Below are 164,014 nucleotides of genomic sequence, written 5' to 3' on the forward strand. Positions count from 1 at the left end.
CGCCGAGCACGGCCATGGCCTGCCCGACCTCGGATCTGTGTAGTAACGACCACTTTTCGTGCAGAATCTGCCGGTGCATACCCGAGTCCCCTTCGTCGATGAGGCGTGCCCGACTGGGGAAGGCACCATCGAAGAGACAACTCGGGTGCGCTGAAGACGCGGCATCGTCGCAGCGGGGGCATCCCTGGACACCCCATTGATCCAGCCGGTGCCACTAGCGTAGGTCGCCGCACCGCGACCTGTCCTCGAATCGCGGCAACAAGATCACGGGAGCGGCGCCGAACAATCTGGCGGAATGTTAGTTACATCAACATCTTTCGCTTCCCGCGGCGCTGACTCCACGCCCGGTGGGCACCACCGTCGGCTGCGGATGGTAGGCGAGACAGGCCGCCGCAGCGTCGTCGGCGGCCAGGAACAGCACCGTGCCCGCCGGACCGAGCGCCCCCGATTCCCGCGCATTCAGGTACGCGTGGACCGGAGCCGCGGTGTACGGATCGCCGATCGCCGGGGCGACGCCGACCACCGATTCCGGTCGCAGCCCCAGCGTTTCGGCGAGGCGGGCCCGGAAGCCCAGTGCGGGGGCTGGGGCGAGCAGAACTGCGCGCCCCTCAGCGAAATCGTCGCTGTCGATGTTCTCTTCGGCCACGCAGTCGCGAACGACCGCCGCCGCGAGCGTGATCGGGTCTGCCGTGCCGTGCCGAACGCGCATGGCCGAGCGTCCGTGCGCACCGGCCTCTGCCAGCGACACCCAGGCCGACGGCTCAACCTTCCCGGCGGTCTCCCGCGTATGCAGCCGTCCGAATCCCCCTGCGGTGGGTGTGCTTCCGAGGAGTACCGCGGCGGCCCCGGTGGTGTACGGGAACCCCGCGACGTAGCGCTGCGTGGACGGATGGGTATCCCCCGCCACCAGCAGCGCATACTCCACGTCACCGGTGGCCAGGAAGCACTCCGCGGTGCTGAGGGCATGCAGCAGGCCGGTGGCACCATGCATCAGGTCGAAGGAGAACGCGGGTACCCGTCCCGGCTGGTATTCCAGGCCGATGCCGATCCGTTTCTGAATGAGCGCGGACACGGCAGGCTCGGAGATGTTGTCGTCCCGGAAGACCCCCACGTTGATCAGCATGCCGATCTCGTCGACCGAGACATCCGAGCCGGCCAGGCAGGCGCGGGCCGCGCGGGTGGCGAGTTCGAAGTAGCTGCCGGTGTCCAGATCGGTGTTCGTCGCGGCGGCGACAATCGTGGTACCCATGGCTCAGACCTCCAGACGCGAAATGGTCGCGGCGAGATGACCGGACACGATGCCGGACGCCTCGGGAATCATCAGGACCTTCGAACCCTTGGGAATCTTCTGTTGCGCGAGATACTCGTGCAGCACCAGGAAATGCGAGGTCGAGGCGGTATTGCCGTACTCGTGCAACACATTCAGGGCCTGCGGCATCGGGGTGCCGAAGTGCTGCTCGGTCAGGTGCCCGAGATACTCGATGACCGGTCCGCTGAATTGATGATGGATCCAGTAGTCGTATTTCTCGCTCTCCCAGGTGCGCCCGGTCTCCTTCAGGAACGCGTCCATGCGGTTGATCGCCTGCATGTACCTGCCCTCGTTCTGCATGGCCCGGTTATCGGTGTAGAGCGCGATGCCCGCGGACTGGTCACTGGGCATGCCGAGGCAATGCTCGGCCCCGCCCGCGGCGGTCATCAATTCGACGTAGTGGATCTCGTCGTGGTCGTCGCCGCGATCGTCGAGCACGACCGCCACCGCCGCGTCGCCAACGGTCAGTGCCGCGAATTGCGGATCGTACGGTTTGTTGATCTCCCGCAACGCGGTCTCCGCGATCGGGGTGATCTGTTCACCGCTGACCACCAGACCGTTGCGCACCACCCCTGCTTTGATCATCCGGTCCAGCACCAGTACCCCGGTCAGCATGCCCGCGCAGGCGTTCGAGACGTCGAAATGCCGGGCCGATGTCGCGCCGATCGCGTTGCCGAGCATCAGCGCGAAGGCCGGCGCGTAGCAGAAGACGTCCTTACCTCGGGTGCGCGTGATCGAGGCCGAGATGACGATGTCCAGCTCGTCCGCGCGGTAGTCCGAATGGCGCAGACAATCGTCGATGGCCTGTAACGCCAATTCGAAAGAGGATTCATAGTGATCCGGACGCGAGTCGTAGACCCGCCGATTCTTGATCCCGGTGATCCGCTCCAGATCCAGTGACCTCGGCACCGCCAGACTGTCGATCAGTTCCTCGGTCGAACGGACGGTTTCGGGAGTGTACGAGCCGATCGACTCGAAACGCGTACGCTGCATTGCCCCTGCTTTCTGCAGATCAGTCGATGACAAACATCATGTGTCGCTTGGACTTTCGACAACGTTGTCGTGGACTGCATAGCCGCTGCGGCTAGTCGGCGGACTCGACCAGGGTCGCGCTCACCTCGCACAGCTGCTGTCCGAGCGCGTCGTCCTGCGCACGACGCGACGGAGTCTTGATGCGGTTCTTCTGGAAATAGGCGCCGGTGACCGCGGCTACCTCGGGATCGGTGGCGAGATAGGTGAGCGCGCGACCGCCTTCCTCGGCGGTGATCATGAACAGTCGCTTGGCCAGCGCGACCAGCGGCTGCCCGAACCACGGCATCGAGTCCCAGATGCCGGTCGCCACCGCACCGGGGTGGAAGGCGTTGACCGTCACCCCGGTTCCCTCGACCCGGCGCGCCAACGCCCTGGCGTAGAGGATGTCGGCGAGTTTCGACCGGCTGTAGGCCTGCTCGCCGGAGTACCCACGCTCGAGACCGAGATCGTCGAAATCCAGTGTGGCGCCGAAATGCAGGACCGAGGAGGTGAACAGGACGCGCGAGGGAGCGCTGCGCACCATCAGATCGATGAGCAGCTCGGTCAGCAGGAAGCCGCCGAGATAGTTGACGGCGAACGTAGTCTCGATGCCGTCCTCGGTCTCGACGCGATTCTTCTGGTAGCCGCCCGCATTGTTGGCGAGTACATCCAGCCGGTCGTATTGCGCCAGCACACTTTTGGCGAGCTGACGGATCGAAGACTGTACGGCGAAGTCACACTCGAAAGTGTCCACGCCGCCCGCACCGGCGGCCCGGACGGCGGTCGCCGCATCGGCCAGCTTCCGCGGGTTTCGCCCGACGAGTACGAGCCGATGCCCCTGCGCGGCGCACTGCTGTGCCGCCGCGAGGCCGATACCCGATGTCGCCCCGGTGATCAGGATCGTCTTCATACCCGGTCACCCTGCCACACGATTTCGGCCCGTCGGCGGTGTCGAACAGGGGTTGCTACATGACTGAAAGATGCTGCGCGGGAACAACATTACCGAACTGTGCAGGTCGCGCGCGGTCAGCACGGGCCGATCGGCGCCACCGTGCGCGCGCTCGCGCACCTACGCGTAGGGGTTGATAGGGGTTCGCGCACACCGAGAAACGGAGTTGTCGGCGAAATCAGTTCATTCTTTTACTACCTCGGCCGCCGCGTGCGCGGCAAGACCATCCGCCATTTGCTGCATGACGCGCCGCATGACACGCTGCATCAGCCAACCCATTCCCCATCGCGCGGAATACGTTCCGTACCAATGAATGACCGTGCCACCGTCCGGCGCCGGCACGAGATCGATGACCGCCTGGTAGTTACGCAGGCTCCAGTTGAACGCGTCCTCGTAGGTGAGTTGTTTCTCCTCGACTAGTCCGGTCAGCCGCTCGCCGGTCACGGTCCGCCCGGTACGGAACGCGCGCACCGCGCCGACGCCGTCGCGTCCGTTCGGATCGAGCCCGCTGGAACGCTCCGGCACCAGGGCGTCGACGGTCGACCACACCGGCCACGTCCGCGCGTCGAGCAGCAGCCGCCAGACGACGGCCGGCGCTGCCGCCGAGGTCGCGGTCGCGTCGTAACTCTGCATGATCCGAAACTAAGCGACGGGCCCGCCCCGCGGCGATGCGCCGAATTGCCGCGTATCGATCAGATGTTGCGGTACACCGACGGCCGGACCCCGACCTGGCTCAGGAACGCCGACGACAGCGCGCCCGGACTGGCGAACCCGCACCGATCGGCGATCTGCCCGACGGTGAGGTCGGTGGTGGACAGCAGCCGCTGCGCCCGCTCGATGCGCAACCGGGTGAGATATCGGTGCGGTGTCTCGCCGATTGCCTCCCGGAAGACCCGGATGAAGTGATAGACGCTCAGATGCACCTCGGCGGCGATATCGGCCAGCGTCAGCGGCTCGGCCATCCGTTCCCGCATGACCGCGACGCTCGCGCGGACCGCCGCGTGTTCCGGGCCGGGCGGCGTCGCATGCCGACCTCGGGTGAGCAGGTGCGTCGTGAGGAACGTCGCCGCGGATTCGGCGTACATGTCGTTGCTGCCGTCGGCGGCGGGCAGCGCCCGGATCAGCTGTTCGACCAGCGGATCACCCGCGCGCACCGTGGCCGCCAGCGCCTCGAAGTCCGGCTTGCCGCCGTCGAGCTCGGCGGCCACCCGTTCCACGGTCCCGGACGGAATATGCACCTGAACGGTGCGCATCGCCGAGGTCGCCCGGTAGGCGCGCAGGCTCGGCGAATCGGGGACGATGAGCTCCAGATCGCCGGGAACCCAGCGCCTGCGCACCGGCTTCCCGTCGGCACGGGTGCGCATCGCCACGTCCCCGGCCACGTAGAGCACCAGGTGCAGATCGGCCGCGCCGGGCATCGGCAGGTCCTCCGCCTCGCGAACATGGTCGAAGCACTGCACAAGCAGCGACCGCCAGCTCGCGTCATGCCAACTGCAGTAGGTGCGCCGCACATAAGCAGGCATGTCGAAGTCCGCGTACCGTGCGAGATCGAAGTCGGCCGAGTCGAACACCACCAGCCAAGCCTAGGCCCGGTGTGGCGGTCCGGCCGGACGCGTCCGGGGCGACTCCGACCCCGGTCCTAGGGGAATCCCACAGCGTTGCGCCGAATCCGCGAGCGAGGTGAATCATCGTTGTGCGAGGGTGTTTCCGGGCCGCGCCGGACACCGGAATCCGCCTGATCGACCCAAATATGGTGGGTTCCCACAACCTACGGACCGGTAACACCCGATCGGGTGTGCACATATTTGTCTGAGAGGTGCACACTACGCGGGACCGAGAGTTGCAACCCTTGCCCGTTCATCGGGCCAGCTTTCAGGAGAGGAAGGAGTCGGCGAGTGTTCAGCCGCATCGCCATCGTGAACCGGGGAGAGGCCGCCATGCGCCTCATCCACGCCGTCCGAGACTTGGCCGCGGCGACCGCGCGACCGATCGAAACCGTCGCTTTGTATACCGATGTCGACCGGAACGCGACGTTCGTGCGCGAAGCCGATATCGCCTACGACCTCGGTCCGGCCGCCGCCCGCCCCTACCTGGATCTCAAGGCGCTCGAACGGGCGCTGGTCGAGACCGGCGCCGACTCCGCCTGGGTCGGTTGGGGTTTCGTCGCCGAAGACCCGGCGTTCGCCGAACTGTGTGAACAGATCGGTGTCACCTTCATCGGGCCGAGCCCGGAAGCCATGCGCAAGCTCGGCGACAAGATCGGCGCGAAGCTGATCGCCGAGGAGGTCGGCGTGCCGGTCGCGCCGTGGAGCCGTGGCGCGGTCGAGACCGTGGAGGCCGCGATGACGGCCGCGGCCGAGATCGGCTACCCGTTGATGCTGAAGGCGACCGCCGGTGGCGGCGGGCGCGGCATCCGGGTCGTCACCAACGACGCCGACCTCGTCGACGCCTACGAGCGCACCCGTCAGGAGGCCGCGCGCGCGTTCGGCAGTGGCGTGGTGTTCCTGGAGCGCCTGGTCACCGGCGCCCGGCACGTCGAGGTGCAGGTGATCGCGGACGGTCAGGGCACCGCCTGGGCGCTCGGCGTCCGCGACTGCTCGGTCCAGCGGCGCAACCAGAAGGTGATCGAGGAGTCGGCCTCGCCGGTGCTGCGCCCCGAGCAGGCGGCCGAGCTCAAGGCGTCGGCCGAGCGGCTGGCGATCGCCGTCGGTTACCGCGGCGCGGCGACCGTCGAGTTCCTCTACCACCCCGGTGACCAGCTGTTCGCCTTCCTGGAGGTCAACACCCGACTGCAGGTCGAGCACCCGATCACCGAATACACCACCGGTTTCGACCTCGTGCGGGCCCAGTTGCATGTCGCCTCCGGCGGCAAGCTCGAGGGTGCCATGCCCATCGAACGCGGCCACGCCATCGAGGCCCGGCTCAACGCCGAGGACCCCGACCGCGACTTCGCCCCCGCCCCCGGCCGCATCGCGCGGCTGAATCTGCCCGCGGGCCCCGGTATCCGGGTCGACACCGGCGTCAGCGAGGGCGACACCATCCCCGCCGACTTCGACTCGATGATCGCCAAGATCATCGCCTACGGCCGCGACCGCGAGGAAGCGCTCGGCAGGCTGCGCCGGGCGGTCGCGCAGACCAGGGTCATCATCGAGGGCGGCGCGACGAACAAGAGCTTCGTGCTCGACCTGCTGAACCAGCCCGAGGTGATCGACGCCAGCGCGGACACCGGCTGGATCGACCGCGTCCGCGGCGAGGGCCGGCTGGTCTCGCACCGGCACTCCGCCATCGCGCTGGCCGCCGCGGCCATCGACGCGTACGAGGAAGAGGAGCGGGCCGAACGGCACCGGCTGCTGTCCACCGCGTCCGGCGGGCGTCCGCAGGTCCAGCACGAGAGCGGACGGCCGCTCGACCTCAAGCTGCGAGGCGCGAGCTACCGCGTGCGGGTCGCGCGCATCGGCGCGCACCGGTTCCGCATCGGCATCGAGGCGGCCGGTGACATCCGCACCGCCGACGTCGATCTCGAGCGTTTCGACCGGCACACCGGGCAGATCATGGTGAACGGCACCCGCTACCGCCTGACCACCGGCACACACGGTCCGGTGCACCTCGTCGACGTCGACGGCGTGACCCACCGGATCAGCCGGGACGAGGGTGGCGTGGTTCGCTCCCCCGCCCCCGCGCTGGTCGTCGCCACGCCGCTCGCGGTCGGCGCCGAGGTCGAGGCAGGCGGACCGGTCCTGGTGCTGGAGAGCATGAAGATGGAGACGGTGCTGCGCGCGCCGTTCAAGGCGCGGCTCAAGGAATGCGTCGTGTCCGTCGGCAGCCAGGTGGAGACCGGCGCGCCGCTGCTGTGGCTCGAGCCGCTCGGCGACGGGGACGCCGCGGAGGAGGCGGGTGCGGTCGGGACGGTCGAGCTCGACCTGCCCGTCGGGTCCGCGCGGATCCAGCCGCACGAGCTCACCACCCGCGGCCAGGAGGATCTGCGCAGCCTGCTGCTCGGCTACGACGTCGACCCGCACGACGATCGCCGGGTGCTCGACGACTACCTCACCGCGCGCCAGGCGGCGCTCGCGGACGGTCGCAGGCCGCTCGCCGAGGAACTCGAACTGATGGAGGTGTTCGCCGACCTCGCCGAGCTGAGCCACAACCGCTCCTCGGGTGAGGACGGCCAGTACAGCCACGTGCACAGCGCGCGCGAGTACTTCCACACCTACCTGCAGAGCCTCGATGTCGAGCGGGCCGGGCTGCCCGCGTCGTTCCAGGCCAAGCTCGCCAACGCGCTCGGGCACTACGGGGTCACCGAACTGGAACGCACCCCCGAGCTGGAGGCGGCGGTCTTCCGGATCTTCCTCGCCCAGCAGCGCCCGTCCGACACCGTCACCGTGATCACGACGCTGCTGCGCGAGTGGCTGCGCGAGCCGATGCCGGACCGGGCACTGCGCGAGCCTGTCGGCCTGGCGCTGGAGCGGCTGGTGGCCGCGACACAGGTGCGGTTCCCGGTGATCGCCGACCTCGCCCGCGGCGTGGTGTACGCCTGGTACGGCCAGCCGCTGCTGCGGCGCAACCGGGCCCGCGTCTACACCAACATCCGAAAGCACCTGCGCCACTTGGACGCGCACCCGGACTCGCCGGATCGCGCCGAGCGCATCTCCGACATGGTGCGCAGCACCGAGCCGCTGGTGCGGTTGCTCGGCCAGCGGTTGGTGCGCGGCAACCTCGACAACACGGTCATGCTGGAGGTGCTGACCCGCCGGTACTACGGCAACAAGGGTCTCGAGGGCGTGCGCACCCACGAGGTGGGCGGCTGCACCTTCGTGATCGCCGAGCGCCGCGGCCTGAGCCTGGTCTCCGCGGCCGTGCGGTTCGACGCACTGGAGAGCACGCTGCGCGGGCTCACCGAACTGGCGCGCGGCTCGGCGTCCATCGACGCCGACATCTACCTCAGCTGGGAGAAGCAGCCCGCCGACTTCGACGCGATGGCCGCGGCACTGCACGAGGTGCTCGGCGCCCATCAGCTGCCGAGCCAGGTGCACCGGATCACCGTCGCGGTCGCGGGCAGCGGCGGCGCGGTCATGCACCACCACTTCACCTTCCGTCCGTCGGCCACCGGCATGGCCGAGGAGCGACTGATCCGCGGTCTGCACCCGTACATCGCACAGCGGATGCAGATGCAGCGGCTGCGCAAGTTCGACCTCACCCGGTTGCCGTCCTCGGACGACGAAGAGGTGTACCTGTTCCGCTGCGTCGCCAAGGACAACCCGTCCGACGAGCGCCTCATGGCGTTTGCACAGGTCCGGGACCTGGCCGCGCTGCGCGAGCAGGACGGCAGGCTGCTCGCGCTGCCGACCGCCGAGATCGCCATCGCCACCTGCCTCGACTCGATCCGCCGGGCACAGTCGTTGCGGCCGTCGGCCAACCGGTTCAACACCAACCGCATCGTGATGTACATCTGGCCGCCGATCGATGTGACGCCGGAAGAGCTGGAGACGGTCGTCAAGCACGTGCGGCCGACCACCGCGGGCGCGGGGCTCGAAGAGATCCTGCTCATCGCGCGGCAACGGGATCCGAAGACCGGCGAGTTGACCAAGGTCGCCGTGCGCATCGGCTTCGATGCCACCGAGGTGACCATCGGTGAGCGGGCCGACGACGTGATCGAGCCGCTCGACGCCTACCGGCAGAAGGTGCTGCGCGCCAGCAGCCGCAACACGGTATACCCATACGAACTCACCGGGCTGCTCGGTGAATTCACCGAGTACGACCTCGACGCCGAGCACGTGCTGGTGCCGGTCAACCGGCCCAAGGGTCGCAACACCGCGGCGATCGTCGCGGGTGTGGTCAGCACGCCGACCCCGCAGCATCCGCAGGGCGTCACCAGGGTTGTCCTGCTCGGCGATCCGACGAAATCGCTCGGCGCGCTGTCGGAGCCGGAGTGCCGCCGGGTGATCGCCGCGCTGGATCTGGCCGACCGGCTGCAGGTGCCGCTGGAGTGGTACGCGCTGTCCTCCGGTGCCCGGATCTCCATGGAGTCCGGCACCGAGAACATGGACTGGGTGGCGGCCGCGCTCAAGCGGATCGTCGAATTCACCCAGGACGGCGGCGAAATCAACATCGTGGTCTCCGGCATCAATGTCGGCGCCCAGCCGTACTGGAACGCCGAAGCCACGATGCTCATGCACACCAAGGGCATCCTGGTGATGACGCCGGACTCCGCGATGGTGCTCACCGGTAAGCAGGCGCTGGACTTCTCCGGTGGCGTGTCGGCCGAGGACAACTTCGGCATCGGCGGCTACGACCGAGTGATGGGCCCGAACGGACAGGCCCAGTACTGGGCGCCGGATCTGGCCGCGGCCCGCGACGTGCTGATGTCGCACTACGACCACACCTACATCGCGCCCGGCGAGCAGACGCCGCGACGTTCGCAGACCAGCGATCCGGTGGACCGCGACGTCTCCGACTTCCCGCATCTGTTGGCCGACAGCGACTTCACCACCGTCGGTCAGATCTTCTCCGCCACGGCCAACCCGGATCGCAAGAAGCCCTTCGACATTCGGACCGTCATGCGGGCGCTAGCCGACCAGGACCACCCGGTGCTGGAACGCTGGGCAGGCATGGCCGACGCCGAAACGGCGGTGGTGCAGGACGCGCACCTCGGCGGAATCCCGGTGTGCCTGCTCGGTATCGAGTCACGCGGGGTGCCGCGGCGCGGTTACCCGTCCACCGACGGCCCGGACACCTACACCGCGGGTACCCTGTTCCCGCAGTCGTCGAAGAAGGCCGCGCGGGCGATCAACGCGGCCAGCGGCAACCGGCCGTTGGTGGTGCTGGCGAACCTGTCCGGCTTCGACGGGTCGCCGGAATCGATGCGCAAACTCCAGCTGGAGTACGGCGCCGAGATCGGCCGTGCGATCGTGAATTTCCAAGGGCCCATTGTGTTCTGCGTGATCTCGCGGTACCACGGTGGCGCGTTCGTGGTGTTCTCCAAGGCGCTGAACCCGAACATGACCGTGCTCGCGCTGGAGGGATCGTTCGCCTCCGTGCTCGGTGGTGCGCCTGCCGCCGCGGTGGTGTTCGCCGGTGAGGTCAACGCACGCACCGCCGCCGATCCTCGGGTCCGGGACCTCGCGGCACGCGCCGCGAACGCCTCCGGCACCGACCGGGCGACCCTGACCGCGGAACTCGATGAGACCCGCGCCACGGTGCGCACCGAGAAACTCGGCAACGTCGCCGCCGAATTCGACCGCGTGCACAACATTCAGCGCGCCGTCGAGGTCGGCTCGGTCGATGCCGTGATCAGCACCGCCGAGCTGCGTCCACGCATCATCCAGACGATTGAAGCCGGGCTGCCCGCCTGATCGTCGAGCGGCACACCATGGTGCGAGTCTTCGCGATTCGCCACCATGGTGTGCCGACTCGTTTCAGTACTGGGTGCAGACGTGCATCTTCAATGGGGTTGCGGTGGTGACCTTGCCGGTGGTGGCAGGGTGCGGCACGCTCGCGGCGATGCACGCGGCCAGCTCCAGGCAGCGTTGCTCGGCGCGGCTCAGGCGCTCGTCCGCCTGATGTGGCAGATCGGGCCAGTCGCGGATGAACGCGAGGCGCACCTGATCGCCGTCCAGGGCAACGGTCTCGATACTGATGTAGTTGCCCAGGAATCGTTTTCCGAGCAAGCCCGCGCGGTGCAGCACGTGAATCGCTATGCGGTCGGTGATCGAGTTGGTCACGTCGGCGCCGCGCTCGAGCAGCTCCCGCAGTTGTTCTGCGGTATGTCCTTCAATCATGTGTACTCCCCACTCCGACCCTCATGATCCGGCATGGGTGGTGGGGAACGCTTGGATAAACCGGCCACGAGATCTTGCTGTAGCTTCCGGTTTCCGGGTCGCGGGTGCTCGGGGCGCGGTCCGGCGGGCCGGCCGCGACCCGAGCAGTGTCTCGGGTGCGGCAGTCAGGCGCTGGTCAGGCCGCCGTCCGGCGGCGGACGGTGCGTTCGAGGATTCCCAAGGTGGCTTTGAGGGCCGACTCGGGGACCACCGGGAAGGTCAGGCGCGACTTCCACTCCTCGCCGATCTGTGACCAGTCGTAGTACGAGGTGACGAGGGTGCCGCCCTCGGCAGGCTCCAGCCGGTAGCCGTAGATGTGCCGGACGGGGGGCCGGATCTGGCCCTCCACGGTCCAGGCGATCTCCTTGTCCGGAATGAGTTCGGTGATAACGACTTCTACGTCGTACTTGCCCAGGGGAAAGTCGCCGAGGGCTTCGCGGTCCATGTGGACGAGGAACCGGTCGCCGGGTTGCTCGACCGGGGCACCTTCGGCGTCGAGCAGCATGCCGGACGCGTCGATGTCCACGTGGCCTTTCGGGTCGGTGAGGACCGCGAAGATGGTGGCGGCCGGTGCGGGAACGAGGCGGGAGACCTCGATTCGTTCGACGGCTTCGGGCGTGGATTCGCTTACCGCCGTGGCCGTCGCACGCACCGGCGGCGTCTCCGCCGTCGCGGTCAACACCGCACGGCCGAGGATGTGGCCTGCCATGGTGAAGCCGAGCAGTGCCGGGGTCGCGTCGGCCGGGACACCGATGGACTCGACATCGAGGGCGTGCACCACAACGAAGTAGCGGTGTGGGCCGTGCCCGGCGGGTGGGGCGGCGCCGAAGTAACGGGCCGCGCGGGCGTCGTTGGGCAGTTGGATCGCGCCCTCGGGCAGGCCCGAACCGGTGTCGTCGCCCGCACCCTCGGGCAGCTCCGTGACGGCGGCGGGGATGTCGGCGACCGCCCAGTGCCAGAACCCGGACCCGGTCGGGGCGTCGGGGTCGTAGACGGTGACGGCGTAGCTCTTGGTGCCCTCCGGTGCGCCGCGCCAGGACAGGTGCGGGGAGATGTCCTTGCCGCCGGGGACGCCGGCGGACATCTGCTCGGGTGCCCATGCGGCGCCGTCGGCGACGTTGGCGCTGGTGACGGTGAAGGAGGCCGCCTCGGGGAGGCGAGCGAAGGGGTCGTTGGCGCTCATCGCGTCGTTCCTTTCAGGCCGTGCTGTGGAGTGGCGGGTGCACTCGATCGGGACTCGGCCACAAGATCGACCCTAACACAGATAATCGATTATCTATCAGATCGTCTATGCTTGCCGGATGACCAGGACGGCTCACCCCTCGACCTCCTCGGGAAAGCAGATGCTCACCGAGCAGATCTATACCCACCTGCGCGACGCGATCATGCGCGGAAAATTCGCCCCCGGTGACGCGCTCAAACCGCAGGACCTCGCCAAGGAACAAGGCGTGAGCCTGGCCGTCGTTCGCGAGGCGCTCGTCCGGCTGGTCGGCGAAGGCCTCGCCGACCGGCTCCCCAACCGCGGCTTCGCCGTCCCGGACTGCTCCGACCGCCGCTGGCAAGAGATCGCGGAGGCCCGCCGGACCATCGAGCCGGTCCTGTTGCGCATGTCCATCGAGCGCGGCGACCTGGACTGGGAGTCGCGTGTCCGAGCCGCCCACCATCGCCTGTCCCGCACCCCGCCGTACGTGACCGACGAAGGCGAGTACTACAGCGACGCCTGGTCCGAAGCCCACCGCGTCTTCCACCGCACCCTCCTGGAAGGTTGCGGCAACCCCGTCCTCCTGGAGACGTTCGACCGCCTGTGGACCGCAAGCGAACTCGCGCGGCGCTGGTCCTCCCGCCGCAACCCCGAGCGGGACGGCGCCGCGGAACACCGCAGGCTGGAGGAGGCGGCCCTGGCGCGCGACCCCGACGCCGCAGCCGCCACCCTGACCCAGCACCTGACGCTGACCGCAGCCGCGCTGACGGACGCCGACTGACGGGCTATCTTGCCTTCGACTCCGCTGCGGCCGACCGCGATTCGGCGAGGTGACCATCGAGGAACTCGGTGATCTCGGCGCGTGCGGCCTTGGCCTGTGGGACCACACCGGGCAGGGCGAGGAAGGCGTGCGGGGCTCCGCGATGCTCGCAACGTCGTGCGGGCGTGCCGAACTCGCCCAGTCGCTGGGCGTAGCGGCGGCCGTGGTCGGCTACCGGGTCGATGGTCGGCACCACGACGAGGGCTGGTGCCAGCCCGCTCAGGTCGGCGGCGTGCAGCGGTGACACGGCGTGGGAATCTGTTCCCTCAGGGACTGCCAACTTGCGGAACAGCCGCAACCTCGCCACGGTCAGGCCCGGGCTGTTCTCGTGCTCGACCATGGAGGGGTAGTCGAACATGGCATCCGTCACGTCGGCAACGGGATTGGTCAACACCTGGGCCCGCAGGCGCAGGCCGGCGTCTCTGGCTCTGATCGCGGTAAGTGCGGCGATCAAGGCGCCGGTGCTCTCGCCGGCGACCGCGATCCTCGCCGGATCGATCCCCCATTCCGCGGCGTTGTCCATCAGGTGGCGCAGCACGTCCCAGCCGTCGTCCACCGCCGCCGACAGCGGGCTGCCCGGGGCGAGGAGGCGGTGCTCGACCGAGACGACGATCGCGGGCAGTCGCGCGGCAAGGTAACTGTTCGCCCAATCGCATTGCGGTGCCGTGCCGACGAATCCGCCGCCGTGCACGTGCAGGACGAGCGGCAGTGCGGCGGGCCGCTCGGCCGTGGGGCGGTACACCCTGACCGGGATCGTCCGATCGGGCAGTGGCACCTCCTGCCAACGGATCGTGGCACGGCGATCCGGAAACCCGGTGATCACTCGACTGAAGCGAGCAGCCGCCTTACGGTTCGCCGCGTCGCGGTAAGTGATCAGCTCCTCGTCGGTGATCGTCGACCAGTCCGGCTCCTTCTGCACCGTGTGCAGCAGCCGGTAGCCGAGCGGCGGGCGTTCGGTGCCGGTCACGTCGTTCATGTCATTCCTCCTCGACGGCACGCGTCGGCGAACCGGACAGCCGGTGTCGAGCGCGTGTTTGCGGACATCGCAGTCAGCATCGACGGCATCGCACCGGATGTATTGGAGAAATGTTCCCGTTTCCGGAGTTCCGGACTGCGCGGTCCGATGTCGGTCGAGGGGTGTCGGCGCGGTGTCACCCGCTCAGCACAGCGTCACGCGCTCAGCGCGCTGTCACACGCGGGGTTATTGGCGCCGTCCAATCGACGCGGTATCGCAAGCCTTCGCGCGTAGGCCGGGGCCGCCCACGCGACGGGATCAACTGCCAGCCACGGCGCGCTCGCCAGTGCCGTCGGCGTCAGCCCGGCAAAGCTTCTGGCATCGCGGTACAGGTGCGATTGATCGACGTAACCGCTCTCGGCCGACACCGCGGCGGCGCTGTCCCCGCTCGCGAGACGGTGCGCCGCGTAGTCGAATCGAACCAGCTGTGCGGCACGCTTGGGCGTCAGACCGATCTGCGCACGGAACCGCGACCACAACCGTTTGCGGCTCCAGCCCACCTCCTCGGCCAACCTGTCCACCCGAACCCGCCCTCGGCTCTTGATGATTCGCGCCCAAGCGAAGGCGATCTCCGGATGAACCATCCGCCCCTCCCCCAGCCGTCGACCGAGCGCGGCCTCCGCGATCGCGAATCGTTCATCCCAGGATCTAGTGGCGTGCAGTTGTTCCCGTATGCGTGCGGCATCGCCGTGCCACAGCTCATCGAAGGCAATCACCGTCCCGCCCAACTCCGACGACGCACCCAGCACCGCGTGCGCGACCACCGGCGACAACCGCACCTGCAGCAGATCGACGTCCCGGCCGCACCCGCGCACCCCCGCAGGCCCGAGACCGACGACACCGCCGCCGTGCATGCGCACGCCGCTGGCCGTATCGGCGAGAAACACGTCACCGAAATCGATGAACACCGTCAGCGCCGGATAAGGCACCATCGACAATTCGACCGGACTCGTCGCTCGACTACGGAACCCAGCCATGGTGACCCCCGGCACTCGCCCCGGCCACGCTGGAACGGCGATATCCACCACGGCCCCAGCAACACGAACCGGCTCGACGGGCATGTCGCCATGGTACGAGTCGATGGGATCAGCGGCGCTGAGCACTGCGGCAACGCCTAGAACCGATAGGGCCGGTTCAGCTGTGGGTCGCTCCAGATCGATCACGACCCGCACGGGCGATCGCGGACTCCGCGGGTTCGGGTAAGTGCACGAGATGGGCGGTGACGCGTTGACGTAGCAGCAGGTACTCGTCCCATCGCCGCGGTAGCTTGCCACGCGGGCGCTCGACAGCGCGTGCGGCAGTGATTATTTGGCCGAGTCGGAACTGCTCACGCGTCAGGTCGAGCTCGATGCCGCTGGGCAGACGGTTCCACCAGTGGAATCCGTGTTGCTCCGCACCGAGCCACACCTGCCCCACCATCAGTTCACCACCGAAGATGTCGTTGACGATCAAGGCGGTGATGTCGCAATGCCCCCAAGCGGGATTGTCGGACTGCCAGCCGGCCCGAGCCACATCATCGGCTGAGCAGGTGTCTGCCGCCCAACTCGCGCGCAGCGCCCGATCGATATCGAGCAGGTCCCAAACGGTCACATCGGGAGCATGCCACCCACCACCGACACATTCGCCCGCTATTCCCCGGTCTGACCGTCGATGATTTCGCGAAGCAGATCAGCGTGTCCGTTGTGCCGGGCGTACTCCTCGATCATGTGCGTGAGAATCCAGCGCAAGCTGTACGTGGCACCGGATGGTCGACGCGTGCCGATCCGGTCGAGCGACTTATCCGCCTCGACGATCTCGCTGGAACGAGCACATTCCTTCTCCCACAACCGAATCGACTCCGCGGCATCGGCCTCCTCGACCTCGAAGTCGGTGTCGTAGGCGGAATCCTCGCCCCAATACCGGAACGGCGCGTCTTCGCCGGCCAAGACCCGCGTGAACCAGGTACGTTCCACGTCGGTCAGATGACGAACCAGCCCGAGCAGCGAGAGTGTCGAAGGCGGCACCGCCCGCCGCCGAAGCTGCTCCGGACTGAGCCCGGAACACTTCCACGCCAACGTCTCCCGCTGAAATCGCAGGAAGCCGGTGAGCGTCTCATACTCTCCGGCAACCTGCGGTGGTTCACTGCGCTGATTCGACTCCATCCGGCCATCATGCCCACCCGGTTCAAGTCTCGACCGTCACCGCAGCGTGAAGCTTACGAACAACGAACGGGCCTCCCCAGGTCCCTACTCGGTGTTCCCCTCGAGCACCTCGCGGAGTTTGCGGGCGAAGGCTTCGGGCTGGCCGGGGTAGCCGAACTCGTCACCGGCGAAACCTCCGTGGTGGCTGGGGAATACGGTGGCTTGCTGGCCGAGGAGTTCGGCGGCGGCTACGGGGGCTCGGCCGGTGAAGGTGTTGAGGGACTCCTCGCCGACGGCGATGACGATCCGGGTGGGGGCGGCGGCGAGGGCGGCGATGTCGGGGCGGTAGCCGCTGACGGCCCAGGATCGGTCGGACAGCAGCGGGTCGTCGCGGGAGCCGTCGTCCTCGGTGGGCAGGCCGAACATCGCGGGATCGGCTGGGGGCTGGGCGAAGTAGTCGTCGGTGAACTCGCCTTGCCAGGAGGTCATGGCGATGAAGCCCGCCATGCCCGCGCCGAATCCTTTGGCCTCGTACGCATCTCGGTAGCCCGCGCGGGCGCGCTCGGCTGCGGCGGCGTCGGGGACCACGGAGATCAGCGGCGGCTCATGTGCCACCAGGGTGGTCACATCATCGGGGTAGGCCGTCACGAGGGCGAGCGAGACGACCGCGCCACCGCTGCTGGCGAACATCTCGACCGGCCCGGCGCCGAGCGCGTCGATCAGGGCGTGCAGGTCAGCGGCGTGGACCTCGGGCACATTGTCGACCCTGCCGTCCTTGCGGGTGCTGCGCCCGAGACCGCGCGGGTCGTAGGTGACCACGGTGCGATCGGGAAAATACGACGCCAGCGTGGTGAAGCCGGTGGCGTCCATGGGCAGGCCGACCATGACCAGCGGCGGGCGTCCGTCCGCGGTGGGCAGCGGGCCGTGCACGTCGTAGACGATGGCGAAATCCGCGGTCTCGAGTGTGTGTGTTGTCGTCATATCCGTTCTGACGGTACCCGCGTAAAAAACTCATCGGTCCTCATCGAGCGCTTGCGCGCAAAGGTACGGAAAGGCGCGCTGCCGAAAGGATCACCGGGACAATCCATCTGGCAGCGCGCCCCGCCGACCGAACTGGGACCGCCGCGTTCCCTGCCTCACGACGCGCACCGATCTCCGGCCACGCTCACTCCGACGGTTCCGGCCGACGAATCTCGTTCGCGACGGACCCACCGGCGATATCGGCCTCGATACCAAGGTCCTGCTCGTAGCTGCGCGGCGCGACAACATCGTCGGCGTCGGATGCGATCTCGTCGACGACGGTGATCGCCGCGGCTTCGGACGGCCCGGATTCCGGCGGCGGCTCCGGGGTCAGGTCGGGCTGCTCCTCTTCCAGGCGTTCGGCGAGCGGCCGGGCCTCGGCCTCCTCGCGCGGGGTCATGCCGTATTTGTCCACACCGGACCAGTGCTCCGGCGGGTCCATGCCCTCCTCGAACGGATCCACCCGGAGGCGGTCTTCGTCCAGGTCTTCGGCGCTGTTCAGGGCCGCAGGGTCGGTCTCCACCGCGTCAGGGCCGCCGGTGTCCTGCGGCGGGTCCCAGGTGTCCTTCGCGTCGGTCATCGCCTTCTCCTTCGCAGAGCAACGTCAGGGTCGGCCACGGGCGGGAGTCTGCTCAGCGACTCCGTGCCGCAGCGGGGTGGTCGGTTCGGCCGCCGTGCTCGGCTGCACCGCGGAGCCGCCGTGCCCGCCCGACACATCGGGGGCTCGGGTCGGGTCACCCGGCGCGGGTTCGGCGCCGTTCGCCAGCTCGGTCAACCGGGCCTGCAGCAGCTCGAGCACCGGCACGCGAGCACCGTGTGCGCGCTCGTGCTCGATCAACGCGCGCAGTCGGCTCTCATCGAGCGAGCGCGCGCGGTGCCGGATGTCGCCGAGCGCGAGTTGGTCGTAGTCCGGTAAGGGCAGTTCTTCGAACGTCATCGTTAACCTCCTCGCCGTCCGAGCTACCCGGTGCACCGGTCTCGAAACGTAGCCGCCCGCGGCCCAGCAAACGGCGCGGTGTCCGCCGACTTGCCAAGGCGGCGATTTCCCGGTGGCATGGACGGAGTTCGCGAACGACGAGGACCGCAAGGCGTGTCCGACCGATAAGATCGCCTACCGCACAGGAGAACTGACGTAATGACGAACCGCTGGGTAGGCGTGACCATCGACTGCGTCGACGTGCAACGGGTTGCGGACTTCTGGAGCGCACTGCTGGACCGCCCGCAAGGACCGTCCCAGCCCGGTTGGATCTACCTCGGCGAACTCGATGACCCGCAACCCCGCCTCGTCTTCCAGCCCGTGACCGAGCCGAAGCACGGCAAGGTGCGCCTACACCTCGACATCGCGGTGGACGACATCGATCAGGGCATCGCCCAGGTCATCGCCCTCGGCGGCCGCGACACCGGCGAACGGCACGATTACGACGAGGGTGTGGTCGTCGTTCTCGCCGATCCGGAAGGCCACGAGTTCTGCCTGGTCCAGTACTACTGACCAGCGGGCTCAGCTCGGCGGCGAGATCTCCCGGCCGACGCGAGCGAGCACGTCGAGCTGTGCGGCGTTGTACACCTCCAGCACGGCTTCGGCGGTGGTGCTCGCGGCGAAGCGGGTGCCACGCGGGGCGTCGTCGAACCAGGTCAGCACCCGCGGATGCGCGGCATACAACTTGCGCCCGCCCTGAACCATGCGTTGCACGACCTGCGCGCGCTGCTGCTCATCCGCGTCGGCGGGCAGGTTGTCGAACTCGGTCGAGAAGGCGCTGACCTCGGGATCTTCCAGCATGCGTGCCACCGCCTGGCGCCCCGCCGGACCGATCACCCGCGACAGCACGAACGCCAGCGAGCGGTCCGCGTCGGACAGATCCGCCCGCCGCACCGACGCGAATTCGGGCGGCAGGTCGGTCGACTCCTGGTGGTCCAGTATTCGGGCGACCTCGCCGCGGATCCGCTGTAACCGGTCGATGGTTTCGGCGAGTTCGGCGTCCAGCGTCCGCAGCGCCTCCTGCGGGTGCTCGTCGGTATTGTCCATCTCGGCGATCTGTGCCAGCGAGAAGCCGAGCCCCGAAAGGCGTTTGATCCGCAGCACCCGGACCAGATGCGCCACGCCGTAGCTCTTGTAGCCGTTGGCACGGCGTTCTGGCTCGTCGAGCAGTCCGACGTCGTGGTAATGCCGCACAGTCCGCAGGCTCGTGCCTGCGAGCTCGGCAAGTTCCCGGGTGCTCCACCCCACGACCGTCACTCCTTTCGTCGTCCCCCGCAAGTACACACTGTGCCGCTACGGCATAGTCAAGCATTGCTCTGGGTTAGCGGCCACCGGTCCGGCTGCTCGGTCCGCCCACCCAGGTACCGTGCCAGGAACCGGTCGATCGCCTGGAACAGTTCGATCGTGTTCTCCGGGTTCACGAAACCGTGCCCTTCGTCGTCCTTCACGATGTACTCGACCTCGCCCCCGCGCGCACGCAGTGCCCCGACGAGATTGTCGGATTCGGCCTGCACCACGCGAACGTCGTTGGCGCCCTGAGCAACCAGCAGCGGTGTGCGGATCTGCGCTACCCGGGTGATCGGTGACCGTGCCACCATGTCCGCCGCCTGCGCCGGAACCTCGGGATCCCCGACGAACAGGTACCAATTGTTGGCCATGAAGGGCCGGGAGAACGCAGGCATGGTGCGCAGGAAGTTCGCCAGGTTCGAGATACCGCAGTAGTCGACGGCGGCGGCGAAGACCTCCGGGGTGAAGGTGACACCGACCAACGCCGAGTAGCCGCCGTAGGAGCCGCCGAAGATGGCCACGCGCTCCGGATCGGCATACCCCCGCTCGACCGCCCACCGCACGCCGTCGATGAGATCGTCGTGCATCTTGCCCGCGAACTCGCCGATGGCCGCCTTGACGAACGCCTTGCCGTACCCGGTCGATCCGCGAAAGTTGATCTGCAGCACCGCATATCCCCGGTTGGCCAGCAACTGCGCCGCCGCGTCGAACCCCCAGCTGTCCCGCGTCCACGGGCCACCGTGCACCAAGAGCACCAACGGCAGTCCGACGGGCGGCACACCGACCGGGAGCGTGAGATACGAAGGGAGATCGAGGCCGTCGCGCGCCGGGATGGTGACCGGTGTCATCGGCGCGAGCGCTGCCGGATCCAGGTGGGGGTACGGTCGGAACAGCAGCCGACTCGCACCGGTCGCGTGGTCGTAGTAATAGGTGACACCGGGCTCGCGGTCGTGCTCGAAGCTGACGATCCACCGCTGCTCGCTGTCGTCGCAGGACAGTGCGGCGATGTCGCCGTCGGACAACTTCGTCATGTTCGCCAGCACCTCGGCGAAGTGCGGGTCGAGGGCGTGGATTACCTGTCGTTCGCCCAGATACCGTGCCCCGATGAGCTTTCCGGTCCGTCGGCTGAGGATGAGGGGCGCGGGGAAACCGGGACTAGCACCCGCGCGCGTGTCGAGATCGAAGCTGGGGTGACTGTCGATCTCGGTCTCCTGCCCGCTGGTCAGGTCGAGTCGAACCAGCCGGGTCCGATCGGTGCCCCGATTGGACCCCACCCAAGCCCCCGCGCCGTCCGGTGTGATCTCGATCGGCGACACACCGACCGGGTAGTCGGCACCGTCCCACACCGCGACTCGGCTCAATTTCCTTGCGGCACTGTCATATCGGGATAGTTCGACGGCGCCGTCGTCGGTCATCGACGTGGCGAACAGGTCACCGTGGTGACTCACCTTCCAGCCGGAGACGCGACCCGGGTTCTGTGCGAGCATCGTCAGTTCGCCGGTGGCGATGTCGAGTTCGTATACGTCGAACTCCTCGATTTTCCTGATGTTCAGCGTGACGATCGCGAGGCCGGGCCTGCCCCGCGGCAGTTCGAGACCGAACAGCCGCGCACCGGGGAACGGGGTGAGGTCGACCGCCGCGCCCGCCGGGTCCGACAGGTCGACGCGGTACAGATGCCAGTTCTCGTCGCCATTGTCGTCCTGGGTGTAGAGCAGCCACCGTGGATCGTCGGTCCATCGGTAGTCGTGAATGCTGCGGTTGCTGTCGGCCGTGACGCAGCGCGGTTCCTCGCCCGAGTCGAGGTCCTGCACCCACACATTCAGCCGGTTCTGCCAGGGAGCCAGGTAGGCGAGCCGAGTTCCGTCCGGCGAGATCGACGCCGCCGACCGAACGGGCGGGCTGAAAAGGTCTTCCACCGTGAGCAATTGCGGTAACGCCATAGCTGTCCTTCCACCTGGTTCGATGCCCGCAGGAACCGCATCCGCCGGCACCTGCGCGCCGCCATCGACACCAGTCGAAACCATGCCGTTACGGCATAGTCAAGTCCGGCGGAAGTTGTGATCTATCCGGTGGAATCAGCGGACACGGGCGAGCAGCGCCGGAATAATCGGTGAGGTGCCTGGTGGGGGCATGCTGGTCGAGAGGGGACCATGGTGTCGGACTCGCACAACTCGTTTGCAGTGGGCACGCTTGCCGGGGTGAATCCGCCATTGAGCGCCGCACGATCGGTGGTGCGGATGGCCAGGTTGGGCAAGCTGGATTCGGTTCTGGCGCCGGATCATTTGATCAGCATCTTTCCGCGCGCCCTCTGGGACACGGACTTCACCCCGCAGGCGAAGACGGTCCGCAGCCCCGACGAGCAGTTCGACTACGCTCCGCTGCTCGCCCATCTGGCCGCCGGTGCGGGCAAGGTGCAGTTGGGCGTCGGGGTGACGGATCCGCATCGCAGGCACCCGGTACTGCTGGCGCAGACGTTTCTCACCTTGGCGCACATGACGAAGGTTCCGCCCATCCTCGGCATCGGATCGGGCGAGCGGGAGAACCTCGATCCGTACGGGTTCAGCTGGAATCGCCCAGTTGATCGCCTGGAGGAGGCACTCCAGGTGCTCCGCGCGGCACTGACGTCGCCGGAACCCATCGAGTTCTCCGGTCGGCACTACACAATCGACAGCGCGCCAATGGATTTGACCGCTCCGGCCGACCGGATGCCGCAGATCTGGATCGGCGCGCACGGGCCACGAATGCTCGAACTGACCGGACGCTACGCCGACGGTTGGTACCCGTGGGAAGCCCTGTCACCGGACGAATACCAGCGTCGACTGAAGGTGGTGCACACCGCCGCCCGCGCCGCGGGTCGCGACCCCGAAACGATCGTGCCCGCCCAAATGATCTCCATGCTCACCGCGCGAACGCCGTCCGGCATCCGACGCCTGCTGCGTGCGCCCGCGGTCCGCTATCTCGGCTTGCTCGCACCGGACGCGGTGTGGGCACGACACGGTGCGAAACATCCACTCGGAGAAGGCTTCCGCGGTCTGATCGAGCTGATGCCACACCAGCTGACCAAGGCCGAGGTGCAGGCGGCGATCGCCGAGGTGCCCGACGAGGTGCTGCACGATTGGCTCGTGATCGGCACTCCCCGAGAGGTTTTGGCGCACATCCGGGCGTTGGCCGATGCGGGTTTGCGGCACGCCATCGTCTTTCCGACCGGCGCGCTCGTGTCCAACGCCGACGCGGCGTTCGGTTACGGTGTCGTGCTGTGGTTGGCGGCCAGACTACGACGCGGGTCTGCGTGATCGCGCACGGCCCACGCTCGCCGCACGCACGCACGCCCGAGTACGGTCCGATACCTGCCCGCTGCTGTCATGATGGCTCCATGATCGACCGCGGGAATCAACCGGAACCGGCCTCGGACACCACGTTCGACTACGACGCCGAGCTGCGCCGCTACCACCGGTGGCTGCGCGAAGCCCTCGACGTCGGCCCGAACGACCACGTGCTCGACATCGGTTGCGGCACAGGGCAGCTCACGCGTGACGCCGCCCAGCTCGCGCATCAGGGCAGTGCCCTCGGTGTCGACATCTCCCCGGTGATGCTCGGGCACGCCCGCAGGCTCACCGCCGCCGAAGAGCTGCCCAACGTGCGCTTCGAGCAGGCCGACGCGCAGGTCCATCCGTTCCCGCCCGAACACTTCACCCGCGCCGCCAGCCGCTTCGGCACGATGTTCTTCGCCGATCCGATCGCGGCGTTCACCAACATCGGCCGCGCATTGCGACCCGGATCGCGACTGGTACAGCTGGTGTGGCAGGACAGCGCCGAACAACAGTGGGTGGCCGCGATCCACCAGGCCCTCACCGGTAGTGCCACGCCCGCCGCCGGCACCGCCGCCTTCTCGATGGGCGATCCAGCGCGCGTGGACGGCATTCTCACCGCTGCCGGATTCACCGACATCACCATCACCGACTTACGCGAGCCGATCTATTACGGCGCCGACCCGGACGCCGGTGTCGACGCCGTCCGGGTACTGCACATGGCGACGGATCTCCTCAGCCGACTCGACGCCAAGGAAACCCAGCGCGCACTCGACCGATTGCGCGCGACGATGGCCGAGCACCACGCCGCCGACGGCGTGTGGTTCGACTCGCAGGCCTGGCTGGTCACAGCGCACCGTTAGCGCGAACCCCGATCAGCTGGGCTTGCGAACACCTTGCGCCGCTTGGGTTACGGGGAGGCCGGAGAGCGCCGCCGCTGTGGCGGCGATTTCGGAGGCAGGCTTGTCGACCATGGCATCCACTATCGCCAGCGGAGATAGGTAGGTCTTCTTGTTCATTCTGCCGAGAAAAGCCTGCCAGGTCGGGAGTTGGCGGAGATATACCTGGTCGTCGTGCAGGATGAAGGCGATCACCTGTCGGGTATCGCGCGCCGAGGCGCGCAGCGGGACCACTCTGATCTCGCTGAAGGATTCCCAGCCGACACTCAGTCCCACCCTGGGCGTGTGCACGCCGTCGGCATCGAGGACGGTCGCCGAGTCTTTCGGCAAAGCCCAGGCCAGCAGGTAGCCGGTGTAGGCGAGTACGGGGACGCTCACGACGGCGGCAGCGCCGATCAACCACGGATTCGTCCACAGCACTCCGACAAGGAGCAGCACGGCGACGATGAACAGGTAAGGGGCCGTTATGCGCACGGCGCCGAGGACGGTTATCCGGATCTCCAGTCTCTGGGAGGACCCGGGTATGACCGGGTTCCGAGCCACTCCCCGGCTGACGTTCAGCAGCCGGATCAGCGCGAGCTTGCGCCGGATCATGACGACCATGACTCCAACAGACAACACAATGACCACGAGCACGAACACCTCGGTCGGCAGCCCTGCCACCACCATGAGAGTTCCCAGCAGCAAGCCCAGGACCGAACCGCCCAGGAGAGCGATCAGGAACACTCGAACTTGCGAACGCTTCAGCACCTTCTCCGCATGCGCCACCGCGATTCGATCAATCTCGGGATCGGTGGCAGGCTCCCCACGCAGCAACGCCTTCCGCGTGGCCGAGTCCAGGTCGCGCCAAGTCTTCACATTCCCCTCCTTCACGAGGATCGAACCTTAGCCGACCGATATGACCGGTTCCTTCAGCACCCGGCTGTGCGGGTCGCCGCCGAAACCGGCCGAGCGCCCGTCACGGGCCGCTAAGCTGCTGATCGAGTTGTACTTCGCGTGGCGAGGCCATCAGCGTCCATCCCGGGTGGCCGCGCCCGTCGCAGGAGGTGACTGTCGTGCTCATTCGTCGAAGCGTGCTGGTAGCGGCTCTGTGCGCGATACCGGCGCTGAGTGCGCCGCAAGGTCTGGCGGCCCCGTCGAGCGACGGCGCGCCGGCCTGTGCGCAGGGCAGCGTGATGACCGGCCGGTTGATTCCGGGCAGCGGCAGTGCGCGACAGTCCATCCGCCGGGAGGCCGTGCTGCACCAGTGCGCCAGCCCGCTGCTGCCGGGCATCGACTCCGGCCGGTTCACCGCCACCATCCCGTGGAGCGCGCCCGGTGCGGTCAGCGCGGCGGAATTCGCCTGGTCCGATGGAAGCATCAGCAGGGCAACCGGTTACGGCAATGGTCTGTGGTTGATCACCGATGGTCCGGCCAGCGGCCACGGAATCCAGATCAACGTCGCCGACACCTGGAATGGCTGGTACCTCAGCTACGCCGATGTCGTCGTCACCTCCGCCGCGTTCGTGTCCTGAGCAGGTCGGCCGAGAGCGTCGTCCTCGGGCCTGACCGCTGAGTTCCGGCACCCGGATTCGGTGCCCGACCGAGCCCGGTTTGCTCACTCGACTCAACTATTGCTTACGCGAGCAAGAGCGGCTACGGTTTTGCTCATGCAAGCAAATAGTGGCTCGGCCAAGCAAGACGGCCGGACGTTCACCGAGGCGGCCCGGCGGGCGCAGATCGTGCAGGCCGCGATCGAGGTGATCGCCGAGCACGGCCTGCCGAAGACCTCGTTCGCCAAGATCGCCCAGCGGGCCGGGCTGAGCAGCACCGGCATGATCTCCTACCACTTTCGGGGCAAGGACGATCTGATCCGTGCGGTCACCGCCGAAATCGTGCGGGTGAACACGGAATTCGTCGTCGCCGAGCTCGAACCCGAGGCCGGATACCACGCCAGACTGCGTGCCTACTTCGCAGCCAACCTGGCCCTGCTCGACGAGTACCCCCATCATCAGCGGGCACTGGCCAGCATCGTCGCCAACGTCCGCCCCGACGACAACCAGACCTTCGGCTTGCTGGACCATGTCGCCGACATCGCGCGCGGCCAGGAGGAATGGATCCGAGAAGCGCAGCGGGCGGGGGCCTTTCGCGACTTCGACCCCGCGGTCATGGCGCTCGCCATTCGCGCCGCGCGCGATGCGGCGGTCGCCCGCGCGGCCGACGATCCCGACTTCGACGCCGCGGTCTGCGCCCGCGAGCTGGCCGAACTCTTCGAACGCGCCACCCGCGCATAACCGTGATCCGGAGCTGACATGAACTCACCACAGACGCTCACCGCCGGGCGCACACCGGAGCAGAAACGAGCCGCCGCCCGCCGCCATCTCTTCCGCCAGTTGATCGCGGAGTTGGCGCTCCCCCTCGGCGGCTACTACGCCCTGCGGGCCGCCGGGGTGAACCCGTGGCTGGCATTGATTGCGCCCGCTTTGCTCATCGGCGCATTCCTCGCCTACGGCGCGATACGGCAGCGCCGCCTCGACACGATCGCACTGTTCACCCTCACGCTCATCGTGGTCGGCACGGTGATGACAGTGATAACCGGCGACCCCCGCACGCTCATGGTGCGCGACAGCTGGGTCTTCGGCGTACTCGGGCTGTGGATACTGGGCACGCTGGCGACCCAACGCCCCTTCATGCGCACCGCGTCCCGCGCGATCGTCACAGCGAAGATCGGCGAGGAGGGCTACCGGGAGTGGGATGCGCGCTGGGACAACGACTCCCGGTTCCGTCACCACCTGCGGGTGTTGACGGCGGTGTGGGGCACGGTCTTCGCGCTGGACGCACTGGTGCGGGTGTTGCTCGCCTACACCCTGCCGATCGATGCGATTCCGCTGGTGAGCACGGTGCAATGGCTGGTCGTCCTGGCCGCCGTGCTGGTCTTCCACAACTACTACGTCACCAGGCACGGACTGAAGGCCTGAACCCGGCCGAAGAACGGTGGCTCACTTCGAGCCCGGCTTGCGCGAGCAAACAGGAAAAGAAGTGAACTTACCCTTTTCCACTTCTAACTTATAGCGGACCCCGGGGCTTGCGGCAAGGCCCCGTTTGTCCGGCATACTCCTCGGCCGAAGCTAGAACCTGCGGAAATGGAGTAACGAGTGACGGACATCGACGTAATCATCGTGGGCGCGGGCCCGAGCGGCCTGATGCTGGCCGGTGAGCTGCGCCTGGCCGGAGTCCGATCGCTGGTGCTGGAAAAGCAGCCGCAACCCCGTGACACCCCGAAGGCCAGCGGTATCGGCGGCCGGATCCTGGACCTGCTGCGCTACCGCGGCCTGCTGGATCGATTCGAGGCGGCCAGCAGCGATCCGCACCTGGCTCCCCGATTCCCGTTCGGCAACATCTATCTCGACTTCACCCAGATGGTGGAGCCGCCGATGCGGGCGTTGCCGATCCCGCAGCGGGAGATCGAGCGCCTGCTCGACGATCGCGCGGGCGAGCTCGGCGCCGAAATCCGCCGTGGGCACGAAGTGATCGGCGTGAGCCAGGACGACGCCACGGTGACCGCGCAGGTACGCGGTCCGGACGGGACATATGAGGTGACCGCGCGCTATCTCGTGGGTTGCGACGGAGGGCGCAGCCGGATCCGCGACATGGCGGGTATCTCCTTCCCCGGCACCACCTATCCGGAGGTCAACCGGCTGGGCCAGGTCACCGTGCCCGATTCGGTGACCGTGCTCGACAACGGCGACATCGAGGTCCCCGGGCTCGGCACGATCCACGCGGGCTTCACCCACACCGACAACGGCGCGTTCGCGTTCGCCGTCTCCGATGGGGTGCTGTTCATGCAGACCACCGAGGACGAGTCCGCCGACTATGACGACGACGAGCCGTTGACGCTGACCGAACTCGCCGACAGTGCTCGGCGCGTACTCGGCGGGGAGCTTCCGCTGGGCGAACCGATTCGGTTGTCGCGCTACACCTTCAAGGACCGGCAGGCCGAGCGGTACCGCACCGGGCGGATCATGCTGGCCGGCGACGCGGCGCACATGTTCCCGGCCACCGGCACGGCGCTCAATGTCGGCATGCTCGACACGGTCAACCTCGCTTGGAAACTGGGCGCCGACATCCACGGCTGGGCACCGACCGGCCTGCTGGACACCTATCACGACGAGCGCCACCTCGCCGGCGCGCGTGCCCTGGTCCAGACCCGCGCCCAGGTGGCCTTGCGCCGCGGCGACGACGCGCCGGCCCATGCGCTCCGGCAGGTCTTCCAGGAACTGCTCGCCGACGAGCCCGCACTCCAGCGGATGGGAAATCTGGTCGGCCACAACGACATCCGCTATCCGGTACCGGCCGAGGCACACACCCTCGCCGGTACCTTCGCGCCCGACCTCACTTTGCACACCGATCAGGGCGTCACCAGCGTCGCGGAGCTCATGCGCACCGCACGCCCGGTCCTGCTCGACCTCGCCGACCGGGCGGAGCTGCGCGAGATCGCCCGCGAGTGGGCGGACCGAATCGACATCCGCACGGCCAAGACCGACGACCGCCCCGCAGATGCCCTGCTGGTCCGTCCAGACGCCCACATCGCCTGGGCCGCAACGATCGACGAATCCGCCGACACCGCGGCGACGGCGTTGCGCGAAGCGCTCGCCGCCTGGTTCGGCACACCCTGAACGGTGCGGTACTCGTCCTGCGTCGCCTCGACGTGACCGGATCCGACAGAGCAGCACCGTGATCCGGCCGTCGCCAGTCCGCTGGCGACGGCCGGTCGCCGCTCAGGTCGTTCGACAACGCCGCGTTCATGCGCCGTGTACAAACAGTGATGGGTGTACCGAACAGACGAGGTGAATATGTGGAAGATCTGTCGGACCTGCGCGGTCGAGCACGAGGGTGCGGCGCAGCTGTGCCGGATCTGCGCCGACGAACGACAGTGGGTGCCCGCCGAGGGCCAGCAGTGGACCACCCTCGACGAGCTCGCCGCGGACGGCCACAAGGTGGCGCTGCAAGAGTTGGAGCCGGATCTGTTCGGCTTGACGACCGAGCCGGAGTTCGGCATCGGACAGGAGTCCCATCTGCTGCGGACGCCTGCGGGCAATCTGCTGTGGGACGTGACCGGTTATGTCGATGAGGATGCCGCGCGGCGGGTCCGTGAGCTCGGCGAGGTCGTCGCGATCGTGCCGAGCCACCCGCACCATTACGGGGTGCAGGTGGAGTGGAGCCGGGCGCTCGGCGGGGTGCCGGTGCTCGTCGCCGAACCCGACCTGGAGTGGATCGCGCGCCCGGACCCGGTGATCCGACCGTGGTCCGATCAGCTGGAGCCGCTGCCGGGTGTCACCCTGCGCCAGCTGGGCGGGCACTTCCCTGGTAGCGCGGTTCTGCACTGGGCGGCGGGAGCCGCGGGCAAGGGTGTGCTGTTCAGCGCGGACACCGTCCAGGCCAACCCGGACCGCAAGTCGGTCGCCTTCATGCGCAGCTATCCGAACCGGATCCCGCTGTCGGCCAACGTCGTCGCCCGCATCGCGCGTACCGTCGAAGAGTTCGAATTCGACCGTATCTACGACAATTTCGGCCGCACCATCGACGGGAACGCGCGCGCCGTCGTGCGCCGCTCCGCCGACCGCTACATCGGTTGGGTCAGTGGGGAATTCGACCACCTGACCTGAGACCCGAACTCCACCAACCCATCACCCGACGCAAGGGCCGGTCGGTCATGCCGCTGAGCGCGGACCGGCCGGCCTCGAGGGTCAGTTTCCGCTGCCGCGGTACCCGATCTCCTTGGTCAGCGCGATGACCTCGGTCAGCACTTGCGGCGGTTCGCCGCATTCCTCGGCGTCGACGCGCTTGCTCGTGCCGTCGCGGTAGGTCACCGTCACGGTGTAGGAGAACGCGTCGCGGCAGCCGTTCGGGCCGGTGTAGGCCTCCTGCAAGGTCCGGAACGGTAGCCCGGCGACCATGTCGAACAACTCACTGCGGCGCGGACTCTCGACCTTGTCGTCGACGGTGTAGAACTCGTTGACCCCGGCGAAGCCGCCGGTCTGGTTCACCTCGACGCTGGCCACTCCCGAAGAGCCTGTCCCCGGCTGTGTTTCACCGACTCCGCCGCAGGCCGCCGAGGCGAGAAACAGCACGCACATCACGGCGGCGGAGAGAAACAGCGGTTGCGCGAGACCACGGCGGGACCGAGAGACGCTCATAGCCGCACACTATCGCCACGGGTGCGTCGCGACAATGCCACTTCGTCCCCAGTCGACTCGGCATTGACCACTGGGGAATCCGCAAATACGCCACAAAGTGACTGATGGTTATCGATACTTACGATTCGACATACCGAAGCAGCGCGGCCGTGGTTGTCGCCGAGCCGCTCCGCCACGAGCCGCCTTCAAGATCAAAATTCGCTGAAATAGCCCTGCACATAGTGACTTTGACTGGGCTTAGTCAAAACAACAGCCGGCGAGCCGCCTTGTTTTCCAAAGCCGGGACAGCGCATCCCCGGCCTTGCTAAGTTAATAACAATTCTTCCACTGAAAGGCGCGACCCAGCGCTATCCGAGCGCCCCGCGCCGACCCGGTGGCGTCTGGACTCGGCGAGGAGTGGCGACATGGATGGACTCAGCAGACGCAACGCACTGAAGGCGGGCGGCGCATTGGGCGCGTTGGGCGCCTTGGCAATGGTGACGCCCGCCCGGGCCGAACCGTGGACCTGGTCACCCGACGGCTCGGTGGCGGGTAGCGGCACCGGAGCCGACCCGCTGACCGTATGGGATGCCGAGGCGGACCCCGTGGTCGCCGGGCTGCTCGACCGTGGCGAAGTAGCCGCGGTGAACGCGCTGTTACGCACGTGGACCAGAAACGGCCAGCCGTTGCCCGCCGGATTGCCCACGGAACTGCGAGATTTCATGGAGTACGCCCGGCAGCTACCGCAGTGGACCGACCACGGCAAGCTTGGCACCGCAGTCGAGTTCAACAAGAAGCGCGGTCTCTACCTCGGTGTGCTGTACGGCTTGGCCAGCGGCATGATGAGCACCGTCATTCCCAAAGAGGCGCGGGCGGTCTACTACTCCAAGGGCGGTCACGACCTCAAGGACCGCATCTCCAAGACCGCGAAGCTCGGCTACGACATCGGCACCGCGAATGCCTATGCCCCCGATGGCGAAATGATCGTCACCTGTGTCAAGACCCGGCTGGTGCACGCCGCCGTGCGCCACCTGCTGCCGCAGTCGCCGCACTGGGTGCACTCCGCCGAGGAGGACATTCCGATCAGCCAGAACGACATCATGGTCACCTGGCACAGCCTGCCGACCACCGTGATGAAACACCTGACCGCATGGCGAGTGCCCATCCCGGCGCACGAGTCCGCCGCGTTCCTGCACTCCTGGCAGGTGTGCGCGCACATGCTCGGCGTCCGGGACGAGTACATCCCGAACTCGTGGGCCGAGGCGAATTCCCAAGCCGCACAGGTGCTCGACCCGATCCTGATGCCGACCCCCGAGGGCACCGCGCTGGCCGACCGGCTGCTGCGGCTCGGCGTGAACCTCGACCTCGCCATCCTCAGCAAGCCGGTGCTCGGCGCGTTCACCCGCTTCCTGCTCGGCGACAAGATCGCCGACGGTCTGGCCATCCCGCGAGAACCGGTCTGGGACCCGCTGCTCCGAGTGAGCTGGGGTCCCTTCATCGCGGTCCGCGAGGGCCTGCTGCCCGTCGTCCCGCTGGCCCCGGACGCCTACTGGCTGTTCGACGAATTCCTCCGCCAGGCCGCGCTGATCTACCTGGCCGAACTGCGCATGCCGATCAGTATCGAACTCCCCCAGATGAATCGGGACATGAGCCGACCACCACGCTGACCTTTCGTCAGGCGTTGCGCCGGACGACCAAGCCGGATTCATAAGCGAGAACGACGAGTTGGGCCCGGTCCCGGACATCGAGCTTGGTCATCGCCCGATTGATGTGGGTCTTCGCGGTGAGCGGGCTGATCACCATCCGATCCGCGATCTCGTCGTTCGAAAGGCCCTGCGCCACCAGGGCAACCGCTTCCCGTTCACGGTTGGTCAGCTCTTTCAGCGCCGCGCTGACGCCAGGGTCGAGCGGCTGGCTGACGTACCGGTCGATCAACCGACGAGTGATCGACGGTGCGAGCAGGGCGTCACCGCGCGCGGCGACCCGGATGGCGTGCAGGAAGTCTTCCGGCTCGATGTCCTTGACGAGGAATCCGGCCGCGCCGGCCCGCAGCGCGTCGAAAACGTATTCGTCCAGGCCATAGTTGGTCAGGATGACGACATGCACGCCGGCCAGGGCCGGGTCCGCCGCGATGCGCCTGGTCGCCTCGATGCCGTCGACCACCGGCATCTGGATGTCGATGAGCGCGATGTCGGGCAGGTGCTCGCGGACCAGCGCGAGGCCCTGGCTCCCGTCGGCGGCCTCGGCCACCACCTCGATGTCGTCCTCGAGCTCGAGCAGTGCGCGAAAGCCGCTGCGAATCAGCGGCTGGTCATCGATCAGCAGGACACGAATCATGCGGTCCGGTCCACGGGTAGTTCGGCGTGCACGGAGAAGCCGCCTTCGCTGCGTGGTGCCGCGTGCAGGTGCCCCCCGAGCGCGGTGACTCGTTCGCGCATCCCCAGCAGCCCGACCCCGGGCGCCGACGCGGCGTTCATGGTGGCTGTGCCGTCGTCGTCGACCCGGATGACCAGTGCGTCGGGGCGGTAGTCGATCCGGACCGACGCCGTCGCGGCGGCGGCGTGCCTGGTGACGTTGGTGAGCGACTCCTGGACGATCCGGTAGCCGGTCCGGTCCACCGCGGCAGGCACGTCCTGGCGGCGGCCTTCGATCGTCAAGCTCGCGGCCAAACCGGTCGTCCGAGCCCGTGCCACGAGTTCGGGGATGTCCGCGAGTCCCGGTGGCGGGGTGGTGCTGTCGTCGCGCAGCGCCTCCAGGGTCGCGCGCAGTTCCCTGGCCGCCTCGCGACCGGCCTGCCGGATCGCGAGCAACGCTTCGGGCACCTCCTCCCCGCGTTTGCGCGCCACGTGGACGGCGGCCTCGGATTGCACCTTGATCACCGAGATCTGGTGGGTGAGCGAATCATGCAGTTCCCGTGCGATGTGCAGCCGTTCTTCGTCGGCGCGACGCCGCGCGGTCGCCTCCCGGGTGCGCTCGGCTTCGTCGGCTCGCCGCTCGGCCTGGCGCAGGGCTTCCCCCGCCGCACCGGCCGCGATCAACCAGGCGATCTCGAGCGCGTCCCTGGCTTGCGCGAAGGCGGCGGCGGTGTCGTGCAGCGAGACCAGGATCGCGAGCGGTAACGCGGCGAGCAAGGCGACCGAGGCCGCCAGCGTGAGCCAGCGATGGCCCGCGCGCACGGCGGCGTACACGGCGAACAGGAACGCCACCGCTGGCACGTCGAAGCCGACGGCTTGATAGCCCAGCGCGCACAATCCGGTCACGGCCAATACCGCGCGCGCAGCGGTGCGACGGGCGGCCAGCGCCAACCCGCTCACAATCAGCAACGCGTAGCCGATCGGGTCGAGATCGGAGGCGATGTGCTGTTTGGACAACCCGGTGGCCAGCAGGGCCGCCGCCACGCCGGCAGCGATCGCCCAGTCCGCGATCCGTTCCCTGCTCATGTGTGCACCCTAGCCGCAGATCCGCGCGCACGACTCCCGCGCGCGGATGATCATCGGGCTACCGCGCACGCAGTAGTTCCGTGGCTCGCTACGGCGTCGGCGGTAGTCGGTTACGGCATCGACGGCAGCGCGAATTGCCCACGCCTGCACGATGTTCGGCCGTGGTGCGAGCGGACATGATCGAGCGACATCATTTCCGCGAAGGAGCACCTCATGTCCATCCGTCACCTGTTCATCACCGCGATCCTCGCCGCTTCGACGCTCGCCGTCCCCGCGGTCGCGCACGCCTCGGCCCAGCCGATGGCCGCGAGTGTCACCACCATGAGCTCCGGGCGAGTCGGTGCCATCGTGGCCGCGCTGGTCGGACTGACGGGCGTGATCATCGGCGGGCTCGCCCTCACCGGTCGCCTCCGCGCGGGCAGCGCCGCCGTGGTCGCCCTACTGGCGGGGCTGATCGCCATGGCCATCGGCGGGCTGGTCGTGGCCACCGCCGACGGCGGGCTCGGCACCGGCAACGGGCTTGGCGGCGCCTTCGTCGGCCTGCTGGTCGGGCTGGCCAGCTCGGTCGTGGGCGGGCTCGGCCTGCTCCGCTCCCGCCGCGCCGTCTGATTCGCTGCTGCCGGGTCCGGTCTTCGAGCGGCGGAGAACTTTCCTGCGGACGGCGAAGATCGCGGCGCCGACGGCAACAACCGCCGCACCGGTCAGCACCGACGCCTTCGGCAACGTGCAGGCCAGGATCAGGCAGCCGAGCACGCCGACCGCGGGAACAACCCGCCACGGCCGGCCCTCGGCGGGGGTCAGCGTCCATGCGGCCGCGTTGGCGACGGCGTAGTAGAGCAGGACGCCGAACGACGAGAAACCGATCGCGGCACGGACATCGACGGTCGCGGCGGCGACGGCCACCACCGCACCGACGGCGATCTCCGCACGGTGCGGCACCGCGAACCGGGGATGCACCGCCGCCAGCGCGTGCGGCAGGTGCCGGTCGCGGGCCATTGCCAGCGTGGTGCGCGAGACGCCGAGAATCAACGCCAGCAGCGCACCCAGTGCGGCGACGACCGCGCCGACCCGCACCACCGGCGCCAACCAGCCTGCCCCGGCGGACCGCACCACATCCGACAGCGGTGCGCTCGACTCGGACAAGCCTTGCGGCCCAAGGATTGTCAGGGCCGCGATCAGGACCAGCGCGTACACGAGCAACGTGATGCCGAGGGCTAGCGGGATCGCGCGCGGGATGGTGCGAGCCGGGTCGCGGACCTCCTCGCCGAGGGTGGCGATGCGCGCGTAACCGGCGAAGGCGAAGAACAACAGTCCCGCCGCCTGTAATACCCCGAAAACGGTTATGTCGGAACCGAATTCCAGCCGCGTCGCGTCGGCTGTCTCGGCGGTGCATGCCGCGACGACCACCGCCGCGAGCACGGCGAGCACCACCGCGACGATCAACCTGGTCAGCAGCGCGGATTTCTGCACGCCGCGATAGTTCACCACCGTCAACGCGACCACCGCCGCCGCGGCGACCGCATGCGCGTGCTCCGGCCAGGCATACACGCCCGCGGTCAACGCCATCGCCGCGCAGGACGCGGTCTTGCCGACGACGAAACACCACCCCGCCAGATAACCCCAGAACTCGCCGAGCTGTTCGCGCCCATACACATACGTGCCGCCCGAAGCCGGATACCGGGCCGCCAATCTCGCCGACGACGTCGCATTGCAGTACGCCACCAGCGCCGCGATCGCCAACCCGAGCAACACCGCCGACCCGGCCGCCCGCGCCGCCGGAGCCAGCGCGGCGAAGATCCCGGCCCCGATCATCGCGCCGAGCCCGATCACCACAGCATCGGCCACCCCCAGACTCCGCCGCAGCTCATCCGGGGTATCCGTCAGTGTCGCCTTGGGCCCCATGGTGCCCATTCGATCAGACTCCGCCCGTGGTCACCACCGCGAGCGCCGTCACCACGGATTGTTCGGCCCGCTCCGGCGGACGACCGGTGCCGTGTACTAGATGATGGACCGTGGACCTGGATCAGATCACGGAGCAATTATCATTACCTCCCCCAAGAACTGTGGGCTTGTAATAGATATGCGAACTCTTATAAGGGGCGTAGTTCGAAATCGGCAGTGGCGGAACAGATTACCCCCGAATGGGGGTCTGTGACACAGGTCACAGATCGATCTGCTGTCGCAAATTCATGGGATCGATTCTAATGATTCCAGCCGGAACTAGGGGAAAGCTACATGCTCATAGGGGGTCATGATATGTCCACCATTTCCGCTTTGCGCATTCACGCGCTTTCACGATTACGGCCGTCCGAACCGTAACCCGGCGGGCTGGCTCGCGTTACCAGCGACGATGCCGACCCCACCCAGCGCTGACGTCGTCCTCGAGCAGTCGAGGCCGCCCGTCGCGCATTTCCAGGAAAGCCGCGATCATCATCCGCGATCACACTTTCCGCAAATATCCAGCACCGGGTGGATTACCGAATTCAAGACCCGGTGAGATCTCTCTGTACGAAAGTCTCGGGTAACCCCCGCGACCGTGAGGCTGATTGTGGACGAATACACTCTGGCATGCCCGTCGGTCATCGGCGAACGATTTACGCTGCTGGCAAAACAGCACCCTCATCGGGTGGCTGTGCTCGGCGACGGTGGACAACTCACCTATGCCGAACTCGACCGTAGATCCGACGGTCTGGCCCGGTATCTGCAGGACTGCGGCGTACGCCCGGGCGACATCGTGGCAGTGCATGCCCGCCGCCGGACCACCACCATGGTCGGCCTGCTCGCCATCCTGAAAACCGGCGCCGGATACCTCGCGCTCGACGAACGCGCGCCGAGGCAGCGCCACGAGCTCGTACTGCGCCGATCGGCCGTGCGAATCGTCTTGGTACACGAGGATTCAGCACCGCGGCTGCCCGCGAACTGTCGCGCGGTGTCGCTGGACACGGACCGCGCCGGTCAGGCGCCCAGACCGGCCACCATCACCGATCTACATCCGGCCTATCTGGCCTACACCTCGGGCTCCACCGGCACGCCCAAGGGCGTGTGCGTGCCGCATCGTGCGGTATCGCGGCTGGTGGTCGACACCGACTTCCTGTCCATCACACCGGATGACGTCTTTCTGCAGTTCGCGCCGATCGCCTTCGACGCCTCGACCCTGGAAATCTGGGGAGCGCTGCTCAATGGCGCGCAACTGGTCCTCGCACCCGACACCGAACTCTCGCTCAGCGAGCTGACCAAACTCGTCGGTCACCATCGGGTGACCGTGCTCTGGTTGACCGCAGGGCTGTTCCAGCAGGTCACCGAGGGTGGCCTGGACGAACTGCGCAGCCTGCGCTATCTGCTCGCCGGCGGCGACGTGCTGTCCCCCGCCCATGTCCACCGGGCGGTGACCACACTCGCCGACACCACGGTGATCAACGGCTACGGGCCAACGGAGAACACGACTTTCACGTGCTGCCACGCCGTCACGGGCGCACCGACCGGGCCGGTGCCGATCGGCCGGCCGATCCGCGGCACCGGCGTGCGCGTACTCGACGCCCGGCTCGCTGCGGTGCCGGACGCCGCTACCGGTGAGCTGTACACGACGGGAAACGGTCTGGCACACGGCTATTGGGGCGAGCCAGGGCTGACCGCCGCGACCTTCGTCGCCGATCCGGCCGCCCGCACACCGGGCGAACGTATGTATCGCACAGGCGATCTCGTACGGAGGCAACCGAGTGGGGCCTTGGAATACCTGGGCCGGATCGACCACCAGGTGAAGATACGCGGGTTCCGCATCGAGATCGGTGAGGTAGAAGCCGCGATCGCGGCCCTGCCCGGCGTCGCGACCCTGGCGGTCGTCCCGCAAGACCAGCGCGGCGGCGGAAAACGCTTGGCCGCCTGGCTCGTCGGCCGACCCGACGCCGAACTGTCCACCCTCGACGTCCGCCGCGCACTCGCCGAGACGCTGCCCTCGTACGCGGTACCCACGCTGATCCGGATCGTCGACGCCCTGCCGCTGACCGCCAACGGCAAGATCGATCGGCGGGCACTCGCCGCCGCCGAGCCGACCGAGCGCCCCCGACTGACCAGCGCCTATCGCGAGCCGTCCACCGCGCTGGAGACGGCCGTAACCACCTTGTGGACCGACTATTTCGGCATCACGGGCATCGGCGCCGACGACGACTTCTTCGAGCTCGGCGGGCATTCGCTGCTCGGCGTGCGGATCACCGCCGACCTCGAGCGCGAGTACGACGTGACCGTCTCGCCGGTCACCTTCTACCTGGACCCCACCCCGGCCGGGCTGGCCGCCGCCGTCGAGCAGGGACGGCGGAGCGCGTGAAGATCAGCTCCGACATCCGCGCGACCACCGATCTGGACCGGATCGATCTCTTCGACCCACACTTCTTCGCCACCGGCGACCCGCATCCGGTCTGGGCGGCCATGCGCGCCGACGCCCCGTTGCACCGCCAGATACTGCCCGACGGACGGTCTTTCCGCTCGGTCACCCGGCATGCGGATGCCTGCCGGGTGCTCGGCGACCATCGAGCCTTCACCTCCGAACGCGGCAGCGTGCTCACCCAGCTCGGGCACGGCGACATCTCGGCGGGCAAGATGCTCGTATCCACCGATCCCCCAAGGCATTCCGAGCTGCGCCGCCCGATCCAGCCACAGCTCTCGGTGCGCACGGTTGCCGCGTGGCAGGACGCCATTCGCGCTGCGGTACAACGGTTTCTGGCACCGGCACGCGACGGCGGCAGCTGGGATATCGCACAGCAGGCTTATGAGCTGCCGATGACGGTGGCCGGTGCGCTGCTGGGCATTCCGGAGGCCGACTGGGACGATCTGGTGCGGTGGACGGCCATGGCCGCCGCACCCGAGGATTCCGAGTTCCGAGTCCGCAGCGGGTCGGCCACGCTGGCCATCGCCCATCATCAGCTGTTCGACTATTTCGGCGCGCTGGTCAAACGCCACCGCGGCGACCAGCCGCGCGCCGACCTCATCGGGCATCTGATGAGCATGCAGGCCGGCGGCGCGCCGCTCGCCGACGACGAGGTCGTCTACAACTGCTACAGCCTGCTGCTCGGCGCCAACGCCACCACCCCGCACACCGTCAGCGGCACCGTGCTCGCGCTCGCCGAACACGAAGATCAGTGGCACGCTGTGCGTTCCGACCCAACACTGGTTCCCCGTCTGGTCGAGGAGGGGCTGCGCTGGACCTCACCCGCCAACAGCTTCCTGCGGTATGCGAGCGCCGACATCGAGCTGAGCGGCGGCCTTGTCGAGGCGGGTGAGGCGGTCGCGGTCTGGATCGGCTCGGCCAACCGGGACGAGTCGGTCTTCGCCGAGCCGTACCGGTTCGACATCACCCGCACGGACAATCGGCACATCGCGTTCGGCCACGGACCGCATTATTGTCTCGGCGCACCGTTGGCCCGGTTGACCTTCCGGGTGCTGTTCGAAGAAATGGCGGGACGGTTCACCACTATCGAGCCGATGGCGCCACCGCAACACCTGGCGTCGGTTTTCATCGCCGGTATGACGCATTTCCTGATCCGGACCAGATGAACCGGTCCGGCCGAACACCCAGTGTCACAACGAAAACCAGCGCCACAACGAAGCCCGTGCCACCACGAAGGGATGTAACTCTGTGACGTCCGAGACCACCCTCCACGATGCCGCACCCATGACCCGCTGGCTGCTCCGCCTACCCGACCAGGACGCGTCCGCGCGAATCTTCTGCTTCCCGTACTCGGGAGTCGGCGGATCCATGTTCAACCAGTGGCCTCGGCGCATCGGTGGCATCGAGATCTGCTCCATCCAGCTACCCGGGCGGGAGAACCGGCTGCGCGAAGGCCATTACGGCACCTACGCGCAGCTGGCCGAGGTGCTGGCGGAAGCGCTACTGCCGCACCTGGATCGGCCGTTCGCCTTCTTCGGGCATTGCGCCGGTGCGTTGCCCGCCTTCGAAACCGCGCGGCTACTCGCCGAGCGCGGGCTGCCGATACCGCGGCGACTGTTCGTCTCCGCCCAGGTCGCACCGCACGACTGCCCGCACGATCGCTTCCTGGACATGTCCGATGACGAACTGCGCGCGGAACTGGAGTTTCTCACCATCACCCGCGGCGGACAGGTGCAGCCACAGTTGATCGAGCTCGGCTTGGCCATTCTGCGCGAGGATCTGGCGGCCAATCGGGTCTATCGCCGCCCCGCGCCCGTCGAGGTTCCGTTCCCCATCACCGTGCTGCACTGGTCAGACGACCCCGAGGTCACCCCGGACGAGCTGCGCGGTTGGCAGCACTACAGCGCCGATGTCCGGTTCCCCGTGGTCCCGGGTGGCCACTACGACTTCCTCCATGCACCGGACCCGTTGCTAGCGCACCTTTCCGAGCCGTTCGCGCAGCAGCGCGGGGCGGGCGAATGAGGACGATCACGGCGCAGGTGCCCGGCTTCGGTCGGTTGCTGCTCGGGCGCACGCTGTCGTTCCTAGCCACCGCGCTGGTGCCGATGGCGCTCACTCTCGCGGTGCTCGACGCCACCGGCCGGGCCGGCGACCTCGGCATCGTGCTCGCCGCCGAGTTGGCGCCCCAGTTGGTGCTGCTGCCGATCGGCGGGGTGCTCGCCGACCGGTTCGCGCCGCAGAAGGTGGCGTTCGCCGCGGACATGACCCGCGGGCTCGCGCAACTCGTCATCGGGATCGAATTGCTGTGCGGGATAGTCCGAATCGCCGACCTGGTGATTCTCTCGGCGATCACCGGCATCGGCGTCGCCTTCGGTACCCCGACGATGTCGCCGCTGGTCATCGCGACGGTTCCGCAGGAACATCGGTTGCGCGCCAACGGTTACCTCGGCGTGGTGCGCGGCGTCACCCTGGTCGCCGGGCCCGGCGTGGCCGGCGTGCTCGCGGTAACCGTCGGTCCCGGTTGGACATTCGTCGTCACCGCCGCGCTGTTCGTGGTGGCCGCGTGCACGCTCGGCAGGCTCCGCATCGCGCCGCGCCCGGCGGTCGAGCATCCGGTGACCTTCTTCCGCCAGCTCGCCGACGGCTGGCTCGAGGTGCGCAGCCGTCCGTGGTTCTGGTCCAACCTGATCGGGCACGGCGTCTCGAACCTCACTGCGGGCGTGCTCATGACGCTCGGCCCGCTGATCGCCGTGCATTCACTGGGCGGCGAGCTGTCCTGGGTGCTGATCTATCAGGCAGGGATGGCCGGGCTGGTGATCGGCGCGCTGGTCGCGCCACGCCTGCGGGTGCGGCGTCCGCTGGTGGTGACGTCGGCGTGCGGCGCGCTGTTCGCCCTGCCGATGATCAGTTTCGCGGCGCTGGCGCCGACCTGGGTCGACGCGCTCACCTACGGTGCCGCCATGCTCGGCGTCGGCCTGCTGAACACGCTGTGGCAGACCACGATGCAGCAGCAGTTCCCGCCGGAGGCCCTGGCCCGAGCCGATTCCTACGACGCGCTGCTCTCCTTCGCCGCCCGCCCGCTCGGCATGGCCGTCGCCGCCCCGATCGCCGCGGTGACCGGCAACGCCGTACCCCTGCTGACCATGGCTGTCCTGGTCGCGGTGGTGAACCTGGCGATTATCGCGCTGCCCGACGTCCGGGCGATGACCACTGAGAAAGAGGTGACACGGCTATGAGAACCGGCGAGGACACCCCGGCGGTCGCCGTGATCGGCGTCGCCTTCGAGCTACCCGGCTGCGCCGACTGGGAGTCGCTGACCGCGCTGCTGCGGCACGGTCGCGACGCCATGCGCCGCTTCCCGGCGGCGCGGGCCGAGGCCACCGGCGTGACCCGATCGGCGACCGACCGCGACGGCGGCTGGCTCGACGACATCACCGGCTTCGACTACCGCTACTTCGGCCTGTCCAAGGCCGAGGCCGAGCTGATCGACCCGAGGCAGCGGCGCATGCTGCAGCTGGCCTGCCGCGCCATCGGGCACGCGGGGTACGCGCAGGCCGAGCTGGCAGGCACGAATACCGCGGTGGTGGTCGGCGGCTACGGCGGTCCGCAGCCGAGCCTGTCCGATCTGCTGCCCGCCGCGGACCGCCGCCTCGGTCCGGCCACCACCGGCAGCCTGCACGCCTACGCCGCCGGGCGGATCGCCTATCACCTGGATCTGCGCGGCGCGGCACAGGTGGTGGACACCGCGTGCTCGTCGTTCCTGGTCGCACTGCACGAGGCTCGCTGGAAACTCGCGCGGGGCGAATGCGATTCGGCGCTGGTCGGCGGGTATGAACTGGTGCTCGGCGCACTCCCGCAGCACGGCAGCGACGGCATGGGCGTGCTGTCCGCGGCGGATCGGTGCCGACCGTTCGACGCGGGCGCCGACGGCACCACCTACGGCGAGGGCGGCGGGTTCGTCCTGCTCAAACGGCTCGACGCCGCGCTGCGCGACGGGGATACCGTGTACGCGGTGCTGCGCGGTAGCGCGGTCAATCAGGACGCGCGGCGCGGTGCGGGACTCACCGCGCCGAGCCCGCAGGCGCAGACCGAGGTCGTCACCGCCGCACTGCGCGATGCCGGGATCGCCCCCGGCGCACTCGGTTACGTCGAAGCGCACGGCACGGGCACGAAGATCGGTGATCCGATCGAGATCCAGGGGCTCATCGACGCGTACGCCGGGATCGAGGGACCCGGCCCCGCGGTCTCCTCGGTCAAGGCGAACGTCGGCCACCTCGGGTGTATGGCCGGGTTCGCGGGGCTGGTCCGGATCATCGCACAGTTCCGGGCCGAGGAGATCTTTCCGACGGCGCATCTGGAGCAGCCGAATCCCTTGCTGGACATGACCTCCGCGCCATTGCGCCTCGCCGATCGGCGTGAGCCGTGGCCGTCGGCAGGCCCGCGCTACGCCGCCCTCAGCAGTTTCGGGCTGAGCGGTACCAACGCACATGTCATCGTCGCGGCGCCGGACCCATTGCCCGACACGACCGTCGCGGCACCCGGAGCGCAGGTCGTCGTGCTGTCGGCACGCGACAGCGCCGGCCTCCGCGCTCAGGTGCAACATCTGCACGATCAAGTGGTGGCGGATCCGGCAGGCTTCGACCTGGCCGCCGCCGCAGAGGTGTTGTCGGTCGGCCGCGAACATTTCGCGCACCGGCACGCCTGGGTGGTGCACGACGCCAAGGAACTGCTCGACCGGCTCACGGACAGCTTGGCCGCGCCGCCCGAAGACCGCTCGGCCCCACCTGATCCGGCTCCGGTGGTCCTGGCACTCGGCGATGTGGATAACGTGGCGGCCGAGGACCTGCTGACCGCAGCCAACGCTTTTCCCGGCGTCGCCGGAGTCGTCGCCGAGGCCGAACACCATGTGGCAGCGGTGAATTGGACACCTGCGCAGCGTGGGCTCGTCTGGCTGCTCGGTGCGCATCAAGTCCTCGTCGACGCCGGGCTCACGGCTGACCTGCTGCTGTCCCATGGTATCGGTGCGACGGCGGCGCGGGTGCTGCACGGGGACGAAACCCTTTCCGCTGCACTGGCATCCGACCTCGGCGCATCGACGCCACCGAACGCCGAGACGCTGCGCACCGTCTTGGCCGGTGTGACCGAGCCGGTGATCGTCGATCTCGCGCCGGGTAGCGCGCTGTCGGTATTGCTGGCCGCCGACCCTGCCGCTACGGTCGAGTCGACTCCGGCGCACGCGCTCTGTCAGCTGTATCTCGCAGGGCACCAGATAGATTGGCGCCGCGTGCTGGGCCGACCGCCGCGCAGGCGGCTCGAGCTTCCGGTCGCACCGCTGGCCGAAGTCCATTGCTGGCCGACCGTGGCGGAGGCGCGCGCCGCCACCGCGGGCGCACCGATCGGCGCGGCCACTGCGCCATCGGTCGCTGCGACCACCACCGCCCCGTCGATGGTCGCAGCCTCCGACGCATCGGCGACACCGACCGCCGGCGCGCCGACGCCACCGAACTCCGCCCCGACTGAATCCGTCGCGGACATCGTGCTCGCGCTGGCCAGGGAGGTCCTCAAGGAGCCGGAAGTCGTTCCGTCAGATGACTTCTTCGACATCGGCGGCACCTCGCTCAACGGGGCACAGCTGGTGGCGCGGATCAACGAACGGTTCGGCACAGATCTCGGTGTGCTCGACCTCTACGACTACCCGGATCTGGCCGGTACCGCAGCCGCCGTCGCAGAACTGGTGGGTGAGACCGCCTCCGCCCCAACGGATGACGAGCCCACGACGGTCCCGGCACCCAGCATTCCGCTCAGCGAAAACGTTCCGCCGCCCGACGACGGACCACTGTCCGGACAGCAGCTGGCGATCTGGGCCGCCGATCAGCTCGAACCCGACACCGGCGCCTACAACGTGCCGGCCGCCCTACTACTCGACGGAGTGGTCGACACCGAAGCGCTCACCGCGCGGCTACAGGCCGTCGTGGCACGGCATCCGATGCTGCGCGCCCGGATCGTCAACTCCTCCACCGGCCCCCGCCAGGTAGTCGCCCCTGCGGACGAAACCCGCGTTGCGCTCATTGAGACGGTGCTCGAGCTGACCGCTCACACCGCTGCCGAGGGCCGGGAAGAACTGCTGGACCGACTACGAAAGCTGGTCGCCGAGCCGCTGCCGCCCGAGGGTCCGCCGGGCCGATATCAACTGGTGCGAGCCCAGTTCCGAGACGGCGACCAACAGATCCTGCTCCTCACTTTTCATCATCTGTTCGTCGACGGCTGGTCATGGGGCCTGCTGTTCGCCGAGTTGAGCGGCGAGCCGAGCACACTGCCCGTACCGGAGCGCCGCTATCTCGATTACGTCAGCGATCAGTGCGCACTACTGGACGGTCCGGCCGGAACCGAACTCACCACCTTCTGGTCGCACTATCTGTCCGGCGCACGCTACGTACCGCTGCCGATCGATCGGCGGGCAGGCGAAACCGGTGACGGCACAAGAGAAGCGGCGCTGCCCATCGACAGCGACCGCGCCGCCCGACTGCGCGACCTCGCCCGCCGCGAACGCTGCACCCTGCACACGGTGCTCCTGACGGCTTGGGTGACGCTAATCCGCCAGCTCACCGGCGAGCAGGACGTCTGCGTGGCGGTTCCCGCAGCCGGGCGCAAGCCGGTCGATGAGCCGGTGGTGGGTAACTACGCCACCACTCTCGTCGTGCGGACGACGGTGCGGCCCGACCAGTCGATCACCGCCTTGCTCACCGCGGTACGCACCGCCTCGCTGCAAGCGCTCGACCACCAGGACCTGCCCACCGATCGGCTCCGCCGCATAGCGCGCCCCAACTCCGCGGACCCGCTTGCGGCCACCATGTTCACCGTCACCAGCGGCGTCGAACCGTTGCGGCAGCTCGGCCCCGAGGGCCCGGCGGTCGAGCTGCTCGATGTCGGGCAGGGCGGCGCGGCCTTCCCCATCGCGGTCACCGTGCTGGAGTACGGCAGCCAGCTGCGCTGCCGGGTGCAGTACGACCCGACGATGTTCCGTGCCGACACGATCCACGCCTGGTTCGACTCGTACCACACACTGCTGGACCGACTGGCGGCACTGGATCCGGCCACGCCGGTGCACACGATGTCGATCGGTATCGCACCGGTAGCACAACGTTTGCCATCACTGCCTAGCGCCGACACCTCGACGGTCGCTGCACATATTGCGCCGAATAGCGTTCTACAAGAACAGCTCTGCGCACTATGGTCGCGCTACCTCGGACGCGCACGAGTCGGGACGGCGGACGACTTCTTCGATCTAGGCGGGGATTCGATCTCCGCCATCGCCATCGCCGCCGAGGCGCGCACCAACGGAATCGCCCTGCGGCCCAAGGCTATTCTCGAACTCAGGACGGTCGCCGCCGTTGCCGAGACCGTTCCCGAACGCGAAACCGTCTCCAGCACAACCGCACCGGTGCCAGCCGAGCCGGAGGCGCACACCACCGTCGACCCGACCCCACCGCAGCTCGAGTTCCTCAGCCGTGGCGTGCCGAACCCGGACTACTGGAACCACGGTGTGCGCTACACAGTGCGCCGCGGCATCGACACCGCGACCGTCGAGCGCGCAGTGCAAGACCTCGCGGACCGACACCCAGCACTACACGCCCAACTACGCTCGGTCGCAGGCAGGTGGCAACTACTGACCGCCGGAGCACCCCCGACCATCACCGAATTCGACCTCACCACAGCCGATCCCACCGATCTGGCGCGCCGGATCCACCATGCGGCGACCGAACTGCACAGCACACTGAGCCTGTCCGACGGCCCGGTCTGCCGAGCGGGCATGTTCCACACCCCGGCAGGACACGAGGACCAGCTGGTGCTGGTGATTCATCACACGATGGTCGACCTCTACTCATGGAACATACTGACCGAGGACCTTTCGACCCTCCTCGCCGGAGCGAGCACCGCCGAACTGCCCGCCCCTAGTGCGAGCTACTTCGAGTGGGCGCGCCGACTCGCCGACCTGGTCCGCACCCGCCCGGACACCCTGGATGCCACCTACTGGCTGGACCGCTCCTGGGGCGACGGCAGGCAATTGCGCCCGGTGACCGCCGACTCGTTCGGTATCGAAGGCAACACCGGTGAGCTGATCACCGAATTCCCCGCTCCCGCCCTGGTTTCCGGCCTCGGCCGCGCTGAACAACTGCTGGCCGCGCTCGGCGTCGCGATGCAGCGATGGCTGGACGTGCGCGGCGGAGAGATCGCGGTCCAGTTGGTCGGCCACGGCCGCGAGGACCTCTTCGACGACCTCGACCTCGGCCGCACCGTCGGCTTCTTCAACACGACCTATCCCTTCGCCCTCGGCCTGCCCGGTCGGCGCACCACGGCCGACCATGCCGCGTTCGTCGCGGCGCAGCTGCGATCGGTACCCGGTCGCGGTTTCGACTTCGAGCCTCTGCGCAGGTTCCACCCCGACGCCGCCGTGCGCACCGCACTGGACCGAATTCGGACACCCGATGTGCTGTTCTCCTTCTGGGGCACACCAGCTTTTCTGTCCGACGCCGGGGACGGTGCACTGACGGGTGCCGACAACGAACTCGTCGGCCGCGACCGGCCCGCCGACATGCCGAGACCCTGCGCGATCGAGGTCTATCCGAGGCTCGTCGGCGACCGGGTCCGGGTGCAGTGGCGCTACAGCGGCGAATTGTTCACCCCCGAGCGGATTCTCGCGCTCGCGGACGCATTCGGCGCGGCCTTGGCCGCGCCCCTCTCACCGAGTAACCAGCACACAGGAGTTGCCAGATGAAACAACTGTCCCGCCGACTTCCCCAGCGGCGCAAGCCGTTCGCGCTGACCGGTGCGGTGTTACTGGCAGCGGCGGCCGTTCTGGCCGGACACACCGGGGCGGCCACCGCGGACACCGGTGCCGATGCCCTGGCCGACCGTCTCGCCACGGAGGTAACCGGCGACGGCGCGTGGCCACACCTCGCCGCACTCGCGAACCTCACCACCGCCTTCGGCGGACACCGGGTATCGGGCTCCCCCGGCTACGAGGCCACGGCGCAGTACTTCACCGCGGCACTCACCGCCGCCGGTTATCAGGTGACGCGGCAGCAGTTCAGCTTCCCCGACTACGACATTCGCGCCGAGACCGGCTCGGTGACCGCCCCGCAGGCCCGCCCGCTGCACCCGGTGATCGCCCGGTTCTCCCGATCCACCCCCGACGGGGGCCTCAACGCCGCGGTGAGCCTGCCTACGGGCAAGGACACCGGCTGCACCACCGCCGACTACGCGAACAGCGACGTGCGCGGCAAAATCGTGCTGGTCCGGGTGGGCGACTGTTTCATCACCCAGAAGCAGTTGGTCGCCGCCGAGGTCGGCGCCGCCGCCATGCTGATGAACGGCGACTCACCGGACCCGACCCTCAATCTGCGCTACCGCATGGTGCCGCCCGCCGACGCCCGCATCCCGACCGCGACGTTGCCGCGGGGCGAAGCCGAGCAGTTGCAGGCCGATATCGCCGCGGGACCGGTACAGGTCACCCTCGACCTGCGCGGCAACGAGATTCTCACCAACACCTACAACCTGATCGCCGACACCCCTACCGGCCGCGCCGACAACATGATCGTCATGGGGGCACACCTGGACTCGGTCGACACCGGCCCCGGCGTCAACGACAACGGCACCTCCGCCGTGATGACGCTGGAGACCGCGCTGCGCCTGGCCCCCTACCGCGATCAGATCCGCAACAAGGTGCGCTTCGCCTGGTGGGCGGCCGAGGAGAAAGGGCTGGCGGGTGCGCAGTTCTACATCGATCAGCTCACGCCCGAACAGCGCGAGAACACTGCCCTCTATCTGAACGCCGAGATGATCGGCTCGGACAACTTCGCACGCCAGGTGTACAACGGCAAGACCGCGAACGGCCCGGCACCGGCCGGCTCCGAACAGATCTCCACGCTGCTCAACGGGTACTTCGCCGGAAAGAACCTGCCGACCGTCGGACTGGTCCTGGACGGGCGCTCCGACCACGCCCCGTTCATCGCGGCGGGCATTCCCGCGGGCGGCGTCAACGGCGGCTCGGACACCCTCAAATCGGCGGAGTGGGTGCGGCTGTTCGGCGGTATCGAGGGTCAGATGCTCGACCGCTGCTACCACCAAGGTTGCGACAACCTCGCCAATATCAATCGCACCAGCTTCGACCAGTTCGGTCGCGCGATGGCGTGGTCGGCAGGCCGGTTCGCCGTCACCACCGAGGACGTCAACGGCGTGCGCTAGCCGGCACCGAAGGGACGACGAATGTCATTGGGCATCATGGCGATCGGGTACGCCCTGGGCGCACCCGTCACCATCGACGAACTGGCCGGCGATAACCAGCAGGTGCGGCAGTGGGGCTATCGCCGCCTGCACCGCGCACCCGAGGAGGTCGGCCTGACCGACCTGGCCGTGCGCGCCGGGGCGGCCGCGCTGCGGCGCGCCGGAGTCGAGGCAGGCGAGGTCGATCTGGTGGTGCTGGCGATCACCGATATCGCCGAATACCTGTACTGGGACCCCGCCGCCGCCGTCGCGGGCCGCCTCGACACCCGGCAGGCGGAGGCGATCCTGTTGAGTCAGGCCTGCGGTGGCGGCGTCGCGGCGTTCGACATCGTCGCCGGAAAATTCGCCACCCACCCCCGATACCGGACCGCGCTGGTCGTCGCGGCCAACCGAATATGTGAAACCTATTGGGACCGTGTCGAAACGGGCACCTCGCTGAGTTCCGACGGTGCGGCGGCCGCGGTCCTGCGCCGCGACCACCCGTCGTGCCGGTGGCTGGCGACCGAGGTCGTCACCGACGGCCGCTACGCGGACTTCATGCGGATGGAGGTCGGCGGCGCCGCTCGCCCGTTCGCCCCTGGCGCCGAGCGGCCCGCCATCGCCGGACTGATCGACCGCATGGACACCTTCTTCGACGGGGACGGCCGCGCCGCACTCGCCTTCGTCGAGCAACTGCACGCCCGCAACCGCGAGGTCGTCGAACGCGCCTGCGCGAGTGCGCAAGTCACGCTCGGCGAGCTCGAGCGGGTGCTGTATCTGCACGACAATGCCGGCGCCTTCGCCGATCTGGCCAAGGCGCTGGGCGTGCCGGTGGATCGCACCAATGCCGAGATCGCCTGCGACCACGGGCATTTCGGTCCGGCCGATCAACTACTGAGCCTGGAGCGGCTGCTGGCCACCGGCGAACTCGTCGCAGGCGACCTCGTCGCCCTGCTGAGCATGGGCACCGGCATGCATTGGGCCGCCACCCTGCTCCGCATCTGACCGACTACGAAAGTGAGGAGGGTCGTGGACGACCTACTCGACCGCGTCCGGCGGCTCACCGAGCCGGGCGCCGAGCCCGATCCGGCACTGCCTGCCGCGCTGGCGCACACCCCCGATATCGGCACCGCCCGCGAGGCGGGCAGGCTGCTCGCGCGCATCGATACCGCGCTGGTGCGCAGGCCCGGCAGCACACCGCACCCGCTGCGGGTGGCCGTTGCCGGTTCCTTCACCGCCGACAATCTGGTTCCGCTGCTGCGTATCTCGCTGCTCGCAGCGGGCATCGACCCCGAGTTCCACCTGACCCCACCCGATCAACTGCTCTTACAGCTGAGCGATCCGGAGTCCGCCGTGGCGCGATTCGCGCCCGATCTCACGGTGTGCCCCATGCACGAGGAGCTGTTCCTCCCCCGCGACGCCGAGCTCGCGGATCTCGACACCGTGCGCGACCTGCTCGCGCAGCGACTCGACCGGTTCGGCGCGGCGCTGTCTGCCTTCGCGGCCCGTAGCGCGGGCACGGTGCTCGTGCACACCGTGCCGCTGCCGCAGGTCCGGTGGCGGACCGTGAACGCCTACCGGTCGCGGGCGCGACTCGGCCGGGCCTGGCGCGAACTCAACAGTGGGCTACTCGAATTCGCCGATCGCATCGACAACGTCGACGTGGTGGACCTGGAGCTGCTGCTCACCGACGCCGCCGTCGCGTTGCGCGACGATCGGCTGTACCGCTTCGGCAGTATGGCCTGGTCACCCGCGGTCGAGCAGCTCTACGCCGGGCAGGTCGCCGGGTATGCCCGGGCACTGACCGGTCGCGCCAAGAAGTGCCTGGTGCTGGATCTGGACAACACCCTGTGGGGCGGCGTGCTCGGCGACGACGGGCCGGAGAACATCGAGCTCGGGTCGCTATATCCGGGCAATGCCTACCTCGAGTTGCAGCGGGCGGTGCTGGCGCTGCGCGATCAGGGTGTGCTGCTCGCGGTCGCCAGCAAGAACGATCCGGCCCTGGTGACGCAGGTGCTCACCGAGCACCCCGAGATGCTGGTCCGCACCGAGGATTTCGTCGCCGTCAAGGCGAACTGGGAGTCCAAGGACGGCAGTCTGGCGGCGATCGCGGCCGCGCTGAATCTCGGGCTCGACAGCCTGGTCTTCGCCGACGACTCCGCGTTCGAATGCGAGCTCATCGGTCGCGCGCTGCCGCAGGTCACCGTCGTACCGCTGGCGGGCGACCCCGCCGGGCACCTCGGCGCGCTGCTGTCCGGCGACCACTTCACGGTGCTCACCACGACCGACACCGACCGCGAGCGCACCGAACTGTATCGAGCCAGGGTGCGCAGGCAGGAGTGGACGACCAACCGAAACGCACTCGACGGCTACCTGGCCGATCTCGGCATCGAGGTGACCGTCCGCCGGGCCGACGAGTACCTGCTGCCGCGCATCGTGCAGCTCGGCGGGCGCACCAATCAGTTCAATCTCATCGGCCGGTCGCATTCGGCGCAGCAGACGCGCCGGATGGCCGACTCCGCCGCGCACGCCGTGCTCGGATTCGAGGTCAGCGACCGGTTCGGCCGCGAGGGCATGGTGGGCGCGTTGTGGATCGCCAAGCACACCGACCACTGGCTCATCGAGAACGCCGTGATGAGCTGCCGGGTCTTCGCGCGCGGTATCGAGTTCGCGGTGCTGCAGACGGTGATCGACGAGGCCGTCTCGACCGGTGTGCTGCGGCTCGAAGCGGCCTTCCGCGGCAGCGGCCGCAACGGACCGGCCGAGAAGTTCCTCGCCGACGCCGGTTTCGTCGCGGCCGACCGCGAACCCGCCGCCGACGGCGGTACCCGCCGGATCCTCCCGCTCGACCCGCGTCCGGCCCTGTCCCCCGCGTGGATCACGGTCCACACCGACGAATGGACGAAACCCCATGTCTGATACGACCACCACACTCGCGCAGCTGATCTCCGCGATCACCGATCTGCCGCCCGAGCAGATCACCGCGGAGCGCCGGTTCGACGAGCTGGACAACTGGACAAGCCACACCGCGCTGCGGCTGTTCACCGCCCTGGAAGACCGCTTCGCGATCCGCCTCGATCTCAAGACCTACTTCCAGACCCCGACCGTCGCGGCGCTGGCCGACCTGATCGCCACCGCCCGCCCGGCGGCCCTGCCCCGTCTCCGCTGACTGACCCCGATCGAATCGAGTTCTCCATGTCGACCCTGTCCGCGACGCTGCGACAGTGCCCGACCGCGGCACACACCTTCACGTATCTCGCCACCGAACTACCCGATCGTCCAGCCTTGCGGCAGGGCGACATTCAACTCTCCTACCGCGAACTCGCCTACAGCGCGGGCGCGGTGGCCGCCTGGCTGCGCGGCCAGGGCATAGGCCGCGGCGATGTTGTTGCCACACTGATGGATCGATCGGTTCGCTGCCTGGCCGGGGTGCTCGGGGCCTGGTCGGTCGGTGCCGCGTACGTCCACCTAGAGGCGGCCGATCCGGAGCAACGGCTGCGCTCGCTGCTCGAAACCACCGGTGCCCGAGCCGTACTCACGGACGCGCGCAACCGATCGAGGCTCGCGGCGACCGGCCTGCCTGTGCACGTGCTCGTCGACGCGGACGCGGGGCCGCCCGTCGACCTCGCCGCCGGACTGCACCGCGACGACGTCGCCTATCTGGTCTGCACGTCCGGGTCGACCGGTACCCCGAAGGCCGTTCAGGTCTCCCATCGCGCCTTGCTCAATTACTGCGCGGCCTTCTGGGAGCGGGTAAGTGCCGTGCCCATCGACAGTTTCGGGCTCACCACGACCTTCGCCGCCGACCTCGGCAAGGTGTCGGTGTACGGGGCGCTGCTGTCCGGCGCCCGGCTCGACGTGTATTCGCGGGAAACAACGCTCGATCCGGTTGCGCTGGCGGCGGATCTGGCGGCGCACCCCGCCGACTGCCTCACCTACACACCGTCGCAGCTCGAAGCGCTGGCCGCCGAGGGCGAGCTGGCCGCGCTGCTACCGCAACGCCTGCTCGTGGTCGCGGGTGAGGCCTTTCCGCCGCGACTGGCCGCCGCGATCCTGCGCGCCAGGCCGAATCTGGAGGTGTACAACGGTTACGGCCCGTCCGAGGCCACCATCCTGGCGACCATGCACCGGGTGAGCGCCGCGGACGCGCATCGACCACGGGTGCCGGTCGGCACCGCGCTCAGCGGTGTGCGCGCCGTGGTACTCGACGACGATCTGGCCCCGGTACCGGACGGCGCACCGGGCACGCTGTATCTCGGCGGGGAATGTGTGGCACTGGGATACCTCGGCGACACCGTGCGCACCGAGGCCAAGTTCGTGCGGCTCGACGCCTCCGAGGATCGGTTCTACTGCACCGACGACCTGGTGATCCGCGCGCCCGACGGCTCGCTCGACTATCTGGGCCGGGCCGACCGGCAGATCAAGATCCGCGGCAATCGGGTCGAGCCGGGGGAAGTCGAAGCCGCACTGCTTGTTTCGCCCGGTGTGCGGCAGGCGGTGGTCACCGGCGAGCGCGCACACCAGGACCAACCGCTCGAGCTGGTGGCCTACGTCGTGGGAACCGCGGAACCGGCGGAGCTGACCCGGTGGCTGCGCGAGCGGCTGCCCTCCGCGCTGGTGCCGAGCCGGATCGTGCCGGTGCCGCATATTCCGGTCACCCCGAATGGCAAGGCCGACTTCGCCGCTCTGCGCGCGCTCGCCGACAGCGAGCCCGCCCCGAGCCGCGCGACCGATCCGCCGCGCACCCCGACCGAAGAACTGGTAGCGGGGATTTGGCGCGAAGTGCTCGGCCGGTCCGCGATCGGTCGGGACGAGCGGTTCATGGAGATCGGCGGGGACTCCTTCAAAGCGCTGACGGTGTTCGCGCGGCTGCGGCGACACTATCCGGCGCTGGTCATCGCCCAGATCTACGCGCACGCCTCGATCGCCGAGCTGGCCTCCGCGCTGGACGGACCGGTAGCCCCGGCGCCGATACCCGGCCGGTCCGTCACCGTGGTCGAGCTGTGAATCGGCGCAGGCGGAAAGGCTGGTTCGCATGAGCGAACGTCCGACCCTCGTTGTCGTCTACGACGACGGCGCCGCGCATCCCGGCGATATCGCCGTCGGACTGGCGGGGTGGGCCAACTGTGTCTTCGTGCTGGAACCGAACGAGCACACCCGCACGATGGAACCTCTGCTGTGCCAACTCGGTTCGGTGCTGTGGGCGGAGTCGGCCGCCCTCGTCGCCGACGCGGTGCGCGCGCACCGACCCGGCGGCGTGGTCACCTACACCGAGCGCGGTCTCGGTCTGGCGGTCGAACTGGCGCATGAGCTCGGGCTGCCGTTCCATGATCGACGGACCCTCGCGGTACTGACCGACAAGTGGCAGCAGCGCGCGGCGCTGCGTGCGGCCGGCGTCGACGCGGTGCGCTGTCACCGGATCGAGGCCGAGTCCGACTGGGCCGCCGCCGTCGCCGCGACCGGACTGCCCGCCGTGCTCAAACCCGCGCACGGCGGCGGCAGCCGGAACACTTTCTACATCGACGACGCGACCGCGGGCCTCGAACTCACGCGGTCGCTGCTCGCGCAGGACCGGCCCGGTCTGGTGGCCGGGGGCACGCTCGTCCTCGAGGAGTATCTGGCCGGTCGCGACTGTGGCCCGTTCGGTGACTACGTCTCGATCGAGAGTGTGGTGCAGCACGGGCACATTCACGATCTGGCCGTCACCGGCAAATTCCCGATGGTGCCGCCGTTCCGGGAGACGGGCCGGTTCTGGCCATCGCCGCTGCGCCAGGACGAGGACGAGCAGGTGCGCACACTGGCCAGGCGGGCGGTCGAGGCGCTCGGTGTCGTCGCGGGACTCACCCACACCGAGGTCAAGCTCACCCCGCAGGGGCCCCGGCTGATCGAGGTCAACGGGCGGCTCGGCGGCGGCATCAACGAACTCGCCAGGCGCGCACTGGGACTGGACCTGATCGAACTGGCCGGGCGCATCGCACTCGGCCAATCGGTGCGTGTCCCAGCGCTTTACCAGGGGCAGGCCTATTTCCAACTCTTCCACCCCGCGCCGCGCCTGCCCGCCACGCTGGTCTCCGTCGAAGGCGTGGACGACATCAAACAACTGCCCGGCGTCACCCTGCATCGCCCATATGCCAGGCCCGGCACGCCATTTCCCGGCGGCGTGGAGACCCGCGAGATGGACATCGTGATGGGCGAAGCCCGCGATATCGGCGAATTGGCCGTCCTGGCAGCGAAAGTCGAGTCGACCCTGCGCTACCGATTCGACTTCCCTGCCGCGCCGGACGCGCCTGCCCACACCCGCACGGTCACCGCAGCCGAACTGGGGCAGCTGTGACCCCGCAACGGAAGGATCTCTCGATGAACGACAACACCGCGGCGCCCGAGGACGTGTTCGCCGCCATCTGGCAGGACGTACTGCGGGTCGACCACGTCGGCCCCGACGACGACTTCTTCTCCCTCGGCGGCGATTCCCTGCTCGCGCTCAAGGTGCTGGGTGCGGCGCAGGAGCAAGGCCTGGCGTTGACACTGCTCGACCTCTTCCGCAATCCGACGCCGCGCGGCGCCTGTGCGGCCCTGGCCAGCTCCGCCGCCCGGGCCGCGGCCGGTACCGACGACCTGCTGTCACTGCTGGACCAGGCGCGGATACCCGACGATGTCGACCAGGCGTACCCGGCGGCGCGCCTGCAGCTCGGGCTCATTCACGAAAGCCTGATCAGCGACGGCGCTTTCTATCTCGACGTCGTCTCGCGCACCGTGCACCGACCGTTGGAGCCCACGGTGCTGCGGCAGGCCCTCGATCTGCTGTCGGCCCGACATCCGGTGCTGCGCAGCCGGTTCGACCTGGCCACCTTCAGCGAGGCGATGCAGCTGGTGCAGCGGTCCGCGCCGATCCCGCTGACCACCGATGATCATCGCGGACTAGACGAAACGGTGAAAACCCAACGGTACGAGCAGATCATGGCGGAGCTCGCGCAGCCGTTCGATCCGGAGACCGCGCCGTTGGTGCGAGTGCATGCCAGCACCACCGATACTCGGGCTTTCACGCTGGCCTACTCGTTCCATCACGCGATCCTCGACGGGTGGAGCGAGGCGGTGTTCTGCAACGAGCTGGTGCGCACCTACGCGGGCCTGCTCGACGGGCAACCGCCCCAATTCCCGGACCCGGTACCGTACTCGGAGTTCATCCGGCTCGAACGTGAAGCCATGCGGGCGACCGACTCCGCGGAGCTGTTCCGGGAACTGTCCGGCACGGTGCCCGACCCGGGCCACGGTGTTCCGGTGCATCGCAAAGTAAGTGCCACGGTGCCCGAGGCCGACACCCGGCGCCTCGAAGAGTTGTCCGCACAGTGGGGGCTGCCGCTGAAAAGCCTGCTGCTGGCGGCGAACTGCGCTGCGGTGGGCGAGGTCTGGAACACCGAGGCGCCAGTAGTCGGACTGTTGCTCAACGGACGGCCGGAACGCGCGGGCTCCGATGTCACCCTCGGCCTGTTCCTCAATCAACTGCCGCTGCGCCTGGAGCTGCGCGACGGCGACTGGCAGGCCACGGCCCGGCGCGCCTTCGAGGCGGAGAATCGGCTCCTGGCCCACCGCCGTTTCCCGCATTCGGAGGTACGCAAGCTACTCGGCGGCGACCCGTACCACGTCATGTTCAACTACGTCCGCTTCCATCCGCGCGACGAACTGCTCGCCGCGGGCCTGATCGCGGCCGAGGAGGATATGCGCGACCACACCAGCCTGCCCGTCCGCGTCGAACTCCTCGACGACCGCCGCGGCCACGGCCTCAGCGTGCACGTCACCGCCGACACCGCCCGCTTCGGCGACGACCTGCCCGCCCGCCTGCTGAAAGCACTGCTGCACGACATCCACGAGCTGTCCCGCCCACACTAGGCCGGTCGATCGCGGGCGCTACTCGCTGAGCCGTCGCCGGTCGCGCACGGTCACCGCGATCACCGAGCGCGCCAGTGCGCGCAGGTCGTCGGGGATGAGCAGCGGCTCGACGGCGCCCTCGAAGCCTTCGAGGATGCCGCCGTCGGGCCAGCGCACTTCGTAGCGGTACCAGCAGCGGACCTCGCTCGGGTGGTATGGCAGCTCCAGCTCCAGGCGCACCGCCATCTCGACCAGAGCCGCCGCCACCTGCGCTGCGCCCCCCGCGTTGCTCACCTGCCACCACAGCGGGCTCGAGCGGTCGGCTTCGGAGATTTCGACCAGGTACATCAGCTTGCCCCTGTCGCTGAACTCGGTCACATCTGACACCTTGCCAGAACAAACCGCTCAGGCGCGCCAAAAACGCTGCGCGACGGCGCATCTCGCGCCGATCATGATCAATGTTTCAACAAATTCAGCGCCGTCCGTCGCGCCACGGCGCCGCTGCTGGTAATGGCCACCGGTCCCGCGGCGACGGCGGTCGGCACGATGCCCTTGAACAAGCCGATCACGTCGAGGACGAAACCGGTTCGGGTGACGCCCAATCGGCGCAGCGCGGGTCCGTGGTCGGCGGACACCACCACGGTCGCGCCGATCAGCACGAGCCACCACAGCAGCACCTGGATGAGCCGGGCCGGACGCGAGGTCGTCGCGAACGCGAGCCGCAGGCGGTGGCAGTGGAACGGCACGTGCCGCAGTTCGTCGTTCAGGATCAGCCCGGCGACCTGGGCGGTCAGCGCGTCGTCGGTGCCGTCGCGCAACGCGCGGTAGTACCGCAGCGCGACCACCTCGGCGACCATCAGCACCATCAACTCCAGCCGCAAACCCAGCGCCCGCCGCAGCCGGACGAACACCGCGTCACTCCAGTGCCCGCGAATGGTCTGCGCCCCACCGGCCCGCAGCAGCAACTCCAGCATGCGGGCGTGGTTGCGCTCCTCGGCGACGAACAGCCGCACCGCGGCGGTGTACACCGGGTCGCCCGCGGCTTCCGCTTTAGCAATCAGATTCGCCCCATCCCCGCTCTCGCCGACCTGAAACCGCTGCACGCTGCGCGCGACCGCCGGATCGAGGTGCGCTTCCCGGCTCCAGTCCGGCTCCCCCGCCGCCGCCCGGGCCACCACCTTCGCCTCGAACTCGGTTGCCCACCGGGAAAACTCACCCTGCATACGACCTCCATGCGCCTCGACCCTCCGCCACCGGCGGCGAGCTCTTCCGGATACCTGCAGGCCAACCTAGACATCGATTGTGCAGGTCTTCGGTGTCGAACGTGGAGATCCTGTGCAGAGAATCCGCTGGCACAATGAGCTCGTGAAGCTGCACGACCTGACGATCCCCGACTCCGCGAGTTGCCGCGCCGCCACCGAGGTGGCAGCCGCCTACTGCACGCCCGCGCTGTTCAACCACTCGGTTCGGTCGTACCTGTGGGCGGCGGGCCATGCGCAGCTCGACGGCATCGCCTTCGACGCGGAACTGCTGTATGTCGCGGCGCTGCTGCACGATCTCGGCCTGGTCGAGGCGTTCGACAACAATGGTCTCTCGTTCGAGGTCGCGGGCGGTCACCTGGCGTGGGTCTTCGGCGCGGCCGCCGGTTGGCCGGTGCCGCGGCGCGTGCGGGTGTCCGAGGTGATCGTCGGCCATATGGCGGACAGCGTCGACGTCACCGTCGACCCCGAAGGCCATCTCTTGGAATACGGGACCGCGGTGGACATCTCGGGCCGCGACTGCACGACGCTCCCCGCCGAGTTCCGCCGCAGTGTCCTGGAAAGCCACCCCCGCGCCGGCCTCCCCGAAGAGTTTCTCACCTGCTTCCAGAACCAGGCCGATCGCAAACCGCACAGCTCCCCCGCCGCGGCCCTGCGCAGCGGTATCGCCACCCGCATCGCGACCAACCCGCTCGACCGCTGACCGCACGGCAGCGCCTGGAGTAGGGACGGGCACAGACCCACCGCCTGAGCGACGTGCCGTAACTACATCTCGCGCAACGTCCGCACGGCAAGGGCGATCTGCGCGCCATCCACCGCCGCGGCGGCCGGTGCGGTCAGATGCGTCATCGCCAGCCCCTGGAAAAGCAGGAAGAACAGCGTGCCGACGGCTCGCGCCTGCTCCACCGACAGCTCGGGATGAACCTCACGCAACGTCTTCGCCAGATCGTCGTACGCAGTCTGGATGGCCGAGGCCATGTACTCCTGCGACTCGGGCGTCCGCGCGACGAGCAGGGCATTCTCCGCGCTCAACAACAGCGCCTCGTGGCTGCTGTCGAGCAGCTCGAGCAGGCCGGTCCAGGTGGGCCCCAACGCATCCCACAGCGAGGTGCCCGCGCCCCCGGCCCGGATCGCCGCCTCCATACCGTCGCCGACCCCGCCACCGACCGACTCGGCGATCGCCTCGGTGACCAGGCGGTCTTTGGAGCCGAAGTGATAGCCGATGGCCGCGAGGCTCACTCCGGCGGCACCGGCGATGTCGCGTGCGGTGGTCTTGGCGAGGCCACGCTCGAGCACGGCCTTGCGCGCTCCGGCCAGCAGGTCTTCGCGATTTCCCATTCCGCGAGATTACCAGCGTCTTAGACATTTGTCGTAGACGGATGTCTTAGCTGGTCGTCAGGCACCGAATGCGGTGAATCCCGCCCAGATCGCCGAGCTGTCGCCACGGGCATACGACGCCGAGAGTGCCGACCGAAGCGCAGCATGGCCTTCCTCACCCGCCCGCAGTCCGCGATGAAGATCCTCGAGGAAGGTGATCGTCGCGGGGGAATCGAGCACCGGTATCGCGGAGGCGATCACGGTGCGCACCCCCGCCGACAAGAAGACAGCGGGAAAGCCGAGCAGTTCGTTCGGCAGACTCGTCACCGCCCCGCCCACGTCGCAGGCCGACAGGACGATCACCCCGCCCGGCGCCACCGGCCGAATCAGGAACTCGCTCAGCGACACCGGATTCTCGCCGAGCAGCAGCACCGAGTTGAACACCGGCTCCTCGACCAGCACGCCATGGCACGCGAGGTGCACGATGGCGGCGCGCTCGATGCCGTCCAGGAGGCCGCCGTCCGGGTGCGGCGCGGCGGGATACAGGGCCAGATCGTCGGCGATCTCGCGTCGCCTGCTCGGTGCCATGGCTCGAATGCGGATCGGTTCGTCGTCTGGCGTCCGCGCACTGTTCGGCCGCAGATTCACCGAACGTGTCTGGTGGATCGCGGCGACGGCGTCGCCTTCCGGCCCGACCTCGGGCAGGAAGTCAGCACCCGTCGCCGGATCCACGACGACCACCGCGACACGGGAGTCCGGCCGGGGATGCAGGGTGGCGGTGAGGAAGATGCTCGCGTTGGGTACCACGGTCATGTCGAATTCCAGTTGCGCCGGCCGCCCGTCCACCAGCGCGCCGCCGAGTGGCAGCGTGGCGGCCGCGCCGACCGGGGCGAGGGCGAAAGCCCGCATGTCCGGCCAGTGCATGCGGATCTGCGCCAGGGTTGAAGCCCCGAGTTCGGTGAGGATTTCGCTGAGCTCCTCGTGCATCGCCGCGGCACCCGCTCGCCGCTTGTACAGATCGGCGAGGCGAGCCTGCCACGCGTGCACCTGCTCGCTGGTGAACCGAGGCAGGTCGACGCTGACCGTCCGCCCGATGCGTGCGGCGTCGCCGAAGGTGCGGAAAGCGGCGCCGCCGAGCGGGGTCGCGACGACATAGACGATGTCGCGGCCCGAACGGATCGCGGCCACCTCGGTAACGCAGTGCCGCACCTCGGCTTCCAGCGTGCTGCGGTGCGGGGGTGCGGCTTCGACGAGTTTCACCTGCCGGGCCCGGAACTCTTCGAGCCGTCGATTGATCACTCGGGTATCGCGGTCCTGATGGTCCCAGAATTCGCCGGACTCGAGGTCGGCGATCCACCGCCGGTCTTCTTCGCCGTCGTCGAAGAGCCGCTGCGGGTCGGGGTCGACGGCGCGGATAGCGGTCATCACCTGCGTCGCGAGATACAGACTGCCCGAGACGTTTTCCAGCAGCAGCGGCGCGAACGCGGGCATCGAACACCGGTGGTTGGCGTAGGCGCCGAGTTCGAAGACGAGCTGATTGGCCGCCCGCAACGGCATCTGCGTCTCGTCGTTCTGCCAGAACTGCGCCACCGCCTGCGCGTAGGCCCCGGAGTGCATCGTCGCCATCATCGCCACCCGGAACCAATTGCACTCCGGTAGTCGAGTTTCCAGGATGATCGCCCCAGCGCAGCACCTCCGTGCCGATCAATGCCTTCCGCAGCTCGGTACCCATCGTCGGCACGAATTCCAAGACGAATAAATTCAATTCGGCGAGCGTCGCCCGAACCTGCTCCAGCGAATCCGATCCTTCGGCGATAGTGAACTGCTGCCGCAGCTGCTCCACCCGCCGCACCAGCACCGGATCGATCCGGCTCTTCTTCCGCTTGAACACCTGCCGAGCCAATCCATTCGAGTGGGATGCGCTGAGCATCGCTCACTCAGCGCGTCTGTCCACCGCCTGCCACGTCGCCAGGCCCATGCGGCTCTGCGACCGGAAAATCCTGCGAGCTCTGCCGATTCCGGATAATCAACCCCCGTGCATCACGAAAGTGTCTGCGTAGCAACAGCCTATGGACGCGCACCCGAATGCGGTGTCCGCCAAACGACCTACACCTCGACGCGCTCGCCCATGATCACCGTCCGCTGGCCCGGCAAACCGAAGTACTCGGCGGCGTCGGCGGTGATGTACGAGGTGGCGATGAACAGGCGCTTGCGCCACTGCGCCATGGTCGGTGCGGGGCCGCGCTTCAACTCGATCTTCGACAGGAAATAGGACGCGTCCGTCACCGAGATACGCCCTTCGGTGTGCGCGGGGTCGAGCAGGCCCAGTGTGGCCGGAATGTTCGGGGTTTCCATATAGCCGAAATGCGCGGTCACGTGGATGATTCCGTCCTCGGCGTAGCCGAGCGCGTCGATCTCGGTGCGCGCAACATCGGGCACCCGCGGCACCGGAAGCGTGTCGATCGACATGATCACCACGTGCTCGTGCAGCACGCGATTGTGCTCGACATTGGCCCGCATCGCCAGCGGCGCGGTCTCTTTGCCGCGGTTGAGGAACACCGCGGTGCCGGGGACGCGCACCAAAGGTGGCTCATGATGCTGCAATTCGTCCACGAAGGCGCGCAGCGATCCTTCCTTTTCCTCCCGTGCGCGGGTGACGACGTCGCGACCGCGCGCCCAGGTGCTCATCACCGTGAACGCCGTGAGCCCGATCAGCAGCGGCAGCCAGGCACCGTGCACGAGCTTGGTCATGTTCGCCGCCAGGAACATCGCGTCGACCGCGAGCAGCGGGACCGCGCCGAGCAGGACCAGCCACAGCGGGGTATGCCATTTGATCTTGGCGAGGTAGAAGAACACCAGGGTGGTGATGGAGATCGTCGCGGTCACCGCCATGCCGAACGCATAAGCCAGCGCCGCCGAGCTGCGGAAGGCGAACACCAGCGTCAACACCGAGATCATCAGTACCCAGTTGATCCACGGCACATAGATCTGGCCGATGGTCGACTCCGAGGTGTGCGCTATCCGCAGTCTGGGCAAGTAGCCGAGTTGCGCCGCTTGCGAGGCCACCGAGTAGGCGCCGGTGATCACCGCCTGGGAGGCGATCACCGTCGCGGCGGTCGCCAGCAGCACCAGCGGCAGCCGCGCCCAGCCGGGAGCGAGCAGGAAGAACGGGCTGCCCACGGTGCCTTCATCGCCGAGGATCAGCGCGCCTTGACCGAGATAACTGAGGGCGCAGGCGGGCAGCACGAGCCCCAGCCAGCCTCGGGTGATCGCCTTCCGGCCGAAGTGACCCATGTCGGCATAGAGGGCCTCGGCGCCGGTGACCGCGAGCACGATCGCGGCCAACGCGAAGAAGGCGATGCCGAAGTGCCCGACCATGAAGCTCAGCGCATAGGTTGGCGACAAGGCCCGCAGAATCTCCGGATGGCGCACGATGCCGGACACCCCGAGGATCCCGATCGATACGAACCACAGAATCATCACCGGTCCGAACAGCCTGCCGACCGCAGCGGTGCCGCGCCGCTGCACCGCGAAGAGCCCGATGATGATCACCGCCGTGATCGGCACGATCAGCTCTTCCAGGCCGGGCTGCACGATCTTCAGACCCTCCACAGCGGACAACACCGAGATCGCCGGAGTGATCATGCTGTCGCCGAAAAACAATGCGGCACCGAAGATTCCGAGGCCCGCAAGCAGCGTGGCAGTCCGGCCACCGCGCCTACCGCCCAGCCTGCGCAGCAGGGTGATGAGCGCCATGATCCCGCCCTCACCATCGTTGTCCGCGCGCATCACCAGCGAGATGTAGGTCAGCGTGACGATGATCATCACCGACCAGAAGATCAGGGACACAACGCCGTACACGTTGGCCGGGCTGATCGGCACCGGGTGCGGATCGCCCGGGTTGAACACCGTCTGAATGGTGTAGATCGGGCTGGTTCCGATATCGCCGAACACCACCCCGAGTGCCCCGACCACGATCGCCGCCCCCGCCGTCCGACCGCGGTGCGCAGACAACGACGGACCGACCTCGACCCCTGTGCCCATGACGTCTCCTCGCTGCGCGGCCACACACCCATCGTGCCGTGATGGGCCGTGCAGTCACCGTAGCCACGCGGCGAGTCGACGGACCGGCTCGAAGCGCCCGCACACCAGAAGTATGGGCACGACGCTCCCCCACCCGACGACTAGCATCGGAGCACGCTTTGCCGCAAATCGCTGTGTAGTACCGGATGAGGGGCATCCACCGATGACCGAGGTGCTGGCTGGTCGGCTCGCGGACTCGGCCGTCGCGGCGGGCTATCGGTCGATCGCGATGGCGGTGCTTGCGGAGTCGACCGTGGGTATCCGGTGGCGGTTGTGTGTCGGTGAAACGTGGTGCACGGTAACGCCACCGAGGCATCGGCCCCGGTCACAAGGCTGGAAGTTGCACGTCTCCGCTACCCCGGTGTCCGCGCCGACAGTGCTGGCCAACGCGGCGCGGGTGCTCGCGGTGCACGAGTGCGCGTTCAAGTTCGCCGCGACCCCGCGAATCATCGCCGAGCTCAACGGGGTTCGGGCCGATCGGGCTCAGTCGGGCAAGTTCCTCACCGTGTACCCGGTCGACGACGATCAGCTGCGGATTCTCGCGGAGCAACTGCACGAGGCCACCGCCGGACTCGCAGGCCCGGCGATCCTGTCCGATCGCCGTTATCGGCCGGGCAGCCTGGTGCACTATCGATTCGGCTGTTTCGCGGGCCCGAGCGAACTGGACGACACGGGCTTCTACGAGGGACAACTGCGCGCACCGGACGGAACCTCGACCGCCGACGCGCGCAACCCGTGGTTCTCACCACCCGCTTGGGCCGACCCACCGTTCGACCCGCCGGTGAAGAGCGGCCCCGCACGCAAGCGGGGCGACCCGGTGCTAATCGCGGGCCGCTACCTCGTCACCGCGGCGATCCGGCATTCCAATCGCGGCGGCGTCTACCGCGCCCGCGACCAGCACACCGGCGACGAGGTGCTGCTCAAGGAGGCCCGCCCGCACATCGCGGCGGACCCGACCGGGCAGGATGCCAGGGATCGGCTGCGGCACGAGGCAGCGATCCTGCGGCGGCTCGGCCCGACCGGGATCACCCCCGCACTGCGCGACGTCGTGACGGTCGCCGAGCACGTGTTCCTCGTCGAGGATCTGATCGAGGGCACCAGCCTGCAACGCTGGCCCGCGGGGCGGGAGCGCCAGGCCCCGGTGTCCGCGGTCTGGCAACTGGCGCGCGAGCTCACCCAGCGGATCGCCACGGTGCACGAAAAGGGTTACGTGCTGCGCGATCTCGCGCCGAGCAATGTCATGGTGACACCGGACAACATCCCCGTGCTCATCGATATGGAATGCACGGTGCGCACCGATCAGTCGGCGTATATCGCGGGCACACCGGGATTCGGCGCGCCGGAGTACTTCGGTGCGACCGGGCGCGACACCGCGGAGCCGCTGCCCGCGCCAGGCCCGGAGGTGGATTGCTTCAGTCTCGGCGCCACCCTGCTCTTCGTCGCAGGCGGTATCAATCCGGTGCTGGCTGCCCACGCCCGGCCGACCGGGGCGCGCATCGCGGCGATCGTCGAGGCCGCCGCGCCGACCTCTCCCGCGTTGCGCGCGCTCGCCCCATTGATCCTCGGTCTCACCGCCGAGGTTCCGCACCGTTGGTCGCTGACTCGCGCAGCCGCGTTCTTACGATCCGACCCTGTTGCAGGGCAGGCACTTCCGGAGCCAGCACTGTCCGTCGAGAAGATCGATCGCTTGCTGTGCGACGGACTGGCCTACCTGATCGACACGATGACCCCACACAGCAAATACCTCTGGCCGCGCCCGTCGGCGCTGCCGCCGGGAGATCCGTGCAACGTGCAGCTGGGCGCGGCAGGCGTGCTTGCCGTCCTGGACCGCGCGGTGCGCTCCGAAAAGCCATGGGTGACACCAGCACTGGCGACCGCCGCCCACTGGCTCGATCGGCGACTCACCGAGCCGAGCCGCATCCTGCCCGGCCTGTACTTCGGGCGCTCGGGCACCGTGTGGGCATTGCATTCCGCCGCAAAGACTTTGGGCGATGCCGCGTTGGCCGAACGCGCACTGGACTACGCGCTGCGCATTCCGCTCGACTGGCCCAACCCCGACATCTGCCACGGTTTGGCCGGTGCAGGTCTCGCGCAACTCCAGCTGTGGCGGGCCTGCGGTGATCAGCGGTTCGCCGAACGAGCGACGGAGTGCGCCGACCGGCTGGTCCACCTGACGAAAGCGGCTGACAGCCGAGTGGATTGGTTGGCAGGCGCGCAGTTTCGCGACGAACTCGCCGGCTCCGAGTCCTACGGCTTCGGCCACGGCGTCGCGGGCAATGCCGCCTTTCTGCTCGCCGCGGGCCGCGACCTGAAACAGCCCGACCTGATCGAGATCGCGATCGGCGGCGGACACGCGCTCTGCGCCGTGGCCGAACTCGACGGCGACGGCGCGCGCTGGCCGAAGGGACCGGGCCGGACCGATACTCCCGACCTGAACTTCTGGTGCAACGGCACCTCCGGCATCGGCACCTTCCTCGTCCGGCTCTGGCAGGTGACCGGGGAACCGCGGTTCCGCGAGTTCGCCGAACGCGCCGGGCGCACGGTGTACCTGGATCGCTGGCGGCTCGCGACGGGGACCTGCCACGGCATTGCGGGCAACGCCGAGCTGCTGCTCGATCTCGCCGCGGCGACCGGGCAGCCCCGCTATCGGCGGTGGGCGGCGGAGATCGCCACCTGCCTCTACGTCCGGGCCACCGAACGCGACGGCAGGCTCCTGGTCCCCGACGACACCATGCGTGCGGTGTGCGCGAGTTACAACGTCGGGCTCGCCGGCGTACTGGACTTCCTGCTGCGCCTCGGACATGGCGGATCCCGTTCCTGGTCGGTCGACAACGACCCGACCGGTGACGGCCCGCCGTGAGTAAAAGAACACAGAGAATCGCAGAGAAGGAGGCGAATCGTGGAAGCCGACGTCTTGGAGTTGCAAGACCTGCCGGAAACCGAAGAGCAGCCGATGGAGCCGCGGATGTGCTGCCGCAGCCATTACCGCAGCTTCGTATGGGCCGACAGCTACAACTCGACCCCCGAATAGTGTGTCGCTGCCGTGTGGGTACCCGCACGGCAGCCACCGGACCCGCGCCGGGTGCACTTGCCGCCCAGTTCAGCGGCGAAAATTGGGCAACATCCCAACGTTGAGCTCGCTGTTGAGTACGTCTTTACGCACCAGATGCTCGTCGGGGCGGTGTGCGCTAGGCTCCGAATCGCGGCCGCGTTATCACATGATCTGCCCGCCATTCTCGATCTTTCCTGAATTACTTCGAGGAGAACCGCGGCTCGCTGGTAATGCGGCGTGCTCGCCGTCGAACCGGAGATGAGGAGCTTTTCGTGCGTGGATCCCTTGTCCGGCTGTCCGTGGCCGGTTTGAGCGCGCTGGCGCTCACCGTGCTACCGGCCGCCACCGCCGTCGCCGACCAGCCCACACCGAGCGAAGGGTCGTCCGACATCGACGTCGTGCCACCGCCGCCCGGCGCGAACAACTGGTCCTGCCGTCCGAGTGCCGCGCATCCGCGCCCGGTTGTCCTGGTACACGGCACCTTCGAGAATCGCCTGGACAACTGGTTCGCCATGTCCCCGCGACTCGCCGCCGCGGGCTACTGCGTCTACGCGCTCGATTTCGGTCGCGGCCTCGGCGGAACAGTGTCCGGCATCGGCCCGATGCGCGCCTCCGCGCAAGAGATCTCCGATTTCGTCGACCGGGTACTCGCGGCCACCGGCGCACAGCAGGTCGATATCGTCGGCCATTCCCAAGGCGGCGTGCTGCCCCGGTACTACGTGAAGAACCTCGGCGGTGCCGACAAGGTGCACACGCTCGTCGGCCTCGCCCCCGACAACCACGGCACCACCTGGGGTTTGATCGGCCTCCCGATCACCCTGATCCCACAGGCAACGGATCTGCTGTGCCCGTCCTGCCGAGAACAGCTACCCACCTCGGAGTTCATCACCCAGCTGAACGCGGGCGGCGAAACACAAGCAGGCATCCACTACACCGTCATCGTGTCCAAGTTCGACGAGTTCGCCACGCCCTACACCACCGGCTTCCTCACCGGCCCCGACGTCGACAACATCACCCTCCAAGACGTCTGCCCCACAAACTTTTCCGAGCACATGGCCATGACCTCCGACCCAACCACCATCCAATTGGTCCTCAACGCCCTGGATCCCGACCACCCGGCCCCTGTCCCCTGCGGCCTCGGCGCCGGATCCGTACAGACGAGATAGACCCGATCGGCTATCGCGGCCGCACCCGCGATAGCCGATCGCAACCCGGCGACTAACCGGGAATCTGGAAGTCGGCCTTGAAGCGCGGGCCCGGCGGCAGGCCGCGCAGCACCGCGCTGATCCAAGCCACCGCGGGCGGCCAGCCCGCCACCGCGTTGACGACATGTTCGGGCAGCGGCACCGTGAAGAACCGCAGATCCGCACCGCGGTTCCAATAGTCGTTCACCACGGGCAGCACCACGGACGCGGGGATCAGCTCATCCCAGATGCCGTGGAACCAGAAGATCGGACTGTCCGGAATGTGCTGGCCCAGGCTCTGTTCCGCAAGCACCCGCATCACGCCGGGCGCGTTCTCCAAGGTCAGGCCGGGCTGGAAGTAGTCGCTGATCGGCCGGTACATGCCGGACAGCGCCACCGTGTACACGCAGCGGCTCTGCATGTCCTGCAGGATGGCCTGCCCCTCCTTGGTCAGCAGCTTCGTCGCGTCGAACTCCTCGGGGAATTCGCGGGACAAGCCGGCGAAGCCGAGCCACATGGTGAAGTTGCTGATACCGGTGAGTCCAGGCCGCTGTTCGGTCGCGTAGCGCGCCTGCAAGCGCAGGTCGCCAGGAGTGCCACCGATGGCGGTACCCAGCAATCGCACGTCGGGGGCGTAACTCTCCCGCATCTCGGCCGCGCGGATCGACCCGGAGCCACCACCCGAATAGCCGTACAGAGCGATGCCGGAGTCCGAAAGCCCGAGCGTCGCATCGTTTTTCATGGCCCGCAGGCTGTCCAACACCATCTTGCCCTCGTCGAAGGTGTTGAACGTGTTGAACTTGCCGTCGAAGTCGGGCACGTTGATCGCGAAGCCCTGCGCCAGCCAACCCGTCGCCAGCGCCGCCTCTTTCATGGTGCCGACCTGCAACGTGTACGACGGATTGCAGGCCGAGTTCGTCGAGTCGATCGCCTCCTGAAACGACACCACCGGGCGCGCGCTGCCCGTCCAAGGAATACCCGGCGTGATCACCGACGTCGCGGTGGCGATCGGATTATCGTGAATGTCGTTGCTGCGGAACAACAATTGCTTGGTGTCGACCGGGAACGGAATGCCGAGAATGCGGGTCTGCACGCTGCGTGTCCGAATGATCTGCCCGGGCGCGTACGACGCCAGATCCGCCGGATCGGCGTACCACGGGTCCTCGGCGGGCACCGGGATCGGCAACAGGTCGTAGATCTGCGGTTCACTGGGCAACTGCGGCAGCTGATTCTGATCCGGCGGGAACGTCGGATACGGATCACCCGCCGCGACGCCGGCGCTGGACACGGCGAGGCAGAGTGCCGCCAATGGCACCGCTGCCCATGTGAATCTCTCCCCGAACATGCACCCTCGTCTCGTCACGTGTGAACGGCAATCCGAACTCGGGTAAGTACACTCCCGTGCGCGTCGGTCTCGCTATCGACAAACAAACAGAGTCCCCGCCACGGCAGTTGTGCACATCCATAGCGCCCGGAGCCGGTTGCCGATGACTCGGTCCACGAAATCAGGCCGAGAATCCCTTCGATTCCAAGAGTTGGGCGGTTCGCGCCGCCGACAATGTCATCGCTTCCGTCGGGCGCTGCGGGTCGTAGCCGGTGAGTTCGGCTACCCGCGCCAACCGATAGGTAATCGTGTTGCGGTGCACGAACAATAGCCGCGCCGCGGCATTCTGATTGCACTCGTTCGCGAAGAAAACGCCGAGCGTCTCCGCCAATACCGGTTGATCCGCGAGCGGCGCCAGCACCGAGGCCAGTTCGGTGCGCACCGACGCGTCGACCGCTACCGCGTACTCCATCCGCAGATCTTGCCGACGGCAGATCATTTCGCTGCGGGTGAGGCAGCGACCGAGCTCCGCGACGACCCTGGCCTCCGCCAGGGCGGCCGGAATGGCGGATCGGGTCGGCGCGGGCGAGACGCCGATCCACAGCAGTGGCGGTGTCTCGCCGGTGGCACCGGGCGCCAACCGCGCCGACAGCCGCTCGATCACCGCCGCACTGTCACCGCTCGGATCGATCGGAATCAGCGCGGTCCACCCACGGATATCGCGGCGCAGGAACGCACCGGGCAGATCGTGGATGCGCTGCCGCAGACCAGTGAGCGTGCCGGGGCCCGGATCGCCGGGGCGGATGACGGTGACCATGAATGCGTCCGCGACCGGCACCGCCGGATCACCCACCCAATCGACCGGATCGCGCCCGGCCAGTAGGGCGTCGACAATTCCGCGCCTGCGTTCCAGCTCGTCCCACGGCCGTCGGCGGGCGTCCTCGATACAGGCGACCGCGATGCGTGCCGTCATCAGCGAGAGGTACTCCGACAGCGGTCGGCCGATCTCGGCCAGCGCCGCCCGACCTGCCGGTGACGCCATGGTCGGCAGCTGTGACCAGAGGAAGTCGACCGCGGTCCGATAGTTGCGCAGCACCTCCTCCAGCGGCATCCCGTCGTGCACCAGCGATACCGCGCGCTCGACCAGCGGTCGGGTATCGTCCTCGGACGGCTCGTTACCGTCGAGCCAGAACTGGAAGAACAGCCGCACATTCAACTCCGCGGCCGGGACGAAGTCCGCGTCGACCAGCGAGCTCGGCAGTCCGTCGTACACCGGCGACTGCGTGGAGAACCCGTCGACCAGCGCGATCGCATCCGCGAGCAGCCGATCGATCGTGCCGGACCGGCGGGGCGTGCGGTCGAAGGCGGCAACGGTGCCCGCTCTGGTCACGGCAACTCCCAACGACGATGTCTGGTACCGCCCGGCAGGCGCGGTTCAATTAACCCGGTACCGCCGGTAACGCAAATTTAGCAGACCTGTCGCCGCCGTCGAGCGGATTCACCGTCACCGCCAGGGGTCACCACCACCGCCGACGCCGGGTGCTACCCGGCGTCACCACGCCGGCCACCGCCTGCCGCAGCGCCTCGGCGAACCGCGGATCCACCAGGGCCGCCGCGCTCAGCGAACGCTCGGCCGCCGCCCTGGCTCGCGACGAGACCTCGCCGGTCCGCGCCTCGGCGACCAACCGCCCGATCGTCGGGTCGGCGCCGAGCTTGCCGACCACCACCTGCCACACCCGATCGACCGCGAGGTCGAGAGCCTGATCGGTAAGGCCGTTGACCTGCATCCCGGACCGGCGCACCCGGCCCAACGACCAGGCGACGAGGATCTCGATGACAATGTCCATCCCTATCGGCCGCCTTCGTCGTCGCCGCGCGGTATCGGGTCCGAACGGCCGCGCCGGTAGGCGCCCTCGGCGCGGAAACTGGCGGCGCCCCAGACGATCGTCGCGCCGATCGCCAGTCCGACCAGGATGACCAGTAGATCCATCGAACGTCACACTCCCCGTAGTGATCCACGCATGCAGCCATGGTCGCCGCCGTGCGCCGAGCTGGGTATCCGCTGAACGTTCGACAGCGGCGGGCTGGGGCGCCGAACCGGTGCGGGTGGTCGCGGTGGTCGACAGCGCCACGCGGTGCGGATTCGCCTACGGCACGCTGCCCGGTCATCCCGTTTCCGGCGAGCAAGCCTTCATCGTGCATCGGGCCGCGGACGGCACCGTCCTGCTCACCCTGCGATCCCTGACCCGTCAGGCGCCGGATGGACGCTGGCGAGCGGTGTTTCCGGTAGTGCTGCTCGCACAGCGGTACTACCGGGGCCGCTATTCCCGCGTAATGGCGCGCTGACGGGCACTTCCATTGCCACATCGCAGTAGCTGACTCCGCAGCATTCGACCGCCGATTTGTTGCATGCGGGGCGGTCAACCGCCGATTTCCAGCTGAAACCATGTTTGACGCCGCTAGAACAGGGGAATTGCCCCGCTGTAGCTGATCGACCGTGCCATAACGCGGGCGGGAATACACTACGAATACAGGAGCGCAACGCTGATATCGCCAACCGACAGTTCGAGTTCGACCAGGACGGGATAACAGCCGGAATCAGCCTTTACCCGGGGCAACACCACCGGGAGTTTCGGGCAAGCGCGACCCTCACCACCGATCACGTCCAGGCCGAAGGCACGTTTTAGGGACCGAATCGCCGCACCATCAGCGGCGGACCGGCCGCGCTTTGTCGGCTCGCGCATCGCACTGACGAATCGAGGAGATCATGCCTGAAATGTTGGATACCCATCGAGGAAAGACCCGGCGCCGCACCTCGCTCACGGTCAACGTGCTCGCCGCACTCGCTTCGGGGCTACTGGCCGCGACCGCGGCGCCAGCGGTAGCCGACCCGTCCGCGGACGCGGTCAATGCGATCGACGCGCACTACGCCGAGTTCGGCGGCTCGGGATCCTTCCTCGGCGCCCCGCTCGGCCCGGCCACCGACGTCGCCGGCGGTGCCGAGCGCGCCTATCAGGGCGGTGTCATCTACTACTCGCCGAACACCGGAGCCAAGGCGATGTACGGCGAAATCCTCGTCAAGTACAAGTCGCTTGGCGGCCCCAGCGGTCCACTGAGCTTCCCCACCAACGACGAGTCGGGCGCGGGTGACGGCGTCGGCCGATTCAACGACTTCGCCGAGCCCGGTGGCGCCGCGATCTACTGGAAGCCCGAAACGGGTGCCTGGACCATCAAGGGCAAGGTGCTCGACGCATGGCGCGAAAGCGGCGGCGTCACCGGGCCTTTCGGCTACCCACGCTCGGACATGACCGTCGACGACGGCGTCGCGAGGGCCAACTTCGAGGGCCCCGGCGGCACCGAGATCACATGGTCGGAGAACAACGGTCTAGCGACGCAGCCCCCGGAGCTAGCCGCGTCCCTACCGGGCTTCCGCGCCGACGCACCTGACGTCGCGGTACCCAACCCGGTGCCGAACCCCGACACCGAGGCGACCACCGACTCCGACGGGTCCGGCATCAACCGGTGGTGGGGCATCCCCATCGGCTTGGCCATCACCGCCGTCGTAGCCGGACTGCTCGCCATGCTCGGCAGGCGCAGGCCGGACACCACCACGACCGTGCGCGGCGCCCCCACCCCGGGGACCTCGGCAACGGCGGCGGGCCGGCAAGGGTTCACACCGTCGCGCACCGACGCGACAGCCACCGGACAGCGCGGTACCGCGAATGTCTCAGGGGCACATGAGATGCACCGCGACGCACCAACCACGCGCCGCTAGACCGGAAGCACACCACCACGGGAAAGGAACGACAATGGAATGGTTGTTGGGTGTACTAGGTGGTCTGGTCGGCGGGAACATGGCCGGCGCGGGCAAGGGTTTGGGCCCCGTCGGCAATACGGCCGCGGGTGCCGTCGGTGGCGGTGTCACCGGCGCGATCATCCAGGCGGCGACCGGTTCGGGGTTGGATCTCGGACAGGTCATCGGGCAGGTCGCCGGCGGCGGTGTCGTCGGTGCGGTACTGACCGCGGTGCTGGCGATGTTCGCGAAGAATCGGCAGACCACCGACCGGGTGGTCCGCTGATCTCGGTGTGACAGCAGAATTCCCGGCGATGCGGCCGCTTTCGGCGGTCGCGTCGCCGGGAATTCATATGGCGGAGAACGTTACTCGTGCAGACTCTCCTGCAACCGATCGAACTCCTCCTTGGTCATCTCCTCCGGTGACTGCTCCGGGAGCCGCCTGGTCTCGACGCTGTCCTGACCGACGTTGCCACCGTCGTACACCACCGAGGCCCAGTTGTTCTGGGCTTGCAGCGAGGTGTAATTCCGGTCGTTGTTGACGCTGGTCCGCACGCCGGAGGTCTGGATGCTGCCGTTGCAGTTCCAGTCGATCGGCTGGTCCGCCGCACCGGTCCGCTTGCGGGTGTTGTCCGGGCAGAAGTACACCGTCCGCCAGCCCGCGGCCACCGGCCCGAGGCCCTGCCGCTCCTGCAGCGAATTCTCGTTCAGCGCAGGCGGATTCACGCCCGAGTAGCCGAAGTTCGACGTGCCGTCGGTCTTGGGCACACCGGAGAACTGGAAGCTGTAGTTCATCACGCTGAGGTAGTTCGGCTTGTAGTTGACGTGGTCGACGCCACCGTGTTTCAGCCCGAGGTTGTGCCCCAATTCGTGGATGAACGTGCCGACGTTGCCGTCGTCACCGGGATTCCAATTGCACTTCGGTCCGAGCGAGACCACGAAGGTGTCCGCCGGGATGCCCAGCGAGATACCGCTGCTGCAACCGCCGTTGTAGGAATCCGCCCAGATCATGTAATGGAAGACCCGGGCACGCGCGGCGGCGAAGTTGCTGCGTTTGATCGCCGCGACCTGACTGTCCACCGGCGACAGGTCGGCGTCGTAGGGCACCTGGTTGCCGCCGCCGAGATCGTAGGCGGTGCCCCTGGCGTTGCCCGCATCCAGATGGATGGAGATCCCGGTGCGGCCGTCGGGGTTGGTGACCGGCGCGTTGGCGAAGACAGCGACGACCCGATCCAGGGCCGCGGTGGTCGGCAGGCGCCCGTTCATGTAGTCCATCTCGACGAAGATGTCCTTGTGATTCGGATTCGCGCCCATCTTGGGCAGGTCCACGTCGATCGTGCCGTCGCCGTTGGCGTCGTAGCCGTTCTTCTCCCAGGTATCGGGCAATCCGTCACCGTCGGTGTCGACCGCCGCGGCTTCCGGTTGGGCAGCCACGGTGGCCGGGGTGAGGACCGTCCCCAGTCCGGCTAGCAGCGCGAGGCAAGCAATGAAAGTTCTTCTGTAAGGCGACACCTCGAACTCCTTCCGGATCGCTCTCTTGGGGACGATCCTGTAATCCGGCCGATCCGAATTGCGATGGTTATCTATCCACCCGAGAATGGTTTTCGGGTGGTTGTGTTGCGCCGGCTATTTCCAATCCACCTGCGGGGAGCGGTAGAAGTTGATGCCCTGCGCGGTCCAGATCGGGCCCTGCTTGGCGAGCCGTGCCCGATACTTGTCCCAGTTGTGCGTCGCCGCGGGCGACCAGCCGATCTCGGCGATGCCCGACAGCCGTGGGAACGCCATGTACTCGATATCGGCGCTGGTCCGCAGCGTCTCCGACCACAGCGGCGCCTCGACACCGGCCAGCTGGCTCTCCGAAACGCCGGGCAGGAAGGTGGCCGGATCCCAGTCGTAGGAGTCCTTCACCTCGACCAGGCCAGCCCATTGCAGACCGAGCTTGGTGTCCTTGTTGTACTTCATATCCAGGTACGCCTTGTTGGCAGGCGACATCAGGATCTTGTTGCCGCGCTTGGCCGCTGCCGCGACATCGGCGTTGCTCCTTGCCGGATCCCAGTACTGCGGGATGGCCGAGGTCGGCGGGTTGGTCACCACGATGTTGTGCCAGCCCTGCGCCTTCTTGTCGTAGGTCGCCAGCATCGGGGTGACCTTGTCGAAGAAGGTCTTGTAGTCGGCGTCAGAGGTGGCGTGCGCCTCGTCGCCGCCGATGTGGATGTACTTACCTGGGGTCATCGCCGCCACCTCGCGGATGACGTCCTCGACGAACTTGTAGGTGATGGGCAGGCCGATGCACAGCGAGCTGTAGCCGACCTCGATATCGGTGCGTGGCGGCACCGGCTTACCGTCGCAGTTCAATTCGCCGTACGACGCCTGCGCGGCATTGGTGTGGCCCGGCATATCGATCTCGGGAATCACCGTAATGTGCCGGGACGCCGCGTAATTCACGATGTCCTTGTACTGCTCCTGGGTGTAGTAACCACCCGGGTCGCCGCCCACCGCGGTCTGGCCGCCGATCTCGGCCAGCCGGGGCCAGCTCTTGATCTCGATACGCCAGCCCTGATCGTCGGTCAGATGCAGGTGCAGCGTGTTGATTTTGTATTGAGCGATCTGGTCGATGTAGCGCTTGACCTGATCCGGCTTGAAGAAGTGCCGGGCCACGTCGAGCATCGCACCGCGCTGGCGGAAGCGCGGGTAGTCGAGCACTTTTCCGCCCGAAACGGTCCAATCCCGTTTCTGCACAGTCGTCTTGTTGATATCCGCCGGGAACAGCTGGCGCAGCGACTGCACGCCGCCGAACAGCCCGTCGGTGGTGTTGGCCTTCAGCTTGACGCCGTTTTTGGCCACGTGCAGCTGATAACCCTGATCACCGACGCGTGAACCGGCGTCGCCGAGTTCGAGGGTGATCGCGGACTTCTTGCCGAGGTCGTACCGATCGACGACCGGTATGGGAAAACCCGTGGCGGGCCGGAGCAGGCCGGCCAGGTAGTTCCCGACATCCTTGGCCTGATGTTCGGCGCGGATCACGGTCTCGGCGGTCAACCGGAAGTTCGAGCCGGGGTCCGGCTTGGCTTCGACGGGGACCGGCACGATATCGGTGACACCGCGTTCTGTTGTTTGTGGATTGTCGGCGGCGTTACCTGCCGAGCCGGGCATGACGAGCGTGGTCAAAGCCACTACTGCGCCGAATGCAAAGGGATATAGGAACTTCCGCATAGCGTACCTCCGGTACAACTCGAGGGGGCACACAGAAGTATGGATCAGCGTGCAAGATCTGAGTGGGGACCTTCCCAACTGGGGATATAGGCCGAATTACCATTCAATGAACACTTGATCCGGGTGGCGGACAGCTCGTCGGCCGATAATTTCCCCACTTCTACTGGGGAGCTCCGGGTTGCTTTTTCGTGCCATGATTCACCCCGGTTGTTCGGACATCGGCGGTAGGACATTTTCGTGCCCGGCAACGACTTCCGTCGATTACGGATGATCGGAACTCGCGGCGGCGGTGCCGCAGGGCACCGCCGCGCTAGACCTCCCGAGGGATTGGTGCGCCGATGCGAATATCTGGACCAACTGCCGTGTCCGCGCTGGTATTGACCGGGTTGGTGCTGTCGGGGTCGGCCGCGCACACCACGCCACGCACCACCGACGGCCTGCTCGCGTCGTCCATCGGCGCTTCCGACCCGGGGACCGATCAATCGATCGTCATCGGACCGGAACCCACGCAGCAGCAACTGATGACGCCGCCGATCGACGAGGAATCGCTGGTCGACGGCACCGTCCCGCTGCACAACGTCGACCTGCCCAACGTGCCGACCCGCGGCATCCCGGAGATCGCGCTCGCCGCCTACCGCAACGCCGAACTGAGTTTGCAGTCGTCGACGCCCAATTGCGGGATGTCGTGGCATCTGCTGGCCGGCATCGGCAAAATCGAATCGAACCACGCGGGAAACGGGCGCACCGACGCCGAAGGCACCACCCGCGGCATCATCTACGGCCCGGCACTGGACGGCACCCTGCCCGGCAACGAGATCATCCCGGCCGCCGAGGGTGGCTACGTGCGCGCCGTCGGCCCGATGCAATTCCTGCCCGGCACCTGGGCAATCTACGCCGCCGACGGCAACGGCGACCGAAACACCGACCCCAACAACATCTTCGACGCGGTACTCGGCGCGGGCAAATACCTGTGCTCCGGCGATCTGGATATGCGCGATCAGAAGCAAGAGCTACGTGCGGTGTTGCGCTACAACAACTCCCTCGAGTACGCGTCCAAGGTGCTCAGCTGGTCCAACGCGTACAAGACCGGCGGCGCCCCCGCCCAGGGTGAGCTCGCCCCCATCCCGGACAGCACCCCCGACGGCGGCATGCCCGAAGGCGCGGGCTCGAGCATGAGCGTCGGCGAGACCGTCGTCGCCGATCCCGCCGCGCCACCGGAGGAAACGCCCGCACCCGAAGCGACACCCGATCCCCCGCCAGCGGACGCACCCGACACCACCGTTACCACTGTTCCTCAAAACCCAAGGGCAACACTGCAACTGAAGATCCGGGTGACGATCAACATCCCCGGACGAGCACCGATCCCCTGCGGCATCTTCTGCCCGCCTTCAGCCCTGCCGAAGCCGCCTCCCATCCCGGTGCCGACCAGCCCCTCACCACGGCCAACTACCCAAACCACCACTCCCACAACAACACCCAGCACAACCACGCCGACCACCGTCGCGCCGACCACACGCCCGCCCGCCCCGGCTCCCTCCACGACGACACAATCCACCACCCAGCAGCCGATCGCTCCACCGCCAGCGACCACTGACCGAAAGCCGCCCCCCACCACACCCAAGCCGACAACCCAGGCCCCGCCGAAACCGCCGGCACCTCAACAGTCCGCTCCCCCACCGCCACCCCAACAACAACAAGCCACGCCTCCACCAACCACACCCAATCAACAACCCGCCGCACCGGCCACCCCCGCACCTCGACAACCAGCACCACAACAACAACCAACTCCCCCGCCCCCACCGCAGCAGCCCGCCGCCCCCGCACCGTCGCAACCAATCACTCCACAACCTCCACCCGCACCGGCTCCGGCACCACAACCGGCCGCCCCACCCGCCACCAAACCCCAACCAACCACGCCGGTTCCAGTAACCCCCGCCTCCAAACAACCAGCACCGCCCGCGGCACCCAATTCCCGACCAGCACCGCCCGCGGCCCCCGGCTCCCAGCCAGCCCCGCCCGCCACCCCATCCACCAAGCAACCTCCTGCCAACCAGAAGCCACCCGCCCAGGCTCCCGCACCCCCAACCACCACCATCCAGCCACCCACACCCCAGCCCTGACCGGCCGGCTACTCCCGACGAATCAACGCAACCCGGGCCGACACGGCTGCTGATCGACCAACATCAGGGCCGCCAGCCGTCTCCATCGACTCGGCCGACTGCCCCGCATCCTTCCCAATGCCCACCACCTGGAACTCGCCGAATCAGGCCATCTCCCGAACCTGGAGCGCCCCGAGGAGACGACGGCCGTTCTGCTCCGATTCCTGCAGAACTCAATCCCAACCCACTGAGCAACCGCCGCCCATGGGCAGGCTCACCACACCGTCGGTGAAAATAGGGTTCACCTGGGGGTTGTTCCCGATGCGGGCGCACCCGGCACATCCGTAGCGTCGATGCCATGTTCGATACGGCCCGCCGTCGATTTCGCGACGTCACAATGATTTTCGCAGCAGCCGTGGCTGTCGCGGCGATGCCGGCGTGCACGCCGTCGACCAACGCTCCCGAGCGGGCGGGCGCGGATCGTGGTGGGGGAATCGAGGTGGTCGCCCAGAAGCGCCTCGACGAACGCGCAGTCGATCTCACCATCAGATCGACTGCCCTCCCGGAGGACGCCCAGGTCCGGCTGCTGACCCCGACCGGCTGGCACAACCGCACCTCTGGCCGCACATGGCCGGTGCTGTACCTGTTGCCCGGCGGCGACGGCGACCATACCGGCTGGACCACCGACACCGCGGTCGCCGACATAGCGCGGCTGCGAGATGTTCTGGTCGTGATTCCGGGAATGCCGATGTTCGGGTTCTACAGCGACTGGTATGCCGGCGGGCCGAATGTCGAGTCCTTCCACCTCGACCATCTGATTCCGCTGCTCGAACGTGACTTCGGCGCGAGCGGGAAACGGGCGATCGCCGGCATCTCCCAGGGCGGCTACGGTGCCCTGAAGTACGCCGCCCACCGGCCCGGCATGTTCGGCGCCGCCGCGAGCTACAGCGGCTGGCTGGACCCGCTCCGACGCCCCGAGGTGGTCCTCGGCGCTGCCGGGTTCCTGGGAATCGACGGCTCCGCGTTATGGGGCGACCCGGTTCGTAACCGCGCGCAATGGATGGCCAACGACCCCTACCATCTCGCGGACAATCTGACCGGAATCCCTCTCTACTTGTCCAGCGGTGATGGCTCCCCCGGCGAATTCGACCCCCCGAACCTCCCGCGTGAATCCCTTTTCCCTGAAATCGACCGGCTCGCAGACGAATTCCCCGACAGCATGGTCGACCCGACGGAGGCGGTCATGGGTGAGAGCACCCGGCTGACCGCCGACCGGCTGCGGGCATCGAACGCCACGGTGACCACTCACTTCACCACCGGCACCCACAGCCCGCCGTACTGGAACGACAACTTCCACCGCTCCCTGCCGATCTTGCTCGATGCCCTCGGGATTCGATAGACGACCAGCCAGACCATGAATACCGCTGGTAGAGAACGGAAACGGGTGGAGCATGGCCGGGCACCGTGGCAAGCTGCACGGCATGACTGTCTCCGGCCCCAAGGCGAATCTGCACCGCTATCTGCGTTCGGCCCGCGAGGCCATGTTGTGGAAGCTCGATGGCCTGTCCGAATTCGACGTGCGTCGTCCGATGACACCCACCGGCACGAACCTGCTCGGCTTGGTGAAACATCTCGCCGGCGTCGAGTTCGGCTACTTCGGTGACACTTTCGCCCGTCCCTACCACGAGCCCATGGCCGAGTACGACTTCGAGTCCGATCCCACGGCCGATATGTGGGCCACCGCGCAACAGTCGCGCGAGGACATCATCGAGTTCTACCGGCGGGCCTGGGCACATGCCGACGCCACGATCGAGACCCTCGACCTCACCACCGAAGGGTCGGTCCCGTGGTGGAAGGAAGAGCACCGAACCGTCACCCTGCACCAGATCCTGGTGCACGTGACCGCCGAAACCCACCGGCACGCCGGACACGCCGACATCCTCCGCGAACTCATCGACGGTGCCGCAGGCCTGATGGACGGCAACGACAACATGCCGACCACCGACTCGGCCCGGTGGCAGCAATACCGAGCCGAGCTGGAGAAGATCGCAAAGCACGCCGCCGGACTCCCCTGACCCCTGCCGACCTCACGAAGGCGCACCCATCGACCCGAGTCGCCCTACCCAGCAGGGTATTCCGCGCACACATCACCGATATCGCTGCGGGCAGCCAGAAGTGCCGTGAGTCTCTGGTGGCGATTGCTTCTGGCAGCTGTCATCGGTTCAGGACCGAAATACTCCCTGCCCGTCGAAGTTCAGGCGTCTGATTCCGACGCCGCCGTTGGGGCATGGGAGAAGGAGGTCGGTTGATGAGGGGACTACCAGGGCGGAGATGGTCTTGCCTGCCAGGGGGCCGCTGGTCACTTTCAGCGCGATTTTGATCGTCGAGAGACTGGAGAGGTCGACATCGAAATCCACTGTGCCTGGTTCGGTTTGCATCGTGTGCCGGTTGACCCAGGTCATCGTTCCCGAACCGAAGAAGCGGGTCTGCGGGCAGCCGTTGACGTTGATCGGGTCGACGGTGATGACCCACGAGACGTACTGGGGGTATTGGCCGTTGGGGGATGTGCAGTTGCGGTATGCGCCCATATAGATGCCGGTGACGGCGTTGTCCACCACCCCGAACTCTGCCTGAGTGCCCGCCTGACAGATGAGGTCGGGAAGCGGAAGTTGCGGAAGGTCCGCGTGGCTGGGTCCGGGTTCGGCAGCGTTGATTCCGATCCCGAGGGCGACCACGGCGGCGATGGAAGCCATCCGCCGCGCCATCTGCGCCCGGACACCGGGCTCGCGACCACTGAGCCGGCCGCGCAGTAAACGAGCCATCGAACGCCACCTTCGCGATAGTCACCAATGGAATACAGCCCGCGAGGAACACCGGGAACTCGATCCGGACCGACAACCAACGCCGGCACAACAGGACAAGTCACCTATGACAAACATAAACCTACTTCGTCCGGTTTCACCGCAGTCCACACCGTTGACCAGCAGTTGATCTCGCGAACGGTCGACCGACGAGCGAATCAATCGTTCACCCATCGCCATTGGATGGTCGACCACGGTTGCGCTTGCGGAAGCAGTTCATCGACCGCGGCGACGACACCGGGCCATGCCGACGGAATGTAGTCGTCGCCGGAGAGCCAGCCGCCAGGCCGCACTTTCGGCCGCCACGCGGTGATGTCCGCCACCACACTGTCGTAGTCGTGCCGGGCGTCGATGTGAACCCATGCGAGCGAGGCGTCGGCGAACAGGGTGGCGGTGGACTCGGAGTCGCCGACCACGATCAGTACCCGGTCGGCGAACCCACACGCGATGACATTGCGGTGCAGCAATCCGGCGAAAGTACCGCCACCGGCGGAGACCGCTGAGCCGTGCGCGTTGATCCCACGCACTCCCTCGGGTCCACTTCCGCGGCAAGTATCGACTCCGACGACGGTGCAAGACTTACCGCTGTCGTCCACCACCTCCGCCAGGGAGCACAAACTACGACCGAGATAGTTACCGACTTCGACGAAAGTACTGCCCTCTGGAAAATGCGCGACCGCTTCTTCCTGCGCGTCTCGCCACGTGAACCAGCCGGGTATGTCCTGCCAACGCTGCACGGAGACATCGGTTTCAGGTTTGCCTGGATTCGACAGCATGCCCCCGACGTTACGATGCGCCCCGGATCCTGCGCGGCACTTCGCGCATGCCGACCGTCCAGCGCGTCGGAACCACGCATGCCGAATTGCCTGCACCCGCAGAGAATCCCGAGTGCGCCAGAAAACTGCGGATCCGCCGGTTATCGACAGCGTCGGGAAATCACACGGCCGCAGCGAAGCAGTCGTAGGCCTCCTGGCTGAACAGGACGAACCGCACCTCGCGCACTGCGGTGTCGGCGGCGCGCACAGTCTCGACCGCGATGCGGGCACCATCATCGATCGGCCAGCCGAAAATCCCAGTAGAGATGGCCGGGAACGCCACCGTTTGCGCACCCAACTCGTCTGCCACCCGCAGTGATTCGCGGTAACAGGAGGCCAGCAGCTCGGAGCGATCGTGCTCCGCCGACCACACCGGCCCGACCGTGTGAATCACCCACCGTGCGGGCAGGTTCCCGCCGGTAGTCGCGACGGCCTGCCCGGTCGCCAGCCCCTTCCCGTAATGCGACGCCCGCAGGTCACGGCACGCGGACAGGATCGCCGGACCCCCCTTACGGTGAATGGCCCCATCGACGCCCCCACCGCCGAGCAATGAAGAATTCGCGGCATTCACCACAGCATCCACGTCCTGCTCGGTGATATCGCCGCGGACCAGCACAAGTTCGACCATGGCGACATTGTCGCGACTCGCCGCGACCCGGCAAAATCCGTACGGATACCCGCGCAGTCTCGATGCTCGCCGCAGCCGAACCGCGCTCGCGGATCGGGTGCCGGGTTATCCGACGTGCAGGTCCACCTGTCCGGAATCGACCTTCCAATATTTTCTGTTCAGCTGCGCGGTACCGGTGCCCTCGGTGTACGGCACGAGCACTGGCAGCCCGTTGGTCGGTTTCAGCGGAACGGACCAGGTCTCGACCCGATCCGTGCATTGCAGGATCACTCCCGGCGGGGAGCTGGTCAGCTGGATTGTTCCGCTGCCGTTGGTATCCATCTGCGCGGAGACGTCGAGATAGCCGATACCGCTTTCGCACCGATAGGTGCCGGTGGCCTGCAAGCCGTCGAGCGACGCCGTGAGCACGGAATTCAACGTGATGAACTCGTCCTCGGGAGCGGCGCTCACCGATGTCGAGCCCAGCATCGTCGTCGCAACCCCCGCGACCGCGACCAGCGCGTACCTCGTACCGAACATCGGCCGACCTCCTGACCATCCAATGCCGCGAGAAATCGACTTCGATGGTAATTGGGCCCAACCCCGCGTCCGGACCGATTCCCACAATTACCCTTCCGACCAGGAAGCGGTCCCAGCCAGGCTGCGCTTCGGCCGACTCCGCCGTTTCACGGATGCATGCGTGCACCTTTGAACGTCTTGCCCACCACATTGCGCGGTCCGTACACGGCGATGCCGACGAGGTCGAGGTGATCGGTGCCGACCGCGCGCACCGCGGCACGGTTGTCCCGATCGTTTCCGGTGCTGAACAGGTCGGAGGTGAACACCGCCGTGCGCAGGCCGCGCGCCAGCGCCTTGCTGTGCGCGCCGCGCAGCACCTCCTTGCCGCCCTCGAAGACGAGTACGGGCTGACGGAACATCGGCAGGTAGGTCGTCGCGTCCGCGTCCTCGTACGGTTCCCCGATCACTTCCGGTTGCGCCGTGCCCAGACCGCTGACCAGAAAAGCCGTCACGTTGAGCCGCTGCCAGGTCGGTAGGTCCTCGCGCAGCAGTACCCCGATCTTGGTGTCGAATCGCATGTTCTCCATGCCGATGACTCTTCCGCTGTCGGGCCCGCCGAGGCTTGTACGATCCTGGCATGGTTGCCGGCAGCTCGGGCGAGCAGATCAGGGCCTGGCAACCGCGGGTACCCGGTATCGTCGAGGTCTTTCACGCCCGCTTCGTCGGGCACGTCTACCCGATGCACGCCCACGATTTCTGGACGCTGTTGATCGTCGACGACGGGGTGATTCGCTACAACCTGGACCGGCACGAGCACGGCGTCCTCGGCTCGGTGGTCTCGCTGCTGCCGCCGCATGTTCCGCACAACGGCCAGGCCGCGACCGCGCAGGGGTTTCGCAAACGGGTGCTGTACCTCGACAATGCCCGGCTGTCCGAGGCGATGATCGGTTGTGCCGTAGACACTCCCACCTTCACCGACCCGCTGCTGCACCGCCGCATCCGTCAGCTGCACGGGACGCTCGCGCGCCCCGGCGACGAGCTGGAGGCCGCCAGTCGCCTCGCTCTCGTCAATGACCGTCTCGGCGATCTGCTACGCGGCACCGATCCGCCGACTCGACGCCGAGATCCGGGGCTGGCCCACCGACTGCGCGAACTGCTCGATTCCCGTACCACAGAAGGCATTTCGCTCACCGAGGCCGCGACAGTACTGCACGCCGATCCCACCCACCTCATCCGCGCGTTCAGCCGCGAGTTCGGAATGCCACCACACCAGTACCTGATCTCGCGCCGGGTCGATCGCGCCCGTCCACTGCTGCTGAGCGGCATGCCCGCCCGAGATGTGGCCGCCGCCACCGGTTTTCACGACCAGCCACACTTGATCCGACACTTCAAACGCATCCTGGGCACGACGCCCGGACAGTACGCACGCAGCGCGGACGGCCCGACGCTCGGCTGATACGGCATCCAACCGAACATCCAACCGCCGCAACGCTGCTCCTCGACGCGGATCCGGCCGAGCATGGACCGACTCGGTCACCACGGTCGCGGCCCCCTTGTCGCAACCAACTGGTTGCGATAAAGTATCGCAACCAGATGGTTGCAATACATGGAGGCCGCGTTGCCCGCACCCGATCGCATCGAGCGTGATCTCGAATTGCCGCACCCACCCGAGAAGGTATGGCGGGCCCTGACCACCTCCGTAGGCCTCGGAGCCTGGTTCGGTTCCCGCGCCGAGATCGATGACCTGCGCCCCGGCGGCACAGTGCGGGTGTGGTGGCAGGAGGACGGGCCGCACACCCTGCGGATCCAGCTCATCGAGCCGCACAGCAGGTTCGTGTTCACCTGGCCGATCGAAGGACTGCCGCCCAGCGATCCACGCCGCACACGGGTGGAGTTCACCCTGCAACCGACGCCGACCGGCACCCGGCTCACGGTGGTGGAAACCGGCTTCGCGCAACTGCCCGACGACCTGACCGAGGCCTACGAAGGCAACGTCAAGGGGTGGGCGATGGAACTGGCCGAACTCGTCGAGTACCTCGATGCCGCGGCCTGACCATCCCGACGCCGAACTGATAGCGCAGGCGGTATTCACCGCGCTGGCCGACCCGACGCGACGCGGCATCCTCGCCGAACTCGCCGCGCACGGTCCAGCGACGGCGACCGACCTGGCAGACCGGCTGCCGATCTCGCGCCAGGCGATCGCCAAACACCTCACCCTGCTGACCGAGGCCGGACTCGTCCACGCCGAACCGGGCGAGCGCCGCCGGATCCACTATCACCTGCGAACCCAACCCATGACCGTGGCGCAGTCCTTTCTCGCCGCACTCGCCCACAGCTGGGACGAACGCCTGAACGCGCTGCGCGACCATCTCGACCAGACCTAGGAGAACCGAACAATGCCCACCCCCACCTTCCGCGGCGGACACAACATCGCCATGAAACTTCCCAAAGCGCAGTTCGACCGGACCGTCGCTTTCTACCGCGACACACTGGGCATGGCGGTCACCGACAACAGCGGCGAAGCCGTCGCCGAAGGCGTCGTCCAGAGCGCCGCCATACAGTTCGGGCCGGTCACGCTGTGGCTCGACCGTGTAGATAACTATGCCCGCGCCGACCTCTGGCTCGAACTGTTCACCGACGACGTCGATCGCGCGACCGAGCACCTCGCCGCGCACGGAGTTCCCGTGCAGGACGAGCTGGAACCACTCCCCTCGACCATGACCGCCCACTGGATCAGCAACCCCGTCGGCATCCCGCATATCGTCCGCCGCCCCGACCACGGTTGAGCCGAATCGGTCGCCTGGTCCGGCCGTGTCACACTTGCTCGCCCCACGTCGTCATCCAGGTAGCAATGACGAGGCAACAAGAGCGAGGACAGAAGACATGGGTATCGAGGAATTGCGCGCCGTAACCCGCGGCAACGTTCTGCTACCGGAGGATCCGGCGTTCGAGCAGGCAGCCCGGCCGTGGAACGTGGCGGTGACTCAGTCGGTGGCCGCGGTGGTCGAGGTAGCCGACGCGCAGGACATCGCGAAAGTGCTGCAATACGCCGGTGATTCGGGTCGACGGGTGGTGACCCAGCCCACCGGGCACGGCGCGACGGGGGATATCGACGATGCGATTCTGGTGCGCACCGGCGCTCTGAACCACCTCGAGATCGATGCCGGACAGCGGGTCGCGCGGGTCGGCACCGGCGTGCAGTGGGGTGCGGTGCAGGCCGCGGCCGCCGCGCACGGCCTCACCGGGCTAGCCGGTAGCAATCCCGTGGTCGGCGTAACCGGGTACACGCTCGGCGGCGGATTCGGTTGGTTCGCACGCAAATACGGCTGGGCGGCGGACGCGGTGCGCGCGCTGCGCATCGTCGACGCCGCCGGCCGTCAGCAGCGCGTCACCGCCGACTCGGACCCGGAGCTGTTCTGGGCATTGCGCGGCGGCGGCGGCGATTTCGCGATCGTCACCGAGCTCGAGTTCGACCTGTTCCCGCTGCCGCAGCTGTACGGCGGCCGGGTGATGTGGTCGGCCGACCGCACCCGCGCGGCCTTCGACCTGTTCACCGAACTCACCACCGACGCACCTGCGGAACTGTCGGTGTGGTTGCAGCGCTATCAGATTCCCGGCGCCGCACCGACCGTTGCCATCGACTTCGCCTATCTCGGCGATGCCGCACAGGGCCGGGCACTCACCGCGCGCCTCGACACGATCGGCGGCGCACTCGCCGACACCCGAGGCGTCCTGACACCGGCTCAGATCGGCCAGATCACCGCCGAGCCCACCGATCCCAGCCCGTCGCTCTCCCGAGGAGAACTGCTGACCGACCTCGATGACGCGGTGATCAAGACCCTCATCGACGCCCCGGTAGCGCCCCTGCTCAACATCCAAATCCGCGGTCTCGGTGGCGCATTGGCGCAAACACGGCCCGACGGCGGCGCACGCGGGCCCATCGCCGAGCCCTACGCCCTCTATATGCTCGGGCTCGGCCTGCCGCATCTGCTGGACGACATCCGGGCCAGGTTCGCCGATATCCTCGGCGCGCTGGGCACCCACTTCGCCGGAGCCAAGCCGTACACCTTCCTGGCACCCGGCGAGTCGGCCTCGGCGGCTTTCGATCCGGAGACGCTGGCGCGGTTGCGGCAAATAAAGCAGGACCGCGACCCGAACGGTGTCATCCGGGCCAACTTCCCGGTCCACGGCTGACGGCATCCACCGCAGCCGCCGTCACGGCCGCCCGGCACCCGGCGCGGGTGCCGGAAACGCCACCACCTGTCCGGTGGGTTCCGACGAATCGCCACCCCAGTTCTGGCCTACGACATACAGTTTCGGATCTGCCCCACGACTGAGCGCGCAGGCGAAAGCGCCGCGATCGAGTTCCACGATGGCCAGGACTTCCCCGCCCTCCCGCACTCGTACGCAACGCCGGTTGCCGACGTCGGCGTACCAGAGCGCACCGTCGGCGTCGACGCAGATCCCGTCCGGATGGTCACCGGGAGTCCTGGCCCATACGCGGCGGCCGCCGAGGCTGGCGTCGGCGGCGATGTCGTAGGCGGTGAGCTGGTCGGCGTAGGACTCGGCGACGATGAGGGTGGCGCCGTCGGCGGTGATCGCCATTCCGTTGGGGAAGGCCAGTCCGTCGGCGACTTGCCGGACACTGCCGTCCGGCGTCACGCGAACCATCGACCCGGGACTGAATTCGCCGGCGGGAAAATCGAATCCGATGTTGTTGACGTAAGCATTGCCGCGGTCGTCGACGACGATGTCGTTCCATGGCTTGTCGGACACGCCGGACAGGTCGGCATGCGGAACGAGCGACCCGTCGGGCTCGCGCCGCACGAGCGTGCGCTGCGCCGAGTCCACCACCAGCAGTCGCCCGTCCGGCAGGAAGTCGATACACATCGGGAAGGACGGCACCTCGGCGATCACCTCGGGCCGGTTCTCGGCATCGAGGGCGATCACCTGGTTCGCCCCCCAATCGGAGAACCAGAGTCGTCCGTCGTGCCAGCGCGGGGATTCGCCGAACACGACTCCCTCCAGCAGAATTTCGGGCTTGCTCACGGCGGGTTGCCTTTCGATAGTCGGTAGAGGTACCGACCGGGTGAGGCCCGAGAACTCATCGGCGCTCCGGCAACAGCGCTACTGAGCGCGGTATACGACGATCCCGGGCACCGACCGCAGATATTCGGCCAAGGGCGAGTCGACCACCTTGTTGTTCGCCGCGAGCGAGGACGCGTTCCGGAAGACAGGGCCGTCCGGCGTGCTGACGAAGATCCCGACATGCGTGACGTCCAACCCCGGCTGGTCGGTGTAGGCGCCGAGGTAGTCGCCGGTGCGCAGGCCACCGATGACGTTGTCGTCCACCGCCGCACTCGGCAGGTACGTCACCGCCCGATCGACCACCGGCAACCCGGGCAGGTAGTTCCCGCCGTCGGCCTTGGCGTTGAGGTGCTTGGCCACGGTGACGGCAGCGGTACTCAGCGCGCCCGTGACGTCGGTGGCGGCGATCCGCGGCGTGCTCACCCAGTCGCTGAAGAAATGCTTGCGCTGCCGGAAATCGATGCGCCCCTCGGCGTATCGGGTGTCGACCAGATTCGCGACGAACTGATCCCGGTCGGTGGACCTGCTCAATGCTTCGATGTAGTCGAGGTAGGTGAAGCAGTCCACTCGGCGGAAGTCGATGACGAGTTGCTCGGGCCGGGTCGCCGAGCCGACGAGCATATCGGCGCCGTACGGGGTACCGAGGAACTGGCGCGACAGCAACTCGACGAGCTCACCTTTGCTCTGTGCGGCACCCGCGCGCGACGCCAGCAACGCGTCGATCTTTCCCGCGGTGACGTCATCGATGTGCACCGCGGGCGCGGCGACCGCCGCGGGCACCATCGATGCCGTGCCGCCCACGAGCACCAGCAGGACGAGCAACACGCGAGCGATGGTCCGCACAAAGCCTCCAACATCTGTCGACACAGCCCCACGGTAACCCGGCGCTCGCTCTGCCGGGTGCGCCAGCACATGACGGTGGGCCGCCGCAGAACCCACGCGACGGCCCACCGAGACGTCAAGCCACTATCTGCGCCCGCTTCTTGCTGACGCCCTTGATACCGACCGGCGTCACGGTGCCGGAACCGATGTGCAGATCCACGCAGGAGTAGAACGCGCTGGACGTGTCCGCGACGTTCCAGATGCCGATCAACTTCTGCGGCCCGGTGAAGGTGCCGAGCTGCACCGTGTGGGTGACGGTTCGCCCGCTCGGCGGCTGGTTCTTGCCGTCGATCACCGCGACCCGCGTATCGCCGATCCAATACTCGTAACTCTGGGTCCGGTGCAAGGCGGTCAGGGTCCAGGTGAACGTCACCGTGCCGCTGGTGTGGTGCACCTGCCACGGCTTGCTGTCGTCGTCCAGATCCGCCCAGCGCCCGTCCCCGCCGCTGCAACTGCGTTGTCCCGGTGGCCCCTGCACGTTCTGCGGCTCGTATTTGACCGGGCCGCACGGCAACAGGCTTTGCGCACACTGCACCTGGCGGCTGGCCGGCGCGGAGAGGTAGCCGTACGCGTCAGCCGGTGCCGCGTGCAGGGCGGCCACGATGAACGGCGCGATAGTGGCCGCGGCGACGACGGACAGCATGCGCTGCTGCAGCGCCCGGGTCAGCGACGCTGCCGTCATTTCCGGTCCCCGCGCCCGAACGGCCACGGCTCGATATCCCGCTCCTCCGGGCTACCCTGCATGTTCTGGTTGTTGAGGCTGCCCGGGTAGAGGTATTCACTGGCGGGCCGCTTCCTTCCGTTCAGCCAAGCATCGAAGAACCCGTCCAGCTTCTTGGTGGTGCGGGACTGGATGAACTGACGGAACTCGGGAATCGAGGTGTTGCCGTTCTTGTGGCGCTGCGCGAAATCACGGACGGCGGTGAGGAATACGTCGTCGCCGATAGCGCGGCGCAACGCGTGCAGGAACAGGGGGCCGCGGGAGTACACGGTGGTGAACTCCTTGCCCTTGCCGGGATCGTAGAGCGGTGTCGACCAGACGCCCTGCTGGTCGGCGCTCGCGAGTGCCCGCCGGTAGAGCTGGTCGGCGTTGCGGCCCTGCACCCGCTCCGGGTAGAGAATGTCGGCGGTGTAGCTGGCGAAGCACTCGTTCAAGCAGATGTCGCGCCAGTCCTTGATCGACACCGAATCGCCCCACCACTGGTGGGCGTTCTCGTGGATCACCGTGTTCAGGTCCGTCCACGGCGCGTAGATCGGCCGCGTCTGGGTCTCCAGCGAGAACTGCAAATTGGTGTCCACGTAGATGCCGCCGCCGGATTCGAGCGGATACGGGCCGTAGAGCTGTTCGGCGAAGGCGATCACGCCGGGCAGCTTCTTCTCCAGCTCCCGCTTCTGCTGGGCGCCACCCGGCGCGAAGAAGCTCTCCAGCGGCGTACTCCCGGCCTGCTGCGTCAGGCGCGTGAACTTGTCGATCGCGATGGTCGTCAGGTACCCGATGATCGGGTCCTTGGCCTCCCAGGTGACGGTGTGTTTGCCGGTGCCCGCGGGGACGTCGGACGCGCGGACCCCGTTCGATGCCACATCCCAGCCGGTGGGCACGGTCGCCCGGACGGTGAAGGTCACCTTGTCCAGCGGCGTGTCGTTGAGCGGGTACCACGTTGTCGCGGAATGCGGTTCGCCCGCCGCGAACGCGCCGCCGGACGGCGAGTAGGTCCAGCCGTTGCCCTTGGTATCCGGCACCGTGCCCGCGTAGTCGACGACGACGGTGAACGGCTGGCCGAGCGGCAGCGCCGCGGCCGGGGTCACCACGAGCTCGTGCTCGCCGGACTTCTGGAAGCGGGCGGGCTGACCGTTCACGGCGACGGATCCGACTGCGGGACCGGCGTAGTCGAGGTTGAACCGCGACAGGTGCTGGGTGGCCTTCGCGGTGATCGTGGCCTTGCCTTTGAGATTGTGGGTCGGCGGGTTGTAGTCGATGGCGACGTCGTAGTGGGTCGCGTCGTAGCCGCCGTTGCCGTCCTTGGGGTAGTACGGATCGCCGAGACCGTCGGAGCCCGGTGTCGGGTCGGCCGCGCTCACGGCCGACCCGTTCGGCGTATCCGGCGGCGGGGCGGCCACCGCGGCGACGCCCGCGGTGAGGCTCAATGCGAGGGCCAGGGCCGACACGGCGACCGGACGCGATCTCAGCGCGGCCGGGACGGGCACGTGCGTCTCTCGCCAGTGGTGAATTCTCATGGGAGCCAACCTTTTCTAGGCGATCCGGCGGACCTCGGCCATGGCGATGCTCGATCGGATCTGTCATCGACTGCGGGAAATGCCGACTCGGCACTCCGCAGGTACTGCCTGCGCACCGCGCCCACTCCTCGAGAGGTCCCGTGCGGCGCCGTTCAGCGACGGGGTCTGCCCTCGGGCTTCGACCCGGTCTCGTGCCAGCTGTCCAGCACGCGGCCGGTGTTGTTCGCGTCGATGAACAGGACCCACTGTGCGGACTGATCACCTTGCGTGCCTGCCCGTTTGATCGCGACCTTGTAGGCGGGAACCGCGATGCTCTTGGCACCGTCCTTGGCGGCCAGCTTCGGGTCGTACCACATGGCGGCCGTCGCGAAGACGGTGAACTTGCCGCGCGGCTGCTTGGTTTCCTGAGCCAGCGCGCGCACCGCGGTGTCGGCCACCGTCGCGGGCGGCGTGGTGGCGCCGGTCGGATACTTGCCCTGCGTCTGCTGTGACAGCGCACCGCTCGCCGAGACGAGCGAGCCGTCGGCGGCCAGCGACTGCGCCACCGTCGCACCGTAGACCGGCACCGCGTCGATTTCCTGTCGCAGCTCGACGGTGGCGCCTCGGCCGACCGGAGAAGCTTTGTCCACCACCAGGTTGCCGACCGATTCGGCGCCGAAGACCCGTTGCACGCTCGGCGCCTGGGCCTGCGCGATCGCCTGCGCCTCGGACGGCACGCCCGCGGGCTTCGGCAGCGGGTTCTTGAAAATCACCTGCATGGCGATTCCGTCGGGATCGGTGAACACGTTCTTCGGGATGGTGGGGAGATCGAAAATGCCTGGGGCCGTGGTGGGCGACGGGCTGGTGGTCGACGGCGCGGTGGTGGTCGACGGAGTAGTGGTCGACGTCGGCGCGGTGGTGGTGGTCGTCGTCGGATCGGTGGTGGTGGACGAATAGGTCGTCGTCGGATCGATCGTCGTCGTCGGTTCTGTCGTCGTCGTGGTCGGCTCGATCGTCGTGGTCGGGCCGGATGGCGACGGTGGAGTCGTGGGGGCCGACGTCGAAGGAGTGGTCGTCGGCGTGGTTGAAGGCTGGGCGAAGGCACCGGAACTGGTTGTGAAAACCGTTGCCGCTAAAACGAACACCGCGGTAGCGCTGACGCGAGCCGCCCTTCGATGTGGGTATTTCATATTCAAGTAGAACCACACCGCGGGCGTTGGATTCGACTGGGGAGTTACTGGGGAGTTCGTATCACGACTTGATTAAGTCCCCGGAAAGCACTATTCGGTGTGCGATACCGCACTTGCGCTCGGACAGCGCTACTTTCGGCGCAACTGCGCCGAAATATCTTGTCATCGAGCGTGGTTGACGCCGCGCGGACACTACTGTGCGACGGCGTGGTCGGCCGACCCTTCGGCGCCGCGTTCGATCCGGCACAGGCGAGCAACGTCAGCCCCCTAGGCGAATAGCGCCGACGCTGACCGCGTCGGCGCGACGAGCGATGTCACGGCGCCGAAGGATCGCCGGTGCGTGACCTGCGGATAAATGTCGATTCGCAAGTCACGCACCGTATCCCGAGGTAAAATGCAGCTTCATTTCGCCTGCAGCCGATCGCCGATTCGGGTGGCGAAGTCCTGCCAGTTGGCCGCGTTCTGCCGAGCCATATCGAGCACGAGATTCAGGCAGTGTTCCGGGATCCGATCCGCGAGATCGAGCGACTGCGTCGGCGTGCGCGGGCTGGCGTCCAGCCAGCGCAATACCGTCCGGCCCGTCTCGGTGAGCCGCAGCGACGGATCGCGGCGCAGGCTCTGCAATACCGAGGACGGGCAAACGCGCTCCGGCGGTGCCGGATCGGGCGTCATCGGCGCACCCTCGGTGCCGTCGCAGGACTTTTTACGGCGCTGGTGTTCGACGTCCGGTCGGCGCACTCGGCGCATCCGGCCGTCGCGGCCTAATCGGTGCCTCGTCTGGGGAACATCCCCAGACGACTGCCTGCGGACCGCACCGACCGTCTTGTGGTCCAGCCCGGCCACCTCGGCGACCTTGCGATCCGACCACAGCGGGTACATCCGCATGATGCGCAGCGAGGCGGCCTTGCGATCGAGTATCGACAGCGGCAGGCCGTGCGCGATGTTGGCCTGGACGGCGAGCACGAACGCCTCTTCCTCGGTGCCGTCGAAGAACTGCGCCCGGATGACGTTGGCCCCCTTCAATTTCGCGGCTTTCAGACGGTGCACACCGTCGATCAGCCGCATGGTTTCTCGGTGGACCAGGATCGGCGGCAGTTCCGCCTCCGTCGCTGCCAGCACCTGGGTATGTGCAGAGTCTTCAGCACGCACACGCAGTGCGCCACTGATGTCTATCGACTCGATAGGAATCTCGATGACTACGTCGGCAACTCCGACTCTCGCATCGTCGTCCACGTTCAACCTGTGTTCACTCACGGCGGTACTCCTGCGTCGAAGCCGAGATCATTCCGTAGCACACTTCGCCCCGCCGCCAGTACCGATCCGAACCGCCACAACAAGCCGGGACGAATCGATGCGGAAGGCACGTCGCTGTGCCGTGTCTGCGGTGACTAACTAGCGCGGACAGCAATATTTCACATTGGCAGAGTTCCAGCAACGATACGGTGTCGAAACGCCCCTGCATTCGCAATCTGCGGATCGCCAGCGTGATTCGCGGCGTTATTTGTGAATGGTGTTAACCTCGCGGCCCGGTTCGCCGACTTCCGGAAACATTTCGGAAACTACCAGTTCCAGCCCGTAACGGGCGTCGGCGTGGATACGCTCGAGAGTTGGACTTCTACATCGGCGAAGAAGCCGACATCGGACACCCTTGTACGCCACCATATATGGTGAAACCAATTTTCTGCACACGATGACCACCCCGGGCGTCGCAGCGACAATAATTCTGAACACGATGACCACTGCGGTCGCCGCGCCGACAACACCGAGAATCCTGAACCATTCGAATCGGGACACAATGAACCGGCGGTTTTCCCCATCCCGGGAATAACCGCTCGACCTACACCTCGTGCCGCGGGCACACCAATGCGGAGTTCGTGTTCACGTCCCCTCTCGCACACGAAGAACAAGGCGGGTTCCGCCTTCTTCCGAACGATTTCACCCGAGGAACTCATCTGCCCGAACATCCCTCGTGTCCGATCCATCCTATCATCGGGCCCCCCTCCCAGCAGCGCGACGGACGAAAATCGCAGGTCTGTCCACTGTACGAGATTCCATATAGCAGTGCATGTTTCGGTGATATAGGGAGGCGTTCGGCGAGACGGTGGCAGAAGTTCGGTTACCGACTTCGTGCCGGTTTCCGGGTGCTCGGCCGCGCGGCCGTTGGGCGGCGTCCTTGCGACACAGGTCCGCGCTGGCCTGATCGGACACGTCGACGGCCATCCCCGCCCGGCAAGGACCGGCCACCGGATCGTCGGCCACTGAACCGTTTTCGCGGGCGGCCACCCCCATCGCCGCCCCTGAGACGGCCGCTCCGGCGATGCGGAATCACCCCTAGCTCCCGGGTACCGGCGGGAAATAGCGCTGCGGCGTGATGCCGTGCCGGACCGCCGATTCCTATGGTCAGGACATGCTCAACGTCGAACCGGATTCCTTCGCCCCCAACGCATCTGCCCAGCACCGCATGCGTCCCACCTTCACTCGACTGCACGGCGGATTGACCGTCGCCGTCGCCGCGGTCGCCGCCGCGGGCCTGGTCGGCGCGGCGGCAGGCAGTGCCGCGGCCGCGCCCGTAGCCGCCGCAGCGCCGGCCGCCGCCGACTGCCTCTGGGCAGGCACCGGCCATGCGCAGGGTACGACCGTCGTGGCCGGTGGCCGCGCTTTCACCTGTGCGACAGATCAACTCGGTGCGCCGCGCTGGATGCGCGGGGTCGCACGCGGCACGCCGAGCACCGTGGCCAACCCCGGTGCACGCACCGATCCAGCAGGGACTTTCAGCGCCGGAGCCCAGCAACCGGGCACCGAATACAACGACTATTGCGTGGGCACCCAGCTCGTCGGCGGCAGCGAGTCGGTGTACGAGGTGGTCTCCGACGGCGGTGCGCTGCGGTGGAAGGCGGCGGGCCCGATCTCCCAGTGGGCCTTCCCCGCCGACGCCGGACCGGTGCCGACCACTCGCTCGGCCAGCCTGTGCCTGCCGGACCCGGTGAGCTGGCCGCGGAACTGAGCGGGGAGCCGCGGGCTCAGTGGATCAGTAAGCGATGAACAAGATCTCGTCGCGCGAGTACTCGTGCCCTGGATGATTCTCGGCCAGATGGGCCTGCGTCTTGGCCACCAGGTCGTCCTCGTCGGTCCCGACGATGGCTTCTCCGCAGGGGCAGTTCAGGTTTCGCTTCATCGACTGTCCTTTCCTCTCGATCGACAAGTCTAGGCTGGCGAGCACGCAGACCCGACGCGGCATCCGGGTCGGCGCCCGCGACAGCGCCGGTGGTCCTCGGCGCAACAGATAGGCCGTTCGGGGTATACCCCTACACATCTCGGGGTACGCCGACTCGGCCGTCGGGCTGACGCGCGCGCAACGGAACCTTTGCCATCATGACGTCGAGCCGACCGTCGAGGAGGACCAACACAGTGTTCACATTGCGCGGTTGCGCGCTGGCAGTGGCCGCCGGGCTGGCCGCAACCATCGCGCTGACCGCATGCGAGCAGTCCGCACCCGAGACGACCGGTACGGCTGCGAAGATCACCCTGCCGCCGCTCAGCGGCCGCTACCCGGTCGGCACGGTCGACCTGCATCTGGTGGACTCGCGCCAGGATCCGTGGCATCCGGCCGACAAGCGGGAACTGATGGTCACGGTGACCTACCCGGCGCAACGCACCGGTGACCGCGCCCCGTGGATGTCGCCCGCGGTGGCGGAAGCGGTCGATCGGCTCGCGTCCGACGGGCCAACGCTCGGCCTGACGCCGGGCGCGGTCGATTGGGGCGGCACCAAACGCCAGGCGAGCACCGGGGTCGAGGTCGACCGCGCGGGCGGAGCCTGGCCGGTCGTGCTGTTCTCGCACGGGTTCGGCGTGGTGCGCGAGCTCAATTCGGTCCGCACCGATGATCTGGCCAGCCACGGCTACGTCGTTGTGTCCATCTCCCACACCTACGACGCGAAAGTGGTCGAGTTTCCCGGCGGGCGCATGCGCACCAGCGATGCCGAGCCGGATCCGCAGTACCTCGCGACGTCGATCGATGCGCGCGTGGCCGACACCAGGTTCGTGCTCGACGAGCTGACCCGGCTCACGGGAGGCGCGAACCCGGACGCCGAAAACCGGACGCTACCAGCGGGGTTGGCGGAGGCGCTCGACCTGTCGAAGGTCGGCATGTTCGGTCATTCACTGGGCGGCTACACCGCGGGCGAAGCGATGTTCGGCGATCCACGCATCGGCGCGGGGATCAACCTCGACGGCAGCATGGGCGTCGGCAAGCTCGGTGCGGTGGTGCGCCACGGCGTGGATCGGCCGTTCATGCTGGTCGGCGCCGACGGTGTGCACCCGGAGACGAAGCGCGAGTTCGAGCATTCGCACGTGGACGACATGGACCCCAGCTGGCGCGAGTTCTGGGCCAATCAACGAGCCTGGAAACGAGACCTGCACTTCGACGGCGCCGCCCACAACAGCTTCACCGATCTGCAAGTAGCGGTGCCGCAGTGTGCCAGCCTGATGTCGCCGGAGACCCGGCAGCGCGAAGTCGGCACCATCCACCCGGCCCGGTCGGTGAGCGCGCAGCAGGACTACATCGCCGCCTTCTTCGACCTGCATCTGAAAGGCATCCCCAGCGACCTGTTCGACGGGAACGATCCACGCCACCCGGACACCCGGTTCATCCCCTGACGTGCGCCGCCGACCGGGCGGGTAGCGGGGCTCACCTAAGCTCCTGGACTTATGGCCCTTCCCGCAACACTGCACAACTTCGCCGTCCAACTGGCCGACGTCGACCGCGACGTGTACCAGGACCTGGAGTTGCGGATCGCGCGCCACCCGTCCGAAACCGCCGAATTCATGGTGACCCGCCTGCTCGCCTACTGCCTCGAATACCAGGACGGCATCACCTTCAGCGAAGGCGGCGTCTCCTCCACCGACGAGCCCGCGGTGCTGGTGCGCGACCTCACCGGCCGTCTCACCGCCTGGATCGAGGTCGGCGCGCCCGACGCGGAACGCCTGCACCGCGGCAGCAAACTCGCCGACCGCGCCGCCGTCTACACCCACCGTGACCCGGCCAAGGTGTTGGCCCAACTCGCGGGCAAACGCATCCACCGCGCCGAGGCCATCCCCCTCTACAGCTTCGACCGCCCCTTCATCGACGCTGCCGTCGCCGCCGTGGACCGCCGCAACACCGCGACCCTGTCGATCACCGAGCGCTCCCTGTACCTGGACCTCAACGGGACCAACCTCACCTCCTCGGTCACCGAACACACACTCGTCTGACCCCTACAGGCGATTGATCTGTGCCCAGAGTGCGCGACGACCGGTGACCCGATCTTCTCCTAACCGTTTGCCGCGCTGCGGAGTCCAGCGGTAGCCGCCGAAAAGCACCGGCGCAGTAGGGAATTTTGTCGTTTGCAGTGGGCTTGCCGGACGGTCGGCGGCGAACAACTGCCGCCGATTTGCCGATACAGCGACCGACTCGTATCGGGGTTGTGCGGTCGAAATCACTTGCAGCGCAATGTTTTGGTCGCGCCTGCCGGGTATCCAGGGAACGGTGCGATTTGCGCCGACCCGACGTCGATATCGAAGGACGCGATTCCCCATGAGCACACGCGACATCACTACCTTGCTGGCGCAGCTACGCGCCGTCCGCGATCTGACCAACACCGAAATCCAGGTCGCGGAGACCCGTATCGCGCAGGCGCGAACGGAGGCGGTGCGCCGCGAGTTGTCCGAGAACGCCGACAACGCCCGCGCCCGCGCCGAGGCCGTCGAGGCGGCCATCCGCGAACTCGGCGGTGTACCCGCGCTGATCGGCCCGTTCATCGGCCGAGCCGCGGCGGCGGTCAAGGCGGTAGGCGAACAGGCCCAGCCGTTCGACGAGGCCTTGCTCGGCGACCTCACCCTCGAGCATCAGATCCTCGACCGCGCCCGCTACATCAAGGCGCTCGCGACGACCGCCCAGCGCCCCGAGGTGGTGGCGCTGGCGGAGCGGTTGATCACCGCGCACTCGGCGACCGTGGACTGGCTGTCCACCGTGCTGGCCGAGGAGGCCCTCGGCGGTCCGGCGGCACTGCGCCGCACCCCACTCCAGGCGGCCAGCGGCACCATCGTCAAGCTGGCCACCATCCCGGTCAGCTGGTCCGCGCGCGGTTTGGACCGTGCGCTGGACACCTTCCGCTCCACCCCGCCCGCACTCAGCGAGCTGCTGGCCCGAGGTGCGCGCGTGGGCGATGTCGCGGTGAAAACCCTGACGGCTTCCCGCGATGCCGCACTGGAGACCGCCGAGCAGGTCACCCGCCGCGAGGGTGCGGACGGCACCGCGGACGCATTGCACTCGTTCCGCACCGCCACCGGCGTCCTCGAATCTCGTGAGCTGCCCATCGGCGACTACGACGATTTGAACGTCAGCCAGGCGGTCGCGGCGATCAAGGAGCTGACCGACCCCGCCGACGTACGCGCGGTCATCGCGTACGAGGAGACGAACAAGAATCGGCATGGTGTCGTCTCCGCCGCGCAGACGCGGCTCGCGGCGATCGCCCAGGACGTCACCGGTCTCAACTGAGTCCAGTCCGCTGAGCGGCCCCGTACTCGTCACGAGTGCGGGGCCGCTGCGCATACAGGGGAAGTCGTTCAGGCGGTGAAGGAATGGGGACCGAAGCGGCCCCACGCGATGAAGACCGCGAGAGCGATGTAGAGCAGGTTCACCACCGCGAACTTGACACCGCCGTAGCGCAGATGCACGGCTATCGCACCGATCATCAGCGCAACCCAGCAGACGGCGGTGACCGGTACCAGGACCGGTGCGATATCGAGCACTGCGGGCAGGATCAGGCCGAACGCGGCCAGGATTTCGAGGACGCCGAGTGCCTTGATGAAGCCGGCGCCGAAGTCCCCGGTCCACTCTCCGCCGGGAGCCGCGGCCAGTTTCGCCATCGGTACCACCATCTTGATGACGCCGCTGGCGAGGGCAACCGCGGCGAGCAGTCCGGCGGCGATCCACAGTGCGAGGTTCATGGGTTCTCCTAAGATTCACTGGTTCGGCCACAAGACACCGGGCACTCGCCCCTTGTGACAGCCGGTGAGCCACATCACTCATCCGGATAGTCTGCGCTGCCGCCTATTTCGCCCGAGATTCGTGAAAACCTCCCCACTTCCACTGGGGAGATCCGGGGCGCGTGTTTCGTGTCACTATTCACGAAGTTGTTCAGAAATGACGGCGTACCCCACGGCCGTCGGCTGGGAAACACCTCTCGCACAGCAGTTCTCGGTTTTCGCTCGGTCATACCCTGCGACGCCCCGCGAGCCACATAGAAAAGTCCCCAGCGTCCACCCGTCACGGGTTCGTCTGACTGTTCAGCCCATCACCCCTGCACATCCCCTCCGAAGCGAGGCACCCCGTGAACCGCAAACGTCTTTTACCCATCGTCACCGCCTGCTTGATCCTGTCGCTCGGGACCGGCTCGGTCGCCGAGGCTGTGCCGGCACCGAGCATCGACAATGCCGACCCGGTGGCCGCCGCACCGTTCTGTTACGAAGAACCCAATACCCCGCAGGCCGATATCAGTGACCTCAAAGCTCGCTTCTCCCGGTCGAATTGGATGCCGACCCTGCAGGCCATGTACAAGCGTCGCTGGCCGAGCGGGGAGAAGTTGGCGATCGCCCAGGCCAAGGACCCGTACTGGAATCAGTTCGTGGAAACGAGCAGCTTCGAGGCCTTCGCCGAGTCGATGATGGTGGCGATCCACGAGGAGACTCACATGTGGGATCTCGACGGGTCACGCACCGAATGGGACAAGTACACCGCGTCCTGGATCAATGCCTCGCAGCAGATGACGGCCATCCCGCTGCACGGCGGCTTCCCGCGCAAGGAAATCCTGCCGTTGATCACGGACAAGCTCAGCGACGACATGGACGGCATCTATCTGCGGGACCGCGAACAAGGCAACTATCGCCTGCAAGGGGTGACCGCCGAGTTGAACGCCGGGCTGATGGGCCTGCCCGCCGCCACCGTGGTGCAGGAATACATCAAGGGAATCGGCGCCAGCAACTCGCGCGATATCGCCGCGACCAATCTCCGTTATCTGCTGCTGTACTTGCGCGTAGCCAAGAGCAAGCACGCCGACTACTGGGCAAAGATCAAGAATGAGCCCAAGATCCGCGACCTGGTACTCACCCAATTCCTGCGCACCGCCTATTGGCTGGAGAAATCCGCCCCCTACGGCAGCAAGCTCGGCAGCCCCGACGCCGATAAGATCACCGCGAAGAACTACTCCCCCGAGAACATCGCCATTCTCGAGGAGTTCACCGGCCGCAAGGTCCGCACCGACGCCCAAAAGAATTGCACCGCCTGACCTTCCGACACCGAACGGGAGTGCCGCCGCCCCAGCCCGCCGACGGCACTCCCCTCAGGCGCAGAGCTCTCTGGATATGATCTTCGGTATGGGCCGACCGGGCCCGCTGAGACCGAGATTGCCGCGATGCCTGCACACCCCGACCTGGCCGATGTGATCGAGGCCCTGCACTCGGACCTCGCCGAGTGGATGGGTTCGAATGCCCCGCCGAAGGTGTTCGACCGGTTTGCCAACGCGTTGGACGAGAAGTTCTCGTCGGTGACCACGGTCGGGCAGGTGATCGATCGGGACACGTTGCTGGCGGGGGTGTGGTCGGCGCGGAATGCGCAGCCGGGCTTCGATATCGCGATCAGCGGTGTCGAGGAGATCGCGCAGAGCGGCAGCATCGTCACCGTCCGGTTCATCGCCGAGAACCGGCTGGGCGACAGTCGAACTCGGCGGCTGGTCACCGCGATACTGCTCAGGACCGACCACGGGTACATGTGGCGGTCGGTCCACGAGACCGCCGCGGCCGCATGAGATCCAGTCACCTCGGAGCCGCTGTGCCGTCGCGCTACGGAACCTTCTCGATCAGCCGCATGACGCCGGTCAGCGTCGCCGCGTAACTGGGTTCGGTGGCGTACCCGGCCGCGGCCACCTCCCGGGCGAAGGCGTACGGATCGGCGGTGTGCGCGAAGGCCTTGGCGTAGCGCGGCGCGAGCAGTACCCGTGCGTGGCCGTCGAACGACTCTGCCGGAGAAGCGAACGCGCGGAACCAGGCCTTCACGACGTAGGTGTAGCGGCCGTCCGGGCGCGGCGTCACCGAGATGACCTCGGGGTAGCTCCGCACGTTCGGGGTGGCGTGCACCTCCGTGGTCGTGCAGAGCCTGCGCTGCGACTCCGGCACGCTCGGCGCGGCCTTGATTCCGAAGAAGTTGTTTCCGCAAGCTTTTGCGCCCCAGCCGGTTTCGAGCGCGGCCTGGCCGAGCGTGACCAGCCAGGGGATGCGGCTGCGGGTTTGGTTCGCTTGCGCGTGGGGGCGGTACTTCCGCACGAACTCGACGACATGCGCCGGAATGCGACCCGCAGGCTTCGGAACCGGTTTCGGTGTCGGTACGGGAGTCGGCGCGGCATTCCCGCCGAGGCCCGGAACCGGCCCGGCGAACAGCGGGCTCGGCGTCCGTGCGCCTTCCCAGCTGAGATCGACGTGGATGTGGTCGGTGTGTGGATTGCTGCCCCCATAGGGCCGCCATCCGTTGGCGCGGAACTGCCAACCCCACTGCCTGCGATTCCAGATGATGTAGGCCACTTGCAGTTCCACGGCGTTGGCTTGCAGCCACGCGAGGTAAGCGTCCACCTGCGCACGCTGCGCCGGGTCCGCCGCGTTGGCGTAGAGATCGATCGCCCGGCCTTCGCCGTGCAGCGACGGGTTACCGAATGTGGTGGCACGGCAGTTGAATGTGCCCGCCTTGCGTCCGGTCAACCGCTTCCACTGATCGGCCATCGCCCGCGCGCCGGGCTGCTCGCCCGTCGTGCATTTGGTGAAGGTGCCGCGACGGACGACGCCCGCCACGCGATCGGGCGTCCGCGTCGGCGTGGGCGTGGGCGTGGGCGTGGGCGTGGGCGTGGGGACAGGCTTGGGCGTTGGCGCCCCGCGGTTTCGGCGATACTGCCGAATGTGAGCAAGCGCGGCCGCATTGGCTTTGCCCGACATATAGGTCCACGTGTCCGGCCGCCCACGCACATCGATGTGCGCGAAATTCCCACCGATACCCAGGGCAATGTCGTTGCCACAGGCGTCGATCGCGAGTTCGGCGATCTGTAGCCCGGTCAGCCCGGCGATGCTGATGTCCGCGGCTTGCCCGCTGCAATGCCTGCTGAGCGTCGGCTTTTTACCGCGAGCACGGTAAACAGCCACGTTGCCCGCCCAGGAGCGGTAGCCCGAGCTGATCTTCACAGGCCGCCCGGCACGCTCGCGGATGGCCTGCAGGCAGCGCACGAGGGCGGGCGAGATACGCGCACGATCGGCGGGTCGCCCACCGCTGCTGACGAGCTCGCCGACGGTGAAGTTCGGCGCCAGCTTCTTCTTGCGCACCTGCGGGCCGGTGTCATAGAGCGGGAGGCCGGTGTTGTTCGGATCCCAATGCTCTTGACCAGCGGCTGTCGGGCCGGGCCTGGCGGTGAGCACGAGCCCGGAGGGGAACGCCTCGGCCTCGAAACCGGCTCCGGCGAAGGCTTCGTCGAACTCGTGCTGTTCGACCGCGCCGGACTCCTCGGCCTCGTCGACCACTTCGTCTCCGAAAGCCTCGGCGTCGATGTCCTCGGAGTCCACCTCGTGGTCGTATTCGGCAGTGCCCGGGTAATTTTCGCGGACAGGCCACTCGGCATAGGTCGTCATGACTCCGCCTCCGATCGCGTCAGTGGGTGTTCTGGTAGACCACGGTGCGGCGCTGTCCGGGCCGCGCGGGTGCCGGTGCGGGCGCGCGCGCCCCGAGATCGGCCAGGGTGACCACCGTGCTGCCGCTGGTCCAGAAGTTCTTCGCCTGTCCGCGCGCCACGAGCTCCACGCACGCCGCGTGCGCGCATTGGCTCACGCCCGGCCGCGCGGGATGGAATTCGTAGTAGTCGAGCATCGAGATCTCGATCCGGGTGCCCGGCTTCTTCCGCCAATCCCTCGCGACGGGCGGCAGCACCCGCCACTGCACGCAGTCGATGGCGCCGTAGGCGAATTGCAGTTCGCTGTCGCGGTATTCGCTCTGTTCGATGCGGGTTACGCCGGACGTGCCGCCGCGCGCGATCGACTTACGAATCTTCTCCCGCACGCCCGCCGACCGCTTGATCATGTCGGCTACATCGATGGTGACCTCGGTGCCGCTGGCGCCGAGGAAATGGGCGAACAGCCGCGCCGCCAGCGGACCCGCGGCCACCACCCGCGCCATCGCGAAGATCGCCACATCGCGGGGATCACCGAACGCGCACGCGCAGTCGACTGCGGACTTCGGATCGAGACGATGCGTGGTCAAGCTGCAACGCTTGCGGAATCGCCGCTGCATCTCACTCCACGGCGCCTCCGGCTTGCAGTCGTCCTGCGCAGGCCTGCACTTTCCGAGGCTGCGGCGCGAGGGCTTCGCCGGGCACGGCGCTTCGAACGACTCGCTCTCCTTGCCTCGGCAACCGCACTCGTGCGCTGGCGATTCGCCGGGGTACTCCCCTGCTTCCCAGGCGGTTTCGCCCCAGTACTCGCCGTCGCCCTCCTGTGGAGTCCACAGCTCATCGCTGCTCTCGCCGGCCAGTACTCCCCCGCGCAGGTCGGCGGAGGCGTCGGCCAACAGCTGCCAGCCGAAGCGACGTGGAATGTCGTTGTGCGGCACTCTTGTTCGCTCGACCCGGAAGTTCGGCGAAGCCGCTCCCCGGATCGCCGCCGCAACCCGCTCGCTGGCCCGAGCCGTACCCTCACGTGGGCGATACAGCACACGCAACGCACCCGTGCCAGCCGCCATGCGCTTGCGCGCCCAGGCGATCAGCGCCGTCGGGTCGTTGTACAACGCGTCGAAGCTGTGTACCTCGTCAGGATCGGTATGGCCGAGAATGGCCATCAGCGCGGCGCCCCCGCCGGAGTGCGCGGTCAGGATCAGTCGGTTGCGTCGCACGGTGGTCCCGGTCGCGGCACCGAACCGAGCCAGCGCGTCGTCGATCAAGCGTTGCAGCGCACCAGGTTTGGTCAGAGCAGGGAAGGTGTATCGCGCCGGATTGCCCTTCGGCTGGTGATGGCCGCGCGGCAGGATCAGCAGGGTCGGAATGGTGCGCCCGACGACCGACGGCTTGGCCGGGTCGGTGAAATCCAGTCCGCTGATCGGCTTCTTGTGTTTCACGATGTTCATCGCCGCACCCTGGCCGGCGTAGCCGTGCAGGTGGACGACGACATCGACCACCGAGGGGTCGACCATGCCGTTCCATTCGACGAGCAGATCCGGTGGGGTGCCCGCGTGCGTGCGAAGCAGCGGATGGCGTTTGACGATCAACCGGCCGGGCGTCACCGTGGCCGGTGGGGCGTCCTCGTAATCGGCTTCCCCGTAGTCCGCCTCCTCATAGTCCGCCGCCTCATAGTCCGCCGCCTCATAGTCCGCCGCCTCATAGTCGCCGGCTTCGTAGTCGGCATCCTCGGAGTCAGCGGCTTCGTATCCGGCAGACTCGTAGTCCTCGGCTTCGTAGTCGGCATTCTCGTAGCCCGCGGCGCCGGTGTCAGCGTCCTCATACTCGGCAGCTTCGTAGCCCGCGTACTCGTAGCCCACGGCTTCGAGATCGGCGTTCTCGTAACCGTCGGCTTCGTACCCGGTGTACTCGTAACCCGCGGCTTCAGGATCGGCGTTCTCGTAACCGTCGGCTTCGTAACCCGTGGCTTCGGGTTCCGCATCCTCATAGTCGGCAGCTTCGTACCCGGCATCCTCGTAGCCAGCGGCTGCGAAGTCGGCATCCTCCGCCGCTCGGTCATCGGCATCCTCGAAATAGACGACCTCATTCTCGGCTTCGGGCTCCGCATCCTCCTGGCCGTGCGCGGCTCCATAGGTGTAGCTCTCGCCGGACTCCCCACCGGCGTAACCGGCTTCACCGAGGCCGGTGGCGGAATACTCACTCTGCCACCCTGTTTCGCCATCGTATTCCGTGTCACCCACATCCTCGGCGAACACATCTTCGCGAGTGGGCCACCCACCGGGATCAGGCGTCGACTCGGGCGAAGCGAAGATCGACGATTCGGCAACGGTACTCATATCAGGCTCCCTCGTTATCGCGCGGTGGCGAACGACTCGGCGTCCCAACGGCTCAGCGCCGGGGAGCGACTCGTCGATGTCCGTTCGTCACCGGGGCCGCCGGTGCGGTGGCGCCGGAAAGCACGCCTGCGGGCAGCAGTTTCGCCGGTTGCGCGGAACGGACCTGGTTCGTGCTGCGGCGCACGGTGACGGCGAGGTCCTTGACCCGCTCCCCCGTCGCCGACTGCCACAGGTCGATGATTCGGTTCATCGTCTGCGCAGGTCCCGGCCCCGGCACCCCGGTGGAGCGGTAGAGCAGTTCGGCTTGCGGCTGCTCGTCGAACACACCGAGCTCGATGGCCCACAGCAGGGGCGACACCAGGGACGCGAGTTCGAAGAGCTCACGAGCCTGACGAGAGGGGGCGACGCCGACCCTGGCGCCGACGGTGGCAAGCCGGTCGGCGGGGTTGCCGCCCGCGATGCCCGCGTTCGCGCTGAGGTCGCGCACCACCGCGCTTTCGTAGTCGACGGTGAGGTGGAACCAGTTCAGCAGGCAGGAGTAGCTGAACTCTTCGCGCGAGAGCATCCCGCCGAGGCGGCGCAGCCGCAGCATCTCCGCGAGGGTCTGGCACAGGTAGCCGATGTAGCTGGCGTCGGTCGGATTCGAGCCGGAGGTGTTGCGCTCGTTCTCGATACCGAGCCAGATCTGGCGCAGCAGTTCGTTCCAGATCTCGATGAACCGAATATTGCTCGCAGCGCCCGTGTCTCGCTTCCACGCCTGACTGTCGGCGCCGGGCGCGGGATGGGGCAGGTCGAGTCCGAACATGCGCCAGTACGCGTTTCGCCGGTTCACCCTGGCGTCCGGGCGCAGTTGACTGGTCAACCCACCCACCCGGAACAGCGGCGGATCACGGAAGAACAGCTCCTCGGTGGCCCGGACCCAGGTCATGGTCTCCACCGAGGGCGCGGGCAGTGTTTCACCGACGACATAGCGCCGCACCACTTCCGCGAAGATCTCGACCACGCCGGTGCTCTCCACCAGGTAGGCGTAGAACATGTGGTCCCAGAGCGGCACCACCTGCGGGTCGTTGGTGGGGTTGTAGCCGAGCGGCGGAGTGAACGGCGGTGTCCCCGTCGTCGGTCCGTGCACACCGGACTTGAACGATTCCCTGATGAGGTTGTCCGGGAGCTGCGTCATCCGGACAGCGGCCGGGTCGCCCAGCGGTACCTGGGTCTGGTTGAAGACCTTGGGCCAGCTGGTGATTCCGCCTTGCGCCCAGACCTCGTCCAGCCATCGGCTCAACTGCTCGGGGTGGAATGTGAAGACCGCGTCGGCCGGCGTGAGCGAGCCGGTGAGCGGGGGGAGCTTGGTAGCCAACTGTCGGAACATGGCGCTGCCTTCCTTAACTTGCTTGCGGCGAAACGGTGTTCGCGGCGACATGGACGCCGCCACCGGTGTCCAGCGGCGCGAACGTCACGAAGCTGACGAGCCGGATCCGCTCATGGCAGTCCTGGACCTGCACGGCGATCGCCTCGTGGGGATGCGCGAGGTCGAACGTGGTCGGCGTGTCACAGTCGCCGCCGTTGCCGCCGTCCCTGCTCTGCTGGTCGTAGACGTAGTGCACCTCGGGCGCGAGGTTGCCGCGGTGGATGACCACGACCCGCTCCGCGTAGCGCGGCAGCTTCCGCTTGAAGGACAACGTCTTGCGTTGCACGTCGACCTGAGCGGGCAGCGCTTGCGTCACCGGACCTTTGGACGAAAGGTTGCGTGATTGCAACGCGTACTGCAGCTCCGAGAAGATCGACAGCGTCAACTCGTTGCCGTCGTGGAGCGTGTTCGGCTCGGGGCTGTCGGGTTGCCGGTACTGCTGGAGTACGCCGGTGAACAACTGGATCAGCTGATCCACGTCCACCGTCGCCTTGCCTGGCTCGTTATCCATCTCGGTCTCCTATCTGTGCGTTCAGGCGGCGACGCGGTCGCCGCCACCCATCCGTCGCAGCCATGTCTCCATTTCCGATGGCGCGGTGGTCGATTCGAGACCGCGAAGCACGGTCAGCGCCAGGATTCGCATCGGCTCGACCCGCTGCAGGTGGGTCGAGGTGTACAGCGAGGCCCCTGCGCGATCGGCTAGCCGGGTGAGCTCGCCGGGCGCCACGCGCCGCGGGTCGGCCAGGGCCGAGAGCGGCACCCCGTGGAAGGCACGCATCGGCATTCGCGTGCACACATCGACGATCGCGGGCAGCAGCGGCATGCTGGCCGCCATGATCGCGGCGACATCCGACGGAGCTTGCGTGAGTGGGTGTCTGGACTGCCAGCGCGCGGCGAGCGCGTCCCATGGACCCTGGCCGAACCAGGCCCGGCACAGCGCGGCGTTGAACTGCACGCGCAGCGCGGAGACCGGATGCGGGTCGCCGAACGGCATCCGGAACACCTGGCTCGACGGACCGTCCACGACGGTCGCCAGGGCAGGCACCGGCGCGTAGCCGAGCAGGCAGAAGGCATAGACGTCGGCCGCCACCTCGGAGGCCCAGCTCTGCCACGCCTCCGCGGCGATCGGACTGTGCGGGGCGAGCGCGGCGTGCAGCGCGGCCGCCAATTCCCTTGTCCAGCCGGTCAAATGAGCGATCTGATGGCCGGTCTCATGGACCAGCGAGGTGGGCTGCCACAAATTGTGCCGCGTGATCTTGATGGCGGCGGCGGGTGAGAGCGAGGCGTCCCAGAGTCGGGCACCGGCCCGCAGGATCGAGGCGCCCATCCCCTTGTCGAGGTAGGTCAGCACCGATGGCGTGTCGATGCCCAACGGCCGCAACACCTGATCCATGCTGTGCACGGCCAGGGCGTCCAGCCCGCGCAGCACTGCGGCGAGGCGTGGATTGGTCCTGGTGTTGACCGCGTCGCAGTAGAAGTCGACCATCGCTTCGGCGCGGCTGTACCGGCGTCGCAGCGTAAGTAGCTCCGCGCGAGCGGTTTTCAGGTCGGACTGGCTCGTCGCGCCCTTGATCGTGAAGATCGTCCGGTCGGCCTGCGCGGTGAGCCTGCGCGCCTGCGCGCCGAGGCTCGCCCGGACACTGAGCCCGAGGTAGGACTCGAGCTCGCGCCAGGCCGCAGGCGACGCACTCACCTCGAGGTCACCCAGTGCCGCGCAGGCGCGCCGCCAGTGCCTCGCCTCGGCGGCGAGTGCGGCTGTCTCGGTGGCGAATCGGGCGTCCATCACTTCAGCCCGGGCGTCGCGACAACTTCAGGGGCGGGCAGCTGCGCCGAGTCCGCCTGGACGCCGGTGAACGTCACGGCCAGGGTGACCCCGTCGGCCGGATCGGCTACGGCGGCGGCGAATTGGGCGCCGCGCTGCGCGAGATAGGTGGCCAGGCCGGTGCTGGTCGCGGCGGTCAGTTCGCCCGCCAGCTTGGCGGCCGCGACCGGATCGGTGACCAGCTGCGCTTTCAGCAGCCGTCGGGCGATCCGATACTGCAGGCGCGGCAGGAAGATCTCACGCAGTGCCGACAGCACGGCGGGCAGATCACGCTGGCCGGCCGGCGCGGCCCGTTGCAGGCGGGCCTGCAGACCGCGAGCTCGTCGCTCGGACAGCTTGATCACGATGCCGAGGCGCTTCGTCGCCGGATCCCAGCGGACCGTCGTCAGCCTGCGTGGCCTGCGGGCCTTGCGGGCGGGCAGCTTCGCGACACGGACCCGGAAGTACCGCTGTCCGGGCACGGGCCGGTAGGCGCCCGGCGCGGTCCCGACCTTGCGGCGGCGCCCCAGCGCGGGTTCGCGAAGCAGCAGGCCGGCGGCCTCCGCGGTGAGCGGCTGGAACTCTTCGGCACCGGGATGCTCTGCGGCAGGCAGGGTTTCGTCGCGGGTCAGGTGGCCGAGCATGGTGCCGGGCAGCGTCTCGTAGAGGTCGATCTCCGCGTGCACGGGCCAGCGGTCGACGCCGCGATCGAGCAGGTACGTCTCCAGCGTGCCGCCGTCGTTCCAGCGCACGGCGCGTGCGACCTGCCGTGGGATCGGCATCGCGAAAACCCTGGTGTACTTGCGGAATCGGTAGCGCGGCTTGGTCGAGCGCGGCATCATCACCCAGAAGCCGCCCTCCTCGGCGGTCTCGCGTTCGGGCAGGTCGGCGCGCAGCAGCCGGTCCGGCAGGTAGGCGGCGGCCGACTCGGCGAACGCGCGCTGCACCGCGGCGCTGACCTGCAACGGATCGGCGAGGGCCTCATCCGGCAGTTCGTCGAGCACTCGCGTCACCGTCGCCTCGACGGCCGAGGCCAGCGCCTCGCCGGGGATCGTATCTTCTTCGTGGCCTGCGGTTTCCAGGCCGAGCGCGGTGAACCCGACGCCGACCACCGCACGGGCGATCATCACCGACGGGTCCTGCCCGGCGATCTTTCCGATGATGCGCGCGGCGTCCGGGCCGACCATGCCCTTGATCAGCTTGGCCAGCGGCTGCGCGATCAGATTGACCAGTTTGGCCCGCGCACCGGTGACTTTCAGCCCCAGCTTGAGCAGCGGCCGGATCGCCAGCACGGCGGGGATGAACTGCTCGATCTCCGCGATCGGCTCCTCGGACCCGGTGTAGGCGCTCAATTGTGCCGCGAGTCGGGCGCGGGCGTCGTCCAGCTCGGCGACCGTATTGTGTTCCGGCTCTTCGGCATCGGCCTCGTCGAACTCGTCCGCGCCCGCCTCGTCGAACTCGTCGGCCTCGTCGGCGTCTTCCGCGCTGAACATCGCGAAGAGCTGCTGATCGAAGGCCTCCGACATTTCGGCGGCGGTGCCGAATTCGTCGGCGGCCTCGTCGGCCTCGTCCGACGCTTCGTCGGCGGCCTCACCGATGCCGAGGCGCTTGGCCAGGATCGGCACCAGCGGGCGGATCTCGGCAGGCAGGATTCGGGTCAGCGGGTTCAGCAGCTTGGCGACCACGCCTTTGAGCAGGGAAAGCCCGATCTTCTTCAGCCGCGCGAGCAGGGGCCCGATGAGATGCTTGCCGATGGTCTGCAGGCCGCTCTTGATGGTCTTCAGTCCGCTCTTGGCAATGCCGATGACGCCCTTCACCGGATTCTTCACGAACCCGATCGCCTGCCGGACCTTCTGCTTGATGACCGACTTCACCTTGCGGACGATCTTGCCGAGGAAATTCTCGAACACCTCCGACCCGAGCGCACCGGGCGTCTCCAGGGAGTCGAGCAGTTCATCGAGTTCCTGCTCGGCGAGCCCGTGCAGATCGGCGTTCTCCAGTCCCCCGGCGAAGTTGTCGATGGTGCGTTCCCACTCGGTGATCAGCGGCGCGATCCACTCCTGCAACGACTCGCGGCATTCGGCCTCCGACGGCGTCATCGACCACTGCTGAGCGTCGGCGAGCGCACGGGCCGCACCCGCGTCGAGCAGCTGCTCCAGTGCCTCGGTGAACTCCTCGTCGTGCAGGGCCTCCAGGAACTCGGTCGCCAGCTGCGACTGCTCGTCGGCCGCCGAATACTCGCTCTCACCGAACGGAGATTCGGTGAACGAGTAGCTTTCGAACGGCGACTCGTCGAACTCCGCGGCCGACTGTTCGACCGCTTCATCCACCGCCTCACCGAAGGGCGAGAGCCCGGAGAAGGGCGAAACATAGTCCTCGGTAGCACCGCGAGACTCGGTGTAAGAGTCACTGCGCATTGTGGTCACCTCCGCAAACGACGGGCGTTTCGGATCACTGTGCGTGGCCATAATGTGCGCGAGCGTCAACACTTTGTCTCATTGTTCGCAGGATTGTCGTGCAGCTCGGCGAGCAGCTCGCCGACGCGGGTCAGCGACGCGTCGATATCGGCGAACACCCATTCCTGTCCGGCGCCCACCGCGCCGGCACCCGTCAGTACCCGGATAATCAGTCGCCCGCGATCACGCCAGGCCCGCACCACGATGGTCTTGCTCTCGGGTCCACTCACCGGAACACCCTCGCGCGTGGCCATACCAACTCCCGTCAACGCCGCGTGGGCGGTGTTGACGCGGCGTTGACGCGCGCGCAGCACCGCGTCGGCACGCTGTGTCGACCGGCCACATCCCGGCCGGTGACCGAGGGAGGCTTCGATGCGGCTCGACATCTGTTTACTCGGCGGATTCGCACTGCGGGTCGACGCGAATCACGTTGCCGTACCGCAACATTCGCGCCGCGTGCTGGCCTATCTGGCGCTGGACCAGATCGCCGAACCCGATTGCGACCGCGGGGTACTCGCCGAGCGGCTGTGGCCCGACGCCACCGCGGATCGGTCGCGGGCCAGCCTGCGCACCGCGCTGTGGCGGATCCGGCAGGCCAGCCCCGCGCTGGTGCACGGGGCGGGCGGCCGAGTGCGCCTCGGCGCCGACGTGCGCGTCGACGTGCACGAGTTCCGCGGGAACGCCGAGCGGATGCTGGCCGCGCAGCAGGACTGTCCGCGTGACCGCGCCGCGTTACTGGCGCGCACCAACGATCTGCTGCCCGGCTGGGACGAGACCTGGCTGCTGCTGGCGCGGGAGCAATTGCGGCAGATGCGGTTACACGCCTTGGAGGTGGACGCGCGCAAGCTCGCGGAGCGGGGACGCTACCCGGAGGCGATCGATGTGATGCTCGCGGTGGTCGCCGAGGAGCCGCTGCGCGAGTCGGCGCAGGCGGCGCTCATCGAAGCGCACCTGTGCGAGGGCAATGTGGTGGAGGCGCGCAGGCAGTTGCGCATGTTCACCGACCTGCTCTGGACCGAGCTGAGCATCCGGCCCTCGCCGGAACTGTTCGGCCGGGTCGGCATGGTCGCGCCGCCGCCACCCACGCCGCGCTCAGTCAATGGTCATGTCGCGCTGCGCAATCGACGCTTGCTCGCGCACCCGAGTGCCTGACGCCGGATGCGAGCGGCGGGCGTGTACCGACGCCAGTATCGATATCCGGGTGCCGCGTGCGGGCACCAGCGCGGCGGGTAAGCGCGCCGACACCGTGCGCCAGCGGCCCGGGGCGAGATCGAAACCTACCGTTGCCGTCTGCGCGGGGAAGAAGTCGGCGGGGTAGACGGGCGGTGTCGCCGTCGCGACTCGGACGGTGAAGGTGACGACGAAGTGTCGGCACGGTCCAGCCTTCGCGCCGTTGCGCACGCGGGCGTGAATCCAGTTGTCCTGACCGGCTTTCGGGTCGACGTGTGCGGCGATGCCGTCGGCGGCGCGGCGCACCCACAGTGCGGGGGCGGTGACGAATTCGATGCGCGCGTCGGGGGTGGGCTCGGCGAAACCGTAGACGAATCGGTGGAACGCGTCTACGAGATCCGTTGCGCCGGAGAGAGCAATAAGATGCCGCTCCAATTCCCCTGTACTGAGCGGTGTTCCACGTCGGGAGCGGTATAGCTCGCCCATCGACGTGCGCAGCCGGTCGGCGCCGAGCCGCTGCGCCACACCGCGGAAGAAGCGACTGCCCTCGTCGTACGCCGACGCCGGTGTGGTGCGCTGAAATGGCTTGCGCGAGCACAGCTCCACCGGCGGCAGCGTGAAATCGAAGGGCTCGGTGCGGGTGTCGCCGTCGTCACGGAAGCTGGTGTACGCCTCGTCCCACCAGCCGTCGGACTGCGCTGCCGGGCTGATGCCGCGAGCGAACCAGGAGTGGAACACTTCATGGCCGAGCGCACCCGCTGACGTGGTTGCCGCACCGGCATACTCCATGCCACCACCGGCACCGTGGAAGAAGCACACGAACCGGTCGGCGGGGAATGGGCCGTAGGTGGTTTCGTTCTCCGCGAGCAGCGTGCCGATGCGACTGTTGAGTGCGGGTAAATTTTCGGGCCCGCCAACGGGTTTCCACGTCTCCACCGTCACCGAGCGCCGGGAAACCGGCAGTACCACGGTCGACGACCGATACAGCAGCGCGTCGGACGGGCGGAGTTCGAGCAGCGACGACATGGTGGTGAACCAGTCCGGGAAACGCACCGACCATGCGTTCACGCCGACGACGGTGGCCGAACCATTGGTGATCAGTGAATGCGCGGTTGTGGTGCCGGTGATCCGTAGTTCCAACGTCCACGGAAACTGGTCGAAAGGCAGGTTCGAGGGGAACCACGCTTCGAGATATCGGCCCGCGAACAGGTCGGACATGCCGAACGACCAGCGGATCCGCCCCTTCGACCCGTGCAGCACCGGCGGGTAGGCGCCGCCGAGGTCGGCGGCCGGTGTCGCCAGCTGGTAGGTCAGGTCGAGCCGGTGCGCCGATCCCGCCGCCTGCTCGACCCCGACGAGCCGGATCGAGCCGTGTGCTCCCGCGCCGACCTCGCGCGGGGCGATCTTCGCGACATCGAGCCGCACCCCGTCGAGCAGGCAGGTCCGCACGGTTTGCCGCAGGTCGAAGATCGGCGATCCGGCGTGCGGGCCGACTACGTAGTCGAGCGTCGCCTCGACGGTGCCGGCGCCGGTCGCCGCGTCGAGAGTGACCACGGCACGCAGGTCCCGGATGTGCATCGGCACCGCGCGCAACCCGCCGACCCGCGTCGGAGGGGGTGCGTTGGTGAAATCGGCCGACATCGTTTCAGCATGCGGCGGTGGCGTGGTCGCCGCCGTCAATACCGCGTAGTCGCGGCGTACCCGACGCGGTGCCCGAGTTCCACGGACGGGCGCAGCTCGAGTTCACGCCACAGCGTGGTGGCGAACAGGTCGAACTGCCTACGAGCCTCGGCCGCGTTGCCTTCGCCCAGGTGGGCGTCGATGAGAATCGCCTGGGCGGATTCGCGCAGTGGTTCCTCGGCGACAACGCGCAGTATCAGGTCGATGGCCTCCGGATACCGGCTCTGCTCGCAATACCTGCGCGCGACGGCCTCCACCGTGTGCAGCCGCAGCAGCCGCACCTGTTCACGGCACAACAGCAGCCAGTCCTCGTCCCAGCCGGGCAACAGTTCGGCCGCGGTGCACAGCATGCGCACGTGCGCCGCCGCCCGCTCACCACCCGACAGCATGGCCTCGGCGCGGCGCCGGAACCGGTCCACGTCGACCTCGACGTGATCGGCCAGCGCCACCCGGTCCGCATCCCCCGCCAACAGCTCCGGCCCAGCGCGGCGGATCCGCCACAGCGCCGTCCGCAGGCTGGCCGACGACCGCTCCGGCGACGAGTTCTCCCACAACCGCTCCGCGAGCACTTGCCGCCCACACTCCTCCCCCGCCATCTTGCGCAGCGCGAGATAGGCGAGCACCCGTTGCGCATGCACCGGCAGCACCACTTTCGCGCCGGCCAGCCGCAGCTCGAACCCACCGAACAACGCCAGTTGCGCAGTAGCCTGCAGCCCCGCGCCCGCTTTCCCGCTCACGCACACTGCTGCCCGTGGACCAGCCGAGCCAGGCTGCGCCCACCCCATAGTCGCTGATTTCGCTACCCACATATCCCACGTCTTTCGGCGAATACAATTCCTGCGCCCCCATCAGACTCCACCCTGTGTTCCCCGCACACGAGTAGACCGCTACCCGAATCCAGTCGAGTCGGGCAAATTCGGTCCGCTGAATGGACTCGGTTATTCCGGTCGATCTCCCTCTCGAATGGTGACGCGCGCTCGCGCACTTCGGTTAGACCTGTGATCGGCATCGGCGCGTTCGAACAGGCTCGTCCCACGAGCATCCCCTCAGCGGCGTGGCCTCCGCTGGGCGCCTGCTGAGCTGATGTCAGTTCATGCGGAGCCGCGCGCATGTCACGGTTGAACCACCCGTCCTATCGGCCGTGCGATTCGCCGAGTTGGGCACCGGCTCGATCGATCAACGGTGCCCGGTCGCCCGCGATGGTCTTCAGGTTGTGCCATTCGTGGGCCAGCATCGCGTATATCGCGGTGTCGCTCCACTCGTTCTTGAACCACATGTTCTCGCGGTGCACTCCCTCGCGGCGCATGCCGAGGCGGTCCAGGACGCGGGCGGATGCGGTGTTGCGGGCATCCAGTTGGGCGGTGATGCGGTGCAGCACCAGTCCTTCGAAGCCCAACCGCAAGAGTTCGGTGGCGGCTTCGGTGGCGTAACCGTGCCCTGCCGCGTCGGGAGAGAAAACGTATCCGATTTCGCCGGTGCGATTTTCGGCGTTCCGCCAGAAGAGGACGACGTCGCCGAGCAAACGGCCGGACGCCTTCTCCTCGACGCACAGATTGAGCGACTGCCCCACTTCGGTCAATTCGGTTCTCGCCCATAAACCTGCGATCCGTTCGGCCACTTGCTCGCGCGACATGGGTTCGTACGGCAAATAGCGGCAAACATCCGGCCGGGATTTGTAGGCATACATTTCGTCGAGATCAGCGATAGTCGCGGGGCGGAGCAGTAGTCGCTCGGTAACTATCGGATAGTCCGGGTGCAGCACGACTTCCGACTATAGCGTCCGGCACGGTCCGATCCGGGTCTCACCGAGTTCCGAAGACGAACAGCCACAACAGACTCGTCAACCCGATCGGATCACCGCCATCACCAAACAGAAGACCGCCGCACCCACGTCGTCCACAACCCGGGACCGACCTTCGAGCTTCGAGGGCGGCCCGGAGAAGACCGTCATTCGAGTCAAACCGGCCACGATCAGGCTCACCAATACCGCCATGGCCAGATCCCGTGCGAACTTCCTGACCGCGGCCGTGGGATCGTCCTTTCGCCGCACCGCACTACTCCGTCCTCGAAGTGAAAGCCTCTCAGACTGAATCCATTCGGCGCCCTAGCCGTGCGGGTCAGCGCATCTGAGCTACTTCGATTGTCCCCGCACCCACCGCACACAGCGGCCGTTTGCCGCACACCCGGTCGCGGCGAGCGGGTCTCGGCGCGGGACCGGGAAAACCGGATGACAGCGATCGGTTCAGGAGGTTAGCTTCGCTCGGTGAATCGCCAGTGGATCCTCGTCAAGCGCCCGGTCGGCATGGTCGATGACAGCAGTTTCGAGCTCAGGAGTGCTCCGGTGCCGTCTCCTGGGCCGGGCGAGGCACTCGTCAGGGTGGTCTGGCTGGCTTTCGATCCGACGCAGCGCGGCTGGCTCAACGACGGCCCGAACTACATGGATCCGGTACCACTCGGCGAAGTGATGCGCGGCGGTGGCGTCGGGCGGGTAGTGGCGTCCAACAGCGCCGATTACGCGGTGGGCGATTGGGTTTGCGGGATGGTCGGGTGGCAGGACTACGCGATCGCCACGGGCCAGGGGCTACTCGGACTGAATGTCGTTCCGCCGGGCGTGGATCCGAAGGCGATGCTCAGCGTTTTCGGCGCGACCGGGTTGACCGCGTATTTCGGCATGATCGATATCGGCAAACCCACCGCCGGAGACACCGTGCTGGTGTCGGGCGCCGCCGGTGCTACCGGATCCGTCGCGGGCCAGATCGCAAAAGCGTTGGGGTGCAGGGTGATCGGCGTCGCGGGCGGCCCCACCAAGTGCGCCTGGGTCACCGAGGTGGCTCGGTTCGACGCGTGCATCGACTACAAGACCGACGACGTCGAGCAGCGGCTGCGCGAACTCGCGCCAGGCGGTATCGACGTGTTCTTCGACAACGTCGGTGGCGCCGTACTGGACGCCGCCCTGGCGAATATCGCCGAGCGGGCCCGAATCGTGGTCTGCGGCGGCATCTCATCCGGTTACGAGGTAGGCGAACGACCGCCTGGACCGCGCAACTACCTGCAACTCGGGCTCAAGCGAGCGCGCATGGAAGGTTTCATCTTCCTGGACTACCTGGACCGTTTCCCCGAGGCTTTCGGTCGACTCAACCAATGGCTGACCCAAGGCGACATCGTGTACGCCGAAGACATCCAAGAGGGCCTCGAACTCGCGCCCGCAATGCTGCGCGGCCTCTTCGAAGGCCGCAACCTCGGTAAACAACTCCTGCGCATCGCCCCGGACCCGCTACCGAGCTCCTGACCCCCGCTGACCGATGGTCTAGCTGTTCGGCCCCGCGACAGACCACCCATCCTTCGGTACGTCCGCGCCGAATACCCGGCGTTGGTTCGCGTGGACCTTTTCGGAGCCATCGCCGCGCAGTCCTCAGGTGGCTCCCGACCGATTGGAGTGTGTGTGCACAAGGTTGGCTTCCTGACCGCCGGAATCGTAGTAGCGAGCATCAGCAGCGCCCTGCTCGCCGGGCCCGCCGCCGCTGCTGTCGATAAGGCGGTGGTTCGATGCGCCAAGGAGTCGGAGACCTACCAGGCTTTCCAGCAATGCATCGATAAGGCTGCTGAGTCCGAGGCCACCAACGGGGGTGACGAAGCGCAGGATGACGGCGGCAGCGCCAGTAACCAGGGCCAAGGCCAGACCGGCAATGCCGGCAATGAAGCTGGGAACGCGGGTAACCAAGCCGGCGAGCAAAGCGGGAACGCGGGGAATGAAGCCGGAAGTCAAAGCGGGAACCCCCGAAATGCGTTACTGGACAAGTGATCATGTGGAACTGATGCTGGTCGGCTCTCGAACGATGCCAGCACCAGTTCCACCTGATCAGCCGACCAAGCGCCCACCGCCACGGACGTACCGCGAGCGGCTGCTGGGGTGTCGGCGTTCGTGTCGACCGGCGGACCCGCCGGGTGCGGCGATTCCGCGGTCAGTGGTGGATCACCGCGCCGAGTCGTGGCAGAACGAGGCGCTTCCAGCTTCGCTCCGTGGCGTTGCGGATCATCTTCTGTCGACGGTCCTGAATATCGAAACCGGTTTGGGTCAACAGGAGTCGGGTGCCGCGGCCCTGCGGCCGGATCGTCCAGTCGACGACCCATCGGGCGGGCTGTTCGGCCTGGGGATGCAGCCAGCTGTAGGTCAACTGTTCGCCCGGGCGGGCCGCAAGCACCTCGCAGACGATCTCATCGCTCGACCCGCCCGAGGTGGTGAATCGGAAGCGTGTTCCGACCGAGGCAACGAATCCGGTCGGTCGAAGCAGCCACCGCTCCAGTAGATCCGGCTCCGTCAACGCCCGCCACACGGCCTCCGGCGGCTGCGGGAAAAAGCTGCCGAGCTCGACCGCCGCGGGATTCAACTGTGGATCAGCAATCACCGGAGTACCTCCTCTATGAGGGCGACGACCTCAATTCTCCTGCCCTCCCTTCAATTTCGCCTCCATTTCCGCGGCAAGCTGCGGCTCCGCAGCCACCATCCGCTGCACATAGGCGACCGCGTCACCCACTGTGCGCAGGCCTGCCAGGTCCTCGTCGGGGATCTTGGCGCTGTATCGATCCTCCAGTTGCACGGCGATCTCCACCAGCGACAGCGAGTCGATATCCAGGTCCTCGACGAAGGACTTTTCGATCGTCACCTCGGCCGCCTCGATGCCGGTCACCTCCTCGACGATCTCGGCAATGCCTGCGACGATATCTTCCTGCGTGGTAGCCACGAATCACCTTTCCTCGATGCGATCACATAACTGCGTCTCTCGCCTGACAGCAGCGGTTCCCCTTCCGGGAGTCGAGCGCAGTGCCAGTACGCTAAGAGCTCCACCGGGGTGGAGGTTCAACACGTTGTGACAGACGACATACCAGCCGACGGGCTGGTGAGCATCGGAGAATTGGCGCGCCGCACCGGGCTTGCGGTGCGCACGATCCGGTTCTACTGCGATGAAGGCATGCTGGCATCGCACCGGAGCCCAGGCGGGCATCGGATGTTCCCCGCGGACAGCGCCGGCGAACGACTGCTACTGGTCCGGCGCTTGCGCGCGCTCGGCTTCGGACTGAGCTCGATCACCGATGTGCTGCACGGCGAACAGTCGATAGCCGAGGTCATCGCGGCCGAAAGCGCGCGACTGGATATCGAATTCAGGTCGATGGCGTGGCGGCGGGCGTCTCTGCGGGCGGTCGAGTCGGCCACCCCGACGCAGCGGGCCGGACGGCTCGCGTTGCTGGCCACCGTGCAGGACAGTGGTGCGGCGCACGAGGGCCTGCTGCGGTTCTGGCGGCGCGTCCTCGCACCGGTACGTCGGTGCGAGGTAGACATCTTCGTCGGCTGGAATGTCCCTGAACCGCCCGCTGATCCGTCGGTCGAGCAGGTCGTCGCGTATGCCGAGCTGGCCGCGCTCGTCGCCGAACCCGATTTGAGCAGCGCTGTCCGACAGCAACTTTGGCGGAAACAGCCGGAGCTGATTCGTGACCGCCAAGGACTGTACGTCGAAGTGGGCGAGGCCATGGCGGAGGTGGCGGCACTGGTATCGGAAGACGTACGGCCACACGGTGGTGATGAACTCGATCGATTCGTCAACGCCCATGCCGACGCACGAGGCGAACGGGACTCCCCGTGTTTCCGCGAGCAATTACTGACCGACGCCAGCGACACCGACCGCCGGATCCACCGTTACTGGGCGCTGACCGAGCAGCTGCTGAAAACTCGTATCACCGTGGGACAAGCCCATAACTGGATGTATGACGCTCTCGCCCGCTCCACCTGCCGCGCCGACGCGCCGGCAGCCCACGCGACTTCGGGGTGAACATCCTTGTGCGCGTGAGCTGCTGACGAGGCCGGACCGGGTTCAGCGGGTCTGGTCTTGCCCGGCGAACACGGCGACCAGGCTCGCGGCTGTGCCGTCGAAGAGATTTTCGAAGAATTCGGCTGCCTCGCCGGCTATCTCGGTGCTGCGGGCGAACATGGCCTGCTCGTATTCGGTCAGGGCGGCTTCGGTGTCGTCGGGGTGCGCGGCGAGGGCCTTGCCCAGCTCGGCGCCGTCGAGCATGGCCAGGTTGGCACCCTCGCCATTGGGGGCGGCGAGGTGGGCGGCGTCGCCGAGCAGGGTTACCCCTGGCGTCCGGTCCCACCGGTGGCCGCGCGGCAGCGCGTAGTTCGGGCGCCAGATCGGTGCTGTGTCGGTGTCGGTGATCAGGGCGGTGAGCTCCGGGGCCCAACCGTCGAACTCCGCGGCGATCCGCGCGGTGGCCGCCGCCGGATCGGTGAAGTCGATGCCTGCGAACCACTCCAGCGTCTCGGCGAGCACCACATAGGCGTGCAGCGTCGCGTCTCTTTCTCGGTGGGCGTGGATCTGCCTGCCGGGTGCGGGCGCCATCAACGATCCGCCGCCGACCGTTGCGGCCACGGCGGGGTGGCGGGTGTCGGCGTCGAAGAGGTAGGTCTCGACGAACGACTCGCCGACGTATTCGGGTGTGGCGGTGGACAGCAGTGGGCGGACGCGCGACCACGCACCGTCAGCGCCGACCAGCAGGTCGGTGACGGCCGTGCCGCCGTCGGCGAAGTTCACCTCGTGTCTGCCCTGGCCGAGAGCGCGAACACCACTGACCTTGTGACCCCACTGGACGGTGCCTGCGGGTAGTGAGTCGAGCAGCAGCTGCCGCAGCTCGCCGCGTTGCACCTCGGGACGGCCACCGGTGCCGTCGTCGGCCTTGTCGAGCAGGACGGTGCCGTCTCGGTCGAGGATCCGCATCGCTTGGCGGCCAGGCAGGATGAGTCCGCGGAACTCGTCCACCAGGTCGGCCGCCGCGACGGCGAGCTGCCCGTTGTAGTCGTGGATGTCGAGCATTCCGCCCTGCGCCCGCGCCGTCGGCGAGGGCTCGGCCTCGTAAACCGTGGCCGCTATGCCGTGAATGTGCAGCACGCGAGCAAGCGTGAGTCCGCCTAGTCCGGCGCCGATGATCGTGACGGGTGCGGGTACGGCCGTTCCTCGTTCCGGGAGGTTCGAGTGCGCATCGAATGTTTCGGTCATGGCTCGACTCTGCGTGCGTCCGATTGCATGCCACTTGCGCAAGCCTTGCGCCGCACTGCCGTCAGCGCGGCCGGGCACGACCTGAGACCACGATCCAGCTGTGACCTGGCCTAACGCCGTGTCAGTAGACGTGTCAGGCCGCTGTCAGGTCGGTATCAGCCGGAATGGCGACAGTAATCCCATCAACAGCACAGCCACCGAGGGAACGACGCAAGCCCACCTCGGCAATGTGCACCGGCAACCTTCGAAATGCATTCCACACCAAAGGAGTACGACATGACCACCTTCCAGACCCCCGCCCCCATCGCCATCACCGTCGACGTGCTCAGCGGCGACGTCACGGTCATCGCCTCCGACCGCACCGACACCGTCGTCGAGGTCCGACCCGCCGATCCGGCCAAGAAGGGCGATGTGCGCGCCGCCGAGCAGACCCAGGTCGATTTCACCGCAGGCACGCTGATTGTGAAAACGCCGAAGCACTGGCGGACCTACACCCCGTTCGGCGGCAACCCGTCGATCACGGTCACCATCGAGGTCCCGACCGGCTCCCAGCTGAAAGCCACCGCCGGGGTGGGTCGTCTGCTCGGCGCAGGCGAACTCGGCGAGTGCGACCTGGCGATAGCAGCGGGCGACATCACCGTCGAGCGCCCCGGCGATTCGGTGACCGCCAAGGTCGCCAAGGGTGATATCCGCATCGGCGAAGCCGCGCGCGGCGTACTGCGACTGGAGACCTCCGTCGGCGAGCTGGAAGTTGGCATCCACCCGGGCAGTGCGGTGCGGCTGGAAACCAACGCGCTGCAAGGCTCCGTCCTGAACACGGTGGGGCCGATCCACCAGCCCGAGCAGGCGGAGACCGTGCAGGTGTTCGCTCGTAACTCCTTCGGCAACATCACCATTCGCCACGCTGCGTAACACCGACCCCGCATCACCGTTCGCCCGAACACGACATCAGAGAGAAGCAGAATCGTGAACACCTCATCCACCGCGCCGGATCGTCCGGAACTCCAGCAGCTCATCCAGCACATGGTCGATTCCGGTTTCACCGGTGTCGAACTGCGCGTGCGCGACGAGCAGGGCGAGTGGCTCGGCACCGCCGGCGTGCGCGAACTGGGCGGAACCGCGCAGCCGCCGGTCAACGGCCATATCCGAATCGGCAGCAACACAAAGACTTTCATCGCAACACTGGTCCTGCAGTTGGTGGCAGAGGGCAAGATCGACCTCGACACCGCAGCGGTCGACTACCTACCGGAGTTCGAGCTGGACCCCCGGATCACGGTGCGAATGCTGTTGCAGCACACCAGCGGAGTCTTCAACTTCACCGGCGAGCTACTCGAGGACGGGACGTTCGTGCCGGGAATCCCCTGGTCCGGCAAGGAGTGGGTGGACAACCGGTTCAAGACCTACCAGCCCGAAGAACTTGTGCGGCTGGCCTTGTCCAAGCCGGCGAGGTTCGAACCGGGGACGGACTGGAGCTACGCCAACACCAACTATGCGCTGGCCAGGCTGTTGATCGAGAAGGTAAGCGGCCGTCCATACGCCGAGGAGATGCAGCGGCTGATCCTCGGGCCGTTGGGCCTGCACGACACTGTGGCACCGACCACCGAGTCCGAGGTCCCCGAGCCGCACGCCCACGCCTACTACCGTTACGAGGACGGCGGCGAGCAGCGGATTGTCGACGTCACCAGCCAGAATCCCTCCTGGATCTCCAGCGGTGGTGACATGATCTCGACGACCCGGGACTTGCAGACGTTCATCTCCGCACTGGTGGGCGGCGAGCTCCTGCCCGCCCCGCTGCTGGCGCAGATGTGCACGCCGCATCCGAAAGTCGGTTACGGCCTTGGCGTGTTCGTGCAGGACACCGGCTGCGGCGGCACCGTCGTCACCCACAACGGCGGCATCTCGGGCCACGCCGCGCTGATGTACAGCACGCCCGACGGCAGCAAGACCCTGACCGCCGCGCTGAACTACGTCGACGACCCCGACCTGCCCCTGTCCGCGGCCTTCCAGGAAGCGACGAAGCTACTCGTCGCGGCGGTCTTCTGCGGCGGGCAGACCGACCTCAGCGAGCAAGCGTAGTTGCCGCCAGCTCCCGCCAATCCGCCTGTGCCCCAAACTCCGTCGCCTCGGTGAAGCGTGCTTCGCCGAGGCGACGTCGCGCTGTCTGCTCGATCCGTACCGCATCCGGTTGGGCATGATCGGGCAGCCCGCGCACGGTGGCACTCGCCGCGAGCAGCCGCACGGCCTGCTCGTCCTGATCCTGACGAAGCGCCAAATCCGCTATCCCGACGAGTATTTGGGCGATGAGAGGAGCGAATCCCGCCGCCGATGTCGCCTCGAGGGCCGCCGCATGCTGTGCCCGCGCCTCGTCGAGGTCGTCAGCGAGATAGCCCCGCATGCCGTGGATCAGCGCCCTGACATACCCCTGCCCCGCATCGCTACCCAATAACGTCGTCGCTACGTCGATTTGCCGGTATGCCTCTCCGGTGTCACCACGCCAACGGGCCAACTCCGCACGCGTCAAGGCGAGTTCGGCCAGTGCGTTCGGCCAAGCGGACTGATCCGCGTACCGCTGCGCCTCGGTCATCGCGGCCCCGCTCGCCTCCGCATCCCCCAGCAGCCAGTAGAACTGGGCCTGGCGCGCCCGCATCAGCAGCACGTCCTCGACCGCGCCGACCTCGGTGACCACCTCGATCGCCTGATCGAGATGCGCACACGCACCGGCGAATTCGCCGCGCATGGCGATCCGATTCGCCAGCTCGGTCAGCGCGAAGGATATGCCCCAGCGCTCGCCGATGGCTCGGAACTCGGCGAGGGCCGTCTCGAGATAGTCGTCCGCCTCCCGCCCTTGGTGGCCGAGCACGATCCGCATCTTGCCCAGTTGCAGTCGGGCCAGCGCCCGCACCCACGGGTCGTCGTCGGTGGTCAGCGGTTCGAACGCGGGCAACAGCGCGTCCGGCCCTTGCAGCATGTGCTCCAGCGCGTCCACGAACCGCAGCAAAGGGTTGTGGGCCTGGCTGTTCCGGCTGCACCGATACGCCTTGTGGATCCATTCCGCCAGCTGGTTGTCGTCACTCGGCCCGGAGCTCATGAAATGCACGACCAGCGCGTACACCATGGCCCTGGTCGCGTCGTCCACCTCGCCCGGCAGGTCGGCGGCCGCGGTGATCAGCTCCATGCCCTCGGCCTTGTGCCCGCTGAGCCACCAGTACCAGCCGGCCGCCGCCGCGAGGCGCATCGCCCCGACCGCGTCGCGGGCCGCGAGCGCACCCCGCATGGCGACAGCGATGTTGTCGTGCTCGACCTCGAGCGTGGCGAGCCACGTCAACTGCTCGGCACGACGCAGGTGTGACTCGGCGGCGTCGGCGAGACCGGTGAAATACGCGAGATGCGCGTGCCGCGCCGCGTCCGCTTCCCCCGACTCGACGAGCCGGTCCGCGGCGTACTGCTTGATCGTGTCGAGCATCCGGAAGCGCGGGCCGCTGCCCTCGGCGACGACCAGCAGCGACTTCTCGGTCAGCGCGGTGAGCAGATCGAGCACCTCCCATCGCTGGACCGCGTCGTCGCCCGCGCAAACCTGTTCGGCCGCTTCCAGACTCACGCCGCCGGCGAACACCGCGAGCCTGCGCAGCACCAACCGCTCGGCGTCGGAGAGCAGCTCCCAGCTCCAGTCGACCACCGCACGCAACGTCCGATGGTGCGGCAGCGCGGTACGGCTACCGCCGGTCAGCAGCCGGAATCGATCGTCGAGGCGGTCGGCGAGCTGATCGAGGGACATGGTGCGCAACCGGGCTGCGGCGAGCTCGATCGCCAGGGGGATTCCGTCCAGCGCCCGGCAGACGCGCGCCATAGTCGCCAGTGCGTTCGCGTCGGCCGCGAGGTCTGTGCGCACCGCGCCGGCCCGATCGCGCAGCAGTTGCACCGCCGGCGAGGACTCGATGGCACCCGTATCCGCGTCGGCAGCGGGCAGCGCCAGCGGCACGACCTGCCACAGCGCCTCGCCGGTGATGCCGAGCGGTTCCCTGCTCGTCGCCAGGATGCGCAACCGGCGGCACTCGCCGAGCATCCGATGGGCGAACGCCGCGGCGGCCTCGATCACATGCTCACAGTTGTCCAGGATCAACAGCGTTTCGCGCTCGCGGATCGCGGCGATCAGCCGGTCGATCGGCTCGGCGTCCGGTGCGCCGCCGAGCAGCGCGTCCCGGAGCCCGAGCGCGGCGAGCACCGATTGCGCTACGTCACCGCTCGCGCCGACGGACGCCAGCTCCACCAGCCAGGCGCCTTCCGGCAGGTCGTCGAGCAGCGTCCGCGCGGTCTCCAGGGCCAGCCGGGTTTTCCCGGAGCCGCCGGGCCCGGTCAACGTGGTGAGCCGGTGCTGCGCGACGAGCTCGCGCACCGCGGCGACGTCGCCGTATTTGCCGACGAAGGTGGTCAACTCGGCCCGCAGGTTCGTCTTGCGATCGCGGTCCGGCGCGCCGAACTCGCCGCGTAGCAGCGCGACATGCAGTGCGGCGAGCTCCGCCGACGGGTCGACGCCCAATTCATCGGCGAGGGTTTCCCGTGCCCGCTGGTACACCACCAGGGCCTCGTTGCTGCGACCCGCGGCACCGAGGGCACGCATCAACGCGGCGACGAGCCGTTCCCGCACCGGATACCTGGCCACCAGCTCGGTGAGCTCGGTGACCAGTTCCGCACCCCGGCCGAGCCGAATCTCCGCTTCGTAGCAGTCCTCCAGCGCGGCGAGGCGCAGCCCTTCCAAGCGGGTGACCACCCCGTCGGCCGCGCCGCTGTCCTGCACACCGACGTCCTGCATCGGCGCACCACGCCACAGCTCGAGGGCTTCCCGCAACAGCTTGGCCTGGTGCGCATCCTCAGCGCCGCGGGCCTGGTCGAGCAGCTGCTCGAACCGGATGGCGTCGACAGCGCGCGGCTCCACCGACAATCGATAGCCGCCCGCCTGCCCGTCGAGCGCGCCGTCCGGCAACACCCGCCGCAACCGGGACACCAACGCCTGCAAGGAATTCGCCGCGTCGGCGGGCAGCTGTTCACCCCAAATCCAGTCCACCAGCGTCGCTTTCGGAACCACGCGCCCGGGTTCGAGCGCGAGGGCAACCACCAGCGTCCGCAACCGAGCACCTGGTATCTCGATCAATCCGCCGTCATCTTCTCGGATCTCGAGCGGTCCAAGCATCCCGATCTGCACCGCACCATTCTGCCGTGGCTGGTGAGCGTCGAACGCGCCGGGCGGCGTCTACGCGCGGGTGTCGGTGGGTATCGGTAGCGTCATGGACTGTGGAAATCGGTGAACGTATCCAAGAGCTCGCGGACCGCATCGTGGCGTTGCGCGACGCCTATTACCAGGGGTCGCCGCTGGTCGCGGACGCCGAGTACGACGCGATCGAGGACGAGCTGCGCGCCCTGATCGAGGCGAACCCCGAGCTCACGCCGGACCCGAATCCCCTGGAGCAGGTCGGCGCGCCAGCGGTGCTGCACGCCCCGATCCGGCATTCGCGGCCGATGCTGTCGCTGGAGAAGGCGACCAAGCCCGAGCAGGTGGCGGCGTTCTTCGACCGCTTCCCCGGTCAGTCGGTGGTGGTGATGCCGAAGCTCGACGGGTTGTCGCTGGCCCTGGTGTTCGAGGACGGACGGCTGGCGCGTGCGGTGACCCGCGGTGACGGCACCACCGGTGACGACGTGACCATGCTGGTCCGCGCGCTGGTCGACGGCATTCCCGAGCGGATCGACGCCCCTGGCCGGGTGGAGGTACGCGGCGAGGCGGTGATGCTGCGCTCGACCTTCGTCGCCTACAACACCGCGCATCCGGACAAGCCGCTGATCAACCCGCGCAACGCCGCGGCGGGCACGCTGCGCGCGAAGGACCCGGCCACGGTCGCCGAACGCCGCCTGCAATTCTTCGGCTTCGACTTGGATACCTCCGACGACGGCGCCGCGGTCGACCTCGAGGAGGGGTTGCGCGCCCTCGGCATCGCGGGTGCGCAGATGCGGCACTGCGCCGACGCCGAGCAGGCGCAGGCGGCGATCACCGCGATCGAGCAAGGCCGCAACGATCTGGACTACGACCTCGACGGCGCGGTGCTGCGACTGGCCGACCGAGCGGCCTACGCGGCGGCCGGAACTCGGTCGAACTCCCCGCGTGGCGCGCTCGCGTTCAAGTTCGCCGCCGAGGAGAAGACCACGCTGCTGCGCGAGGTGATCTGGGACGTCGGCAAGACCGGCAAGATCGTCCCGGTCGCGTGGTTGGAGCCGGTGTTCGTCGGCGGCACGACGGTCACGAAGGCCACGCTGGCCAACCAGGAGGTGATCCGCGCCCGCGACATCAAGGTCGGTGACACGGTATTGGTGCGCCGCGCGGGTGACGTGATCCCGTTCGTGGCGGGCGTGCTCGACGCCTCGAAACGCACCGGCGAGGAACAAGAGATCGTGCCGCCCACGGTCTGCCCCTCCTGCGAGCAGCCGGTGACCGAACAGGGCAACAGCCGGGAGCTGTTCTGCACCAACGTGTCCTGTCCCGCGCAGACGGTTCGCAGGCTGATCCACTGGGCGTCGCGGGCGGCGGCCGACATCGACGCCATCGGGCAGAAGTGGATCGAACGCCTCGCCGAGGCGGGCATCCTGGAGAGTCCGGCCGACTTCTACACGCTGACCAAGGAGCGCCTGCTCGAGTTCGATCGCATCGGCGAGGTATCGGCCGCGCGCATGATCGAATCGATCGACGCCAGCAGGCAAGTCGGCCTGCGTCGTGCGCTGATCGGCCTGGCGATCCCGATGGCCTCCGACGGCACCGCCGCGCGGCTGGCCCGAGCGGGCTTCGGCTCGTTGGAGGAGGTCGCCGACGCGGGCGAGGAACGGCTCGTCGCGGTGGAGGACATCGGACCGAAGGTCGCTGCCTCGCTGGTCGTGCACCTCACGCGCCTGCGCCCGGAGCTGGAGCGGCTCCGACAGGCGGGCGTCTCGCTGGACGTGCGCGAGGAGGACCTGCCGCCGGTGGTCGCGGCCGGCGCACCCCTGGCCGGCAAGACGGTGGTGATCACCGGTGCGATCAGCGACCCACGCTCCGGCGAGAAGGTCGCCCGCCCGACGTTCCAGCGCCTGTGCGAGAAAGCGGGGGCGACGGCGGCGTCCTCGGTCTCGGCGAGCACCGACATGCTCATCACCGGTGCTGGAGTCGGTGAGAGCAAGCTGACCAAGGCGGAGAAACTCGGGGTCGAGGTCGTCGACCAGGGTGAGATCTGGAATTTGCTGATCGCCGCGAAGGTCGTCTAGACCTCGGCGGCGCGGTCAACCGCTCGAGCCAGTTTTCTGGTCGAGCAGGATGGTGGCGGAGACCACTATGACGTGCGCAGGAACCGAGGTCTGTCGTACCGTGAATGAGATCCTGTCTCGGAGACCGCTTCGGGGCAGCTCAGACTTTCTGTTCATTCTGTAGAGGATTCGAGGTGGTGACTTATATCCCAGGCCATGTAGTCGTCCGCATTTCCCCCACGTTCTGATTGTCCGAACGTGCAGCGGGGCGGACGTCGCACTGGCCTGAGTTGCGTCACCCATCCCCCCAGAAGTCCCGGGTGCAGCTCTGCCGACTGCCCCGGGTTTCGTGTTTTCCGGCCCCGGCGCGGCTGACGGCGAGCTCCCCCATTTCCTGAACAGGAGTCTCACCGTGCATTCCTCCGCGCTCGACAACGAGCCGCACCGCGCCGCCGCGTCCTCGGCTGATCCCGGCCGGTCGTCGAAGATGACCCGGGCCGCCACGATCGCCCTCGTGGTCGTCCTGGTCGCCGAACTCATGGACATCCTCGACCAGTCGGTGGTCCTTACCGCGCTGCCTGCCATCCAGGCGTCGACCGGCGCCGGACCGGGCGCGGTGCAGTGGCTGACCGCAGGCTACTCGCTGACCGTCGCCCTCGGGCTGATCACCGGCGGCAGGCTCGGCGACATCTACGGCAGGCGCAAGGTTCTGCTCATCGGCACCACGGTTTTCACGCTCGCCTCACTGCTGTGCGGCCTCGCCCCTGGCCTCGGCGTGCTGATCGCCGCTCGCGTGTGCCAGGGCATCGGCGTCGCCGTGATGATCCCGCAGGTCCTGGCCACCTTGCACGTCACCTTCGACGGTGCGAACCGCAGCAGGGCGTTCGGCTGCTACGGAGCCGTGCTGTCGATAGGTAGCGTCCTGGGTCCCGTGCTGGGTGGCCTGCTCACCGAGGCCGACCTGTTCGGGCTCTCCTGGCGGCCGATCTTCCTGATCAACGTGCCGATCGGCCTCGCGGTGATCCTTCTCGGACGGCGGTTCATCATCGAATCGACCGCAGCGAAGGCCGACCGGCTCGACCTGACCGGCATGGTGCTGTCCGCAGTGGCCATGCTGCTGATCGTCTTCCCACTCACCGAGGGCCACACCCACCACTGGCCGCTCTGGTGCTTCGCCATGCTCGCCGGCGGTCTGCTCGTGCTCGGTGTCTTCCTGCGCCAGCAGCAACGTCGGCGCGACGATGCCCCGCTGGTGGTGCTGTCGTTGTTCGAGGACAAGGCGTTCGCCGGTGGCCTGTCCGCTCAGTTGCTGCTCGGGCTGCTGTGCGGTCTGTTCTTCACGACGTGGACGCTGTATCTGCAACACGGCCTCGGCATGAGTCCGGTGCTGGCGGCCCTGGCCTTCATGCTGCTCGCGGTTGGTGAACTGACCGGTGCGATGATCGCGACGAAAACCGCAGGCCGCTTCGGACGCCACCTGCCGCAGGCCGGAGTCGTGATCGCGCTCGCGTCGATGACGGCCTACGGACTGCAGATCAGCGGTGGGCAGGCCGATCTGACGCTCCTCGCGATGACCGTCCCCGTCGTGTTACTCGGCTTCGGTCTCGGCATGGTCGGCGGGCCGATCGCCGACCTGACGCTCGCGAAAGTTCCACACGAGAGCGCCGGTTCGGCCTCGGGACTGTTCAACACCGCGATGCATCTGGGGATCGCCTTCGGTGCCGCGCTGACTGCTCTGGTGTTCTTCGCCGCCACCGGCGGCTCACTCGGGAGCGCGGTCAACCGCGACGCGTTCACCGGTGTGCTGTGGTGGGTCGGCGGGGCCTTGGCGCTGATGTGGGCGGTGATGTTCTTCCTGCCGAGGCAGGTGAACAGCCAAGCCGACTGAGTCGGTTCCCGAGGTGGCGGCATCCGACCCGGTGCCGCCACCTCGCAACGCGATGAAGCCCCGGCCTGGCCGGTCACGCGAAGATCGCGTGTACCTGATCGATGGCCTCGGTACCGTAGGCGACCGCACCCACCGGAACCGCACCCTCAACAGCCTCGATCACCCGTGCGGTCCATATGGGTCCGAACCCACCGCACAACTCGATGAGTTGAGCGCCATCGGCGACGAGGCGGCGCGCCACGGCGACAGCCTGCTCCGGATGCTCCACGCCGACGAAAACCGAACGGCAGCTGGGCGTTTCGACGACCGTCTCCCGATCCGGGTCACTGCCGCTCGCGGTGTAGATGAATCCCCATGCGGTGAGCGCCATTCGCTACCCCTCCTGTCAGCCGAACTTCGGCCGCACCGACGCTTCGGTGTGGCCCTATCCGCTTCCAGGAGAATCGATCACCGGTCGCCCTGTCCACGAGGCAGCACCGCATGCGTGTGCGGCGTTGCCGCAGCCACCAGGTCAGCGGCGATCGAACGGTATCGCGCGGCCGCGGAATCGGCCGCATTCCATACCAGGGCATAGCGGATTCGCGGCGCGTCTGCGGCAAACGGCACCCAGATCAACCCGTCGCCGGGCCGCACATCCCACGCCGGTCGTAGCGCGACGGTATCTCCGGCGTGCGCGAGTTCAGCACCGAAAAGACCCCTGCGCGGCGCGTTTTCACGCACAGCCACTGGCTGCCACCCGGCCTGAGTCCACGTGTCGCGAACCGAGTCGTAATAGCCCGGCGCCCATGAACGCGTGAACCACGACAAGGCGCAGCCGTCGAGATCGGCCCAGCGCACCGCCGTTCGGTCGGCCAGCCGATGGTCGGACGCCACCACCACACCCAGCTCGGTGTCCTCGATCGTGACGGCCTGCAAACCCGACAGATCGGCGGGCAGCAACAACACGCCGACATCGAGCGCACCGTCGCGCAGCCGAGTCAGCTGCTCAGCGGTCTGCAGGTCGGCGACCTCGGGCGCCACTTCGCCGGCCGCGCGCCACAATGCCGACGCACACCACGGCGGCGCGCCGGGTGTCACGGCCAGACGCAATCCCGAGCGCTGCTGTATCGACTCCCGCGCCCGCCGCGCCGACTCCACCACCACCCTGGCATGCCCTGCCAACCTGGCACCGGCCTGCGTCGGCGTCATCCCCGCCGGACTACGCACGAACAACGCCGCGCCGAGCTCCCGCTCGAGCGCGATGATCTGCTGGCTCAACGACGTCGGCCGGATCCCCACCACCTCCGCGGCGCGGGTGAGATTCCGCTCTTCGGCGACCGCGAGGAAATACCGCAACTGTCGCAGTTCCATCCGCCAACGCTAGCGAATCGCGCCCCGAGCCCGCGGCGGCCCTGATCGACCAGCGTTAGACGAGGTCAGTTGTTCAATTGCCACACGCTGAAGTTCAACACCGCCGCGAAGGCGGTCCACAGCAGATAGGGCACCAGCAGGGCGGCGGCAAACCTGCTGTGCCGCCAGAAGATCGCGATGGTCGCGATGATCGCGCAGAGCAGCACCAGGATCTCCGCCAGTGCGAGGCCGCGCAGATCCGCCCCGAAGAACAGCGGCGTCCACAGCGCGTTGAGCACCAACTGGCCGACGAACGCCGCCAGCGCCCACCGCACGCGCTGCCACGGCTCGCCCCGCCAGACCCACCACGCCGACAGCGCTATCAACGCGTACAGCAGGGTCCAGACCGGTCCGAACACCCACGAGGGTGGGGCCCATCCCGGCTGGTTCAGCTGGTTGTACTGTTCGGCCGACGATTGTGCGGCCAGATTCCCGGTGGTCGCCGCGGCGACCACGAGCAGCAGCACCGCCGCTCCCCCGCCGACTTGCGCGCCGATCCCGTACGGCGACCGCGGGAATCGGTTGCCGGTCGAATCCGCTTGCTCCGTGGTGCTTTTCATCGTCACTCCGTCCTGTCGCCGTCGGTCGGGTGCATGCGGCGACTCCTTGCCGTTCTCGTCAGGTATGGACTGATTCCCGATCAGCCGGACGCCGCGCCGTTTCGGATACCCCGTGCTGGCCGACTCCGGCCAACGGGCTCGGCCACCAGATCCGCGGGCCGACCAAACGGAACATCGCCGGAATGACCGCCGTGCGTACTACCAGTGTGTCGAGCATGATGCCGAGGCCGACCACGATGCCGAGCTGGGTCAAGGTGATCAGCGGCAGCACCCCGAGCACGCAGAACACCGCGGCCAGCACCACTCCGGCGCTGGTGATCACGGCACCGGTCGAGGACACCGCGCGGACGATGCCCCGCGTGACGCCGTGGCTCGGCGTCTCCTCCCTGGCCCGGGTGACCAGGAAGATCGTGTAATCGACGCCGAGTGCGACCAAGAACAGGAAGGCGAACAGCGGCACATTCGTGTCGATCGCGGGAAAGCCGAACACGTGCACGCTCATCCAACTGCCCAGACCGAGCGCGGCCAGCGCACTCGCCACCGTCACACCGACCAGCAGCAGCGCCGCCGGCACCGCACGCAGCAGCGCGAGCAGGATCACGCACACGACGACGAGAACAAGCGGAATGATCACCAGCCGGTCCCGGCTCGCGGCGTCGCGGGTGTCCAACGCCTCCGCGTCACTGCCGCCGACGAGCGCGTCCGCGCCGGCCACTCGACCCACATCCGACCGGATCGCCTCGATCACGGCGAACGCGCGGTCGGATCCGGGCTCGGCATCCAGAACCACCGCCCACCGCGTCATGCCGGCGGGCGAGGAACCGGTCTCGGTCGCCCGCACCACACCTGGCCGGGCGGTGAGCGCTTCCTCGACGCGCGGGGCGAGCGCCGTCGCGGCCACCACCACGGTCGGGTCGGCCGCGCCGGACGGGAAATGTGCTGCGAGTGTGTCGAATCCGGCTACCGACTCGGCGCGTACCCGAAACTGTTCGGTCTGTGACAGACCGATGTCGACCGTCCACAGCCCGGCGGCGCAGACCGCAAGCAGAGCGGACGCGGCGGCCGTCACGCGCACCGGCCTGCCGACCACCCAGGTGGCGATGACGTGCCAGACCCCTTGCTCGGCGGCGTCGCGCCCATCCGAGCGAGGCACAAAGGGCCAGAACACATTTCGCCCACACAGCGCCAACGCCGCAGGCAGGCCGACGAGCACGAACAACACTGCCACCAGCAGCCCGGCCGCGGCAAGGGCGCCGAGACTCCTGGTGCTCGGCACCGAACCCAGCAATAACACCAGCAGTGCCATGACCACAGTCAGATTGCTCGCCAGGATCGCCGGTCCGGCGCGACCTACCGCGCGGCGCAATGCCAGCCGATGGTCCGATTCATGATGCAGTTCGTCGCGGTATCGGGAGACGAGCAGCAGTGCGTAATTGGTACCCGCACCGAAGACAAGCACGCTGGTGATGCCCGCGGTGGAGCCGTCGAAAGTCAGTCCGGTCAGCCGGGCCAGACCGGTGCCCGCACCGGTGGCCGCTCGATCCGCCGCGCCGATGATCAGCAGCGGCACCAGCCACAGCACCGGCGACCGATAGGTCAGGATCAGCAACAACGCGACGACCACGGCGGTCACCGCCAGCAGGGTCGTGTTCGCTCCGGAGAACGAATCGGAGATGTCCGCCGCGAAGGCAGGGCCACCGGTGACCTGCAGCATCAGTTCCCCGGGAAGTCCGTCGGCGGCTGCCTGCCGCAATCGGTCGATTTCCGCGGTGAGTTCGGCTCCACTCAGGTCGGTGGATACCGGAACCTGGGCAAGCACCGCCGCACCGTCGGGCGCACTCGCGAGACTCGGCTCAGATCCAGTCGCCCGCTCGACCGCCGCGGCGGCTGCCACACGATCGGGTGCGCCGAGAGCCGCGCCGTCGGCCCGGCTGACCACCACGATCACCGGGGCGACCCCCGAGTCGGGGAACTGCGACAACACCTTCTCGATGCGGGCCGACTCCGCGGTATCCGGCAGCGACCTCGGCGACTCCCCTGACGCGTCGTTGCCACCGACGCCTGCGATCAACAATCCGGCGACGGCCATGAGTACCACCAGCAGAACCCACGACCATCGGGCGGTGACCCCAGCTGCGTACCGATCCCAGATGCTCACTCGACAAACTATCTCAGATACTTAACTATTAAGCAAATGAGAGAGTTGCGGAGGTTAAGCTGACCTGCGTGATCGAAGGCGACAGCACAGCAAAGCGCCCCGCACCAGCGGACGAACGCGCACGGCTGGAGACCGAGATCGGTGCCGACCTGCGCGCACTGACAGCCATCTCCGAGCAGCTCGGTCATGTCTTCGCTCGCTCGAACAACCTGCGGCCCAACGATTTCCGTGCGCTGCTACACGTCGCGACGGCCGAATTCGCGGGCCGCCCGCTCAGTCCGGGTCAGCTGGGCAAGTTGATGGGGATGTCCTCGGCCGCGGTGACCTATCTGGTCGAGCGGATGATCGAGTCCGGCCATCTTCGTCGCGGCACCGACGCGAGCGACCGCCGCCGGGTAATCCTCTACCACGACGAACCCGGCCGGGCGGCCGCCGAAGACTTCTTCATCCCCCTCGGTCAACGCACCCGCGCGGCCATGGCGGAGTTTCCCGACGCCGATCTGCTCGCCGCGCATCGAGTGCTCACTGCGGTGGTCGACGCACTGCGCGAGCATTTCGACGCCGTCACACAACCGGAGTAGCTCGATTCGCCTGGCGTTCAACGGTTATCCAGCCGCCTGCTCGTAATCGGCGAGCACCAACTCGCGCGTCGCCTTCGCATACGCGACATGCGAACCGGGCCATACGGCGAACACCTTGCCGGTCTCGGTGTGGTACCAGCCGGGACACCCTGAAGTGAATACCGTTGCGTGCGCGCGCTTCTGGAGTTTCTCGTTGAATCGCTCCTGCACCTCGGGCCGCACGTCCAGCCACCCGCCGGTGCGCTCGAGATGTTGCAGCGCCATGCGGATGTAGCGGGCCTGCTTCTCCAGCAGGAAGGTGATGGTGTTGGTGAGCGAGCCGGTATTGGGCCCGTACATCATGAACAGGTTCGGGTAGCCTGCCGCGCAGATGCCGAGGTACGCCTGCGGTCCGTCCTTCCATTCGGTGTGCAGCGCCCGGCCATCGCGCCCGGTGATCTCGATCGGCGCGAGATACTCGTTCGGCGTGAAACCGGTGCACCAGACGATGACGTCGGCATCGATCTCGGTGCCGTCGGCCAAGACGAGCCCGCGCGGACCCACCTGCCGCACCCCCTCGGCGTACACGCTGACATGCGAGCGATCCAGTGCCGGATACCAATCGTTGGACAGCAGAACGCGATTGCAGCCGACCTTGTAGTGCGGCGTAACCATCTTGCGCAGCAATGGATCTCGGATCTCCCGGCGGATCTTGGCCCGCAACAGCGCATGGTAGACGTGGCGCAGCGGGTCGGCGCGGTTGAAGATCATCGGGACTCGTAGTTCGTACCACAGCCATTCGGCGTTGTGCTGCAGGCGGGCCAGGCCGGGAACCCGGTGCACCAGCCGATGTATCGGTCCGTCACCGCGGTGGTTGTACTTGTTGCCGACCCAGTACGGCGACCGTTGCACCACATGGAGTTCGGCCACCTCGTCGACGATCGCGGGCACCAGCTGCACGGCACTCGCGCCACTGCCGACCACGGCGACCCGCTTACCGCTCAGCTCTACCGAATGATCCCACTGCGCCGAGTGGAACTGGTTGCCCGCGAACGAGTCCAGCCCCGGCAGCTGCGGAATCTTCGGCCTGGACAGTTGGCCGGTGGCACAGATCAGCGCGTCGAATTCCTGGCTGTCGCCGTCGGCGAACGTCAGCCGCCACCGCCCGTCCACGAACGCCGCCGCCGTGACCTCGGTACCGAAGCTGATCTTGGGCGTGACACCGTACTTGTCCGCGCAGCGCTGCAAATACCGGTGGATCTCCGGCTGCGAGCCGTAACGCGCCGACCATTCGGTCTCGAGCTCATAGGAGAAGCAGTAGGCCGGGGACGGCACGTCACACGCCGCGCCCGGGTAGGTGTTGGCTCGCCACACCCCACCCGCCGAGTCACCACGCTCGAAGACGCGATAGCTGTGAATCCCGTTGCGCCCCAGCTCGATAGCGGCGGCAAGCCCGCCGAAGCCCGCCCCGATAATGGCTACCGTCGGTGTTGATCCGGTCATGTTCGCAACGATAGAAACGTGACCGCGCACGCCCCAGGTCCGTGGCGGACAAGGTTGTTGTCAGTTTCGGACATCCAGCCACGCAACGGCTGGTTCAGCCGGCCGGACAAGCGGCGGGCGCGACGTCAGGCGGCTCGGCAAGTGTCAGGCGCGACGTCGGTCAGCCGGGCAAACGACGGGCACGACATCAGCCAACCGGACAACCGTCAGGCGCGACATCGGCCAACCGGGCAAACGGTGACCACGTCGTCAGCCAGCCGCACAAGCGGCGACCACGTCATCAGCCAGCCGGACAAGCGGCGAGCACGACATCAGCCAGCCGGGCAGCCGGGCAAGCCGCGAGCGCGACTCGATCAGCCGGGCAGGCGGTGAGCACCACTCCGGTCAGCCGGCAGGCTGCGGCCGCGACTTCGGCCAGCCGGGCAAGCGGCGAGGGCGAAGTCAGCTGGCCAGGCAACGGCGAGCACGACATCAGCCGCCCGGACAGGCGAGCACGACATCGGTCAACCGGACAAGCGGCGGGCACCACTCGATCAGCCGGACAAGCGGCGGGCACCACTCGATCAGCCGGGCAAGCCGCGAGCGCGACTCGATCAGCCGGGCAGGCGGTGAGCACCACTCCGGTCGGCCGGCAGGTTGCGGGCGCGACTTCGGCCAGCCGGGCAAGCGGCGGGCGCGAAGTCAGCTGGCCGGGCAAGCGGCGAACACGACTGGATCAGCCGGGCAGGCTGCGGGCGCGATATCAGCCAGCCGGACAGGCGGCGAGCACGAAGTCAGCTGGCCGGGCAAGCGGCAAGCACGACATCAGCCGCCGGGCGGGCGGCGAACATGACATCGGTCAACCGGACGAGCGACGAGCGCGGCCAGGCGTCTGCCCGGTCCATCGCCGGTAAGCCCGAGAGAAACCGGCGGCGTCGTGATAGCCCAGCCGGGCCGCGACTGCCGCCACGGGGAGCCCGGTGCCGAGCAGTTCTGCCGCGAGGGCCGCGCGCACCTCGTCGGCGAGTTCGCGAAACGAGGTGCCCTCGGCCGCGAGGTTGCGCCGCAGGGTCCGCGGATCGACGTGCAGCCGAGCGGCGATCAGATCCATGCCAGGCGCGGTGTCGAGGTGGGCGAGCAGTAGCGCGCGTACCCGGGCGGCCAGCGCACCCCGGCCGCGCCGGAGGTCGAGCAACCGCAGGCATTCGCGCTCCAACTCGCTGGTGACCAGCGGATCCGCGTTCGGCAGCGGCAGGTCGAGTACGTCGCGATCGAGCACGATGCGATGGTGCCGACAGCCCGACCGTAGCTCGATGTCGCCGATCCGCGACCGGACCGCGTCGGCTCGCGCGCCGGTCAGTCCGGTTTCGATCCGCACCCCGACGCTCGGTCCCAGCGCGAGCGGAACCAGATGCGCGATCTTGACCAGCTCACGTTCGACGAAGAACGCCCGGACATCGGCGGGAATGTCCGCGTCGGCGCAGACCACAGCCACCTCATGGTCGGCCTCCACCAGCCGTACCCGCACGAACGCGAAGGACAGTTCGACATAGCGGAGGCCGAGCACGATGGCGTCACGCAGCGTCGGGCTCGACATCATCGCGTACCCCCAGACGCCGAGGCTGCCGATGGTGTGCCTGCTGCCTGCCTCCGCGCCGAGACCGGGCCGATCGCCGAGCTCCCGAACGAGGTTGCGTGCCACGGACAATTCCTGCGCAGCCTGCACCACCGTGGTCGGATCGGTGAGGTCTTCGAGTCGAAGTCCGCTGCCGACCAGGCAGCTGGTCACCGGCATCCCGTGCGCCACACCGACCTCGGTCAGGATGCGCACGGCTGCCGACCCACGTGGGTGATCCCAGGTGGGTGCCGCCTTACCGATATCGCCTGTCATCATGACCCGAGCGGACGATACCGGGCAGCCGCGGCGCGCCGGGCGGCTGGTCCTGATCCACGCGACAACGCAGCGGATTGACTGTGCCGTGGCGCCATAGTGTTGACTGTCGCCCGTGCACTTGCCACTGACACCCGATGGCCGGACCCCGGCCCGCGTGCTCACCATCGGTGGGACCGATTCCGGCGGCAGCGCAGGCGTCCAAGCCGATTCGCGCTCCATGGCCCTGCTCGGCGTGCATGCCTGCGTGGCTGTCACCGCGGTCACCGTGCAGAACTCGCTGCGCGTCAGCGACATTCACGTGATCCCGCCGCGCACGGTGGCCGATCAGGTGCGAGTTGTAGTGAGCGACATCGGGATCGGCGCCGCCAAGACCGGCATGCTGGCCACCGAGGCCACCATCGAAGCGGTCGCGCAGGTATGCGGCGAGGTGGGCATCGGGCAGGCCGGGTCGATCCCGTTCGTCGTCGACCCGGTCGCGGCCTCGATACACGGTGATCCACTACTACCCGACTCCGCCTTGGCTGCCTTGCGGCACACACTGATTCCGATGGCCACCGTGCTGACCCCCAATCTGGACGAGGTCCGGTTACTCGTCGGCATCGACGTCACCGACGATCGCACCGCGCGCCGGGCGGCCGAGGCGCTGCACAAGTTCGGCCAGCGCTGGACGATCGTGAAGGGCGGGCATCTGCGTTCCTCGGCCTTCAGCAGTGACCTGCTCTACGACGGCGACCGATTCCACGAGTTGTCCGCGCCGCGCGTCGACACCGCCCACGATCACGGCGCGGGCGACACCCTGGCCACCGCGACCGCCTGCGCGCTCGCACACGGCTACGACGTGCCCTCGGCGATCGCGTTCGCGAAGGAATGGACCACGCGCTCCCTGAAGGCGTCCTACCCACTCGGCGCGGGGCACGGCCCGGTATCGGCGCTGTGGCGGTTACGCGAGCGCTGAACGCCCGCATCGTTCAGCGCGGCAACGTCTTCGGCGTTGGTTCGCGCCGCGTGGTTCCGAGCGGATCGCTGCCGACCTACTCGATCAGGCCGGCCTGGTGGGCGACGGCGCTGCGGAGCAGAGCAGCGACCGCTTCGGGAGACTCTACGGCCTGCTCCGCTGGGAGCTCGCGCACGTAACGCGCCGACCCGCTCAGGAGCCCGGCGGGGTCCTCCAGTAGCGCGCCCTTGTGAAAGACCAGCCGCACTCCCTTTTTGGCGGCCGCGATTCCGCATAGCCAGTCGTGCCAGCGATTGTCGATGGTGAAGGTGATGCGGCCCCACTTCACGGCCTGCTGAAGGCGGGGTTCCGCGGCATTGACCAGACGCACCAGCTCTTCAGCTCGGCCTCGCTGGTCTTCGTCGAGTCCGGCGAGCCAGGTCTGGATGTGCTCATCGGTCATGGCTGTCTCTCCTTTCCGATGGCGCCATGGTCTCGCAGCGGTACGACATGTTCGCGGGGTCGAGCGCGTGGATCCCCTCAGTATGTCGACGCGGGAATAAGGCGCACACAAGTATTGTTGGGCTGGTCATGGCCAACGAATCCGCAGAACTCAGCCCTACTGATTGGGTGCAGGACCAGACGAAGAAGATCCTCGAGACCGGGACCACCGAGGGCATCGATGTGCTCGGGTCGCCGGTGGTGTTGCTGACCCTGCGCGGCGCGAAGACCGGCAAACTACGCTACACGCCGGTGATGCGGGTGGAGCACGACGGCAAGTACGCGGTGGTGGCGTCCAAGGGCGGCGCTCCTGAGCACCCCACCTGGTACTACAACATCAAGGCGTACCCGGAGTTCCCGTTGCAGGACGGCACCGTGACGAAGGACTACATCGCGCGTGAGGTCGACGGCGCTGAGCGGGCCGAGTGGTGGGAGCGAGCGGTAGCCGCCTACCCGCCCTACGCCGAGTATCAGGAGAAGACCGATCGGCTGATCCCGGTGTTCGTGCTCGAACCGAAGTAGTCGGTACGGTCCGCATCCGCGTTGCGCCGAATAAGGTTGTCGCATGACCGCCCTCGACTCCCCGATTCCGAGATTTCATTTGGCGATGCCGGTCGACGACCTCGATGCCGCGCGCCATTTCTACGGCGCGGTGCTGGGCCTTCCCCAGGGGCGCAGCGCGGAGACCTGGGTGGACTGGAATCTGCACGGCCACCAATTCGTCACCCACCTCGCACCGGACCGCCCGCAGCGGGTCCACAATCCGGTCGACGGCCATGATGTACCGGTTCCCCACTTCGGCCTGATCCTGCCGATCCCAGAGTTCCATCAGCTCGCCGAGCGACTTCGAGCGGCGGGCACCGAGTTCGTCATCGAACCGTATGTGCGGTTCGAGGGACAGCCGGGCGAACAGTGGACGATGTTCCTGCTCGACCCCGCGGGTAATGCCTTGGAGTTCAAGGCTTTCGCCGACGACTCCCAGGTCTTCGCCACCTGAGGTCGATCGCGCGGCCAACGAACAACGTGCTACGCCAACGCCGTTGATAGCTGTGCCTATAGCCGTCAACGGCGCCGCGCGTCCCGATATCGCGCGAGAGCGAAGCCTGTGGACCTCGGTGTCGAGTGCGCCCGGGCATGCAGGACGATGGGGAGGTGAATGCTCCTGCGCCCGGGCCCATTTTCGATGTGCTCGCCGTCTTGAACGGCGTCGTCGATCTGCGCTCCTATCCACGCAAGCACCTCGTCCTGAGCTCCCCGCAGACCGGCGGCTTCGTGTTCGGCTCGGCCGACTATCAGCGTGCGATCTTCGAGCCGGTCCTCCACCTGGTCAACGGCATCGAGCTGCTCGAATCGCAGGGCTGGGAGCTGGTCAGCGTGGTCGAACGAAACATCCAAAATGTTTACTACACAATAGCGTTCATGCGCAGGACCTGAATTGGGCAATCCCCGGGACCGTATTCGCGCTCAGATGGCAATCGGATAGTTCGCTTGGAAGGCGAGCCGCCGGTCAGCGTCCGCGGCTATGCGGGTGAGCTCGTCGTCCAGGACCATGAAGGCCTGCCACGGCTCGCTACCGTCGGCAGCGGCGAGACGTTGCACGATCAGCTGCTCGAGGTCGGGGACTCGCTTACCCTTCCAGATCTTGTCGGCCAGGCTGACCAGCAGATCGTCCACGCCGATGCCGTCCTCGGTCCAGGACGCGTGGGTGCGCGCGAACCTGGCGAGCTCCGCGCTGACACCATGCTCGCGCAGCAGTAGGTATCCATCCTGCTCATGCGCTGATCCCGGCCCGGACAACTCATCCGGATGGATCACCTTGCCGATGTCGTGGGTCGCCGCACCGAACAGCACCGCCTCCTCATCGACCGCTACCGCCGCGTAGTTGGCCCGGATCCAGGCGACCAACTCGCAAGCGACGTCGTGCACTGCGCGCAAATGCGCCCCGAGCCTGGGCGGAGCATCGACACTCAGGAGCAGGACCTGCGCCTGTTCCGGCAGCGGCCGAAGATCGGCTCGCTCCGTCAGGGCTCGCTGAAGCGCTGCAGACGACACCCCAGCCAGGGTAACGCCGCAACCGAAGCGGCTCTGCGAGAAGCCCGCCCGTCCGGTTGCGACGAATGCCTAACGGCGCGAACCCGGGCGACCGGCCTGCGGCCAACTCTGTTGCAGCACAGGCCTGCGCGGGCCTGCACTCGAGCTGCGCCGCCGCTCTTTCTGTCCACGCGGATCCATTGCTCGTGCCGCCGCGCCCAGTAACAGCAGTACAAGGAGCGCGGCGCCTACGACGGTTGCCCAGAACAGCATCTGATCTCCGAATTCCTCAGCCTTGGGACGAAGCGGCGCTGCTGCCATCCGCATTCCGATAGTCAACTGGCACAGATGTTTTCATGCGACGCTGAACTCCGCGAGTCGACGGCGAACAACGGGTGAACATTTGGTTGTGGCACAACGAGACCCGCCCGGCACTGGAGGTCCTCACAGCCACCGATCTATGGTTTGGACTGTGGCCCTGCTAGTGCACTTGACACCGGAGAAGAACGCACGGCGAATCCGCCGAGCGGGCATCACCACGCCCGGCTTCGCCCGCGGCGTCTTCTGCATGCCGGTGCTGCCCTCGTATGTGCTGTCGCACCAGTGGTTACGCGAGCTACGCCGCGGCGGCCAGCGCCTGTTCATCGCAGTACATTTCCGGATACCCGACGACGAAACGGTCCTCGTCGGCCATTACTCTGCAGCTGGCACAGAAATGACTGCGGCCGAGGCTGTTTCGCTGATCATGCACGCCGAGGACGCTCGCGGCTACCAGATCGTCATACCTCGCTCCATCGCCCCCACCGAACTCCACCGCGTTCGGCACGTCCGCCAGGTGACGGGATGGCGCTACCATCCGGACGCGCACGGTCGCCGCCCCTGCGCCTGCCCGGCCTGCCTGGGCCGCGGCGAATTCAAGTCCGCCGACCTGCGCCGCCGGCTCTCCCCCGAAACTCCCACACTCACGAAACCTCAACTGCTGGAACAACTACGAAACGCGGACAACGACGACGACCTCATCGACGCCCTCTACGGTTTGGGCGGCCGCAGCCGCGGCGACGTCACCGACATCGCACACCTCGTCGACCACGCCAACCCCGAAGTCCGCTACGCCCTCGCCTACGCACTACACAACTACCGCGGCATCGAGGCCCGCCGCCTACTGACCCGATTGACCGCCGATCCCGACCCCGAAGTACGCCACGAGGCGGCGAAGCGCTGATAGCCAGCCCCGACCTGTTCAGCGATGACCGCCGGAACCCGCACCGTTATCAAGTGGTGAGCGCTCGATAAACGTTGGTATCGTGCAGACCCTCGGCGGTCCACGGATGAGGGGCGGGTGTGCCCGTGCTGCGGCGGTTCTGGATCGAGTTCGATTGCGACCACGGATCAGATCTGTGGTGGATCAGTCCGTACGCCGGTGTGACCGGCTTCGACGAGCAGGACTGTTTGGCGATGGTGGCCGATCTACTCGCCGACGACGAGGAGTTACCCCCGGTGCGCCGCATCACGGTGGACGTCTCACTGGCCGAGCAACTTCCGGTGAACCCGCTCGCTCTCGGAGTCCCGGTGTGGCGAGGGGTCTGGTACCCACCGGTGAACCTCTCGACCGGGCCGAATCTTGTTCGGTACCGGCTTCGGCATCACCCTGACCAATGACCGCAACGTCGCGGTGGCCGGTCAATGGGATCGGTGTGCGGGGGGGCGGCGAGCACCGGTGACCTGCAGCGTCTCGTCAGGGTTCGAGGTCGACCACGCCGCTGCCGCTCTGGATATCGAACGGGACCGAGACCTGATCGTGCGCGATCAACCAGGTGTGGTCGATCTTTCGCATGCCGAACGTGGCCCGCACCCACATTCCGTTCGTTATCGCCCCGTTTTTCAAGGTGCCGTGCAGACGTGCGAAGGCGTGACCGAATGCCACGTCGTCACCCACGGTGAACGTGAGATCGCGAATCTCGTAATCCACACTTTCGAAGAGGAGAAACACGTTCGCCCAATTCTCGAGTTTGGCCGCGATGCCGACATGCTGGAGCGGCGGTTCGACATCGAAGGACACGACATCGGTCAGGTACTGCCGTTTCACGCCGTCGAGATCCTTCGCACGCAGCGCTTCGATCAGCTTGTCGATTTGCCGGCGAAGCTCCACCTCGTCGAGTTGCTTACGCTCAGCGTCGAATTGAAAGGTGTCGGGAGTGGTCATGTCGGCTCCTCAATCGACGAGAGTGGTTTCGCGGGCCACGCGCAGCGGTGCGAGCGCGGTGCTCCAGGAGACGACTTGATCGAGCATGGTGTGTAGTGCGGTCCGGTGGTGGTCGCGCGGTGTGAAGGTGGTGTAATTCTCGAAATCGGTGAGCACCGAAATCTCCACCGGGCGACTCACATCGGCCATCCCCAGCGTGCTGCACACCATCCGAAGTTGCACCACCGCGCGAGCACCGCCGCTCACGCCGTAGGAGACGAAGCCGACGGCCTTGTCGGCCCATTCCATGCACAGATGGTCGATGGCGTTCTTCAGCACTCCCGGTACACCGCCGTTGTACTCGGGGGTGACGACCACGAAGCCGTCGAACGGGGTGATCCGCGCGGCCCATTCGCGGGTGTGCGCATGCGCCGAAGGTCCGAGCATCGGCGGCATGGGCTCGTCCAGATGCGGGAGCGGGTGGTCGCGCAGATCGATCAGTTCGAACTCGGCGTCGCCGCGCTGTGCTGCCGTATCCAGGACCCACTGGGCGACCCGCGCACCATTACGGTTGGGCCGGGTGCTGCCCAGGATGATGCCGATTCTGCTCATGGCCGGAACTCCTGGTTCGCTGAAAGGTGTCATGACCTTCCGACGACACAGCCGTCCGGAATGTCAGGCCGCCTCACAGATCGGGTCGCTGTTTCGTCGATTCGGTGAGAGCGCACAGACCGAAGGAGCCGACCGTGACCGACCCGCACCTGCCCGAGGTGATCAATGAGCGCCGTCAGCTGATCAATGTCGCCTACCGGCTGCTCGGCTCGCTGGCCGAGGCCGAGGATGTGGTGCAGGAGACCTACGCGCGCTGGTACGCGCTCTCCGCGTCGCAGCGAGCGGAAGTGACGGTGCCAGGGGCCTGGTTGACGACGGTCGCGAGCCGCATCTGCCTCGATCTGCTCGGCTCGGCCCGCGCCAGGCGGGAAAGCTATGTGGGCGAATGGATTCCGGAGCCGGTACCCGGCCGATCCGAATTGAGCGATGGGCGCGCCTGCGTCGATCCGGCCGACCGGGTGACCCTCGACGAGTCGATCAGCATGGCCTTCCTCGTCGTGCTGGACTCCATGACGCCGGCCGAGCGTGTGTCATTCGTGCTGCACGACGTTTTCCGCTACTCCTTCGCCGAGGTCGCCGACATCGTCGGGCGCTCCCCTGCGGCCTGCCGCCAGCTCGCCTCCAGTGCCCGGCGCCGCATCGATACCTCGCGCAGCCCATCGGGCACCGAGCGTGCCGGGGTGGTGCGCGATTTCAAAAAAGCCTGGGAGACAAAGAATATCGAGGCCCTGATCGGCCTGCTCGACCCACAGGCGATCGCCGCGGCCGACAGCGGCGGCCTCGCACCTGCCTTCCGTGACCCGATCAACGGCGGCGACCAGATCGCCCACGCGTTCATGGAAATCGCCACCTACGGTCCCGCCGTAACCCTGCTGGAACGAACGGTCAACGGCCAGCCCGGTCTGGTGGCACAACTCGACGACACCATCGTCTCGGTCTACGCCTTCGACATCACCCACGACCGCATCAGTCGTATCTGGGTGATCCGGAACCCGGAGAAGCTACGTTCCTGGACGGGTTGCTGAAGCGAACACCGACGTCACGACGCTGCGCGGCGAGCGGGCCGATCTGGGCACCTCCATTCCATGGATCGACTCGCCGGCCTCGAGTCGATCCCTGCGACAGTGCTCAGCCGATTCGGGCACCGATCGTGCCGGCCAGGAACGGCCAGGACTGCTTCAGATCGTCCTCCCAGTAACCCCAGGAATGCGTCCCGGTGGGGCGATCCACCAGCGTCACCGGGATACCCAGGTCGTTGAGGCGGTTGGTGAGGTTGATGGTGCAGTAGCGGATGGCCGCTTCGATCGGGCCACCGAATGCGATCTGGACCGGCAGCGGTATCCGCCCGTCCTGCACGCGCGGGTCGGCCGGGGTGTCGTGCGGTGCGCCCGGGATGCCGCTGCCGGTGGTCAGGTACACCGCGGTGCCGCGAAGCCGTTCGGCATTGACCAGCGGGTCGTTCGCCCGCCACAACGGGTTGCTGGCCGGGCCCCACATGTTTTCGACGCTCTGGCCGCCGCCCCAGTTCTCGACCGTGATGCGCACGAATTCGTGGCCGATGGGATCGGAGGTCTGGGCGCAACCGCTGTAGGAGGCCACGCTCTTCCAGTAACCGGGCTTGGCGATGGCCAGGTTCAGCACCGAGGTGCCGCTCATCGAGACCCCCGCCAGCGACCGGTTGTCGTTGGCGCCCAGGAAATCCTCGATCACCGGCGGCAACTCCTCATTGAGGAAGGTCTGCCACCGGTTGAAGCCGAGTCTGGCGTCCGGGCGGATCCAGTCGGTGTAGTAGGAGTTGCTGCCGCCGTAGGGCGTGACCACGTTGACGTCCTGTGCCCGCAGGAAATCGATGACGTCGGTCTGGGCGTCCCAGCCGCTGCCGTTGGGTCCGCCACCGGAGCCGTTGAGCAGATACAACGTCGGCCGCGGCGCGCTGCGGTCGGCGGCGCGCAGAACCTGCACGGCAATCTCGCGCTGCATAGCCGGGGAGTAGACCTGCACGACCTGTTGGGCACCGTCCGCGCCCTCCACCGAGACGACCCGCGCCCCAGCAGGCTCGGCGACCGCGACACCGCCGAGCAGCCCGGTGGCAACCAACGCCCCGACCACGGCCCAACGCAGCGCCGACTCCACTGGCCATCGTTGTCGCGTCATACGCACCTCTCCTCTGCTAACCCGGTGAACTTCGCGCTCCCGACCAGCCGGGCTACCGGTAGCAGCGTCGAGCAGAAATTCGCGCTGCCACCGCAACAGGATTGGTGTGATCGGCTATTCGTTCACCGAAAGTCGGAACGTGCGGCCGAATGTTCTGACATGCCGATTTCAGGGTTTCCAGCCGAACAGGTCGACGATCTGTGCGGTAGTACCGTCTCGCCGAGGAGCGGGGAGATTTGTTCGATACCGTTGTGGTGTGTGGGGAGCTGGTTTCGTCCCAGAGCGGCGCCTTCCTAATGCAGCTCGGCTGCGGCTGTCGAGGTAGGTCGAGTGTTGTCGCCGTGTTGGCCGGACCCAGGTGGGAAACCCGGGCGGCCGGGTAGCAGGAAGGGGCTTGTGAGGATCAGCAGTCCTGCGACCGTGAGCGCCGTGCGCGGGCCGGTCGTGCTCGCGAGCAACCCGCCCAGCGCGCTGAGTACCGCGATCGCCGCGCCACTGCTGATCGACCATGCCGAAAGGGTGCGTGCCACACGGTCGTCGGGTGTGTGCTCGAGCCGGTAGACCGCCAGCACCGAGTTGTACAGGCTCATGCTGACGATGATCGCGAACTCGATGACGATCACGGTCGCGAGGCCGACCACGCCGGGCTGGACCGCGGCCAAGCCGATCAGCCAGACCGCCCGAAATGTGCCGGCTACGAGCAGGATCCGCTGGCTTCCGTAGCGTGCCACGGCGCGGCCGGCCAGACGCGAGCCGATGAGACCGCCGATACACGGACTGGCGAAGGCCAAACCGTACTGCCAGGGCGCGAATCCGAGATCGCGGAGCATGCGGACGGCCAGGATCGGCTCGGTCGCCATGATCAGACCGCTCACGAGCAGATGGTTCAGGTAGAGCCCCCGCAGACCGGGATGGGTCAGTAGATGCCGCCAGCCGTCGAGAACCTCACCGGCCCGCATCCCCGGGTTGGAACGCCGCGGCGGTTGTTCATCGCCGCCGATCGCGGTGATGCCCAGCGCGGACAGCAGATAGCTCAGCGTGTCGGCCACCACGGTGATTACCGGCCCGAACAGCCCGATCGCCGCTCCGCCCAGGGGTGGACCGAACGCGACGGAACTCCACATCGTCGACTCGAAGCGCGCATTGGCGACGAGCAGATCCTCTTGCCGTACAAGGCTTTTGAGGTATGCCCCGCTCGCAGCGCCGAACGCGATCTTCGCGGCGGCAACCACAGCCGAAACGAACAGCAAGTGCGCGAAACTCAAGTTGCCGAAGGCATACACGATCGGGATCGTGAGCATCACCACGAACCGCGCCAGATCCATCGTGATCATCACCCGGCGTTTGCGCCGAAACTCCACCCACGGGCCCAACGGCACCGCGATCAGCGCGCCCACCGCAGGCCCCACGGCCGCCAGCACCGACACCTGCAACGAGTCCGCGTCCAACACCAGCAACGCGATCAGCGGTAACGCGCCGAATCCCAACCCGGACCCGTAGGCGCTCACCGCGTAGGACACCCACAACCATCCGAATCGCCGCCCCAAGGCTCGTCTGGCGGCCACGCCCGGTACCTCCTCCGAATCGCCCGCTCTCGAACGCCGAGATCAAAGCAATTCCGCGCAGCCGCAATCAAACAACCGCATGCTCGGAGAGCCACAACCCTCGGTTGTACCGGTAGGCTCTGCGGGTGGATTTCGACGCCGTGCGCACCTTCGTCTCCGCTGCGGAGAACGGCCAGTTCCAGGAAGCCGCAGTCGATCTGGCGATCACCCAGCAAGCGGTCTCCAAACGCATAGCCGCGCTGGAGAAGCATGTGGGTGTCCGACTGTTCGCCCGCACACCCCGGGGTGTCGAGCTCACGATCGACGGGCAGGCATTCCTGCCGCACGCCCGCGAACTACTCGACGCCGTTGACCGCGCCGATGCCTCCGTGCGTCCCGGACGGCGAGCGTTGCGCGTCGATGTCGTTGCCCGGCGGATTGTTTCAGCAGCGCTCCTCCAAGACTTCCACCGCGAGCGGCCCGGCTTCGAGTTGGACGTCGTCACGCTCCTCGATGCCGACCTGGACGCCGCGATCGCCGCCGTCGACGGGGGAACCATCGACGCCACCTTCCACGCGGTCCCGCCCGGTCACCGCCTCCCCGCCACGATCCGGACCGCCAAGGCAGCCGACGAACCGCACCAGTTACTTGTCGGCCCGCACCACCCGCTCGCCGACGCTGCCGCCATCACGCCGGGGCAGTTGGCCGGACGCCGCATCTGGATGCCCGGCTTGCCCAACCATGGCGAAGTAGCCGCCTACTACGCCGAACTCGCCGACGCTTTCGGTTTCGACATCGACAACCTCGGTCCGGTGTTTGCCAAAGAGTCTGTGCTGGAAGAGATTTCGCGCTCCGGTGACCTGTCCACACTCATCGGCGCCGGTTCGCAGTACCTTTGGCCGGACAGCTACGATCTGCGGCGTATCCCGATCCGCAATCCGACACCGGTGTACCCGATATCGATCATCTGGCGCGCGGACAATCCGCATCCCGCCCTCCCCGAGCTTCGCGACTATCTCCGCTCCAGACGGGTGGCCGAACAAGGTGACGAGGTCTGGGCGCCGACATGGATGCACTCACCAAGGCGAGATCCCGCCGATCGGCGCTGACCGAACCACCAATGATGTGTGCGGTGCCCGCGATCACGGCGCACAACGCCGTCAACAGAGTGTGCTGTTCGCCGCGGGTGTCCTCGCTGGCTTGGCGACAAGTCTGCTCGTTGAAGCTCTCGTTCTCAGTCCGGTCCGCCGTGCCACCGGAGCGGCCGAGTTCACGGAATCGATCTTGTCCGGGTTGCGGCGACAAGTGTCAGCGATCGACTCTGCCGGTGAGGCCTCCGGTCCGGCTGTCGCGATGATCGGCGGCCGTCACCGCGCAGAGAATGGTCTGGCTCGGAATCATGTGAGTGGCCAGATTGCTGTTCTTCGACAGGGTTACGTTCAGCCGCTGTTCGCAGAAAGTCCAAACATCAAGCGCCCCGGAGGGAGCCCGGTATTGATCGAGGTCCGAATCCTCTGCGCTGAGCACGACTTCGCCGTAATGCGGGCCGGAACACGGCATGACATGTACTGCTTCGTCGAATCTGGTGCTGTAGTCCCAGCAGTCGCCGAGCAAGTCAGCCCTGCCTCTATCCGCTGGATCGGAAGCGTAGTGGCCCACGTAGCCGCACATGGCGCGTGGTCGTTCGTTCAGATCGGTTGGCGGACACGGGCTCCCACGACACGCAGATGCCGAATCGAAGATGGTTTGCGGCGAGGAATGCACTGCGGTGCCATGTATTTCGCAGGACCAGGGCTCGAAGCGGTAGGTCGACATCGTGCATCGGCAGCCCGGATCCGCGACCGCGAATGTGCATACCATTGCGGCTTCGGTGGACGCTCACCGACGGGTCAAGCACTTCCCGTACCGATCCACCAAGGGTTGCTCAGCCGCACTGGGCGGTCGGTCGGTGTATTGGCAACCGCCGACTATGATTCGCAAGCCCCGGTCAGGGTCGTCGCTTCCCAAGCCCTCGCGGCCTGAAGCCAGGTATCGGATGGCGGGCGGACTCAGCTCCGCGACGATCGGAAGATGCTTCTCGGCAAGGAGTTTCGCGTCGTCGAACTTCGACGACTGCAGCCACTCGCTGACATGTATGCGCAGTGAGTATGGACTTTCCTCTGGTCGTATCTCCATATGCACTCTGTGGGGTGGGGTTTGGTCCTCGTTGAGTCGTTGCCAGACCGAGAATTCGACCTCGGTGGGGTACCGGTCCACCCGCAGGAACCCGCTCCGGCGACCCCAGGCCCCGATTTCCCACTGAGCCCCCGCTAGCTCAGGGAACTCCCGCATCAAGCGCCGGTAGGTATCGCTGACTAAGCGGAAGTCGTCCGCGTTCAACGGCTTCAATGAAATTTCGCCGACACCGAGGTAGCCGTCTTTGACGAGATCGCCCGGCCCGAACCCATCGCAGCAGTACGAGGTCCACTTGTAGGTCCATGCCACCTCGTCTTCGGGAAAAGCATGGCTCAGGGCATGCCATTGGACAGCACGGTCCGGTGCCGTGGCCAACCCGTCTCTGCCTGTTTTGAAAGAGCTTTGCCGCTCGCCCCAACGGATTTCGATATCTATACGCCGCCGCTGCAGGCGTTCTGCGGCCGCTATCTTGTCGCGGAAGACCTCGATCACTGCCTTGGCCTGCTCTGCCGAGGCGTCCGCGGACAAGACGACCACTGTCGAGAAGTTTCTGTCGAAATCGGTCGAAACCCGGTGAACCCCCGGCATCCGGTCGAGCGTGGCCTCGATGTCTCGCGATTCCTCGGTTCCGCGAGTGCAGGAGCAGACGAGGACCCCGACCAGCGCAATCATGGTCCACTTGAACCACGACCGACCCCACCGTTCCGCACGGTAGAGCATCGCCGCGCAGTCGAACTTCCGGTTGACCATGCGGTGAAGATAACTGGCTCGCGATGAACCCGCATGCCCCCTGAACCACCGTGCATCCGTGTGGGCTGCCTGTCACGGTGCCGCAGGCCCACGCAACACACTGGATAGGCTCCTACCGCGCTGAGCGAAGTGGCCATGTCGTGGTCGCTGCCGGGTCAGACCGGTTGTGGCTCAACACATCCGGTGATGCCGATCAGCGGATCTCGACCACCACTTTGCCCAGGGCGCGTCCCGCACCGACGTAGGCCAGCGCGTTCGCGGTCTCGTCGAGGGGGAACCTGCGGTCGATGTGGATACCGATCCGTCCCGCGACACACGACTCCGCGAGGGGTGTGAAGTGCGCGGGCCCTTCCTGCACCGCGAGGACCCCGAGCCTGCGGCCGGTCACCACTCCGGCGAGCACGCCGACCGTCGTCATCCGCAGCAACGCGCTTGTGGTGCCGCCGACGCAGCGGTACCGGCCGCCGCGGGCGACCGCCCTGCGGTAGGCGAAGACCGACCGGTGGGCGACGAGGTCGAGTACTCGGTCGTATGGTCCGGTTCGGGTGAAGTTCCCGACGCGATAATCGATGACCTCGTCGGCGCCGACCGTGCGCATGAACGCCAGCTTGTCCGCGTTGTCGACCGCGGTCACGTGGGCCCCGGCGTTCTTGGCCAACTGGATTGCGAACGCTCCGGATCCGCCGCCCGCTCCGTTGATCAACACCGACATTCCGGCAGCGATATCGGCCGTGCCCTGGAGGGCGATCGCCCCGGCTTGGGGCAGGGTCGAGGCTTCGGCGAAGCTCAGCGACGCCGGTTTGTGCGCCAGCGCCGATTCAGGAGCCACGGCGTATTCAGCGAATCCGCCCTTGAGCATCAAATTGTCACCGTAGACCTCGTCACCGGGCGCGAACAGGGTGACCTCGGAGCCGACGGCTTCGACCCGTCCGGCGATATCGGATCCGAGAACGGGGCGACCGGGAGTCCGGAGCCCGCCGATGCGCGAGTACAGCGGCGTCCCCCGCAGTGTCTCCCAGTCGGAGAGGTTGATCGACGTCGTATGCACCTGGACCAGTACCTGTTTCGGTGTCGGCGACGGCGTTGGGATATGCGCGATCGACAGCACCTCGGGGCCGCCGTAGCGGTCGTACACGACGGCCCTCATGCGATTCCAGCACCGGGGATCGAGCGACAGCCTGACACGTGACAAACTCTAGTCGAACGTCGCAGCGTGGCTGTTGCCTCGAGTATCAGTGCAGCTGGCCAGGTTTCGCGATCTGTCACAGATCTTGCATGGCCTGGCGTGCATGGCCGTTTAAGTATCCCGATGGTGAGCAGATCGTGGCGGCCAGGCGATCTGGCTATGGCTGTCATGGCGTATCAGGCGCATCCTGTGAAGTGCGCGGAGTGGGCGAGCGTGGTCGGCATGCTGGGTTCTGGCCTGCGAGGAGGAATGCATGGAAAGCGCGCCGAGCAAGACGGCGATGTTCGCGGCCGTGTCGCGTGGATTGCTTCGCCTGGAGACAGCGTCGCCGTGGGTACTGGACGATGTGCTGGCCCTGGTGCTTGTCGGCCCGGTATGGCAGCAACTGCGAGACCGATTCGATCCGCTGTTCCCCGACCGGGTGCGTCGCGAATCCCGCGCGGCTGTCTGTACCCGCAGCCGGTACGCCGAGGACCGGCTGGCCGCTGGCGCCTTCCCGCAGTACGTGATTCTCGGCGCGGGGCTCGACTCGTTCGCGTGGCGGCGACCGGATCTGCTCGGCTCGCTGACGGTCTTCGAGGTTGATCACCCTGCCTCCCAGGCATGGAAGCTCGAGCGGATCAGCGAGCTCGGCCTGCCGCTCAGCGACTCCCACGTATTCGTGCCGACTGATTTCGAGGCCGGACCGGTTCAGGATGCTCTGGGCTCGGCCGGGTTCGACTGGGCGCAGCCGGCGATGTTCTGCTGGACGGGCGTCGCCCCCTATCTGACGGCACAGGCGATCGAGTCGGGGTTGCGCACGATCGCGGCGGCCGCTCCCGGGTCTGAGGTGGTGTTCTCCTACCGAGCCGAGGACTGTGCGCTCGACGACGTGGGGACGGAATTCGCCCGTATCTACACCCCGATCGCGGCTTCGGTCGGCGAGCCGCTGCAGCCTGGCTGGCCGGTATCGGAGATCGAGGGGCTGATCAGCCGGTGCGGACTGAAGGTGGTGGACCATCCCACGCGTGCAGACCTCCAGCAGCGATACTTCGCCGGCCGTACCGATGGCCTGCGACCCTATACCTTCGAGACCCTGGTAGCCGCGCAGGTCACCTGAGCGAGCAGGCCACGTCCGGGCAACTTTCACCCGCTGCGAGGGCCAGCAGAACATCGCCGACGTTCCCTGCGGTTCGCTCGAGTCGTTCAGCCGGCGAGCGGGCCGGAACCGTATATGACGCTCAGGCACATGCGCGTGCACTCGGCGGCCAGCTCGGCTGTGGTCATGGTGACGACGCCATCGAGCCAGCCTTCGATGAGCTGATTCACCCCGCCGGTGATGAACATCGCGGCGCGGCGTAGCTGATCGGGGTCGTGCTCGGCGTCGAGGAACTCCGGTGCGTGCTGAACGACGAGGTCGGCGATCATTGTCAGCACCTCATCGAGGCGCGGGCGGGCTGATCTCTAGTTAGCCCGCGGCGACGAGCGTGGTTGCTGTGGTGAGCGTTTGATCGCGGCTGATGGGTGTTGTAGGGCACTTATATTCCGGATGGGAGGGTCCACCGAACTGAATGCGTTGTGGGCGCGGTCGTTCGAGCGATCCCGGCGTGAGCCATGTCACGCAACGACGCTGTCACAGACCTCGACCGGCCGACATCTTGTGTTCGTTCCAGCACACAACGCAAGTGAGGACGACATCATGACTACTAACCAGCACGCGATCGCCTTGGTTACCGGGGCCAACAAGGGGATCGGCCGGGCAGCAGCCGAGCAGCTCGCCGCGCTGGGAATGACGGTACTGGTCGGTGCCAGAGATCCGCAGCGCGGCGAACCGGCCGCGGCGGCGATCCGCGCTGCGGGCGGCGCAGCGCACACGCTCACTCTGGACGTCACCGACACGGCCACGGTCCAGGCATCGGCGCAGTGGATCGAGGAGCACTTCGGGCGGTTGGATGTGCTGATCAACAACGCGGGTATCAGCGGTTCCGGACAGGTCGACCCCAGCGACGCCGTCGACCAGATCCCCAGCACCGTCGAGCTGGACATGGTTCGAAAGGTCTTCGAAACCAACGTCTTCGGCGTGATCGCGGTGACCAACGCCATGCTGGGACTGCTGCGCCGGTCACCCGCACCGCGCATCGTCAATGTCGCGAGCCACGCCGCGTCACTGACTCTGTTCAGCGACCCCGATGGTCCCTTCGCCGCGCTGTTGCCTTCGGCCGCGTACTCGCCGTCGAAATCTGCTCTGCTTTCGCTCACCGTCAACTACGCCAACGAACTACGCAAGGACGGCATCCTGGTCAACGCCGTGGCTCCCGGTTACGTGGACACCGACAGCAACAACCACACCGGATTTCTCACCGTGGAGCAAGGAGCCGCGATTCTGGTGCGGATGGCGACCCTCGGCGCGGACGGCCCGACCGGAGGATTCTTCAGCGAGGACGGCCCGGTTCCGTGGTAGCCGCCGAACGGCCACGCCGCGATTGTCGGCCCAGCCGGTCCCGCTCAGCCAAATTGACCCGACGCGGTGGCTTTTCATCCTTACGGCATGAATGATCTGCACGTCGCCGAATTCGACGTTTGCGCGATGACACCGCTTGAACCGAGCCACCGCGTGTCCGGAACGACGTTGGCGGCCCGAGCTGACATCAGCCAAGGCGAGTGAGCGATATTGTTGCGTGGCGCGCGGCCTGAAGCGGCCACGCGGCGGTCCCGAAGATCAACGGGCCTAGGGTATTTCAGCCAGCCGAACGCACTGATCTGCCGATTTCGGGGCGTTCGGATGAAGGTGACGAGCGGGCTACAACCGATCTCGCGAGGGCTTATCGGTAATGAAGATCAGCAGTGTGCCAATCGCGGCCGTTTGCATCAACAGCTGTCCCACGGGGTCGGTAAAAACCGTGCCCGTGCGGATCATCGACGTGATGATGCCTGCAGGGGCCAAGGCCGCCACGAGCAGCGCGACAACTCTTCTACGCTTCGACCGTCGTTTCCGCGGACCAACTGCCACGCCCATTTCCTGCCCCACTGAAATCAAGCAAAGCAGGCCGGCAACGACACCGGTTAGGCCGAGCAGATGAGTTGCTGTCAGGTCGCCCCAGTCCTTACTGACAGCCAACCTGGTCAGGGCAACGATGTACAGGCCGATGACGACAACGGCGGCGACCCCTCTGAACTGTGCCCAACGCTTCTTCCGGCCATCTGCGGCAACCGATCCCGCCCCTTGTGTGCTCACAGCTGGAGAGCCTACAAGTCCGATGGTTGCGCCGCCCGGTCGTGCAGTGCACTCTCATGCCGCGGTGCGAGCGTTCCGTGCGGTGAGATCGGCTGCGGCGCAGAACTCCTGATAGTGCCGGGTATCGGTGGTCGGTGACGCCGGGCTGGCCAGTGAGTACGGCGGATCGAGGAGTGCCACCAGTCCAGGCTGCCGTGGTCAAGTGCGTTTCAGCATCGTCCGCGCGGTGCGGAGTTCGGGGATACCTATTGCCTTGGCGGCGAACAGGAATACGACAATTCCGAGCACGGTGCCTATGGTGAGGGTCGTCATTTGCCGCAGCATGACGGTGCCGATCGTGGCCTGTGTCAGTGCCACGGCCGTCAACGTGGCCGCTCCGGCGATGCAGGAGGCGGTCCCGACCCGAGTTGCGGCGGCGGCGGCGACCGAGAATCCGAGGAGTCCATGGCGACGGCGCAGCAGCAGATGACCGGCCACCGCTCCGGCCACGTAGGCCAGCGAGCTCGCGACGCCGAGCATCACCACGACAGCGGTGCCATCGAAAAGGGTTGCGGCGAACACGATGGCCGTGACTTTGGTGGTCACCATCACGAGGTTGATCGCTGTGGGGGTGCGAGTGTCGTTGTAGGCGTAGAACACCCGCATTTGCAGCATCACCAGAGCGAACGGCGCCAGTCCGAATGCCGAGCACGCGACCGCGATGCCGATGAGCTGGGCGGCATCGGGAGCGACCCGGCCGGTGAAGACAAGTGTGGTGAACGCGGGACCGAGCAGGCTCATCGCGATCGTGATCGGGATCAGCGCGGTGGACAGATAGCGGGCACCGCGGGTGAGGTCGGCGATGACCGCGCTGTGGTCGTGGTGTGCGGCCGCGCGGGAGATGCGTGGCATCAGAACGGTGAGCACTGAGGCGGCGAGGATGCCATAGGGGACCTGGAACAGCAGTTCGGCGTAGCTGTAGATGGAGACCCCATCGTGGTCGAAGGCCACGCGCATGGTGATCGCTACCCCGATCTGGCTGATGGCGGCGTAGGCGAGCAGCCAGCCCAGCATTGGGATCCCGGCTCGGACCGGGCGCCAGGTGTAGGGCAAGGGCCGCACCTGCCAGCTCCACCGGAAGCGCTCACGACGCAGCGCGAGGATCACCCATGCCGCTTGTCCGGCGATACCGGCGGTGGTTCCGATCCCGATCGTGAGGACTTGCGCTGTGGTCATCGATGACGGCGTCAGGGTGACCGGCCCCGGAAGCAAAGCGAACACCGCGCACGTGGCCAGCACGATCGCGTTGTTGACCACCGGCGCCCACGCCGCGGTGGCAAAACTGTCGCGCACGTTGAGCACCGCGCTCACCACAACGGTCACGCCGTAGAAGAAGATCTGCGGCAAAAGCAAATATGCCCACCAGGTCGCGAGGTGTCGTTGTTCGGAGTCCGTGACGAAGGCTCGAACGATCAGTGGCGCGCACAGCACGGTGAGCGCGGTGATGGTCGCGAGCGCGAGGATCGAGGCGAGCATGACCCGTTGGGTGAACTCGCGTGAGCGTTTGCGGCCGTGGCGGCGTGCGCGGGTCAGCAGCGGCACGACAGCGCTGGCGAGAACGCTTCCCAGCAGCAACTCGTAGACCATGTTCGGCAGGTTGTTGACGCCGTTGTAGGCATCACCGACTGCGGCGGTTCCTAATACAGCGGCCACCACGAGCGTACGCGCGAATCCGCTGACCCTGCTGACGATTCCGGCCAGGGCTACCGCTCTGCCCGCCCGCGCCAGGCTCACGTTCGTCGCATCGCTGCCTCGGCGAACAAGTTTCCTGTTCGCCGATGGCGTGGCCAGCCGGACTGTGGGGCCTTGGATCGGTAAGGGTTGGGTCGGGAAGCTGCCGTAGTCGTTCAATGCACCACCTATCGCAGAGTCGAGATCGCCGCGACCAGGCTACGTCTCGAGACTGCGGCCCGATTGGCTGCTTGTCAGCGTCCGACGTCGGCGGCCCATGTCGATGCCGCGACCCGCACCCCCTGCTGGCCGTGATCGGAGGCGGCGGTCGAACGCGCGAACCGAACCACGGGATCTGCTGCGAGCGTTCACGTCCGGTTTCTGGATTGAGGTTTCGAGGCATGAGTGAGGCTTGCACCCTGCCACTGATCAGCCACGCGAATCAGGAGTTGTCGAAGTCTGCTTCGTGTAGGAGACCGTTGAGGAACGTCGCGAAATCCGGTGCGAGAGTGGTGATTCGATACCCGGCTTCCTGATCCACATGAACGATGGTGGGCTCCTCGCCCCCGCGGTAGTCCAGCGCGAGCATGTCATGGCCGGCCGAGGGGCAATCCGCGAAGTGGATCCCGATATCGGGGTATCCCCACTCCTCGAGCCAGAACCGGCTCCCCATCTCACCGCCCAAGCTGAAGGCTGCGGTGCGGCCGATGGCAGCTATAGACGTGACCGCAATGCGGTCGGCGGCCCAGGTTGTTGGGGTGTCGGCACGATGAACCGATCGTGTGAGATAGCCACCGTTGTGTGCTCGGGCCAACTCGATATAGGCCCGGGGAAGTCGGCGGCCCAGTTCGCTCTCGATCGACCTGACCAAGTCGTCGTCGGGAGAGGTTTCGAAGGGCTGGGCATCACGGCCGAACAGACCAGATAGCTCGATCACGTGTGGGCCTTACCGGAGTCGCAGTGTTGTCGAACGCGCTGTCACATCGCTCCCGTGCGGCGTGACCAGCATCGAATGCCCAGGCAGCGAGGCTCGCGGCGCTTGCTTCGCGAGCCTCGCCCGGGTGTGTCCGTTAGAGCAGGGAGAAACCGTGTCACCACGCAACATCGACTGGACTCGGATGCTGGCCGAGATGGCTGCGATTAATCGGTTCGCGAAACAGCAATCGGACTACGTGGACGCGACCATTCCCTACCCTGGAGCCGACGACAGCGCGGTCAATGCCGCCGAACAGCGGCTAGGACTTCACCTCGACCCCGAGTACCGAGAGTTTCTCGGCCATGCCGACGGCTGGCCGCGCTGGGACGGTCACCAATCTCTGCTGGGCACCCGCGAGATGGTCACCGACACAGTGATATTCAACGGATCACAGGCACCATGGTCAACGATCTTCGAAGGGCTGCCGGCCACTGGAGGGAAATCATGCGGCAACACCCCTGATCCACCCTCACAACCCGTCGGCAGGGGACCGTTCTCAACGCCCGCTACTGCCTGCGGGCTCAGGCGGTCAACGCAACACTTCTTCGAGTGCTTCTGATGGTGTGCGGAATCCGATGAGCGCGTGTTGGTGTCGGCGCAACCTGACCGCGCAGGTAAGAGGATGAACCCGACCGCCGAGGAGAAGCATCAATTCATTCAGTCGGGCGCCGGTTCCGAACCTTGCGCTGAGCCGCGCCGATGCGCCGCGACATCGAACTTGCGCGCCGACAATGGCGGTTGACGGGCGATTAAGGCTGGGAGATTGTTGCGGTGCACAGCTTCCAGTCATTGTCATCTCGGACGAGCGCGAAGAAGGCGACCTGCGGGGTTCCCTCGGCGGTGCCGAGTTTGCCCTGGACGCGGGCGTAGGCCGTGGCGGTGTTGCCGTCAACGGTGATGTAGTGGAAGTCGCCGACACCGATGTGCAGGGTTGATGTGTCGGTGTCCTGGTTGGCGAGGATCTGGCGATTGCCTTCGTTGACACGCATCCCGACGTCGCCGCAGGTTCGTCGGGACAGGGTGGAGGTGTCGCCGGTGTTCGCGGCATCGACGACGGTACGTACCGCCTCGGCGACGCTGTTCTGGTCGGCGGGTGTTTCGGAGCGTTCATGGGTTGACCGTCCGATGAGAACTCCGGCGACGAGGGCGGCAGCCAGAGTGAGGAACCCCAGCAGGACGGTCGTGCCACGGGTTCGGTTGCTGGTCGGGGTTGTCATTGGTTGCTCCTGTGGCGGTACCGCCTGGTCAGTGCGATCGCGGCGACGATCCAGTTGATGGTCACCAGGATCGCCAGGATCCAATCGAGGGGCGATGCGGTACCGCGGAATACGTCGATCAGGGGAAAGATGCCCAGGACGGTGACGAGGGTGGTCATCACGACGAAGTAGGTATCGGCTTGCGGAATGGCAAAGAACTTGCTCATGGCGTCGCTTCCACTGGTTGGTGTGTTCATCGGCAGTTGTCGAATCGCCAGCCCTGGGATGTCAGGGTCCAGGTCCGCCCGGTTTCGGCGTCGGGATCGTTGTCGATGTCGTTGTACTCGAACACGACCGTGGCCGAGGCGCCGTTGAGCTGTGCCGAGTAGCTGGGTCGGCCCGTGGAGAGGTTGCGGCCGGTGTAGATCTCGGTGATTGCGTTGGTGAATGCGTCCGAGGTCAGGGCTGTTTTGCACGTGTCGGATCGGTAACTGTAGGCCGAAGCGTAGTCGCCGTCGGCGATAGCGCCGTACATCGCCACGACGGCCTGCTGCAGCTGATCCGCTGGTGTTGCGACAGCGGATGTTTCCTCCGGGTTCTGGCGCACCGCGCCGACACCGAGAACGGTCACCATTCCCACGGCCACCGCGCAGGAGATTCCCGCCGCGACCGGCAACCGTCGCTTCGAATCTGTTGGTAGCGCCATTGGAAGTCTCCTTCTCAGGCCGCGCACGCGGGCCACGGGGTGCATCGGCCGCCACTGGGCGGCGGGGCGGGTGCGGGCGGCGGTGGGTTCTGCGGGGTCTGTATCGGTTCCGGTGTCGGTGGCGCCTGCGGTGTCATCGGCGGTTGAGTGGGTTGGGCCTGCGTTGGCGGCGGAGTTCCGTTCTCACCGCCCTGCCCGTTGGTGCCGCCACCGTTGTTGCCGCTGCCTCCGGAGTTGCCCCCGTTGTTGCCGCTGCCGCCTCCGGAACCACCGGAGTTGCCGGGGCCGAGGTCGATGCCGAACAGCGGCAGGCACATGCTCAGCGCGAGCCCCAAACCTGTGATCGACCAGAACACATCCCAGAAGCTCGGGTCCTTGGCCAGTTCCTTGAGGAGTTTCCACACTTTCTCCGGGCTGCGGTCCTTGCCCTTTTCCAGATCTTCCAGGATCGAGGCGATGCGCTGCGCCAGTCGGGGCAACCGCGCGGCGACCTCTTCCAGAATCTTGGTGATCCGAGCGAACCGCAGCAGCGGTATCAGCAGCACTCCGGCGGCGCCGACACATTTCATCACCTGAGTGCCGTTGCGCAGCATGCATCTCCAGTCGCAGTCGTCGAACAGCCCGACCGGTTGCAGGCCGTCACGTGCGGCGGCCTGGCGCAATGCCAATTCAAAATAGTCGAAGGCCGACTCGGATTCCTTCGCGCTGGGAGCCGCTGCCGGGACGCGCGCCGGTGAGGGGGTCTCGATATCGAGGCCGGGCACCGAAGGTTCCACCGTGAGCGGAGTCCGATCCGGTGGTGGTGCCGATGACCCGGCCGGCGGCATCGGCGGCAGATCTCCCGGCACCGGCACGATGGGCGTGCCGTTTCCGGGTGCCAACGGAGGAGGGGTGAGTGCCCCGGCCTGGCTGCCTCCACCCGTGCCGCCCTGCGGTTGACCGGGTATCGCAGGGGTGGGCAGCGGTGAGGGTGTGGTCGGTGGTCCTGGTGGTGGGGTCGGTGGGTCGGGCACGTCGACGCAGGGCCAGCCGGGGTGCATCTGCTGCCACTGCTCACACGGAATATTGGGCCCGGCCTCGGCGCGCGGTGTGAGCGGATCGACGGCGACGACCCCAACGCCGCCGATCAACACCGCTGACGTGGTGACCACGCAGATTCCGGCTCTTCCCCACGTCCCCGGATGCCACCGGTGCCGCTGAGCTGTGTTCATGTCGATGCTGACCTTCCTGAGGAGCCCGGAGCCGGGTTAGAGCCAAATGGGGTCGCCGTAGGCGGTGGTGGTGTTGTCCGCGGTGGGGGTCGACATAGTCGCGGTGGCGAAGGAGCGCAATGAGACCGGGCCCATGCAGGCGTCGACCTTGACCTCGACCTGATCCATGGCGATCGACGCGCGCCCGGATGCCAAGGCCTTCTTGCCGAACTCGACCGTCGCGATCGAGCCGGGCTTGAGGGTCGTCGAAATATTCGGCGACACAGAGGCATTCACGCCGAGGCTGACACTGGGCGGATAGGAGATGTTCAATGAAGCGTTGGGTCCGATCGACATGCCCAAACTGGTGGTCAAGCCGTTGGATACGTCTATCTGACAACCGATCTGGTAGCCGAAGCTGACCATCGCCGCTGTCACGGGTTGAGTCCCTTTACCGCCGACCTCGGCGATCGCCTTCAACGAGACGAACCCTTCTCGGGTGAACATCGTCGCCGCCAGGTTCGGGTAGCGGTCCAAAGTTTCCGCGGCCTTGGTGACCCGCAGACTCCATCCGTCATCGGTATCGACGACACGCGACTTATCGCTCACCGCGTCCGCCGACGCCATCGCCGACCCCAGCAATCCTGCTGTTATCGCACTCGCACACGCCACTATGGCGATTCCACCGCGCCGAAACACAACCCTGCTCATGAGAATTTGTCCTTAATCGGGAGTCGAACTTCGACGAGGAGCTACACCTCTGCAGTTCTCCTAAGACGTAAGGAAAACCCAGTAGCAAATATCTAGCAACTCATCGTTTGCGATCTAAGTCCCTCGTGACCATCCGTTCACCAGCTGGACACTCGACCAACCCTGCAAGCGCGGGGGGATCGAAGATTCAACAACCGGTTTGTGGCGTGCGTCATGCCCAGACCGTTACCTGACACGACGAGCGGCGCTGCGCCGTCGTCTCTCTCGGATGCCCCCTACGCACACCTCGAAGACCACAACTTGACGATGACATGCCGGGAGACGCCCAGAAGTTCGGCCGCCAACGGCGGTTATTCTCCTCCCGGGGACGCCGCGGTCGATCTCTTGGTGCTGCTTGCCTCCGCTGCCGCCCGCCGTAAGCAGCGGGCGTGCGAGGTGCCACCCGCGCGGTATCGGTGGCGTATTGATGCTCGCGCTCTTGGTCGGGTTGCCCGGCGCATTCGGTACCGGAGCAATCCCCTGGGCGCAACGGCATCGCTCGAGCTTCAGGTGAGGGGTGCGGCGAACACCTTGTTCAGTCGCGGTAGACGACGCCGAAATCCAAGTGCAGAGCGGTCTTCCGGCCATCGGCAGTACGCGTGGCCAGTAGCGGATCGAAGCCGTCGCCCCAGCCGGATTCGCAGAAGACGATGTTCTGGCGCCGAACGTCTTTCTATGCCGAGTTTAGTGCGTTCGGCTGGCTCGTCGGACGGCGGCCGAGCCGGGTTGAAGTTAAAGGTCCGTCTCTGCCGATGAGTCGTCTCGTATCTGGTTCAGACTCTGACCATCCGAATAGTCGACACTCCGCCCATAAGAAAGGTCATGCCGGGGAGTCTCGGTCACAACACGAAGTGGCGCCGGCAACGATTGCTTCCCCGTCGAGCCTGATCTGTGGTGTATGCGGTCCTGGCGGTGGCGGGGTTGTGATTGGTCATGGAGGTGGGGCACCGCCATGGTGCGGAAGGCGTGACGCTGGCACCATCAACACCCGACACCAGAGCTGGACAATTGACCAACTTCTTGGACGGAGTGCTGATGACCGCTGCCGACGAGCCGATCCGTAGCGACTGGACATTCCGGAGTGGGTGCGGGATGCAGGTGGCAGTGGTGAGCACTGGCGATGGGGGCCGTTTCCGCGTGACCCGGATCGGCCCGTGCGGCGGGCAGCCAGTTGTGCTGGTCCCGGGCACGTTCGACAATCGCCGGTTGTATCTATGGCCGGGCGGCGGCGGCCTTGCTGCCTCATTGGCCGTGTCCGGGTTCGATGTCTGGATCGTGGAACGCCGCGGCGCCGGTGGCGTGAACCAGGCGGCGGGGGTTCGGGCCGGGTGGGAGGAGGCGATGCGTCAAGATCTCCCCGCGGTGCAGCGGCTCATCGCCGAGACCGGGACCGGTCCGGTGTTCTGGGTCGGGCACTCCCTCGGTGGCGTGCTGGTGGCACGGGCGGCCGCCGAAACGCTGGACCTGCACCGCGTGGCCGGGATCGTGCTCGTCAATGCCGCCGTCGAGATCCCGCTGCTGACGCACCCGATCGCGACCGCACTGCTCGGCTCCCGCCGATGGGGACAGTGGTTCCCGGCCCGGACGCTGCGGCTGGGGCCGGAGAACGAACCGGCCGCGGCGCTGGACGACGCGATCGCGTGGGCCGATGCCGAACACCGGAACTCGGCCATCAGCGGTGTCCTGGCCGGTGTCGATGTGCCGGTACTGGCCTTGACCAGCCCGCGCGACCTCATCGCCCCATCCGAGCGCTGCCGCCGCCTGGCCCGCGCCTGCGGTGCACCGGATCTGCGGGTGCAATCGGCTTCGCGGCGAAACGGTTTCGCCATCGATCACACCCACGAATCACCGCTGCTGCATCCCCGCGCCAGCAGCGACGTGTTCCCCTTCATCCGGGACTGGATGATCACCCGCAGCCCCACCCAGACCACGGCGGCGCCGAGCGATCCCGCCGACCCCGCACCGCGTCGCCACAGCCTGCACTTCACCGTCGACCTGAACGCCGACATCGAGACCGTGTTCGATGTGCTCAGCCAGCAGTGGGCGGCACTGTGGCCGGTGCGCCAGCAGCGTGTTCGCGACAGCGTCGTTCCCGGCTTTCCCGACGGGCTCGGTTGCGTCCGCGCCCAGCGCGCCCTCGGCCTGTGGCCGATCCAAGAACAGATCACCGCCCACCACCGGCCCCGGCTGATCGAATACCGCACCATCCGCGGCCCCGTCCGCCGCCACCACGGCCGCATCCAGCTCACCACCACCGGCCCGGCCACCCACCTGGACTATCACATACGCTTCGACACCCCAGCCTGGATCCCCGGCACACTCCTGGCCACCGCGCTACAACACACCTGGCACCACTACAGCCTTCCTCGACTGCGCGCACTGTGCACCCACCCCACCCGCCAAGCGCGAACCACCCACCCCACCCCACGCACCGACTGAACCGTCCCGGTGGCCCACGGCGCTGGCTACGCACGGAATCCAGGTCGCGCCGCGGACCTACCGCAGGACCCACCGCGGGTCGGAGTCGGCGCGTGGGATCGGCAGATGCGTACCTGGAGAACGCATTACGCGGTCTGAGCGACGGACAGGGCAACAATTCTCCACGTATACGGCCACAACTGCCGATGTCGGCGCTGACACGGGATCCTCCAGCAACGCGGCCACAGCTTCTCCGACTGCTGAAACCAGCTGCCAGGCACCGCAGCACACACTTCTGCGCCGCGGGTGGTTTCGCGGTCCTGACATTTCGGGCCTCCTCATCCAGCCCGGCTGATGGCGTCGGCCGGGATACGGTGGGGCCGCGAACCGGACATTGAAAACGAACATCCGGTAGTGCCGCGGGGCGCGCTGAGCGATACGGCCAAACCGCGGCAGGCCGAACGCACTCTCCTGCCGATTACGTGCGGCGGTCCAGAGCGGAAGCGTCGGGCAAATAGGCTCGGCAATCGCTCTGCCGAACGGCCTGCGGAACCCGCCGCGAGCCCGAAAGGTCCTGTACTCGCGGCGGGCACGGACGTTAGGACCCGGAACTTTTCTCGC

The 164,014-nt window shown here is 67.3% G+C and carries 151 protein-coding genes and 3 pseudogenes (1 of these 154 running past the window's edge); 67 read left to right on the top strand and 87 right to left on the bottom strand.

The window, feature by feature from the left end; genetic code table 11:
* The 6 genes from ACIHA7_RS33835 to ACIHA7_RS33860 form a co-directional block, all read right to left on the bottom strand.
* On the bottom strand, window positions 1-79 hold the start of the coding sequence (locus ACIHA7_RS33835) for a LuxR C-terminal-related transcriptional regulator (protein ID WP_397295289.1). It extends 1,946 nt beyond the left edge of the window; 79 of the gene's 2,025 nt are visible here — the first part of the coding sequence; it begins with the start codon at window positions 77-79; its stop codon lies beyond the left edge, outside the window.
* 228 nt (window positions 80-307) lie between these two features.
* On the bottom strand, window positions 308-1,249 hold the full coding sequence (locus ACIHA7_RS33840) for a hypothetical protein (protein ID WP_397295291.1): 942 nt from the start codon (window positions 1,247-1,249) through the stop codon (window positions 308-310).
* Window positions 1,250-1,252: 3 nt separating this feature from the next.
* On the bottom strand, window positions 1,253-2,302 hold the full coding sequence (locus ACIHA7_RS33845; protein ID WP_397295293.1) for a 3-oxoacyl-ACP synthase III family protein: 1,050 nt from the start codon (window positions 2,300-2,302) through the stop codon (window positions 1,253-1,255).
* Window positions 2,303-2,393: 91 nt separating this feature from the next.
* Window positions 2,394-3,230, bottom strand: a complete 837-nt coding sequence (locus ACIHA7_RS33850) for an SDR family oxidoreductase (RefSeq protein ID WP_397295295.1) — start codon at window positions 3,228-3,230, stop codon at window positions 2,394-2,396.
* Window positions 3,231-3,452: 222 nt separating this feature from the next.
* Window positions 3,453-3,902 carry an SRPBCC family protein gene (locus ACIHA7_RS33855; RefSeq protein WP_397295297.1) on the bottom strand — a complete coding sequence of 150 codons (450 nt, stop codon included), beginning with the start codon at window positions 3,900-3,902 and terminating at the stop codon, window positions 3,453-3,455.
* A gap of 59 nt (window positions 3,903-3,961) precedes the next feature.
* Window positions 3,962-4,843: a helix-turn-helix domain-containing protein gene (locus ACIHA7_RS33860; protein WP_397295299.1), complete on the bottom strand. Its 882-nt coding sequence runs from the start codon at window positions 4,841-4,843 to the stop codon at window positions 3,962-3,964.
* Window positions 4,844-5,164: 321 nt separating this feature from the next.
* On the opposite strand from ACIHA7_RS33860, the gene ACIHA7_RS33865 reads away from it, so the two are divergent.
* A complete protein-coding gene (locus ACIHA7_RS33865) occupies window positions 5,165-10,621 on the top strand; it encodes a carboxyl transferase domain-containing protein (RefSeq protein WP_397295300.1) in 5,457 nt (1,818 codons plus the stop codon).
* A gap of 63 nt (window positions 10,622-10,684) precedes the next feature.
* On the opposite strand, the gene ACIHA7_RS33870 is transcribed toward ACIHA7_RS33865, so the two are convergent.
* Together ACIHA7_RS33870 and ACIHA7_RS33875 are read right to left on the bottom strand one after the other, a co-directional pair.
* The gene (locus ACIHA7_RS33870) at window positions 10,685-11,047 is read right to left on the bottom strand and encodes a hypothetical protein (protein WP_397295302.1); all 363 of its coding nucleotides are present in this window, start codon (window positions 11,045-11,047) and stop codon (window positions 10,685-10,687) included.
* Between the two features lie 694 nt (window positions 11,048-11,741).
* Window positions 11,742-12,269: pseudogene (locus tag ACIHA7_RS33875) on the bottom strand (YbhB/YbcL family Raf kinase inhibitor-like protein); the annotation flags it as partial.
* A gap of 118 nt (window positions 12,270-12,387) precedes the next feature.
* Here ACIHA7_RS33875 and ACIHA7_RS33880 point away from each other — a divergent pair.
* Entirely contained in the window at window positions 12,388-13,068 is a 681-nt protein-coding gene (locus ACIHA7_RS33880; RefSeq protein ID WP_397295304.1) for a GntR family transcriptional regulator, read from the top strand.
* Between the two features lie 4 nt (window positions 13,069-13,072).
* Here ACIHA7_RS33880 and ACIHA7_RS33885 read toward each other — a convergent pair whose 3' ends face one another.
* From ACIHA7_RS33885 to ACIHA7_RS33915, 7 genes are all read right to left on the bottom strand, one after another.
* Entirely contained in the window at window positions 13,073-14,083 is a 1,011-nt protein-coding gene (locus tag ACIHA7_RS33885; protein ID WP_397295306.1) for an alpha/beta hydrolase, read from the bottom strand.
* 194 nt (window positions 14,084-14,277) lie between these two features.
* Window positions 14,278-15,183 carry a helix-turn-helix domain-containing protein gene (locus tag ACIHA7_RS33890; protein WP_397295308.1) on the bottom strand — a complete coding sequence of 302 codons (906 nt, stop codon included), beginning with the start codon at window positions 15,181-15,183 and terminating at the stop codon, window positions 14,278-14,280.
* A 73-nt stretch (window positions 15,184-15,256) separates the two neighbouring features.
* Window positions 15,257-15,712 carry a hypothetical protein gene (locus ACIHA7_RS33895; RefSeq protein ID WP_397295310.1) on the bottom strand — a complete coding sequence of 152 codons (456 nt, stop codon included), beginning with the start codon at window positions 15,710-15,712 and terminating at the stop codon, window positions 15,257-15,259.
* 38 nt (window positions 15,713-15,750) lie between these two features.
* Entirely contained in the window at window positions 15,751-16,263 is a 513-nt protein-coding gene (locus tag ACIHA7_RS33900) for a DinB family protein (RefSeq protein WP_397295312.1), read from the bottom strand.
* Window positions 16,264-16,347: 84 nt separating this feature from the next.
* Window positions 16,348-17,223 (bottom strand): alpha/beta fold hydrolase, encoded by an 876-nt coding sequence (locus ACIHA7_RS33905; RefSeq protein WP_397295314.1) that lies wholly within the window; start codon window positions 17,221-17,223, stop codon window positions 16,348-16,350.
* Between the two features lie 184 nt (window positions 17,224-17,407).
* Complete coding sequence (locus ACIHA7_RS33910; RefSeq protein WP_397295316.1) at window positions 17,408-17,842, bottom strand: hypothetical protein; 435 nt, start codon at window positions 17,840-17,842, stop codon at window positions 17,408-17,410.
* Between the two features lie 24 nt (window positions 17,843-17,866).
* On the bottom strand, window positions 17,867-18,199 hold the full coding sequence (locus ACIHA7_RS33915; protein ID WP_397295319.1) for a hypothetical protein: 333 nt from the start codon (window positions 18,197-18,199) through the stop codon (window positions 17,867-17,869).
* Between the two features lie 198 nt (window positions 18,200-18,397).
* On the opposite strand from ACIHA7_RS33915, the gene ACIHA7_RS33920 reads away from it, so the two are divergent.
* Window positions 18,398-18,751, top strand: a complete 354-nt coding sequence (locus ACIHA7_RS33920) for a VOC family protein (protein WP_397295320.1) — start codon at window positions 18,398-18,400, stop codon at window positions 18,749-18,751.
* A gap of 9 nt (window positions 18,752-18,760) precedes the next feature.
* Here the strand turns inward: ACIHA7_RS33920 and ACIHA7_RS33925 are convergent, their stop codons facing one another.
* A complete protein-coding gene (locus tag ACIHA7_RS33925; RefSeq protein WP_397295321.1) occupies window positions 18,761-19,486 on the bottom strand; it encodes a MerR family transcriptional regulator in 726 nt (241 codons plus the stop codon).
* Window positions 19,487-19,542: 56 nt separating this feature from the next.
* Window positions 19,543-21,465: an alpha/beta fold hydrolase gene (locus ACIHA7_RS33930; protein WP_397295323.1), complete on the bottom strand. Its 1,923-nt coding sequence runs from the start codon at window positions 21,463-21,465 to the stop codon at window positions 19,543-19,545.
* Between the two features lie 258 nt (window positions 21,466-21,723).
* Between ACIHA7_RS33930 and ACIHA7_RS33935 the strand changes: the two genes are divergently transcribed.
* Together ACIHA7_RS33935 and ACIHA7_RS33940 are read left to right on the top strand one after the other, a co-directional pair.
* Window positions 21,724-22,818 (top strand): LLM class flavin-dependent oxidoreductase, encoded by a 1,095-nt coding sequence (locus tag ACIHA7_RS33935; protein ID WP_397295325.1) that lies wholly within the window; start codon window positions 21,724-21,726, stop codon window positions 22,816-22,818.
* A gap of 80 nt (window positions 22,819-22,898) precedes the next feature.
* The gene (locus ACIHA7_RS33940) at window positions 22,899-23,696 is read left to right on the top strand and encodes a class I SAM-dependent methyltransferase (RefSeq protein ID WP_397295327.1); all 798 of its coding nucleotides are present in this window, start codon (window positions 22,899-22,901) and stop codon (window positions 23,694-23,696) included.
* 12 nt (window positions 23,697-23,708) lie between these two features.
* Here the strand turns inward: ACIHA7_RS33940 and ACIHA7_RS33945 are convergent, their stop codons facing one another.
* Window positions 23,709-24,590: a hypothetical protein gene (locus ACIHA7_RS33945; protein WP_397295328.1), complete on the bottom strand. Its 882-nt coding sequence runs from the start codon at window positions 24,588-24,590 to the stop codon at window positions 23,709-23,711.
* A 197-nt stretch (window positions 24,591-24,787) separates the two neighbouring features.
* Here ACIHA7_RS33945 and ACIHA7_RS33950 point away from each other — a divergent pair, with 197 nt between their 5' ends.
* The 5 genes from ACIHA7_RS33950 (at window position 24,788) to ACIHA7_RS33970 (ending at window position 29,377) form a co-directional block, all read left to right on the top strand.
* Window positions 24,788-25,246 carry a hypothetical protein gene (locus tag ACIHA7_RS33950; RefSeq protein ID WP_397295330.1) on the top strand — a complete coding sequence of 153 codons (459 nt, stop codon included), beginning with the start codon at window positions 24,788-24,790 and terminating at the stop codon, window positions 25,244-25,246.
* Window positions 25,247-25,381: 135 nt separating this feature from the next.
* Window positions 25,382-26,005: a TetR family transcriptional regulator gene (locus tag ACIHA7_RS33955; RefSeq protein WP_397295332.1), complete on the top strand. Its 624-nt coding sequence runs from the start codon at window positions 25,382-25,384 to the stop codon at window positions 26,003-26,005.
* An 18-nt stretch (window positions 26,006-26,023) separates the two neighbouring features.
* Window positions 26,024-26,689, top strand: a complete 666-nt coding sequence (locus tag ACIHA7_RS33960) for a VC0807 family protein (RefSeq protein WP_397295334.1) — start codon at window positions 26,024-26,026, stop codon at window positions 26,687-26,689.
* Window positions 26,690-26,866: 177 nt separating this feature from the next.
* Window positions 26,867-28,387 (top strand): FAD-dependent monooxygenase, encoded by a 1,521-nt coding sequence (locus ACIHA7_RS33965; protein ID WP_397295336.1) that lies wholly within the window; start codon window positions 26,867-26,869, stop codon window positions 28,385-28,387.
* Window positions 28,388-28,564: 177 nt separating this feature from the next.
* Window positions 28,565-29,377: an MBL fold metallo-hydrolase gene (locus ACIHA7_RS33970; protein ID WP_397295338.1), complete on the top strand. Its 813-nt coding sequence runs from the start codon at window positions 28,565-28,567 to the stop codon at window positions 29,375-29,377.
* Window positions 29,378-29,458: 81 nt separating this feature from the next.
* Here ACIHA7_RS33970 and ACIHA7_RS33975 read toward each other — a convergent pair whose 3' ends face one another.
* Window positions 29,459-29,908 carry a protealysin inhibitor emfourin gene (locus ACIHA7_RS33975; RefSeq protein WP_397295339.1) on the bottom strand — a complete coding sequence of 150 codons (450 nt, stop codon included), beginning with the start codon at window positions 29,906-29,908 and terminating at the stop codon, window positions 29,459-29,461.
* Between the two features lie 404 nt (window positions 29,909-30,312).
* On the opposite strand from ACIHA7_RS33975, the gene ACIHA7_RS33980 reads away from it, so the two are divergent.
* A complete protein-coding gene (locus ACIHA7_RS33980) occupies window positions 30,313-31,554 on the top strand; it encodes an oxygenase MpaB family protein (RefSeq protein ID WP_397295341.1) in 1,242 nt (413 codons plus the stop codon).
* Between the two features lie 7 nt (window positions 31,555-31,561).
* Here the strand turns inward: ACIHA7_RS33980 and ACIHA7_RS33985 are convergent, their stop codons facing one another.
* Together ACIHA7_RS33985 and ACIHA7_RS33990 are read right to left on the bottom strand one after the other, a co-directional pair.
* The gene (locus ACIHA7_RS33985; protein ID WP_397295343.1) at window positions 31,562-32,224 is read right to left on the bottom strand and encodes a response regulator; all 663 of its coding nucleotides are present in this window, start codon (window positions 32,222-32,224) and stop codon (window positions 31,562-31,564) included.
* Window positions 32,221-33,327, bottom strand: a complete 1,107-nt coding sequence (locus ACIHA7_RS33990; protein WP_397295344.1) for a sensor histidine kinase — start codon at window positions 33,325-33,327, stop codon at window positions 32,221-32,223. Before ACIHA7_RS33990 ends, ACIHA7_RS33985 begins: the two co-directional genes overlap by 4 nt.
* Before the next feature lie 213 nt (window positions 33,328-33,540).
* Between ACIHA7_RS33990 and ACIHA7_RS33995 the strand changes: the two genes are divergently transcribed.
* Window positions 33,541-33,936, top strand: coding sequence for a DUF6223 family protein (locus ACIHA7_RS33995; RefSeq protein ID WP_397295346.1), 396 nt, complete (start codon window positions 33,541-33,543; stop codon window positions 33,934-33,936).
* On the opposite strand, the pseudogene ACIHA7_RS34000 reads toward ACIHA7_RS33995, so the two are convergent.
* Window positions 33,916-35,229: pseudogene (locus ACIHA7_RS34000) on the bottom strand (APC family permease); the annotation flags it as partial. The gene ACIHA7_RS33995 and the pseudogene ACIHA7_RS34000 overlap by 21 nt on opposite strands.
* Before the next feature lie 646 nt (window positions 35,230-35,875).
* Between ACIHA7_RS34000 and ACIHA7_RS34005 the strand changes: the two are divergent.
* The 12 genes from ACIHA7_RS34005 (at window position 35,876) to ACIHA7_RS34060 (ending at window position 55,858) form a co-directional block, all read left to right on the top strand.
* Entirely contained in the window at window positions 35,876-37,648 is a 1,773-nt protein-coding gene (locus tag ACIHA7_RS34005; protein WP_397295348.1) for an amino acid adenylation domain-containing protein, read from the top strand.
* Entirely contained in the window at window positions 37,645-38,874 is a 1,230-nt protein-coding gene (locus ACIHA7_RS34010) for a cytochrome P450 (protein WP_397295350.1), read from the top strand. The genes ACIHA7_RS34005 and ACIHA7_RS34010 overlap by 4 nt, the downstream gene beginning before the upstream one ends.
* Before the next feature lie 82 nt (window positions 38,875-38,956).
* A complete protein-coding gene (locus tag ACIHA7_RS34015; protein ID WP_397295352.1) occupies window positions 38,957-39,730 on the top strand; it encodes a thioesterase II family protein in 774 nt (257 codons plus the stop codon).
* Window positions 39,727-40,944: an MFS transporter gene (locus ACIHA7_RS34020; protein ID WP_397295354.1), complete on the top strand. Its 1,218-nt coding sequence runs from the start codon at window positions 39,727-39,729 to the stop codon at window positions 40,942-40,944. Before ACIHA7_RS34015 ends, ACIHA7_RS34020 begins: the two co-directional genes overlap by 4 nt.
* Window positions 40,941-46,484: a condensation domain-containing protein gene (locus ACIHA7_RS34025; RefSeq protein WP_397295356.1), complete on the top strand. Its 5,544-nt coding sequence runs from the start codon at window positions 40,941-40,943 to the stop codon at window positions 46,482-46,484. Before ACIHA7_RS34020 ends, ACIHA7_RS34025 begins: the two co-directional genes overlap by 4 nt.
* The gene (locus ACIHA7_RS34030; protein ID WP_397295358.1) at window positions 46,481-47,953 is read left to right on the top strand and encodes a M28 family peptidase; all 1,473 of its coding nucleotides are present in this window, start codon (window positions 46,481-46,483) and stop codon (window positions 47,951-47,953) included. The genes ACIHA7_RS34025 and ACIHA7_RS34030 overlap by 4 nt, the downstream gene beginning before the upstream one ends.
* 21 nt (window positions 47,954-47,974) lie before the next feature.
* Window positions 47,975-48,976 carry a 3-oxoacyl-ACP synthase III family protein gene (locus tag ACIHA7_RS34035; protein WP_397295360.1) on the top strand — a complete coding sequence of 334 codons (1,002 nt, stop codon included), beginning with the start codon at window positions 47,975-47,977 and terminating at the stop codon, window positions 48,974-48,976.
* Between the two features lie 24 nt (window positions 48,977-49,000).
* On the top strand, window positions 49,001-50,890 hold the full coding sequence (locus ACIHA7_RS34040) for an HAD-IIIC family phosphatase (protein ID WP_397295362.1): 1,890 nt from the start codon (window positions 49,001-49,003) through the stop codon (window positions 50,888-50,890).
* Window positions 50,883-51,140 carry an acyl carrier protein gene (locus ACIHA7_RS34045; RefSeq protein WP_397295363.1) on the top strand — a complete coding sequence of 86 codons (258 nt, stop codon included), beginning with the start codon at window positions 50,883-50,885 and terminating at the stop codon, window positions 51,138-51,140. The genes ACIHA7_RS34040 and ACIHA7_RS34045 overlap by 8 nt, the downstream gene beginning before the upstream one ends.
* 26 nt (window positions 51,141-51,166) lie before the next feature.
* Window positions 51,167-52,978 carry an amino acid adenylation domain-containing protein gene (locus ACIHA7_RS34050; RefSeq protein ID WP_397295365.1) on the top strand — a complete coding sequence of 604 codons (1,812 nt, stop codon included), beginning with the start codon at window positions 51,167-51,169 and terminating at the stop codon, window positions 52,976-52,978.
* A gap of 28 nt (window positions 52,979-53,006) precedes the next feature.
* Window positions 53,007-54,305, top strand: a complete 1,299-nt coding sequence (locus ACIHA7_RS34055; RefSeq protein ID WP_397295367.1) for an acetyl-CoA carboxylase biotin carboxylase subunit family protein — start codon at window positions 53,007-53,009, stop codon at window positions 54,303-54,305.
* A gap of 23 nt (window positions 54,306-54,328) precedes the next feature.
* On the top strand, window positions 54,329-55,858 hold the full coding sequence (locus ACIHA7_RS34060) for a condensation domain-containing protein (RefSeq protein WP_397295368.1): 1,530 nt from the start codon (window positions 54,329-54,331) through the stop codon (window positions 55,856-55,858).
* 18 nt (window positions 55,859-55,876) lie between these two features.
* On the opposite strand, the gene ACIHA7_RS34065 is transcribed toward ACIHA7_RS34060, so the two are convergent.
* Both ACIHA7_RS34065 and ACIHA7_RS34070 read right to left on the bottom strand, forming a co-directional pair.
* Window positions 55,877-56,215, bottom strand: a complete 339-nt coding sequence (locus tag ACIHA7_RS34065; RefSeq protein WP_397295369.1) for a hypothetical protein — start codon at window positions 56,213-56,215, stop codon at window positions 55,877-55,879.
* A gap of 77 nt (window positions 56,216-56,292) precedes the next feature.
* Complete coding sequence (locus tag ACIHA7_RS34070) at window positions 56,293-57,060, bottom strand: ferritin-like domain-containing protein (protein ID WP_397295371.1); 768 nt, start codon at window positions 57,058-57,060, stop codon at window positions 56,293-56,295.
* 142 nt (window positions 57,061-57,202) lie between these two features.
* Here ACIHA7_RS34070 and ACIHA7_RS34075 point away from each other — a divergent pair, with 142 nt between their 5' ends.
* Window positions 57,203-57,799, top strand: coding sequence for an HD domain-containing protein (locus ACIHA7_RS34075; protein ID WP_397295373.1), 597 nt, complete (start codon window positions 57,203-57,205; stop codon window positions 57,797-57,799).
* A gap of 62 nt (window positions 57,800-57,861) precedes the next feature.
* Here the strand turns inward: ACIHA7_RS34075 and ACIHA7_RS34080 are convergent, their stop codons facing one another.
* From ACIHA7_RS34080 to ACIHA7_RS34090, 3 genes are all read right to left on the bottom strand, one after another.
* Window positions 57,862-58,434, bottom strand: coding sequence for a TetR/AcrR family transcriptional regulator (locus ACIHA7_RS34080; RefSeq protein WP_397295375.1), 573 nt, complete (start codon window positions 58,432-58,434; stop codon window positions 57,862-57,864).
* 57 nt (window positions 58,435-58,491) lie between these two features.
* Window positions 58,492-60,039 carry a CHAT domain-containing protein gene (locus ACIHA7_RS34085; protein ID WP_397295376.1) on the bottom strand — a complete coding sequence of 516 codons (1,548 nt, stop codon included), beginning with the start codon at window positions 60,037-60,039 and terminating at the stop codon, window positions 58,492-58,494.
* Window positions 60,040-60,519: 480 nt separating this feature from the next.
* Window positions 60,520-62,457 carry a potassium transporter Kup gene (locus ACIHA7_RS34090; RefSeq protein WP_397295378.1) on the bottom strand — a complete coding sequence of 646 codons (1,938 nt, stop codon included), beginning with the start codon at window positions 62,455-62,457 and terminating at the stop codon, window positions 60,520-60,522.
* Between the two features lie 202 nt (window positions 62,458-62,659).
* Between ACIHA7_RS34090 and lanL the strand changes: the two genes are divergently transcribed.
* The 3 genes from lanL (at window position 62,660) to ACIHA7_RS34105 (ending at window position 66,714) form a co-directional block, all read left to right on the top strand.
* Window positions 62,660-65,356: a class IV lanthionine synthetase LanL gene (gene lanL, locus ACIHA7_RS34095; protein WP_397295380.1), complete on the top strand. Its 2,697-nt coding sequence runs from the start codon at window positions 62,660-62,662 to the stop codon at window positions 65,354-65,356.
* A gap of 39 nt (window positions 65,357-65,395) precedes the next feature.
* Window positions 65,396-65,527 carry a hypothetical protein gene (locus tag ACIHA7_RS34100; protein WP_397295381.1) on the top strand — a complete coding sequence of 44 codons (132 nt, stop codon included), beginning with the start codon at window positions 65,396-65,398 and terminating at the stop codon, window positions 65,525-65,527.
* A gap of 293 nt (window positions 65,528-65,820) precedes the next feature.
* Complete coding sequence (locus ACIHA7_RS34105; RefSeq protein WP_397295382.1) at window positions 65,821-66,714, top strand: esterase/lipase family protein; 894 nt, start codon at window positions 65,821-65,823, stop codon at window positions 66,712-66,714.
* A 52-nt stretch (window positions 66,715-66,766) separates the two neighbouring features.
* On the opposite strand, the gene ACIHA7_RS34110 is transcribed toward ACIHA7_RS34105, so the two are convergent.
* The 4 genes from ACIHA7_RS34110 to ACIHA7_RS34125 all read right to left on the bottom strand — a co-directional run bounded on the left by ACIHA7_RS34110 (window position 66,767) and on the right by ACIHA7_RS34125 (window position 70,046).
* Complete coding sequence (locus tag ACIHA7_RS34110; RefSeq protein ID WP_397295384.1) at window positions 66,767-68,077, bottom strand: lipase family protein; 1,311 nt, start codon at window positions 68,075-68,077, stop codon at window positions 66,767-66,769.
* 160 nt (window positions 68,078-68,237) lie between these two features.
* Window positions 68,238-69,446, bottom strand: a complete 1,209-nt coding sequence (locus tag ACIHA7_RS34115) for a PucR family transcriptional regulator (protein WP_397295385.1) — start codon at window positions 69,444-69,446, stop codon at window positions 68,238-68,240.
* 127 nt (window positions 69,447-69,573) lie between these two features.
* Window positions 69,574-69,903 (bottom strand): hypothetical protein, encoded by a 330-nt coding sequence (locus tag ACIHA7_RS34120; RefSeq protein WP_397295386.1) that lies wholly within the window; start codon window positions 69,901-69,903, stop codon window positions 69,574-69,576.
* A 2-nt stretch (window positions 69,904-69,905) separates the two neighbouring features.
* Window positions 69,906-70,046: a hypothetical protein gene (locus ACIHA7_RS34125; protein ID WP_397295388.1), complete on the bottom strand. Its 141-nt coding sequence runs from the start codon at window positions 70,044-70,046 to the stop codon at window positions 69,906-69,908.
* Window positions 70,047-70,135: 89 nt separating this feature from the next.
* On the opposite strand from ACIHA7_RS34125, the pseudogene ACIHA7_RS34130 reads away from it, so the two are divergent.
* The 3 genes and pseudogenes from ACIHA7_RS34130 to ACIHA7_RS34140 all read left to right on the top strand — a co-directional run.
* A pseudogene (locus tag ACIHA7_RS34130) lies at window positions 70,136-70,402 on the top strand (DUF1990 family protein); the annotation flags it as partial.
* 421 nt (window positions 70,403-70,823) lie between these two features.
* Window positions 70,824-71,831: an LGFP repeat-containing protein gene (locus ACIHA7_RS34135; RefSeq protein WP_397295389.1), complete on the top strand. Its 1,008-nt coding sequence runs from the start codon at window positions 70,824-70,826 to the stop codon at window positions 71,829-71,831.
* A 34-nt stretch (window positions 71,832-71,865) separates the two neighbouring features.
* A complete protein-coding gene (locus ACIHA7_RS34140) occupies window positions 71,866-72,135 on the top strand; it encodes a hypothetical protein (protein ID WP_397295390.1) in 270 nt (89 codons plus the stop codon).
* Window positions 72,136-72,215: 80 nt separating this feature from the next.
* Here ACIHA7_RS34140 and ACIHA7_RS34145 read toward each other — a convergent pair whose 3' ends face one another.
* Together ACIHA7_RS34145 and ACIHA7_RS34150 are read right to left on the bottom strand one after the other, a co-directional pair.
* A complete protein-coding gene (locus ACIHA7_RS34145) occupies window positions 72,216-73,361 on the bottom strand; it encodes a hypothetical protein (RefSeq protein ID WP_397295392.1) in 1,146 nt (381 codons plus the stop codon).
* Window positions 73,362-73,475: 114 nt separating this feature from the next.
* Window positions 73,476-75,023, bottom strand: a complete 1,548-nt coding sequence (locus tag ACIHA7_RS34150) for a beta-N-acetylhexosaminidase (protein ID WP_397295394.1) — start codon at window positions 75,021-75,023, stop codon at window positions 73,476-73,478.
* Window positions 75,024-75,424: 401 nt separating this feature from the next.
* On the opposite strand from ACIHA7_RS34150, the gene ACIHA7_RS34155 reads away from it, so the two are divergent.
* From ACIHA7_RS34155 to ACIHA7_RS34165, 3 genes are all read left to right on the top strand, one after another.
* Window positions 75,425-77,182, top strand: coding sequence for a lytic murein transglycosylase (locus ACIHA7_RS34155; protein ID WP_397295396.1), 1,758 nt, complete (start codon window positions 75,425-75,427; stop codon window positions 77,180-77,182).
* Window positions 77,183-77,519: 337 nt separating this feature from the next.
* Window positions 77,520-78,560: an alpha/beta hydrolase gene (locus tag ACIHA7_RS34160; RefSeq protein ID WP_397295397.1), complete on the top strand. Its 1,041-nt coding sequence runs from the start codon at window positions 77,520-77,522 to the stop codon at window positions 78,558-78,560.
* Window positions 78,561-78,642: 82 nt separating this feature from the next.
* Entirely contained in the window at window positions 78,643-79,236 is a 594-nt protein-coding gene (locus tag ACIHA7_RS34165) for a DinB family protein (protein ID WP_397295398.1), read from the top strand.
* A gap of 147 nt (window positions 79,237-79,383) precedes the next feature.
* Here ACIHA7_RS34165 and ACIHA7_RS34170 read toward each other — a convergent pair whose 3' ends face one another.
* The 5 genes from ACIHA7_RS34170 to ACIHA7_RS34190 form a co-directional block, all read right to left on the bottom strand.
* A complete protein-coding gene (locus tag ACIHA7_RS34170; RefSeq protein WP_397295400.1) occupies window positions 79,384-79,983 on the bottom strand; it encodes a hypothetical protein in 600 nt (199 codons plus the stop codon).
* A 197-nt stretch (window positions 79,984-80,180) separates the two neighbouring features.
* Window positions 80,181-80,798, bottom strand: coding sequence for a class I SAM-dependent methyltransferase (locus ACIHA7_RS34175; RefSeq protein ID WP_397295402.1), 618 nt, complete (start codon window positions 80,796-80,798; stop codon window positions 80,181-80,183).
* 160 nt (window positions 80,799-80,958) lie between these two features.
* Window positions 80,959-81,465 carry an O-acetyl-ADP-ribose deacetylase gene (locus ACIHA7_RS34180; RefSeq protein WP_397295404.1) on the bottom strand — a complete coding sequence of 169 codons (507 nt, stop codon included), beginning with the start codon at window positions 81,463-81,465 and terminating at the stop codon, window positions 80,959-80,961.
* Between the two features lie 105 nt (window positions 81,466-81,570).
* Complete coding sequence (locus ACIHA7_RS34185) at window positions 81,571-81,984, bottom strand: hypothetical protein (RefSeq protein WP_397295405.1); 414 nt, start codon at window positions 81,982-81,984, stop codon at window positions 81,571-81,573.
* A gap of 146 nt (window positions 81,985-82,130) precedes the next feature.
* Complete coding sequence (locus ACIHA7_RS34190) at window positions 82,131-82,550, bottom strand: DUF2000 family protein (RefSeq protein WP_397295407.1); 420 nt, start codon at window positions 82,548-82,550, stop codon at window positions 82,131-82,133.
* Between the two features lie 50 nt (window positions 82,551-82,600).
* On the opposite strand from ACIHA7_RS34190, the gene ACIHA7_RS34195 reads away from it, so the two are divergent.
* The 5 genes from ACIHA7_RS34195 (at window position 82,601) to ACIHA7_RS34215 (ending at window position 86,157) form a co-directional block, all read left to right on the top strand.
* Complete coding sequence (locus tag ACIHA7_RS34195; protein ID WP_397295409.1) at window positions 82,601-83,419, top strand: helix-turn-helix domain-containing protein; 819 nt, start codon at window positions 82,601-82,603, stop codon at window positions 83,417-83,419.
* 150 nt (window positions 83,420-83,569) lie between these two features.
* On the top strand, window positions 83,570-84,016 hold the full coding sequence (locus tag ACIHA7_RS34200) for an SRPBCC domain-containing protein (RefSeq protein ID WP_397295410.1): 447 nt from the start codon (window positions 83,570-83,572) through the stop codon (window positions 84,014-84,016).
* Window positions 84,003-84,347 carry an ArsR/SmtB family transcription factor gene (locus tag ACIHA7_RS34205; RefSeq protein WP_397295411.1) on the top strand — a complete coding sequence of 115 codons (345 nt, stop codon included), beginning with the start codon at window positions 84,003-84,005 and terminating at the stop codon, window positions 84,345-84,347. Before ACIHA7_RS34200 ends, ACIHA7_RS34205 begins: the two co-directional genes overlap by 14 nt.
* Window positions 84,348-84,359: 12 nt before the next feature.
* On the top strand, window positions 84,360-84,749 hold the full coding sequence (locus ACIHA7_RS34210; RefSeq protein WP_397295413.1) for a VOC family protein: 390 nt from the start codon (window positions 84,360-84,362) through the stop codon (window positions 84,747-84,749).
* 97 nt (window positions 84,750-84,846) lie between these two features.
* A complete protein-coding gene (locus ACIHA7_RS34215) occupies window positions 84,847-86,157 on the top strand; it encodes an FAD-binding oxidoreductase (RefSeq protein WP_397295415.1) in 1,311 nt (436 codons plus the stop codon).
* 21 nt (window positions 86,158-86,178) lie between these two features.
* Here the strand turns inward: ACIHA7_RS34215 and ACIHA7_RS34220 are convergent, their stop codons facing one another.
* The 5 genes from ACIHA7_RS34220 to ACIHA7_RS34240 form a co-directional block, all read right to left on the bottom strand.
* The gene (locus ACIHA7_RS34220) at window positions 86,179-87,012 is read right to left on the bottom strand and encodes an SMP-30/gluconolactonase/LRE family protein (RefSeq protein ID WP_397295417.1); all 834 of its coding nucleotides are present in this window, start codon (window positions 87,010-87,012) and stop codon (window positions 86,179-86,181) included.
* A gap of 78 nt (window positions 87,013-87,090) precedes the next feature.
* Window positions 87,091-87,834, bottom strand: a complete 744-nt coding sequence (locus ACIHA7_RS34225; RefSeq protein WP_397295553.1) for a DUF1460 domain-containing protein — start codon at window positions 87,832-87,834, stop codon at window positions 87,091-87,093.
* A gap of 175 nt (window positions 87,835-88,009) precedes the next feature.
* Window positions 88,010-88,615, bottom strand: a complete 606-nt coding sequence (locus ACIHA7_RS34230; protein WP_397295419.1) for a lytic polysaccharide monooxygenase auxiliary activity family 9 protein — start codon at window positions 88,613-88,615, stop codon at window positions 88,010-88,012.
* Window positions 88,612-90,168 (bottom strand): M1 family metallopeptidase, encoded by a 1,557-nt coding sequence (locus ACIHA7_RS34235; RefSeq protein ID WP_397295420.1) that lies wholly within the window; start codon window positions 90,166-90,168, stop codon window positions 88,612-88,614. The genes ACIHA7_RS34230 and ACIHA7_RS34235 overlap by 4 nt, the downstream gene beginning before the upstream one ends.
* Window positions 90,169-90,320: 152 nt before the next feature.
* Entirely contained in the window at window positions 90,321-90,953 is a 633-nt protein-coding gene (locus ACIHA7_RS34240) for a hypothetical protein (RefSeq protein WP_397295422.1), read from the bottom strand.
* 28 nt (window positions 90,954-90,981) lie between these two features.
* On the opposite strand from ACIHA7_RS34240, the gene ACIHA7_RS34245 reads away from it, so the two are divergent.
* The gene (locus ACIHA7_RS34245) at window positions 90,982-91,104 is read left to right on the top strand and encodes a hypothetical protein (RefSeq protein ID WP_397295423.1); all 123 of its coding nucleotides are present in this window, start codon (window positions 90,982-90,984) and stop codon (window positions 91,102-91,104) included.
* A 42-nt stretch (window positions 91,105-91,146) separates the two neighbouring features.
* The gene (locus ACIHA7_RS34250; RefSeq protein WP_397295425.1) at window positions 91,147-91,347 is read left to right on the top strand and encodes a hypothetical protein; all 201 of its coding nucleotides are present in this window, start codon (window positions 91,147-91,149) and stop codon (window positions 91,345-91,347) included.
* A gap of 392 nt (window positions 91,348-91,739) precedes the next feature.
* Here the strand turns inward: ACIHA7_RS34250 and ACIHA7_RS34255 are convergent, their stop codons facing one another.
* Window positions 91,740-92,591 (bottom strand): ParB/RepB/Spo0J family partition protein, encoded by an 852-nt coding sequence (locus tag ACIHA7_RS34255; RefSeq protein WP_107655598.1) that lies wholly within the window; start codon window positions 92,589-92,591, stop codon window positions 91,740-91,742.
* Between the two features lie 1,153 nt (window positions 92,592-93,744).
* Between ACIHA7_RS34255 and ACIHA7_RS34260 the strand changes: the two genes are divergently transcribed.
* Window positions 93,745-94,341 (top strand): hypothetical protein, encoded by a 597-nt coding sequence (locus tag ACIHA7_RS34260; RefSeq protein WP_397295427.1) that lies wholly within the window; start codon window positions 93,745-93,747, stop codon window positions 94,339-94,341.
* Window positions 94,342-94,365: 24 nt separating this feature from the next.
* Here ACIHA7_RS34260 and ACIHA7_RS34265 read toward each other — a convergent pair whose 3' ends face one another.
* Window positions 94,366-94,512 (bottom strand): DUF1059 domain-containing protein, encoded by a 147-nt coding sequence (locus ACIHA7_RS34265; RefSeq protein ID WP_107655595.1) that lies wholly within the window; start codon window positions 94,510-94,512, stop codon window positions 94,366-94,368.
* Between the two features lie 233 nt (window positions 94,513-94,745).
* Between ACIHA7_RS34265 and ACIHA7_RS34270 the strand changes: the two genes are divergently transcribed.
* The 3 genes from ACIHA7_RS34270 to ACIHA7_RS34280 all read left to right on the top strand — a co-directional run bounded on the left by ACIHA7_RS34270 (window position 94,746) and on the right by ACIHA7_RS34280 (window position 97,872).
* Complete coding sequence (locus ACIHA7_RS34270; protein ID WP_397295429.1) at window positions 94,746-95,993, top strand: alpha/beta hydrolase family protein; 1,248 nt, start codon at window positions 94,746-94,748, stop codon at window positions 95,991-95,993.
* Between the two features lie 51 nt (window positions 95,994-96,044).
* A complete protein-coding gene (locus ACIHA7_RS34275; protein ID WP_397295431.1) occupies window positions 96,045-96,587 on the top strand; it encodes a YaeQ family protein in 543 nt (180 codons plus the stop codon).
* A 322-nt stretch (window positions 96,588-96,909) separates the two neighbouring features.
* Window positions 96,910-97,872, top strand: a complete 963-nt coding sequence (locus ACIHA7_RS34280) for a ferritin-like domain-containing protein (protein WP_397295433.1) — start codon at window positions 96,910-96,912, stop codon at window positions 97,870-97,872.
* A gap of 68 nt (window positions 97,873-97,940) precedes the next feature.
* Here the strand turns inward: ACIHA7_RS34280 and ACIHA7_RS34285 are convergent, their stop codons facing one another.
* Window positions 97,941-98,324: a DoxX family protein gene (locus tag ACIHA7_RS34285; protein ID WP_397295435.1), complete on the bottom strand. Its 384-nt coding sequence runs from the start codon at window positions 98,322-98,324 to the stop codon at window positions 97,941-97,943.
* Between the two features lie 383 nt (window positions 98,325-98,707).
* Between ACIHA7_RS34285 and ACIHA7_RS34290 the strand changes: the two genes are divergently transcribed.
* Together ACIHA7_RS34290 and ACIHA7_RS34295 are read left to right on the top strand one after the other, a co-directional pair.
* A complete protein-coding gene (locus ACIHA7_RS34290; RefSeq protein ID WP_397295436.1) occupies window positions 98,708-99,661 on the top strand; it encodes a hypothetical protein in 954 nt (317 codons plus the stop codon).
* 126 nt (window positions 99,662-99,787) lie between these two features.
* Window positions 99,788-100,180, top strand: coding sequence for a hypothetical protein (locus tag ACIHA7_RS34295; protein WP_397295438.1), 393 nt, complete (start codon window positions 99,788-99,790; stop codon window positions 100,178-100,180).
* 34 nt (window positions 100,181-100,214) lie between these two features.
* Here ACIHA7_RS34295 and ACIHA7_RS34300 read toward each other — a convergent pair whose 3' ends face one another.
* The 7 genes from ACIHA7_RS34300 to ACIHA7_RS34330 all read right to left on the bottom strand — a co-directional run bounded on the left by ACIHA7_RS34300 (window position 100,215) and on the right by ACIHA7_RS34330 (window position 110,304).
* On the bottom strand, window positions 100,215-102,038 hold the full coding sequence (locus tag ACIHA7_RS34300; RefSeq protein WP_397295439.1) for a glucosaminidase domain-containing protein: 1,824 nt from the start codon (window positions 102,036-102,038) through the stop codon (window positions 100,215-100,217).
* Between the two features lie 19 nt (window positions 102,039-102,057).
* Entirely contained in the window at window positions 102,058-104,409 is a 2,352-nt protein-coding gene (locus tag ACIHA7_RS34305; RefSeq protein WP_397295440.1) for a hypothetical protein, read from the bottom strand.
* A gap of 52 nt (window positions 104,410-104,461) precedes the next feature.
* The gene (locus tag ACIHA7_RS34310; RefSeq protein ID WP_397295442.1) at window positions 104,462-105,778 is read right to left on the bottom strand and encodes a hypothetical protein; all 1,317 of its coding nucleotides are present in this window, start codon (window positions 105,776-105,778) and stop codon (window positions 104,462-104,464) included.
* A 13-nt stretch (window positions 105,779-105,791) separates the two neighbouring features.
* Window positions 105,792-106,328, bottom strand: a complete 537-nt coding sequence (locus ACIHA7_RS34315; protein WP_397295444.1) for a hypothetical protein — start codon at window positions 106,326-106,328, stop codon at window positions 105,792-105,794.
* Window positions 106,329-106,349: 21 nt separating this feature from the next.
* Window positions 106,350-107,600, bottom strand: a complete 1,251-nt coding sequence (locus ACIHA7_RS34320) for a hypothetical protein (protein ID WP_397295446.1) — start codon at window positions 107,598-107,600, stop codon at window positions 106,350-106,352.
* A complete protein-coding gene (locus ACIHA7_RS34325) occupies window positions 107,600-110,035 on the bottom strand; it encodes a hypothetical protein (RefSeq protein WP_397295447.1) in 2,436 nt (811 codons plus the stop codon). Before ACIHA7_RS34325 ends, ACIHA7_RS34320 begins: the two co-directional genes overlap by 1 nt.
* A 65-nt stretch (window positions 110,036-110,100) precedes the next feature.
* On the bottom strand, window positions 110,101-110,304 hold the full coding sequence (locus ACIHA7_RS34330) for a hypothetical protein (RefSeq protein WP_397295449.1): 204 nt from the start codon (window positions 110,302-110,304) through the stop codon (window positions 110,101-110,103).
* Window positions 110,305-110,446: 142 nt separating this feature from the next.
* On the opposite strand from ACIHA7_RS34330, the gene ACIHA7_RS34335 reads away from it, so the two are divergent.
* Window positions 110,447-111,226 carry a BTAD domain-containing putative transcriptional regulator gene (locus ACIHA7_RS34335; RefSeq protein WP_397295451.1) on the top strand — a complete coding sequence of 260 codons (780 nt, stop codon included), beginning with the start codon at window positions 110,447-110,449 and terminating at the stop codon, window positions 111,224-111,226.
* Here the strand turns inward: ACIHA7_RS34335 and ACIHA7_RS34340 are convergent.
* The 4 genes from ACIHA7_RS34340 to ACIHA7_RS34355 all read right to left on the bottom strand — a co-directional run bounded on the left by ACIHA7_RS34340 (window position 111,167) and on the right by ACIHA7_RS34355 (window position 114,974).
* Entirely contained in the window at window positions 111,167-112,885 is a 1,719-nt protein-coding gene (locus ACIHA7_RS34340) for a hypothetical protein (protein ID WP_397295453.1), read from the bottom strand. The two genes, ACIHA7_RS34335 and ACIHA7_RS34340, sit on opposite strands and share 60 nt — an antisense overlap.
* 35 nt (window positions 112,886-112,920) lie before the next feature.
* Window positions 112,921-113,661, bottom strand: a complete 741-nt coding sequence (locus ACIHA7_RS34345) for a BTAD domain-containing putative transcriptional regulator (protein ID WP_397295455.1) — start codon at window positions 113,659-113,661, stop codon at window positions 112,921-112,923.
* A 395-nt stretch (window positions 113,662-114,056) separates the two neighbouring features.
* The gene (locus ACIHA7_RS34350; RefSeq protein WP_397295457.1) at window positions 114,057-114,686 is read right to left on the bottom strand and encodes a GNAT family N-acetyltransferase; all 630 of its coding nucleotides are present in this window, start codon (window positions 114,684-114,686) and stop codon (window positions 114,057-114,059) included.
* Window positions 114,687-114,764: 78 nt separating this feature from the next.
* The gene (locus tag ACIHA7_RS34355; RefSeq protein WP_397295459.1) at window positions 114,765-114,974 is read right to left on the bottom strand and encodes a hypothetical protein; all 210 of its coding nucleotides are present in this window, start codon (window positions 114,972-114,974) and stop codon (window positions 114,765-114,767) included.
* Between the two features lie 213 nt (window positions 114,975-115,187).
* On the opposite strand from ACIHA7_RS34355, the gene ACIHA7_RS34360 reads away from it, so the two are divergent.
* On the top strand, window positions 115,188-116,213 hold the full coding sequence (locus tag ACIHA7_RS34360; RefSeq protein WP_397295460.1) for an NADP-dependent oxidoreductase: 1,026 nt from the start codon (window positions 115,188-115,190) through the stop codon (window positions 116,211-116,213).
* A gap of 123 nt (window positions 116,214-116,336) precedes the next feature.
* Here ACIHA7_RS34360 and ACIHA7_RS34365 read toward each other — a convergent pair whose 3' ends face one another.
* From ACIHA7_RS34365 to acpM, 3 genes are all read right to left on the bottom strand, one after another.
* A complete protein-coding gene (locus tag ACIHA7_RS34365; RefSeq protein WP_397295462.1) occupies window positions 116,337-116,690 on the bottom strand; it encodes a hypothetical protein in 354 nt (117 codons plus the stop codon).
* A gap of 196 nt (window positions 116,691-116,886) precedes the next feature.
* Window positions 116,887-117,330, bottom strand: a complete 444-nt coding sequence (locus ACIHA7_RS34370) for an SRPBCC domain-containing protein (protein ID WP_397295464.1) — start codon at window positions 117,328-117,330, stop codon at window positions 116,887-116,889.
* 30 nt (window positions 117,331-117,360) lie between these two features.
* Window positions 117,361-117,666 (bottom strand): meromycolate extension acyl carrier protein AcpM, encoded by a 306-nt coding sequence (gene acpM / locus ACIHA7_RS34375; RefSeq protein WP_397295466.1) that lies wholly within the window; start codon window positions 117,664-117,666, stop codon window positions 117,361-117,363.
* Window positions 117,667-117,792: 126 nt separating this feature from the next.
* On the opposite strand from acpM, the gene ACIHA7_RS34380 reads away from it, so the two are divergent.
* Window positions 117,793-118,749 carry a MerR family transcriptional regulator gene (locus ACIHA7_RS34380; protein WP_397295468.1) on the top strand — a complete coding sequence of 319 codons (957 nt, stop codon included), beginning with the start codon at window positions 117,793-117,795 and terminating at the stop codon, window positions 118,747-118,749.
* A 42-nt stretch (window positions 118,750-118,791) separates the two neighbouring features.
* Here the strand turns inward: ACIHA7_RS34380 and ACIHA7_RS34385 are convergent, their stop codons facing one another.
* Window positions 118,792-119,973: an FAD-dependent oxidoreductase gene (locus ACIHA7_RS34385; RefSeq protein ID WP_397295469.1), complete on the bottom strand. Its 1,182-nt coding sequence runs from the start codon at window positions 119,971-119,973 to the stop codon at window positions 118,792-118,794.
* A gap of 276 nt (window positions 119,974-120,249) precedes the next feature.
* Between ACIHA7_RS34385 and ACIHA7_RS34390 the strand changes: the two genes are divergently transcribed.
* Together ACIHA7_RS34390 and ACIHA7_RS34395 are read left to right on the top strand one after the other, a co-directional pair.
* Window positions 120,250-120,885: a hypothetical protein gene (locus tag ACIHA7_RS34390; RefSeq protein WP_397295471.1), complete on the top strand. Its 636-nt coding sequence runs from the start codon at window positions 120,250-120,252 to the stop codon at window positions 120,883-120,885.
* A 54-nt stretch (window positions 120,886-120,939) separates the two neighbouring features.
* Entirely contained in the window at window positions 120,940-122,049 is a 1,110-nt protein-coding gene (locus tag ACIHA7_RS34395) for a serine hydrolase domain-containing protein (protein WP_397295473.1), read from the top strand.
* Here ACIHA7_RS34395 and ACIHA7_RS34400 read toward each other — a convergent pair.
* The gene (locus ACIHA7_RS34400; protein ID WP_397295474.1) at window positions 122,033-125,122 is read right to left on the bottom strand and encodes a BTAD domain-containing putative transcriptional regulator; all 3,090 of its coding nucleotides are present in this window, start codon (window positions 125,120-125,122) and stop codon (window positions 122,033-122,035) included. The two genes, ACIHA7_RS34395 and ACIHA7_RS34400, sit on opposite strands and share 17 nt — an antisense overlap.
* Window positions 125,123-125,262: 140 nt before the next feature.
* Here ACIHA7_RS34400 and ligA point away from each other — a divergent pair, with 140 nt between their 5' ends.
* Window positions 125,263-127,254, top strand: coding sequence for an NAD-dependent DNA ligase LigA (ligA, locus tag ACIHA7_RS34405; RefSeq protein WP_397295476.1), 1,992 nt, complete (start codon window positions 125,263-125,265; stop codon window positions 127,252-127,254).
* A 391-nt stretch (window positions 127,255-127,645) separates the two neighbouring features.
* Window positions 127,646-129,121, top strand: coding sequence for an MFS transporter (locus ACIHA7_RS34410; protein ID WP_397295478.1), 1,476 nt, complete (start codon window positions 127,646-127,648; stop codon window positions 129,119-129,121).
* 73 nt (window positions 129,122-129,194) lie between these two features.
* On the opposite strand, the gene ACIHA7_RS34415 is transcribed toward ACIHA7_RS34410, so the two are convergent.
* The 4 genes from ACIHA7_RS34415 to ACIHA7_RS34430 form a co-directional block, all read right to left on the bottom strand.
* Window positions 129,195-129,491: a DUF6506 family protein gene (locus ACIHA7_RS34415; RefSeq protein WP_397295480.1), complete on the bottom strand. Its 297-nt coding sequence runs from the start codon at window positions 129,489-129,491 to the stop codon at window positions 129,195-129,197.
* A 77-nt stretch (window positions 129,492-129,568) separates the two neighbouring features.
* Window positions 129,569-130,471 carry a LysR family transcriptional regulator gene (locus ACIHA7_RS34420; RefSeq protein ID WP_397295482.1) on the bottom strand — a complete coding sequence of 301 codons (903 nt, stop codon included), beginning with the start codon at window positions 130,469-130,471 and terminating at the stop codon, window positions 129,569-129,571.
* A 65-nt stretch (window positions 130,472-130,536) separates the two neighbouring features.
* The gene (locus tag ACIHA7_RS34425; RefSeq protein ID WP_397295484.1) at window positions 130,537-131,070 is read right to left on the bottom strand and encodes a TspO/MBR family protein; all 534 of its coding nucleotides are present in this window, start codon (window positions 131,068-131,070) and stop codon (window positions 130,537-130,539) included.
* Window positions 131,071-131,128: 58 nt separating this feature from the next.
* Window positions 131,129-133,159 carry an MMPL family transporter gene (locus ACIHA7_RS34430; protein WP_397295555.1) on the bottom strand — a complete coding sequence of 677 codons (2,031 nt, stop codon included), beginning with the start codon at window positions 133,157-133,159 and terminating at the stop codon, window positions 131,129-131,131.
* A gap of 140 nt (window positions 133,160-133,299) precedes the next feature.
* Between ACIHA7_RS34430 and ACIHA7_RS34435 the strand changes: the two genes are divergently transcribed.
* Window positions 133,300-133,809 carry a MarR family winged helix-turn-helix transcriptional regulator gene (locus tag ACIHA7_RS34435; RefSeq protein ID WP_397295556.1) on the top strand — a complete coding sequence of 170 codons (510 nt, stop codon included), beginning with the start codon at window positions 133,300-133,302 and terminating at the stop codon, window positions 133,807-133,809.
* A 24-nt stretch (window positions 133,810-133,833) separates the two neighbouring features.
* On the opposite strand, the gene ACIHA7_RS34440 is transcribed toward ACIHA7_RS34435, so the two are convergent.
* Together ACIHA7_RS34440 and ACIHA7_RS34445 are read right to left on the bottom strand one after the other, a co-directional pair.
* The gene (locus ACIHA7_RS34440) at window positions 133,834-135,291 is read right to left on the bottom strand and encodes a flavin-containing monooxygenase (protein ID WP_397295485.1); all 1,458 of its coding nucleotides are present in this window, start codon (window positions 135,289-135,291) and stop codon (window positions 133,834-133,836) included.
* 838 nt (window positions 135,292-136,129) lie between these two features.
* Window positions 136,130-137,164: an AraC family transcriptional regulator ligand-binding domain-containing protein gene (locus ACIHA7_RS34445; RefSeq protein ID WP_397295486.1), complete on the bottom strand. Its 1,035-nt coding sequence runs from the start codon at window positions 137,162-137,164 to the stop codon at window positions 136,130-136,132.
* A 112-nt stretch (window positions 137,165-137,276) separates the two neighbouring features.
* On the opposite strand from ACIHA7_RS34445, the gene thiD reads away from it, so the two are divergent.
* Window positions 137,277-138,119, top strand: coding sequence for a bifunctional hydroxymethylpyrimidine kinase/phosphomethylpyrimidine kinase (gene thiD, locus ACIHA7_RS34450; protein WP_397295487.1), 843 nt, complete (start codon window positions 137,277-137,279; stop codon window positions 138,117-138,119).
* Window positions 138,120-138,195: 76 nt separating this feature from the next.
* Here the strand turns inward: thiD and ACIHA7_RS34455 are convergent, their stop codons facing one another.
* Window positions 138,196-138,561, bottom strand: a complete 366-nt coding sequence (locus ACIHA7_RS34455) for a DUF1801 domain-containing protein (RefSeq protein WP_397295489.1) — start codon at window positions 138,559-138,561, stop codon at window positions 138,196-138,198.
* A gap of 128 nt (window positions 138,562-138,689) precedes the next feature.
* Between ACIHA7_RS34455 and ACIHA7_RS34460 the strand changes: the two genes are divergently transcribed.
* The 3 genes from ACIHA7_RS34460 to ACIHA7_RS34470 all read left to right on the top strand — a co-directional run bounded on the left by ACIHA7_RS34460 (window position 138,690) and on the right by ACIHA7_RS34470 (window position 140,033).
* Window positions 138,690-139,121 carry a nitroreductase family deazaflavin-dependent oxidoreductase gene (locus ACIHA7_RS34460; protein ID WP_397295491.1) on the top strand — a complete coding sequence of 144 codons (432 nt, stop codon included), beginning with the start codon at window positions 138,690-138,692 and terminating at the stop codon, window positions 139,119-139,121.
* Window positions 139,122-139,164: 43 nt separating this feature from the next.
* Window positions 139,165-139,596 carry a VOC family protein gene (locus ACIHA7_RS34465; RefSeq protein ID WP_397295492.1) on the top strand — a complete coding sequence of 144 codons (432 nt, stop codon included), beginning with the start codon at window positions 139,165-139,167 and terminating at the stop codon, window positions 139,594-139,596.
* A gap of 155 nt (window positions 139,597-139,751) precedes the next feature.
* Window positions 139,752-140,033, top strand: a complete 282-nt coding sequence (locus ACIHA7_RS34470; protein WP_397295494.1) for a hypothetical protein — start codon at window positions 139,752-139,754, stop codon at window positions 140,031-140,033.
* Between the two features lie 30 nt (window positions 140,034-140,063).
* Here ACIHA7_RS34470 and ACIHA7_RS34475 read toward each other — a convergent pair whose 3' ends face one another.
* Complete coding sequence (locus ACIHA7_RS34475; RefSeq protein ID WP_397295495.1) at window positions 140,064-140,651, bottom strand: HD domain-containing protein; 588 nt, start codon at window positions 140,649-140,651, stop codon at window positions 140,064-140,066.
* A 451-nt stretch (window positions 140,652-141,102) separates the two neighbouring features.
* Between ACIHA7_RS34475 and ACIHA7_RS34480 the strand changes: the two genes are divergently transcribed.
* On the top strand, window positions 141,103-141,852 hold the full coding sequence (locus tag ACIHA7_RS34480; protein ID WP_397295497.1) for a HEAT repeat domain-containing protein: 750 nt from the start codon (window positions 141,103-141,105) through the stop codon (window positions 141,850-141,852).
* Window positions 141,853-141,971: 119 nt separating this feature from the next.
* Window positions 141,972-142,289 (top strand): hypothetical protein, encoded by a 318-nt coding sequence (locus ACIHA7_RS34485; protein ID WP_397295499.1) that lies wholly within the window; start codon window positions 141,972-141,974, stop codon window positions 142,287-142,289.
* A gap of 76 nt (window positions 142,290-142,365) precedes the next feature.
* Here ACIHA7_RS34485 and ACIHA7_RS34490 read toward each other — a convergent pair whose 3' ends face one another.
* Both ACIHA7_RS34490 and ACIHA7_RS34495 read right to left on the bottom strand, forming a co-directional pair.
* On the bottom strand, window positions 142,366-142,833 hold the full coding sequence (locus tag ACIHA7_RS34490; RefSeq protein WP_397295500.1) for a YybH family protein: 468 nt from the start codon (window positions 142,831-142,833) through the stop codon (window positions 142,366-142,368).
* A gap of 9 nt (window positions 142,834-142,842) precedes the next feature.
* Complete coding sequence (locus ACIHA7_RS34495) at window positions 142,843-143,424, bottom strand: NADPH-dependent FMN reductase (RefSeq protein WP_397295502.1); 582 nt, start codon at window positions 143,422-143,424, stop codon at window positions 142,843-142,845.
* A gap of 134 nt (window positions 143,425-143,558) precedes the next feature.
* Between ACIHA7_RS34495 and sigJ the strand changes: the two genes are divergently transcribed.
* The gene (gene sigJ, locus ACIHA7_RS34500; RefSeq protein WP_397295504.1) at window positions 143,559-144,449 is read left to right on the top strand and encodes an RNA polymerase sigma factor SigJ; all 891 of its coding nucleotides are present in this window, start codon (window positions 143,559-143,561) and stop codon (window positions 144,447-144,449) included.
* Window positions 144,450-144,552: 103 nt separating this feature from the next.
* Here sigJ and ACIHA7_RS34505 read toward each other — a convergent pair whose 3' ends face one another.
* Window positions 144,553-145,578, bottom strand: a complete 1,026-nt coding sequence (locus ACIHA7_RS34505) for an alpha/beta hydrolase (protein ID WP_397295505.1) — start codon at window positions 145,576-145,578, stop codon at window positions 144,553-144,555.
* Between the two features lie 293 nt (window positions 145,579-145,871).
* Window positions 145,872-147,143 (bottom strand): MFS transporter, encoded by a 1,272-nt coding sequence (locus tag ACIHA7_RS34510; protein ID WP_397295507.1) that lies wholly within the window; start codon window positions 147,141-147,143, stop codon window positions 145,872-145,874.
* A gap of 125 nt (window positions 147,144-147,268) precedes the next feature.
* Here ACIHA7_RS34510 and ACIHA7_RS34515 point away from each other — a divergent pair, with 125 nt between their 5' ends.
* The gene (locus ACIHA7_RS34515; protein ID WP_397295508.1) at window positions 147,269-148,231 is read left to right on the top strand and encodes a LysR family transcriptional regulator; all 963 of its coding nucleotides are present in this window, start codon (window positions 147,269-147,271) and stop codon (window positions 148,229-148,231) included.
* A 199-nt stretch (window positions 148,232-148,430) separates the two neighbouring features.
* Here ACIHA7_RS34515 and ACIHA7_RS34520 read toward each other — a convergent pair whose 3' ends face one another.
* The 3 genes from ACIHA7_RS34520 to ACIHA7_RS34530 all read right to left on the bottom strand — a co-directional run bounded on the left by ACIHA7_RS34520 (window position 148,431) and on the right by ACIHA7_RS34530 (window position 151,194).
* Complete coding sequence (locus ACIHA7_RS34520; RefSeq protein WP_397295510.1) at window positions 148,431-148,649, bottom strand: hypothetical protein; 219 nt, start codon at window positions 148,647-148,649, stop codon at window positions 148,431-148,433.
* A gap of 351 nt (window positions 148,650-149,000) precedes the next feature.
* Window positions 149,001-150,047 carry a hypothetical protein gene (locus ACIHA7_RS34525; protein WP_397295511.1) on the bottom strand — a complete coding sequence of 349 codons (1,047 nt, stop codon included), beginning with the start codon at window positions 150,045-150,047 and terminating at the stop codon, window positions 149,001-149,003.
* A gap of 193 nt (window positions 150,048-150,240) precedes the next feature.
* Window positions 150,241-151,194: an NAD(P)-dependent alcohol dehydrogenase gene (locus tag ACIHA7_RS34530; RefSeq protein ID WP_397295513.1), complete on the bottom strand. Its 954-nt coding sequence runs from the start codon at window positions 151,192-151,194 to the stop codon at window positions 150,241-150,243.
* A gap of 292 nt (window positions 151,195-151,486) precedes the next feature.
* Between ACIHA7_RS34530 and ACIHA7_RS34535 the strand changes: the two genes are divergently transcribed.
* Complete coding sequence (locus ACIHA7_RS34535; protein WP_397295514.1) at window positions 151,487-152,332, top strand: class I SAM-dependent methyltransferase; 846 nt, start codon at window positions 151,487-151,489, stop codon at window positions 152,330-152,332.
* A gap of 86 nt (window positions 152,333-152,418) precedes the next feature.
* Here ACIHA7_RS34535 and ACIHA7_RS34540 read toward each other — a convergent pair whose 3' ends face one another.
* Window positions 152,419-152,640 carry a hypothetical protein gene (locus ACIHA7_RS34540; protein WP_397295515.1) on the bottom strand — a complete coding sequence of 74 codons (222 nt, stop codon included), beginning with the start codon at window positions 152,638-152,640 and terminating at the stop codon, window positions 152,419-152,421.
* 271 nt (window positions 152,641-152,911) lie between these two features.
* On the opposite strand from ACIHA7_RS34540, the gene ACIHA7_RS34545 reads away from it, so the two are divergent.
* Complete coding sequence (locus ACIHA7_RS34545) at window positions 152,912-153,673, top strand: SDR family NAD(P)-dependent oxidoreductase (protein WP_397295516.1); 762 nt, start codon at window positions 152,912-152,914, stop codon at window positions 153,671-153,673.
* A gap of 339 nt (window positions 153,674-154,012) precedes the next feature.
* On the opposite strand, the gene ACIHA7_RS34550 is transcribed toward ACIHA7_RS34545, so the two are convergent.
* The 4 genes from ACIHA7_RS34550 to ACIHA7_RS34565 all read right to left on the bottom strand — a co-directional run bounded on the left by ACIHA7_RS34550 (window position 154,013) and on the right by ACIHA7_RS34565 (window position 157,094).
* On the bottom strand, window positions 154,013-154,447 hold the full coding sequence (locus tag ACIHA7_RS34550) for a hypothetical protein (RefSeq protein ID WP_397295517.1): 435 nt from the start codon (window positions 154,445-154,447) through the stop codon (window positions 154,013-154,015).
* Window positions 154,448-154,501: 54 nt separating this feature from the next.
* A complete protein-coding gene (locus tag ACIHA7_RS34555; protein WP_397295518.1) occupies window positions 154,502-154,627 on the bottom strand; it encodes a hypothetical protein in 126 nt (41 codons plus the stop codon).
* An 18-nt stretch (window positions 154,628-154,645) separates the two neighbouring features.
* Window positions 154,646-156,220 (bottom strand): murein biosynthesis integral membrane protein MurJ, encoded by a 1,575-nt coding sequence (gene murJ, locus ACIHA7_RS34560; RefSeq protein WP_397295520.1) that lies wholly within the window; start codon window positions 156,218-156,220, stop codon window positions 154,646-154,648.
* Window positions 156,221-156,599: 379 nt separating this feature from the next.
* Window positions 156,600-157,094, bottom strand: coding sequence for an SMI1/KNR4 family protein (locus tag ACIHA7_RS34565; protein ID WP_397295521.1), 495 nt, complete (start codon window positions 157,092-157,094; stop codon window positions 156,600-156,602).
* Between the two features lie 61 nt (window positions 157,095-157,155).
* On the opposite strand from ACIHA7_RS34565, the gene ACIHA7_RS34570 reads away from it, so the two are divergent.
* Window positions 157,156-157,692, top strand: a complete 537-nt coding sequence (locus ACIHA7_RS34570; protein ID WP_397295523.1) for an SMI1/KNR4 family protein — start codon at window positions 157,156-157,158, stop codon at window positions 157,690-157,692.
* Window positions 157,693-157,882: 190 nt separating this feature from the next.
* On the opposite strand, the gene ACIHA7_RS34575 is transcribed toward ACIHA7_RS34570, so the two are convergent.
* The 5 genes from ACIHA7_RS34575 to ACIHA7_RS34595 form a co-directional block, all read right to left on the bottom strand.
* Entirely contained in the window at window positions 157,883-158,350 is a 468-nt protein-coding gene (locus ACIHA7_RS34575) for a hypothetical protein (RefSeq protein ID WP_397295524.1), read from the bottom strand.
* Window positions 158,347-158,556, bottom strand: coding sequence for a hypothetical protein (locus ACIHA7_RS34580; protein WP_397295526.1), 210 nt, complete (start codon window positions 158,554-158,556; stop codon window positions 158,347-158,349). Before ACIHA7_RS34580 ends, ACIHA7_RS34575 begins: the two co-directional genes overlap by 4 nt.
* A 26-nt stretch (window positions 158,557-158,582) precedes the next feature.
* A complete protein-coding gene (locus ACIHA7_RS34585) occupies window positions 158,583-159,035 on the bottom strand; it encodes a hypothetical protein (protein ID WP_397295527.1) in 453 nt (150 codons plus the stop codon).
* 14 nt (window positions 159,036-159,049) lie between these two features.
* Window positions 159,050-160,186, bottom strand: a complete 1,137-nt coding sequence (locus tag ACIHA7_RS34590) for a hypothetical protein (RefSeq protein WP_397295528.1) — start codon at window positions 160,184-160,186, stop codon at window positions 159,050-159,052.
* Between the two features lie 96 nt (window positions 160,187-160,282).
* Window positions 160,283-160,852: an MspA family porin gene (locus tag ACIHA7_RS34595; protein ID WP_397295529.1), complete on the bottom strand. Its 570-nt coding sequence runs from the start codon at window positions 160,850-160,852 to the stop codon at window positions 160,283-160,285.
* 1,230 nt (window positions 160,853-162,082) lie between these two features.
* Between ACIHA7_RS34595 and ACIHA7_RS34600 the strand changes: the two genes are divergently transcribed.
* Window positions 162,083-163,414, top strand: coding sequence for an alpha/beta fold hydrolase (locus tag ACIHA7_RS34600; protein ID WP_397295530.1), 1,332 nt, complete (start codon window positions 162,083-162,085; stop codon window positions 163,412-163,414).
* The last annotated feature ends 600 nt before the right edge of the window (window positions 163,415-164,014 follow it).

Source organism: Nocardia sp. NPDC052316, from assembly GCF_044547795.1.
Classification (GTDB): domain Bacteria; phylum Actinomycetota; class Actinomycetes; order Mycobacteriales; family Mycobacteriaceae; genus Nocardia.

Excerpts from the sequence above, each read along its gene's own strand:
- ACIHA7_RS34070 (WP_397295371.1), bottom strand. The coding sequence starts at position 57,060 with ATGCAGGGTGAGTTTTCCCGGTGGGCAACCGAGTTCGAGGCGAAGGTG.
- ACIHA7_RS34225 (WP_397295553.1), bottom strand. The coding sequence starts at position 87,834 with ATGGTGCCCGCGGCGGTCGCCGCGCCCGCGGTGCACATCGATGACGTC.
- ACIHA7_RS33920 (WP_397295320.1), top strand. The coding sequence starts at position 18,398 with ATGACGAACCGCTGGGTAGGCGTGACCATCGACTGCGTCGACGTGCAA.
- ACIHA7_RS34545 (WP_397295516.1), top strand. The coding sequence starts at position 152,912 with ATGACTACTAACCAGCACGCGATCGCCTTGGTTACCGGGGCCAACAAG.
- ACIHA7_RS34340 (WP_397295453.1), bottom strand. The coding sequence starts at position 112,885 with ATGTCGGCCGATTTCACCAACGCACCCCCTCCGACGCGGGTCGGCGGG.
- ACIHA7_RS34275 (WP_397295431.1), top strand. The coding sequence starts at position 96,045 with ATGGCCCTTCCCGCAACACTGCACAACTTCGCCGTCCAACTGGCCGAC.
- ACIHA7_RS34425 (WP_397295484.1), bottom strand. The coding sequence starts at position 131,070 with ATGAAAAGCACCACGGAGCAAGCGGATTCGACCGGCAACCGATTCCCG.
- ACIHA7_RS34215 (WP_397295415.1), top strand. The coding sequence starts at position 84,847 with ATGGGTATCGAGGAATTGCGCGCCGTAACCCGCGGCAACGTTCTGCTA.
- ACIHA7_RS34525 (WP_397295511.1), bottom strand. The coding sequence starts at position 150,047 with ATGGTCAACCGGAAGTTCGACTGCGCGGCGATGCTCTACCGTGCGGAA.
- ACIHA7_RS33985 (WP_397295343.1), bottom strand. The coding sequence starts at position 32,224 with ATGATTCGTGTCCTGCTGATCGATGACCAGCCGCTGATTCGCAGCGGC.
- ACIHA7_RS34245 (WP_397295423.1), top strand. The coding sequence starts at position 90,982 with ATGCCTGGGGCCGTGGTGGGCGACGGGCTGGTGGTCGACGGCGCGGTG.
- ACIHA7_RS34260 (WP_397295427.1), top strand. The coding sequence starts at position 93,745 with ATGCTCAACGTCGAACCGGATTCCTTCGCCCCCAACGCATCTGCCCAG.
- ACIHA7_RS34420 (WP_397295482.1), bottom strand. The coding sequence starts at position 130,471 with ATGGAACTGCGACAGTTGCGGTATTTCCTCGCGGTCGCCGAAGAGCGG.
- ACIHA7_RS34190 (WP_397295407.1), bottom strand. The coding sequence starts at position 82,550 with ATGGAGAACATGCGATTCGACACCAAGATCGGGGTACTGCTGCGCGAG.
- ACIHA7_RS33980 (WP_397295341.1), top strand. The coding sequence starts at position 30,313 with ATGGATGGACTCAGCAGACGCAACGCACTGAAGGCGGGCGGCGCATTG.
- ACIHA7_RS33930 (WP_397295323.1), bottom strand. The coding sequence starts at position 21,465 with ATGGCGTTACCGCAATTGCTCACGGTGGAAGACCTTTTCAGCCCGCCC.
- ACIHA7_RS34050 (WP_397295365.1), top strand. The coding sequence starts at position 51,167 with ATGTCGACCCTGTCCGCGACGCTGCGACAGTGCCCGACCGCGGCACAC.
- ACIHA7_RS34160 (WP_397295397.1), top strand. The coding sequence starts at position 77,520 with ATGTTCGATACGGCCCGCCGTCGATTTCGCGACGTCACAATGATTTTC.
- ACIHA7_RS33880 (WP_397295304.1), top strand. The coding sequence starts at position 12,388 with ATGACCAGGACGGCTCACCCCTCGACCTCCTCGGGAAAGCAGATGCTC.
- ACIHA7_RS34060 (WP_397295368.1), top strand. The coding sequence starts at position 54,329 with ATGAACGACAACACCGCGGCGCCCGAGGACGTGTTCGCCGCCATCTGG.
- ACIHA7_RS33890 (WP_397295308.1), bottom strand. The coding sequence starts at position 15,183 with ATGCCCGTCGAGCCGGTTCGTGTTGCTGGGGCCGTGGTGGATATCGCC.
- ACIHA7_RS34185 (WP_397295405.1), bottom strand. The coding sequence starts at position 81,984 with ATGTTCGGTACGAGGTACGCGCTGGTCGCGGTCGCGGGGGTTGCGACG.
- ACIHA7_RS34045 (WP_397295363.1), top strand. The coding sequence starts at position 50,883 with ATGTCTGATACGACCACCACACTCGCGCAGCTGATCTCCGCGATCACC.
- ACIHA7_RS33975 (WP_397295339.1), bottom strand. The coding sequence starts at position 29,908 with ATGAGCGTCTCTCGGTCCCGCCGTGGTCTCGCGCAACCGCTGTTTCTC.
- ACIHA7_RS34080 (WP_397295375.1), bottom strand. The coding sequence starts at position 58,434 with ATGGGAAATCGCGAAGACCTGCTGGCCGGAGCGCGCAAGGCCGTGCTC.
- ACIHA7_RS33990 (WP_397295344.1), bottom strand. The coding sequence starts at position 33,327 with ATGAGCAGGGAACGGATCGCGGACTGGGCGATCGCTGCCGGCGTGGCG.
- ACIHA7_RS34540 (WP_397295515.1), bottom strand. The coding sequence starts at position 152,640 with ATGATCGCCGACCTCGTCGTTCAGCACGCACCGGAGTTCCTCGACGCC.
- ACIHA7_RS34460 (WP_397295491.1), top strand. The coding sequence starts at position 138,690 with ATGGCCAACGAATCCGCAGAACTCAGCCCTACTGATTGGGTGCAGGAC.
- ACIHA7_RS34580 (WP_397295526.1), bottom strand. The coding sequence starts at position 158,556 with ATGAGCAAGTTCTTTGCCATTCCGCAAGCCGATACCTACTTCGTCGTG.
- ACIHA7_RS34465 (WP_397295492.1), top strand. The coding sequence starts at position 139,165 with ATGACCGCCCTCGACTCCCCGATTCCGAGATTTCATTTGGCGATGCCG.
- ACIHA7_RS34110 (WP_397295384.1), bottom strand. The coding sequence starts at position 68,077 with ATGTTCGGGGAGAGATTCACATGGGCAGCGGTGCCATTGGCGGCACTC.
- ACIHA7_RS34300 (WP_397295439.1), bottom strand. The coding sequence starts at position 102,038 with ATGACGACCTATGCCGAGTGGCCTGTCCGCGAAAATTACCCGGGCACT.
- ACIHA7_RS34180 (WP_397295404.1), bottom strand. The coding sequence starts at position 81,465 with ATGGTCGAACTTGTGCTGGTCCGCGGCGATATCACCGAGCAGGACGTG.
- ACIHA7_RS34205 (WP_397295411.1), top strand. The coding sequence starts at position 84,003 with ATGCCGCGGCCTGACCATCCCGACGCCGAACTGATAGCGCAGGCGGTA.
- ACIHA7_RS34310 (WP_397295442.1), bottom strand. The coding sequence starts at position 105,778 with ATGTTCCGACAGTTGGCTACCAAGCTCCCCCCGCTCACCGGCTCGCTC.
- ACIHA7_RS34390 (WP_397295471.1), top strand. The coding sequence starts at position 120,250 with ATGACCACCTTCCAGACCCCCGCCCCCATCGCCATCACCGTCGACGTG.
- ACIHA7_RS34595 (WP_397295529.1), bottom strand. The coding sequence starts at position 160,852 with ATGGCGTCGGCGGACGCGGTGAGCGATAAGTCGCGTGTCGTCGATACC.
- ACIHA7_RS34235 (WP_397295420.1), bottom strand. The coding sequence starts at position 90,168 with ATGAGAATTCACCACTGGCGAGAGACGCACGTGCCCGTCCCGGCCGCG.
- ACIHA7_RS34195 (WP_397295409.1), top strand. The coding sequence starts at position 82,601 with ATGGTTGCCGGCAGCTCGGGCGAGCAGATCAGGGCCTGGCAACCGCGG.
- ACIHA7_RS34315 (WP_397295444.1), bottom strand. The coding sequence starts at position 106,328 with ATGGATAACGAGCCAGGCAAGGCGACGGTGGACGTGGATCAGCTGATC.
- ACIHA7_RS34020 (WP_397295354.1), top strand. The coding sequence starts at position 39,727 with ATGAGGACGATCACGGCGCAGGTGCCCGGCTTCGGTCGGTTGCTGCTC.
- ACIHA7_RS34025 (WP_397295356.1), top strand. The coding sequence starts at position 40,941 with ATGAGAACCGGCGAGGACACCCCGGCGGTCGCCGTGATCGGCGTCGCC.
- ACIHA7_RS33940 (WP_397295327.1), top strand. The coding sequence starts at position 22,899 with ATGATCGACCGCGGGAATCAACCGGAACCGGCCTCGGACACCACGTTC.
- ACIHA7_RS34505 (WP_397295505.1), bottom strand. The coding sequence starts at position 145,578 with ATGACGCGACAACGATGGCCAGTGGAGTCGGCGCTGCGTTGGGCCGTG.
- ACIHA7_RS33960 (WP_397295334.1), top strand. The coding sequence starts at position 26,024 with ATGAACTCACCACAGACGCTCACCGCCGGGCGCACACCGGAGCAGAAA.
- ACIHA7_RS34490 (WP_397295500.1), bottom strand. The coding sequence starts at position 142,833 with ATGACCACTCCCGACACCTTTCAATTCGACGCTGAGCGTAAGCAACTC.
- ACIHA7_RS34030 (WP_397295358.1), top strand. The coding sequence starts at position 46,481 with ATGAAACAACTGTCCCGCCGACTTCCCCAGCGGCGCAAGCCGTTCGCG.
- ACIHA7_RS34535 (WP_397295514.1), top strand. The coding sequence starts at position 151,487 with ATGGAAAGCGCGCCGAGCAAGACGGCGATGTTCGCGGCCGTGTCGCGT.
- ACIHA7_RS34440 (WP_397295485.1), bottom strand. The coding sequence starts at position 135,291 with ATGACCGGATCAACACCGACGGTAGCCATTATCGGGGCGGGCTTCGGC.
- ACIHA7_RS34575 (WP_397295524.1), bottom strand. The coding sequence starts at position 158,350 with ATGACAACCCCGACCAGCAACCGAACCCGTGGCACGACCGTCCTGCTG.
- ACIHA7_RS34445 (WP_397295486.1), bottom strand. The coding sequence starts at position 137,164 with ATGATGACAGGCGATATCGGTAAGGCGGCACCCACCTGGGATCACCCA.
- ACIHA7_RS33840 (WP_397295291.1), bottom strand. The coding sequence starts at position 1,249 with ATGGGTACCACGATTGTCGCCGCCGCGACGAACACCGATCTGGACACC.
- ACIHA7_RS34585 (WP_397295527.1), bottom strand. The coding sequence starts at position 159,035 with ATGGCGCTACCAACAGATTCGAAGCGACGGTTGCCGGTCGCGGCGGGA.
- ACIHA7_RS34385 (WP_397295469.1), bottom strand. The coding sequence starts at position 119,973 with ATGACCGAAACATTCGATGCGCACTCGAACCTCCCGGAACGAGGAACG.
- ACIHA7_RS33915 (WP_397295319.1), bottom strand. The coding sequence starts at position 18,199 with ATGACGTTCGAAGAACTGCCCTTACCGGACTACGACCAACTCGCGCTC.
- ACIHA7_RS33885 (WP_397295306.1), bottom strand. The coding sequence starts at position 14,083 with ATGAACGACGTGACCGGCACCGAACGCCCGCCGCTCGGCTACCGGCTG.
- ACIHA7_RS34320 (WP_397295446.1), bottom strand. The coding sequence starts at position 107,600 with ATGGACGCCCGATTCGCCACCGAGACAGCCGCACTCGCCGCCGAGGCG.
- ACIHA7_RS34210 (WP_397295413.1), top strand. The coding sequence starts at position 84,360 with ATGCCCACCCCCACCTTCCGCGGCGGACACAACATCGCCATGAAACTT.
- ACIHA7_RS34530 (WP_397295513.1), bottom strand. The coding sequence starts at position 151,194 with ATGAGGGCCGTCGTGTACGACCGCTACGGCGGCCCCGAGGTGCTGTCG.
- ACIHA7_RS33955 (WP_397295332.1), top strand. The coding sequence starts at position 25,382 with ATGCAAGCAAATAGTGGCTCGGCCAAGCAAGACGGCCGGACGTTCACC.
- ACIHA7_RS34295 (WP_397295438.1), top strand. The coding sequence starts at position 99,788 with ATGCCTGCACACCCCGACCTGGCCGATGTGATCGAGGCCCTGCACTCG.
- ACIHA7_RS33910 (WP_397295316.1), bottom strand. The coding sequence starts at position 17,842 with ATGACCGACGCGAAGGACACCTGGGACCCGCCGCAGGACACCGGCGGC.
- ACIHA7_RS34280 (WP_397295433.1), top strand. The coding sequence starts at position 96,910 with ATGAGCACACGCGACATCACTACCTTGCTGGCGCAGCTACGCGCCGTC.
- ACIHA7_RS34055 (WP_397295367.1), top strand. The coding sequence starts at position 53,007 with ATGAGCGAACGTCCGACCCTCGTTGTCGTCTACGACGACGGCGCCGCG.
- ACIHA7_RS34265 (WP_107655595.1), bottom strand. The coding sequence starts at position 94,512 with ATGAAGCGAAACCTGAACTGCCCCTGCGGAGAAGCCATCGTCGGGACC.
- ACIHA7_RS34165 (WP_397295398.1), top strand. The coding sequence starts at position 78,643 with ATGACTGTCTCCGGCCCCAAGGCGAATCTGCACCGCTATCTGCGTTCG.
- ACIHA7_RS34230 (WP_397295419.1), bottom strand. The coding sequence starts at position 88,615 with ATGACGGCAGCGTCGCTGACCCGGGCGCTGCAGCAGCGCATGCTGTCC.
- ACIHA7_RS34125 (WP_397295388.1), bottom strand. The coding sequence starts at position 70,046 with ATGGATCTACTGGTCATCCTGGTCGGACTGGCGATCGGCGCGACGATC.
- ACIHA7_RS34140 (WP_397295390.1), top strand. The coding sequence starts at position 71,866 with ATGGAATGGTTGTTGGGTGTACTAGGTGGTCTGGTCGGCGGGAACATG.
- ACIHA7_RS33995 (WP_397295346.1), top strand. The coding sequence starts at position 33,541 with ATGTCCATCCGTCACCTGTTCATCACCGCGATCCTCGCCGCTTCGACG.
- ACIHA7_RS34285 (WP_397295435.1), bottom strand. The coding sequence starts at position 98,324 with ATGAACCTCGCACTGTGGATCGCCGCCGGACTGCTCGCCGCGGTTGCC.
- ACIHA7_RS33870 (WP_397295302.1), bottom strand. The coding sequence starts at position 11,047 with ATGATTGAAGGACATACCGCAGAACAACTGCGGGAGCTGCTCGAGCGC.
- ACIHA7_RS33905 (WP_397295314.1), bottom strand. The coding sequence starts at position 17,223 with ATGACGACAACACACACACTCGAGACCGCGGATTTCGCCATCGTCTAC.
- ACIHA7_RS34325 (WP_397295447.1), bottom strand. The coding sequence starts at position 110,035 with ATGCGCAGTGACTCTTACACCGAGTCTCGCGGTGCTACCGAGGACTAT.
- ACIHA7_RS34430 (WP_397295555.1), bottom strand. The coding sequence starts at position 133,159 with ATGGCCGTCGCCGGATTGTTGATCGCAGGCGTCGGTGGCAACGACGCG.
- ACIHA7_RS34085 (WP_397295376.1), bottom strand. The coding sequence starts at position 60,039 with ATGGCGACGATGCACTCCGGGGCCTACGCGCAGGCGGTGGCGCAGTTC.
- ACIHA7_RS34120 (WP_397295386.1), bottom strand. The coding sequence starts at position 69,903 with ATGGACATTGTCATCGAGATCCTCGTCGCCTGGTCGTTGGGCCGGGTG.
- ACIHA7_RS34175 (WP_397295402.1), bottom strand. The coding sequence starts at position 80,798 with ATGCTGTCGAATCCAGGCAAACCTGAAACCGATGTCTCCGTGCAGCGT.
- ACIHA7_RS33855 (WP_397295297.1), bottom strand. The coding sequence starts at position 3,902 with ATGCAGAGTTACGACGCGACCGCGACCTCGGCGGCAGCGCCGGCCGTC.
- ACIHA7_RS34200 (WP_397295410.1), top strand. The coding sequence starts at position 83,570 with ATGGAGGCCGCGTTGCCCGCACCCGATCGCATCGAGCGTGATCTCGAA.
- ACIHA7_RS33900 (WP_397295312.1), bottom strand. The coding sequence starts at position 16,263 with ATGGAGTCGAATCAGCGCAGTGAACCACCGCAGGTTGCCGGAGAGTAT.
- ACIHA7_RS33970 (WP_397295338.1), top strand. The coding sequence starts at position 28,565 with ATGTGGAAGATCTGTCGGACCTGCGCGGTCGAGCACGAGGGTGCGGCG.
- ACIHA7_RS34090 (WP_397295378.1), bottom strand. The coding sequence starts at position 62,457 with ATGGGCACAGGGGTCGAGGTCGGTCCGTCGTTGTCTGCGCACCGCGGT.
- ACIHA7_RS34495 (WP_397295502.1), bottom strand. The coding sequence starts at position 143,424 with ATGAGCAGAATCGGCATCATCCTGGGCAGCACCCGGCCCAACCGTAAT.
- ACIHA7_RS34135 (WP_397295389.1), top strand. The coding sequence starts at position 70,824 with ATGCCTGAAATGTTGGATACCCATCGAGGAAAGACCCGGCGCCGCACC.
- ACIHA7_RS34335 (WP_397295451.1), top strand. The coding sequence starts at position 110,447 with ATGCGGCTCGACATCTGTTTACTCGGCGGATTCGCACTGCGGGTCGAC.
- ACIHA7_RS34415 (WP_397295480.1), bottom strand. The coding sequence starts at position 129,491 with ATGGCGCTCACCGCATGGGGATTCATCTACACCGCGAGCGGCAGTGAC.
- ACIHA7_RS33850 (WP_397295295.1), bottom strand. The coding sequence starts at position 3,230 with ATGAAGACGATCCTGATCACCGGGGCGACATCGGGTATCGGCCTCGCG.
- ACIHA7_RS34455 (WP_397295489.1), bottom strand. The coding sequence starts at position 138,561 with ATGACCGATGAGCACATCCAGACCTGGCTCGCCGGACTCGACGAAGAC.
- lanL (WP_397295380.1), top strand. The coding sequence starts at position 62,660 with ATGACCGAGGTGCTGGCTGGTCGGCTCGCGGACTCGGCCGTCGCGGCG.
- ACIHA7_RS33845 (WP_397295293.1), bottom strand. The coding sequence starts at position 2,302 with ATGCAGCGTACGCGTTTCGAGTCGATCGGCTCGTACACTCCCGAAACC.
- ACIHA7_RS34305 (WP_397295440.1), bottom strand. The coding sequence starts at position 104,409 with ATGAGTACCGTTGCCGAATCGTCGATCTTCGCTTCGCCCGAGTCGACG.
- ACIHA7_RS34035 (WP_397295360.1), top strand. The coding sequence starts at position 47,975 with ATGTCATTGGGCATCATGGCGATCGGGTACGCCCTGGGCGCACCCGTC.
- ACIHA7_RS34170 (WP_397295400.1), bottom strand. The coding sequence starts at position 79,983 with ATGGCTCGTTTACTGCGCGGCCGGCTCAGTGGTCGCGAGCCCGGTGTC.